Annotated in this window: 216 protein-coding genes, 2 tRNA genes and 3 pseudogenes (1 of these 221 running past the window's edge); 98 read left to right on the top strand and 123 right to left on the bottom strand. The window is 36.9% G+C overall.

Annotated features, from left to right (window positions below; genetic code table 11):
* The 3 genes from HX124_RS03115 to HX124_RS03105 all read right to left on the bottom strand — a co-directional run.
* Nucleotides 1-519, bottom strand: the beginning of a protein-coding gene (locus HX124_RS03115) for a malate synthase G (protein ID WP_286381907.1). The gene continues 1,644 nt to the left of window position 1, outside the view; the window shows 519 of its 2,163 coding nt (coding positions 1-519); the start codon lies at nucleotides 517-519; the stop codon falls past the left edge of the window.
* 376 nt (nucleotides 520-895) lie between these two features.
* The gene (gene zapE / locus HX124_RS03110) at nucleotides 896-2,044 is read right to left on the bottom strand and encodes a cell division protein ZapE (RefSeq protein WP_107009713.1); all 1,149 of its coding nucleotides are present in this window, start codon (nucleotides 2,042-2,044) and stop codon (nucleotides 896-898) included.
* Nucleotides 2,045-2,146: 102 nt separating this feature from the next.
* A complete protein-coding gene (locus HX124_RS03105) occupies nucleotides 2,147-3,157 on the bottom strand; it encodes a helix-turn-helix domain-containing protein (protein WP_286377076.1) in 1,011 nt (336 codons plus the stop codon).
* A 153-nt stretch (nucleotides 3,158-3,310) separates the two neighbouring features.
* Here HX124_RS03105 and HX124_RS03100 point away from each other — a divergent pair, with 153 nt between their 5' ends.
* Together HX124_RS03100 and HX124_RS03095 are read left to right on the top strand one after the other, a co-directional pair.
* Entirely contained in the window at nucleotides 3,311-4,834 is a 1,524-nt protein-coding gene (locus HX124_RS03100; RefSeq protein ID WP_286381906.1) for a flavin-containing monooxygenase, read from the top strand.
* 44 nt (nucleotides 4,835-4,878) lie between these two features.
* Nucleotides 4,879-5,787 carry a LysO family transporter gene (locus HX124_RS03095; protein WP_107009710.1) on the top strand — a complete coding sequence of 303 codons (909 nt, stop codon included), beginning with the start codon at nucleotides 4,879-4,881 and terminating at the stop codon, nucleotides 5,785-5,787.
* A 51-nt stretch (nucleotides 5,788-5,838) separates the two neighbouring features.
* On the opposite strand, the gene HX124_RS03090 is transcribed toward HX124_RS03095, so the two are convergent.
* The gene (locus HX124_RS03090; protein ID WP_286377074.1) at nucleotides 5,839-6,108 is read right to left on the bottom strand and encodes a hypothetical protein; all 270 of its coding nucleotides are present in this window, start codon (nucleotides 6,106-6,108) and stop codon (nucleotides 5,839-5,841) included.
* Nucleotides 6,109-6,268: 160 nt separating this feature from the next.
* Here HX124_RS03090 and HX124_RS03085 point away from each other — a divergent pair, with 160 nt between their 5' ends.
* On the top strand, nucleotides 6,269-8,035 hold the full coding sequence (locus tag HX124_RS03085) for a TerD family protein (RefSeq protein ID WP_286381905.1): 1,767 nt from the start codon (nucleotides 6,269-6,271) through the stop codon (nucleotides 8,033-8,035).
* A gap of 57 nt (nucleotides 8,036-8,092) precedes the next feature.
* Here the strand turns inward: HX124_RS03085 and pyrF are convergent, their stop codons facing one another.
* The 24 genes from pyrF to HX124_RS02965 all read right to left on the bottom strand — a co-directional run bounded on the left by pyrF (nucleotide 8,093) and on the right by HX124_RS02965 (nucleotide 27,126).
* The gene (pyrF, locus tag HX124_RS03080) at nucleotides 8,093-8,773 is read right to left on the bottom strand and encodes an orotidine-5'-phosphate decarboxylase (protein ID WP_286377072.1); all 681 of its coding nucleotides are present in this window, start codon (nucleotides 8,771-8,773) and stop codon (nucleotides 8,093-8,095) included.
* Between the two features lie 165 nt (nucleotides 8,774-8,938).
* Nucleotides 8,939-9,295, bottom strand: a complete 357-nt coding sequence (locus tag HX124_RS03075) for a lipopolysaccharide assembly protein LapA domain-containing protein (protein ID WP_107009706.1) — start codon at nucleotides 9,293-9,295, stop codon at nucleotides 8,939-8,941.
* A 21-nt stretch (nucleotides 9,296-9,316) separates the two neighbouring features.
* The gene (locus tag HX124_RS03070) at nucleotides 9,317-9,622 is read right to left on the bottom strand and encodes an integration host factor subunit beta (RefSeq protein WP_107009705.1); all 306 of its coding nucleotides are present in this window, start codon (nucleotides 9,620-9,622) and stop codon (nucleotides 9,317-9,319) included.
* A gap of 162 nt (nucleotides 9,623-9,784) precedes the next feature.
* Entirely contained in the window at nucleotides 9,785-11,461 is a 1,677-nt protein-coding gene (gene rpsA / locus HX124_RS03065) for a 30S ribosomal protein S1 (RefSeq protein ID WP_107009704.1), read from the bottom strand.
* A gap of 105 nt (nucleotides 11,462-11,566) precedes the next feature.
* Entirely contained in the window at nucleotides 11,567-12,259 is a 693-nt protein-coding gene (gene cmk, locus HX124_RS03060; RefSeq protein WP_107009703.1) for a (d)CMP kinase, read from the bottom strand.
* 11 nt (nucleotides 12,260-12,270) lie between these two features.
* A complete protein-coding gene (locus HX124_RS03055) occupies nucleotides 12,271-12,702 on the bottom strand; it encodes an SRPBCC family protein (protein ID WP_286381904.1) in 432 nt (143 codons plus the stop codon).
* Between the two features lie 68 nt (nucleotides 12,703-12,770).
* The gene (tadA, locus tag HX124_RS03050) at nucleotides 12,771-13,292 is read right to left on the bottom strand and encodes a tRNA adenosine(34) deaminase TadA (protein WP_286381903.1); all 522 of its coding nucleotides are present in this window, start codon (nucleotides 13,290-13,292) and stop codon (nucleotides 12,771-12,773) included.
* Nucleotides 13,293-13,298: 6 nt separating this feature from the next.
* Entirely contained in the window at nucleotides 13,299-14,423 is a 1,125-nt protein-coding gene (locus HX124_RS03045; protein ID WP_107009700.1) for an enoyl-CoA hydratase/isomerase family protein, read from the bottom strand.
* Entirely contained in the window at nucleotides 14,420-15,133 is a 714-nt protein-coding gene (ung, locus tag HX124_RS03040; protein ID WP_107009699.1) for a uracil-DNA glycosylase, read from the bottom strand. Before ung ends, HX124_RS03045 begins: the two co-directional genes overlap by 4 nt.
* 75 nt (nucleotides 15,134-15,208) lie before the next feature.
* Nucleotides 15,209-15,805: a 6-pyruvoyl trahydropterin synthase family protein gene (locus tag HX124_RS03035; RefSeq protein WP_286381902.1), complete on the bottom strand. Its 597-nt coding sequence runs from the start codon at nucleotides 15,803-15,805 to the stop codon at nucleotides 15,209-15,211.
* 192 nt (nucleotides 15,806-15,997) lie between these two features.
* Nucleotides 15,998-16,948 carry a type II secretion system minor pseudopilin GspK gene (gene gspK / locus HX124_RS03030; RefSeq protein ID WP_286381901.1) on the bottom strand — a complete coding sequence of 317 codons (951 nt, stop codon included), beginning with the start codon at nucleotides 16,946-16,948 and terminating at the stop codon, nucleotides 15,998-16,000.
* 21 nt (nucleotides 16,949-16,969) lie between these two features.
* Nucleotides 16,970-17,590 (bottom strand): type II secretion system minor pseudopilin GspJ, encoded by a 621-nt coding sequence (gene gspJ, locus HX124_RS03025; RefSeq protein ID WP_286381900.1) that lies wholly within the window; start codon nucleotides 17,588-17,590, stop codon nucleotides 16,970-16,972.
* 12 nt (nucleotides 17,591-17,602) lie between these two features.
* On the bottom strand, nucleotides 17,603-17,989 hold the full coding sequence (gene gspI, locus HX124_RS03020; RefSeq protein ID WP_286381899.1) for a type II secretion system minor pseudopilin GspI: 387 nt from the start codon (nucleotides 17,987-17,989) through the stop codon (nucleotides 17,603-17,605).
* Nucleotides 17,979-18,545, bottom strand: a complete 567-nt coding sequence (locus HX124_RS03015) for a prepilin-type N-terminal cleavage/methylation domain-containing protein (protein ID WP_286377066.1) — start codon at nucleotides 18,543-18,545, stop codon at nucleotides 17,979-17,981. The genes gspI and HX124_RS03015 overlap by 11 nt, the downstream gene beginning before the upstream one ends.
* Before the next feature lie 5 nt (nucleotides 18,546-18,550).
* On the bottom strand, nucleotides 18,551-19,165 hold the full coding sequence (locus HX124_RS03010; RefSeq protein ID WP_286377065.1) for a TetR/AcrR family transcriptional regulator: 615 nt from the start codon (nucleotides 19,163-19,165) through the stop codon (nucleotides 18,551-18,553).
* Nucleotides 19,166-19,207: 42 nt separating this feature from the next.
* Nucleotides 19,208-19,987: a TatD family hydrolase gene (locus tag HX124_RS03005; RefSeq protein WP_286381898.1), complete on the bottom strand. Its 780-nt coding sequence runs from the start codon at nucleotides 19,985-19,987 to the stop codon at nucleotides 19,208-19,210.
* A gap of 30 nt (nucleotides 19,988-20,017) precedes the next feature.
* The gene (locus HX124_RS03000) at nucleotides 20,018-20,359 is read right to left on the bottom strand and encodes a PilZ domain-containing protein (RefSeq protein ID WP_286381957.1); all 342 of its coding nucleotides are present in this window, start codon (nucleotides 20,357-20,359) and stop codon (nucleotides 20,018-20,020) included.
* Between the two features lie 15 nt (nucleotides 20,360-20,374).
* The gene (locus HX124_RS02995; protein WP_286381956.1) at nucleotides 20,375-21,355 is read right to left on the bottom strand and encodes a DNA polymerase III delta subunit-related protein; all 981 of its coding nucleotides are present in this window, start codon (nucleotides 21,353-21,355) and stop codon (nucleotides 20,375-20,377) included.
* An 18-nt stretch (nucleotides 21,356-21,373) separates the two neighbouring features.
* Nucleotides 21,374-22,135, bottom strand: coding sequence for a 3-deoxy-manno-octulosonate cytidylyltransferase (gene kdsB, locus HX124_RS02990; RefSeq protein WP_286381897.1), 762 nt, complete (start codon nucleotides 22,133-22,135; stop codon nucleotides 21,374-21,376).
* 10 nt (nucleotides 22,136-22,145) lie between these two features.
* Nucleotides 22,146-23,156: a tetraacyldisaccharide 4'-kinase gene (gene lpxK / locus HX124_RS02985; RefSeq protein WP_107009690.1), complete on the bottom strand. Its 1,011-nt coding sequence runs from the start codon at nucleotides 23,154-23,156 to the stop codon at nucleotides 22,146-22,148.
* Between the two features lie 6 nt (nucleotides 23,157-23,162).
* Nucleotides 23,163-24,887 (bottom strand): lipid A export permease/ATP-binding protein MsbA, encoded by a 1,725-nt coding sequence (msbA, locus tag HX124_RS02980; RefSeq protein ID WP_286381896.1) that lies wholly within the window; start codon nucleotides 24,885-24,887, stop codon nucleotides 23,163-23,165.
* A gap of 3 nt (nucleotides 24,888-24,890) precedes the next feature.
* Nucleotides 24,891-25,313 (bottom strand): ExbD/TolR family protein, encoded by a 423-nt coding sequence (locus HX124_RS02975; RefSeq protein ID WP_107009688.1) that lies wholly within the window; start codon nucleotides 25,311-25,313, stop codon nucleotides 24,891-24,893.
* Between the two features lie 13 nt (nucleotides 25,314-25,326).
* Nucleotides 25,327-25,974 carry a MotA/TolQ/ExbB proton channel family protein gene (locus HX124_RS02970; RefSeq protein WP_286381895.1) on the bottom strand — a complete coding sequence of 216 codons (648 nt, stop codon included), beginning with the start codon at nucleotides 25,972-25,974 and terminating at the stop codon, nucleotides 25,327-25,329.
* Between the two features lie 561 nt (nucleotides 25,975-26,535).
* The gene (locus HX124_RS02965; RefSeq protein WP_286381894.1) at nucleotides 26,536-27,126 is read right to left on the bottom strand and encodes a LysE family translocator; all 591 of its coding nucleotides are present in this window, start codon (nucleotides 27,124-27,126) and stop codon (nucleotides 26,536-26,538) included.
* A gap of 212 nt (nucleotides 27,127-27,338) precedes the next feature.
* Between HX124_RS02965 and rlmKL the strand changes: the two genes are divergently transcribed.
* Nucleotides 27,339-29,543 carry a bifunctional 23S rRNA (guanine(2069)-N(7))-methyltransferase RlmK/23S rRNA (guanine(2445)-N(2))-methyltransferase RlmL gene (rlmKL, locus tag HX124_RS02960; protein WP_286381893.1) on the top strand — a complete coding sequence of 735 codons (2,205 nt, stop codon included), beginning with the start codon at nucleotides 27,339-27,341 and terminating at the stop codon, nucleotides 29,541-29,543.
* Nucleotides 29,544-29,565: 22 nt separating this feature from the next.
* Here rlmKL and HX124_RS02955 read toward each other — a convergent pair whose 3' ends face one another.
* Nucleotides 29,566-30,021 (bottom strand): hypothetical protein, encoded by a 456-nt coding sequence (locus HX124_RS02955; protein WP_286377060.1) that lies wholly within the window; start codon nucleotides 30,019-30,021, stop codon nucleotides 29,566-29,568.
* Nucleotides 30,022-30,477: 456 nt separating this feature from the next.
* Here HX124_RS02955 and HX124_RS02950 point away from each other — a divergent pair, with 456 nt between their 5' ends.
* Nucleotides 30,478-30,720, top strand: coding sequence for a hypothetical protein (locus HX124_RS02950; RefSeq protein WP_286377059.1), 243 nt, complete (start codon nucleotides 30,478-30,480; stop codon nucleotides 30,718-30,720).
* Between the two features lie 151 nt (nucleotides 30,721-30,871).
* Here the strand turns inward: HX124_RS02950 and HX124_RS02945 are convergent, their stop codons facing one another.
* Together HX124_RS02945 and yaaA are read right to left on the bottom strand one after the other, a co-directional pair.
* Nucleotides 30,872-31,504, bottom strand: a complete 633-nt coding sequence (locus HX124_RS02945; protein WP_286381892.1) for an HD domain-containing protein — start codon at nucleotides 31,502-31,504, stop codon at nucleotides 30,872-30,874.
* Between the two features lie 38 nt (nucleotides 31,505-31,542).
* Complete coding sequence (yaaA, locus tag HX124_RS02940; RefSeq protein WP_286381891.1) at nucleotides 31,543-32,322, bottom strand: peroxide stress protein YaaA; 780 nt, start codon at nucleotides 32,320-32,322, stop codon at nucleotides 31,543-31,545.
* Nucleotides 32,323-32,441: 119 nt separating this feature from the next.
* On the opposite strand from yaaA, the gene HX124_RS02935 reads away from it, so the two are divergent.
* The gene (locus tag HX124_RS02935; protein ID WP_286381890.1) at nucleotides 32,442-33,074 is read left to right on the top strand and encodes an alpha/beta hydrolase; all 633 of its coding nucleotides are present in this window, start codon (nucleotides 32,442-32,444) and stop codon (nucleotides 33,072-33,074) included.
* 206 nt (nucleotides 33,075-33,280) lie between these two features.
* Nucleotides 33,281-34,522, top strand: coding sequence for a TerD family protein (locus HX124_RS02930; protein ID WP_286381889.1), 1,242 nt, complete (start codon nucleotides 33,281-33,283; stop codon nucleotides 34,520-34,522).
* A 48-nt stretch (nucleotides 34,523-34,570) separates the two neighbouring features.
* On the opposite strand, the gene HX124_RS02925 is transcribed toward HX124_RS02930, so the two are convergent.
* The 4 genes from HX124_RS02925 to HX124_RS02910 form a co-directional block, all read right to left on the bottom strand.
* Nucleotides 34,571-35,071: a hemerythrin domain-containing protein gene (locus HX124_RS02925; RefSeq protein WP_286381888.1), complete on the bottom strand. Its 501-nt coding sequence runs from the start codon at nucleotides 35,069-35,071 to the stop codon at nucleotides 34,571-34,573.
* Between the two features lie 229 nt (nucleotides 35,072-35,300).
* On the bottom strand, nucleotides 35,301-36,902 hold the full coding sequence (gene rtcR / locus HX124_RS02920; RefSeq protein ID WP_286381887.1) for an RNA repair transcriptional activator RtcR: 1,602 nt from the start codon (nucleotides 36,900-36,902) through the stop codon (nucleotides 35,301-35,303).
* 39 nt (nucleotides 36,903-36,941) lie between these two features.
* Nucleotides 36,942-37,232, bottom strand: a complete 291-nt coding sequence (locus HX124_RS02915) for a hypothetical protein (RefSeq protein ID WP_286381886.1) — start codon at nucleotides 37,230-37,232, stop codon at nucleotides 36,942-36,944.
* Nucleotides 37,233-37,271: 39 nt separating this feature from the next.
* Nucleotides 37,272-38,801 (bottom strand): hypothetical protein, encoded by a 1,530-nt coding sequence (locus tag HX124_RS02910; RefSeq protein ID WP_286381885.1) that lies wholly within the window; start codon nucleotides 38,799-38,801, stop codon nucleotides 37,272-37,274.
* Nucleotides 38,802-39,003: 202 nt separating this feature from the next.
* Between HX124_RS02910 and HX124_RS02905 the strand changes: the two genes are divergently transcribed.
* From HX124_RS02905 to rtcA, 10 genes are all read left to right on the top strand, one after another.
* A complete protein-coding gene (locus tag HX124_RS02905; RefSeq protein WP_286381884.1) occupies nucleotides 39,004-39,957 on the top strand; it encodes a ribonuclease Z in 954 nt (317 codons plus the stop codon).
* Between the two features lie 255 nt (nucleotides 39,958-40,212).
* The gene (locus HX124_RS02900) at nucleotides 40,213-41,841 is read left to right on the top strand and encodes a TROVE domain-containing protein (protein WP_286381883.1); all 1,629 of its coding nucleotides are present in this window, start codon (nucleotides 40,213-40,215) and stop codon (nucleotides 41,839-41,841) included.
* 993 nt (nucleotides 41,842-42,834) lie between these two features.
* Nucleotides 42,835-43,125 (top strand): hypothetical protein, encoded by a 291-nt coding sequence (locus tag HX124_RS02895; protein ID WP_286381882.1) that lies wholly within the window; start codon nucleotides 42,835-42,837, stop codon nucleotides 43,123-43,125.
* A 63-nt stretch (nucleotides 43,126-43,188) separates the two neighbouring features.
* A complete protein-coding gene (locus tag HX124_RS02890) occupies nucleotides 43,189-43,449 on the top strand; it encodes a hypothetical protein (RefSeq protein WP_286381881.1) in 261 nt (86 codons plus the stop codon).
* 644 nt (nucleotides 43,450-44,093) lie between these two features.
* On the top strand, nucleotides 44,094-45,353 hold the full coding sequence (locus HX124_RS02885) for an RtcB family protein (protein ID WP_286381955.1): 1,260 nt from the start codon (nucleotides 44,094-44,096) through the stop codon (nucleotides 45,351-45,353).
* A 4-nt stretch (nucleotides 45,354-45,357) separates the two neighbouring features.
* A complete protein-coding gene (locus HX124_RS02880; protein WP_286381880.1) occupies nucleotides 45,358-45,861 on the top strand; it encodes a hypothetical protein in 504 nt (167 codons plus the stop codon).
* Nucleotides 45,862-45,876: 15 nt separating this feature from the next.
* Complete coding sequence (locus HX124_RS02875) at nucleotides 45,877-46,275, top strand: DUF7684 family protein (RefSeq protein ID WP_286381879.1); 399 nt, start codon at nucleotides 45,877-45,879, stop codon at nucleotides 46,273-46,275.
* A 24-nt stretch (nucleotides 46,276-46,299) separates the two neighbouring features.
* Complete coding sequence (locus tag HX124_RS02870; RefSeq protein WP_286381878.1) at nucleotides 46,300-46,761, top strand: DIP1984 family protein; 462 nt, start codon at nucleotides 46,300-46,302, stop codon at nucleotides 46,759-46,761.
* Between the two features lie 782 nt (nucleotides 46,762-47,543).
* Nucleotides 47,544-48,050: a DIP1984 family protein gene (locus HX124_RS02865; RefSeq protein WP_107007294.1), complete on the top strand. Its 507-nt coding sequence runs from the start codon at nucleotides 47,544-47,546 to the stop codon at nucleotides 48,048-48,050.
* 232 nt (nucleotides 48,051-48,282) lie between these two features.
* A complete protein-coding gene (rtcA, locus tag HX124_RS02860; RefSeq protein WP_286381877.1) occupies nucleotides 48,283-49,314 on the top strand; it encodes an RNA 3'-terminal phosphate cyclase in 1,032 nt (343 codons plus the stop codon).
* 81 nt (nucleotides 49,315-49,395) lie between these two features.
* Here the strand turns inward: rtcA and HX124_RS02855 are convergent, their stop codons facing one another.
* The 3 genes from HX124_RS02855 to pheA all read right to left on the bottom strand — a co-directional run bounded on the left by HX124_RS02855 (nucleotide 49,396) and on the right by pheA (nucleotide 53,314).
* On the bottom strand, nucleotides 49,396-49,776 hold the full coding sequence (locus tag HX124_RS02855; protein WP_286381876.1) for a hypothetical protein: 381 nt from the start codon (nucleotides 49,774-49,776) through the stop codon (nucleotides 49,396-49,398).
* A 157-nt stretch (nucleotides 49,777-49,933) separates the two neighbouring features.
* Entirely contained in the window at nucleotides 49,934-52,180 is a 2,247-nt protein-coding gene (locus HX124_RS02850) for a bifunctional prephenate dehydrogenase/3-phosphoshikimate 1-carboxyvinyltransferase (protein ID WP_286381875.1), read from the bottom strand.
* Nucleotides 52,181-52,207: 27 nt separating this feature from the next.
* Nucleotides 52,208-53,314, bottom strand: coding sequence for a prephenate dehydratase (gene pheA, locus HX124_RS02845; RefSeq protein ID WP_107007424.1), 1,107 nt, complete (start codon nucleotides 53,312-53,314; stop codon nucleotides 52,208-52,210).
* Between the two features lie 242 nt (nucleotides 53,315-53,556).
* Between pheA and HX124_RS02840 the strand changes: the two genes are divergently transcribed.
* Entirely contained in the window at nucleotides 53,557-54,075 is a 519-nt protein-coding gene (locus HX124_RS02840) for a DJ-1/PfpI/YhbO family deglycase/protease (RefSeq protein ID WP_107007299.1), read from the top strand.
* A 425-nt stretch (nucleotides 54,076-54,500) separates the two neighbouring features.
* On the opposite strand, the gene HX124_RS02835 is transcribed toward HX124_RS02840, so the two are convergent.
* A complete protein-coding gene (locus HX124_RS02835; RefSeq protein WP_107007300.1) occupies nucleotides 54,501-55,643 on the bottom strand; it encodes an acyl-CoA dehydrogenase family protein in 1,143 nt (380 codons plus the stop codon).
* Between the two features lie 490 nt (nucleotides 55,644-56,133).
* Nucleotides 56,134-57,480 carry a dicarboxylate/amino acid:cation symporter gene (locus HX124_RS02830; RefSeq protein WP_286381874.1) on the bottom strand — a complete coding sequence of 449 codons (1,347 nt, stop codon included), beginning with the start codon at nucleotides 57,478-57,480 and terminating at the stop codon, nucleotides 56,134-56,136.
* 421 nt (nucleotides 57,481-57,901) lie between these two features.
* Between HX124_RS02830 and HX124_RS02825 the strand changes: the two genes are divergently transcribed.
* Nucleotides 57,902-58,894, top strand: coding sequence for a glycosyl transferase family protein (locus HX124_RS02825; RefSeq protein WP_286381873.1), 993 nt, complete (start codon nucleotides 57,902-57,904; stop codon nucleotides 58,892-58,894).
* Between the two features lie 82 nt (nucleotides 58,895-58,976).
* On the opposite strand, the gene scpC is transcribed toward HX124_RS02825, so the two are convergent.
* The 3 genes from scpC to HX124_RS02810 form a co-directional block, all read right to left on the bottom strand.
* Nucleotides 58,977-60,479, bottom strand: coding sequence for a succinyl-CoA:acetate CoA-transferase ScpC (scpC, locus tag HX124_RS02820; RefSeq protein WP_286381872.1), 1,503 nt, complete (start codon nucleotides 60,477-60,479; stop codon nucleotides 58,977-58,979).
* 113 nt (nucleotides 60,480-60,592) lie between these two features.
* Nucleotides 60,593-61,768, bottom strand: coding sequence for a thiolase family protein (locus HX124_RS02815; RefSeq protein WP_286381954.1), 1,176 nt, complete (start codon nucleotides 61,766-61,768; stop codon nucleotides 60,593-60,595).
* 273 nt (nucleotides 61,769-62,041) lie between these two features.
* A complete protein-coding gene (locus HX124_RS02810) occupies nucleotides 62,042-63,823 on the bottom strand; it encodes an acyl-CoA dehydrogenase C-terminal domain-containing protein (protein ID WP_286381871.1) in 1,782 nt (593 codons plus the stop codon).
* A 349-nt stretch (nucleotides 63,824-64,172) separates the two neighbouring features.
* Between HX124_RS02810 and HX124_RS02805 the strand changes: the two genes are divergently transcribed.
* Nucleotides 64,173-64,793, top strand: a complete 621-nt coding sequence (locus HX124_RS02805; protein WP_286377030.1) for a TetR/AcrR family transcriptional regulator — start codon at nucleotides 64,173-64,175, stop codon at nucleotides 64,791-64,793.
* Between the two features lie 4 nt (nucleotides 64,794-64,797).
* Here the strand turns inward: HX124_RS02805 and HX124_RS02800 are convergent, their stop codons facing one another.
* The 4 genes from HX124_RS02800 to cgtA form a co-directional block, all read right to left on the bottom strand.
* A complete protein-coding gene (locus tag HX124_RS02800) occupies nucleotides 64,798-65,742 on the bottom strand; it encodes a LysR family transcriptional regulator (protein ID WP_107007307.1) in 945 nt (314 codons plus the stop codon).
* Between the two features lie 232 nt (nucleotides 65,743-65,974).
* Entirely contained in the window at nucleotides 65,975-66,802 is an 828-nt protein-coding gene (locus HX124_RS02795) for an SDR family oxidoreductase (RefSeq protein ID WP_107007308.1), read from the bottom strand.
* A gap of 575 nt (nucleotides 66,803-67,377) precedes the next feature.
* Nucleotides 67,378-68,511, bottom strand: coding sequence for a glutamate 5-kinase (gene proB, locus HX124_RS02790; RefSeq protein ID WP_286381870.1), 1,134 nt, complete (start codon nucleotides 68,509-68,511; stop codon nucleotides 67,378-67,380).
* A 57-nt stretch (nucleotides 68,512-68,568) separates the two neighbouring features.
* The gene (cgtA, locus tag HX124_RS02785) at nucleotides 68,569-69,783 is read right to left on the bottom strand and encodes an Obg family GTPase CgtA (protein ID WP_286381869.1); all 1,215 of its coding nucleotides are present in this window, start codon (nucleotides 69,781-69,783) and stop codon (nucleotides 68,569-68,571) included.
* A gap of 301 nt (nucleotides 69,784-70,084) precedes the next feature.
* Between cgtA and prfH the strand changes: the two genes are divergently transcribed.
* Complete coding sequence (gene prfH, locus HX124_RS02780) at nucleotides 70,085-70,675, top strand: peptide chain release factor H (protein ID WP_107007311.1); 591 nt, start codon at nucleotides 70,085-70,087, stop codon at nucleotides 70,673-70,675.
* A 20-nt stretch (nucleotides 70,676-70,695) separates the two neighbouring features.
* Nucleotides 70,696-70,881, top strand: coding sequence for a hypothetical protein (locus tag HX124_RS02775; protein ID WP_286381868.1), 186 nt, complete (start codon nucleotides 70,696-70,698; stop codon nucleotides 70,879-70,881).
* 236 nt (nucleotides 70,882-71,117) lie between these two features.
* On the opposite strand, the gene HX124_RS02770 is transcribed toward HX124_RS02775, so the two are convergent.
* The 4 genes from HX124_RS02770 to tsaD all read right to left on the bottom strand — a co-directional run bounded on the left by HX124_RS02770 (nucleotide 71,118) and on the right by tsaD (nucleotide 74,351).
* Nucleotides 71,118-71,495, bottom strand: coding sequence for a winged helix-turn-helix transcriptional regulator (locus tag HX124_RS02770; protein ID WP_286381867.1), 378 nt, complete (start codon nucleotides 71,493-71,495; stop codon nucleotides 71,118-71,120).
* Between the two features lie 200 nt (nucleotides 71,496-71,695).
* Entirely contained in the window at nucleotides 71,696-72,370 is a 675-nt protein-coding gene (locus tag HX124_RS02765) for a hypothetical protein (RefSeq protein WP_286381953.1), read from the bottom strand.
* 6 nt (nucleotides 72,371-72,376) lie between these two features.
* Nucleotides 72,377-73,120 (bottom strand): MFS transporter, encoded by a 744-nt coding sequence (locus tag HX124_RS02760; protein ID WP_107007315.1) that lies wholly within the window; start codon nucleotides 73,118-73,120, stop codon nucleotides 72,377-72,379.
* A 205-nt stretch (nucleotides 73,121-73,325) separates the two neighbouring features.
* Nucleotides 73,326-74,351 carry a tRNA (adenosine(37)-N6)-threonylcarbamoyltransferase complex transferase subunit TsaD gene (gene tsaD / locus HX124_RS02755; protein ID WP_286381866.1) on the bottom strand — a complete coding sequence of 342 codons (1,026 nt, stop codon included), beginning with the start codon at nucleotides 74,349-74,351 and terminating at the stop codon, nucleotides 73,326-73,328.
* Between the two features lie 146 nt (nucleotides 74,352-74,497).
* Between tsaD and rpsU the strand changes: the two genes are divergently transcribed.
* Both rpsU and HX124_RS02745 read left to right on the top strand, forming a co-directional pair.
* Nucleotides 74,498-74,713: a 30S ribosomal protein S21 gene (rpsU, locus tag HX124_RS02750; protein ID WP_001136722.1), complete on the top strand. Its 216-nt coding sequence runs from the start codon at nucleotides 74,498-74,500 to the stop codon at nucleotides 74,711-74,713.
* Between the two features lie 38 nt (nucleotides 74,714-74,751).
* On the top strand, nucleotides 74,752-75,198 hold the full coding sequence (locus HX124_RS02745; protein WP_107007317.1) for a GatB/YqeY domain-containing protein: 447 nt from the start codon (nucleotides 74,752-74,754) through the stop codon (nucleotides 75,196-75,198).
* A 121-nt stretch (nucleotides 75,199-75,319) separates the two neighbouring features.
* Here HX124_RS02745 and HX124_RS02740 read toward each other — a convergent pair whose 3' ends face one another.
* The 13 genes from HX124_RS02740 to HX124_RS02680 all read right to left on the bottom strand — a co-directional run bounded on the left by HX124_RS02740 (nucleotide 75,320) and on the right by HX124_RS02680 (nucleotide 88,324).
* A complete protein-coding gene (locus tag HX124_RS02740) occupies nucleotides 75,320-75,679 on the bottom strand; it encodes a hypothetical protein (protein ID WP_107007318.1) in 360 nt (119 codons plus the stop codon).
* Between the two features lie 111 nt (nucleotides 75,680-75,790).
* Nucleotides 75,791-77,230, bottom strand: coding sequence for a M48 family metalloprotease (locus tag HX124_RS02735; RefSeq protein ID WP_286381952.1), 1,440 nt, complete (start codon nucleotides 77,228-77,230; stop codon nucleotides 75,791-75,793).
* An 88-nt stretch (nucleotides 77,231-77,318) separates the two neighbouring features.
* Nucleotides 77,319-78,290: a 2-hydroxyacid dehydrogenase gene (locus HX124_RS02730; RefSeq protein WP_286381865.1), complete on the bottom strand. Its 972-nt coding sequence runs from the start codon at nucleotides 78,288-78,290 to the stop codon at nucleotides 77,319-77,321.
* Nucleotides 78,291-78,305: 15 nt separating this feature from the next.
* Complete coding sequence (locus tag HX124_RS02725) at nucleotides 78,306-78,980, bottom strand: hypothetical protein (RefSeq protein WP_286381864.1); 675 nt, start codon at nucleotides 78,978-78,980, stop codon at nucleotides 78,306-78,308.
* Nucleotides 78,981-79,149: 169 nt separating this feature from the next.
* Complete coding sequence (locus tag HX124_RS02720) at nucleotides 79,150-81,039, bottom strand: M48 family metalloprotease (protein ID WP_107007425.1); 1,890 nt, start codon at nucleotides 81,037-81,039, stop codon at nucleotides 79,150-79,152.
* A 130-nt stretch (nucleotides 81,040-81,169) separates the two neighbouring features.
* Nucleotides 81,170-82,714, bottom strand: coding sequence for an amidophosphoribosyltransferase (gene purF, locus HX124_RS02715; RefSeq protein WP_286381863.1), 1,545 nt, complete (start codon nucleotides 82,712-82,714; stop codon nucleotides 81,170-81,172).
* 24 nt (nucleotides 82,715-82,738) lie between these two features.
* On the bottom strand, nucleotides 82,739-83,329 hold the full coding sequence (locus HX124_RS02710; RefSeq protein ID WP_286377018.1) for a CvpA family protein: 591 nt from the start codon (nucleotides 83,327-83,329) through the stop codon (nucleotides 82,739-82,741).
* 1 nt (nucleotide 83,330) lies between these two features.
* Nucleotides 83,331-84,335 carry a quinone-dependent dihydroorotate dehydrogenase gene (locus HX124_RS02705; RefSeq protein ID WP_107007324.1) on the bottom strand — a complete coding sequence of 335 codons (1,005 nt, stop codon included), beginning with the start codon at nucleotides 84,333-84,335 and terminating at the stop codon, nucleotides 83,331-83,333.
* A gap of 90 nt (nucleotides 84,336-84,425) precedes the next feature.
* Complete coding sequence (locus HX124_RS02700) at nucleotides 84,426-84,905, bottom strand: type II secretion system protein M (protein ID WP_286381862.1); 480 nt, start codon at nucleotides 84,903-84,905, stop codon at nucleotides 84,426-84,428.
* Entirely contained in the window at nucleotides 84,905-86,047 is a 1,143-nt protein-coding gene (gene gspL, locus HX124_RS02695; RefSeq protein ID WP_286381861.1) for a type II secretion system protein GspL, read from the bottom strand. Before gspL ends, HX124_RS02700 begins: the two co-directional genes overlap by 1 nt.
* 38 nt (nucleotides 86,048-86,085) lie before the next feature.
* Nucleotides 86,086-86,541 carry a phosphohistidine phosphatase SixA gene (gene sixA, locus HX124_RS02690; protein ID WP_286381860.1) on the bottom strand — a complete coding sequence of 152 codons (456 nt, stop codon included), beginning with the start codon at nucleotides 86,539-86,541 and terminating at the stop codon, nucleotides 86,086-86,088.
* Nucleotides 86,542-86,613: 72 nt separating this feature from the next.
* Nucleotides 86,614-87,687, bottom strand: a complete 1,074-nt coding sequence (locus HX124_RS02685; RefSeq protein WP_286381859.1) for an NAD(P)H-dependent glycerol-3-phosphate dehydrogenase — start codon at nucleotides 87,685-87,687, stop codon at nucleotides 86,614-86,616.
* A gap of 58 nt (nucleotides 87,688-87,745) precedes the next feature.
* Entirely contained in the window at nucleotides 87,746-88,324 is a 579-nt protein-coding gene (locus HX124_RS02680) for a nitroreductase family protein (RefSeq protein WP_286381858.1), read from the bottom strand.
* A gap of 202 nt (nucleotides 88,325-88,526) precedes the next feature.
* Between HX124_RS02680 and HX124_RS02675 the strand changes: the two genes are divergently transcribed.
* On the top strand, nucleotides 88,527-88,907 hold the full coding sequence (locus HX124_RS02675; protein ID WP_286381857.1) for a hypothetical protein: 381 nt from the start codon (nucleotides 88,527-88,529) through the stop codon (nucleotides 88,905-88,907).
* A 63-nt stretch (nucleotides 88,908-88,970) separates the two neighbouring features.
* Here the strand turns inward: HX124_RS02675 and rhlB are convergent, their stop codons facing one another.
* Together rhlB and HX124_RS02665 are read right to left on the bottom strand one after the other, a co-directional pair.
* Nucleotides 88,971-90,122 carry an ATP-dependent RNA helicase RhlB gene (gene rhlB / locus HX124_RS02670; protein WP_107007331.1) on the bottom strand — a complete coding sequence of 384 codons (1,152 nt, stop codon included), beginning with the start codon at nucleotides 90,120-90,122 and terminating at the stop codon, nucleotides 88,971-88,973.
* A 123-nt stretch (nucleotides 90,123-90,245) separates the two neighbouring features.
* Entirely contained in the window at nucleotides 90,246-90,458 is a 213-nt protein-coding gene (locus HX124_RS02665) for a cold-shock protein (protein WP_004822370.1), read from the bottom strand.
* Nucleotides 90,459-90,847: 389 nt separating this feature from the next.
* On the opposite strand from HX124_RS02665, the gene HX124_RS02660 reads away from it, so the two are divergent.
* The 6 genes from HX124_RS02660 to HX124_RS02635 all read left to right on the top strand — a co-directional run bounded on the left by HX124_RS02660 (nucleotide 90,848) and on the right by HX124_RS02635 (nucleotide 94,444).
* The gene (locus HX124_RS02660; RefSeq protein ID WP_107007332.1) at nucleotides 90,848-91,087 is read left to right on the top strand and encodes a sulfurtransferase TusA family protein; all 240 of its coding nucleotides are present in this window, start codon (nucleotides 90,848-90,850) and stop codon (nucleotides 91,085-91,087) included.
* A gap of 161 nt (nucleotides 91,088-91,248) precedes the next feature.
* On the top strand, nucleotides 91,249-92,118 hold the full coding sequence (rpoH, locus tag HX124_RS02655; RefSeq protein ID WP_107007333.1) for an RNA polymerase sigma factor RpoH: 870 nt from the start codon (nucleotides 91,249-91,251) through the stop codon (nucleotides 92,116-92,118).
* 142 nt (nucleotides 92,119-92,260) lie between these two features.
* The gene (locus HX124_RS02650; protein ID WP_107007334.1) at nucleotides 92,261-92,626 is read left to right on the top strand and encodes a DUF423 domain-containing protein; all 366 of its coding nucleotides are present in this window, start codon (nucleotides 92,261-92,263) and stop codon (nucleotides 92,624-92,626) included.
* A gap of 42 nt (nucleotides 92,627-92,668) precedes the next feature.
* Complete coding sequence (thiS, locus tag HX124_RS02645; protein WP_107007335.1) at nucleotides 92,669-92,866, top strand: sulfur carrier protein ThiS; 198 nt, start codon at nucleotides 92,669-92,671, stop codon at nucleotides 92,864-92,866.
* A gap of 26 nt (nucleotides 92,867-92,892) precedes the next feature.
* Complete coding sequence (locus HX124_RS02640) at nucleotides 92,893-93,693, top strand: thiazole synthase (protein WP_286381856.1); 801 nt, start codon at nucleotides 92,893-92,895, stop codon at nucleotides 93,691-93,693.
* 94 nt (nucleotides 93,694-93,787) lie between these two features.
* On the top strand, nucleotides 93,788-94,444 hold the full coding sequence (locus tag HX124_RS02635) for a hypothetical protein (protein WP_286381855.1): 657 nt from the start codon (nucleotides 93,788-93,790) through the stop codon (nucleotides 94,442-94,444).
* A gap of 78 nt (nucleotides 94,445-94,522) precedes the next feature.
* Here the strand turns inward: HX124_RS02635 and HX124_RS02630 are convergent, their stop codons facing one another.
* The 5 genes from HX124_RS02630 to epsC all read right to left on the bottom strand — a co-directional run bounded on the left by HX124_RS02630 (nucleotide 94,523) and on the right by epsC (nucleotide 100,412).
* On the bottom strand, nucleotides 94,523-94,843 hold the full coding sequence (locus HX124_RS02630; RefSeq protein ID WP_286381854.1) for a putative quinol monooxygenase: 321 nt from the start codon (nucleotides 94,841-94,843) through the stop codon (nucleotides 94,523-94,525).
* Complete coding sequence (locus tag HX124_RS02625) at nucleotides 94,837-95,460, bottom strand: NAD(P)H-dependent oxidoreductase (RefSeq protein ID WP_286381853.1); 624 nt, start codon at nucleotides 95,458-95,460, stop codon at nucleotides 94,837-94,839. Before HX124_RS02625 ends, HX124_RS02630 begins: the two co-directional genes overlap by 7 nt.
* Nucleotides 95,461-95,626: 166 nt before the next feature.
* The gene (locus tag HX124_RS02620) at nucleotides 95,627-96,238 is read right to left on the bottom strand and encodes a glutathione binding-like protein (protein ID WP_107007340.1); all 612 of its coding nucleotides are present in this window, start codon (nucleotides 96,236-96,238) and stop codon (nucleotides 95,627-95,629) included.
* Between the two features lie 294 nt (nucleotides 96,239-96,532).
* Nucleotides 96,533-99,112, bottom strand: a complete 2,580-nt coding sequence (clpB, locus tag HX124_RS02615) for an ATP-dependent chaperone ClpB (protein WP_286381852.1) — start codon at nucleotides 99,110-99,112, stop codon at nucleotides 96,533-96,535.
* Between the two features lie 391 nt (nucleotides 99,113-99,503).
* The gene (epsC, locus tag HX124_RS02610) at nucleotides 99,504-100,412 is read right to left on the bottom strand and encodes a serine O-acetyltransferase EpsC (protein WP_286381851.1); all 909 of its coding nucleotides are present in this window, start codon (nucleotides 100,410-100,412) and stop codon (nucleotides 99,504-99,506) included.
* Nucleotides 100,413-100,715: 303 nt separating this feature from the next.
* On the opposite strand from epsC, the gene HX124_RS02605 reads away from it, so the two are divergent.
* The 4 genes and pseudogenes from HX124_RS02605 to HX124_RS02590 all read left to right on the top strand — a co-directional run bounded on the left by HX124_RS02605 (nucleotide 100,716) and on the right by HX124_RS02590 (nucleotide 105,305).
* Nucleotides 100,716-101,204, top strand: a complete 489-nt coding sequence (locus HX124_RS02605; RefSeq protein ID WP_286381850.1) for a rhodanese-like domain-containing protein — start codon at nucleotides 100,716-100,718, stop codon at nucleotides 101,202-101,204.
* 246 nt (nucleotides 101,205-101,450) lie between these two features.
* A pseudogene (locus tag HX124_RS02600) lies at nucleotides 101,451-102,382 on the top strand (family 2A encapsulin nanocompartment shell protein).
* Complete coding sequence (locus HX124_RS02595) at nucleotides 102,357-104,297, top strand: family 2A encapsulin nanocompartment cargo protein cysteine desulfurase (protein ID WP_286381849.1); 1,941 nt, start codon at nucleotides 102,357-102,359, stop codon at nucleotides 104,295-104,297. Before HX124_RS02600 ends, HX124_RS02595 begins: the two are co-directional and overlap by 26 nt.
* Nucleotides 104,298-104,504: 207 nt before the next feature.
* Nucleotides 104,505-105,305: a peptidoglycan DD-metalloendopeptidase family protein gene (locus HX124_RS02590; RefSeq protein WP_107007346.1), complete on the top strand. Its 801-nt coding sequence runs from the start codon at nucleotides 104,505-104,507 to the stop codon at nucleotides 105,303-105,305.
* 214 nt (nucleotides 105,306-105,519) lie between these two features.
* On the opposite strand, the gene HX124_RS02585 is transcribed toward HX124_RS02590, so the two are convergent.
* The gene (locus tag HX124_RS02585; protein ID WP_107007347.1) at nucleotides 105,520-105,942 is read right to left on the bottom strand and encodes an OsmC family protein; all 423 of its coding nucleotides are present in this window, start codon (nucleotides 105,940-105,942) and stop codon (nucleotides 105,520-105,522) included.
* A gap of 150 nt (nucleotides 105,943-106,092) precedes the next feature.
* On the opposite strand from HX124_RS02585, the gene crp reads away from it, so the two are divergent.
* Nucleotides 106,093-106,797, top strand: a complete 705-nt coding sequence (crp, locus tag HX124_RS02580; protein ID WP_286381848.1) for a cAMP-activated global transcriptional regulator CRP — start codon at nucleotides 106,093-106,095, stop codon at nucleotides 106,795-106,797.
* A gap of 150 nt (nucleotides 106,798-106,947) precedes the next feature.
* Complete coding sequence (locus tag HX124_RS02575; RefSeq protein ID WP_286381847.1) at nucleotides 106,948-107,997, top strand: NADP(H)-dependent aldo-keto reductase; 1,050 nt, start codon at nucleotides 106,948-106,950, stop codon at nucleotides 107,995-107,997.
* Nucleotides 107,998-108,054: 57 nt separating this feature from the next.
* Here HX124_RS02575 and HX124_RS02570 read toward each other — a convergent pair whose 3' ends face one another.
* Both HX124_RS02570 and HX124_RS02565 read right to left on the bottom strand, forming a co-directional pair.
* Complete coding sequence (locus tag HX124_RS02570; RefSeq protein ID WP_286381846.1) at nucleotides 108,055-109,191, bottom strand: acyl-CoA dehydrogenase family protein; 1,137 nt, start codon at nucleotides 109,189-109,191, stop codon at nucleotides 108,055-108,057.
* Nucleotides 109,192-109,372: 181 nt separating this feature from the next.
* Entirely contained in the window at nucleotides 109,373-110,143 is a 771-nt protein-coding gene (locus HX124_RS02565; RefSeq protein ID WP_107007351.1) for a 3-hydroxyacyl-CoA dehydrogenase, read from the bottom strand.
* Between the two features lie 147 nt (nucleotides 110,144-110,290).
* On the opposite strand from HX124_RS02565, the gene HX124_RS02560 reads away from it, so the two are divergent.
* Together HX124_RS02560 and HX124_RS02555 are read left to right on the top strand one after the other, a co-directional pair.
* The gene (locus tag HX124_RS02560) at nucleotides 110,291-111,307 is read left to right on the top strand and encodes an AraC family transcriptional regulator (RefSeq protein WP_213069629.1); all 1,017 of its coding nucleotides are present in this window, start codon (nucleotides 110,291-110,293) and stop codon (nucleotides 111,305-111,307) included.
* 204 nt (nucleotides 111,308-111,511) lie between these two features.
* Complete coding sequence (locus HX124_RS02555; protein ID WP_107007426.1) at nucleotides 111,512-111,859, top strand: hypothetical protein; 348 nt, start codon at nucleotides 111,512-111,514, stop codon at nucleotides 111,857-111,859.
* 66 nt (nucleotides 111,860-111,925) lie between these two features.
* Here the strand turns inward: HX124_RS02555 and prmC are convergent, their stop codons facing one another.
* Together prmC and prfA are read right to left on the bottom strand one after the other, a co-directional pair.
* On the bottom strand, nucleotides 111,926-112,744 hold the full coding sequence (gene prmC / locus HX124_RS02550; RefSeq protein ID WP_286381845.1) for a peptide chain release factor N(5)-glutamine methyltransferase: 819 nt from the start codon (nucleotides 112,742-112,744) through the stop codon (nucleotides 111,926-111,928).
* The gene (prfA, locus tag HX124_RS02545; protein ID WP_286376998.1) at nucleotides 112,744-113,832 is read right to left on the bottom strand and encodes a peptide chain release factor 1; all 1,089 of its coding nucleotides are present in this window, start codon (nucleotides 113,830-113,832) and stop codon (nucleotides 112,744-112,746) included. Before prfA ends, prmC begins: the two co-directional genes overlap by 1 nt.
* A 383-nt stretch (nucleotides 113,833-114,215) precedes the next feature.
* Here prfA and HX124_RS02540 point away from each other — a divergent pair, with 383 nt between their 5' ends.
* Nucleotides 114,216-114,638 carry a hypothetical protein gene (locus HX124_RS02540; RefSeq protein ID WP_107007355.1) on the top strand — a complete coding sequence of 141 codons (423 nt, stop codon included), beginning with the start codon at nucleotides 114,216-114,218 and terminating at the stop codon, nucleotides 114,636-114,638.
* Between the two features lie 148 nt (nucleotides 114,639-114,786).
* Here the strand turns inward: HX124_RS02540 and HX124_RS02535 are convergent, their stop codons facing one another.
* The 5 genes from HX124_RS02535 to HX124_RS02515 form a co-directional block, all read right to left on the bottom strand.
* Nucleotides 114,787-115,089 (bottom strand): YbdD/YjiX family protein, encoded by a 303-nt coding sequence (locus tag HX124_RS02535; protein ID WP_107007356.1) that lies wholly within the window; start codon nucleotides 115,087-115,089, stop codon nucleotides 114,787-114,789.
* 22 nt (nucleotides 115,090-115,111) lie between these two features.
* Nucleotides 115,112-117,214: a carbon starvation CstA family protein gene (locus tag HX124_RS02530; RefSeq protein ID WP_286381844.1), complete on the bottom strand. Its 2,103-nt coding sequence runs from the start codon at nucleotides 117,212-117,214 to the stop codon at nucleotides 115,112-115,114.
* Nucleotides 117,215-117,677: 463 nt separating this feature from the next.
* Nucleotides 117,678-118,037 carry a cupin domain-containing protein gene (locus tag HX124_RS02525; protein ID WP_228198987.1) on the bottom strand — a complete coding sequence of 120 codons (360 nt, stop codon included), beginning with the start codon at nucleotides 118,035-118,037 and terminating at the stop codon, nucleotides 117,678-117,680.
* Nucleotides 118,038-118,095: 58 nt separating this feature from the next.
* A complete protein-coding gene (locus HX124_RS02520) occupies nucleotides 118,096-119,550 on the bottom strand; it encodes a benzaldehyde dehydrogenase (RefSeq protein ID WP_286381843.1) in 1,455 nt (484 codons plus the stop codon).
* 239 nt (nucleotides 119,551-119,789) lie between these two features.
* Nucleotides 119,790-121,547: a sigma-54-dependent Fis family transcriptional regulator gene (locus HX124_RS02515; RefSeq protein WP_286381842.1), complete on the bottom strand. Its 1,758-nt coding sequence runs from the start codon at nucleotides 121,545-121,547 to the stop codon at nucleotides 119,790-119,792.
* Nucleotides 121,548-121,973: 426 nt separating this feature from the next.
* Here HX124_RS02515 and HX124_RS02510 point away from each other — a divergent pair, with 426 nt between their 5' ends.
* Complete coding sequence (locus HX124_RS02510) at nucleotides 121,974-123,098, top strand: NAD(P)-dependent alcohol dehydrogenase (RefSeq protein ID WP_286381841.1); 1,125 nt, start codon at nucleotides 121,974-121,976, stop codon at nucleotides 123,096-123,098.
* A 153-nt stretch (nucleotides 123,099-123,251) separates the two neighbouring features.
* On the opposite strand, the gene HX124_RS02505 is transcribed toward HX124_RS02510, so the two are convergent.
* The 6 genes and pseudogenes from HX124_RS02505 to HX124_RS02480 form a co-directional block, all read right to left on the bottom strand.
* The gene (locus HX124_RS02505; RefSeq protein WP_286381840.1) at nucleotides 123,252-123,881 is read right to left on the bottom strand and encodes a hypothetical protein; all 630 of its coding nucleotides are present in this window, start codon (nucleotides 123,879-123,881) and stop codon (nucleotides 123,252-123,254) included.
* 28 nt (nucleotides 123,882-123,909) lie between these two features.
* Nucleotides 123,910-124,014, bottom strand: a pseudogene (locus HX124_RS02500) (tyrosine-type recombinase/integrase); the annotation flags it as partial.
* Nucleotides 124,015-124,139: 125 nt separating this feature from the next.
* Nucleotides 124,140-124,216: transfer RNA gene (locus HX124_RS02495), tRNA-Val, on the bottom strand.
* Nucleotides 124,217-124,260: 44 nt separating this feature from the next.
* Entirely contained in the window at nucleotides 124,261-126,276 is a 2,016-nt protein-coding gene (locus HX124_RS02490) for a transglutaminase TgpA family protein (RefSeq protein WP_286381839.1), read from the bottom strand.
* Between the two features lie 11 nt (nucleotides 126,277-126,287).
* Entirely contained in the window at nucleotides 126,288-127,259 is a 972-nt protein-coding gene (locus HX124_RS02485; protein ID WP_286381838.1) for a DUF58 domain-containing protein, read from the bottom strand.
* A gap of 13 nt (nucleotides 127,260-127,272) precedes the next feature.
* A complete protein-coding gene (locus HX124_RS02480; RefSeq protein WP_286381837.1) occupies nucleotides 127,273-128,232 on the bottom strand; it encodes an AAA family ATPase in 960 nt (319 codons plus the stop codon).
* 341 nt (nucleotides 128,233-128,573) lie between these two features.
* Here HX124_RS02480 and HX124_RS02475 point away from each other — a divergent pair, with 341 nt between their 5' ends.
* From HX124_RS02475 to yiaA, 3 genes are all read left to right on the top strand, one after another.
* On the top strand, nucleotides 128,574-129,086 hold the full coding sequence (locus tag HX124_RS02475) for a hypothetical protein (RefSeq protein ID WP_107007367.1): 513 nt from the start codon (nucleotides 128,574-128,576) through the stop codon (nucleotides 129,084-129,086).
* Nucleotides 129,087-129,269: 183 nt separating this feature from the next.
* Nucleotides 129,270-130,268, top strand: coding sequence for an LLM class flavin-dependent oxidoreductase (locus HX124_RS02470; RefSeq protein WP_286381836.1), 999 nt, complete (start codon nucleotides 129,270-129,272; stop codon nucleotides 130,266-130,268).
* A 154-nt stretch (nucleotides 130,269-130,422) separates the two neighbouring features.
* A complete protein-coding gene (yiaA, locus tag HX124_RS02465) occupies nucleotides 130,423-130,908 on the top strand; it encodes an inner membrane protein YiaA (RefSeq protein WP_286377802.1) in 486 nt (161 codons plus the stop codon).
* A gap of 99 nt (nucleotides 130,909-131,007) precedes the next feature.
* Here the strand turns inward: yiaA and pgaD are convergent, their stop codons facing one another.
* The 5 genes from pgaD to ppsR form a co-directional block, all read right to left on the bottom strand.
* Nucleotides 131,008-131,487, bottom strand: coding sequence for a poly-beta-1,6-N-acetyl-D-glucosamine biosynthesis protein PgaD (pgaD, locus tag HX124_RS02460; protein WP_286381835.1), 480 nt, complete (start codon nucleotides 131,485-131,487; stop codon nucleotides 131,008-131,010).
* Nucleotides 131,484-132,728, bottom strand: a complete 1,245-nt coding sequence (gene pgaC, locus HX124_RS02455) for a poly-beta-1,6-N-acetyl-D-glucosamine synthase (RefSeq protein WP_286381834.1) — start codon at nucleotides 132,726-132,728, stop codon at nucleotides 131,484-131,486. The genes pgaD and pgaC overlap by 4 nt, the downstream gene beginning before the upstream one ends.
* The gene (gene pgaB, locus HX124_RS02450; protein WP_286381833.1) at nucleotides 132,725-134,581 is read right to left on the bottom strand and encodes a poly-beta-1,6-N-acetyl-D-glucosamine N-deacetylase PgaB; all 1,857 of its coding nucleotides are present in this window, start codon (nucleotides 134,579-134,581) and stop codon (nucleotides 132,725-132,727) included. Before pgaB ends, pgaC begins: the two co-directional genes overlap by 4 nt.
* On the bottom strand, nucleotides 134,581-137,046 hold the full coding sequence (pgaA, locus tag HX124_RS02445; RefSeq protein WP_286381832.1) for a poly-beta-1,6 N-acetyl-D-glucosamine export porin PgaA: 2,466 nt from the start codon (nucleotides 137,044-137,046) through the stop codon (nucleotides 134,581-134,583). Before pgaA ends, pgaB begins: the two co-directional genes overlap by 1 nt.
* A gap of 852 nt (nucleotides 137,047-137,898) precedes the next feature.
* Entirely contained in the window at nucleotides 137,899-138,735 is an 837-nt protein-coding gene (gene ppsR, locus HX124_RS02440) for a posphoenolpyruvate synthetase regulatory kinase/phosphorylase PpsR (protein ID WP_107007373.1), read from the bottom strand.
* A 154-nt stretch (nucleotides 138,736-138,889) separates the two neighbouring features.
* Between ppsR and ppsA the strand changes: the two genes are divergently transcribed.
* The 13 genes from ppsA to dnaB all read left to right on the top strand — a co-directional run bounded on the left by ppsA (nucleotide 138,890) and on the right by dnaB (nucleotide 152,196).
* Nucleotides 138,890-141,268 carry a phosphoenolpyruvate synthase gene (gene ppsA / locus HX124_RS02435; RefSeq protein WP_286381831.1) on the top strand — a complete coding sequence of 793 codons (2,379 nt, stop codon included), beginning with the start codon at nucleotides 138,890-138,892 and terminating at the stop codon, nucleotides 141,266-141,268.
* Between the two features lie 86 nt (nucleotides 141,269-141,354).
* On the top strand, nucleotides 141,355-142,125 hold the full coding sequence (locus HX124_RS02430) for an RDD family protein (protein ID WP_286381830.1): 771 nt from the start codon (nucleotides 141,355-141,357) through the stop codon (nucleotides 142,123-142,125).
* Nucleotides 142,126-142,430: 305 nt separating this feature from the next.
* Nucleotides 142,431-143,486 carry a ubiquinol oxidase subunit II gene (gene cyoA, locus HX124_RS02425; protein ID WP_107007376.1) on the top strand — a complete coding sequence of 352 codons (1,056 nt, stop codon included), beginning with the start codon at nucleotides 142,431-142,433 and terminating at the stop codon, nucleotides 143,484-143,486.
* Between the two features lie 3 nt (nucleotides 143,487-143,489).
* Entirely contained in the window at nucleotides 143,490-145,484 is a 1,995-nt protein-coding gene (gene cyoB / locus HX124_RS02420; protein ID WP_107007377.1) for a cytochrome o ubiquinol oxidase subunit I, read from the top strand.
* Between the two features lie 4 nt (nucleotides 145,485-145,488).
* Nucleotides 145,489-146,106, top strand: a complete 618-nt coding sequence (gene cyoC / locus HX124_RS02415) for a cytochrome o ubiquinol oxidase subunit III (protein WP_286377795.1) — start codon at nucleotides 145,489-145,491, stop codon at nucleotides 146,104-146,106.
* Nucleotides 146,106-146,435, top strand: a complete 330-nt coding sequence (cyoD, locus tag HX124_RS02410) for a cytochrome o ubiquinol oxidase subunit IV (protein WP_107007379.1) — start codon at nucleotides 146,106-146,108, stop codon at nucleotides 146,433-146,435. Before cyoC ends, cyoD begins: the two co-directional genes overlap by 1 nt.
* A 6-nt stretch (nucleotides 146,436-146,441) precedes the next feature.
* On the top strand, nucleotides 146,442-147,320 hold the full coding sequence (gene cyoE / locus HX124_RS02405; protein ID WP_107007380.1) for a heme o synthase: 879 nt from the start codon (nucleotides 146,442-146,444) through the stop codon (nucleotides 147,318-147,320).
* Nucleotides 147,321-147,598: 278 nt separating this feature from the next.
* On the top strand, nucleotides 147,599-148,522 hold the full coding sequence (locus tag HX124_RS02400) for a hypothetical protein (protein WP_286381829.1): 924 nt from the start codon (nucleotides 147,599-147,601) through the stop codon (nucleotides 148,520-148,522).
* A 119-nt stretch (nucleotides 148,523-148,641) separates the two neighbouring features.
* Nucleotides 148,642-149,244, top strand: a complete 603-nt coding sequence (locus HX124_RS02395; protein WP_286381828.1) for an HAD family hydrolase — start codon at nucleotides 148,642-148,644, stop codon at nucleotides 149,242-149,244.
* 240 nt (nucleotides 149,245-149,484) lie between these two features.
* On the top strand, nucleotides 149,485-149,871 hold the full coding sequence (rpsF, locus tag HX124_RS02390) for a 30S ribosomal protein S6 (RefSeq protein WP_035267614.1): 387 nt from the start codon (nucleotides 149,485-149,487) through the stop codon (nucleotides 149,869-149,871).
* 11 nt (nucleotides 149,872-149,882) lie between these two features.
* A complete protein-coding gene (rpsR, locus tag HX124_RS02385) occupies nucleotides 149,883-150,110 on the top strand; it encodes a 30S ribosomal protein S18 (protein WP_004719336.1) in 228 nt (75 codons plus the stop codon).
* Between the two features lie 9 nt (nucleotides 150,111-150,119).
* Complete coding sequence (rplI, locus tag HX124_RS02380) at nucleotides 150,120-150,566, top strand: 50S ribosomal protein L9 (RefSeq protein WP_107007383.1); 447 nt, start codon at nucleotides 150,120-150,122, stop codon at nucleotides 150,564-150,566.
* Nucleotides 150,567-150,747: 181 nt separating this feature from the next.
* Nucleotides 150,748-152,196: a replicative DNA helicase gene (dnaB, locus tag HX124_RS02375; protein ID WP_286377791.1), complete on the top strand. Its 1,449-nt coding sequence runs from the start codon at nucleotides 150,748-150,750 to the stop codon at nucleotides 152,194-152,196.
* 35 nt (nucleotides 152,197-152,231) lie between these two features.
* Here the strand turns inward: dnaB and HX124_RS02370 are convergent, their stop codons facing one another.
* Together HX124_RS02370 and HX124_RS02365 are read right to left on the bottom strand one after the other, a co-directional pair.
* Nucleotides 152,232-152,846 (bottom strand): hypothetical protein, encoded by a 615-nt coding sequence (locus tag HX124_RS02370; RefSeq protein WP_286418649.1) that lies wholly within the window; start codon nucleotides 152,844-152,846, stop codon nucleotides 152,232-152,234.
* A gap of 180 nt (nucleotides 152,847-153,026) precedes the next feature.
* Complete coding sequence (locus tag HX124_RS02365; protein ID WP_286377790.1) at nucleotides 153,027-153,440, bottom strand: DUF4259 domain-containing protein; 414 nt, start codon at nucleotides 153,438-153,440, stop codon at nucleotides 153,027-153,029.
* Nucleotides 153,441-153,833: 393 nt separating this feature from the next.
* Between HX124_RS02365 and alr the strand changes: the two genes are divergently transcribed.
* The gene (alr, locus tag HX124_RS02360; RefSeq protein WP_286381827.1) at nucleotides 153,834-154,907 is read left to right on the top strand and encodes an alanine racemase; all 1,074 of its coding nucleotides are present in this window, start codon (nucleotides 153,834-153,836) and stop codon (nucleotides 154,905-154,907) included.
* Nucleotides 154,908-154,960: 53 nt separating this feature from the next.
* Here the strand turns inward: alr and HX124_RS02355 are convergent, their stop codons facing one another.
* The 5 genes from HX124_RS02355 to HX124_RS02335 form a co-directional block, all read right to left on the bottom strand.
* Entirely contained in the window at nucleotides 154,961-155,380 is a 420-nt protein-coding gene (locus HX124_RS02355) for a BLUF domain-containing protein (RefSeq protein WP_286381826.1), read from the bottom strand.
* A 206-nt stretch (nucleotides 155,381-155,586) separates the two neighbouring features.
* Complete coding sequence (locus HX124_RS02350; RefSeq protein ID WP_107007389.1) at nucleotides 155,587-156,321, bottom strand: proteasome-type protease; 735 nt, start codon at nucleotides 156,319-156,321, stop codon at nucleotides 155,587-155,589.
* A 73-nt stretch (nucleotides 156,322-156,394) separates the two neighbouring features.
* Nucleotides 156,395-157,174: a transglutaminase family protein gene (locus HX124_RS02345; protein WP_286381825.1), complete on the bottom strand. Its 780-nt coding sequence runs from the start codon at nucleotides 157,172-157,174 to the stop codon at nucleotides 156,395-156,397.
* Nucleotides 157,171-157,779 carry an alpha-E domain-containing protein gene (locus tag HX124_RS02340; protein ID WP_286381824.1) on the bottom strand — a complete coding sequence of 203 codons (609 nt, stop codon included), beginning with the start codon at nucleotides 157,777-157,779 and terminating at the stop codon, nucleotides 157,171-157,173. The genes HX124_RS02345 and HX124_RS02340 overlap by 4 nt, the downstream gene beginning before the upstream one ends.
* A 34-nt stretch (nucleotides 157,780-157,813) precedes the next feature.
* Nucleotides 157,814-159,385: a circularly permuted type 2 ATP-grasp protein gene (locus tag HX124_RS02335; RefSeq protein ID WP_286381823.1), complete on the bottom strand. Its 1,572-nt coding sequence runs from the start codon at nucleotides 159,383-159,385 to the stop codon at nucleotides 157,814-157,816.
* Nucleotides 159,386-159,660: 275 nt separating this feature from the next.
* Between HX124_RS02335 and HX124_RS02330 the strand changes: the two genes are divergently transcribed.
* Nucleotides 159,661-160,656: a helix-turn-helix transcriptional regulator gene (locus HX124_RS02330; protein ID WP_286377784.1), complete on the top strand. Its 996-nt coding sequence runs from the start codon at nucleotides 159,661-159,663 to the stop codon at nucleotides 160,654-160,656.
* A 425-nt stretch (nucleotides 160,657-161,081) separates the two neighbouring features.
* Here HX124_RS02330 and HX124_RS02325 read toward each other — a convergent pair whose 3' ends face one another.
* Nucleotides 161,082-161,999, bottom strand: coding sequence for an ADP-ribosylglycohydrolase family protein (locus HX124_RS02325; RefSeq protein WP_286381822.1), 918 nt, complete (start codon nucleotides 161,997-161,999; stop codon nucleotides 161,082-161,084).
* Between the two features lie 157 nt (nucleotides 162,000-162,156).
* Here HX124_RS02325 and HX124_RS02320 point away from each other — a divergent pair, with 157 nt between their 5' ends.
* On the top strand, nucleotides 162,157-162,474 hold the full coding sequence (locus HX124_RS02320) for a hypothetical protein (RefSeq protein WP_286381821.1): 318 nt from the start codon (nucleotides 162,157-162,159) through the stop codon (nucleotides 162,472-162,474).
* Between the two features lie 312 nt (nucleotides 162,475-162,786).
* On the opposite strand, the gene HX124_RS02315 is transcribed toward HX124_RS02320, so the two are convergent.
* Together HX124_RS02315 and mnmG are read right to left on the bottom strand one after the other, a co-directional pair.
* Nucleotides 162,787-163,098, bottom strand: coding sequence for a hypothetical protein (locus HX124_RS02315; protein WP_286381820.1), 312 nt, complete (start codon nucleotides 163,096-163,098; stop codon nucleotides 162,787-162,789).
* Between the two features lie 111 nt (nucleotides 163,099-163,209).
* Entirely contained in the window at nucleotides 163,210-165,090 is a 1,881-nt protein-coding gene (mnmG, locus tag HX124_RS02310) for a tRNA uridine-5-carboxymethylaminomethyl(34) synthesis enzyme MnmG (protein WP_286381819.1), read from the bottom strand.
* Between the two features lie 236 nt (nucleotides 165,091-165,326).
* Here mnmG and HX124_RS18185 point away from each other — a divergent pair.
* From HX124_RS18185 to purD, 7 genes and pseudogenes are all read left to right on the top strand, one after another.
* A pseudogene (locus tag HX124_RS18185) lies at nucleotides 165,327-165,560 on the top strand (hypothetical protein); the annotation flags it as partial.
* Between the two features lie 696 nt (nucleotides 165,561-166,256).
* On the top strand, nucleotides 166,257-167,150 hold the full coding sequence (locus HX124_RS02300) for a bile acid:sodium symporter family protein (protein ID WP_107007398.1): 894 nt from the start codon (nucleotides 166,257-166,259) through the stop codon (nucleotides 167,148-167,150).
* Between the two features lie 113 nt (nucleotides 167,151-167,263).
* The gene (gene prmA / locus HX124_RS02295; protein ID WP_107007399.1) at nucleotides 167,264-168,166 is read left to right on the top strand and encodes a 50S ribosomal protein L11 methyltransferase; all 903 of its coding nucleotides are present in this window, start codon (nucleotides 167,264-167,266) and stop codon (nucleotides 168,164-168,166) included.
* Between the two features lie 21 nt (nucleotides 168,167-168,187).
* Nucleotides 168,188-169,060 carry an MJ0042-type zinc finger domain-containing protein gene (locus tag HX124_RS02290; RefSeq protein ID WP_286381817.1) on the top strand — a complete coding sequence of 291 codons (873 nt, stop codon included), beginning with the start codon at nucleotides 168,188-168,190 and terminating at the stop codon, nucleotides 169,058-169,060.
* 373 nt (nucleotides 169,061-169,433) lie between these two features.
* Nucleotides 169,434-169,703 (top strand): DNA-binding transcriptional regulator Fis, encoded by a 270-nt coding sequence (gene fis / locus HX124_RS02285; RefSeq protein ID WP_001086304.1) that lies wholly within the window; start codon nucleotides 169,434-169,436, stop codon nucleotides 169,701-169,703.
* Between the two features lie 95 nt (nucleotides 169,704-169,798).
* A complete protein-coding gene (gene purH, locus HX124_RS02280) occupies nucleotides 169,799-171,373 on the top strand; it encodes a bifunctional phosphoribosylaminoimidazolecarboxamide formyltransferase/IMP cyclohydrolase (RefSeq protein ID WP_286377777.1) in 1,575 nt (524 codons plus the stop codon).
* Nucleotides 171,374-171,533: 160 nt separating this feature from the next.
* Nucleotides 171,534-172,817: a phosphoribosylamine--glycine ligase gene (gene purD / locus HX124_RS02275; protein WP_286381816.1), complete on the top strand. Its 1,284-nt coding sequence runs from the start codon at nucleotides 171,534-171,536 to the stop codon at nucleotides 172,815-172,817.
* Between the two features lie 45 nt (nucleotides 172,818-172,862).
* On the opposite strand, the gene HX124_RS02270 is transcribed toward purD, so the two are convergent.
* The 7 genes from HX124_RS02270 to cxpE form a co-directional block, all read right to left on the bottom strand.
* Nucleotides 172,863-173,786: a hypothetical protein gene (locus HX124_RS02270; protein WP_286381815.1), complete on the bottom strand. Its 924-nt coding sequence runs from the start codon at nucleotides 173,784-173,786 to the stop codon at nucleotides 172,863-172,865.
* A 26-nt stretch (nucleotides 173,787-173,812) separates the two neighbouring features.
* Nucleotides 173,813-174,925, bottom strand: coding sequence for a toxic anion resistance protein (locus HX124_RS02265; protein WP_286381814.1), 1,113 nt, complete (start codon nucleotides 174,923-174,925; stop codon nucleotides 173,813-173,815).
* Nucleotides 174,926-174,934: 9 nt separating this feature from the next.
* Nucleotides 174,935-175,717 (bottom strand): tellurium resistance protein, encoded by a 783-nt coding sequence (locus HX124_RS02260; protein ID WP_107007405.1) that lies wholly within the window; start codon nucleotides 175,715-175,717, stop codon nucleotides 174,935-174,937.
* 178 nt (nucleotides 175,718-175,895) lie between these two features.
* A complete protein-coding gene (locus HX124_RS02255; protein ID WP_286381813.1) occupies nucleotides 175,896-178,322 on the bottom strand; it encodes a CSLREA domain-containing protein in 2,427 nt (808 codons plus the stop codon).
* Nucleotides 178,323-178,336: 14 nt separating this feature from the next.
* Nucleotides 178,337-180,142 (bottom strand): rhombotarget A, encoded by a 1,806-nt coding sequence (gene rbtA / locus HX124_RS02250; protein ID WP_286381812.1) that lies wholly within the window; start codon nucleotides 180,140-180,142, stop codon nucleotides 178,337-178,339.
* A 106-nt stretch (nucleotides 180,143-180,248) separates the two neighbouring features.
* On the bottom strand, nucleotides 180,249-180,959 hold the full coding sequence (hda, locus tag HX124_RS02245) for a DnaA regulatory inactivator Hda (protein WP_107007408.1): 711 nt from the start codon (nucleotides 180,957-180,959) through the stop codon (nucleotides 180,249-180,251).
* A 16-nt stretch (nucleotides 180,960-180,975) separates the two neighbouring features.
* Nucleotides 180,976-182,175, bottom strand: coding sequence for a chloramphenicol efflux transporter CxpE (cxpE, locus tag HX124_RS02240; protein ID WP_286381811.1), 1,200 nt, complete (start codon nucleotides 182,173-182,175; stop codon nucleotides 180,976-180,978).
* 135 nt (nucleotides 182,176-182,310) lie between these two features.
* Between cxpE and purM the strand changes: the two genes are divergently transcribed.
* From purM to HX124_RS02225, 3 genes are all read left to right on the top strand, one after another.
* On the top strand, nucleotides 182,311-183,381 hold the full coding sequence (purM, locus tag HX124_RS02235) for a phosphoribosylformylglycinamidine cyclo-ligase (RefSeq protein ID WP_286381810.1): 1,071 nt from the start codon (nucleotides 182,311-182,313) through the stop codon (nucleotides 183,379-183,381).
* Between the two features lie 10 nt (nucleotides 183,382-183,391).
* The gene (purN, locus tag HX124_RS02230; protein WP_286381809.1) at nucleotides 183,392-184,024 is read left to right on the top strand and encodes a phosphoribosylglycinamide formyltransferase; all 633 of its coding nucleotides are present in this window, start codon (nucleotides 183,392-183,394) and stop codon (nucleotides 184,022-184,024) included.
* A 269-nt stretch (nucleotides 184,025-184,293) separates the two neighbouring features.
* On the top strand, nucleotides 184,294-184,731 hold the full coding sequence (locus HX124_RS02225) for an META domain-containing protein (protein WP_286381808.1): 438 nt from the start codon (nucleotides 184,294-184,296) through the stop codon (nucleotides 184,729-184,731).
* Nucleotides 184,732-184,798: 67 nt separating this feature from the next.
* Here HX124_RS02225 and HX124_RS02220 read toward each other — a convergent pair whose 3' ends face one another.
* Complete coding sequence (locus HX124_RS02220) at nucleotides 184,799-185,614, bottom strand: alpha/beta hydrolase (RefSeq protein WP_286377769.1); 816 nt, start codon at nucleotides 185,612-185,614, stop codon at nucleotides 184,799-184,801.
* 80 nt (nucleotides 185,615-185,694) lie between these two features.
* Nucleotides 185,695-186,732, bottom strand: coding sequence for a signal peptide peptidase SppA (gene sppA, locus HX124_RS02215; protein ID WP_286381807.1), 1,038 nt, complete (start codon nucleotides 186,730-186,732; stop codon nucleotides 185,695-185,697).
* Nucleotides 186,733-186,866: 134 nt separating this feature from the next.
* Here sppA and HX124_RS02210 point away from each other — a divergent pair, with 134 nt between their 5' ends.
* Nucleotides 186,867-187,817 carry a lysophospholipid acyltransferase family protein gene (locus HX124_RS02210; protein ID WP_286381806.1) on the top strand — a complete coding sequence of 317 codons (951 nt, stop codon included), beginning with the start codon at nucleotides 186,867-186,869 and terminating at the stop codon, nucleotides 187,815-187,817.
* Here HX124_RS02210 and HX124_RS02205 read toward each other — a convergent pair.
* The 3 genes from HX124_RS02205 to HX124_RS02195 all read right to left on the bottom strand — a co-directional run bounded on the left by HX124_RS02205 (nucleotide 187,806) and on the right by HX124_RS02195 (nucleotide 192,245).
* Nucleotides 187,806-190,229, bottom strand: coding sequence for a DNA internalization-related competence protein ComEC/Rec2 (locus tag HX124_RS02205; RefSeq protein ID WP_286381805.1), 2,424 nt, complete (start codon nucleotides 190,227-190,229; stop codon nucleotides 187,806-187,808). The genes HX124_RS02210 and HX124_RS02205 overlap by 12 nt on opposite strands.
* A 104-nt stretch (nucleotides 190,230-190,333) precedes the next feature.
* Nucleotides 190,334-191,017, bottom strand: a complete 684-nt coding sequence (gene lolD / locus HX124_RS02200) for a lipoprotein-releasing ABC transporter ATP-binding protein LolD (protein ID WP_286377765.1) — start codon at nucleotides 191,015-191,017, stop codon at nucleotides 190,334-190,336.
* On the bottom strand, nucleotides 191,010-192,245 hold the full coding sequence (locus HX124_RS02195) for a lipoprotein-releasing ABC transporter permease subunit (protein WP_107007418.1): 1,236 nt from the start codon (nucleotides 192,243-192,245) through the stop codon (nucleotides 191,010-191,012). Before HX124_RS02195 ends, lolD begins: the two co-directional genes overlap by 8 nt.
* Before the next feature lie 23 nt (nucleotides 192,246-192,268).
* Between HX124_RS02195 and HX124_RS02190 the strand changes: the two genes are divergently transcribed.
* The gene (locus HX124_RS02190) at nucleotides 192,269-192,841 is read left to right on the top strand and encodes a PilZ domain-containing protein (protein WP_107007419.1); all 573 of its coding nucleotides are present in this window, start codon (nucleotides 192,269-192,271) and stop codon (nucleotides 192,839-192,841) included.
* Nucleotides 192,842-192,845: 4 nt separating this feature from the next.
* Here HX124_RS02190 and HX124_RS02185 read toward each other — a convergent pair whose 3' ends face one another.
* Both HX124_RS02185 and HX124_RS02180 read right to left on the bottom strand, forming a co-directional pair.
* Nucleotides 192,846-193,766, bottom strand: a complete 921-nt coding sequence (locus tag HX124_RS02185) for a DMT family transporter (protein ID WP_286381804.1) — start codon at nucleotides 193,764-193,766, stop codon at nucleotides 192,846-192,848.
* A gap of 9 nt (nucleotides 193,767-193,775) precedes the next feature.
* Nucleotides 193,776-194,252, bottom strand: coding sequence for a YaiI/YqxD family protein (locus HX124_RS02180; RefSeq protein WP_107007750.1), 477 nt, complete (start codon nucleotides 194,250-194,252; stop codon nucleotides 193,776-193,778).
* 265 nt (nucleotides 194,253-194,517) lie between these two features.
* Between HX124_RS02180 and HX124_RS02175 the strand changes: the two genes are divergently transcribed.
* The 4 genes from HX124_RS02175 (at nucleotide 194,518) to HX124_RS02160 (ending at nucleotide 197,972) form a co-directional block, all read left to right on the top strand.
* Nucleotides 194,518-195,948: an amino acid permease gene (locus HX124_RS02175; protein ID WP_286381950.1), complete on the top strand. Its 1,431-nt coding sequence runs from the start codon at nucleotides 194,518-194,520 to the stop codon at nucleotides 195,946-195,948.
* 199 nt (nucleotides 195,949-196,147) lie between these two features.
* A tRNA-Glu gene (locus HX124_RS02170) sits at nucleotides 196,148-196,223 on the top strand.
* 185 nt (nucleotides 196,224-196,408) lie between these two features.
* A complete protein-coding gene (locus tag HX124_RS02165) occupies nucleotides 196,409-197,341 on the top strand; it encodes a hypothetical protein (RefSeq protein WP_286381803.1) in 933 nt (310 codons plus the stop codon).
* A 487-nt stretch (nucleotides 197,342-197,828) separates the two neighbouring features.
* The gene (locus HX124_RS02160; protein ID WP_171405100.1) at nucleotides 197,829-197,972 is read left to right on the top strand and encodes a hypothetical protein; all 144 of its coding nucleotides are present in this window, start codon (nucleotides 197,829-197,831) and stop codon (nucleotides 197,970-197,972) included.
* A 77-nt stretch (nucleotides 197,973-198,049) separates the two neighbouring features.
* Here HX124_RS02160 and serC read toward each other — a convergent pair whose 3' ends face one another.
* Nucleotides 198,050-199,129, bottom strand: a complete 1,080-nt coding sequence (gene serC, locus HX124_RS02155; RefSeq protein WP_286377762.1) for a 3-phosphoserine/phosphohydroxythreonine transaminase — start codon at nucleotides 199,127-199,129, stop codon at nucleotides 198,050-198,052.
* Between the two features lie 428 nt (nucleotides 199,130-199,557).
* Between serC and HX124_RS02150 the strand changes: the two genes are divergently transcribed.
* The 7 genes from HX124_RS02150 (at nucleotide 199,558) to HX124_RS02120 (ending at nucleotide 207,810) form a co-directional block, all read left to right on the top strand.
* On the top strand, nucleotides 199,558-200,997 hold the full coding sequence (locus tag HX124_RS02150) for a TolC family protein (RefSeq protein WP_286381949.1): 1,440 nt from the start codon (nucleotides 199,558-199,560) through the stop codon (nucleotides 200,995-200,997).
* A 13-nt stretch (nucleotides 200,998-201,010) separates the two neighbouring features.
* Nucleotides 201,011-202,126, top strand: a complete 1,116-nt coding sequence (locus HX124_RS02145) for an HlyD family secretion protein (protein ID WP_502872797.1) — start codon at nucleotides 201,011-201,013, stop codon at nucleotides 202,124-202,126.
* Nucleotides 202,127-202,128: 2 nt separating this feature from the next.
* Nucleotides 202,129-203,262, top strand: coding sequence for an ABC transporter permease (locus tag HX124_RS02140; protein WP_286381802.1), 1,134 nt, complete (start codon nucleotides 202,129-202,131; stop codon nucleotides 203,260-203,262).
* Nucleotides 203,259-204,368 carry an ABC transporter permease gene (locus tag HX124_RS02135; protein WP_286381801.1) on the top strand — a complete coding sequence of 370 codons (1,110 nt, stop codon included), beginning with the start codon at nucleotides 203,259-203,261 and terminating at the stop codon, nucleotides 204,366-204,368. Before HX124_RS02140 ends, HX124_RS02135 begins: the two co-directional genes overlap by 4 nt.
* 279 nt (nucleotides 204,369-204,647) lie before the next feature.
* Nucleotides 204,648-205,937 carry a glutamate/aspartate:proton symporter GltP gene (gene gltP, locus HX124_RS02130; RefSeq protein ID WP_286381800.1) on the top strand — a complete coding sequence of 430 codons (1,290 nt, stop codon included), beginning with the start codon at nucleotides 204,648-204,650 and terminating at the stop codon, nucleotides 205,935-205,937.
* A 322-nt stretch (nucleotides 205,938-206,259) separates the two neighbouring features.
* Nucleotides 206,260-206,985, top strand: coding sequence for a hypothetical protein (locus HX124_RS02125; protein ID WP_286381799.1), 726 nt, complete (start codon nucleotides 206,260-206,262; stop codon nucleotides 206,983-206,985).
* Between the two features lie 27 nt (nucleotides 206,986-207,012).
* Nucleotides 207,013-207,810, top strand: coding sequence for a hypothetical protein (locus tag HX124_RS02120; RefSeq protein ID WP_286381798.1), 798 nt, complete (start codon nucleotides 207,013-207,015; stop codon nucleotides 207,808-207,810).
* A gap of 96 nt (nucleotides 207,811-207,906) precedes the next feature.
* Here the strand turns inward: HX124_RS02120 and HX124_RS02115 are convergent, their stop codons facing one another.
* Complete coding sequence (locus HX124_RS02115; protein WP_286381797.1) at nucleotides 207,907-208,035, bottom strand: KGW motif small protein; 129 nt, start codon at nucleotides 208,033-208,035, stop codon at nucleotides 207,907-207,909.
* 207 nt (nucleotides 208,036-208,242) lie between these two features.
* Nucleotides 208,243-212,079, bottom strand: coding sequence for a phosphoribosylformylglycinamidine synthase (gene purL / locus HX124_RS02110; RefSeq protein WP_286381796.1), 3,837 nt, complete (start codon nucleotides 212,077-212,079; stop codon nucleotides 208,243-208,245).
* A 352-nt stretch (nucleotides 212,080-212,431) separates the two neighbouring features.
* Between purL and ybiA the strand changes: the two genes are divergently transcribed.
* The 10 genes from ybiA (at nucleotide 212,432) to HX124_RS02060 (ending at nucleotide 221,446) form a co-directional block, all read left to right on the top strand.
* Nucleotides 212,432-212,878: a riboflavin biosynthesis intermediates N-glycosidase gene (gene ybiA / locus HX124_RS02105; protein WP_286381795.1), complete on the top strand. Its 447-nt coding sequence runs from the start codon at nucleotides 212,432-212,434 to the stop codon at nucleotides 212,876-212,878.
* Between the two features lie 104 nt (nucleotides 212,879-212,982).
* Nucleotides 212,983-214,323 (top strand): deoxyguanosinetriphosphate triphosphohydrolase, encoded by a 1,341-nt coding sequence (locus tag HX124_RS02100; RefSeq protein WP_286381794.1) that lies wholly within the window; start codon nucleotides 212,983-212,985, stop codon nucleotides 214,321-214,323.
* A gap of 32 nt (nucleotides 214,324-214,355) precedes the next feature.
* Nucleotides 214,356-214,847: a hypothetical protein gene (locus tag HX124_RS02095; protein WP_286381793.1), complete on the top strand. Its 492-nt coding sequence runs from the start codon at nucleotides 214,356-214,358 to the stop codon at nucleotides 214,845-214,847.
* 76 nt (nucleotides 214,848-214,923) lie between these two features.
* Nucleotides 214,924-215,526, top strand: coding sequence for a Holliday junction branch migration protein RuvA (gene ruvA, locus HX124_RS02090; protein WP_286381792.1), 603 nt, complete (start codon nucleotides 214,924-214,926; stop codon nucleotides 215,524-215,526).
* 299 nt (nucleotides 215,527-215,825) lie between these two features.
* Nucleotides 215,826-216,830, top strand: coding sequence for a Holliday junction branch migration DNA helicase RuvB (gene ruvB, locus HX124_RS02085; RefSeq protein ID WP_286377750.1), 1,005 nt, complete (start codon nucleotides 215,826-215,828; stop codon nucleotides 216,828-216,830).
* A 532-nt stretch (nucleotides 216,831-217,362) separates the two neighbouring features.
* Nucleotides 217,363-218,133 (top strand): YidX family protein, encoded by a 771-nt coding sequence (locus tag HX124_RS02080; RefSeq protein ID WP_286381791.1) that lies wholly within the window; start codon nucleotides 217,363-217,365, stop codon nucleotides 218,131-218,133.
* Between the two features lie 237 nt (nucleotides 218,134-218,370).
* Complete coding sequence (ybgC, locus tag HX124_RS02075; protein WP_107007766.1) at nucleotides 218,371-218,778, top strand: tol-pal system-associated acyl-CoA thioesterase; 408 nt, start codon at nucleotides 218,371-218,373, stop codon at nucleotides 218,776-218,778.
* Between the two features lie 26 nt (nucleotides 218,779-218,804).
* Nucleotides 218,805-219,506 carry a protein TolQ gene (gene tolQ / locus HX124_RS02070; protein WP_107007767.1) on the top strand — a complete coding sequence of 234 codons (702 nt, stop codon included), beginning with the start codon at nucleotides 218,805-218,807 and terminating at the stop codon, nucleotides 219,504-219,506.
* A complete protein-coding gene (tolR, locus tag HX124_RS02065) occupies nucleotides 219,506-219,955 on the top strand; it encodes a protein TolR (protein WP_107007768.1) in 450 nt (149 codons plus the stop codon). The genes tolQ and tolR overlap by 1 nt, the downstream gene beginning before the upstream one ends.
* Before the next feature lie 3 nt (nucleotides 219,956-219,958).
* Nucleotides 219,959-221,446 (top strand): TonB C-terminal domain-containing protein, encoded by a 1,488-nt coding sequence (locus HX124_RS02060; RefSeq protein ID WP_286381790.1) that lies wholly within the window; start codon nucleotides 219,959-219,961, stop codon nucleotides 221,444-221,446.
* 113 nt (nucleotides 221,447-221,559) lie between these two features.
* On the opposite strand, the gene HX124_RS02055 is transcribed toward HX124_RS02060, so the two are convergent.
* The gene (locus HX124_RS02055) at nucleotides 221,560-222,105 is read right to left on the bottom strand and encodes a hypothetical protein (protein ID WP_107007770.1); all 546 of its coding nucleotides are present in this window, start codon (nucleotides 222,103-222,105) and stop codon (nucleotides 221,560-221,562) included.
* Between the two features lie 118 nt (nucleotides 222,106-222,223).
* Between HX124_RS02055 and HX124_RS02050 the strand changes: the two genes are divergently transcribed.
* The 4 genes from HX124_RS02050 to purB are packed head-to-tail and all read left to right on the top strand — an operon-like array spanning nucleotide 222,224 to nucleotide 226,063.
* Nucleotides 222,224-222,709 (top strand): NUDIX hydrolase, encoded by a 486-nt coding sequence (locus HX124_RS02050; RefSeq protein WP_107007771.1) that lies wholly within the window; start codon nucleotides 222,224-222,226, stop codon nucleotides 222,707-222,709.
* A gap of 4 nt (nucleotides 222,710-222,713) precedes the next feature.
* Nucleotides 222,714-223,850, top strand: a complete 1,137-nt coding sequence (mnmA, locus tag HX124_RS02045) for a tRNA 2-thiouridine(34) synthase MnmA (protein ID WP_286381789.1) — start codon at nucleotides 222,714-222,716, stop codon at nucleotides 223,848-223,850.
* Nucleotides 223,851-223,882: 32 nt separating this feature from the next.
* Nucleotides 223,883-224,614: a high frequency lysogenization protein HflD gene (gene hflD, locus HX124_RS02040; protein WP_286381788.1), complete on the top strand. Its 732-nt coding sequence runs from the start codon at nucleotides 223,883-223,885 to the stop codon at nucleotides 224,612-224,614.
* A gap of 60 nt (nucleotides 224,615-224,674) precedes the next feature.
* Nucleotides 224,675-226,063 carry an adenylosuccinate lyase gene (gene purB, locus HX124_RS02035; RefSeq protein ID WP_107007773.1) on the top strand — a complete coding sequence of 463 codons (1,389 nt, stop codon included), beginning with the start codon at nucleotides 224,675-224,677 and terminating at the stop codon, nucleotides 226,061-226,063.
* A gap of 69 nt (nucleotides 226,064-226,132) precedes the next feature.
* Here the strand turns inward: purB and HX124_RS02030 are convergent, their stop codons facing one another.
* On the bottom strand, nucleotides 226,133-226,375 hold the full coding sequence (locus HX124_RS02030; RefSeq protein WP_286381787.1) for a hypothetical protein: 243 nt from the start codon (nucleotides 226,373-226,375) through the stop codon (nucleotides 226,133-226,135).
* A 115-nt stretch (nucleotides 226,376-226,490) separates the two neighbouring features.
* Nucleotides 226,491-228,683 carry an Ig-like domain-containing protein gene (locus HX124_RS02025; protein WP_286381786.1) on the bottom strand — a complete coding sequence of 731 codons (2,193 nt, stop codon included), beginning with the start codon at nucleotides 228,681-228,683 and terminating at the stop codon, nucleotides 226,491-226,493.
* A 182-nt stretch (nucleotides 228,684-228,865) separates the two neighbouring features.
* Here HX124_RS02025 and HX124_RS02020 point away from each other — a divergent pair, with 182 nt between their 5' ends.
* Nucleotides 228,866-229,510: a DUF2238 domain-containing protein gene (locus HX124_RS02020; RefSeq protein ID WP_286381785.1), complete on the top strand. Its 645-nt coding sequence runs from the start codon at nucleotides 228,866-228,868 to the stop codon at nucleotides 229,508-229,510.
* A gap of 65 nt (nucleotides 229,511-229,575) precedes the next feature.
* Here HX124_RS02020 and sohB read toward each other — a convergent pair whose 3' ends face one another.
* Nucleotides 229,576-230,538 (bottom strand): protease SohB, encoded by a 963-nt coding sequence (sohB, locus tag HX124_RS02015; RefSeq protein ID WP_286377740.1) that lies wholly within the window; start codon nucleotides 230,536-230,538, stop codon nucleotides 229,576-229,578.
* Between the last annotated feature and the right edge of the window lie 148 nt (nucleotides 230,539-230,686).

The following is a 230,686-nucleotide window of genomic DNA, read 5'->3' as shown; positions in this document are numbered from 1 at the left end:
TAAGAAGTTTTTTGCAAATGCGATAACTTTGTCACCACGAACTGGGTTATAGCCTTTACCTTTTTCTGCGCCATCTTCTTCTGAGATCACGTCAAAACCGTAAAGTGCATCGTATAAAGAACCCCAACGCGCATTGGCAGCATTTAAGCAGTAACGTGCATTACGTACTGGTACAACCAATTGTGCACCTGCGAGTAAGGCAATTTCTTCATCGACATTTTCTGTCGTGATTTGGAAATCTTCTACTTCTGGTAATAAGTAGCCAATTTCTGTAAGGAAAGCTTTGTAAGCTTCGAGTTCAAATTTATTGTCGCGGTGCCATTGATCAATTTTAGCTTGAATATCGTCACGCTTAGCCAATAGTGCTTTATTTTTTGGACTAAGATCGACAACAACTTGCTCAAAATCTTTCCAGTATTTTTCACTGTCTAAACCAGAGCCTGGTAAAGCTTCATTTTCGATAAAATCGTAGAGTTCTTTAGCAATCGCTAACTTGCCTTTTTGAATACGTGCAGTCATTGTCTTTCCTGATATTGCTACTTTTTATAACAAGAGATTCTTAGTATACCTATTTATACTTTGCTGAATAGTAATATCACATTCCTAAATAGTAAGCATTTTAATTTGAATACATACCAACATCATTCAATTAAATACAGTTTTAAGATGCAAATAACATCAACAATTTGAATACCCTTTCCACAGTGTATAAAGTTTTTAAAATGTCGAAATTAGACTTAAGTGCCAAAAGTTCATTTATTTGATCATTTTAATATCTATATACTTTTTCTCGTCTTTGATTAAGCCATGAAAAACAAAGAATGTCGACAAAAGCCTGTAAATAATCATTTCACATTTCCATAAAAAAGCACTCTTTTGAGTGCTCTTTTTAATCTTATTCAACTTGTAACTCTTTTGCCTGAATCTGTCGATGTGCGGACTGCAAGTACTCATCTGACTGCATTTCTAATAAACGTGAACGGGTACGTTCTATTTCAAAAGCAAGCTTTTCGCCTTCATAAATCTCAATAATAGAGTCCGTAGAAGTCAATAATAATTTCACTCCACGATCATAAAATTCATCGACTAGATAAATGAAACGGCGCGTACCTTCCGATAAATTATCATCCAAATGCGGCACATTACTAACCAAAACTGTATTATAAATATTGGCAATTTCAATAAAGTCAGATGGACTACGTGGTTTCATACAAAGTTCACGGAATTCACACCACAAAACATCTTCTGTATGCCCAAGCGTTTCGACTTCACGATTATTAATGATGATCGAATCTTTAGAGATGGTTTGTGACAATACTAAAGCATTAAAGCGTTCAGCCATCCATGTTTTATTTTCATCATTTAAAGGTGACTTAAACAATTGTGCTTGTTTTAATACACGTAAACGATAATCTACCCCTGCATCAACATTTAAAATGACACAATTTTTCTTCACCATTTCAATCGTTGGAATAAAACGATCGCGATGAATACCATTTTTATATAAACCATCAGGTGCAATATTTGATGTTGCAATCAATGTGATGCCACGTGTAAATAGCTTTTGAAATAAATCACTGAGAATCATTGCATCTGTTACATTCGACACAAAAAACTCATCAAAACAAATCACCACTGCATCTTTGTAAATTTGATCTGCAACTAAATCGAGTGGATTACGCTGACCAGAAAGTTTATTTAACTCTTTATGTACAAACTGCATAAAGTGATGAAAATGCATACGGGTTTTTCGACGAAATGGTATTGATTCAAAAAACTGATCCATTAGCCATGTTTTACCACGTCCCACACCGCCCCACATATACACCCCTTTTGGTGCTGTTTGACGACGAAAGCGACGAAAAGCCTTTTTAGAAGCTTTATAACGGCTTAGTAACTCTTGCCAAACACGATCTAGCTCATGCACTGCTTGCGCCTGTGCTTCATCGGGTAAAAACTGCCCAGATGATAAAGCCTGAGCGTAACGTTCCGCAGGAGATAAAGGCGTAAATGCGGTGCTGTGTGCTGTTTTTTTGTCTAACATATTACTTTAATACTTTTAGGGGCTAATGGAAGTATAGCGAAAATTAGAATTTGATAAATAAGACTTTGTCATTAATTCATTCTTGCTATACGTAAACTTAGGCTATTTGCCATATTGGCGTGGACTTTGCCCAAACCAACGTTTAAATGCATGATTAAATGCCGCAGGCTCAGAATATCCCAACAATTCAGCAATCATTTCTATTGAATATTCTTTATATTCAATCAGACGCAATGCTTTATGTTTGATTAATTGCTCACGAATCATTTTGTAACTGGTGTTTAATTGTTGCAGTTGATGACGTAAAGTACGCTCTGGTAAATTTAAAGCCTGTGCAGTTTCTGCCATCGTTGGCATAACACCTTGCTGTAACTCTAAATAATCATTTACACGTTGAATTAACACTGGAACCTGATGTTCAACTGCACTTAAACGTTGAATCTCCTCTATACATTTCACCTCATAAACACGATGCGTTATTGGGTCAGCAGATGAAATTTTGACATCTATAACATATTTATCCAACCAAAATGCAGCTGATGGACAATCAAAATGCAAATTTGATCCATAGTAATGATAAAACTCTTGTAATGTGTCAGGATCTTCTGGTTGTTTAAATGGTAACTCAACACGTAAATCAGGAACAATTAAACCCATCATTTTATAAATATCTTGCAAAAATTTATAAGTTCCTGAAATTTCACATTGGGCACGTAAAAGCCCCATTTCAGATTTTAGATCAACAGGTTGATAACTTAAAGCAACCTGATGTTCATTTTCAATGGTATCTAAAACTCCATATAAATGCGTTAAGCCCTGAAATCGAATACCATTTTTGATTGCATCACCAATACTATTACATGTTACTAATAACATTAATAATGGACCATAACCCGCAAGAGCATAATGCTGCCCAATAAACAATCCTGTTTCAGGCTGCACACCTTGACCAATAATTTTTTGAATATCCCACTCTAAGCTCGGATGAATAATTGAACTTGGATCTAGAGCATCGGATTGAATTCCAATACTCGCAAGGCGTTCATCCACATCAATACCTGCATTACGCATACCTTGAATTAAATACATTAAGCCGAGTATTGATCTTTTCATCATATCTACAATATTTTTCACTGTTTGTTTTTTACTATATTCTTGAACTTTTTTAAATTGCCGATTTGATCAATTTTTTTGTTTGTTGAATCATGTCTGTTTTTTAAAAATTCAGTTAAGCTCAACTAAAATCAAAAGAATAGGTTTTAAAATATGTGTGCAGCAAACGCGAATCATGAACCCACTCAAAAAACTCAAATTGCGATTATTGGTGCAGGTTTTGGCGGCTTAGCTATGGCTATTCGTCTATTACAAGCCAATATCCATGACTTTATTATTTTAGAAAAAGCCGATGATGTTGGTGGCACATGGCGTGAAAACCAATATCCTGGTGCTGCCTGTGATGTCCAATCTCATATGTACTCGCTCTCTTTTGCACCTAAAAAAGATTGGTCTAAACGCTATGCTGAAGCACCTGAGATTTTTGATTATATTCAGGATCTTATTAAAGAATATGAACTTAAAAAATATATTCAGTTTAAGCAAGAAGTTATTTCAACCACATATAATGAACAACAAGGTCATTGGCATTTAGTATTAAACAATAGGCAAAAAATAGAAGCACAATTTGTTATTTTTGCCTCGGGTCCTTTACATGTACCACAAATTCCAAAAATTAAAGGTATTGAAAAGTTTAAAGGTGAAGTTTTTCACTCCTCACAATGGAACCACAAATATAACCTTAATCAAAAGAATGTTGCATCTATTGGAACAGGTGGCAGTGCCATTCAATACATTCCAGAAATTGCTGCAAAAGTTAAAAATCTTTACGTTTTACAACGTACTGCTGCATGGGTTATTCCACGCGACGAACGCGCTTATAATGCATTAGATAAACATTTATTTAAACGCTTCGAATGGTTTAGAAAACTACATCGCGCACGTTTGTATTGGTCAAATGAGTCTCGTGTTGTTCCTATTGTACAACCTAAGATTATGAAATATGGTCAAAAACTAGCGGAAGCTTTTATTAAATTCCAAGTGAAAGATAAATCTATTGCTAAAAAATTGACTCCTGACTATGTGATGGGATGTAAACGCATCTTGATTTCCAATAAATATTTTCCAACTTTTAATCGTGAAAACGTGGAATTAATGACTGATGCCATTCAAGAGCTTACTGAAAACAGTATCATCATGAAAAATGGTCAAGAACGCCAAATTGATTGTTTAATTTATGGCACAGGCTTTATTACTGACCCACGTATTTATCTAAAATCATTTGAATGTTACGGTTTAAATGGCATTGAACTCAAAGATGCATGGAAAGATGGTGCAGAAAGCTATTATGGTGTGACCACTAAAAACTTTCCTAACTTATTTCAGTTGTTAGGACCAAATACGGTACTTGGGCATAATTCTGTTATTTTTATGATTGAATCTCAGGTCAATTATATTTTACAGCTTATTCACCTTGTCAACAAAACCAAGACCCAAGCGATTGTCATTAAACCAGAAGTGCAAGACCAATTTAATGATCAAGTACAAGCGCAGCTCAAAGGTACCGTTTGGCAGTCAGGCTGTGTTAGTTGGTATCAACAAGATGGTGGGAAAAACTTCTCACTTTGGCCAACGTATACATGGAAATTTTGGATGCAAACTCGAACTGCAAATCCAGCAGATTATTTACTCTTAGGTAAAAAACAAATGTCAAACAAAAATTCACGTGCTGCATAAAACTTTGGCTATAATGGGTAAATACTGATTATTTACCCATTTTTATGCAATCTCTTTGGCTTATCTTTCAACTTTTATTTTGCTTATTTTTAGGCTTTATTTTAGCACGACGCTTACCTCAGTGGCTCGAAAAAATAGCTTTCAAAGTGTTGCCTTATTTTACTTATATCTTACTGGTTGCGATTGCAATTGAGTTTGCTCAAACCTTGCATACTATTGCTCAACCTGCACAAATTCTCAGTGATGCTATTACCATTTCTTTAGCAACTTCTGCTGGTGCATTTATCTGTTGTTATATTTTATTTAAATTAATTGGCTTTCAACCGACTCAAGGTCGTGTATCTAGTGAACTCCTCATTGGTTCTCTAATTAATATTAGTTATGCTTTTATTGCGATCGCATTTGGCTATGGATTATCTGAGTTATTTTCAGCATTTGATTATCAATTACACATTAGTTCATGGTATTTGTTATTAATTTTTATGATACTGATTGGTTTAGATTTAGCCTATTCTCCTCTTGATCGCTCATGGCTCAATTGGAAGATTATGTTAGTACCTATTGGCTGTATTATTGGTTCAATTATTGGTGCAGTTGTATGCTCATTACTCATCAACAACATTAATCTCAAAGACTTAATCATGCTTTCTCAAGGATATGGCTTTTACTCCATGACAGGTATTGTCGTTACTGAGTTGAAAAATGCACATCTTGGCAGCATTGCACTAATGAATGACTTATTTAGGGAAATTTTTGCTATTTTAGCGATGTATATCATCGGCTGGCGCTATCCACGCTCTGCAATCTCAACCGCAGGGGCAACAGCAATGGATGTGACGTTACCTATGGTTAAACAGGCATGTGGCAATGAATTTATTCCTCATGCAATGGTAAGTGGCTTCGTGTTATCTATACTTGCGCCTATTGCTGTGAGTATTTTAGCAGCGTTATAAGTCTTCGCGCTCATATTCAGCTAGAGAATAACGAATATTGATCACTCGATTTTATTTAATCTCTAACTGACAAAGCGCAGTATCTAAACTAGGCTTTTTTGGAAAAATGATCATTTTGTTCACAGCGTGTTTATAAATTTTAAGCATCTCATGTTGAGCAATGATTATTAAGATCTCATTCATCGATTGACGCAAATGTGACTGCACACAAAATTCCTTCATCGCCTGATTATAAATTCTTTGTTTATACAATTCTTGGCACACAGGTATAAGCACTAACATTAACAGCAAAACAATAAAAATAGATTTATTTTTAGTCATTATTTTTCCTTTTTATTTTGACAAATAATCTCGATAGTAATCGTATTATATTTATGTCATTATGATTTTGATGAGTTTTTTATAAATTATTTGCTTATTTGTAGCGTGTAATCACAAAACAAAAATTAAATAAGTATTTTCATTTAAAGGAGAAAAATAAGTGGATTTAATTGCAGGTGCTAACACGATAGTTCCTACGACTGCATTAACATTAGAAATTCAAGTTTTCGGCATTGACTCAACAGCCTTAGATTTCAGCGCTTATAGCCTCGCTACACAAACGAACAAAGTACGTGGCGATGATGATATGATTTTTTATGGGCAATTAAATAATCAAAATCATTCCATCTATTTAGAACAAAAATCCATTATTTCATTTCATCTACAGCTACATAAAATTGATGCACAAATCCATAGAATTGCAATTTGTGCAACACTAGCAAATGAACAATTAAATTTTTCAAATATCTCTCATCTCCTTTTAAAAGTGAAAAATCAACAACAAACTTTAGCACAGGCTAAAATTATTGGACAAAATCATCGTGAAGTTGCACTTATTTTAGGAGAATTTTACCGTTATAAAGAACTCTGGAAATTTAAAATGATCGCACAAGGCTTTAATGGTGGACTGAAGCCTCTAGCTGAGCATTTTGGTGTTGAAATTGCAGATGAACAACCGACTCATATTGACCCGACTCCCCCAGCACATGTAGAACCACCAAATACTTCATCCGAGCAAGCAACTACAAGTCATATTTTAAAAGACATTTTTAGTGCTCCACTCAAAGCCTTAGAAAAAAGAAAACATATAAAAGAGTTTCAAAAACAACTCCTACAAATTTTTGCAACACACAATATCAGCCCACAAAACCAACAACAACTTATTGAATTTTGTACAGATAAAAATATTACTTTAGCTGATGCTTTGAACTATTCTGAACAAGAAATTAAAAGCTTTTTATTACAAGTCTCGCAACATAAATCAAAACAACAAATCATAGAATGGGCACAGTTTCTACAGGTACCACAAAATACTTTAGAACAAGCCTTAATCATGCTACGCCAAGCCAATGAAGTTAAGTTTGTCAATATGCTCAAAACTGCTTTAGCGGATGGCATACTGAGCAATCAAGAAATAGAAAAATTGACACAATTTGCAACACTGCACCAATTAAATAGTAAAGAGTTAGTACAACGTGCCAAAAATGCTATCGAAGATTTCTTTAATTTTACACTTGCTTCTCTTATTTTTGATGGCACTATTTCACATGAAAATGAATTATTGATTAAAAAATTATGCCAATTTCTACATCCTGAACCAACACTTCTCAAGCAAATTAATCGTACAATTTCCATAGCGAAACAGATTACACAAATTAAACAAGGTCAAGTAAATACAATTCAAACCACCGAAATTATTGTCAAAAATTCTGAGTTTGTTTATCTACATCAAAAAAAAGTAGGTATTCAAGCAACCAAAAAAGAATATGTTGTTGGTGACTTATTTATTACGAGTGAGCGGATTATATTTAAAGCAAGTACAGCTTTTGAGCTTCTTATTTCAAATATTATTGCTGTTGAAATTCTTTCTGAATATATTGAAATTATAGCAAAAACCAAAAAAGGTTCAGGTAAATATCATATTGGCAAAGATTCAAATATTGTTGAAGCTTATATTGAATACGCAATTAAAAGATTTCATCGACAGTTAGACTTTTCACAAAGTTCAGGTAACACCCGACATATTCCACAAAATATTAAAAATGCAGTATGGCAAAAATGCCAAGGCAAATGTGTACAATGTAGTTCAAGTGCTTATTTAGAATTTGATCATATTATTCCATTTTCTAAAGGTGGTTCTAACTCAGAAAATAATTTACAGATTTTATGTCGAAAATGTAATTTAGAAAAAAGTAATCAAATTTAATTTTTATAGATTTTAAATCACGATCCACATTGAATCGTGATTTAAATATTTAGTACATTACAATGTTGCCAAAATATCTTTTAAAGTTTGGCTTGGATTTTCTGATTGAGTAATTGGGCGACCAATCACTAAATGCGTAGAGCCATCAAGCATCGCTTGTTTAGGCGTTACAATACGCTTTTGATCATCTGCATTAGAACCTGCTGGTCGAATGCCTGGTGTCACTAAAGAAAAGTTTTGCCCCAATGTTTCACGCAACATTTTTGCTTCTTGTGCAGAACATACTACACCATCCAAACCACTGTCTTTAGTCAATTGAGCTAAACGTTGAACTTGCTCAAAAGGCTCAATATCTAAGCCAATATCACGTAAGTCTTCACGCCCCATAGAAGTTAAAACAGTAACCGCGATCAACTGTGTATTATAATTACCAGCCTTTAAACGCTCTACACAAGTTTCCATCATTTTGCGACCACCAGAAGCATGAACATTCACCATCCATACGCCCATGTCGCCAGCAGCACATACAGCTTGTGCTGTAGTATTTGGAATATCATGAAATTTTAAATCTAAAAATACTTCAAATTTACGATCATGCAAAGCTTTGACTATACTTGATCCTTCATGAGTAAATAGCTCTTTACCCACCTTTACCCGACAAAGTGATGGATCCAATTGATCAGCAATTTTTAGTGCGTCATATTGGCTTTTAGCATCTAAGGCAACAATAATACTCAAGGGGTTCTTTCCATCACAACAAGATGGCTTATTATAAGGATAATCAAGAGCTGCACAAAGCCTTAATCTTCTTTAATGCAGATATAATGTATGATTAGTTAAAATAATGAGACCCTCAATCTTTCATTATTTTAAATGATTGAGGATCTATAGCATTATAATGATTTAAAGTTTTTTATCTTGTGCGTATACATCCATCACTGTTTTTTCATGGCGTACACTTGCTGCTGCCTCAGCGGCTGCCAATTGAGCACTTTGAATTTGCTCTTTACGTAAATGGTCAATGTCTTTGCGCAATCTCTTAATTTCCCAAGCATTTTGAAATACACGGAAAATCTGCACACCAACCAATAGTCCAAGCACAACACCGAGTACTAAGGTTAGTAATAACAATAAGCCTAAACGCATTGCAGGAACTTGGGTAAACAATAAGTCCACAGGCAGTTCAGCTGGATTTTGTAAAACCAATGCTAACGCATAGCCAAATATTACTAACAGTAATGCTACTAAGAAATAGCGCATAATCACCCCATTTTCGAATTTTTATTTATTTGCAGATTCGTTTACTGCGTCGCGTAATGCTTTACCAGGTTTGAAGTGTGGTACTGCTTTAGCTGCAACTTCTACTGATTTGCCTGTCTTAGGATTACGACCTACACGTGGCTCACGGTGATGTAGAGCAAAACTACCAAATCCGCGAATTTCAATACGATCATCAGACGAAAGCGATGCAATCATTTGATCAATCATAATCTTAACAGCTTCTTCAACCAATGGCTCAGCCAAGTGTGGGTTTTTAAGTGCAATTCTTTCTATTAAGTCAGATTTGTTTAATGCTTCAGTTGTCATCTACGACCTCAATTAATTTGAATGCTATTTAGCTTGCTTTAAATAATATCCTTTTTAAATACAAAAAGGTAGCGCAGTGATCGTATACTACGCTACCTTTTACAGTATTTGTATAAAAAGTATTAATTAATTACATTTAATAATACTTTTTAACAACACCTCTTAGTGATTCATTTGAGCTTTGATCAAATCACCGATCGTTTTAGGACCGTTGTCTTGAGCAGTTGTAGCAGTTTTTAAGCTTGCTACAGCTTCTTTCTCTTCAGCTTCGTCTTTCGCTTTGATAGACAAGTTGATAGAGCGAGATTTACGGTCAACGTTGATGATTTTCGCTTCAACTTCTTGACCAACTTCTAAGAATTTAGTTGCATCTTCAACGCGATCGCGGTTGATTTCAGATGCTTTCAAAGAAGCTTCAACTTCGTCAGCTAACTTAACAGTTGCGCCTTTAGCGTCAACAGCAGTTACAGTACCTTTAACCAAAGCACCACGTTCGTTAGCAGCTAAGAAGTCATTGAATGGATCGCTATTCAATTGCTTAACGCCAAGGCTGATACGGTTACCTTCAGCATCTACAGATAAGATAACTGCTTCAACTGTGTCACCTTTCTTGTAACGACGGATAGCTTCTTCGCCTTGTTCGTTCCAAGAAATATCAGATAAGTGAACAAGACCGTCGATACCACCAGCTAAACCGATGAAGATACCGAAATCAGTGATTGATTTGATTGTACCAGAAACTTTTTCGCCTTTCTCATGAGCTTTAGCAAACTCTTCCCATGGGTTAGCACGAGTTTGTTTGATACCAAGAGAAATACGACGACGTTCTTCATCAACTTCAAGAACCATAACATCAACTTCGTCACCAATCTGAACAACTTTAGATGGGTGGATGTTTTTGTTAGTGTGGTCCATTTCTGAAACGTGTACTAAACCTTCAACGCCTTCAGCGATTTCAGCGAAACAACCGTAGTCAGTTAAGTTAGTTACACGCGCTTTAACGATAGAACCTTTAGGATAACGGTTCATGATCGCTAACCATGGATCTTCGCCAAGTTGTTTAAGACCTAGAGAAACACGGTTACGTTCTTTGTCAAATTTAAGTACTTTAACAGTAACTTCTTGACCCACTTCAACAACTTCTGAAGGGTGTTTGATACGTTTCCAAGCCATATCTGTGATATGTAGAAGACCATCAATACCACCAAGGTCAACGAATGCGCCGTAGTCAGTAAGGTTTTTGATTGTACCAGTAACTGTTTGACCTTCTTCCAATTGAGAAAGAAGCGCTTCACGGTCAGCTGAAGATTCAGCTTCCATTACTGCACGACGAGATACAACAACGTTGTTACGTTTAGCATCAAGTTTGATTACTTTGAATTCTAACTCTTTACCTTCAAGGTGAGTTGTATCACGGATAGGACGCGTGTCTACAAGTGAACCAGGTAAGAACGCACGAACTGGACCGATGTCAACAGTGAAACCGCCTTTAACCTTACCAGAGATAACACCAGTAACGATTTCGCCGTCTTCAAAGATTTTTTCAAGTTTAGTCCAAGTTTCAGCACGTTTTGCTTTTTCACGTGATAAAACTGTTTGACCCATACCGTTGTCAAGCGCTTCAACAACAACGTCTACTGTATCGCCAACTTGAACTTCAAGTTCACGTTGTTCGTTTAAGAATTCAGAGCGAGATACAACACCTTCAGATTTAAGGCCAGTATCAACAGTTACCCAGTCAGAATCGATACTAACAACGATACCTTGGATGACTGCACCCTTTTCAACGTTGAGGTTTAATTCGCTTTCTTCAAAGAGGGCTGCAAAAGATTCGGTCATGATATACCTAGAAAAGTCAGCGGTCTTGGATCAGACAAGGCCGGTTCAGTTAAGTCTCCACATAGTCCGTATAAAACTGATCAAGCTATGCTTCCACTAAATTTGTTAATTTGCTAATCGCGCATCGATAAAATCAGTCATCAATTTGAATACCTCATCAATGTTCAATTCGGAACTATCAATGATGTAAGCATCTTGAGCTGGCTTTAATGGAGCAACTGTACGCTCCATATCTCGTTTATCGCGCGCTTGGATATTAGACAAAATATCGTTTATTTTAACATCCAAACCCATAGCCTGCAACTGTTTTACTCGGCGTGTCGCTCGTGATTCTGCTGAAGCAGTCAAATAAATTTTCGCTTGTGCTTCTGGAAAAATTGAGGTTGCCATATCACGACCATCTGCAACTAAACCTGGCGCTTGCGCAAAAGCACGTTGACGCTCAAAAAGTGCAGTTCTAAGTACAGGAATTGCTGCAACTTTTGAAGCAAACTCTCCGACCTGTTCGGTACGAATCGTTTCTGTCACATTTTCGCCATCTAGAAAAATTTGCGTCGTTGAGTTTATTTCTGTCACAAATTTAATATCTAAATTTTTTGCAATTTCTTCACATTGTTGCAATGTATTTTCTTCATTTAGAGCATCTAATAAAGCTTTTTTATACAATGAAAATCCAAGTAGACGATAGATTGCACCCGAATCCAATAAATGAAATTGATAATGCTCAGCAAGTTTTGCTGCTAATGTACCCTTACCTGAACCACTTGGTCCATCAATCGTAATAATTTGAATGGTCATTAAACTTCCAATTAAACAGATTTTGCCAGTTTCTTAAAACCTAGTGTAATCGCAAGTTTAAGCTGTGCAAGTATTAATTTACTCACAAATGGCGCACGTGCTTGTAATTCAATCGTATAATCGACACGAGTTTTATTTTGCGCCAATTCGGTAAATTCAAGAATACCAATATGATGTTTAATTAATGGATTATTAATTAATTTATACTCAATACGCTTATTTACATCAACCAATGTAATTTGCTCTTGAACAGGTTTAATTGGACCAAAACCCATACGACGAATTGAACCCAAACCATCAGGACGTTCAGGATCAGCCGAGTCTTTTACACGTACGACTTGTACAGGTGAAAATGCAATATTATAAGTTGCATGTTTTGAAAGTAAATCAAAGACTTGATCTATAGGGGCATTAAATTCTTGTTTAACTTTAATCGAATTCATTCTATTTCCTTTTCACTTTAGTTATTTTGACAATTCTTATTGTCATTAAAATTCAGTGCTATTTTAGACTAGTTTTGATTTTGATTTAAGCATCTTTGTTGTAACTTTAATTGTTTTTTTTGCTCACGGCGCATTTTAAAAAAATCAGAAAGCTGTTGCGAACATTGCATCTGCAAACACCCAGCAGTAAATTCAAAAATATGATTGTAATAACCAATTTCCAATAATTTTCGACTACTAACTAAAGCTCCCGCCTTAGGCTCACTTGCGCCAAATACAACACGTTGCACACGCGAATGAATCAACGCCCCCACACACATTGTGCAAGGCTCTAAAGTGACATATAAAGTCGCATCTATAGGTAAACGATAATTTTCAATGGCTAGGCAAGCTTGACGAATTGCTTGAATTTCAGCATGTGCAGTAGGATCATGTGTTAAAATAGGTGTATTAAAACCTTGTCCGATTATTTTTCCTTCACTCACTAAAACAGCTCCTACAGGGATTTCCCCCTGAGAAGCCGCAATAGCAGCTTGCTCGAAAGCAAACTGCATCCATTTTTCATCTTGTTTATTTTGTTCATCAATCATGGAATATTAAGCAATTACACCATATTGTCTTAATAAAACATTCCAACTTTCAACTGTTGTGATGGGTGGGTTCTTCGCCAATATGCCTTTTAAAGTCATACTTTCTGTCGGTTCCCATTCTGGTGATAAGTCTTTATCAACAAGGCGTGCACGCACTCCCTCAACAAAGTCTGGATGACGAATTTTCCAATCAGAAATTTGCGCTTCTAATTCAAAAATTTCACTCCATGGATGCACTTGACGTCCCCATTGCCACAACAACCAAGTAATTGCTGCTGTGCTTGGTGAACCTTTTTGTAAGTTTTCACTCGCTTGACGCAGCCAATCACTACGTGCCTCGCTCAATCCTACAATGGCTTCATAGTCTTGTTCAAAATTAATACCACGACAAACACTATGAATAACATCAAGAGAATTTTGCAACGGTCCAGGAGATACAGGTCGATGTAAACTATTTAGCGTATCATCTAATGCTCTAAAGTCCCCTGCTGGATAATGATCCCAATCAATATCAATTAATTTTTTTAATACAACATCACGTTGAGCATCACAAATATGCGTTGCCCATCCGATACCATATCCACCTGCCGCAGTCATAATTGAACCTGTCAAACCTGTAAATAAACCAACAGGACCACGATCTGCAAGGAAGCGCGTTGCACCTACATCTGGATATAAACCAATATTCACTTCAGGCATCGCCAAACGTGAATATGGTGTTACTAATCGAAATGGTGCAGCCATAAATAGACCTAAGCCACCACCCATGACATAGCCTTCACCCCAAACTACGATTGGCTTAGCATAGTCATGTAAAAGTAAATCGAGTGCATATTCAGTTTTAAAGAACTGATTTGCTGCATCAACTTCATTATTAATTACCAATTGACGCAGTTTTCGAACATCACCACCAGCACAAAAAGCTTTAGGTGTTGTTGAATCAAGCCAAATTGCCTTAACCTGATCATCTTTATGAAAATCTTCAAACAACTTTAATAAAGCTGCCACGATAGACTCATCTAAAGCATGTAAAGATTTTGGGCGATTTAAACGAATAATTCGCCAACCATTCACTGCTTCTTCAATGATTAAATCAGGATGATAGTTATTGATCTCAGGAGAGTTTGTCATGCGTCCAGCTGCCAGTCGATTGGCTCAATGCCATTTTGTTTAAGATAATTATTGGTTTTAGAGAACACTTTACAACCAAAAAAACCACCACGATTTGCTGCTAAAGGAGATGGATGTGCAGCTTTTAATACAAGGTGTTTCGTTTGGTCAATACGTTGCCCTTTTCGTTGCGCATAGGCTCCCCATAAAATGAAAACCACATGCTCACATTGCTCATTAATTACATCAATTACAGTATCTGTAAAATTTTCCCAACCTTGTTTTTGGTGTGATGTTGGCTGCCCTGCTTCTACAGTCAGTACACTATTTAAAAGAAGCACGCCTTGCTCTGCCCACTTGGTCAAATCCCCGTGTTTAGAGATACTTACACCTAAGTCAGTATTTAGCTCATGAAAGATATTACGTAAAGACGGAGGCAATGCAACTCCTCTTTGTACAGAAAAGCTCAAACCATGGGCTTGATTTGGTCCATGATATGGGTCTTGCCCAAGAATCACAACCTTTACTGCATGTAACGGTGTAGTATCTAAAGCGTTAAAAATCAATGAGCTTGCAGGATAAATTTGTTTATTTTCGGCAATTTGTGATTTTAAAAATTCACGTAATTGATCCATTTTTGCACTGAGCAGAAACTCTGCCAAGCCTGCTTTCCAACTCTCATCTAACCGAACTTGATTTAATTTTGCTTGCTCTTGTTCAGTCAATTGCATCCTGTTCCATCCTTACTATTTCACTCAATCTTCAATACCCGAAGGTGTTAAATTTAAAATATACCACTGCATCGATTACAGTTTGACTTGCAAATCTACTTCTGGATTTTGAAATTTCACGCCCTGTTTTAACTTTTCATACATTTCAGGGTCATTCCATTCGGCTTGAACTTGCTCAGAAAAAATAATTTGCTCAAGGCTCAACACACCCATTTGCTCATTCTCAATATCTTCAAGAAAACTTTGTGCATAGCCTGTATCTGTTTCATGTACGATTACAGAGTAAACTTCAACATCACCTTCCCCATTTTGGGTAATCGTTGACTGTAAAACTTGCTGCGCCAAGTAGAAAAATATGCGTGAAAATTGTTCTGCTGAAGGCGATACAGGTAATGCAACCCAACGCGCACTAAAGGTTTTACATGCTTGAATATAATCCGGATTGTCATCCTGCCAAAAGCAAATCGCATGATCAAAGCTATCAAAAATGTCCTTAATCACACCTTTTAACAAACCAAAATCATAGACCATTTGACCATGATCTAGCTTTGAGGCTTTCAGCAATAATTCGACTTTATAACTGTGCCCATGAATCGAGCGTTTACAACGATCCGAAGTACAGTTACGCACGATATGCGCATTTTCAAATTTAAATAATTTACGAATTAACATATGTCAAATTATACAAAAAGAATAGTCAAGAAATTAGATTATAAAGCAAAACGCCGACGCTGAGGATTAATTTTAACGTTCATTGCAATTGGCAAAAAGTATGAGGAAGAATTAACCACATGATTTTGTCTATTATTCAGCAAAGAAAATATAGTTTTAGGCAAAAGTGAAAAGCTTTGCAAAAATAAATGATTAAAATGGTGCTAAATTTCGAGCATATACCACAACTGTATTATTTTTACGCATCATATGACTACTCATTTGACGGTTTCTATTTTCTAAAGCAACTTCGATTTCCCCTACAAAGTAATTTGATTTTACATCAAATAGATTATTTGCCAGTTGACTGTTTTCAGATGAAATTCCCTTAAAAAGATCCAAACTTAAAAGGTCTTGAACATTATTAAAATTTTCCATTTTGGCTTGCTTTTGTTTTAATAAAGCCACAATCGCATTCAGGTCAAGTTTAGGATCAATGGTTGCAAGTAACAATGCAGGTGCTGTATTGATATTTATTTTAGTGGAAATATCAGGTAAAGCTGTAACATAAGGTTTTATTAAATCGTAATTTTTCCCTTCAAAGCCACGGACTTGTCGTAACTCTTCTACACTAAAAAAAGCATGATTGGCTGCTGAATATGATGGCTGCAAACCATTATAATAGTTACTTTCCGCACCCATCGAACCTGAAGGTAAATCATCAGCATCTTGCCAATCGATCACAGAAGCACTGAGTTCGGCAGGCAATCCGACACGCACTAACAATTTCTCAAAGTACAACTTATTTTCTTCGTTTGGCTTACCATCTGCTTTGAGTAAAGTATTTAGATTAAATTTTCCAGATTCATCCTTGATTTTTCCAGAAATAAAACCACCCTCTATAGGAAATGCAGGCATGGGTTTTGCCCACAATTCTTGTAAATGATCAACATTAGCGCTGTTTTGCGCATCTTGAATTAACAGCTCAGAAAAAAATGCCTCAGCACTTTTTGCATAATTTAGCGCTTGATTTTGACGAATCACATAAGCAGTATTTTCATTGGTGGTGTATTGGCGCTTTGCAATTGTCGCAGCAATAATGGTTGCTAATGCGACCATCACCAAAATTGTAATTAATGCGATTCCTTGTTGCTGCTTGATCATGAACGTCTCTTTAAATCGTGCTTATTGTTTTGACTCAGCCCTTAGAAAATCTGTATTTAACAGACTAAAAACCCATTCATATTCAACATCACGAATCATCACTTTAATTTTGATGCCGCGTGGTAACTGGCGTTCATTAAATGTATTTTCATCAGGCCAACGCTCTAACTCATTTGGATTTAACAAAGTCACTTGATACTGGTCAACATCATTCAACAATACACTCGACAAAGGCTGTGCAGAATTAGGTAGATTCAGATTTGCATATTTTAAACGATAAAGTTTTTTATCTTGTGCATTATAAACGTACTCTACACGTTCATATGTAGAAATGCCTTGCTTTAGAGGATCCGTCATTCCTGTTTTACTAAAGCTTATTTTTTGATTTTCCAAACTTATTGCAGGCAGTATTTGTTGCCCAAAACTCGCTGTCACAGGAATGATTTGCAAGGTATCTCTTTGTACTTGTTGATACGCTTCTTGTAACTGCCCGAGATTTTCTTCATGCATTGCATTGCGATCTTTGACCTTCACAAGATAATCAAAAATCTTCCATCCTAATGCAGAAAGAACTGCAAAAATTGCGATTGCCACCAAAAGCTCAACCAGTGTAAATCCCAAATTGATTTTTTTTATTCGCATGGGTCGCTCAGTCTAAGATTCGGTCGTTTGTTGAGGGTAATTAAAGAAAATAGTATGGCTAATGCCTGCTTCAACTTTATTATTATCAGGATTATATAAACTAATTTGAATTTCAATTTTTTTAACATTCGGGCTAATAGTTGACTCTGATTTTTTATCTACTTGCCATGTTTGACCTTGCGAGGTGATTTGCTCAGACTGTGTACCTGTGAGCTGTTCACGGTTAATTTCCATTAAAGCCACCTGATTTTGAGCAACAAATTGAGCTTTGGTTCTTAAAATTGAATTTGCTGTAGATTGTGTATATTGCATTGCGACTTTGGTTAAAGCCATTGCAGCAACTGCAAAAATGGCTAAAGCAACAACGACCTCAATCAAGGTAAAACCTTTACTCTTCATCGGTCACTTTCCCCAAATAATCAATATCAATCAAAGCACCAATTGCTTTTTGGTCATAATACATTTGAATTTTGACAGGTTTAGCTTCACCATTACCAAACCAAATAACTTTAGGGGCATTTGTTCCAATTAAGTCATCATTATTTGCATTAATATAGCGATGCTCTTGATTTTGAATAGAAAATGAAACACGCTCAGGTAATTTACGCATTTGAAAATTAGCGACATCTTTCCAGCGTTTTTCTTCAACAATACGTAAGTTTTGCTCTGCATTTTCTATTACAGGTTGATATCGTACTAATTTATATTGAAAAGGTGCAACATCAGTTGCAGGTAAAACCTCTAACGCATAGATTAAAGCCTGATCATTGGCTTCACGATTAATTTTTTTTAAATCTAAAATTAAAAATTCACGTGCTTGTAAAGCTTTGCGATGATCCACACCACCAATATTTAAAACCACTAGAGATGCCATAATACTGATGATGACAATGACCACCATTAATTCAATCAGCGTAAATCCATGCTGATTTTTTAATCGTGGTCGTTTCAACATAATCGTTAAACCTTCAACTCAGTAGATTGAGCATGCTTTGGCATCGATAAAGCTTGGTCAATCAATGCAATACGCAAAGTATCCCGTGAACCTAAATAACGCTGATAAAAGCTAGAATTTAAAATTGCTGCACCACCATGCGTAATAGACCAAATAGAGGCTAAATAATCTCGCCCTGACATTTGACTGTCTATATCTAGCAAATAATGATCCGTCATACGAATAATAATGCGCAGTCGCTGTTTACGAACTTGATAAAGCTCATGAAATAAATGATGTATCCCTTGCCCTGTCGTCGACAAACGTTCTTCAATCTGATGAAATAACACTGTACGCTCAGGATGATGCAAATGATGCAACATAAAAAATGCTAATTGTTCAGGAAACTCTTTTTCTGTGTCTTTAATCATTTCCAATAACATGCGCTCATTACGAATAATGAGCAACATATAAAGTTCATCTTTACTTTGAAAATGTTTATAAAGTGTTCCCTTTGCAAGATCTAATTCAGCCGCTAACGCATCAAGCGTCATACCCGACTCACCGTTTTCTAAAAGCAGTTGCTCAGCGACCTGAAAAATTAATGCTTCTCTTGCTCTAAACTGAGCCTGACGATCCATCTTCACTCGATAAACTCTCTTCTTAATCTTATATCTATAGCATTAACTTTGATGTTGTCTGAGTAAATTTTCAAAGTTCTGTGAAGTAATTTGTCCAATTTCCTCAGGCGTTTTATCATATACATGACTTAGGGCTTTGGCTACATAAGGAACGTATTTTGGCTCATTGGTTTTGCCTCTATAGGGCATTGGTGCTAAATATGGACTATCTGTTTCAATTAAAATACGATCAAGCGGCACCTGTTTTGCCACATCACGCAAATCTTGTGCATTTTTAAAAGACACAATACCAGAAAATGAAATGTAATAACCGCAGTCTAATACAGCTTTGGCAGTTGCCCAATCCTCTGTAAAACAATGCAAAATCCCATGGTTCGATTGTTCTGCACGAATAATATCAACTGTGTCATGCTTAGCAGAACGAGTATGCACCACCACTGGTTTTTTTATTATTTTTGATGCTTGAATATGACGAGCAAAGCATTCTTTTTGCTCAGGAATAAATTCAGTACTATGAAAATAATCCAAGCCTGTTTCACCGAGCGCCCAGACTTTTTCAGATTGAGCCAATTGAACCAGTTTTTCTACTGTAGCCCGCTGCATCGTTGCAACATCTTCACAAGGATGCACACCAACGCTATAACCTACATCGGTATGACGTGCTGCTATTGCTGACAAAGCAATATGATCGTCTAAATCCACAGAAATCGCCATGAATTTAGACACACCTTGCTCACGTGCCTGTTGTAACGCTGCGTCTAAATCTCCCCCATAAGGGCTAAGATCAAGTAAAGTTAAATGACAATGGGTATCAACAAACACAATTTTTCCTACATTTCAATTCATCGCATCTTACATTGTAAAGCTATTACGCTCAGAAGACTTTGCTCCTGCTAGTAATCTTTCCGCTTCATTTTTGTAATAGATGCCTTTTTCACCACCAAGCTGAATGGCAAAACCTTGTGGCTTTTTACCAGACTGCTTTTGTGTGATCCAAATTACTTTTCCTGTTAATGGAATTTTTTGCGATTGTTCAGGTAAAGTCGCTAACAGAAAAACTTCTTCACCCATTTTCACATTTTGTGTCGAAGGAACAAAAAGCCCTCCACCTTGCACAAAAGGCATATAACTTGCTTGTAGCGTTGCTCGATCTGCTATAACAACTTGTAATAAACCGCCCATACGTGGTTGCATCATTATTTCCCCAAATTATGAAACATTCATTAATTGTATTGAAAGTTGATCAATAATTAGATTTGTTTGCACATTTTGCTCAACGTTTCTTTTTGATTGTTGTAAACTTTCATAGATTGAAAATAATACCTCTAAATTATACTGCTCTGCGAGTGTATTTAATTCTAAATCTGTATTTTTTATCGCTTGCTCCAGCTTAAATGCCACAACATCTGCCAATAAATACTCAAACATTTCAACAAAATCATGAAAGTTAAGTTCTTTATTCCATTTTGTTGCAAATTGCATCGGCATACTTTTTTGCATGACGAGCTTTTTCCAGTCTTGGACAAATTCAGCACGCCGATTTAACCAATCTTTTTCAGCTAAACTCATCGCCTGTAAAGGCATTTGGTTTGAAAGATTCATTAATAACTGAATTTGTTGACTTGAAGCCGTAGGTAAATGCTCATTTAGATAAAGTTGCGCTTGTTCTGGTGCAATACGATCTAAAGCAAAATGCTGCAAACGACTACGGATCGTGGCAGGTAATTTCAAATAATGCTCTGCCAATAAGATAATCACAACACGCTCACCAGGCTCTTCAAGTGTTTTCAATAAAGCATTGGCAGAAGCAATATTTAATGCTTCAGCAGGCTCAATCACAATAACACGCCAACCATCTACAGTTTGCTGTACAAAAGGCAGTAATTCACGAATTTTTTCAATTTTAATCTTAGCATTTTGCTTTTTGTTATCAGCATCTGTGGTGATATGTACATAGTTTGGATGTGTGTCTGACTTTAACCAAAGACAGCTACTACACTCTCCACACGCACCTTGACTTTGTTTATTTAAACACAAAACCCAAGATAAAAAATGCTGTGTAAAAGCGTACTTACCACAACCTTTTTTACCATAAAATAATAAACCATGCCCCAACTGTGGAAAACGTCCTGTTAGAGTATTCCACAATTGTGCTTGCCATGGATAAACTTGATCATTGGATGCATTCATACCCATTAAACTATCCAACTATTCAAAATGTGTAATATCCATCGCATTTAAACGATCTAAATCCGCTTGTGTATCTACGCCTGGTGGTAAGTTGACTTGCGCAATATCAATTGCAATACGATGCCCATTTTCCAAAACTCGCAATTGTTCTAAACTTTCAAGTTGTTCTAATGAACCCATTTGCCACGTGACATATTCTTGTAATAAACTCACACGATAAGCATATAAGCCTAAATGACGATAAGCGTGTTGATGCAAAGATTTTTCCGTTTGTTTTGCAGCATCACGATCATAAGGAATTGGCGAACGACTAAAGTAAAGTGCTTCATTCAACTGACTCATCACCACTTTAACAATACTATCACGTTCAAATTCTTCTAACTGATGAATTGGTTCACATAAAGTTGACATTGCACAATGAGGTTTAGCAACGAGTAAATCCGCGACTTGTTGTACTAAAGTTGCAGGTAATAACGGCTCATCACCTTGAACATTGACAATAATATCATCCGCTGCCCAACCTTTAATCCGTGCAACTTCACTTAAACGATCCGTTCCTGAAGGATGGTTTGGATTGGTCATGACCACATCTATGCCTTCAGCACGACATACTTCGGCAATACGCTCATCATCTGTTGCAACACATAAGTCATCAAAATCTAAAACTTTTTTTGCTTGATCAACAACACGTAAAATCATGGCACGACCATGAATAAGCAATAAAGGTTTAGCAGGTAAACGCGAACTCGAATAACGCGCAGGAATAACAATGTGTTTCATTTCATTAACCTTAAGAAAGTGCAATGCCTAATTCATTGAGTTGTTGCTTTAAAATATCGTAGCATGAATTTGAAAGCACAGCCTCGACAGGAACAACCCAAATTTCACGTTGAAAATCTGGATGTTGCTTGAGTAATGGCAATAATTTTACCGCGTCTTTTTCAGTCGTAATTATTGGATTAGCATCTTCAAACTGTAAGTCTTCAATTTGATAATCATAATGATCAGGAAATTCATGACATTGAAATTGCTGGACACCCATACTTTCCAGTGTTTTATAAAAACGTTGTGGAAAGCCTATACCGACAACAGCATAATAATCTAGTTTTGCATCAAACACTTCAGCTTGATCAAAACTTGGATTAAGCAAATATGGCTCTGCGACTTGTAAATGCATGTTTAATTTTGATTGTGAATGATGTGCATGTTCAATGACCGTACTATGCGCTAAACGAGAAGTCGGCTCACGTAAATAACCTTCAGGTAAGATTTTTTGATTACCTAAACCACGATTATAATCAAGAACAATCCACTCAATTTGACGATCTAACGCCCAATGTTGTAAACCATCATCGCTAATAATTAAGTCAAGTTGATGATTTTTCAAAAGTAACTCAATACTTGCTTTACGATTGGGTCCGACCACCATCGGCACATCTGTAGATTGCACAATCAAACAAGGTTCATCTCCGACCATTTCAGGTTCAGAGTCTAAAGTCACTTGCGCAGGAAAAGGACCTTGCCCACCATATCCACGGCTAATAACGCCGACACGTACTTGATGTTGTTGCAGATATTTAACCAATTGAATCAGTAAAGGCGTTTTACCACTTCCACCTACTGTAATATTACCAATAATCATGACAGGAACAGGCGCACGATAACGTTCTTTTAGCCCTGACAAATACAAATGTCGATTAACCACAAAACCAAAACGATAAAGCCATGACAATGGGCGCAAAACAATCAACCACTTTGCTTGTCGGTTCCAAGCATCTTGAATGATTTGCGCGATAGACATAGAGATTTATTCCTCAAAGCTACGTTCATGTAATTGATAATATGCACCATGTTTTGCCAATAAAGCCGCATGTGTACCTTGTTCAATAATACGCCCTTTATCCATAACCACAATCACATCTGCATTTTCAATAGTCGATAAACGATGTGCAATAACAATCGTTGTACGGTTCTGCATCGCTTGATCAAATGCTTTTTGAATAAAGTGTTCAGACTCATTATCTAAAGCACTGGTTGCTTCATCTAAAATCAAAATTGGTGCATTTTTCAAAATTGCACGTGCAATGGCGATACGCTGACGTTGACCACCTGAAAGTGTTAAGCCTTGTGCGCCAACCTCTGTATCATAACCTTGCGGTAAACTCATAATAAAATCATGTGCATAAGCTGCTTTTGCCGCTGCAATAATTTGTTCTTCTGTCGCATTTTCAAGCTGACCGTAAGCAATATTGTCACGAATAGAGCGGTTAAATAAAACAACTTGCTGATTTACCATCGCAATTTGAGTACGCAAACTGGTAATTTCTATATCTTGTATCGCATGCCCATCTAACTCAATCTGCCCTGAACTCACCTCATTAAAGCGCATCAGCAAATTAACCAAAGATGATTTTCCTGCACCTGAACGCCCAACTAAAGCGATGGTTTGTCCCGAGTGAATAGACAATGTAAAATCTGAAATGGCTTGATAACCATCAGCATAAGTTAGATTGACCTGTTTAAACTCGACATTACCCTGTAAATTTGGCGTTAATGTGCCTGTATTTTTTTCTTCAGATAAATCTAACAACTCAAATACAGAATGAGCGGCTGCCATACCACGTTGTAATTTTTCATTCACATCAGTTAAGGTTTTGATCGGCTTACTGAGCATTCCTGCTGCGGTAATATAAGAAACGAACTCACCTGCTGAAATATCACCAATAATTTGAGGTCTTAAAGCAATCCACATAATAATACTGAGTGCAATCGCCATAATGAGCTGTACTACAGGACTATTTAACTGCTGTACAACCACCATTTTCAAGCCACGCTTTAAATTTTCAAGCGAATGGTTGCGAAAACGCGCCTGTTCCGCAGTTTGACCACCAAAACCTTTGACCACCAAATGACCATTAACCGACTCTTGTACCACATGGTTAACATCACCCATCGTATTTTGTACTTGGGTTGAAAGTTTACGCATGCGTTTTGAAGCTTTACGAATAATCAAACCAATGAGTGGACCAAAAACCAAAATACAACAGGTTAATTTCCAATTGATATAAAGCAAATAGCCCAATAAACCAATAGTAATCAAACCTTGCTGTACTATTGTTTTCAATGATTCGGTAGATGCAGCCGTTAACTGCTCTACGTTATACATAATTTTGGCGGTAATATGCCCACTGCTATTATCTAAATAATATTGTGCAGGGAGTCTAAGTAGCTTTGCAAAAACTTCCTGACGAATATTAAAGATTAAATTTCGTGAGATCACGGCTGTAAAATACCCGCCCATGAATAAACCCACACCACGGAAAAACATGAGTAAAACCACAAGTGCAGGAAATAGACTGGTAAAGCTTTGATCTTTGTTTTGGATCGCTGTAATAATTTTTTCTAGCAATTTAGCAACGGATACTTCTGTTGCTGCATTAATTGCAAAACCTAAAACGACTAAAATCGCTATGCCCCAAAATGGCTTCAAATAACTTAATAGTCGTAAATAGACTTTGAAATCTTGCTTCACTAATTAATAACCTCGGGATGGGACTTTGGTGCTGATGTTGATATTAACAAAACCGAGTTGACCTGCAACATCCATTACACGAATAACATCCTGATGGGTTGCTTTTGCATCAGCTGCGATTACAAACATCAGATCACGACGATCTTGTGCAGATTGTTTGATCGCTGTACTTAAATCGGCACTTTCTTTGGAAGAAAGCGCTTGACCATTGACAGCATAATGACCGCTAGAGTCTACCACGACTTCAATTTTATGTTGATAGTCTTTTGGAGGTACGCCTTGTGCATCAGGCAGAGATAAGTTAATGCGGCTTTGCTGATTAAAAGTCGTCGTTAACAATAAAAATACCAAAATAAATAACAAACAATCAATCATGGGCGTCAAGTTGATGTGTATATCTTCAACACTTTTTCTTTTAAATTTCATTTAAAGCCACCTATTAACCGACTTTTTGAAATTCTTGATCAACATGTTGTTCGTTGTCATTTTCTTGATAAAACAAAGCTGCATGAAATAACGTGGCTTGTTGTTCTAACTCAGCCACATATTCTTGTACGAGGCGTTGAAAATAACGATATGCAAAAAGTGCAGGAATCGCAATAACCATACCTGCTGCTGTGGTAATTAATGCTTTAGAGATACCAGGAATCATCATGGTTGGATTTGCATTTGAACCTAAGTCAACCACCAAAAATGATTCAATAATACCAACAACTGTTCCAAGTAATCCAAGTAAAGGAGCTGCTGCACTTAATGTACCTAAAAAATTAATATTTTTTTCTAAATAACTAATTTCACGTGATGCTGTAGCTTCCATTTGGGCACGAGCAAATTGCTCTCCTTTTGCTGCTGCATCTAAACCATCATTGAAAATATAAGCCAAAGCGCTTTGGTTCTGCGTTGAATCTGATTTTAAATTTTTGACGACTGTTTGAATGGATTGATTTTTTTGAATCAGTAAATATTTAGGAAGAACTAAACCACGTCGCAAACGAATAAAACGCTCGATTGAGATTGCAACGGTAAATACTGAACACAGAACGAGTGGTAGCATTAGCCAACCACCTGCTTTGATTAACTCCCACATTTTTATTCCCCACTTCAATAAAAAATACTTTAGGTCAATTTAAGAGATCAAATAAATTCTTTATAATATTTTGATTTATCTATTAAATCTCACACTAAAGCGATGAACACTTTTTAGTAGTACACCAAAAATTTGATCTACTCTTCTCTTAAAGTCATTGTCTTGTAGCAAAACACCTGTGGATTCTATACCATTTCTATATTATTGTCTGAGCAAAAATTGAAGAGATGAATAAGTAAAGAAGATCAATATTTTCTTAACGTAAAGAGAAATGTAGAGCAAATTCTTTGAGTTGTAATTATCTAATCTCAGTCAAATTTGCTTGATGACTTTTTATTTTAAATACATTCACAAATGCAAAAGAATCTTTTTTTAGCAAAAAAACAAACAAAATAACATCCATCACAACATAAAAATGCTGTGTTATAACGCTCTTCTCTACATAATTCTAAACGTTCCTGTCCTTGAAATTCTAAACAAGTTTTTTAGTTGGCATTGAATATTTACCTTCATTTTTTTAATTTATTGAGGATACATTAATTCACCAACTTTAAATAAATTTTATGGATAAAAGTGTGTCCAACACATTTCGATAGAAATCACAATCAGTAATACACCCATCAACATATTAAATATTCTTGTTCGCTTACCAACATTAAGAAAATCAGCGAGTTTTTCGCCAACCACGCCCCAAATCCACAATGAAAAATAACACACTACAAAATAAATCAGCACAAACATTGCTAAGGCATAACTATTTTTAGAAGCTGAAAACAAAGCCGTTCCTGCAACTGCTGCAATCCATGCTTTAGGATTCAACCATTGCATCAAAGCACCTTGCATAAAAGTTGGAATATTCGCTTCATCTAGATTTTCAGTTTGAATGTTTGCTCCTTCGGCTCGTAAAATATTAAAACCAATCCACACCAATAAAGCCGTACCTAAAATGGTAATGACATCCAATAAAACAGGATAGATAACAATAATTTGATACAAACCAAAACATACCGCAGCAAGCAAAGCAGTAAAACCAATCGTTGCCCCTGAAATAAAAGCAAAAGTACGTTTTGCACCATAATTCATACTGCTCGATAAAATGGTTAAGTTGACTGGACCAGGCGAAATCGACATCGAAAGTGAAAAAATAAACATAGAAAATATCAAAGTCAGCATTGTTATAAAATTTCTTTTTACATGATGATTTTTTAGTAGTGTTCAACAATTAAATTTCAAGCCAAGCCACAACAGTTATTGCTTTTTTATTGTAATTTTCCAAAAAAATACTTTTCCATGAGTTTTCATCAAGTTTTCGTCATCAAAATACGCTAAAATACTCGTTTGCTTTTTTGCTTCTGGAAATTTTCATGAATTCGAAACCACGTCTTTCTACATATTGGGTCACCTGTGCGGATGGACTAGAAACCTTACTGCAAGAAGAAATTCAAGGTTTAGGAATTCAAAACATTGAAAAGTTTCCTGGACGTTTAGTCTTTAAAGGCAAACTTGAAGATGCTTACCGTGTCTGCATGTGGTCACGTCTTGCTTCACGTGTCTTAACGCCTATTCATACACATGAGCTTGAATTTACACATGATGCTCGTGATGTTGCCGAAGAACTCTATGAAGGTGCGATTAACTTTGACTGGTCACTCATTTTTGCACCACAAAGTACTTTTGCTGTACGTTTACACATTGAGCGTGAAATTAAAGTTAATTCTCAATTTGCAACTTTACGTGTAAAAGACGGTATTGTTGACTCATTTATGGAAGCTGTGGGCAAACGTCCAAGTATTGATATTAAACAGCCTGAAATTACCATTTATGCGCTTGCGGGTAAAACAGAACATACCTACTGCCTAGATTTATCAGGTGACTCTTTGCATAAACGTGGTTATCGTCGTTATATGACCGATGCCCCAATTAAAGAAAACTTAGCCGCAGCTATTCTACAAAAAGCAAAACTCAAAGAACGCAATCCCGATATTATTCTTGACCCAATGTGTGGTTCAGGGACATTTATTATTGAATCTCTGATGATTTTAACTGATCGTGCGCCAGGACTTGTTCGTCGTTTTGGTTTTAACGGTTGGAATGGTCATGATCATGAACTGTGGATGTCGATCAAAGCCGAAGCGGCTGATCGTCATCAAGCAGCTTTAGAACAACCTTTACCAAAATTCTATGCTTATGATGCAGACTGGGAAGCCGTTAAAGCGACCAAGCAAAATATTATTGCAGCAGGTTTTGAGGCTGTACTTGATCAAATTCAGATTGAAGAACGCACCTTAGCCGATTGGCCTGATTTCCAGGCTGAAGGTAAAACTTCATTTGTCGTAACAAATCCACCTTATGGTGAACGTCTGGGTGATAAAGCCTCAAATCGTGCATTGTATTTAGGTTTATCAGCATTATTACAAAAGAATTTCCCAAATCAATATGCTGCCGTAATTGCTGCTGCGGTTGAACAAGCCGATGTCTTAGCTTTTAACAATCCGCAAATTTTACGTTTGATGAATGGTAAGTTGCCAATTTACATTCGTTTTGGTGATATTAAACCTGCAACTGTAACAAAGCCATTCCTTGAAACATGGCAGCCTCAACAGTTTGAAAAAATTGAAGGTGCTGAAGACTTTACCAACCGTTTGCAAAAAAATATGCAAACTTTAAAGAAATGGGCAGTAAAAGAAGGTGTGCATTGCTTACGTCTTTATGATGCTGATTTACCTGACTTTAATGTTGCTGTGGATTTATACGGTGAACGTTTGCACGTTCAAGAATATGCTCCACCAAAAACCATTGATCCTGAAAAAGCCAAAAAGCGTTTTAACTTGGCTTTAGCGGCAATTCGTGCTGTGACGGGTTTAGGACGTGATGCTATTTTCATTAAAACCCGTGCCCGTCAAGAAGGTAAAACTCAATATACCAAACAAAGTACAGCTTCTAAGCGCTTCATTGTGCAGGAAGGTAAAGCTAAAATTTTGGTGAATTTGACAGACTATCTCGATACAGGTCTATTTTTAGACCATCGTCAAATGCGTTTACGCATCGCAGCAGAAGCTAAAGGCAAACATTTCCTTAACCTCTATAGTTATACCTCTACAGCAAGTTTGCATGCAGCTTTAGGCGGTGCAGCAAGTACGACAAGTGTTGATTTATCCAATACTTATTTAAACTGGTCTAAAGAAAACTTTGTACTCAATGGTTTAACTGTTGACCATGTAGACGAACAGCATCAATTCTTTGCAGGTGATTGTTTTGAATGGTTAAAAGAAGGTCATGAGCAATACGACTTGATCTTTATTGACCCACCAACTTTCTCCAACTCGAAAAAGTTCTATGGCACATTTGACGTACAACGTGATCATGTATCATTACTCAAACGTGCAATGAACCGTTTAAAAACAGGCGGTACACTGTACTTCTCAAATAACTATCGTGGCTTTGAAATGGATGAAGAAATCGAAGCGATGTTTGATGTTCAAGAAATTACCAATGAAACCATTGGGCTAGACTTTAAACGTAACCAAAAAATCCATAAAGCTTGGAAAATCACTCATCCACAAAACTAATTAACATCATTTGAATATGAAACTAGTGCGTATCACGACTGACATAAATCGTTATTTTGTCAGGCGTGGTCACTTTGACAAAATTATTTTGTGCACTGGTTCCATATTCAATCATTTTTGCCTTATTTGGCAATAATGGTCGTTTATCAGCCTGATGTTGATAAGCCTCTGTTTCTTTTTTCTGTTGTTCATGATCACTGAGTACAACATAAGTTAAATGATCCTTTTTAATTTCATCAGCTTGTTTTCCTGCCAACTGATTATTTTTTTGATTTTGCTGTTCAATTGACTCTTGCACATCCCTCTTCACAGCAGTAATTACAACGGGTGTTATTGTGCCAACATAATTTACATTTTCAGATAAAAGATCATCTTTTATAGGGGAAATAGCAAATATTGTTGTAGAAAAACAACTAATGACTATCATCCAAAAAGCTTTTTGACATTTTTGACCATTTTTCCTGCTTTGACCATTCATTTTCATTCCTATCCCTAAATTTTTATTATCTTATTCAAGTTAACAATTTTTGTTACAAGCAACAACCTAAAAGCCAAAATTCCCGATAACCAACAGATGTTTTTTATTTTTTAATATTTATTTCAAACACTTAAAAAAACAAATCCTGAACTATCTTATATTCATAAATATCCATATCTATATGTACACCTTCTGCATTATTTTATATTTACTAACAGCTTAATTTTTAAATGAATATTCAAGTATATTTTCAATATATTAAAAGTATATAAACATTCTTTTTTGTCGGTTATTGTTATCTAGGTCTATGAAATATTTCGGATAAGATCAAACTTCTCTTGAAAAATAATGACAAAATTATCATTTTTATTTCATATTTAGACACATTTAACAATTGATAAGTTTTGAGTTTGATTTTAAAGTAGTCCTTGATTTTTAAATCAATCTGGGGAAATCATGCGTTTTAAAATTATTGATGTTTATCGCCATCACAATACACAACACTATATTGCAAAGTGTCTAAAAGAAAACTCACCTCAATTTATTACATTAGCAACTGACCGTACTTTATGCAAAGAACTTGATATTATTGATGTTGACTTACAAACAGGAAAAGCCTCTTGGGCAACAGGAGAAAAAATTTCACTTCAAATATTAAATCAATTTGACTATTTAGAAAAAGTTTATGAATTAAGCTAGATGCTTAAAATTCAAACTTTATAATTCAACTCACCATAACACAACTCAAAAATAATAAATCAACAAATACCAATGAGGAAAAAATAATATTAACTGAATTTAGAGTTGATTTAATATTCTTATGAATGAGAACTCAATTCTATCTTCAAAATCATAGACCAATATCATTTTTTATACTATTCATCAGATTATTTTTTGCAGATAACTCTAATTTTTCTTGAAAATATGCCGTTTGATATAAGGGCGTCATATGATAAAAATGCGTTAATACTTCCTTTCGTTTTATTTTATATTGTTGTGTTTCAACCCAATCATACTCTTTTTGGATTTGTTGTTCATATTCGGCAAAACGTTGTGTTGAACTTCCCAAAATCGCCAAATCAATATCCAATAAATATTTTAAATCATGCTCTTGTGTAGGTAGATGCTTTTTGGTTGCAATAATCCACCTTGCAACTTTTTCAAGTTCAGTTTTCTTTAAAATGCCCACACAATGTTTTTGCATTAATTTAGCACTTTGTTCTTCATTATCTGATGCTTGTGGATCATAAATAATATCATGAAACCAAATTGCTAACTCAACCGCGACTGGATCTTCAAGTTGATGCTTGATTTCATTAAATAATTCTAAGCATTCTATAATATGTTGGTGCGTATGATAATAATTACCAACATAGCAGTGAAAAAGAATCGAAAATAATGATTCTGATTGCATAGATCTTAAATTTATAGAATCAGAAAACTGTGCCCAATACTGTTGAAATTTATCATAATAATTTTGCATTAGACACATTCCTCTTATAACATCAGACAGACTATTAATTAAGCCGCCTGTTCATCTCTTTTAAAGACAAGCTCTCCTGCTAAACTACTTTCAGCATCAAAATAATAACCATCTATATTAAATGCTTTTAAATCTTCAATATTTTCAATTTTATTTTGAATAATATATCGAGCCATTAAACCACGGGCTTTTTTAGCATAAAAACTGATCACTTTATATTGACCATTTTTTTGATCCAGAAACACAGGTTTAATAATTTCTGCATTAATCTGACTTTCTTTAACCGATTTATAATATTCGTCAGAAGCTAAATTAACTAAAATTTTTGAGCCTGCTTGCTCTAAATCCTGCTGAATTAAATCGGTAATCTTATTTCCCCAGAATGTATATAAATTCTGACCTACTGGATTTTTTAGCTTTGTTCCCATTTCTAAACGATAAGGCATCATTAAATCTAAAGGACGCAATAAACCATATAGACCTGACAACATACGTAATTTTTCTTGTGAATATTCAATATCTTCTACAGATAAATTATAAGCATCCAAACCTGTATAAACATCTCCTTTAAATGCAAAAATAGCTTGTCGAGCATTTGCAAAGTTAAAGTCTGTTGTCCAATCACGGAAACGCTCCACATTTAGTGTTGCAATTTTCTCGCTTACACTCATTAAGCTCGCAACTTCAGAGGCAGATAACTCACGACAAACTTGGATCAATTCTTCTGAATGATTTAACACTCTTGGCATTGTATACTGATCTATGGGTAAATCTGTTTCATAATCCAATGTTTTTGCAGGAGAAATTAAAACAAGCATATCTATTCCGCATTCATAATTCATCACAGCAATATAACAGTTACACTGCTTTTTTGCGAATCATGTTTTTCCTCTACAATAATCGTTAAAATAAATCATTTAAATAATATTCACGTTTTATGTCTGACACTATGCACATACAAGGTCTGGTAGGTAACATCGAAATTTTAGTCGATTATCCAGAGAATGAAGCTAAAGCTTTTGCTGTAGTATGCCATCCTCATCCACTACAAGGGGGTACGCCCCAACATAAAGTTCCAACCTTATTAACAAAAATTTTCACTCAAAATGGTTGTATTGTTTATCGTCCTTATTTTCGTGGTTTAGGTCAAACTGCTGGCTTACATGATAATGGTTTTGGTGAAACAGATGATGTCTTAACGCTTATTTCTCATCTGCAAACATTACACCCTCAACTCCCTTTTTATGCGGCTGGTTTTAGTTTTGGTGCACATGTTTTAGCTAAGTGTTTTGTCCAACTGAATGAAACAAACAAACCTAAACAAATGATTTTATGTGGTTTGCCAACTGCAAAAGTACGTGGTATTCGGGAGTATCAAACACCTTTTCTACAAGGAGATTTATTATTTATTCATGGGGAAAATGATGAAATTACACAGCTTTCTGATGTATTAAATTGGGCTAGACCGCAAAAACATCTCATCACTGTATTACCTGGCGCAAATCATTTTTTTACAGGCTATTTAAAACAATTGCATCATGCGATTGAGCGGTTTTTATCTATAAAATAGTTTTTTATTCATATTCCTAGTATTGTTTTATGTTTGAATAGCAACAAATTTGAGCATAAAACAACTTTCAAAATCATAATAAATATTCTATTGTTCAGTCATAAAATTGAACATTGATTTAATTTATCTCTATCAATTTAAAAATATTAAGCTTTATAGAATCTATTTTTCTCACAGATTTTTACACAAATAAATGGATATTTTTTATGATGCAATTACAACAAGGTCAGAAATTACAACTACAACAGTTAAACATTCAACAAGAGTTTAGTATTGATATTCAAATTCAAGCTTCATTTGCAATAGATCTCTCTTGTTTTGGTTTAGATGCTCACCAAAAGCTCAATGATGAAGCATTTATGGTTTTTTATAATCAGCCCACGACACCTGATGGTGCTGTAAATTGGCAAGCGCAACCTCAACAAAACTTTCAGTTTAAACTGAATTTAGTAAATCTAACTCAAACTCAACGTTTTAGTATTTGTGCTGCTATTGATGACCCACAGGCAACTATGCAACAGATTCAAGGTGGTACTATTACAATCAAAAATCCTCAAGGTCAAGCTGTTGCAAACTTTGTACTTAAACCGCAGCGCTTTAACCAAGAAAAAGCCATTATGTTAATAGACATTTACTTTAAAGATGTTTGGCGTTTAGGTGTTGTTGCACAAGGTTTTAATGGTGGCTTGGCTGCTTTAGTTGAACACTTTGGTGGTGAAGTTGCAAAAGATGAAGTTGCTCAGCCCACTTCTTCAATACCTCAACCTCCAGTCTCAACACCACCCAATAATACAAAAAGCACTCTAAATCTGAATAAGATTCAACTTGATAAAACAGGTCAATCACATCGCATTAATCTCAACAAAAACAGTCATGAATATCTGAAAATTGAAGCAATTTGGGTGGATAATGGTGATGGTCGTAGTGATAATGATGACTTAGATTTACGTGTTGGCTTTATGCTACAACAAAATAATAAAATGGAATATGTCTGGTGCCCATCACAACAAGGTGCTATCGAGAGCTATCCATACATCCATCATCAAGGTGATATTACAGGAGCATCAAGTGCCCAACCTGGCAAAGAGACTGTTTTAGTACATCCTGATATTGCAAAAAAATTGGGTGGAAAAGTTGCCTTAGTTTTTTCGGTTTATTCTGCTGTGAGTAATGGCGTTGTTTCTATTGCTTCATTACAACCCAAAATGCGTATGCAATACGCTGATCAACTCGTTGAGTGTGTTTTTAATGCCAATGTTTCAGCAAAAGCAAAAAGTCGCTTTGTTTATACTTATGTGATTGGTATTGCTGTTATTGATGAACAAGGAATCACTTTACAACATTCAGGTATGACCAGCGGACGTTTTAGTGAAGATACGCCACGAATTATTTGGAAAAAAGACGATACTGTTGAGATTAAAGTAGATGGTCAACCTATGTTTAAATAAGTCAGTTAAATGATAAAATTGCCCTAAATTCACAAGGGCAATTTACCTCTAAATTGAAGAAAGTGGATGATATAAAGTATATAAATGCTGCTCTTCATCTGTAATTCTTTGCACTAAGGCAGCACCAATACTTTCATATTCTTGCAAAAAATCATCAGCAGTCACTGGGTTTAATGATGATTGAGCTGTCCATTTTTTTAAAAATTTTACAACAACATGTGCGATTTGATTCATATCTTTACGATAAGTTTTAATTGTTTGTAATTGCACACTTTCTGGCTCTAAATTACTTTCTAAATAAGCATAAAATTTTACATTCTCTTCTATTAAGTGCAATGAAAATTCTTCTTTAAAATACAGTAATTGTTCAACAACTTGTTGATATTTCTTACTTTCAAATAAATTCTGAATTCCCGCATAAATTTCAACCAGTTTTTTATGTTCACTTTTAAGTTGTGGAATCAATGCCATAGAATAAGTATGAGTAGCTTGTCCTAATGGTTGCTTTTCAATATTTTTAAGCGATATTTTTTTATCTTGTTTCCCCAAAAAACTAAACCATTGTTACAATACTATGAGTATTTTTTTAAACATATTAATCCTGAATAAACACCAAAAGTTATAACAAATTTTAAAACTTACTCGATATAACTTTATTTATTAATTAAGATTTGTACACATATTATCAATGCGTACTTAAAAAATATGCAAAACAATATACATTAATTAAAAATATTGTGAATAATGATTTTAATATGATTGCATTTCAACCTATAAATTAACTAACGATCTCTCCCCAACTCAAGCCAAACTTGGCTAAATACTTTTTCACTCGATCACTGTCGTTGGTACTTTGTCTTTGCTCACGTGACACTGAAAATAAACGACGACCTGCATCCGCCATCGACTTGGATTTACGACAAATTTCAATCACACCTTCAAGTTGAATCCGATCAAACTCATCTATTTGAGCAAGTTGTTCAGCCGTTAAAATATCCCTCAAAGATGAGGACTGTATTGAATCTGCATGTTCTTTGATAGACCAAATTTTTTGTAAGCGTTGAATTTCTGCTTCAACTTCTTTTAAACCAATACGTGAGCCTTCCGCCAAGGTTGCCATACGTGTCACACTCGCTGTTAAATCACGGAAATTTCCCTGCCATGTTGCTTCATAAGACTGTGCAAATTTTAAATATTTTTCCAAAGCATCACTATGAAAACGTAACTGAGATTGGTGTTGAGTGGCAAAGCGTTGTAATTCAAACTCTATATTCGGTGCAATATCTTCCACCCGATCTTTTAAGCTCGGTAAAAAGAAAGTCCATGTATTTAAACGTGCCCACAAATCTTCCCGAAACCGCCCTGCCTGAACTTCTTCACGTAAATCCTTATTTGTTCCCGCAATCAGTTGAAAATCTGCTGAAACTTCCTTATCACTTCCCACAGGGAAAAATGATTTATCTTCCAAAGCCTTGAGCAACATGGCTTGTTCATCAAGCCCAAGTTCACCAATTTCATCTAAAAATAAAATACCACCATCGGCACTTTTTAAATAACCTGTGCGGGCATTGGCTGCACCTGTAAATGAGCCTTTAATATGTCCAAAGAGTGTCGACATTGCCCCATCACCACATAAAGTGGCGCAGTTGACATCTATAAATCGTCCATCCAAGTGAAATTTTTCTTTTTTAAGTTGATAAATCTGTTTGGCTAAATGTGATTTTCCGACACCTGTGGCCCCCATAATTAAAATCGTTGCTTTGGAACGAGTCGCCACCAATTCTACTTCTTGAATCAATTGGTTAAAATCTTGGTTTTTAGTGGCGATATTGGCTTTGAGTTGTTGCCAATTTTCAGTTTTTTCATTTTCAAAGCGTTGGTTTAACGCGGCATAACGGGATAAATCCAAATCAATAATGCGATATTCACCTTCAGGTTGTTGTTTCCCTGTCGGTGAACTTTGAATGAGTTTTGCAGGTAAATAATGTGCATCGACCAATAAATACCAACAAATTTGTGCAACGTGCGTTCCTGTGGTGATATGTAGCAGATAATGATTATTTTCAGTATCAAAAGGATAAGATTTTACAAAGTCGTACAAAGCCCCATACATATCGGAAAAATCCCACGGATCTCGGATATTGACCTGATGACCTGAAATATGGGTATTTGGGGAGATTTGTTGTGCATCTTGTTGTAAATGATCAATTAAGCCTTTATTTCTTCGATCATGCAATAAGACCAATTCATCAATCAATAAGTCTTCATGCATGAGTAAGCTCATGGTCGGACGCCAACGTTGCCAACGCTCTTCTTTTTTTCCCTGATCAAGTGTTGACCCCACAAAACCAATCACGACTGTTTTTTTAGATTTTTGCATTTTCTATAAAATTTTATAGTTTCAATCAAAAGACTATAATTAACCTTGTGCTTTAAAGCTATCCATATATTTTGTATCTACAATACTTTCTAAAAAATTGATGATGTTTGCTCTATTCACCACGTTTAAGATCACTAGGTTTTCGTTAAAAAAGTACTGTGAATGTGCAAGTGTATCTAAGATCTCTTGATTTAATCTCGTGTGATCATAAAAGTTAAATCGGTAGGTCTTTTGATTAATATATATCTCTATTTCCAAACAGCCTTTTGCTTCAATCAACCATTCTTCATCATCAAAATATGCCATAAAATTGATTTGATATTTCATCATTCAATGCTCCATGATTTAGCAAGCTATAACTTTTTAACTCTACTTATTCATTCTTTCTACTTGATTTTCTTTATTTTTTTCAACACACCATTGTTTTAAAGCCTGAATCTGCATGTTATCAAGTGCAAATGCCTGAGCTAATAATTGAAAATATGGCGCTCGGTCCTGAGGACTTAAATATTCAAGTAATTCATGTAAAACCACTTCCATGCTGTGCCATTGCTGCGGATTTGGTTGCCATTTTAAGCTTTTGCAAAGCTTGGCAAAAGTCTGAAAAATTCGCCCTTCAATCCAACATTCATCCTGAGATTTTTGGCTTAAATCCTCAATCCAATGCCAAAGCAAAGGCTGAAAATGCACTGCCAATGATGGATCAGCATCCGTATATACAATTAGACTCATGATGCTGTCCTGATCATTTTCCTGAATCGCCTGCTTTAACAATTGAATGACCTTGTCTGTGGCATATAAACCATCCTTCCCCCAACTTGTTAATATTTCGATACTTGTACCTTGTGGCGTTTCACCATCACAGCCATAGCCCTGCTCCAACACAGCAAGCAAATGTTGTTTAAACCATAAATCCCGAATACCCAAGGCGTTCAATGTCCGCATAGCCACCATGGGCAGATACCATATTTCGTCTTCATGTAAAAAAGACCGTACTTTATCCATGACTGTATTTGGAATTTGAATCTGTTGACATTTTGCCAAAGCATGTAATGCAGCATCGATCAGTGTTTGCTCATTTTGTTGTACTGACTGCATAAACTGCTGCAAAATAAACTGTTGTAATATTTCACTTAAATCAGCTTTACGATCAGCCAAACACAGCAATAATTTTGCTTTTAAAGGCAAGACATTGCTTTGCAGATAGCGTTGTGGAATTTGTTGTAATAATTCAGGAAATTGATCATAAAAATACTGAATAAAATGAGTTGGGCGTTGTCCATCATGGGCAAAGTCTAATGCCTGCTGTGCAAATAAATCATATAATATTTCAATATCTTGTGCTTTTAGTGCTGTGACAGGAATATTCAACACCAATGGAAAAAACTCAAAAGGATAGGCTTGGAAAGCTTTCCAAAGCAAGGGAATATCATCAGCCGCCAAAGGTGTAAAAGTTTGTAGCCAATAGTTCAGATAGAGCAATTCCTGTTGAGTGCTTAGATCAGGTTGTGCATCATTTTGTTGTAAAAGGTCATCCAAACCCTGCCAATGTTCGGACAGATTTTCTGATGTAATCTCGATATCCTTTAAATGTTGTTGATAAAATTGCTCGACAACGTGCAGTTGTTTTTGCATTTGCTGATCCATTTTTTTCTGAATCTCAGGATAATTTTGCAAATAAAAATTTAAAAAATCTGCAAAATAACAAGACTGATGATGGATTGATTTTAATAATTGCTGCCATGTCTCAAGTTCAAAATAATGGATGTGACCCACTGCAAGCATTTGGATTTCATTCATTTTCTGTTCATTTAAATAAGCATGTTCAGCCAATACATCTGAGAGTAATTGTTGTGCATGTTGAATATGCTGCGTTTGGATCGGCTTGAGTTGTTGCATATGACCTACCTTATTTTTATTGATCTGAATTTTTATTTTGAACTCAAATTAACACTCCATGATCTGCAATGCTATACTTAGATGGCAAAAACCGCCCTCCTCCTTACACCATCAGCGTCTGACTCGACCTTTTTTGATGGATTCTCTTTGGTTTTTGCTTAAAACAATCAAATTTTTAAAATAGTTTCAGGTTTTATTTCCCATGTTACAGTTTACATTTTTAGGCACATCTTCAGGTGTTCCTTCGCTGACCCGCAATGTGTCAGGTTTAGCCGTGCGCCACAGTAAAAGCAAAGATTGGATTTTGATTGATGCAGGTGAAGGTACACAACATCAGATTCAACGCGCAAAATTATCCTTACAACACTTACAAGCCATTTGCATTACCCATGTGCATGGTGATCATTGTTATGGTCTGATGGGTTTGCTTGCGAGCGCAGGCATGAATGGGCGTAAAGAACAGCTCACCATCATTGCACCAAAAAATATTCAGCTTTGGTTTGAAGCCACCCAACAATTGACCGATTTACATCTACCCTATCCGCTTGAATTTATAGATGTCAGTACACTTCAGCAAGCTATACAGATCAATGAATCAATTCAACTTTCAGCCATTGCATTGCATCATCGGGTGGAAAGTTATGCCTTTGCCATTGAAGTGATTCAACAACAGAAAAAACTCAATGTTGATGCTTTAAATGCATTGTCTATCCCCAAAGGTAAATTGTGGGGCGATTTACAACAAGGTAAAGATGTTGAATATGATGGAAAATTATTGATGTCCAATCAATACGTTGAGATCCAGCAACATCGGGTCAAAGCTATTATTGGCGGAGATAATGATCAACCTGAATTACTCAGCTCAACTTGTCAGGATGCCGACGTCTTAATTCATGAAAGTACCTACACCCAAGCAACATTGGACAAAGTCGGCACTGCACCGATGCACAGTTCTGCAAAAATGGTGGCTGAATTTGCACAGTCGGTACAATTGCCGAATTTAATCCTTACACACTTTAGCGCACGTTATCATGACCATGAAGGTTTAAATATGTTGAAGAATGAAGCGCAACAGTTTTATTCAGGGCAATTGTTTATGGCTGAAGACTTGGCAAGTTATGAATTCAACGCAGATCATGTTCTTGTCAAAATTTAATCGCTTTAAATCGTCATCTTTGATCGATGACGATTTAGCCCCAAATAAAACTATCTTTTTTTATATTTTACGATTTATTTTTATAGATTAAATCTAATATTTTTAATTAACATTTTTATAAAATGATTCACATCAAAATATTTAATGATTCATTTTCATATACTTAAAAAATAAAATCATGCTGAAAATAAAAGTTGGCACGCTCTTCGCAATATATTCATCAAGAAATTAAAAATTAAACTTGAGGATGCTGTCATGGCGAACAAGACAATTTTTGCCTCTCGCACTGCGAAGGCAAAACCACCATTAGGACTGAATGAAGCAGGCGGTCGTGCTTATCCATTAAAATCACGTGCAGCTTTGGCACAGTTGGCGGCAACAGGAACCCTGAACCATACTTTTTATCAGGATGCCCAAGTCCAATTGGATCAGATTCTCACTTTGGCATTGGAAGTTGAACCTGAATTTGTCGCAAAAACTGCGATTTATGCACGTCAACATGCACATATGAAAGATACGCCTGTGGTGTTATTGGCATTGCTTTCAGAACTCGATGCCGATTTATTTAAACAACTTTTCCCGATCATTATTGATAACGGAAAACAATTGCGTAACTTTGTACAGATTATGCGTGCAGGAATCATTGGACGTAAGTCTTTGGGTTCATTGCCAAAACGCATGGTCAATGATTGGATTTTAACGGCAAATGATCAACAACTGATGGCGGCGAATATTGGAAACAGCCCATCTCTTGCAGATGTGTTGAAAATGACGCATCCAAAACCAAAGACTGAGCAACATGATGCATTTTTTGCTTACGTGTTAGGGAAAGATTATGTTATTGAACAATTGCCACCTCAGATTCAGGCATTGGAACAATTTCGCTTAGGTCAAACGACTGAAGTGCCAAAAGTACCGATGCAGTTGTTGACTAATCTGAATTTAACAGCAACACAATGGGCAGAAATTGCTAAAAATGGTTCTTGGCAAATGCTCAGAATGAATCTGAATACTTTTTTACGTCATGGTGTATTTGAAATTAAAGGCATGACCAAAATCATTGCGGATAAATTGATGGATGAAACTGCGATTGCCAAAAGTCGGGTTTTGCCTTATCAGCTCATGATGGCATGGTCTGCGCTTGCCGATGGAATGCCGCATGAAATTGCCAATGCGCTAAAATTTGCCATGCAGCGTGCCATTGCCCATGTACCAAAGTTATCAGGAAATGTGGTGATTGCGATTGATGTTTCAGGTTCAATGGGAAGCCCTGTAACGGGTTATCGTAAAGGGGCAACTTCACAGTTACGTTGTGTTGATGCGGCGGCTTTATTTGCAAGTGCATTTAAATATGTCAATCCAAACATACGTTTAATGCCCTTTGATACCCAAGTGCGTGAATTGTCTAACCTGACCAAAGTACAGCAATATTTACGTAAAAAGGCATTAGGAGATCAAGAGGAAGAAATTGATATTTTCGCCTTAGCCAAAAAATTTGCCAATATGTGTGGTGGTGGAACAGCTTGTTCTAAACCATTGGAACTGTTGGTAAAAGAAAATGCCGAAGTCGATTTGGTGATTTATTTTTCGGATAATGAGTCATGGCTTGATCAAATACGAGGACTAAAACACTCAACAGGAATGATGATTTATTGGAACAAGTTAAAACAGCAAAATCCAAATGCAAAATTGGTATGTGTCGATTTACAACCTTATGCGACTGCGCAAATGCCTGAGCAAAAAGATGTGATGAATATCGGTGGATTTTCCGATACGGTATTTAAACTGATTGAAAGTTTTGCCAACAATGAAATGCATGCAGATCATTGGGTTGGCGAAATTGAAAAAATAGAAATTCCACAGTCTCAGCTTCACGCAAGCTGATTCTGTGAAACAAATTTGACATTGTCATTGTGAGATATTTCATCTAAAAAATGTGATATCTATATTGACCGTGTTAGATAAACGCACAAATGCGCTAGGAACTACATTTTTCCCAATGAGACGTTTCTAAAATAATTTGTTGTGCGCGTTGTAACAGATTGCCAAATGCCGATAGAACTACATTCTTTCCAAATGACATGTTTTATCAACACTTTGTTGGCGATCAAAAATAGTAAAAATGCATAAAATGCGTTGAGGACTACATCTTTAATGCGTAGGTCGGTGGTTCGAGTCCATCCTGTATGGCAGACATACAGTAGCTCAGTTGGATAGAGCAACGAAACGTCTTCAATATTTTGTTTATGCAAATGTGGTAAAAGTAAATCAAATGCTTCAAGGACTACATCTTCAATTGACGTAATCGGTGGTTCGAATCCACCCCATTATTTCGGTAATGGTAGCCAAGTGGCAAGGCGCGAACATCTTTGATATTTTGTTGATTTATGTGTAAGACAGTGTATGAAAATATACTGAGGTCTTTGATCCATCAAATGCCGATAGGACTACATAGGGACTTAGAGATCAGCGGTTAGACTCCGCTGCGGTATGTACATACTGTCGCTTAAAGCAAAAGTGCTAAGATAAATGTCTTATCATTCAACTTGTTGATGGATGATTGATCTGTTGTAAAAATAACAGGATATAAAATGCCTTGAGGACTACATTATCCGTTTATCGGTGGTTCGATTCCACCCTGTTTTACTTTTAAATAAATGAAACAGTAGCTCAGTAGGTAGAGCCACGATTGTCTTCGCAACTTTGTTTATATCCTGTTGTTTATTTAAGCAATTAAAAATAATGATTTTAAAATATCAAATAAAATGATCATAAAAGCAATTTCAAAAATTAAACCTTGTTAAAAAATAAACAATTTGTTAACTTAATATCTGAACTCAAAAACAAAGACAGGTGTCAGTCTTTAAAACGCAAATCATGTCTATACAAGTTATTGTTACAGATAACAATATTGAACTCGCGCTACATCAATTACAGCAAAAACAATATTTCTTACAAGCCACCCGTTGGTATAAAAAGCGCCAAGGCTTTTATGAGCAAGCTGCCATTTTAAAGCGCAAAAAACGTAAAATGAAACGCCTGATCAGTCAGGCACAAAGCCATTTTGCACTATGTACACCGCCTATAACTCATCCTAATTTTTGGTATAAAATTGATTTAAAGCAACAATATCAACGCACAGGCAATACTTTTGCCGTAGGTCGATAAACCTATTCTTTTCTTTTTTTGTTTCATCACAAGAGACAGGTGTCAGTCTGTAAAACACGATTTATGAGCATCAAAGTCCACGTTAAAGATGACGATCTCGATCTTGCTTTAGAGCAACTTCGCATCAAAAGTTATTATTTAACCACGCATCATTGGTATAAAAAATGCCATGCCTATCATGAAAAACCACCAAGTAAAAAGCGCAAAACAACCGATATGAAATTGCTGATCGGGCATCGTCAGGTTTTAGAGGATGACCCTTTGGCAGAGCGTTTGGATATTCATCTTGAACAACACTATCTCAAGATCAATCAAAAACCTTAGCGACAATATTGTCCTATAACTTAAATCCATGCCGAATTTGGCATGGATTTTGGTGATTTTTCAAAAGTATGTTGAGCAGTTTCACACCAATTTGTAGTAAATCTTATCCAAAATTGAAACTTAAAGTGGTGGTGCTATCGCAGGGCGACATGGATGTCGCCGTTGGACAAGGGCGATAGGATATCCCCTTTTGTCCAACAAAGGATTTTTGTTACCTTGCGGAATATATTCCTCATCCTTAAAAAGTAAAGCATCGCCTACGAAAAGAAGGACAAACTTTGTAATATAAATGGGGCTGTGCTTGAATATTTTTCATTCATTTCAGTATCATAATAAACAGCATACAATTTAGAGCACCGTCTGGATTTTCTATGCAGTAATAATTTTTTAAATATCCATTTTTATATTTAACTATATATTTATATATAAATATAAAGAAAACAAAAGCACAATAAAAACTCTAAAAATAAAATAAACACTTTAAACCATTAAATATCAATTATTTAAAAATTAAATTTCAAATAAAATCAAAGTTGGCATGCTCTTCGCAATATACATTGCATACATCATGGGATGTATAACAACAATTCACCTGCCTGCAACCGCTTGGCAGGCAGGTTTAGAGAAAGGAAAAAGCAATGACTATGTCAGTAATTGAACAAATCGAAAAACAAGCCGCGAATGAGCGTGCCTATAACATTATTCAGGATACCAAAGGCGTTCCAATTAAAATGTGGACCAAAGGTGTCCATGTCGATGAGAAATCGAAAGATCAATTGTTAAAAACCGCGCAAATGCCGTTTATTTATAAATGGATGGCAGTAATGCCTGATGTGCATGTCGGAATCGGAGCAACCATTGGTAGCGTGATTCCAACCAAAGGCGCAATTATTCCTGCTGCGGTGGGTGTGGATATTGGTTGTGGAATGATGGCAGCTCGTACATCGCTGACTGCATCTGATTTACCTGATAATTTACATGCCTTACGTACTGAGTTAGAACGTTTAATTCCACATGGAATGACCAAAGGTCGAGGTCGTCGTGACCGAGGTTCTTGGGAAAATGCGCCTGAGCGTGTAGATCAAGTTTGGGCGGAATTGGTGACTGATTTTGAATATATTTGTGCCAAACATCCACGTTTAAAAAATACCAACAACCGTACTCAGCTTGGGACTTTGGGAACAGGAAATCACTTTGTTGAAATCTGTTTAGATGAGCATCAACAGGTGTGGATTATGTTGCATTCAGGTTCTCGTGGGGTTGGAAATGCGATTGGAAACCATTTTATCGAGCTTGCTCGTAAAGATATGCAGAAGCATTTCATTAACTTGCCTGATAAAGATTTAGCTTATTTGGTTGAAGGAACTGAGCATTTTGATGATTATTGGTTTGCTGTGGGTTGGGCGCAACGTTTTGCCATGAAAAACCGTGAGTTAATGATGGAAGCTGCGGTTCAGGCTTTACGAATTATTATTAACAAACCATTTAATGCCAAAGTTGAAGCGGTGAATTGTCATCATAATTATGTGGATAAGGAAGAGCATTTTGGGCAGGAAGTACTTGTTACTCGTAAAGGCGCTGTTCGTGCGCGTTTGGGTGAGTACGGAATTATTCCAGGTTCGATGGGTGCGAAGTCTTTTATCGTCAAAGGTAAGGGAAATCAGGAATCATTCTGTTCGTGTTCGCATGGTGCAGGTCGTGTGCATAGCCGTACTGCTGCGAAGAAGTTGTTTACTGTGCAAGATCAGATTGAGCAAACTCAAGGTGTAGAATGCCGTAAGGATGAAGCCGTGATTGATGAGATTCCGTCTGCTTATAAGCCGATTGAAGATGTGATGAAAGCGCAAAGTGATTTGGTGGAAGTGGTTTATACACTGAATCAGGTTGTTTGTGTGAAGGGGTAATATGATGGAATTAAATTTAATTACTCCTCAAAATGTGGTTCCGAAAATTGATGAACCTTTTTATTTTAGAGGGTTAACTCATCTGTTGTGTCAAACATGGCAATTAAGCTATGTAGAGTTTTATTGTATCGGCTTAGAGCAGCAAAATGATGCTGTTCATGCACTTTCCTATGCGTTAGAAAATACAGATATGTCTGAATTTGAAACCATATCATGGTTAATGAATACAGAATTTTTGTCGAGAACCAAAGAGCAACTACAATCTCATTTGAAATTTGCAATACATGAAGTTGATAATGCGCTTAAGGAAAGTCCTAATTACTATTCAGCACAACTATTGAGCCAATTATTACAAAGTCAAAATATAGACAAAGTTGGATATATTTATGAAATTAATGCTCTATTTGGTCGCACACCTAATAGTCCGCACACAACTGCACCACCCTATCAATATTTTTGGCAAAGCGGTTTAAATTTTTACTTACTCACGATTCATCAAGAATCATAAGGTTTACGAAATAAAATGAATCGAAAGATTAAAGTCGTATCCTATGAACTTTTGGTCAATCAACTATTTAAAATTGAGTTACCAAACAGCCCTTATCTATTGCTCATCGCAATTCATAGCCCGCTTGTAAATACGCAATGGCGTTATGATTTTTGCAATTGGGTTGTAAAATCTAAACAATGTTACTGGGCTTTAGCTTGGGGACATGAATGTTCAATGTGGGATGATGCTCTAGATTTGCGTTATTTAGAATTTTGTAATTACGATCTACCTGAAGATAATGATTACAACCTCATGACCACTTGGCATGAAAACCAAACTTTATATGAAGTTATAGAGTTTGCGCAATCAGTTGCAGTTAATACTTTACCTCAACAGGATTTATATCAAATTATTGTGTTAAATATTCACTAAATATTGAATTTATAAGGATAAAAAATGAAACTTGCAGAAGCACTATTACTCCGAAGCGATCAACAAAAGAAACTCGCTTCACTGAAACAACGTATCAATGCAAACGTATTGGTACAAGATGGTGATGAACCATCTGAAGATCCAAACGAATTGTTAAAGCAAGTCTTTGCTTTAACGCAGGAATCACAAAAATTGGTATTCGCTATTCATCAAACCAATGCTTTGGCAAAACTGAATGATGGTCGTTCGTTGTTGGCTTTATTGACACAGCGTGACGAGTTTGTGGAACGCCATAAAATCTTAACCTCTGCGATCAGTAATACCCATCGTGAGCCTGATCGTTACAGTACCCGTGAGATTAAATGGCATAAAGTGATTCCAGTATCATCATTGCAAAAACAAGCCGATGATATCAGTGCCAAACTCCGTGATTTAAATGTGTTGATTCAAGCAACCAATTGGCAAGTGGATTTGCTTGAATCTTAGACTACATTTTAAAAGTTTTGTTGTGATTCATCATGACAAAAAATGAAATATATTGGGCGAGTACAAGATCCTCTACTTTCACAACATAGGATTGAAAATAATGTGTAGTGGCTCAGAAAAGCGAACGGGTTAGCTTACAACTTTATGTACACTTCAACCCATTACTTTTCATACGTCAACCCAATACATACCAAGTATGGTGACAACTGACTTTGCATCACCATGTACTGACAATATATTTCACCTATTTCTAAAGCAATTGATTGTTTTAGAATAAACCCGAACATACTGGGCGAGTGCAAGATCCGATAACAACTTTACTCCCTCAGCGCAGGATTGAAAAGAAGTTGCGTAGAGGCTGCCAAGCGAATGAGCTAGCTTACCTTTTTACAAATCAGCTCATCACTTAGCACAAATTAACACTTTGCTCACAAGGCATTGTTACAACTGACTTAGCACAACCATGTACTGACAGTATGTTCACCCAATCTATCAACTTAGAGGAATGTGTATGAATTTTTTAGCAAAATAATTTGAAAATTAACTACTTGGTAAAATATGAACCAATTCTCCTATTTATCCGATAGAACAACTTACAACTCAATTGGAATTAAAATATAATGCAAATTTGCTGAATCAATACCAAAAAGTAAGTATTGCAAAAACACCTAAATATTAAGTATTTTTACACAATTTAAATACTTAAACTTAAAAATAATGTATTTAGGAATATTTTAATTCAATCATCTCATTGATGAGTTTGCTAGTTCTGGGGAAATAATATGAAAGTTGCTGAGGCTTTATTAATAAAAAGTGATCATCAAAAAAAACTCACTTCATTAAAACAACGGATTAATATCAATGTTTTAGTCAAAGATGGTGAAGAACCAAGTGAGGATCCCAATGAATTAATTAAACAAGCATTTTCTATTTCTCAAGACTTACAAGGCATTATCAGTAATATTTATCTGACCTATGCTCGTACCAAACTATCAGATGGACGTTCATTTATTAATGTAATCAATCAACGTGATGATTTAATTGAAAAACAAACCATTTTAATGCAAGCTATTGAAAATAGTGAACAATTTAACCGTTGCAATATCAGTGAAGTAAAGTGGAAAAAAATTATTTCTGTTGCTCGTTTACAAAAACAAGCAGATGAAATTAGTATGAAAATTCGTGAATTAAATATGAAAATTCAGGAAGCAAATTGGCAAATTGAAATGTATGATCCACAAAAAAGTCTTGTGACCATTGTGCCACCTTGTATTGAAAAAGTAGGATAATGATTTATTCTGTTCTTTTTTCCACATACTTTACTATTTTTAGACGATACAGTTAAACATCAGATCATTAAAATTTGATGTTTTAGGGTCACCTTTTATACTTTATATATGCTGAACGATTTATTTTGATCGCTCAATAAAATCAGTACTAGATTCATTATTTTTTATCTCTTACTCGAATCATACAACGATTTAAATCAGCATATTTAATCAAAAAAAAGTTTAGGAAAAAATGAACATAGCGATTAAAAACCAAACGATCCAAATTGATGGTTCTCAAGGTGAAGGCGGCGGACAAATTTTGCGTACTGCCCTTTCACTTTCCATGCTAACGGGTATTCCATTTGAACTGGTTAATATCCGAGCAGGACGTAAAAAACCGGGCTTAATGCGCCAACACTTAGTTTGTGTACAGGCTTCACAGCGTATCAGTAATGCCACTGTTGAAGGTGCGGAATTACATTCACAAAAGCTTTATTTTCAGCCACAACAAGTCCAAACTGGACATTACGATTTTCACATTGGATCGGCTGGAAGCACCATTTTGGTTTTACAGACCTTGCTCCCTGCCCTGATGATGCAAGATCGAGTCAGTCAAATCAGCATACACGGTGGAACCCATAACCCAATGGCACCTACGGCGGATTTTATTGAGCATTGTTTTTTACCAACGATTCATAAAATGGGTATTACAGTGGATTTTTTCTGTGAACACGCAGGTTTTTTTCCGATTGGTGCAGGTCAGATCAATGCCACTATTCACCCATGGACAAAACAAACTAAATATACTGCTCAGGACAAAGGTAAGCTTTTAGAAATGATTGCATATGCATCAACCTTAAATATTCCTACGAGTATTGCAGATCGTGAACTTGAAGTTTTGAATAACAAATTAGATTTAACACAACGCAAACGACTCAACTTTCGAGGTATTAGTCAGGGAAATACTGCTTTTGTGGTATTAAATTATGAGTATCATCAACAAGTTTTTTCTGCTTTAGGTGAAATGAAAAAAAGTGCAGAAAAAGTTGCCAATGATTTAGCCAAAGAAGTAAAAGCTTATTTGCATGCCGATGCCATTGCCGATGAATATCTGGCAGATCAGTTGCTCTTGCCTTTAGCTTTAGGCAAAGGTGGAGAATTTACAGCGCAAGTGATTAGTGAACACACCAAAACCCAAGCTGCAATGATCCAAAAGTTTTTAGATTGTGAAATCAGTTTTGAAAATATTGGAAATATCTATAAAGTGAGTATCAATGCTTGATACTCACTTTATATACGGCACTAAAACAATAGATGAATTAAAAGCACGATCAATCTAGATCATGATTAATTCATTTCAGAACTAAGCTTTCCACTCAAAACCACTAAAGGCAGCATCTTTTTTTAAGGTGTTTTCCACCGCATTTGCTAACTGTTTGATCATGCTTTGTGTTTCTATTTTTTTAAACCACACTTGTTCTTCATCTGCATGCGCTGAGATTTGACAAGTTAATAACCCTGCTTCATTTAAACGACAATGCACACCTAAACCAATCGGGTGATTTTCCACACTGACGGCTAAATTTTCTTCGCAATGTGTTGTTTCCGCTTTAAAGCCATATTGAGAAAGCTGTGTCGCCAATAAATCTGTTACATATTCCTGAGTCACAACGCATGCATTCTCGTCCTGTGCATTACTTTGTGCATGTTTTTCACAGTTCGCTGTAAATTGTAGTGTTCTCATTGCTTCATCCCAAAGGCTTTATAGTTCTATGCTTTGAGCATAAGCAATAAATACAAAACAGCCAAGCTTTTGCTTGGCTGTTGTCGAACAAATATACAAATTTTAGACTATTGATTTAACATTTAAATTTCGCTTGACCGAACTTAGCCAAGAAAAATTATTCAGTAACTTGAATCTCAAGCCCTGCTTGTGTAGTCAATTGGGTAAAAGTCGGGAAACTGGTTGCTACAGTTTCAGTGCCCATAATCTTAATTTCACCTGAAGTCCGTAGTCCAGCCATTGAGAAACTCATGGCAATACGGTGGTCATGATGCGATTCAATTTCACCACCTGTGAAAATTGCACCCCACTCACCAGATTTACCTTTTCCTTCAATGATAATGCCATCATCTGTTGGTGTGCAGTCAATGCCCATGGTTTGCAAGCCATCTGCCATTACCTGAATACGGTCAGATTCTTTGACACGCAGTTCAGCCGCACCCGTTAAAATGGTTTGCCCTTCTGCACATGCAGCCGCAATAAACAATGCAGGGAATTCATCAATCGCCAAAGGCACCTGATCTTCAGGCATATGAATACCTTTTAAAGTACGAGTACCATGAATGCGTACATCTGCAATCGGTTCACCACCTGCAATACGTTCATTTTCAACACTAATGTCCGCACCCATTTGTTTCAGAATTTCAATCACACCAGTACGGGTCGGGTTAATGCCTACTGCTTCAAGGGTCACATCTGAACCTTCGGTAATTGCCGCACCGACCATAAAGAATGCCGCAGAAGAAATATCAGAAGGCACCTGAATTTCAGTACCGACTAACTTTCCACCACCTTGCAGGGAAATACGATTGCCCTCAGTTTTCACTTCATAACCAAAGGCACGAAGCATACGCTCAGTATGGTCACGGGTTGGTTCAGGCTCAGTCACCGATGTTTCGCCTTCTGCCCACAAACCTGCTAAAAGAATGCCTGATTTCACCTGTGCAGATGCCATTGGCAAATCATAATGAATGCCTTTTAACGCTTGCGCACCGGTAATTGAAATCGGTGGCGTACCACGTTCACCTGTAGATTGAATCTGTGCACCCATTTCACGTAAAGGCTTGGCAATACGTTCCATTGGTCGTTTAGACAATGACGCATCACCTGTCATCACAGAGTCAAATTGCTGTGCAGACAACATGCCTGAAAGCAAGCGCATAGATGTACCTGAGTTGCCCATATACAGTGCTGTTTTTGGTGCTTTTAGCCCATTGATTCCGACACCATGAATGGTCACTTCACCATTTTTTGGTCCTTCAATACTGACGCCCATATCTCGGAAGGCTTGCAAGGTTGCAAGTGCATCTTCACCCTCAAGGAAACCTGTTACATGAGTCGTGCCTTCTGCAATCGCCCCAAACATGATGGAGCGATGCGACACTGATTTGTCACCCGGCACGGTAAATTTACCTTTAAATGTCTTCTCACCCGGCAAAATGGTAAATTGTTGTGTCACCTTATTTTTCTCCATCAAAGGTTTATTGGCGAGCATATGATTGAAATGCTGGCGTGCAGCTTGTGCATGTCCAAGCAAACCCATCAATGCCTGTGAATCTTCATTTTCAATCAGTTGGCGCAATGTTTTCAGTTGTGCTTCAAAACCATCCACTGCATTCAGAATTGCTTTTTTATTGGCAAAGAAAATATCATGCCACATCTGTGGATCACTTGCCGCAATCCGTGAAAAATCACGAAAACCGCCAGCTGCATAACGGAAAATATCTAAATTATCTTCACGATTGGCAAGTTGTTCGACCAAGTTGAATGCCATCAGATGCGGTAAATGACTGGTATGCGCAAGCACTTCATCATGCTTATCGACATCCATACAAATCACTTCAGCTTTGGCTGCCTGCCAAAGTATAATCAGCTTTTCGACAGCCCAATCTGCACTGCTTGGTAAAGGCGTCAAAATCACTTTGTGATTGGCAAATAAATCAACCTTACCTGCATGTACACCTGTATGTTCTGCACCTGCAATCGGATGCCCTGGCACAAAACCAACAGGTAAATCATCACCATAAACCGCTTTGGCTGCATCGACCACATTGCCTTTGGTACTGCCGACATCGGTAATAATGGCATTTTCCGCCAAATACGGTTTGATACTTTCCAATGCTTTTTGCGTTGCCCGTACAGGCAATGCCAATACCACCAGATCTGCATCTTTCACTGCTTCGGCAGGATCACTGAATCCCTCTGCAATAATGCCCAATGCTTTGGCATCTTGCAGTGTTTTTTTAGAGCGCGTAGAAGCGACAATGGTTTCAGCAAGTTGTTCAGCAACCATCACCCGTGCCAGACTTGAACCAATCAGTCCAAGTCCAATAAATGCAACTTTTTTAAACATAGGTTGAGTCATGACAATATTTTAAAGACCTTCAACCCATTAAATGACAGCTGCTGGGTATGAACCCAAAACACGGACTTCTTTGACCAATGGACGAATATCTTCAATGGCTGCTTTGACATTGTCCTGTTCTACATGACCTTCTAGATCAATAAAGAACACATACGCCCATTTTTCAGGCAGTGCAGGACGGGTTTCAATACTGGTCAAGCTAATATTGTGTTTGGCAAATGGCGCAAGAATTTCAAGCAATGCCCCTGCACGGTCATGCGCAGAAATGAGTAAAGAGGTTTTATCATTACCACTTTGTGGCACTTTTTCACGCCCAATCACCAAGAAACGTGTGGTATTTTCAGGATTATCTTCAATATTGCCATGTAGAATTTCAAGTTCATAAATACTTGCTGCAACGTCAGAAGCAATCGCAGCCGAATGCCATTCATTACGAATACGACGCGCTGCTTCTGCATTTGAGCTAAGCGCTACACGCTCTACACCCGGATAATGTACATCGAGCCATTTACGGCACTGTGCCAAAGTCTGCTGATGTGCATAAATCTGTTTAATACTGTCTTTACGGGTATTTGCAGAAATCAGGAATTGATGATGAATACGCAATTCAACTTCACCAATCACATTTAAATGCGAAGCTTTAAAACAATCTAAAGTATGGTTCACCACGCCTTCAGATGAGTTTTCAACAGGCACTAAACCATAATGCGCACTGCCTGCTTCCACTTCACGGAACACTTCGTCAATGGTTGGCAATGGGCGCACCACGGCATCCTGACCAAAATGCTTAAGCACAGCCGAATGAGTATAAGTCCCGACTGGACCTAAAAACGCAATACTTTGCGGTGCTTCAAGTGCCAGACACGCCGACATGATTTCACGAAACAAACGTGCCATGGTGGTATCTGACAATGGACCTTCATTACGTTCCATGACATTACGTAACACCTGTGCTTCACGCTCAGGACGATAAAACAACGGATTCTCTTCTGCTGCAAATTTTGCTTTGGCAACTGCTTCCGCCAGTCTTGCACGACGGTTAATGAGTTGCTGAATTTGCTGATCTACAGAATCAATATCTTCACGGATTTGTGCAAGATCGAGAGAAGTCGTGTTTTGATCATCGTTGATCATTGTTATATCGCCCTTTTGAAAGTCTAGAATTACAGGAGGCTTAAATTTTAAACCGCTGACAGTATAACAATAGTTCAGTTGATTTTGTTGCACAATACCGCTTTTATCTATGTTTTAGACCTAGATTGTTATGCGCAAAATGGTTTGAAATAAAATACACGACATTATTTACAAAGCATCTATAGAATTTTGCACGTCGAGATTTATGATAAATAAGCTAAGCGCAACTCGAGTAATAGAATATGAATAAGAAAATTGCTGTTCTGATTACCCATGATTTCGAAGATACTGAATATCATCATCCCGTCGAAGCTTTTCGTGCTGCAAGTCACTCTGTACGAAATATTGAAAAAGTTGCAGGAAATATCGTTTATAGTCAACAGCGTAAATCTTCTGTCAGTATAGATTTAGGTATTGATGAAATTTCAGTTCAAGACTTTGATGCGCTTATGATCCCCGGTGGAAACTCTCCGTATCTACTCAAACAAGATGCTCGATTTGTGGACTACCTGCGTGCCTTTGCCAATGCACAAAAGCCTATTTTTTTATGTTGTTATAGTCCACACTTGTTGATTGATGCACAGCTTGCTATCGGTCGTCGCCTGACTTCGATTGAGGCAATGATTCAGGAACTTAAAGCGGCTGGCGCAGTTATTTTTGATCGAGAAGTGGTGAATGACAATAATCTATATATTTCCTCACGTTCAACTGAGGAATTGCCTGTTTTTATTCATGAATGTTTAAATGTATTAAGGGCTTAAAAACTATAGTTTTTAACAGTACTTTGAACTATTCTTAAATATGAACAGATTGACAAATTTACTAAATTCTCCTATTCATTATATTTTTTCGATACAAAATACTTTTAAATTATGAGAAAAAGAATATGAATATTATGAAACTGACTTTATTGTCTTTTATTGCAATTACCAACTCACTTCTGTCATCTTGCTCAACGTGGACTGGTGCCTTTGGCGTTTAGTTAAGATTGAAAATTCGCAAAAGAGTGAACGTATTTAAAAATTTTATACCTCTCCCTAACCCTCTCCTTGAAAAGGAGAGGGAATTTCCTTTGTGAATTAATTTTTATTACAAATCGACGTACCCATGAAGTCTAATATTGAAAGTCCCTTCTTCCTTTGGGATGAGGAGTATACTCTGCAAGAGGATGAGGGAATTTAAAAAATCAACGACCAATAATGCCACGTGCCACAATTTCTTTCATGATTTCATTGGTTCCGCCGTAAATACGTTGAATACGTGCATCGACAAAGAAACGTGAAATTGGATATTCGGTCATATAACCATAACCACCAAACAGTTGCAGTAAACTGTCGATCACTTTCATTTGCATGTCTGAACTGAAGCTCTTTAAGGCTGCTGCTGTTTCAACATCCAGTTTCTTTTCTTTATATAATGCTAAGTTTTGGTTATAGAAAGCCGCTGTAGCAAGTTCATCAATTTTTGCTTGTGCCAAAACAAAACGTGTGTTTTGGAAACTACCAATTTTTTGACCAAATGCCTGACGCTCTTGCACATATTGGGTGGTTACATCAAGTGCACCACGAATTGCACCCAAAGCAGTCGCTGCAATTGCTGTACGCTCACGTGGAAGTTCTTGCATTAAATATGCAAAACCTTGACCTGCATTACCCAATAATTGGTTCGCAGGCACTTTGACATTGTCAAAGAAAAGCTCTGACGTATCTTGTGAATGCAAACCAATTTTGTCTAGGTTTGTGCCCTTTTTAAAACCTTCCAAATGCGTATCAACCAAAAGCAATGATACACCTTTAGCACGTGCCTGAGGATCAGTTTTCGCAGCCAATACCACCAAGTCAGCATGTTGACCATTGGAAATAAAGGTTTTAGAACCATTTAATAGATAATGGTCACCATTTAAAATGGCTGATGAACGCATACCTTGTAAGTCCGATCCTGCACCCGGCTCAGTCATCCCAATCGCGCCAACAACCTCACCTGCCACCATTTTTGGCAACCAGTATTGTTTTTGTTCTTCATTGGCAATATTTAAAATATAAGGTGCGGCAATTTCTGAATGGCATGAAATCGCAGTCGATAATGCACCATAACCTGCACGTGCAGACTCTTCCACCAACATTAAAGAATACTCTGTCGGTACGCCATAACCACCGTATTCTTCAGGTACGTCTACGCAAAGGAAACCATTTTCGCCAAGTTGTGACCACACTGAACGTGGCATTAAGCCTTCTTTTTCCCATTGTTCATAATGAGGCGCAACATGTTCAGTCATAAAGCGTTTGAAGTTATCTCTGAATAGTTCTAAATCTGCATCGTACGCTAACATTTGGTTCTTCCTTTTGGGCTTATTATTGGGGATTATTCGCTCAGAATATTAACGAGTTCTATCTGAAATGTCATGATCCTAAATGACCTAAGTACAGGACTCATTAAGTCAATACGACGCGTATTTTTTAGTCCTTATTTTAAGGAACAGCCCCCTATTAAGACATTTTTCATCTAAGCATTAAACGCTTTAAAAATCAGCATAAATATCAAAAAAATAATGAAAACCAATATTCAAAAATAGGCGTAAATTGTTAAGAAAATATTGAAAATATAAAAATTTTTATATAAAAATCAAATAATACTATAAACACTCATACAATAAGTTCAAAATATTAAATATATAAACCAGATATTAAGAAACAAGGCATAAAATATCCAATCATAAAGCGAATAGTAAAACCAATAATATAACCACTATTTATATATATTCTAAAGTAAAAAAGGAAGCCGAAGCCTCCTTTATATCTTTTAAAAAAGAAAGTTAAATATTAAACATGCTTTTGAGCACTTTCTTCTAACATTTTACGATCTAATTCTTCAGGATTATTGAGTGCATATTGCAACTTATCTTGATCTAAATGCCCGACCCATTTTGCAACGACAATTGTTGCTAATGAATTCCCCACAAGATTGGTTAAAGCACGTGCTTCAGACATAAAACGGTCAATACCTAAAATTAAAGCAAGACCAGCCACAGGAATATGCCCTACAGCAGATAATGTTGCTGCCATAACAATAAAACCTGAACCTGTTACCCCAGCTGCACCTTTTGATGAAATTAATAACACCACAAGTAAAGTAATCTGATGAGAAAGATCAAGTTGAGTATTTGTCGCTTGAGCAATAAAAATTGCTGCCATCGTGAGATAAATCGATGTTCCATCCAAGTTAAATGAATACCCTGTTGGAATAACTAAACCAACAACTGACTTCTCACAACCTGCAATCTCAAGTTTTTTCAACATACGAGGCAATACTGATTCAGAAGAAGACGTACCCAGTACAATCAACAACTCTTCACGAATCATACGAATCATTTTTAAGATGCTAAAACCACAAACACGGCTGATTGTACCTAGCACAATAAAGATAAATAACAAGCAAGTAAGATAGAAACAGATAATTAACTGAGCAAGTTGAGCAAGACTACCAATCCCATATTTACCAATCGTAAACGCCATTGCACCAAATGCGCCAATTGGTGCAAGTTTCATGATCATGTTTACAATATTAAAGAAAACATGTGCAATTTGATCAATAAATTTCAATACTGGTTTACCAGTATCACCTAATTTATGAAGCGCAAATCCAAATAAAATTGCGAAAAGTAAAACTTGTAAGATTTCACCTTCAGCAAAAGCGCCAACAACCGTATTTGGAATAATATTCATCAAAAAATCAACTGTTGACTGGGATGCTCCAGACTCAACATATTTTGAAATACCTGATGTATCTAAAGATGCAGGATCAATATTCATGCCTACACCGGGCTTGGCAATATTAATGACCAATAGACCAATTAATAGTGCGATTGTAGAAACAATCTCGAAGTATAATAAAGCAATACCACCTGTTTTACCCACAGATTTCATACTTTCCATACCTGCGATACCACTAACCACAGTACAGAAAATAACAGGCGCAATAATCATCTTAATTAGACGAATAAATGCATCCCCAAGTGGTTTTAACTGCTCACCAATACCCGGAATATGTTTTTCAACACCATTAACTAATTGTGTGGTACTCGGGAAATAATGCCCCACAAGCACACCTGCAATAATGGCAACAATCACTTGAAAATAAAGTGATTTATACAAAGGTTTTTTAGCCATAATGATAACTTCTTTAGATATTTCCTATGACAGAAATATTTTATTTGTAGCATTTCTTAACAGAAACACAGCCAAGTTATTCTCATAAAACAGCAAAAGATCAATTTTTAAAAATAAAAAACCCCTCTGAAAATGGCATTTTCCAGAAAAGTCATATAATTAAAAATTTTATTGATCTTAATTAAGATTTAAAAGTGATAACAGAACAACCTTTAAATCTATGAGAACAGGAGATTAAAAAATTTAAACGATTTTATTCTAATAAAAAATAATCCATCGGACTTGCAAAAAATGTAATTTTTGTTTAATTAATAATCAATTTTGTATTAGACCTTAGTCTTATCCTGATAAGCTTTACAGTTTCTGACTTTTTTATGTCATAGTATCTTTACTTATTTTTCTGTTCTTTCACGCTTATTTTATGAATACAAAACGCAATTTATATCAAGACTTTGAGCATCCTTTTGCCCAATATATTCGTATTATTGGTAAAGGAAAAAATGGCGCTCGTTCATTAACTTATGAAGAAGCTTATGCTGCCTTTTCTCTGATTTTAAAAAATGAAGTATTAGATGTACAACTTGGCGCTTTTCTCATGTTACTGCGTGTTAAAGAAGAGTCTGTAGATGAGTTAGCAGGATTTGTACAAGCCACCAAAGACCAATTGACTTTTAAACCATTAGAAATTGATTTAGATTGGTCATCTTATGCAGGTAAACGAAAACATTTCCCATGGTTTTTATTGTCTGCTTTAACTTTAGCGCGTCATGGCTATAAAGTTGTCATGCATGGCGCTTCAGGGCATACAGTTAATCGTATTTATACGGAACAAGTTCTTGAATACTTAGGCTATTCTATCTGTCAAAATGAAGATGAAATCGCAACCCAAGTCGCACAACATAATTTTGCCTTTTTACCCTTAAGTGTGATTTCACCATTGCTCAGTGACATGATTAATTTACGCAATGTCATGGGCTTACGTTCTCCAATTCATACTTTAGCGCGCTTAATTAACCCATTTAATGCGCCTGCAACCATGCAAGCGATTTTTCATCCAGCCTATCGTAGCTCTCATCAACATGCAGCATTTAAATTGGGATACCAAAATAGTGCGGTGATTAAAGGAGAAGGTGGCGAATTTGAACGTAACCCTGATGCCAAAACTTTAATTTGCGGTATTCAGCATGGCGAATTATATGAATATGAATTGCCAAAACTGACTGATAATCGTAGCCCAAGTGAAGAACAACTCGACCTTGAAGTTTTTAAAGCGGTTTGGGAAGGTCGACAACACCACGAATATGGCGAAATTGCTGTCATTGAAACCATGGGAATTGCACTTTATACCATGGGTGTTGTATCTGACTATACAACTGCCATGACCCAAGCAAAACAGTTATGGGAAACACGTTGAGCACGATCAACAGCAGATTGAATGAAAAAATATTGCATTTTTTCATTCAATTTTTCAAAATCTAGCTCAACATCTACAAGATCTATCCTGCTTGTTTCATAGAACCCGTTTCTTCAAACTGAGCATGCCAAGACAAGGCTTCACGTAATACATGCGGTGTTTGCCCACCAAGCGCACACGCCTTTTTAAAGTATTTCAATAAATCTGCCTTGTAGCTTGGGTGTGCACAATGCTCAATAATTTTCAATGCACGTTCACGTGGTGCAAGCCCACGTAAATCTGCCAAGCCCTGCTCAGTCACTAAAATATCAATGTCATGCTCAGCATGGTCACAATGACTCACCATCGGTACAACCGAAGAAATCGCTCCACCTTTGGCAATAGACTTGGTCACAAAAATAGCCAGATGTGCATGACGAGTAAAATCACCAGAACCGCCGATGCCATTCATCATTTTCGTTCCTGTGACATGAGTTGAATTCACATTGCCATAAATATCAAACTCAAGTGCAGTATTGATCGCAATAATACCTAGACGGCGAATAATTTCAGGATTGTTTGATAATTCCTGAGGGCGCAACACAATTTTATCTTTATATTGTGCAAAGTTATTCATGACATGTTTGGCACATTCATCTGACAAAGTCATTGAACAGCCTGAAGCAAACTTCATTTTGCCTGAATCAATCAATTGAAATGTACAATCCTGCAAAACTTCTGAATACATTTCTAAATCATGAAAATTTGAATGCTCAAAGCCTGCAAAAACAGCATTAGCAATTGAACCTACGCCTGACTGTAATGGTCCTAAATTTTCAGGCAGATGCCCAATAGCAACTTCATCTTCAAAAAACTGAACCAAATGTTTTGCAATCGCCAAGGTTTCATCATCAGCTTCATCCATTTTGAACGAAGTATCTGGAATATCATTAAATACGATTGCAGAGATTTTGCTCGGATCTACATTGATTCCAACTGTACCAATACGATCACTGGGTTGGGTCAATGGAATAGGATCACGATGTGGACGTGCTTTAGGTACATAAATATCATGTGCACCTTCTAGTACAGGGCTGATAGTATGGTCAATTTCAATAATGACATGATCCGCCATTTCAATAAAATTGGCTGAGTTACCGCATGAACCTGTGGGAATAATTTGACCATCTTCGGTAATTGCTGTTGCAGCAACCACAGCCACATTAATTTTTGGCAAATTTTTATGGCGAATATTATCAGCTAGTTCTGACAAATGCTGATCGATATACATCACTTCGCCATTATTGATGGCTTTACGTAATGATGGATCTGCCTGATAAGGATAACGTCGCGCCAAAGCATCTGCTTCATTTAAACGCCCATCAATACGATTGCCCAAACTCGCTCCTGTTGCCAAGGTAATTTTAAACGGATGGTTTTTTGCATAATCTGCCAATGCCAAAGGCACTGTTTTTGCTTCTCCTGCACCACCAAAACCACTCAAACCCACCACTGCACCATCTTGAATTAACGTAATCGCTTTTTCTACAGACATGACTTTTTCATGTAAAGCTACACAACGAATACGCTCTAAACCGTTTATCATTCAAAAAATCTCAAAATACATCAAAAAATAAAAATTACAGCATGTAAAAACCCATCACCCTTGCGAACAAGGATGTTGGAAAATCTTGAGCTTTAAATTTTTCAGGAAAATAATTAGATTAATTCAACCGCAATAGCAGTTGCTTCACCACCACCAATACACAAAGCTGCAATCCCTTTCTTGCCACCTGTACGTTTTAAAGCATGAATCAATGTGACAATAATACGTGAACCAGACGAACCTAACGGATGACCCAATGCACAAGCACCACCGTTGATATTGACTTTTTCACGGTCTAAATTGAAACCGTCAATTGCAAGCATCGCTACCATCGCAAAGGCTTCATTGACTTCCCAAAGATCAACCTCTTCAGCAGTCCAACCTGTTTGCTTTAATACTTTTTCAATCGCACCGACAGGAGCAATGGTAAATTCTGAAGGATGTTGCGAGTTGGTTGCATAAGCCACAACTTTTGCCAAAGGCTTTAGACCACGTTCAGCAGCAATATCTTCAGAAGTCACGAGTAATGCAGATGCACCATCAGAAATTGAACTCGCATTTGCTGCGGTAATGGTGCCATCTTTTTTAAATGCAGGACGTAAAGTTGGAATTTTATCGACTTTGGCATTTAAAGGTTGTTCATCTTGATCAACCACCACATCACCTTTGCGTGATGATACGGTGACAGGCACGATTTCAGCTTTGAAATAGCCATTATTTACGGCTTCTACCGCTTTATTTAAAGAACTGATGGCATACGCATCTTGTTGTTCACGGGTATAGCCTTTTTTATCCGACATTTCCTGAGCAAGAATACCCATGGATAAGCCTGTTTCAGCATCTTCCAAACCTTCTTGGAACATGTGATCAGTCACTTTGCCATGCCCCATGCGGTAACCTGCACGCGCTTTATCAAGTAAATAGGGTGCATTGGACATCGACTCCATACCACCTGCGACTACAATATTTGCAGAACCTGCTTTGATTGCATCCGCTGCTTGCATCACTGCTTTCATACCTGAACCACAGATTTTATTGATTGTGGTTGCACCTGTTGTATCAGGTAAACCTGCCTGACGCATCGCCTGACGTGCAGGTCCTTGCTTTAAACCCGCAGGCAGTACGCAACCAAAAATCACTTCATCAATATCATTTGGCTGTAAACCTGCACGTGCCACAACCTCTTTAATTGCCACTGCACCTAAATCAGGTGCTGTACATGCGGACAATGCACCTTGAAAACCGCCCATTGCGGTACGTACTGCTTCTACAATCACGATCATTGTTATCTACCTATTCCATCTATTTTCAATTTTGTTATGCACTTGAGCAAGTGAACTTGCTCAATGCTGTCCATAATTTATCTTTCATCATATTCTAATAAATGATTGTCAAAGAATGACTTAATCCTCCCCAACCCTCCTTTTTCAAAGGAGGGAGCTTTCCATAACCAACATTCGCTCCTCTTGCCCCTCCCTTTTTTAAAGGGAGGTCGGGAGGGATTTTCATTTAACTAAAATAATCTTAATCAACTACCTATTCTTTAAAGAATAGAATATTCATCACGCCTGCGCTGTAAAATAATCTTCAGGCAACTGCATCACCAACTCAGCACCCGCCTGAATACGTTGCACACATGCAGCTAAATCAGGTAGGACTTTAGCTACATAATACTGCGCCAATACTAATTTATTTTGATAGAACGCCTCAGGCTTATTTTGTACCGCTTGTGCAATACGTGCAAACATATAGGTATAACTGAGCAAGCCAACCGCATGTAAATAATCAACAGCAACTGCATTAGAGAAATCAGGATTCGTTTGTGCTTGTTCAATAATAAACTGAGTCAGTGCTTCAACTTGCTGACACACCTCTAAAGTAGATGCTTTAATGCTTAGGCTATTATCCATCGATGCTGCAAACTCACGAATCTCAGCAATATATTCAGCAATAAATGCACCTTTCGATTTAATGGTTTTACGACCAATCAAATCAATCGCCTGCACACCATTGGTACCTTCATAAATCTGTGAAATACGTAAGTCACGGATACATTGCTCCATGCCCCATTCACGAATATAACCATGACCACCGAAACACATTTGTGCTTCCAAAACTGAATCCAATGCTTTATCAGTTAAATAGGCTTTGGCAATTGGAGTTAATAAGGCAACACGATCATTGGCTTTACGTACCGCTTCGGCATCGGTTGAAAACTTGGTAATATCCAACTGCTGACCTACATACACTGCAAATGCACGAGATGCTTCATTATTGGCGCGTACATTTAACAACATACGGCGCACATCCCCATGTACCAAAATAGAATCGGCAGGTTTTTCAGGTGATTTCACCCCTGTCGCTGCACGCCCTTGTAGACGATCTGTCGCATATTGCGCTGCATTTTGGTAAGCATATTCAGAAGCACCAATGCCTTGAATCCCCATAGATAAACGCTCATAGTTCATCATGATAAACATTGCAGCCAAGCCTTGATTTTCCTCACCAACAAGGAAACCTTTCGCCGCATCAAAATTCATCACGCAAGTCGCTGAACCTTTGATTCCCATCTTATGTTCAATTGAACCTGCGCCCACTGTATTACGCTCACCCAATGAACCATCTGCATTGACTAAGAATTTCGGCACAATAAATAAAGAGATACCACGTGAACCCGCAGGTGCATTCGGTGTTTTTGCTAATACAAGATGAATAATGTTTTCACACAGGTCATGTTCACCACTGGTAATAAAGATTTTGGTGCCTGTAATGTTATAAGAGCCATCAGCATTAGGTTCAGCTTTGGTTTTGATAATGCCTAAATCTGTCCCTGAATGTGGTTCAGTCAGACACATCGTACCTGACCATTCACCCGTATAAAATTTCGGTAAATAGGTGGCTTTTTGTTCTTCTGATGCAGCCTGATCAATCGCCATACCCGCACCCACCGTCAACAGTGGATATAACATAAAGGATGGATTGGTACTCCAAATCATTTCATCGGCAAGGACGGTCAACATTTTTGGCATGCCCTGACCGCCCCATGCTTCATTGGCACCTAAACCAATCCAACCGCCATCTGCAAATTGCTTAAATGCCTCTTTAAAACCTTTTGGTGTTGTCACCACACCTTGATTAAACTGCGCTCCACCTTCTTCATCTGCTGTACGGTTTAAATCAAGAATCACATTTTTCGAAAATTTCGCCATTTCTTCTAAAATTGCATTGGCTGTTGCCATATCTAAATGAGCTAAATTTTCATTTCCCTGCCAAAATTGTTCAGCTTTAAACACATCATTTAAAATAAAATCCATGTCTTTTAGCGGTGCATTATAAATCGGCATTGTTGCTTTCCTTTCTTTCAACTTTCAAACAAATTCAGTTCTTGAAGCTTTTTAAAATTACAAATCTTTTAATCACGTCCAACTAGATTACTGATATAGCATCGGTTTAGGCTGTTGATTAACTATAAAAACAATAAAATACTTCACTCTAAATAGAAATGTTTTTCAGATTTTTTGACCTCTAAGGTTCAGTTTCCTTGACTTTTTAGCTTTTTGCTTTACATGAAATATTTTGTGAATATTATTTTATTTATTTTTATGCATTTATACTGCTTTGGTTGACTAGAATTTTTTAAATAACTGATATACTTTAGCTACTCTTGTTTATAAATTTTAGGATAACCAATAAATGAGTTCAGTACGCCAACAAAATTTTCTTTTACGCAAAGAGAAAATTTTAACGATGGCAGAAGCATTGTTACTCGATAATAACCAAGATATTACGCTTGCAGAGTTGGCAGCCGAACTTGATATTGCCAAAGGCACCATCTATAAACATTTTAAAAGTAAAAACCAACTATATTTAGAGCTGATTATTTTAAATGAAAAGCGTTTATTAGAAATTTCTCAAGCTTATCATCATGATATTAAAGTTTATGTGTCACAGTACATGCTTTATAATATGCTCAATTCTAATCGCACGATTTTATTGCATGTGATTGAAGAACGTTTAACCAATAATGAACGTAAACTCAAAGAGTTATTTGAAGAACTTTATCATATTCGTGAACAACGTATTTTAGAATTAAAAGATCTCTTTGGCGCACACCTCAAAGCCTTAAACAGCACTATGTCTATTCGTGATTATTTATCATATATTTGGACTGTGACCTATGGTGCTTCACTACTGTTAAATTCAACCTATTACCAAAAGTCGATTGGCTCACGTGAGCGTCTAATTAAACTATATGTTAATCAAGCACTTATGACACCAGATAAATTAACAGATGTAGAGCATCAGACTGAATAATTGATCAAACATCATGATCTGAATTTAGTAACTGACTGGGCAATGGCATTGAATTTACCTGACTAAAAATTTCATAACACATATGTCTTAACCATTGATGACTGGTTTTATGATGGCAAGACATATGCCAATACTGTTTAATCGAGTACGTTGGAAATGAAATTGGTGCAGGTAAAATTTGCAAATTACCACGTGATAATAGAACCTGACTCAAATAATAAGGCACTGTTGCGATAGAGTCTGTGTCTTGCACAACCAAACCCACACCTAAATAACTTGGAATTCGCATTAAAACATTACGTTTTAAATCTAAATTTAAGAGCTCATTGGCAATATGGTAATGTCCAACGCCTGCATCAATATCAATATGTGATTCACTCAAATATTGCTCAACTGTAATTTTTTGCTCACTTAAACGAGGATGATCTTTTGATGCAATCACAACATAAAACTGTTCAAAGAGTTTTTGTTGATAAAAACCATTTTCTAAATGAGGCAAAAAACCGATTGCTAAATCAATTTCACCATTTGCCATTTGATAACTGGTTTCAGATGTAATGGCTCTAACATTCAGTTTGACATGTGGTGCATGTGCCTTTAAGTATTGTGAAATTTTAGGCAATAGTACTAAATGTGATACATCCGTCATGGCAATCGTAAATTGTTGTTGAGATGCAGATTGATCAAAATCAACACTAAAATTATTAATAATTTCAACTTTGCTCAGAGCTTCACTTACCAACGGATAAAGTTGTTTAGACAACTCCGTTGGCACCATTTCATTACCAATACGCAAAAATAAAGGATCGTTATAATGCAAACGTATTTTATTCAGGATGTTACTCACCGTTGGCTGACTCATTTCTAAATGATCCGCAGCCAAAGAGACGCTTTTAAATTTATAAATATAATAAAAAATACTGAGTAACTTACAATCCAGTTCAAACACGAATTTCAATCTCACCTTTTATTTTGACTTAAGAAAAAACCTGCCACGACCATTTATGGGCAAGTCTATGATCTACTTTTTTTCGTCACTTTCCAATGCTAAAACGTATTCTTCATCTTTTAAAATATTTTTTTGCGTGTATTTGTTCATTTTTATTTCAAAATAAAAAGGGTACATCTAGCACTGCACCCTTCATCTGTACACCAATTTATACACCAACGATCATTTCAGCTTATTCAGCAACAAATAAATCTACCATTAATTCATCTTCTGAGTCTGCATAACGATAATTTGAAAAATCACAGACACCTGACTCACGTAAAATTTCTTCATCAATCATTAAACGCCCTGTAATACTACGTTGTTGACTGATTAAAATTTGATAAGCTGCATCTGCCATAATATTTGGTTTACGCGCTCGACTAAATAACGCCTTTCCACCCAAAGAAAATTCAACTGCCGCAGTTGAGATTATTGTTCTTGGCCATAAAGAATTTACACTAATACCATAATGAGCAAATTCTTGATTCATTCCCACAGTTAACATACTCATACCATATTTGGTAATGGTATAAGGCGCATAACTCGCAAACCATTTTTCATCTAAATTTAAAGGAGGTGATAAATTTAAAATATGAGGATTTTCACTTTTCTTCAAATAAGGTAAAGCAGCTTGACTACAAACCAATACTGCACGTGTATTAATTTGATACATCAAATCAAACCGATTAGGGTCTAACATTTCTACGCCAGATAGCTTAATCGCACCTGCATTATTAATCACAATGTCAATACCACCAAAATGTTCAGCAGCTTGTTTCATTGCTTGTGCAACATTGTTTTGATCACGTACATCGACTTGTATTGCTAAAGCTTTTCCGCCTATCGCCTCTACTTCTTTTGCTACTGTGTAAATTGAGCCACCAAGTTTTGGATGTTCTTCTGTTGATTTAGCAGCAATCACAACATTTGCACCATCTTGTGCAACACGTAATGCAATTTCTCGCCCAATTCCACGACTTGCACCTGTAATAAATACTGTTTTTCCTTGTAATGACATAATTTTCCTCAATTCATTATTTTTTTACCTCTTGAATGTACTGTATAAAAATGATCATCCATAGGATCAAATCTGCCAAAGTGATTTTTTCCTTAACAAAATGACCAATTTAATGAAACTCCAGAGTCAGTTAAATAAATTGTATAATTCACAAAAAAATGTCTTTTTTATTTTTCTATGCATACAGCCAAGCTCAAAAGCATTGTTTTTATTCCAATCTGTTAAATTAACTTTATATATAACTTAGTCGCTTTTTCTTTTCTGCATAAATTGATTTAAACGTGGTGATGTTATCGTGAGGCGACATGGATGTCGCCGTTGAGCACAGGTAAAGGGACTTAGCTTGTGCTCAACAAAGGATTTTTGTCACTTTTTATCCTTGAAAAGTGAGGCATTGACTACGCAAAGCAATTTAAACCTTTCAAAGTATGTTGTGTCTGTGCAAACCCATAATTTATATTATCTAACTTTAATCAAATGGTATTATTTCACATAATAAATTCAACAAACGAATATTACAGTTAAAAAAACCTCGCCAAAGCGAGGTTTTCAGTTATCTATTGGATCTTGGATAATTAATAAATTACCATGTGGTTGCGGTGAATCATTTCCAAAGAACGAGCTTCACCTAGTACTTGATGTACTTTATCAGAGGCTAGACCTTTGACAATTTCGGCAGAACGCGAACTGAAATTGACGCGTCCAACCGCAATCCGATGTCCTTGCGTATCCACACATTCAACCACATCGCCACGATCAAAATGCCCTTCAACTGCTTTCACACCCACAGGCAACAAACTACGGTGGTTGTCTTTGATGGCTTTTACTGCACCATCATCAATCACTAAACGCCCTGCTGTTTGTAAATGCGCTGCCAACCACTGCTGATGTGCAGTAACGCGATCATCATCAGTAATAAACAATGTACCTAAAAGTTCACCTGACATTAAACGAGCCAAAACATTGTCACTTTCACCGCTCGCAATGAGTGTTGGGCAACCTGATTTCGCAGCTAAGCGAGCAGCACGCACTTTGGTCAACATACCACCGCGACCAAACTTACCACCACCACCTGCCATATCAAATAATGACTCATCCATTGCACGAACAGTATCGAACAGTTTTGCATTTGGATTTGAGCGAGGGTCTGAGTCAAACATACCTTGCTGATCAGTCAAAATAATCAATAAGTCAGCATGTACCTGCCCTGCAACCATTGCCGCAAGCGTGTCATTATCACCAAAACGAATTTCATCGGTAGAAACCGTATCATTTTCATTAATCACTGGAATCACACGCCAATCAATCAAATTTTGCAAAGCATCACACGAGTTTAGATAACGACGACGATCCGCCAAGTCATCATGAGTCAATAACACTTGTGCTGTTTGAATGGAATGATTTTCCAAAACACTTGACCATGTTTGGATCAAGCCCATTTGACCAATGGCAGCACAAGCTTGCAGACTGGGTAGATCGGTGGGTCGGTTCTCTAGCTTCATGCGAACCATACCTTCAGCCACAGCACCTGATGACACCAAAATAATTTCGTGTCCAGCATTGTGTAAATCTGCAATTTGTTTCGCCCAATGCGAAATTGCATTCAAATCTAAACCTTGCCCATTTGCTGTGAGTAATGATGATCCGATTTTAACAACGATCCGTTTTAAAGCCTTGAGCTGACGTTGCCCATCTACCACTTCTATCATCTTGTCCTCAGTCTTGATGTTCTAAGCAGATATTGTCCTCAATATCTTTTTTAGAAATTAGCGTACGTAGTACACTTCCATTTCCCCATCATCACCATCATCGTCTTCGTCATCTTCTTCCAACATACCTGCTAGGCGTTGTTGACGACGCATTTCACGATAAGCTTCTTTTGCTGCGATGGTTTGTTCACGTGTTTCAACTTCAAGCTGATCACGGAATGCTTTAACTTCTGCTGCATACTCTGGATCTTCAAGCTCACGCTCACGTTGTTGCTCAATCTGATCCATGAGGTAATACACAACAGGTTTTGTGCCTTCAGACATTAAGCCCGAAGTTCTAAATACAGGACCATCCCACTTAAGCTCATCCAGAATATGTTGACACCATTCTTCACGAGTTTCTTCTGCAAGTTGGTCAATCTTATTGAGTACTAACACGATTGGTAATTTTGCTAAAGTTGGTGAGAATTTTTTTAATTCTTCCAAAATGGCTTTAGCATTATATGCAGGGTCAGACCCATCAATTGGTTGTACATCAACAATATGTAAAAGAATACGAGTACGTGCTAAATGTTTTAAGAAACGAATTCCTAAACCTGCACCTTCTGCTGCACCTTCAATTAATCCTGGAATATCTGCCATGACAAATGAACGGTGACTGTCAGCATCTACCACACCCAGATTTGGCACCATCGTGGTAAATGGATAATCTGCAACTTTTGGTTTTGCTGCTGAAACAGCACGAATAAAGGTTGATTTACCCGCATTTGGCATACCCAGTAAGCCAACATCAGCAAGTACTTTAAGCTCTAAACGAATTTCACGAAATTCGCCTTTGATGCCATGTGTGCATTTACGTGGAGAGCGGTTCGTTGATGATTTGAAATGTGTATTTCCTAAACCACCATCACCACCTTGAGCAACAAGGACTTTTTGACCACTTTCAATAAGGTCACCAATAATATCGCCTGACTCGGTATCTACAATTGTGGTACCTACAGGAACTTTTAAAATAACGGTTTCACCGCCACGACCAGCACAGTTTGCGCCAGCACCATTTTTACCACGCTCAGCACGAAATTTACGGGTATAACGGTAATCTACTAAGGTACTGGTATTGTCGTCGGCTTCGATTAATACACTACCACCACGACCACCATCACCACCGTCTGGACCACCAAAGGGTACAAACTTTTCACGGCGAAAACTGGCTACGCCATTGCCACCGTCGCCAGCCTCTACGGTAATGACTGCTTCATCAACAAAGCGCATGCTGCCAATCCTCTAAATACTTTAAAACCGTATATTCTGCCATATTTTGAAAAAATTCTCGAATAGTATTCTTCAGCATTACATGAAATTTGCTTTATTTTGTTGATTTTCTAAAAACCATGCATAAATTTTCATAAAAAATAAGACTTTTATATCAATCTAAAATCAGGCTATACAAATTTTACCGATTATTTCTTTTCATCAACATTTTGTTTCACTCCATCATTTGTAGTTTATAAAGTTAAATTATAAAATCTGCAAAACTTTAACAATGAATACGCTATTTCAAAGGAACTCTCTATTGTCTATTGTCCAAATCAGTGCTGCGCTTGGACCCGCAGAATGTGAACTCGCAGTAAAATACACCCTGCAAGAAATGCAAAAAGAATCGAAAAATCAGAATATTAAGTTTGAAATTATTGAATCCAATGAAACCAAACATGGTTACTCTTCCGTATTAATCAATATTGATGACAGTACACAACCTTGGCTTAACATGTGGTTAGGAACGATTCAATGGACGTTTCAGAGTAAAATTCGTCCCAATCATAAACGTAAAAACTGGTTTGTTGGCATTAGCCAATTTGCCACACCACAACAACTTCCTGCCGATGATACGATTATTTTCCAAGCTTGCCGTGCTTCTGGTGCAGGCGGACAGCATGTGAATACAACAGATTCTGCCATTCATGCCACACATATTGCCTCAGGTATCAGTGTCAAAGTTATGTCTGAACGCAGTCAACATGCCAATAAACGCTTAGCAAAAGAGTTAATTGCCTTAAAGTTACAGCAACAATTAGAAAATCAACAAGCAAATCATAAACAAGCACAGCATTTACAACACGCTTTAGTAGAACGAGGAAATGCCGTTCGAAGCTTTAAAAAGTAAAATACTCATTCAGGAAATACATGCAACAAAAACAATATTATCTTGAAAGTTTAGAAAGTGAAATTTTAGCCATTGCGCCTATTCAAAGCTTAGATGACATTTTAATTTTAACCCAACTTGGAATTCTTTATAGATTTTCTCTTATCAAACAAAGCTTAACTAAAATTTCCCACATTCAACTTACACCGCTCAATAAAAGCAATTAAGCAATTCCCTAATACTTTGCCGCAAAAGCATTATCTAAAACGACGGAGTCTATACACTTTTTAAAGTAAAATAGTCATTGAAACACATTATTGAAAAATTCTTCCTTGAGGTATTTTGACTTTAAACAAAGTAATTTTTTGCTTTCGTACATTAAAATTGCGTTGATTAATAGCTTCAATAAATTCTACACCTAATTCAAATACCTTATTTTCTAAATGATTGATTATTGTTGTAATTAAGACTTATCTAGAGCTTGTTTATTGGCTAAAATTTCAGGTAAATTTCTCTCAATCCAGTCCAATAAGTAGTTTAATTTTTCTGCTGCTTGTGCCCCTAAAAAAGTCAGTTGATATTCCACTCTGGGCGGTACTTCAGGATAAACCGTTCTTAAAATAAAACCATCTCGCTCTAACGTTTTCAAAGTTTGAGCGAGCATTTTCTCACTGATTCCTTCAATTTTTTTTCGAATCTCACCAAAACGATGGACACCTGTACTTAAGCAACGCAGCACTAAAACCGACCATTTACTTGTCAAATGTTCCAAAATTTCACGTGAAGGACATTCACTTGATAAAACGTGACCAATCAGATGCGTGAGTGCATAAGTGCTCATTGAATTTTCTCTTTATCGTAAATAACTTACTTTTATGCATCTACTTACATTAAGTAAGTTTAATCATAATAATAGTAGCATCAAGTTTAAAAAATCACCATGATTAAACATATTATCTTTTGAGTATGTCATCTTAAAAAATAAAAAAGCCATCATCAAAATATTAAAATCTACGCTTTTAATGATGACTTTTCTAATATTTAAGGATGAATATTTTTTATTGGTAAATCAATTTGCAAGTCTAAATCAGCCAATGACTGACGCTTATCGTTATACATCGTGGCATTAAACTTCGCAATTTTCTTCATTGTGATCGGGTCATTGATATTTAATACAGGCTTAAACTTATGTTTTACATATAAATTTAACATTTCATTAAACTCAAATATAACCGTACCACTAAACATAATTTTAATAGGCAATTGATAGGTTCTCTTTAACTTAAATGGCACCTCTAAAGACACAGGAATATCAACTTTTATCGGAAATTTGGGCAACAATTTACTTTGATACACTAAATCTGTACTTGTATCTAAAGGCATCACCGTATTAATTTTTACCACGGTATCATAATCAATATCTACAGAAATTGGTGTTTCCACCACAAAACTTAAATCTGCCAAATAACGCCCTTCTAAAGGCAAATTAAGCTGACGATCAATATTTAACTCTGTATCCAACCTCCCTATTGCTTGAGTTTCTAAATAATTCCCAACATGAATTTGTGTTGGCAATGAATCAGATAACTGAATTTCGGCATTGTGTGCTGAAACTTGCAAAGAAGCTTGAACATTCAAATATAACCAAAACAATACTGCAACCAACAATACAACCAGAATAAAGCTCAAGATCAGTGTACGTACAGAATTAAAAATCATACATTACTCCTGCGCCTGTGATGCAGGTTTAGAAGCGTCTGAATGCAGTTCAGGGGTCTGTTCATTTTTAGATAAACGAATGCTATTTAAAGGAATTTTCAAATCACCCTTTTGAATTTTAACAGGTAAAGTGTTTTTTACATCTACTGTTGCATCCAAAGTTGATTTGATTGGTACATTTAAATGACCTTGGATTGGAATATTCGTTTTCAATGTTGCATTTAAAGGGATATTTAAATTTTGTTTTAAAACTGTACGTACAGGCGCATCAAATTTCAAATGTACCCTTTGATTTAACGGTACTTGCAAATCAATCGGAACATCTATTTTTATTGGAATAATCCCCTTTAATGGCAAAGTAATATCTTTCCCTAAGACCCTCACCTGTACTTTCGTATCGATTGGCATATTTTGGTCGACTTTTAACACTTCTTTTACAGGAATAACCGTTTGAATAGGGACTTGGTTATCAAAATAAACATGTGGTGTTAAAGTTTGAGTGACAGGTAAATTTAGTTTTTCATTGATTGGAATTTCAGCATTTACACGACCAGAAACATCCACATTTAAAGCATCATGGATTTTAACTTTTGCTTGCAAAGGTTCTTTTAAATCAATATTTACAGATTGATTTTCAAGTGGAATATAGATATTAAAATGCTTAAATACCCAAATCGCAATCAATACACCACATAACGCAGCAAAAATAATAAAGAGTAATCCACCCAATACATGTTTCGTTTGCAAAATTCTTCCTTAAACTTAATATTTGTTTTCCAACATTCTAGCGTTTATGTGATGCTTTTAACGTTTTTTTATGTGTGGTAAATGTCCATTTGTTCACAAATCATGCTATTTTTCATCATTTTTAATTCAGCGATAATAAAATACCGTTCTTATTTTTATCAAGCATAAAAAAAGAGGCAAAAGCCTCTTCTTTATGAGTCTGAATTTATTCAGGTTTTGTCAATTCTGTCATCGACCAACGAGGTGTTGTCGTCACAGACAATCCATCCTGTTGCCCTGCTTTTAAACGCTGATAACCCGCAAATGCAATCATTGCGCCATTATCAGTACATAAAGCAGGTTCAGCATAATAAACCGTGGCTTTAATTTTCGCCAAATCAGCTTCTAAACGCTCGCGTAAACGCTTATTTGCACTTACACCACCTGCAATGACAAGTGTCTTCAAACCAGTTTGCTTTAATGCTTTGACTGATTTTTTCACTAAAGTATCTACTAATGCTTCTTGAAATGAAGCTGCGATATCAGCATCGCGGTTTTCACCTTGCTCTAGCTCCGTTTCTAATTTTTTTAACTGCACAGATACTGCTGTTTTTAAACCGCTAAAAGAAAATTCTAAACCTTGATGCAACATGGGACGCGGAAATGCAAAAGCATCTTTATTTCCCTGTTCTGCCAATTTAGAAATATTTGGACCGCCTGGATAAGGAAGTTTCAACATTTTTGCAACTTTATCAAAAGCTTCACCAGCCGCATCATCAATAGACTCGCCTAAAATTTCATACTCACCAATGCTATGCGCAGCCATGAGTTGGGTATGACCACCTGAAACCAACAAAGCGACGAAAGGAAATTTTGGTGGCTGTGCTGATAATAATGGCGCCAACATATGACCTTCCATATGATGCACACCAATTGCAGGTTTATTTAAAGCAAAAGCTAAAGTTCGCCCAAATAAAGCCCCTGTCATCAGTGCACCCATTAGACCTGGACCACGTGTATATGCGATTGCATCAATCTCAGACTTTTTCACATCGCTTTGTTCAAGCAATTGATTAATCAATGGAATGAGTTTACGTACATGATCACGTGAAGCAAGTTCAGGTACAACACCGCCATATTCTGCATGCAGTTTAATTTGACTATAAAGTACCTGTCCTCTTAAGCCAACTTCACTGTCATACAGCGCCAATCCTGTTTCATCACAGGAAGTTTCTAAGCCAAGAACGATCATTAAACTGCCTTTTACCCGTATCAAAATATTGCTGAAGCTATTATAGACTTGTGATATGAGATGTAAATGAGTAAAATACTGACCTTCACTTGTGATCAAGGGTAATTTAGCCCTAGATCTTATCCATAAACCAATGAGGATTCTTCATGCCACAAGTTAAATTGAAAGAAGGCGAACCAGTAGACGTAGCTATCCGTCGTTTCAAACGTTCATGCGAAAAAGCAGGTGTTCTTGCTGACGTTCGTAAACGTGAATTCTACGAAAAACCTACTCAAGAACGTAAACGTAAAAAAGCTGCTGCTGTTAAGCGTTACCAAAAGAAATTGGCGCGTGAATCAGTACGTACTACTCGCCTTTACTAAGATTTATTTGTGAATGATTGACTGACTGGACAAAATTAATGACTACTTTAAAAAACCAAATCACTGACGTTTTAAAAGCCGCTATGCGCGCTAAAGAAATGGATAAGTTAACGGTAATTCGTGGTCTACAGGCAGCAATCAAGCAAATCGAAGTCGATGAGCGCATTGAGCTTGATGATACTCAGGTTCTTGCGGTCATTGAAAAGCAAATCAAACAACGCAAAGAGTCGATTAAAGCCTTTTTGGGCGCTAATCGCGAAGATTTAGCTAGTAAAGAACAAGCCGAAATTGAGGTTTTATCTCAGTTTCTACCTGAAGCTATGTCAGAGGACGAGCTTGATTCTCTCATTGCGCAAACAATTGAAGCGCAAGGTGCTACTAGCATGAAAGATATGGGTAAGGTGATGAATTCTCTACGTCCGATCATAGCCGGACGTGCCGATCCTGCACAAGTTTCTGCTAAAATCAAAGCAAAACTCGCTTAAGTACTTATATTTAAAAATCTTTTTTGTTTGATTTGGTCTATTTAATTCACTTCAAAATCGTTATTTTGCAATGAAATAATATTAGCAATTAAATAGCCCAAAATCTTCTAGCAATCATTTTCTATTTTAAATCACACTGAATATTATACTTTTTCACAATTTGCATTTCTGGTGAAGTATTTACCTTAGAAATAATATCTTGTTTTGTGATAGACATATATGATGGTGGTAAATTTGCACGGTTTTCATCTGTTGTTTTATACATATCGTCTACATATTGTTTAACTATAGCGCAATACTGAACTTGTTGTTGTGCATTAAATGCGGTAATTTGCGGATCTAAACTTCTTAAAAAAGACTTCATTTGACTCGTATATTGTGTTGATATTTTTTCCACATCTCGCACATAACGGTCTGTTGCAGCTGCAACTGCATTTTGTATACAACCTAGTAATACAATTACAGTCATTATTTTTTTCATAAACATACTTCAAAAATTGAAAGATTACATTAGTGCTAAGCCTAACTTTTTCTATTGAAAATAGATATTTATATTTGTTACAAAGTGAATATTCAATAAAATTATATAGCATTATATACGCATTTTTTGCTCATCCTGCATGACTTTTAAACGCGCTTCAATACGTGAACTCATCGCATTATTTTCTTTAGCTAAACGCTGTGCATGCAAAAGAGATTTAATCGCATTTTCCTCATCACCTGACCAATATTGCGCTTCAGAACGGTAACGTAAAACATTGACTGTGCGCATTGGATTATTTTTATCAAGATTTGCGGCTTGTTGTAAAAGTTGCCAACCTAAAACATCCATTTTATTTTTACTGACAAAACGATTGATCAAGCTTTCTGCCTCTTTACCTTTGTTCTGGCGAATATACACTTCAGCAAGTTTATAACCCAAAGCACGGTTTTCAGGCATGATCCGTTGTTTGCTAATAACAGCATTATATGCATCTTCTAATTTATTTTGACCTAAATAAATATCTGCTTGAAGTAAATGTAATAAGCTATGATCAGCATCCATAGCGCTTGCTGCATTTAAATAATTTTGCGACTTTCCATAATCTCCTAGTTTTAAATGATAGGCGCTCGCAGCCAATAAGCCTGCATAACTTTTTTGCTGTACTAAATTATCAAGTTGTTGCTGCGTGGCTTGATCTGAAATTGCTGCGGTATACCATTTAATAATCTCAAAGTCCTGTTGATGCTGATTAAATAGTACACGTGGAAATTGTTGGGCACGTAAACGGGCTTCGCTCATACGTTCAGTTGTGAGTGGATGCGTAAACCAAAAATCTGGTAGAAAACTTAAACGACTTGTTGAACGATGCATTGTTTCAAAAAAGTCAGCCATACTCTCAGGATTATAGCCAGCACCATACATAAATTGCATTCCTATACGGTCTGCTTCACGTTCTTGATTTCGGCTATAACTGAGTTGCTTGTCAAGTAATGCAGCTTGTGTACCTAACATCACCGCCGTACCAACATCACCATCAGCCTGAGATGCAATTGCTGCACCCACAATAATGCCTGCTAGAGCCAGTAAACCTTGCCCCTTAAAAGCCTCTTGAGAACGACTATAATGACGTTGTGTCACATGTGCAATCTCATGTGCCATGACACCAACAACCTCATCCATACTTTTTGAGGATGTTACCATTCCTGTATTCAGTGCAAATAACCCACCAGGTACAGCAAACGCATTAATTTGCGGATCTTTAACAATGACAAGCCCTATAGGCGTTCCTACTTGTGTTTGGCTTAAAATTTTAGAAAATACCAACATAAATTGGTCTTCAAGCCATGGATCTTGCACGATTGGCATTTGATGTTGAACTTGGCGATAAACTTTCTCACCAATCATCTTTTCTTTTTGTTGATCAATTAAGCCCACACCACTACCAATTTCAGGAACTTCAAACTTTGGCGCAGTGGTGGGATAAAAGTTTTCAGTCGCCTGTACAAGACAACTGATACTTATCCCTAATATCAACAAAATCTTTTTCAATACCATGCTCTAATCAATACTTTTCATCACTATAGCATTGGATCTTGAACAAATTCGAGACAAAATGTAGCAGTTTTTAAACTACTTTCTAAAGTCCAAATTTCTCATTAACAACATAATGTGGTACTCGTCCTTCTAAAGCCTTAACTAGATTTTGATAGGCTAAATGAACCATTTTTTGACGGGTTTCTTCTGTTGCCGATCCAACATGTGGCATTGTCACAACATTATCTAATTCAAATAATTCAGAGCTTTGTAAAGGTTCTTTTTGATAAACATCTAAACCTGCTGCAAAAATTTTCTGTTGCTTTAAGGCTGTGATCAAGGCATTTTCATCTACAACTGAACCACGTGAAATATTGACAAATACAGCATGTTTTTGCATTAAATCAAACTCTTCTGCACCAATAAGCGCTTTTGATTGTGCATTTAAATCCACAGCAACGATCACAAAATCAGATTGTTGCAATAAATCTTTTAAACTGCGGTATTGTGCATTTAACGGCTGAGCCAATTCTAGTTTTTCACGACGATTATGGTATAAAATATTCATATTAAAACCATAAAAACCACGACGGGCAATTGCCGCACCAATATTCCCTAAGCCAATAATTCCCAGTGTTTTACCAAAAATATCCTGTCCAAATTGAGCCGAACCCACTGTACGTGTCCACTGACCTTGTTTTGTCCATTGATCTAAACTAGGCACTTTACGTGCTGCACTCATTAATAATGTAAATGCCAAATCTGCTGTTGTTTCTGTTAACACATGGGGTGTATTACTCAGCCAAATTTTCTTTTGATTTAAATAGTTAAGATCATAATTATCATATCCCACACTGACCGATGAAATAATTTTTAATTGTTGTGCAGGTGCTAAATTGCTTTCATTTAACAAACGCCCTGCACCAATCATTGCATCGGCATCCACGACATGTTGACGAATTTGCTCATTGACATCGCCCATCTTAGGATTAATGACAACAACTTGATATTGCGCTTCTAACTTACTTAAAATATCCGTATCAATTTTACTAAATACCACAACTTTTTTTTGCATCGTACTTCCCTGCGCCTAGTCAATATTACTCATCTTTGCCTTACTTTGCATAAAACCCCACAAACGGCGTTTTAGCAAAGGTTGTGCTAACATTTCCGCTAAACTGGCTAATTGGATACTCTCATCATTCTGTAAATAGCCAATAGAGCCAAGTGTTAAAATCACTTTATCTTGTTTCAAAGCAGCTAAAAAACCTTGTATATAAATTTGAGCGCCGCGTCCATCTTGAAATTGTGTCAGTGGAAATGGCCATTTTAATTCAAAGTATTCCCCACTCATCGCATTTTGAATATTCATCCAAAGTTGCTGTTGTTCTGCTTGTATATGAGTAGCATCTACGACAATTACACAGCTTTCTAAACAAAAAGCTTGTAACTGGAAAGGCTCAACTTTACTTTCTACAATCGTGTCTTGTTGTGATACAAGCACAGGCTCAGCAACTTCAGACGCGATTTCTCGTGAAACGATATGTTCTGGAACATTTAAAATTTCACTTTGAACTGGCTCTTTTTGCTTAACTTGCTCTGGCTCAATTTTAAATTGCACATCTGAAATGATTTCTTTTGCAGCAGTGTCTCGATATAAAGTCTTTGGATATTGGCGCACAGGCACACCCTGCTTTGGAATCCACAGATCTATTCCAAGAGCAGCTAAAATATTTCGCTGATGTTCCTGCACGTTTACATTCATCACATTATTCAATCTTTAATTCAGCACATATTCTACCGAGCTTTGCACATTTTTGCTGTGATTTCTCTTCGTCCGCTCATTAAAACAACAAAGCATTTTACCCATAGAATTCAATGTATTAGTGAATGAAAATAAACCATATCAAATCTAGATTGATTTTAGATACATTCTAAATAATCATGATGCTATTTTTCTTTTGCATTTGATCCACAATTTCTTCAGTTTCAAAACCTAAACGCCAATACAATAACTCTAAAACATCTAACTCATCTTGAGTAATGATGCGATCATGCCACAAACAAACTTCTGCAACACCCAAAATACTCAAACGATCTCTTAATAATAAGCCTGCAATATCATTTAAAATTTCACTTAAATCAATTGGTTCATCTGAAATTTCACGAAATAATTCCAATTCTTCCCGAGTTAAAACACGTTGTAAAATGTCATATCGAACTTCTAATTGGTTTTCACTATTAATTTGCTGCACATGCAATAAAGCATCAATTAAACGCACAATTTGCGGCTTTACTGTTTCTAAAGAAGATGGCGTATGCATCGGCAATAAATGCAATTCAGCTTTTACACGCTCAATCAGCAAAGCATCCAGCAAACCTATTTCACCATCTTCTTGAATAATTTTAGCCAATTTAGTGACAAACTGACGTGCGCTTGTAGCAGGCATATTGCCCAAATTTGCACAAGCATCGTGAAAAATTTGAATATGAACACGACCATCTAAGTTCAACAATGAATCTACAATCGCGCGACTCACTTCCGCTGTTGAAGGAATAAACTCTCGATATTGGCGAATCATGAGAATCGCAACCATGACCTCACGAGACCCTGTCGAAGTTTGCATCGCTCGCTGTAATAAATCAGGACGTTGCATTTGTCGCCTAACTTCTGAATTTAGTGGCTTGATTGCGTCATTTAATGCAAAACTAATCGGTGATAAACGCATCAAAGGTAAAGGTTGCGGCGAAATCCACGGTGTATAACTTTCTGCACTCAACTCTTCTAAAGGACGCATTAATACAAAAAGAGGCTGACTGCGTAATTTTTTTAAATTTTCTATTTGTAAATCTTGTAATAATGTTGGGTTTAACTCATAAATACGATCTTCAATACTTGGATGAATATTCAACCAACTTTGTGGGCTTAATGAGTTAGCAAAACACATATGAGCAATGGACTCAGAATATTCACTATGAATCTGAGAACCCGCATGATGCACATAAATCCGCAATAAAGTTTGTATATTGGCATTATTTAACATCAAACGTTTTGCTTTATAATCATTATAAAAAGTACGTCCGCCCAGCGTAAAATATTTAATTAAACGAGAAATTAAAATCCCCATACTGCCAATCAGCCAAATCACACCGCCAATCGCAACGAAACTGGTCTCAAATTTATGACGTCGTCCTTTTTCGTAAACACTAAACCCTTGCTTCGCAATTTTACTTCCTAATTGACTAAAAGAAGTTAAACCACTATACAAAATTTTCAAACGGGTATTTTCCTTCGCTTCACCTGATAAAATTTGATTAAATTCATGTCCTAACAAGCCATAAAGCTCTAGCTCATCTAAGTTTTGTAAAGCTCCCCACGTTAAAATAATCACCGTATCTCGTGGATGCAAACCTGCTGTTAAAGCATTGACTCCCACCTCATCAGGTAAGACATAAATACTGGGCAAATCAATATCAAAATTTTGTGCTAATTTTTCTGTAATTTTTAACGCCACATTTTCTTCAGGCGTACTTTCAATCAAACTTAAACGGCGTGCTTTTAATTGTTTAGCAAGAGAATGCCCACCTTCTCGAAACACATAAAATTCATAAATAATTGACCCTAAAATAACAACCAATAAAGCCCCAACACACAATGGACTAAATGTATGCCAAAAAATAGACTCTAAAGGGTTAATATAATGAACCAATAAACCGAGTACAGTATTTAAAATAAAAATTGTAATCAGTACAGCAACTGAACAAATACTGGCAGACCACAGTATATTTTTGTTTTTTATTAAATAATGACTGACATCTTTCAATGTAAACATCCTCATTACATTGTTAAGCTATGGATCTCAATAAGCATTACACTAAGCTGATTGCTCAAACATCATAAAGTAAAAAAGCGGGAATTACCCGCTTTTTAAAAGTTTAACGCTAGATTCAGCATTAAGCCCCTTCTTTAATTCCACTTAGATCAACAGATGCTGCATCGATATTAACATCGATATAACCATCTTTTTGCTTTTTCGCCATATCACTACGGCTATTTTCTAAGTCAGTCAGATATTGTTCATCAATATCACCTGTCACATAAATACCATCAAATACTGAACAATCAAACTCTTGAACTTCAGGAACTTTATGGGTTTTCACTGCTGCTTTAAGATCATCCAAATCTTGGAAAATCAAACGGTCAGCACCAATAATTTCTTGAATTTCCTCAACAGTACGATGTGATGCAATCAATTCAGCTTTAGCAGGCATATCAATACCATACACATTTGGATATTTCACCATTGGTGCTGCTGAAGCAAAATAAACCTTACTTGCACCTGCATCACGTGCCATTTGAATAATTTCATTACACGTTGTACCACGCACAATAGAATCATCAACCAGCAAAACGTTTTTGCCTTTAAATTCAAGCTCTACAGGGTTTAATTTTTGACGAACAGACTTTTTACGTTGCTGTTGACCTGGCATGATAAAGGTACGACCGATATAACGGTTTTTCATAAAACCTTCACGGAATTTCACACCTAAAGCATTTGCCAATTCAAGCGCAGACGTACGACTTGTATCTGGAATTGGGATCACCACATCAATATCGTGCTCCTCACCCCAATCACGCAAAATTTTCTTCGCTAAGGTTTCACCCATTTTTAAACGTGCTTTATACACAGAAATGCCATCAATGATCGCATCTGGACGTGCAAAATAAACATATTCAAAAATACATGGGCGATAGCGAGAATCTTCAGCACATTGTTGTGAGAAAAATTCACCTTGCGAATTGATAAAAATTGCTTCGCCTGGTGCAATATCACGCTCAACTTTAAAGCCAAGCGCAGTAATCGCAACAGATTCAGAAGCAATAATATATTCTTTTTCGCCATTTTCAGTTAAACGTGAACCGTAAATTAATGGACGAATACCATTTGGATCACGAAAACCAACAATACCATGCCCTGTGATCATTGCGACAACACCATAAGCACCTTTACAACGCTCATGGACACGTTTAACAGTATGGAAAATATCTTCCGCTTTTGGCTCTAAAGTGCCACATTTTTGCAATTCGTGTGCAAAAACGTTTAACAATACCTCTGAATCTGAATCAGTATTCATATGACGTAAGTCAGTTTTGAATAAATCATCATGAATATCAGCAGCATTGGTTAAGTTACCATTGTGTGCAAGCGTAATACCATAAGGTGAGTTTACATAAAATGGTTGTGCTTCTGCACTGCTTGAAGAACCAGCAGTTGGGTAACGGACATGACCAATCCCGTAATTACCTAACAACGCACGCATGTGACGAGTATGGAAAACATCGCGTACCATACCGTTATCTTTTCTTAAAAATAATCGACCGTTATGACAAGTTACAATCCCAGCTGCATCCTGTCCCCGATGTTGTAACATCGTTAACGCATCAAATAACATTTGGTTAACAGGTGATTTACCGGCTATACCAACGACTCCACACATAGCTACCTCGCAGACCAGCTAGGATTAATAAAATGGGTTCTTAGTTGAGTGTGCTGAACGATCTTCTTGTGCTGAAGATCCATTCTTAGACTCAGTTTTTGAAGCATCATCAGAATGTGCCTCAGAATGAATATGGCTAAGTGCTTCATTTGCTGCTTCTTTAGAAAGCTCTGTTGCTAAAGGTGCATAAGGCAAAAGAAATTGAATCATTTTGGATTGTTTCCATAGGGGTGAAATTTCCACCCATGGTCCCACGCCTTGCATAGTTATGAGGACGATGAACAAACCTTTCAAGCTGCCCAGTGTCCCACCTGCTAAACGATTGAGCGGTCCAAGCTTAAAAGTCTTTAAAATTCGGTTGAGTAGCGCTGTTACAATCCATGTAAGAACAACAATAATTAATACAACAAAAGCAAAGGCAGCAATTTTTTGCACCACAGGATCTTGACTTAATATCGCCATGGAGGGAGCGAAAATAGCTGAATATTTTGCTGCAATAATCAGTGCAAAAACCCAACCCACTAAGTTCGCAAAGGCATTTATAAATCCTTTTCGCAAACCGTTTAGCCCTCCAATGAGCAGTAGTATAAGTATAACAATATCTATGGTGTTCATTTTAGATCATAGCGTCAACACAGTCCTTAATTAAAGTCGGACCTGTGTAAATCATACCACTATAAATTTGTACTAAACTTGCACCTGCTTGTTGCTTTGCTACTGCTTGATCACCAGATAAGATCCCACCCACACCAATCAGTGGAATTTCATCTTTTAATAATTTTGAAAAAGCCGCCAAACATGCTGTACTTTTTTCAAAAACTGGGGCACCAGATAAACCGCCTGCTTCATCACCAAAAGCTAAGCCTTCAACACCTTCACGTGACAAGGTTGTATTGGTCACAATCAAGCCATCAATTTTAAATTCTAATAACTGTGAAGCAATAAACTGAATATCACTTTGCTCTAAATCTGGTGCAACTTTTAATACTAAAGGTACATAATGCTGATATTCTTCAGCAAGTTCAAGTTGACGTTTCTTTAAAGTTTCAAGTAATTCAGTTAAGGCATGCCCACTTTGCAATGAGCGCAAATTTTGAGTGTTAGGTGATGAAATATTTACCGTAATGTATGATGCATAAGCATATACTTTTTCAAGGCAAATCAAATAATCTGAAACCGCATCTTCAACAGGTGTTGTGGCATTTTTACCGATATTAATCCCTAAAACACCTTTAAATTTTGCAGCTTTTACATTTTCAACGAGCTGATCAACGCCATCATTATTAAATCCCATACGGTTAATAATGGCTTTTGCTTCTGGAATACGGAATAAACGAGGTTTTGGATTACCTGCTTGAGGCTTAGGCGTAATTGTACCAATTTCAATAAAACCAAAGCCGAGCGCAGCCAAGGCATCAATATACGCACCATTTTTATCTAAACCTGCCGCTAAACCAACGGGGTTAGGAAATTGGATTCCCATGCATGTAACAGGTTTAGGCGCAATCTTTTGACGCATTGCTCCGACTTTATGCGCTGATTTTAACAGCGATAATGTCAGTTCATGTGCACGCTCCGGTGCTAAAGAAAACAACAATGGGCGAGCAAGTGAATACATCATAGCTAGAAAAGTCTACTGCTTTTTAAGTTGCCGTATTATAGGCACAGTATGGCAAAAAGGCTATGCTTACTACTGCTTTATTTTCACCGCTTAATGCACTGTCGCTGTTAATTTAATCTGTGAATCGACTTTTATGAGTTCCATTTTTTCAATGCTTACACCCATTTGTGCAATTTGTGTTAAAAAGTTTGCCAATACAGCATAATTTTCATGTTGCCCAACAATTTGAAACTGCTCACCCACTTGTTGACTCGCGATTGATAAACCTTGTTGTTGTGCGACACGTTGAATTTTATCAGGCACGGTCAAAGATAAATCATCAGCAGGTTTCATTGTCACGACATTACTCTGCATCCACACAACAAGATCTTTAAGTTCATTCAGCCGTTTTTGTTGATTTTCTGCTGCTTTATGAGTTGACCACAATGCTGAACCCACGATAGCAACCACCACAAAAATCGTAGTAAAAACAACCATTACTCGTTCACGCATTGACATTTTATCAAGCTGATCTGTAATTTTTTCTGCCCAAGCATCAAAGCGATGTTGAATATTGTCTATTGCTTTCATTATTGTATTTTCACCAGTCCTACAACAGAAGCACCTTGTGTCTGTATCGTCCCAAGTTCTGCTTTAAAACCTTGCTGATTAAGCTGTTGCACTAGCGTCTGTAATTTATCTGAACTGGTTGCAATCAAATCCATATTCAAAATCGTATTATCATAATTGACTTTATTTGCCACAATTTGATGCTGCATTAAAATAGGTCCAACTCGACTCAAAAGTTGCAATGCTTGTGTATTCGCACTTTGACTCAAACGCAAATTACTTTCAAATTGGCTTTTAATATTTTGCTCAGTTACTCGACTATTTGTACCAAACCAAGATTTGTATTGATCAATCGCAATCAATGCTGTTTGATCTGCAACTTTTCGTAGTTTCACCCAACGTAACGCATCAAAACTTAACTGTACTAAAATTAAAGCCAAACATAATACTGCACAAGCTTTCCAATACCCAGAAACCGAACCACTTTGCTCTTTGGCTTTAGGCAGCACATTAAAGGGATGATTTTTTAATTTTTTCGCTGCTAAGAATTGATAATTAAACTGCTCAAGATATTCAGTTGTCGTTATAGCAAAAAGACTATCTAGTTGTTCAGCAGTTAATTGAGCATATTTATATCGTCGCTCTTTTTCAGAAAAGTCAAGATATAACGCTAAATCATCAACAGAATTTCCCATCCACTCATTTTCACGAACCAACAAATGCCCATTCAAACTAGCAAGCACAGTTTGTTTCACCTCAGGCACAGGCAAAATAAGAAAATCGGGTAATAAAGAAACCACTTTTACAGGCAATAAAGACAATGAATGCTGCATCGTGGTTACAGCATATTGATGTATACCTAAAATTGTTACCTGATCTGGAGCTTGAAAGTGTGAAAATACTTTCATCTGATCAATAGGTAAAATGACATATTCTTCAAGTAAGTATTTTAGTCCATCTGGACCCAGTTTTTTATATTGTTCTTTCGTCAAGCTTTGTTGCAAAATTTGCACTTCACGACTTGGAAAATAAACAACGGCTTCTTCACCTTGATGAAGTTTCAACTCTTGAATCAATTGCTCAAGACTTACAGCACTATGCCATGCATCACCCTGAGACCACTGCCAAACCCCATCGGCTTCTGGCATCCATAAATACAACATTAATTTTGTTCTGCCGTGTTATTTGTTCTAAAATGCTTTTACGCTGTTGGAATAAAGGCTTTTTGTTGTGTAGATAAACCTTGAGCAATCACACTTTGCTCATAAATACGAGCTTCTGCAAGCGCAAAAGGATGAAAATTCTCACCTGTTAATTGTTCAGCAATATGTGCAACAACATTCATGTGACAAACCACAATAATATTTTCAAATGGCAATTGTGACAACCAATCTATTGCATCTTTTGCATCATCATCAGGTTTAATTTTATCGCAAATCAACACACTGACATCTGAAAAATAGTGTTGTAGATGCGCTAATGTTTCTTGAGCACGTAATAATGGACTCACAATAAACACATCTGGTTTATCCAAATTTTTTAAATACTGTGCTGTTTGTTCTGCTTGCTCATGACCACGTGCTGTTAATGGACGCTTATGATCATTCCCATTGACAGCAGGAACTGCCTCACCATGACGAACTAAAGTCAGTTGCATAAAATTTCCTTATTGATTTGTTTTGAATTATACCGATTCTTTATGACAACACTATCTCAGTTTGACAAAAATTTAGACTTCATGATGGGGTAAAACAAACTCTACATCACTACGATGTCCATTTTTCATTAATGATACCGCAATATTTAAAGGTGGCGCACCTTCAAAGATCACTTCATGTAATGCAGCCGTAATTGGCATATAAACATCTAGCTCTTTTGAACGAGTATTGACTTGAACGATGGTATTAATACCTTCAGCAGTTTGCCCAAGTTCTTTGGTCGCCTGCTCTAAGGACTTACCTGAACCCAATGCAAAACCCACTTGATAATTACGACTCAAAGGACTATTACAAGTGGCAAATAAATCACCAACACCAGATAAACCAAGAAAAGTTAAAGGGTTTGCACCTAGCTTCACCGCAAAACGACTCATTTCTGCTAAAGCACGTGTCAAAATCATACTTTTGGTATTTTCGCCTACTTGATATGCAGCCGCCATTCCCATTGCGACAGCATAAATATTTTTTAATGCGCCTCCAAGTTCTACCCCATGCACATCATCACTACCAAACACACGAAATAAAGCACTATGTAAGGCTTGTTGTACGGCATAACGTACAAGTTCAGAGTCACTTGCAATCACTGTACCCGCAGGCTGACCCGCCATGATTTCTTTTGCAAGATTAGGACCCGATAAAACACCATAAGGTACTTCTGGCAACTCATCACGAATAATATCGCTCATAAAATTAAAGCTTTTCGCCTCAATCCCTTTGGTTAATGACACAACCGCCTGAGCACTGATAAAAGGCTTAATTTTCTTTAAGACATCACGAAATGAATGGCTTGGGATTGCCACTAAAATAATATCACGATCACGAACAGCTTTTTCTAAATCTGACTCTGCTTTTAAGCTAAGCTCTAAAGGATAATCAGGCAAATAGCGTTTATTTAAATGTGTAGCATTCATTTCCTCAGCAACAGCTTCATCACGAATCCAAATCATGGTATCACAACCATTTCGTGCTGCTGTATTTGCCATTGCTGTACCAAAACTACCGCCCCCTAACACAGTGACTCTTAACGCAGTTTTTTGATTTAATACTACAGGCTCAACCAAATCTGAAAATTTTAACTCTGACATTATTGTTATCCTAAAACATAACTGATGTTGATATTAAGGGTTCATTCTTATTTAAATTTTAAAATGCTTTCCAAACTGAAACATGAGCTTCTGTACTTTGTTCAGCACGTGGAGCGATCGCTTTTGCCGCAGTTCCAATATAAATAATCCCTGAAATAAGATCGTCAGGTTGTAGCCCTAACTTTTGTTTTAATAATTTTGACTCAACAACTGCACCACTACGCCACATACTTGCAAAGCCTTGCGCTTGTAACGAAAGTAAAAAGTTTTGAATAGCAGCACCTGAACTTAATGTTTGTTCAAATGTAGGAACTTTAGGATGCTCGACAAAACGTGTCACCGCCAAAACTAAAAGTGGCGCTCTAAAAGGATGGGTTTTTACACGTTCAACTTGAATAGGATCCATTTCTCCTAAATTTTGAACTGCCTCCGCCAGTAACTCACCAAAAGCTGCACGCTGATCGGCAGATACAACAATAAAATGAGTTGGCTTTAAACGATGATGGTCAGGCGCAGTTAAAGCAGCTTGAAATGCGAGTTCTAATTGTTCTGCATTGGGTGCAGGCTCAATTAAATGCCCAACAGACTGACGTTGATGAATATTTTGCTGCACAATTTGAAGATTTGAATCTGCCATTGACCATGTTCTATAAAAACCTTTTGAATCAAGATTAGCATAAACTTTTAAAAAAGCGTGATATTTGCTGAATTTACTCAACACAATTCTGACTATTTCACAGGACTGCCATATAAAACATCATATTTAATACATATTTTGGCATTTTTATCTCTATTCCTGTGCTGCAATATCAGGATCATTTATTATTTAGAGCGAACCTATGAAAAAAACGCTTATTATCGCATCTATGCTGTCTAGTGCTTTCTTATTTACGGCTTGTAGCTCCAATCCAACTCAAACTCAAGCGATTCAAAAACCAAACAACCAATATGAAGTGACTGGTTTAGGCAAAAGTCAGATCATTTCCAAAAATAATGCGATCAGCGCAGCAAATAATGCTTGTGGTAAAAAGGCGACACCTATTGTTATAGATGAAAAAGTTGAATTTAATGGCGCGCTAAAAGGTGTTTTTGATGAACAAACAGGGAAAATGATTACGGCTGCGGCAGGTGTATTAGGTTCAGTAATTGGTAAAGGTGGTATTGAAAAAGATACAGATTATCAAACAACATTGACTTTTACTTGTCAGGCGAATGCTTAACTCCTATAAAAAAAACCTCTCAAAATCGAGAGGTTCTTTTATTTTTAGCGCTTTAAAAACAGCTTAGCAATAACCATCCAAGCGTGTTAAAGGCAATTTTTGTCCAATCGCTTTTTCAATTTCTGGTAAATAAAAAGCATCATCTTCAGATAAAAAGCTAATACTTACACCTTGAGTACCTGCGCGACCTGTACGACCAATACGATGCACATAATCATCTGACTGCTCAGGAAGCGTAAAATTCACCACATGAGAAACGCCATCTACATGAATACCACGCCCTGCAACATCTGTAGCAATCATGATATTGTGCTGACCATTTTTAAATTGATCTAACATTTTCAAACGCTTATCTTGCGCGATTTCACCTGAAAGCATCACGACTTTATAACCATCTGATTTTAAATGATCGTAAAGCTTTCGAACTTGATCTCGTCGATTTGCAAAAATCATGACTTTTTCAATCGGCTCATCAGACAATATTTCTCGCAACAAACGATACTTATCTTTCTTTTCAACAACATAAATACGTTGCTCAACATCCTGATTGGTTTTCTTTTCAGGTTCAATTTCAACAGTTACAGGATTAAACAACCATTGTTGAGCAAGGTTTAAAACGTCATAGCTGAATGTTGCAGAGAACATGAGCGTTTGACGCTGTTCTTTACGTGGTGAATAACGCACAATCCGTTTTACCGATGGAATAAAGCCCATATCCAATAAACGGTCAGCTTCATCAATCACTAAAAACTCAATTTGATCTAACCAAACTTCTTTTTGCTCAGTAAAATCAATTAAACGACCGGGAGTAGCCACTAAAATATCAACAAAATTTTTATCTAATTGCTTTTTTTGTTTATCAAAGTCAACACCACCTACTAAAGTTAAAACATTTAAATCTGAAAACTTAGTTAACTCGCGTGCATCACTTTCAATTTGAATGGCTAATTCACGTGTTGGTGCTAAAATTAAAGCACGTGGCTCACCACGAAAACGTTGACCTTTCACAGGATTTTGCAATAAATCATTAATAATACTGACTAAAAAAGCTGCAGTTTTACCTGTTCCTGTTTGAGCGCGACCAATCGCATCATGCCCAGCCAACGTATATTTCAATACTTTCTGCTGAATGGGGGTCATTTCTTTAAACCCTAGAGCATCAATCGCTTGCTTAAGTTGCGGATGTAAATTTAGGGTTTCGAAACCTGATGACATATATACGTGCTCTAACGGTAAAATATAAAAATATGAAGTATTATAAACAAACACAGCTAAAAAACAAAAACGCCCCAATTCATTAAAATTGGAGCGTCACTTAAGCTTTTACAAACTTAAGAATTAGTCTAAAGGCTGAACTTCTTCAGCTTGAAAACCTTTTTGACCTTGAACAACGCTGAATTCTACGCGTTGACCGTCACGAAGTGAACGGTGTCCGTCGCCTTGAATAGCACGGAAGTGAACGAATACATCGTCACCGCCAGCGCGTTGAATAAAGCCAAAACCTTTAGTATCATTGAACCATTTAACAACGCCTTGTTCACGAGCTGTCATAAGTTAATCCTCAGTTATTTAGAAAAAAGGACCACCCGGTGTTGCAAACAGCAGAGCAAACAAAGTTTAAAATATTTTTTATTTCAAAGCTTGTAATCATTCTGTAAGACTATTAACAAAATCCCGGTTACATCCACTTGTAATTCAGATAAATGAGCAGTTGTTACTGCACCATTCCTAAAACACGCAAGGAGCTTAACATGGGTGAATCACAATTAATAGAATTTTTTTAGATAATTATGAGATAAATATTTTCATTTCATCAATATTTTCTCTAACTTTTAGCTGAAATGCTTTTTCACAAAGTCTTTAACGCAAAAAGATTGGGCTGAGTTATTTTCTTTGTTAGACTAAACATTGTTTGATAGATAAATGTTATTGCTCATAAAATGACTGAAAGTTTAACTCCTGATTACATCACCATTGATGCCATAGGCAAACCTTGCCCTCTGCCACTTTTACTTTTAAAAAAGCAATTGAAAAAGTTACCAACGCCGCAAAATATTTTGCTAAAAGCTTCAGATCCACATAGTGAAATTGACATTTTGCGTTATTGTGAACTTCATCAACTTATTTGCCAATTCACACAAATTTCAGATCATGAGCTACATTTTTTAATAAAATCTTAAGTGTTTCAATTTTAAATTAACAAAGATTCAGTATTTTATGTTAATGCTTGTATAATTGAATAAAAGTTTACATTTCTATACCCAATTTTCCTTAATTATGAATGCCAATACAATTAAGATGAAGCTATGGTATTACCACTATTATCCTATAAGGAGAACTCATGAGTGACAGCAGCAATCAATTGATGCCCCTGTCCTTATCTGCGCCAGGTGTTAATCTGGGTGCTTATATCAGCACTGTGAACCAAATCCCTATTTTGACAGCCGAACAAGAAAAAGAGTTGGCTGATCGTTATTTCTATGATCAAGATTTAGATGCGGCAAAAATGTTAGTGATGTCTCACTTACGTTTTGTTGTTCATATCGCACGTAGTTATGCAGGTTATGGCTTACCTCAAGGTGATTTAATCCAAGAAGGTAACCTTGGTTTAATGAAAGCTGTTAAACGTTTTGACCCCAACATGGGTGTGCGTTTAGTTTCATTTGCGGTGCATTGGATCAAAGCTGAAATTCACGAATATGTCATTCGTAACTGGCGTATTGTGAAAATTGCAACCACCAAAGCCCAACGTAAATTGTTCTTTAATTTACGTAGTTTGAAGAAATCAAGTAAAAAATTAACACTTGAAGAAGCTCAGTCCATTGCCAATGACTTAAATGTGACTGCTGAACAAGTCCTTGAAATGGAAGGTCGTTTAACCGCATATGATGCTGCTTTTGAAGCACAAGGCGATGATGACGATGAAGGTTCAACCCATGTTGCACCTGCGCTTTATCTCGAAGATAACCGTTATGACCCTGCACGACTGGTTGAAGAGGAAGATTATGAAGCACAAAGTACTTCTGCCCTGCACGATGCCATGGAACAGCTCGATGATCGCTCTCGTAATATTTTACAGCGTCGTTGGCTAGATGACGACAAATCCACATTGCATGAGTTGGCTGCTGAATATAACGTTTCTGCGGAGCGTATCCGTCAGTTGGAAAAAAATGCAATGGATAAAATCAAAGTGGCGATGTCATCCAACTAAAAACTTTATTTCTATCTTCATAAAAGGGCGATCTGCCCTTTTATTTTTTATTTAAGTATTAACTTTTACAGTGTTTTTCCGCCTTAACCTCAACTTAAAATTGTGCTAAGGTGATGCGCAAATTTATACAGATGACTGACTGATGTGGATCGCAATTTCAGCACTGAATCTTGCTTTTGCCGTGATCTTGGGTGCTTTTGGCGCGCATGGTTTAAAAAAAATTGCCTCACCTGAACAATTAACATGGTGGCAAACAGCAACAGATTATTTTTTCTACCATGCCTTGGGTTTACTGGCTCTAGGTATCTTAAGCAAAGTGATTCCGCAGCTTCCGATTAAAACCAGTTTTCTACTGCTTCAGGTCGGTATTTTATTTTTCTGCGGTTCACTTTATATCATGGCATTGGGTTTACCCCGAGGTCTCGGTGCGATTACCCCCATTGGTGGTGCACTCATGATTGCAGGCTGGTTGCTGTTGGCATGGAATGCACTAAAGTACGCAAAATAAAGCGTTTAAATTTATGTTTTGCTTGAAAGGAATGGATTTTTTATGCAAATTTTCTTAAATGGCGAGCCTCAAGATACGACTTGTCAAAACCTCTTGCAACTCATTCAGGAATTATCCCTTGAAGGCAAACGTTTTGCCGTTGAAATGAACGAAATGATCATTTCCAAAAGTAAACTTGAGCAAACCCCCATTGCAGCACAAGATCGTATTGAAATTATTCATGCGGTTGGTGGCGGCTGATGGGTATAGAGAGATTGAATCATCCCATGCAAAATTTAAATCATTCAGACAGTCCTTTAATTATTGGCTCACGTAGCTTTCAATCACGTTTATTGGTCGGAACAGGCAAATATAAGGACATGCAGGAAACTGATCTGGCGATTCAAGCCAGTGGTGCTGAAATTGTCACGGTGGCAATTCGTCGTGTCAATATTGGGCAAAACCCTGATCAACCTAATTTGCTTTCAGTGATTCCCCCTGAAAAATATACCCTTTTACCCAATACCGCAGGTTGCTTCGATGCCAACAGTGCTGTGCGTACCTGTATGCTTGCACGTGAACTGCTCGATGGTCACAACCTGGTTAAACTTGAAGTTTTGGGCGATGAAAAAACCCTTTATCCAAATGTGACGGCAACACTTGAAGCGGCCCGCACGTTGGTTGAAGATGGTTTTGAAGTCATGGTCTATACTTCTGATGATCCGATTGTGGCACAAGAACTTGAAAGCATGGGCTGTGTTGCCATTATGCCTTTAGGCAGTCTGATTGGTTCAGGCTTGGGCATTTTAAATCCGCACACCATTTCCATTATTAAAGAAAATGCCAAAGTACCAGTTTTGGTTGATGCAGGTGTTGGTACTGCCAGTGATGCAGCGATTGCCATGGAACTGGGCTGTGATGGCGTGTTGATGAATACAGCAATTGCGGCAGCGCAAAATCCGATCTTAATGGCATTAGCAATGAAAAAAGCGGTTGAAGCAGGTCGTGAAGCATATTTGGCAGGTCGTATGCCTCGGAAGCGCATGGCAAATGCAAGCTCACCTGAAACGGGTTATTTCTTTAAATAATTAATAATAAGCCTTTTATGACTTAATATTGGAAAAGGATTCCTCGGAATCCTTTTTTATTTATAATAAATCATTAGAAAAATGAGGTCATACCATGATAAAAATAATTAGCCCTTTGTTTTTAATCAGTTCTTTATCCATCAACATAAGTTATGCCACGCCTGCGGACTTACAAAAGTTTATTCCTGATCAATGGGAAATTATTTCTAAAGCAAATGGTGATTTAAATGCCGATGGTCAAAGTGATGTCGCACTGTTGATTCAGCCAGAAAATACCCAAATACAGGATCGAAAACTACTGATTTTATTAAAAAATAATCAAAGTTATATACTGTATTTGAATAAAAAAATTCCTGCATGGACTTATCCTGATGAAGAAAACTGTATCAACGATGCCATTTCAGGTGCAGGTCTGGCAATAAAACATGGCATATTGGATGTCGGTTTTAATGCCATGAACAGTTGTTCCAATTGGTACGGCGAAGGTTGGACATATCGCTTTCAGTGGCGTAATAAACACTTGAAATTAATTGGTTTTGAATACTGGTTCATCTATAAAACTGATGGTAAATCCAAACGCTATAGTGGAAATTTTTTAACACAAAAATTGAAAACCACTTTTGCGAATGAGTTTGATGATCAGATTCAACCTCAAATTTCATGGAAAAAATTAATCCCGATACGACCAGATCAACTTGAACACATTCAATTTGAAGACAGTCCTGGTTTCTTAAAACAGATGATTAAATAAAATCAGCCATATACTCACTGTTCAAATCCCAATAACTGTTCAAACCCCAATCATCATCAAAACTGATCCTGATTGACCTTAAAGCATCAGACCTTTTTCAAGAATCCGAATCTTGACCTCCAATACATCATCCTGAACTTCCGACTGATATGCCTGCATATGAGCTGTTTCCAGATGTGTCTGTAAGTGCTGCATACTTTCCCAATATTCAAGCATGGTAATCACATGAGAATTTTTACATTGAAAATCTGCATCCGTGTCAGCATCAACCAACAATTCATAGCCATGACAACCCGACTCTGCCAAAACCGTTGCTGTGATTTTCCGAAAAGCATTTATCACTTTACTTTTATGCTCTATGCCCTCTCGTGTATGGATTTCCGCAATCACAATCAACATGTTGCGGCGTCCTGATGCAATGATCCAACTGCCAATGTTGCAAAAACCTGATGTAAATGTTCACGATATTGCTGTTCACAATCTGCAATATTGGGTGCTTTAATCACATCGTTGGCAATATAAGTGGCGAGTGCTTGCATACCTAAAAACTGATTGGCTTTGTGAAAAGGCAAATAAACCCCATCGACGCCCACGCCATGGAAAAATTGCTCAGGATCGGTAAAGGCTTCTATCGGGGCATTCCAGGTCAAGGACAACATATATTTTTTATCTTGAATCAAACCACCAGAACCATACTTTTTAGAGGCATCAGAACGGCTACGTCCATCATTGGCATACAAAGTTCCATGACCTTCGGTAAAGACATCATCCATATATTTTTTTACCGTCCAAGGCGCACCCATCCACCAACCTGGCATTTGATAAATCACCACATCCGCCCACAGATATTTCTGAACTTCTTCTTTGGCATCATACGCACTGTCTGCACGACTCACCTTTACCGCATATCCCAACTCACTCAATACGGATACTGCAAGCTCAGTTAAAGTATCGTTCAATTCGCCATTGGAATGTGCAAAAGTTTTCGCGCCATTGATAATCAGAATGTTGCTCATATTAAACTCTAAATCTTAATCTATGACAGCACTATAAAGATTTCCGTTGTTGCGAAAAATACAAGATTAAGCAAAATATTGTTGACTAAAAATCAATAATTATATCAACAAACCTAAAAAAAGCACCCGAAGGTGCTTTTCAAATTAAACTGTATAACACTGAAAATTAAGGAATCAAACCTTCATCACGCATCGCAATCTGTACAGATTGGCGTTCAGCAACCAAGTTACGTAGTGCAACAATATTTTTAAATGGTGTTAAGTCATGATGAATCACATTCGACCAATTGGTCAGGACAAATAAATAAGCATCCGCAGGTCCAAAACGGTCATTCACCAAATAATCGTATTCAGACTCACCTAAATAATCATCAATATATTTCAACATTTTATCAATGGTTGCATAACCACGTTGTTTTTCTTCGTCAGAAACGGCTGGATTAAAAAACACGGCATATTCATCATGTAATTCTGAGTTTAAATATCCTAACCATTCTAAAACTTTCGCACGCCCCAAACCTGAAGGTGGAATCAAATCTTGCCCTGCATCATGTTGCGCAATAAAAGGAAGGACTGCAACATTTTCAGTCAAAATCAAGCCTGGGTTGATTTCCAAGGCTGGCACATAACCTTTAGGATTAATTTCGTAATAATCTGCCCCTTTTTCAGTCGTGTGCGTTTTTAAATCAACACGTACTAAGTCAAAATCAACATTAATTTCATTAAGTAAAATATGGGCAGCGAGGGAACATGCACCTGGTGAATAATACAGCTTCATATCTAATCCTTGTTATATGGCTATTTCAGTTTTAAAGGGCTTCTTTACCAATTTCAAGTTGAATCAGGTGAAATTTGCAAATAAGCGTAAATTTATAAATAAGTAGTACTTTGAATATTCAGTAAAACCATAAATTTTTCAAGTGAAAATTCACTATGTAAAATCAAAAGATGTTTTATCATACACATTTTTAAAAATGATGAATTTTTAGAAATGAAAAACAAAAAAGCCAGTCATTTATACATGACTGGCTTTTTTGTTATTTGTAACACAAAGTTAATACAATGGATTGAATTAACTCAATTTTAGTTTACTAAAACTCAGATGACCATCTTCAGCACCGATCAAGATCGTATCACCTAAGATAAAATCTCCTGCTAAGATTTTTTGAGCCAATGGGTTTTCAATCTGTTGCTGAATCGCACGTTTTAATGGACGCGCACCATAAACAGGATCAAAACCAGCATCAATCAGAATATCAAAAGCTTGATCATCGACTTTTAAACCAATGTCACGTTCATTTAAACGAGCACGTAAACGATCCAACTGAATATCGGCAATGCCACGAATCTGTGATTTTTTCAATGAATGGAATACCACCAACTCATCAATACGGTTAATAAACTCTGGACGGAAATGTTGTGATACCGCATTCAATACAGTTTCGCGAACATCTTCATCGCTGGCATTTTCACCTAATTCACGGACATCGCTTGAACCTAAGTTTGAGGTCATCACAATCACGGTATTTTTAAAGTCAATCAAGCGACCTTGTGAATCCGTTAAACGACCATCATCCAACACTTGCAATAAGATATTAAAGACATCTGGATGCGCTTTTTCAACTTCATCAAACAACACAATACTGTATGGTTTACGACGAACAGCTTCTGTAAGCACACCACCTTCTTCATAACCCACATAGCCCGGAGGCGCACCAACCAAACGACTGACTGAGTGTTTTTCCATAAACTCTGACATATCGATACGAATAATCGCATCATCACTGTCGAATAAGAAGTTACCTAACGCTTTGGTCAATTCAGTTTTACCAACCCCTGTTGGTCCAAGGAACAAGAATGAACCACTTGGACGGTTCGGGTCGGACAATCCTGCACGTGAACGGCGAACAGCATTTGACACGGCAACCACAGCTTCATCCTGTCCAACTACACGGTTATGTAAAAATTCTTCCATTTGCAGTAATTTCTCACGTTCACCTTGCAGCATTTTCGACACAGGAATGCCTGTTGCAGCACTAACAACCTCTGCAATTTCGTTTTCAGTGACTTTGGTACGAATCAGTTTCGGTTCTTCATTAGTTTCCGCCACTTCTTCTTCATTCAAGCGTTTTTGCAATTCAGGAATTACACCATATTGTAAACGGCTTGCTTCAGCCAGATCACCTTCACGTTGCGCTTTTTCAAAGGCTGTACGGGCTTTGTCGAGCTCAATCTGTGCTTGATTGGTACCATCAACCAAACGTTTTTCAGCAATCCATACCTCTTCCATATCACTGTATTCTTTCTGAACTTCAGCAATTTGTTTTTCCAGATGTTCAACTTCAGCTTTACTGACTGAATCCGCATCTTTTTTCACCGCTTCCAACTGCATTTTGAGTTGAATTAAACGGCGATCCAAACGGTCTAATGGCTCAGGTTTTGAGTCAATTTCCATTTTGATACGAGAAGCTGCTTCATCAATCAGGTCAATCGCCTTGTCAGGCAATTGACGGTCTGTAATATAACGATGCGACATTTTCGCTGCTGCGATAATCGCAGAGTCGAGAATTTGTACACCATGATGCGTTGCATACTTGTCTTTTAAGCCACGTAAAATTGCAATGGTGTCTTCAACACTTGGCTCATCGACCAAGACTTTTTGGAAACGACGCTCTAAAGCTGCATCTTTTTCAATGAATTGGCGATATTCATCCAAGGTTGTTGCACCGACACAACGCAGCTCACCACGTGCCAATGCAGGTTTTAACATATTCCCCGCATCCATCGCACCATCGCCTTTACCTGCGCCGACAAGGGTATGTAACTCGTCAATAAATAAGATGATTTCACCATCGTATTTTGCTAAATCTTTCAGCACGGCTTTTAGACGTTCTTCAAATTCACCACGGTATTTTGCACCTGCTAGTAATGAACCTAGATCAAGTGATAAAACCCGTTTACCTTTGAGGCTTTCAGGTACTTCACCATTGACAATACGTTGTGCCAAACCTTCGACAATTGCCGTTTTACCCACCCCTGGTTCACCAATGAGTACAGGGTTGTTTTTAGTGCGGCGTGACAAGACCTGAATGGTACGACGAATTTCTTCATCACGACCAATCACAGGGTCTAATTTGCCTGACAACGCACGCTCAGTCAGGTCAATGGTGTATTTATTTAACGAATCACGTTGATCTTCATGGTTATTTGCCATAACTTGTTCGCCACCTCGAATATTTTCAATTGCTTTGCGTAGTTTGTCGGTCGTCACACCCACGCTGCTTAATAATGTTTTGGTTGCACCTGTTTCAGCGAGCGCCAAAATCACCCAATCGGTTGATAGAAATTCATCACCAGCTTTTTGTGCAAAACTGTCAGCCAAGTTGAGTGCACGCACAGCCTCAGGGTTTAAGTTAATATCACCTGTCGGATTGCTGAGTGTTGCAGCATCATTGAGTGCTTGTTGCAGTTTATTTTTCAGTTCAGGTAAATTTGCACCTGATTGCTGCAATAAACTGAGGTTTGAAGGTTCTTCCAATAAAGCCGAAAGAATATGAATACCGTCAATCGCTGTATGGTCTTTACCCATCGCTAAAGATTGGGCATCGGATAACGCTTGCTGCAGGCGGTTGGTAAATTTTTCAAATCGCATTCTTGTTATTCCTCACAACAAATTCTGTACTTGAATAATAAATGGGAACACTTTGTGAATTTTCAACTTAAATTTTTAAATATTTAATATATTTTTCAAAAACTTATAAAAAATAATCAGGATATATTTCAGTATTAATATGCGTCCTGAATGTTTCTTTTTCAAGTCAGTGTTTTAGAAAAATATATGACTGTATTCAAGGTTGCTCTTAATGTATCTATCTCTTAGCGTAAGGATAAATTAGAGATTTTAGAAGAACGATAATGTTGAGTTTCAGTAATGCAGATATCGATCTACAGCTTTGACTAAATATGGAAAAATACTTCAAAATTTTTATTTTAATCGGTAGGTGTTCCAATGCCACAACTGACATTGGAATTTTTGATGCAAACTAAACTTTCGACTTGGTTGCTGAACTTTGCGATACCGCACTATTTGCAGGCACACTTTGTGTAATCCAGACATTCCCACCAATAACAGCACCCTGACCAATGGTAATACGCCCTAAAATGGTCGCACCTGCATAAATCACCACATTATCTTCAACGATAGGATGACGCGCATATTCCTTTTGTAAACGCCCTTCACCATCGACTTCAAAACGCTTCGCACCCAATGTAACTGCTTGATAAATACGGACATTTTTACCGATAATACAAGTTTCACCAATCACCACACCCGTCTCATGATCAATAAAGAAACCTTCATCGATTTCTGCACCAGGATGAATATCAATCCCTGTTTTGGAATGTGAAATTTCAGCAATCAAACGTGCTAATAAAGACAAATCTTTTTTATAAAACTCATGGGCAATACGATGATAAATAATCGCCATAATCCCAGGATAGCAAAGTAATACTTCATCGACACTACGAGCGGCTGGGTCACCGTGATAAGCAGCGATAACATCAGTATCGAGCAGACGACGTAATTCAGGCAATTTTTGTGCAAATTCAGTCACAATATTTTGTGCAATTTCTGAAATTTCGACCAGATCTTCGTGTTGCTTTTTATATTTTGCATCATAGCTCAAATTCAATTTGACCTGCTCAAGCAAGGCATACAATGTCTTTTCCAAAGTGTGCGCAATATAAAAATTTTCACTTTGCTGCCTTAAATCGTGTGGTCCCAAACGCATGGGAAATAAAATACCACACAGATCATTAAGAATTTTCTTGATTTCTTCCTTCGATGGCAACTCCCTGCCACCAAAAACTTTTAATTTTTTTTGCTGAGCACGCCATTCATTACGTGCCTGTTGCAAGTCTATTACGATATTTTGAATATTCCATTGGGTCATGCCTTTACCTGCTGTGTCTTTGCTAATTTCATTATTGTTTTAATAATAAAATGTGTTTCACTCGATTGTTCAGTTCTTCTATGTAAATGGTATTTTAATCATCTGTTTTTATATAATAATTATTCGTATATCTATAGCAGATTTGTATATAAATGAAGCTAAATTTTAAAAATCACTTTTCTAAAAAAAGAATATACAATCCATTTTTTATTCATTTTAAGAATATAAAAAAGCATTATATTGAGCCTAAATATTTTCAATAAATTCTGAAATAACATTTTAAGAATTTGATCAAGGTGAACCATGACTAGCGCAACTCAAATTAATACCATCAAATTAGATGAACAAAAAGTCAAACAAATTTTGACTGAAGCTAAACAGCGCGCAGAAGATCATTATCTAGAGTTTACTGGCACTGTTTTACCACACGAAGCTTGGGCATTATTTCAATCAGATCTTGCTGTTATTGTTGATGTTCGTACAAATGAAGAACGCAAATTTGTAGGTTATGTTGAGGACACCATACACATTCCTTGGGCAACAGGTACAGCATTAAATCGTAATCCACGTTTTGCCAAAGAACTCGAAAATAAAGTCGGGAAGGATAAAATTATTCTGCTACTTTGCCGTAGTGGAAAGCGCTCAGCTGCTGCTGCAAATGTCGCTTTTAATGCAGGATTTGAAAATATTTACAATATTGAACAAGGTTTTGAAGGCGATTTAGATGAAAATAATCATCGTGGTGCTTTCAATGGTTGGCGTTTTCATGACCTACCTTGGAAACAAGAATAATTTGCATTTTTTGGAATAAGCTTAGCATTTTACCTCACAAAAGTTCATTTTTTAATCATAAAAAATTAGAAGATTTTGTGAAGTAAATCTACTAGATTATTCATTCAGCATGACAGCTTTAAAATGAAAAAAATAAAAGATTGATTCAAATTAAAACTGATACAAAGGAGAACACAGGGACATTTTATCTAACATATTCATACTTATTAAAAAACAAACACATTTACAAATACATCAGGATTTACCATGGCTAAAAACCAAGATACACCACGCCAAGCATTAAATGACCTAGCAGCTCGTCAACTTGCCAATGCAACAAAAACTGTCCCACAACTATCAACAATTACGCCGCGATGGTTGACACATCTATTACAATGGACACCTGTAGAAGCTGGTATTTACCGAGTAAATAAAGTCAGTAATACCGATGATATTCAAGTGGCATGTACACAACGTGATGAAGCAACATTGCCACAAACTTTTGTAGACTATGAAGTTAACCCACGTGAATATTTTTTAAATGGTGTTTCAACTGTTTTAGATATTCATACTCGTGTTTCTGACTTATATAGCAGCCCACATGACCAAATTAAAGAACAACTACGCTTAACCATTGAAACCATCAAAGAACGTCAAGAAAGTGAGCTGATCAATAATCCTGAGTATGGCTTATTAGCAAGTGTTTCCGATGAACAACGTATTTCAACGCTTACAGGCGCACCTACACCAGATGACTTGGATGATCTACTACGTAAAGTATGGAAAGAACCTGGCTTTTTCTTAGCGCACCCAGATGCAATTGCTGCTTTTGGTCGTGAATGTACGCGTCGTGGTGTTCCACCTCCAACTGTAAGTCTTTTTGGTTCTCAATTCATCACTTGGCGTGGTATTCCACTGATCCCTTCAAATAAAATTCCTGTAGAAGATGGTAAAACTAAAATCATCTTGCTGCGTGTAGGTGAAAAACGTCAAGGTGTAGTTGGTCTATTCCAACCAGGTCTAGCAGGCGAACAAGCGCCTGGCTTATCTGTGCGTTTTATGGGCATCAATCGAATGCTATTGCCTCTTATCTCATTTCTCTATATTGCTCTTTAGCTGTATTAACAGAAGATGCTTTGGCTGTACTTGAAGATGTGGAGGTTGATAAATACCATGACTATCCAACAACTTACAAGTAATTTACCTTCTACTGATGCTGCATCTGCAACCGCAGATGCACCGATTAGTGAATCGGTTATTGCACAATTGGCAGCAGAGTTTTTCTCTGCTTTGCCAAAGCAAAACTCACATGGTTTAAACTTAGATTTACCTGAGCATGCAGCACCAAGTATCAGCCACCCACCACAGCCAAAGGATCCAATTGCGGCTTTGAGTGGACGCATTCCTGCTGTAGTGCAACAAAGTAGTCTTAACCCTAATTCTACTCAACGCTTGGCTGACCCAACTGCAGATCATCCTGAACGTCGTATTTTGTCTTCATCACCTGTGATTGGTGGCGCGCATAATCCTGATCCTTCAGCATTATTCAATCGTATTCATTTACCTTCAGGCGCAAGTGAAGTACCGCAAGCATCACCCACGCTTGCAAACGATGTATCAGGACCATCAGCTTATTACTTTTTAGACATTCCAAAACCTGATTCATTACAAACGAGTCAGTCTGGTGATGTTTTGCGTAACCCTTTTGCTTTTGATGATTATCATGTTGTTGATGACCATCAACTTCAAGGTTTACTCAAAGATCGTAATGATAAACCCGTAACAACTGAATCGGGCTATTACTTCACAGCAACGCCTCAGTTAGATCAATCTCAATTTAAACGTGATCAAGATTTACAAATCCCAACGACAGCACAAAATTATCAACCCATTGATATTTTGCAAATCCGACGTGATTTTCCAATCTTACAAGAACGTGTAAATGGCAAACAGTTGATTTGGCTAGACAATGCTGCAACAACACATAAACCACAAGCTGTGATTGATCGTATTTCATATTTTTATCAACATGAAAACTCGAACATTCACCGTGCTGCACATGAGTTAGCTGCACGTGCAAGTGATGCTTATGAACATGCACGTGATGTTGTTGCCCGTTTTATTGGCTCTCCTTCTGCACAAAATATTGTGTTTGTTCGAGGGACAACGGAAGGCATTAACTTAATTGCAAAATCATGGGGCAAACAAAATATTGGTGCTGGAGATGAAATCATCGTTTCAAATCTTGAACATCATGCCAATATCGTGCCATGGTTTCAGTTGACCAAAGAAACAGGCGCTAAACTTCGCGTTATTCCAGTAGATGATACAGGTCAAATTCGCATTGATGAGTTTGTGAAGTTACTCAATCCAAGAACCAAACTGGTGGCAATTACACAAGTTTCTAATGCTTTGGGTACCGTAACACCGACTCAAGAAATCATTGCACTTGCACATGCGGCAGGTGTTCGTGTCTTGATTGATGGTGCGCAATCTGTTTCGCATATGCCAACCAATGTGACTGCATTAGATGCTGACTTCTTTGTGTTCTCTGGACATAAAGTCTTTGGTCCTACAGGTATTGGTGCTGTTTATGCCAAATCTGAATTACTTGACACTATGCCTGTTTGGGAAGGTGGCGGTAATATGATTCAAGACGTGACTTTTGAAAATGTAATCTACCAACCTGCACCGAATAAGTTTGAGGCAGGAACTGGAAATATTGCAGACGCAGTTGGTCTGGGTGCAGCACTTGAATATGTAGAAAGCATTGGTATCCATAATATTGCACGTTATGAACATGACTTGCTTGAATATGGTCAACATGCGCTACAAAGCGTTTCAGGTTTAAGATTAATTGGTACAGCTTTGAACAAAGCCAGTGTCATGTCATTTACCTTAGCAGGTTATGAAACTGAAGAAGTGGGTAAAGTTTTAAATCAATACGGAATAGCAGTTCGTACAGGGCATCACTGTGCGCAGCCAATCTTGCGTCGTTTTGGTGTAGAACGTACGGTACGCCCTTCTCTAGCGTTTTATAACACCACTGAGGAAATTGATTTACTGGTTTCAGTCTTGCATCAACTTAGACGAGCAAAACCGTATAAATCTTAATTTTTTATCCAATCATCATCACATGCTTAATTCATTAGGCATGTGATTTTGTCATTTCTTTTTTATAAACCTTTTAAAACAACGCTTTTGTCACAACTTTCCTAGTCACTAAAATACACTTAGGCTATTTCATATTAACAATCAAACGCTTGAGTTTGCACTTTCAAAAGTTACACTTGATAAAAATTTATCACATTTTAAAAGCTTATGTTTTCAATCAAAAAAATCTTAATTCTTTGTGGATTACTAACAAGCACGCAAATTTTTGCTCTACCACAAGACTCGCGCCGTGCAGGTGGCATCGCAGTGATCCCACTTTCACAAAATATTTCTGAAGTAAAATATAAAGATCAACCGATTTTAATCACGCAACCGAATACTCAACGTTATGCAATTTTTGGTATACCACTTTCTACCCCTGTAGGCTCATTAGAACTACAAACCAATGCTCAACCCATTCAAATTGAAGTGAAGCCTTATAAATATGCAGAACAACGCTTGAATGTTAAAAATCAAGATTATGTCAATCCGCAGCAAGAACAACTTGACCGTTATGCGATAGAAGCCAAAGAACAAAATGACATTTATACCTCATTCAGCCCTGCACAATTTTCTGATTTTCCAAACTTTATACGTCCAACTGCTGGAAAATTTAGTAACTCTTTTGGGCGCAAACGTTTCTTTAATGGTGAAGAACGCGCACCACATTCAGGCTTAGACATTCCTGCACCTGTAGGACAGAAAGTGGTTGCTCCAGCATCTGGTGTTGTTGTCGGGGTTGGTGACTATTTCTTTAATGGTCAAACTGTTTTAGTTGATCATGGGCAAGGCTTGATCAGTATGTTTTGCCACTTAAGTAAAATTAATGTTGTAAAAGGACAGAAATTAACGCAAGGCGAGGTTTTAGGCTTAGTTGGTAAAACAGGTCGTGTAACAGGTCCACATTTACACTGGGGAATGAGTTTGAATAACGCTCGAGTTGATCCGCAATTATTTTTAAATCAATAAAACTTAAGCTATTTGCGCATATTTAAGGGAAAACTGAAGATCAGACACATTTTGTAATAATTTTAATTGATATTTTTTCAATTTAAATAAATTTAGTGATTTTCATCAATTTTTTAAGATTAAATGTTGATGTATACACTCGGAATTAAACTTAAAATTTATCAATTTCGAACAAAAAAAAGCCAAAATGTTTTTGGCTTTTTTTTATTGTATTTTATTCTGCTGCAATAATTTCAAAATCATGGCTGATCACAACACCACCATCTGATAGCATTTTACTTGCAGAACAGTACTTTTCAGCAGAAAGTTCAACTGCTTTAGCTACTTGCTTTTCCTTTACATCACGTCCAGTCACCACAAAATGTAAATGAATTTTAGTAAAAACTGCTGGGATTGTATCTGCACGATCAGCCTTGAGCTGACATACAACACCTGTCACATCTTGGCGAGATTTCTTTAATATAGTCACAATATCAAAAGAAGCACAGCCACCAAGTCCCATTAATATCAGTTCCATGGGACGTGGTCCACGGTTTTCTCCGCCATATTCAGCAGAACCATCCATAACAACCTGATGTCCACTTTCCGATTTTGCTTCAAAAGCAACATTCTCTAACCAATGTACGCTAGTTTGCATTGCAACTACCTAAAAAAAGCTATAAATTTACAGTGTACCTGTACACTAGCATAAAATGAGTTGATAAGGAATTTCATCTCTTACGCTTCTATGTGACGAGTTCAATTTAGATTTATGATCTAGTTATTATCCAATTTGGAATTTTTTAGCATGTCTTCTAATTTAGCACAACTTAGTACAGATGCTTTGTCTCCTGGGCAACTGCCAGAATCTGTCAAAGCATTACTCAAGCGTGCTCACATCAATCGTTTTCCGAAACGTACGACTATTGTTGATGCGGGTTCAGAGTCAAAATCACTGTATTTAATTTTAAAGGGATCGGTATCAATCATTTTACGTGAAGATGATGATCGTGAAATTGTAGTTGCTTACCTTAATCCAGGAGATTTCTTCGGGGAAATGGGGTTATTTGAACAAAATCCTCAACGTACTGCTGAAGTAAGAACTCGTGATGTTTGTGAAATTGCTGAAATCTCATATGAGAATTTCCATGAAATCAGCAAACAATATCCTGACTTAAGTTATGCTGTGTTTGCACAATTGGTCAGACGTTTAAAAAATACCACGCGCAAAGTAACAGATCTGGCATTTATTGATGTTTCTGGTCGTATTGCACGTTGTTTAATTGATCTTTCAGCGCAGCCTGAAGCCATGATTTTACCAAATGGTCGTCAGATCCGCATTACACGTCAAGAAATTGGTCGTATTGTAGGTTGCTCACGTGAAATGGTCGGTCGTGTTCTAAAAACACTTGAAGAACAAGGCATGATTGAAACAGATGGTAAAGCCATTCTGATTTTTGATGTATCTTTAGAAGAATCTTCACTCAATGAAGATGAACATGATGATGAATAATTAATTTATATTTTTCATTTTAAAAGCAAATCTTCGGATTTGCTTTTTTATGTGTAACTCTTGTGACTCTCCGTTGAGCTATAAAAATAATTGATTCAAGATAGAAATGTAACACTCATACTTTAACGATAATACTTAAGGATCATCTCAATGAAATATAATCCACTAGGTCAATCAGGTATTGAAGTTCCTGAAATTTGTTTAGGTACCATGACCTTTGGTGAACAAAATACCCAAGCTGAAGCTTTTGAGCAGCTCGCTTATGCTTTAGATCAAGGTTTGTATTTTTGGGACACCGCAGAAATGTATCCTGTACCGCCCAAACCTGAAACACAAGGTGCAACTGAAGAAATTATTGGACAATGGATTGCGCAAAATGGACAACGCGATAAGCTGTTTATTGCTTCAAAAATTGCAGGTCCACAACAAGGTGGCAGCCATATCCGAGATGGGCATACGAAGTTTATTGAAAGTGAAATTGCATCGGCTATAGATGGCTCTTTAAAGCGTTTACAGACAGATTATATTGATTTATATCAGTTACATTGGCCACAACGTGCAACGAATTTCTTTGGTACATTAGGTTATGGCAATAAACAAGCACAACAAAACATTGACATTACGCCTTTAGAGCAAACATTAGAAGCGCTCAGTAAAGAAGTCCAAAAAGGTCGTATTCGTCATATTGGCTTGTCAAACGAAACCCCTTGGGGAACCTTAAAATTTTTACATTTAGCTGAAAAATTAGGTTTAGAAAAAATTGTCAGTGTGCAAAATCCGTATAGTTTGCTCAACCGTACTTATGAAGTTGGTATGTCGGAAATTGCACAGCATGAAAATATTGGCTTATTGGCTTATTCACCTTTGGCTTTTGGATATCTAACAGGTAAGTTCCGTCATGGTGCCCGTCCTGCTGATGCCCGTATTACTTTATTTAGTCGCTTTAGCCGTTATAGTAACCCTGAAAGTGAATGGGCAATTGAGCAATATGCATTGCTTGCTGAAAAGCATGGTTTAAGTCTGACACAATTAGCATTGGCTTTTATTAAGCAACAATTTTTTGTGACCAGTACCATTATTGGAGCAACAAACTTAAACCAACTGAAAGAAAATATTGCAGCTTTTGAGCTGACTTTATCTGATGAAATTTTACAAGGTATTGAAGATATTCACCGTCAACAACCTAATCCTGCGCCTTAACTGAAAGACAACATTGCCCCGAATCATTGGATTTGGGGCACTCTCTAAAATGAGGGATCAAATACGGGTCACTTCACGAGCAATAACCAAACGTTGAATATCTGAAGCACCTTCATAAATTTGGCTGACTCGAACATCTCGATAAATACGCTCTACTGGAAAATCGGATACATAACCATAACCACCATGAATTTGAATGGCATCAGAGCAAACTTTTTCTGCTATTTCTGAAGCAAAAAGTTTTGCCATAGACGCTTCTTTCAAACAGGGTAAATTTGCATCTTTTAAACTCGCAGCATGCAAAATCAACTGTCGTGCTGCTTCAATTTGTGTAGCCATATCCGCTAAACGAAAAGCAACTGCCTGATGTTGCACTAATTCAACTCCAAAAGCTTTACGCTCATTTGCATATTCGACTGCGGCATCTAAAGCTGCACGTGCCATACCGACACACTGTGATGCAATGCCAATTCGACCAGATTCTAAGTTTGATAATGCAATTTTATAACCTTCGCCTTCTTTACCTAATAAGTTTTCAGCAGGAATGCGACAATTTTCAAAAACAATAGTGGCAGTATCAGAGCAATGTTGTCCCATTTTATTTTCAATACGAGACACAATATAACCTTGTGTGTCTGTCGGTACGAGGAAGCATGAAATACCGCGTTTGCCTGCATCTTTATCCGTGACTGCAAAAACGATTGCGAGCTGTGCATGTTGTCCTGTGGTAATGAATTGCTTTGTTCCGTTGATTACCCATTCATCTCCATCACGCACAGCTTTACATTGTAAAGCCCCAGCATCTGAGCCTGCTTGCGGTTCAGTCAAACAAAAACAGCCAAGCCATTCCCCTGTTGCGAGTTTGGTTAAATATTTCTGTTTTTGTTCTTCTGTGCCATAACGCTGTGTAATACCGCATGGTAATGAGTTTTGTACACTAACAATAGTTGAAATAGCACCATCCCCTGCGGCAATTTCCTCAAGTGCTAAAACCAAAGAAATATAATCTAAACCTGCACCGCCATATTGTTCCGCTACAGTCATTCCCAATGCACCTAATGCGCCTAATTCTTTGAGCTCTTGTGCAGGAAAATGAGAGGTTTGATCACGTTCTGCTGCTGTGGGTTTTAATTTGCTTTGTGAATAATCACGCATCATGTCCTGAATCATTTTTTGTTCTTCGTTTAAAATCATCACAGCATCCTTTCTATATACTTTTTTAGGCAAAAACTGACTGACTTGGTCTATAAAAAACCAAGAGAATCAAAGGTAAATTAAATTTTTAGTGAGAAATTCATATACTTCTTCATTGAATCCAAAGAAGTATATGAATAAAAATAGATGATTAAATTTAGAAAAATCTTATTTTAATGCACTACTTAGGTTGCATACGAATTGCACCATCAAGACGAATGGTTTCACCATTTAAATAACTATTTTCACAAATTTGCCCAACCAATGAAGCAAACTCTTCTGGTTTTGCTAAGCGTGGCGGAAATGGCACCATTTGCCCTAAAGCATCTTGGACATTTTGTGGTAGCGCTTTTAACATTGGTGTTTCCATAATGCCTGGTGCAATCGTCATCACACGGATCGCATGCTGTGCTAGTTCACGTGCTAAAGGTAAAGTCATCGCCACAACTGCACCTTTTGATGCTGAATACGCAGTTTGACCAATTTGACCATCAAAAGCAGCCACAGAAGCGGTATTGATAATCACCCCACGGTCTTCTTCACCTGCTTGTAACTCATATTTTGCAATTAAATTTGCTGCAAAGCGAAGCATGTTAAATGTGCCTGACACATTGATATTTAATACACGTTGAAAATCAGTTAATGCATGAATGCCTTTTTTACCTAAAACTTTTGCCGAAGGGCCAATACCAGCACAATTCACTAAGCCATTAAGCTGTCCATATTCTTGTTCAACATCATTAAAAAACTGTTCAACTGTGGTCTCATCTGTCACATCAAGTTGGACAAATTTAGCATTTTCACCCAATTGTTTTTGGGTTTCTTGACCTAGCTCACTATTCATATCCACAATAATGACTTTTGCTTGACGCTCAACTAAAAATTTTGCTGTTGCTGCACCTAAACCTGATGCACCGCCAGTCACAACAAACACTTTTCCTTCGATTTTCATATTATTTTCCTATTCATTTTTTGAATATATGCACTCGACTTAAGCAGCAGAGTAAACATAGTTAAGCTTGAGTACAATTTCCAAAACGTGCATCTTTGCTGATGTATTTGGACAATTGTTTCGTGCTACAAAATAATGGAATTGCTCATGAATAATCAACCGCCTCAGTATAGCAAAGGAACAATTTCTATCGCATTGGTACATGAAGCCTTAGCAACTGCACAACAAAAAGAGCTAAATTTAACCCAGCTACTTCATAACGCAGGTATTTCAATAGAAATGCTACATTCTCCTAAAAGCCGTGTCTCAGTCAGTGCTTTTGCTCAACTTTGGACAGAAATTGCCAACCAGATGAATGATGAATTTTTTGGCATGGACAGTCATGGAATGCGAAGAGGCAGTTTTCAATTATTATCTAAAATGCTGATGCAAGCTGAAACAGTCAAAGTTGCACTCAATCAAATGTTACAGTTTTTAAATGCAATCCTTGATGACTTTCAAAGTACGTTATTTATTGAAGAAAATTATGCTTATATTGTGATTTATGAGCGTAAAAGTACTAAAAATATGTTTGCTTATGCCACTTATTTCATGTTAATTCATGGTTTAATTTGCTGGCTCAGTGGTCAACGTTTAATCATCAATAAAATTCAACTAAAATGTGCAGCACCTCTTGATGATCATGATTATAAAGTTAGATTTTGTGAAAATATTCAATATGATAGTAATGAAAACTATCTACAATTTGATGCTAATTATTTAAAAATCCCCATCAAACAAGATCAACAATCTTGGTATAAATTTATCCGTCAGACACCCGAAAACTTATTGGTACGTTTTAAAAACCCTTATGCACTCAGTTCGATTATTCGTAAATCCCTCATGCAACAGTCACCTGAAAAATGGTTAGAACTCAATATTTTAGCCCAACAGCTCAACATGTCTGAAGCCACAATCCAACGTCGTTTAAAAAGTGAGGGAACGAGCTATCAACAATTAAAAAATGAAATCCGTCGAGATACTGCAATTGAACTACTGAGCACCAGCCAAAAAACCTTACAAGAAATTAGTGATGAATTATATTTTCAAGACCCAAGTGCTTTTCATCGTGCCTTTAAAAAATGGACGGGAGTCAGTCCAGGTTCTTATCGTGAACAATCATAAGTCTATGAACGAGTAACAATAGTATAAGAAATCACTTTGTATTTAGAGCAAAAAATAGTGTCATTTTATATAACTTTGCATTGTTCATTCGTCTGAATCTGTTTGCTAAAAATACAAGATTGGGTTACTTTTCAACCAAATTCAGCTATATCATTTTTAGCTATTTTATCTTCCAAAATTGCTTTTATTGTTACAGGTTCTTCCATGAATAAAATGTCAGACGTGCTTGAGCATTCACTGGTACAAAAATTTGTTCACTCTTTATCTGCCCAAACAGAACATCTTGATGAGTTAATTGATGGCATATTAAATGCCCCACAACAAGATTTTCATCAGGCAATTTCGTCTTTTGTTGCTGATCAAGATACACCCAACTTTGCACAAGCCTTAGATATTCAAAAAGAAAATCTTCAAGCCATCCAAGATGGACTGGCTTTGCAAAAAGAGCATTTAGCAGATACAGCAAAAATTGTTGCATTATGCTTAGCTTTAGAAACAAATATACTTACTCAACTTGAAGTCGCTGAGTCTTTAAAAGATTTTCCTATGTAAAATGAAATTTGATGCATTAAAAAGGTTGCTTTAAAGCAACCTTTTTAACATTTTAATTAACTACAATTAACTTTGCCACTGCGCTAAAGTGACACGGTCATTTCCACCATAGTCTTTGACTGTACGGATTTCTTTAAATCCATATTTTTGGAAAATTCCTTGTACAGCCTCAGCTTGATCATAGCCATGTTCTAAAGCAATCCAGCCTTGATGGGTTAACCAATTTTTGCCCTGTTTAATGATGAGTTCTATATCTGCTAAGCCTTGGTTCGCTGCCACCAAAGCACGCTCAGGTTCTGATGCTAAATCACGCATATGTACATCTTTAACATCAATGTATGGCGGATTAGATACAATCACATCAAAATATTGACGATTAAGCGCTTCAAACCAATTACCTAAATAAAATTTCACATGATTTAAATCATGTTTTTTCGCATTTGATAATGCAACCTCTAAAGTTGGTTCGTAAATATCTGTTGCCGTCACAGACCACTCAGGTCGTTCACTCGCTAAAGATAAAGCAATCGCCCCAGTTCCTGTTCCTAAGTCAACAATACGCGCATCTACAGGCACATCTAGATGTAATACAGTTTCCACCAAAACTTCTGTGTCGGGACGCGGCACCAAAGTATCTTTAGTCACTGTTAAGTCTAAAGTCCAAAATGGCTGTGAACCTGTAACATAGGCTAGAGGCTCACCTGCTTGGATACGCGCCAAACCCTCAACATATTGTTGTTCTTGCTCAGCAGTCAGTTCTTGCTCTTTCTTCATGACCAAATCAAAAGCATCAATTTTGGTAATATGTTCAAGCAACCAAGCATTTTCTTGACGCTCATAACTTTCAGGCTCACCACGTAAGGCAAGCGCTTGTGCAATATTCATTAGCCACCATTCTGCTGAGCAAGAAGAGCCAACTGATCTGCTTGATATTCACGATGTAAGCTATCAAGTAACTCTGTTAAATCACCTTCCATCACGGCATCTAACTTATATAAAGTGAGGTTAATTCGATGATCGGTCATACGACCTTGTGGGTAATTATAAGTACGAATACGCTCAGAACGGTCACCAGAACCGACCAAGTCTCGACGCATTTCTGAAGTTGCAGCATCTGCAGCCGCACGTTTTGCATTTTCCAAACGTGAAACTAATAAAGCCATCGCTTTAGCTTTATTTTTATGCTGTGAACGTTCATCCTGACATTCCACCACTGTACCTGTTGGAATGTGTGTAATACGTACCGCAGAATCGGTTTTGTTAATATGCTGACCACCCGCACCTGATGCACGATAAGTATCAATACGTAATTCAGATGGGTTAATTTCCACAGTAGTATCAACATCAATCTCAGGTAAAATTGCGACTGTACATGCAGAAGTATGTACTCGACCTTGGGATTCTGTTGCAGGAACACGTTGCACACGATGTGCGCCACTTTCAAATTTTAAGCGACCATAAACGCCTTCACCATTAATCAGGCAAATGATCTCTTTATAGCCACCATGTTCACCTTCATTTTCCGACAATATTTCGATACGCCAATTTTGTGTTTCAGCGTACTTAGAATACATACGAAATAAATCACCTGAGAAAATAGCTGCTTCATCGCCGCCTGTTCCTGCACGGATTTCCAAATATGCAGAGTTAGCATCATTGGGATCTTTAGGAATCATCAGAATATTGAGGTCAGCTTCTAAAGTTTCGAGCAAGGCTTTATTTTCTTTTATTTCTTCAATCGCCATGTCTTTAAAATCTGGATCAGAAGACATTTCTTCAGCAGTCACAATATCTTCTTCAGCTTGCTTATATTTTTTCCAAACGTCGGTGATTTCGCTCAAATCACTGTGCTCACGTGACAAATTACGAAAGCGCTTGTTATCTGAAATCACTTCTACATCAGCAAGTAGTGCTTCTAGTTCTTCGTGTCGATCACACAATTGGTCTAATCGTAAACGTAACGATTCTTTCATTTAAATAAAATCTCAATCTCAAGCTCACCATCATTTATAGATTAAAATAAAGACAGCAAGACATTTTAAAAATTGTGCCTAGTTTAACGATTATGACTTTTAAATAACACCGCTATATCTGTTTCTCCTTAGATTTCACACTAGATTTTTTGTGTGATGCCTAACTGATGATTTTTAAAATCAGCATCAGTTATTCACAATACCTACATGATTGGCATAAGTTTGCTGCTTTAAAGCACAATTTTAATAGAAAGCATACATTCAGATACTAAACACCTTAATAAAGGGAAATCTTCTCCATATTTTTGATGACGCCTTTTGTTACATTTAGCTCATCAAATAGAGATATAGAAAGCTGTCCGAATCAGGACATGGAGCAAGACATGAAATTAAATGCGATGTTATTAAGTTCTGCTTTAGCAATTACTTCAATTTTTACAGTAAGTGCCCATGCTGATAACTCAACTCGTATTGCAGCAACCTCAGCTTTAGGTAGTGTTGCAGGAACTGCTATTGGTAAACAAATGGGCGGTAATACAGGTGCAATGATTGGTTCAGCATTAGGTGGCGCAGGTGGTGCTGCTGTAGCAACAAACAAACGTGATCGTACTGCTGCTGCAATTGGTGGTGGCTTAGGTGGTGTTGGTGGCTACTCTGTTGGTAAAAATGTAGGTGGGTCAACAGGTGGTTATATTGGTTCAGCGTTAGGTGCAGCAGGTGGTTCAGTTTTAGGTAAAAAAGTATCTGAAGACCGCCATTATGATGATCGTAAATATAACCGAAAATATCGTAAACACCGTCATTAATTGATCATGATCAAAAGCACCTATTTTTAGGTGCTTTTTTTTATTACAGCTATCTTTTTATCAAAATATCGCTGATATCTCAGTTTGAATACATACTAAAAAACGGCACTTAAGTACCGTTTTTTATGACTTAAAATGATTTACACCATTAGCAAGGACATTTTTTTAATGTCCCTCCTGCACTTGGATAACGTGCATCAACACAATAACGATGAAAGGTTTTTTCATCCATTGCCTCTAGATCAGGATGATGCTTCTTCATATGTTCCAAGTAGTTTTGATAGTCTGGAACACCCACCATTAAACGAAAACTTTGCTGTAGGCGTGTCCACAAAGTTGCAATTCTTGACCAATTTTTAGGATTAAAAATTAAATCTTTTTGTGACATCACAGTCATTTTGATGATTTTATAAATCACCGTTTTGCCACTTTTGGCGAATTTCAAATTCATCTCACTCACCTCTTCTTTAGATTTAATGTTTGGCTGATGTTACCACTGTATCTTCTGGCTCTGCATATACAGCAGGTGCTTCATTTACAGTTGGAACAGGACTTGCCAATGCACGACGAATCACGCTAATCGCAGCAATAATCATCACAATCGCCACAATCATAAAGAATGCACATAAAGCTGCATTAATTTGATTTGACAATACAATCGTTTGCATCTCTTCAAGTGTTTTTGCAGGTTTTAAAATCTCACCTTTAGCAATCGCAGCGGAGAAACGATCTGCCTGTGCCAAGAAACCAATTTTTGGATTTTCATGAAAGATTTTTTGCCAACCCGCAGTCATACACGTAATAATCAAAAATACGGTTGGAACAATAGTGACCCAAACATATTTTTCTTTCTTCATTTTAAATAGAATCACTGTACCCAAGGTCAGTGCCATTGCTGCCAACATCTGGTTACCAATACCAAATAGTGGCCATAGACTGTTAATGCCACCCAATGGATCAATCACCCCTTGATAAACGAAGAAGCCCCAACCTGCAACTGCCACAGCCGTACCAATCAAGTTTCCAACAAAGTTATGTGAGTTTTTTAAAGCAGGTACAACAATACCTACAGTATCCTGCACCATAAAACGACAAGCACGAGTACCCGCATCCACCGCAGTTAAAATAAATAAAGCTTCAAATAAAATCGCAAAGTGATACCAAAATGCCATCATTGAACGATTATTAAAAATTTCTGTAATAATATGTGCCATACCAATAGCAAAAGTTGGCGCCCCACCTGTACGTGACAGAATGGTACTTTCACCAACTTCTTTTGCCAGTAAAGTTAAAGCTTCTGGTGTCACAACAAAGCCTAAATTACGCACGGCTTCTGCTGCACTTTCTACAGTTGTACCCAATACGGCTGCGGGTGCGTTAATCGCAAAATATACGCCTGGCTCAAGCACAGTTGCACAGATCATTGCCATAATGGCAACAAAAGACTCCATTAACATACCACCATAGCCAATGACACGAATATTGACTTCGTTATCAACAAGTTTCGGTGTAGTTCCTGAAGAAACCAACGCATGGAAGCCTGAAATTGCACCACAAGCAATAGTAATAAATAAAAATGGGAACATTGAACCAGAAAATACAGGACCCGTGCCATCAACAAAATGCGTAACAGAAGGCATTTTAAGCATTGGCATTGCAACCATAATACCGACAGCAAGACCTGCAATCACACCAATTTTTAAGAAAGTAGATAAATAATCACGTGGTGCTAATAACAACCAGACAGGTAGAACTGACGCAATAAATCCATAAATAATCAATGCCCATGTCAATTGAGTGCCTGTCAAAGTAAATAATGGTCCCCAATATGGATGTGCTGCAATATCTCCACCAAAAATAATGGCAGCCATCATTAACACAAAACCAATGATAGAAACTTCTGCAATTTTTCCTGGGCGCAGATAACGCATGTAGATTCCCATAAATAGTGCAATTGGTATTGTTGCTGCAATACTAAATACACCCCATGGGCTGTTGGTTAATGCTTTCACGATAACAAGCGCTAAAACTGCCAAGATAATAATCATGACACCTAATGCACCTAGCATCACAATGACACCCGCAAAAGATCCAAGTTCCTGTTTTGCCATTTCGCCCAGAGATCGACCATCTCGTCGTGTTGAAATGAACAAGACTAAAAAATCTTGTACTGCACCTGCAATCACAACACCAACCAATAACCAAATCGTGCCAGGGAGATATCCCATTTGTGCTGCCAAAATAGGACCAACTAAAGGTCCTGCACCTGCAATCGCAGCAAAGTGATGCCCAAACAATACATACTTATTGGTAGGTACATAGTCCAACCCATCTGCAAGACGATGCGCAGGTGTTAATCTACGTGGGTTGAGTTCAAAAACTTTATTGGCAATAAATAAACTATAAAAACGATAAGCAATGCTATATACACAAATTGCAGCAAGTACGAGCCAAACAGCATTGACATGCTCACCTCGACTGACAGCTAAAATTCCAAACGATACCGCACCAATAATGGCAACAATCACCCAAATCAGTTTGGATAAGGGCGATGATTTCTTTTCAATATTTTCCATGAATACCTCACATTTCGATTAAACGAGCAGTTCCATTGTTGTTATTTGCCATAATTCATTTCGGTTTTGTCTCTTTCCTTAGTGACTCTACTCCTCATTTTTTTGTTTTCATCTAAGACTTTTGATTTAAATGTGTTGTTAATATCATCAATTAACACGACATAAAGATGACCAGAATATTTTGATTATTATTTTTATTGTGACAATTTTGCCAACTCTTTTGAATCTACTCTTTATTTTTCACAGCTGATCTAAGACTTTAGTCTTAGAAAGGTCTTAAATTTATTTCTTTTTTATCTATTTTAAATTTTTTATTCTTATTGAAAAATACCGTAAATAACACACTATCAATAGGGTAAAAATATTGAGAATATATCTTCAATAAAATAAAAAAGGTAAAGATCAAATCAATCAATCTTTACCTTTTTCACAATTTCATTTTAAACAATAAAATTGCTGTCATTTATTTATAGTGAATATCAAAGGTTTTATCTGTGATAAATAAAAAAGTAACATCGTTGTCTTCTTGTGCGCCATGAAACATTACTTCACCCTCAGGAAACCAAATAAAATTCCCTGGTCCAAATGAACCTTTAGAAGTAACTAAAATACCATCAAGCACATACATGCCATGTGCACAATGATGTGTATGTGATTTATTCATAAACCCAGCTTTATAACAACATTTAGAAATCGACATTCCAGATGTGTTGTCTAAAAACAATGGCTTCATCAAAATACTGGCATCCAACTCTGGAATTGGCAGTTCTTGCCACGGCATACGATGACTGTCTACAGTGATGACTTCTTGAGTATTTTCCATAATTAACGCTACATAATTCCATTCATTATTTATTCAAGACAAACAACTAAACATAAGCTTAAAAAGGATAATTCGGTGCTTGTGCTTGAATTGTCATCCATTGCCATTGGGTAAATTCATCTGCATTTGCAGGACCACCAATACGTGTACCATTACCCGAAGCACCAAAACCACCAAATGGATTCAGCGTTTCATCATTTACAGTTTGATCGTTGATATGTAACAAACCTACTTTGAGTGACTGTGCGACTTGCATTCCGTGACTCACATTTGAGGTGATAATACCTGCTGACAGTCCATAATCGCCTGCATTTGCCAGTTCAATTGCTTCTTCATCTGAGGCAAATGGAATAAGCACCGCAACTGGACCAAAAATTTCTTGTTGGAAAATTGGATTATCTTGATTCACTTGCGATAACACAGTTGGTTCAAAGAACACGCCATTGGCAACCCCACCAACCTCTAACTTTGCCCCAGCAGCAATGGCATTTTGTACAAGTTGTTCAACACGCTGACATTGTTTTTGATTGATTAAAGGTCCGATATTGACCTGTTGATCCATTGGGTTGCCAACTTTGAACTGTTTCACTTTTTCAATTAAACGGTTCTTGACTTGTTCAAAAATAGACTCATGAATCAGCACTTTACCCGAAGTCATACAAATTTGCCCTGAGTGTAAGAATACGCCCCATGCAATATTCTGCGCCGCCAGTTCAATATCTGCATCATTTAAAATCAGTAATGAGTTCTTACCACCCAACTCTAATGAAACTTTTTTGAGCGTTCTGCCCGCACCTGCACCAATGATTCGTCCAACTTCAGTCGACCCTGTAAACTGAATACTGGCAATATTAGGGTCATTCACCAATGCTTCGCCTGCTTCAGCGCCACCCGGTAACACATGTAATAAGCCAGTCGGTAAACCTGCCAATTCAAAAATACGTGCAATTGCAAAACCACTACACACCGCAGTACGCTCATCGGGTTTGAGCACAACAGCATTTCCCAATGCCAAAGCAGGTGCCACTGCTCGAATTGCTAAATAAAGTGGAAAATTAAATGGCGAAATCACTCCAACCACACCCAAAGGAACACGTTTTGCGAGGCTTAATTTGCCATTTTGTGAAGGTAAAATAGAACCTTGCTCACTTGATGGTAATGCTGCTGCATTTTTTAATGCTTGAATGCATAATTCAACTTCAAAACTCGCTTTCATGAAGATTGAGCCACTTTCTTTGACTAACCACTCAATGATTTCAGCTTTATGGTTTTGAGTAATTTGCACCGCATTTTCAAAAACTTGAGCACGTTCCTGATAACTTAATGCCCACCATGCTGCTTGAGCTTGTTTTGCTTGTGCTGCTGAAGTTTGAATATCTTTTGGTTGAGCATAACCAAATGTACCTAAAGCTTCTCCAGTCGCAACTTCAGTGGCTTGATATGTTTGTTCTGCTTTTGTCCATTGACCTGTAAAAAACTGATTTTCCCAAATATCTGCTGTCAACATGCTCATTTGCTTATCCTCTCGAATTATAAATTGATCCATTCAAAACCATGTGCAAATCATCTTTAACAAGCTATTGCTCAATAAAATAATTTGATTCTTCTATAGAGCATTTAACATGCCAAAAATAAAATATTTAAAATTCAAAAAGATAAAAAATAAATCTAAAAAAGTGTCGGTATTTAGGTCAAATCAATCCATCTCTATGTCCAATAAAACGACACTTTTATTGCAGCCATTTCACAATCTTAGTTTAAATATTTATAAACAGTTGAACGTGAGATTTTCAGCCTTTTCGCCACTTTAGACACATTCATATTTTCCTCTTGATAAACACGCTTAATGGTTTCGCGCGTCACATCATCCAAATTGGTAATATTTGTAAGTGTCTGCGTTGTCGGTTTAACTTCGTCTTGTAACATCAATTCTGTAATCATTTCATCATCAGAAAAAACTGCCGAAAGTTTCAATACATTGATGAGCTCTCTAATATTTCCTGACCATTTATAATTTAAAATTTGTTCTTTCACTTTTTCAGAATAACGATATTGTCCTAAATTAGCCAAAATCGCATTGGCAATCAAAAGCTTATCATCACGGTCACGTAAAGGACTAAGTTCGATTTCATAACCACGAATCCGATAATATAAATCGCTTCTAAACAGCCCTTGTTCGACCATCTCTTTTAGATTTCGATTGGTCGCACAAATCAGTTTAAAGTTTGATTTTAACGCGGTCCGCCCACCCACGCGATAAAACGTATTGTCTTGTAAAACTCTTAAAATTTTGACTTGTAAATGAATCGGTAAGTCGCCCAATTCATCTAAAAATAAAAAACCACCATTTGCAAGTTCAACTAAACCGACTTGCCCTTTGCTCTTTGCCCCTGTAAATGCACCACCTTCATAACCAAATAACTCAGCCTCAAGCAAATTTTCTGGAATCGCTCCACAGTTAATTGAAATAAAAGGCAGATTTTTGAAATTTTCATGGATTTGCTGTGCTAAATATTCTTTGCCTGTCCCTGTTTCCCCTGTAATCAAAATCGGAATATTGGCTTGAATTGCTCGAATACATTTTTGTAGTTTAAGATCTGTGGTTTTATTTGGTTTCTTTTGATGAATCACTTTGGCATAACAAAAAGAATGATCATTTCGTTTTAATAGATGTGTTGCATCTGTTTTTTGCATCAAATGGTCAATATTTTCAAAAACTTCCGTGATGGTCTGCCCTAATATTTCTTTTACATCGCAACCAATCAGTTGACTCGCCACTTGATTCATATGCGTAATTCGCCCTTCTTGATCTATTCCGATCAGACCCGAATACGCACTTTCAATTAAATCAGGCGTATTTTGAAAATATAAAAAATGGGTAATGCTTTCTGTTTTTCGAATGTACTCATTTTCAAATTTATAAGACTGATAAAGCAAATGATATAACCAATTTCCCGTTGCCATTTTGGTTTTTGAGGTAATATCGAGCGCGCCTAAGACATCGCCTTGACCATTAAAAATAGGCACTGAAGCACATGAAAATGAAGAAAATTCCGTTAAATAGTGCTGATGACCATTTAAAGTCATGGGTAAACTGGCATGAACACTACACACAGGTGCAATCGTTCCGAAGTTTTCCTCTGCAACAGATCGCCCACGTTGTAAAAAATGATATAAATCATCAAAACGATCATCATGTAATTCTTGAACGATCAGTCCTGCATTATTGATCAAAAAAACACTAATATTTTGTTGTTTATATAAATTAAAAATATCTTCTAAATAAGGTCGAGTCATCCGAGCAAAGTGTTCATCATCATCACTTAATTCATTGATTGAAAAGTTTTTATTTTTTACTGCTGAATTATAAGGGGTTAAACCTGCATCTTTCGACTTTTGCCATGAATCCAAGATTGGCATGTGATGACGATCTAAATCAGGGCGAATACCTGACTCAAAAAATTGATGTTTAATACTTTCCCATGCACTTAATTCAATTACATTATTCATAAAAATCCCTTTAAGAATATCAGCCTAACTGCCTTTAGTATTTTATATTTATGCCGTAATTTTCAACAAAAATACAGTTTTAGCTTAAACAAAATATTCACTATTCTTGCAAATAGCCAATCATAAAAATTCTACCTTGCAACTCAGTAAAAACAAACCAACAATAAAATCATAACTTTATACTTTAAAAATGATGTAACTTGAAAATAGCATATCATCATGATCAAAGTGTCTATTTATTGGACACTCGTCTATAAACAAGACACTTTTAAAACAATAAAATTGCCTATTATCATTAAAAATCAAATAGTTAAAATCTGGCATACTTTTTGAAAGTATTAAGTGTATAACACGTGATTGAAGCTCATTATTTTTCAACATTCACTCACCGATCAACATGGAATTTATTAAATTAAGGATATTACAATGACGGATTTAATTGATATTCAAGCCGCTGTTACTGCGGGTAAAGGTGCCGATTTTAAATTAGAACAGTTAAAAATTCGTGCTCCGAAAAACAATGAAGTACTGGTTAAAATTGTTGCGACAGGCATGTGTCATACCGACTTGATTGTTCGTGATCAATATTATCCTGTTCCACTGCCTGCGGTTTTAGGTCATGAAGGTGCAGGTGTTATTACTGCGATTGGTGATGCAGTCAAAGACTTGGCTGTCGGTGATCATGTCGTGCTCAGTTATGGTTATTGCGGTTCATGTAAACAATGTAATTCAGGTAATCCAGCCTATTGTGTTGACTTTTTTGGGCGTAATTTTAGTGGTGCAGATCCACAGGGACATAACGCCATTTGCCGACATAATCATGAAGCCGTTCATGATCACTTTTTTACACAGTCTTCATTTGCAACTTACGCTTTAAGTTTAGAAAATAATGCCGTTAAAGTCGATGCAAATGTACCTTTAGAATTACTGGGTCCATTAGGTTGTGGTATTCAAACGGGTGCTGGTGCAGTGATGAATACACTTAAAGTGAATCCAGCGAGTAGTTTTGTCACCTTTGGTGCTGGTGCAGTCGGTTTAAGCGCGTTATTGGCTGCAAAAATTTGTGGTGCCACCACAATTATTGCAGTTGATATTGTTGAAAGTCGACTTGAACTTGCCAAAGAATTAGGCGCAACACATATCATTAACAGTAAAGAAACAGATCCAGTCGAAGCCATTAAAGAAATCACGCAAGGTGGTGTAGCTTTTGCACTTGAGTCTACAGGTCGAACTGAAATTTTAAAACAAGGTATAGATGCGCTTGGCATATTAGGAAAAATTGCAATTGTTGGCGCACCACCTTTAGGTACGTTGGCACAGTTTGATGTCAATGATCTTTTACTCGGTGGAAAAACCATTGTAGGTGTTGTTGAAGGCAGTAGTGTTCCAAAAACATTTATTCCTGAATTAGTTACACTCTATCAGAAAGGTTTATTTCCATTTGATAAATTGGTGAAGTTTTATGATTTTGCTGATATGAATCAGGCGGCATTGGACAGTCAAAACGGCATAACACTAAAACCTATTATTCGTATTGCCAATTCAAACTAAATCTTTCGGGCACGACTGTTTTTAATCATACAGTCGTGCTTTTTTATTACATCTGCAAAAATATTGATGATTTGCAACAACATTTTCCTTTTATAGGATGTTTAGAATAATATTGCTGCCAAGCGTAGCTAGATGTAAGAATTAGAAAAGGGATTATTGTCCTTTTGGTTTATTGTTAATAAGTTTTAAAATAATATTTTGTATATCATTATTTATAAGTATTTTTTCCCCTGTAATCTTGTTAATAATTCGATTGCTTAATAATTCCTGTTTAATTGAGTTAACATACATAGCATATCCCCCTATTTCATATTTTGGACTTAAGTCATACAAAGATTGTGTTAAAAAATCCTTTGTAGACCTTGGGTTAGTATGGACAGTTATATTTTGTGGTTTATACTTATTTAGTATTTTTTCATAAAAATCTAATTCTGTAAGTAAAGCATCTATAGCATATTGGTATTTATTATTTTGCATAATTAATTCGTTTCTATCAGGAAGATCTGAATTAAGCGCTACAACCATAAAGTATAAATTATCGTATTCTATAGTCACATTATTAAACAAAACATGTAATCTATCTTTAAGCCTTTCAAAAAGTTCTGTTTTAAATTGATCCCTCCAATCACTATATAAATACAAAGCTACAAATGCAGCGAAAAAAGTCGCTGTAGCTGTTAAATAATCAGAGCTTATATCAAAGTAAAAATTTGCTAATTTCGACAAACCCAAGCAACTAAAAAATATCCCTATAAATACCGAAACTAAAAATTTTATATTCATAAAAAAGCCCCATTCAATGGGGCATAGTTTAAGCAGCATTCAACTTTTTTGCTATCTCGGAAGCTGTTGGATTGTAATAAGTATTCACCAATACACTAAGGGTTTTACGCCCTGTCACCTGCGCCGAAATCTCTGATGTAAATTTGACGTAAATTAACCTAAAAAATAAGCAAAAAGTGCCGATAAATCGTAGGCATTAAAAAAGGGCTTTAAGTCATCATTTAAACTTAAAACCCTTATGCCGTAAGGCTTGTATCTTGGTAGGTTTAACCAGATTCGAACTGGTGACCTCTACGATGTCAACGTAGCGCTCTAACCAACTGAGCTATAAACCTAATGTGGTGAGAATATTATTCATTTTTCTGTCATCTGACAAGCTTTAATTGTTCTTCTTTAACTCATTCGTACACTCTTTAAGCAAAGCTTTGAAAGTTTTTATATCATGCTGATTTTCTTCACCTAAATATACCATTTTTTGGAAAATCTGATTTAACTGCTCAAAATGGTGGTGTTGTGCTGAATGTTCTGACAGACGCATCATCCATTGCTGAAAAGTTTCAGACTCGGCTTTTTGTAAGGCAGGATTCAATTGCTGATTAAACTGCACAATACAACGCTCAAGTGCAGTCAACTGCCGAGAGGCACGGAATTTGGTCACCCCCCAATGCAACAATAACAAAACTAAAATGCCAAAGACCAATACCAATCCATAACTATAACTTGAAGTTAAACCCAGCTTTTGCATCCAGCCATTTTGCTTCTCGGCATCATAACCCACGACCTTACTTTGCCATTGATAACTTGCATAATCGCTCCACACGCGTAAAGTCCGTAAAACCGAAGAATGTTGCAAGCGTAAATTGGAATAATTGCCATCTCCAAAAATACTGCGGTCATCCGTCATGAGATTTTGCATCCCATTGTCAATTCGCATCGGTGCAATCATCGCTGTTGGGTCTATCCGTTGCCACTGCCCGTATAAATATACTTCAGCCCATGCATGTGCGTCCAGTTGGCGCACTTCCCAACTTTGTCGATCAGGTGCCAACTCACCGCCCTGATAACCAGTCACTACACGTGCAGGAATTCCGACATAACGCATTAACAAGACAAAACTTGATGCATAATGTTCACAAAAACCTTGTCGGGATTGAAATAAAAATTCATCAACACGGTTATTACCAAGTCTGCCAGGTGCAAGCGTATAAACAAATTTTTCCTGTTTATACCAATTCAAAACATTCTGAATATATTGTTCAGGTTGTCCGTGGCTTTGCTGATACATTTTCTGTGCGAAAAGCTGTGCTTTAGGATCACTTGTCTTTGGGTAGCTTAGGCTATTTTTCAGGATTTGTGCGTTAAACTGCCCCGCTTGCATCTCTGTAGCCTGTGTACCCACCCATTGCAGTTGAATCGGCTGGGTACGTTGCAACAAGCGTTTTGGGGTAATGGAATCGTCCTGATTCAACTGAAAACGTGGTTCCAAAGGAATAGATTTTTCCAGTCCCGTGATCCATTGTTGCGCAGGATCATTTGCCAAATATTGATAATGAAAACTTTTTTGCTGTGCTGACGGCGGTGGCGCATTTTTAGCTTGTTTATTGACAAAGCCACTCGTCCACCGTGTTCCATCATACTGATCCAAGACCAAAGCCCGCCAATATAAATCACTGCGTTTCGGCAACTGTTGCATATCGCCAATAATTCGAAATGCCAAGGCACCAGATTGCGATAATTCGGCAATATCGCCTGGTGACATGCTGTCACTCAGTCCTGTAGTGGCTTGATTATTGGGGATGGGGATTTGCCATAACGGTGGTAGGCGTGGAAAAAACATGAATAATAGAATAAAAAATGGCAGAGCCAAGCCAATAAACTTGAGGATGTGCCATGAATCTGTTTTCAGCGACTGTAATATCGGCTGTGTACTGATAAAACTTGCGGTCTGTACTCGATATAAGCCCACCAAGCAACTGATTAAACAGCATAAAACCAATAACGCCATCCAAAAAGCCTGTGTGTGCAAAAATAAACTCGCACTGACAAATAAGGCAAAATTAAACAGGATGATAAAGTCACGTTTGCTTTGTGTTTCCAAAGCTTTGGCAAATAAAAATGTCGATAAAACGGCTGTACCTGCTTCTACGCCCAAAAAAGTCCGTGAATTGACATAAATAATCAGCATCGCCAATAAGGCAAATAAAATTTTCGGTGCTTTGGACAGTATTTTAGGAAGATGAATGACTTGGTGTTGATTAAACTTGTAATAATAAAATGCCAGACCCAAAATATTCAGCAAAAATAAAATCGCTAGTGGTATGGGCATATACGCCATTTGTGCGATTAAAATTAAACTTAATACTAGTAAAATCGAAATTTGAATGGATTTATTCATGATCAATCCTCCTAAGCCTGCGCCAATAAGGTTTTGATATGAATATAATGTTGTTCACCCACGCCATTTTCAGTTTGTGCATGCGGTAAAATAAGACTATACGGCGTTTGACTGTGTTCGCACTGATCCACCAGTTCCATCATTAAACTGAGTTTTTCTTCGTGGTCTGCGCTTGGCATTTTGCTATATTCAATTTGCATGACGTGTGTATCCACCAAGTCTTCAAATTGCTTAACAAAAAGCCCCTGTCCTCGTGCTGCCTGTTTCCATGAAATGCTTTGTAATGAATCACCTGTTTTAAAGTTTCGCAGTTCTTTAAATTCGTCCAAATCAGGTTCACCTGTATTGGAATAGTGCTGTAAATTTTGTGTAAAAGCTTTGGCTTCAGGCGCAATCCAATAGGATTCGGTCAAATAGATATAAGTCCATGCCCGTACAAGACCGAGTGGATACGTTGAATAAATCTGAATTGGTGGAATTTCAAATTTTCCACGTTGTTTGGGAATAAAAACCAAATCAAAACTTTGTTGTTTTTCCTCAAATAAAAAACTTTGAACAGATTCATCTTTTTTGGATGGATCTGTTTCATCCTGTTTATTTTTTTGAGAAATATGATGTTGTAAATCAGTGATTTTAATATTTAAATATTTTGCAGTTGCATGTTGTTGCTGCATAATAATTTTGACAGTAAAAGCTTCGTTGACCTTGCCCACTTCATCGACAATCACTTGTAAGGTGACACCATGTAATTGCTTAAAACTTAAATAAAAACTGATACATAAAATCGCACTGATTAAAAAACAAAAACCTAAAATCAAGTTATTGGCATAATTAATGCCCGCAATAAAGGTGATCAGAATCAGTACCAAATACAAAAAACCTTGTTGATACAGAAAGACCAAGACTTCATTTTGTTTCAGCGTACGAATACCTGTATAGCGAAAACGCAGATGCAACCAACGGACAAATCTTTTCCCTAACATCGTCAGATTTCCATTAGCCTTTCACAGATACTTTTTGCAGCAATGCCTGTGTTTCTGTTTCACCTAAACCAATTCGATGCGATGCCACCGCCACAAAAACTGCCTGTACATCATCCGCAATCACAAATTGACGCTTTTCAATCAATGCATAGGCTTGTGCAGCTTTTTTCAGTGCCAATAAACCTCGTGTAGATAATCCATGCCGACCTTTTCGGGTTTCTTCAGCCAAATCAATCATATAGTCAAAAACCAAATCATTCACTGTCATTTGATTGACTATACTTTGTAATTGCAAAATCTCTTGCTGTTGAAAAATAGACTGTAATTCTCCAATCAAATCATGGCGTGACGCTTGTTGTAATAATTGTTTTTCCGCCATCCGTGATGGATAACCGAGTGACAATCGCATCATAAAACGATCCAGCTGTGACTCAGGTAAACTGTATGTGCCACTTTGAAAGAGCGGGTTTTGTGTCGCAATCACCCAAAATGGTTTAGGTAATTCATAACGTGTACCATCGACTGTGACATTGCCCTCCTCCATTGCTTCCAATAACGCACTTTGGGTTTTAGGACTGCAACGGTTAATTTCATCAGCCAATAGGATTTGAGTGAAAATTGGACCGTATTTAAACTCAAATTGGTGTTCTTTTTGATTGAACATATTGATCCCAATGACATCACTGGCAAGCATGTCGTTGGTAAATTGAATCCGTTGAAAGTTCAGACCTGCAAGTCGTGACAGACTACTTGCCAAAGTGGTTTTTCCCAGTCCAGGTAAATCTTCAAACAGTATGTGCCCACCTGCCAACAAACTGCATAAAGCAAGTTTGGTTTGTTGTGGTTTATCTAAAATAATTTGATTAATCTGGCTTAAAAATGCATCTATTTTTGGGTAATAGCTCGTTAAATCATTGGATATGTGTGCATGTTTTTGTTCTGTATGTTTTTGCTGCGTTGTTCCCCAAATCACCTTTTATTCCCCAATAAAAATTTTTAATTTGTATAAGTATAAACATACACGTTTTTATACAATACTCAAAGTTATAAAAAAATATTGAATAACAATATTATAGAGTAAGGCATTCCCAGTTTTAGTTTATTTCCTGATGATAAAGATATGCTCACAAACTCAAATCATGATCATGACTCATCTTATTTCTAGAGTAATTATGAAGAAATATCAGATAAAAATTACAAATGATTTACCAATAACTGCAACTTCAATACAACTAAATTCACAATCAAATCGTAGTTTTCTCGTAAATTAAGTCTAAGTTAAGAAATCAAGAAGCTTCGAGAAGGAGTTTGAACATGAAATTACAAGCAATAATCGGTGCAACAGTACTTGCAGCAACACTGATGACAACTGCACACGCAGATAATTCAACACGTGTTGCCCTTTCTTCTGGTTTAGGCAGTGTTGTTGGTGCTGCAATTGGTAATCAGATGGGAGGAAGCACAGGTGCAATGATCGGTTCTGCCTTAGGTGGTGCTGGTGGTGCTGCGGCTTCAAGTGATCGTCGTGATCGTACAGGTGCGGCAATTGGTGGTGCTTTAGGTGGTGCCGGTGGTTATACAGTGGGTCGAAATGTTGCAGGCTCAACAGGTGGCTATGTAGGAGCTGGCTTAGGTGCAGCAGGTGGTTCAGCACTTGGACGTAAAGTAAGTGAAGACCGCCGTTATGATGATCGTGATGACCGTCGCTACAATGACCGCTATGATCGTCGTTATGATGGTGGCTACCGAGGTAGTAACTATCGCTATAATGATCGCCATGACAATGGTCGTCACTTAGGTCATTATAAACGCAAACATCGTGACTAATTTTTATCTATAAGCTCGTTAAGAACAAACTCTTTTTCACCTAGATCGTTAGAACGCAAGCTAACCTTCTAGGTTTTTTTGTATGCTCATTTTGTAACTTATTTTAGTATATCGAAATAACACGATATACAAATATCTGTTTATATCGTATTATTTCGATATAGACCAACTTGAGTTATAGTCATGCGATCACTGCAAAATACCAAATTTTCGATTTTAGAATTAGCGCCAGTTCGTGAAGATAAAGATGTTAAATTTTCACTGCAACATGCGCTAGAACTTGCTCAACATGCTGAAAAATTAGGATATGATCGTTTATGGCTCGCTGAACATCATAATATGGATGGTATTGCTAGCTCTGCAACTGCTGTCATGTTGGGTTATATTTTAGCAAATACAAACAATATAAAAGTGGGTTCAGGTGGCATTATGTTGCCAAACCATGCACCTTTGGTTGTTGCTGAACAATTTGGTACTTTAGCCACGCTTTATCCTGAACGTATTGAACTAGGTTTAGGACGTGCACCTGGTACAGACCAAATGACCATGCGTGCTTTACGTCGCGGTCGCCAAGAAACAGAAGATCAATTTCCAAATGATGTGGTTGAAATTTTACAATATTTTGATGATGTTCAACCCAACCAAAGAATTATTGCAACCCCAGGACAAGGGACTCATGTGCCTGTATGGTTGCTAGGCTCAAGTTTATTTAGCGCACAACTTGCTGCACGTTTAGGACTTCCCTATTCATTTGCCTCACATTTTGCGCCTCGCATGTTAGGGCAAGCGATTCGTTTATATCGTGAAAATTTCCAACCTTCACAATATTTAGAGCAACCTTATGTATCTATGGGTGTGCCAACCGTTGTTGCGCAAAGTGATGCTGAAGCTGAATATTTGGCAACCAGTGTTTATCAACGTATCCAAAATTTACTTACAGGTCGTAGTATGAAACTTAAAGCACCTGTCGATACAATGGAAGGTCGCTGGACAGCTGCTGAAAAAATGGCGGTACAAAACTTCTTAGCCATTGCACAAATTGGGTCACAAAGCACAGTTAAACAAGGCTTAGAGCAGCTTTTAGAACAATATGATGTCGATGAGTTTATTTTTACTTCTGATATCTATGACACACAAAAACGTTTAGAAAACTTTGACTTACTGATGCAATTAAAAAAATAATTTAAACCTAAAAGATGCCAAGAGATTTTTTCGTTTGGCATCTTTTTATTTAAAGAGCTCATATTTACTAAACTCCTATAATTTAACATCTATTGCCATCCCTTATTTATCTGTCATCATGCAGAATAGAAATAAAATGATAAGGAAAATAACAATGGATCAATACATCAACAAACCTACTCCCGCATTTATTGCAGCAAGTTGGGTTGCCTTATTGGCAGGTGCTTCTGCTTATGCAATTGGTTTATTTAATGCCAATATGTTATTGAATGAAAAAGGTTATTATTTAATTCTCATTTTATATGGTCTATTTTCTGCTGTCTCGTTACAAAAAATTATTCGTGACAAACTCGAAGGTATGCATGTTACCCCAATCTACTTTGCCTTATGTTGGGCATCCGTCATTATTTGTATTGCGCTACTTGCAGTGGGTTTATGGAATGCAAGTCTACAATTGAGTGAAAAAGGTTTTTATATTATGGCTTTTTTACTCAGTTTATTTGGTGCTGTTGCCGTACAGAAAAATATTCGAGACTTAGAATATATCCGCCTTAAATCTGCTCCAGAACTCACCACAAAAATTTTGGAAGAAAATCATAAGGCACTCGAATTACCACAAGAAACGTATAAAGGTGACTAAAAAAGGATACAATTTTAAGGCGAAATATGCTGTTTCTTATGATATGTTCATCCATAAAAAGAGGTAAAAAATGCCTCTTTTTATATCAATATTGATGATTTATGCCTTTTTGAGTTCATAATTGTATAAAATACCCTCTTCATCATAGTGTAATACAATACTTTTTGACTTTTGAATACGTGACAATTCATCTGTAGTAATTAAAAAATCTTGAGCCAGTATAGATTGACTCACATTCAACACTTTTGGATTGTCTCGTTTACGATAACGTAGCCAGTTATAACTCGCCCATAACAACAATGAAGCACAACAGACCACAACAATTAAAGCTAACCATGCGAAGTTATACATTTGCACATTGATTTGTTCAGCAAAAATATAGCTTTGGATCAATCTGCCCTGATACACCCACAAAATCAAACTCAGCAAAGGCAATATAAATAATGTCCACACGAGCCAACCTAATGCTTGAATCGTGTAATTTGTGGCTTTATTTTTGACATATTGAGGCTGATCAATATATTGAGGAATATCCAATTGAGCTGGATCAGTCACAATATTGGAATGGATTTTATTCATTCATTTTCTCCACGAAATCCACGATCTGGACTGACCCATCTCGCTCTTTTTTTCTGTGTAAATAATGCTTTAGGAACTGCCACAATGGTCGTTGCAGCGCCTAAAATCCAAAAAAACAATGGGTACCAAATCACCCAAAAATAATTTCTTAAAAATCGATGATCGTCATAACGTTTGTCTATATACAAACTGATGAAAAACTGGATTAGACATGTGATCGCTAAAATGACGCCATACCATTGTGGTAGTAATGATTTAACGTACCACCCTGATGGTAAAGCAACAAATAATCCTACAAAAAACAAAACAACGATCAACAAAATGACATACGCCCAAATCATACTGAGCATTGACTCTAGAGCTACAGGCCACATTTTAAGAGCGCTCACTTTAAAAAGTTGAGGCACATAAGTCCAAAGTACCTCTACGCCACCTTGTGCCCAACGTAAACGCTGTTTCCACAACCCTGTCAAGGTTTCAGGCATATAGATATAGCACAGTGCATTCGGCACATAATGGATATCCCACTTTGCAAGCTGAAGCTTCCATGAAATATCAATATCTTCAGTAATTTTATCATCTGACCAAAAACCAACTTGCTCTAAGGCTGTTTTACGAAAACCAGCAATCACCCCTGAAACTGTAAAAATACGTCCATACGTTCTTTGTGCACGTTTAATTAAACCAATAATAGAAGAAAACTCGCCGACCTGTAATTTTCCTAAAATACTTGAACGGTTTAAAATACGTGGATTTCCTGTTACTGCTCCAACCCGATTAAATCGGGTTAAGTGATGCATCATCCAAATTGCAGCATGTGGATGCAATAAAGCATCACCATCAATACAAATCAGATATTCAAACTGACTCACCATCATGCCTGAACGTAAGGCAAATGCTTTACCTTGGTTTTCAGCCAAATGCACCACACGCAACATAGGATATTGTTGTGCCAACTCATCTAAGATCTCGGCAGTACGGTCAGAACTGCCATCATTCACAGCAATAACTTCAAATTTTGAATATTGAGTTTGCAACGCATAACGAATCGTTTCTTTAACTTGTGCTTCTTCGTTAAAACACGGAATAATAATACTGCATCCTTGAGCAGAAACTTCAGGCAATTGCCCTTGTTTATATTCACGTTTAAAGAAAAACCAAAGTCCGCCTATCATCCATGTCCATGCCATCACCAACGGATATAAAAAGGCAAAGAGAAATAAAAACTCTACGCCTGTCATGGTGATTTCCCCTGTGTTTGATAAATAAATGGATTACGATAAGTCAATGGGCTTTGATTTAAACTCAATGGTGTGTATAAAAATTCTTGTACTTGTGCAGCATTATTGAAGTTGTATTGTTCAATCGCTAATTTTTGAATGCCAATTCGTTGCAAAGCAAGAAAATCAGCTTGTATTTTTTGCCAATCTGCTGCCGTTTTTGCAGATTTCACCGTTAAAGTGACTAAAATTTTGGCTTTCTCTGATGCAGTTAAAGCATCAAGCTGTTGAAGCATTTTTTTAAAATCTTGAGCATGATCTAAACTGTTCATTTCAAAATTAAATATATTTGCAGTCGATTGAAATTGATTTAAAAACTGCTGAATTGTTCCATCTGCAAGCTCATCTAACTGAACTTGTAGTGTCAAATTAAACGGATTACTGATATTGCTATAGGTTAAGGCGTATTGAGAAATATCCATCAAAGTTTGTGCAACACGTTTTTTCTGAATGACACAATCTTGTTGAATATTCATCTGAAAAGCACATTGCAACTTTTGCTCTGTGGTTAAAATAATACCATCCAAGTTACTATTATTTTTAAATAATTGCTCTGAAAGCTGAACAGCCAATTGTGGTTTTTGCTCTTGTAAAGCGTAGGGTAAACGTGCATAAACACGATTAAAAATTCGTGTTTTTGCCTGCCATAAGGTTCGATTCATGACATCTTTAGACATGTTTAATGCTGTATTTGGGAAATAGGCATGGTCGTAAATTCCGTCCTGATTTTGATCGCCTACGACATTTAAAATCAATGCATTACTCTTTAATGCACTCGTTAAATCTAAAATTTTTCCGAGTTGCTGATCTGCCAATTGATAATTTGATGAAAATTCAGCTAAATCAAAGGACAAAGCACGGATGGGTTCATAACGAATAAAATCTCGATATTGTATTGCATCCATCATTTGCTCAAAAAGATCTTCTGCACTTGGATTATTAACAGCTAAACCACGTTGAAATGTACCATCTTTGACTTGATTCACGGCATCTGCACCTAAACTAAAAGACAGCGCAAAACCCGCCTTTTGTGCTAAATGCTCAGTTTCTACATTCGTTGCACCATAAGGCCAAACCATTGCAATTGGGACTTCACCGACCTCTTTAGTTAAAATAGCTTTCGATTGTTTTAGATCTTGAATAATACGTTGCTCATACTCATCTTGCGTTTCATAACGTTTTAATGCTGCTAGATATTGTCGTGTAATTGCAGCAGGCTGTTGATTTTTCTGTGGGTTTGCTAAAACACCTTGATGCAGATGATGTGAATGACTCGCAAACTCAGCCCATCCTGATTGATGCATTTCTCGAACTTGCGCCCAAGCCATCTGATTGCCTTGCCCATATGCTTCATAAATCGCTTTGGTATTACCATTCATCCAACTCGTGACCAAAGCAAATACAACAGGAATTTTATATTGCTTAGCCAAAGGAAAAACACGACTATAATGACTCAATGCCCCATCATCGAAACTGATTAAGATTGCATTTTTCGGTAAAGGCTGCCCTTGTTGTCGAGCCTGTAAAATTTGTTTTAAACTGACAGGATGCCAATCTGAGCGTTTTAACCATTCAAAAAATTGAACTAAATTTTGGGTACTGATAGCATACGGATCACGATCACCATTTTTTAACACATCATCCCGCACATCATGAAAAGTTAAACTCACAAAATGCTGCTGATCAAAAAAAATATTTTGCTGGGTGACTTGAGCAGATTTTACGTGTTGATCATTTGCAAATGCAGGACTAATCACACCAATCAAAACAAAATTGATAAAAACGCGTTTTGAAAACTGTTTAAAACTCATCATCAGAAACGTCCCTCAAAACTTAAGTTTCCATATAATTGTTTTTCATATTCACCGTCATAAGCATGAATGCCATAACCTAGCCCATAACCCAAAGACCATGTTCTTGATAATTTCCACATGTGTTGATATTGCACATCCATTACAGGTTTAGGGTCAAAACTTTGTTGTTGATACATGCCCATGGTAAAATTAAAACGCTGTGTCAAAGCTTGCTCATAGTTACGCCATGTCAACCAGTCGTGGTTCAAACTGACAGCTAAACTTGAACTTTGTTTGGGGCTAAAATAGGACACCTGATTGGTTTGATTTTTTCCATAGTAGCCACTCACACCTGCTGTGGTGGTATGATGAGGGCTTAAAAAAACACGTTGTGAGTAATCTGCTGTCAATTCTTGTCTTAAATTACCATCATTAATATCTGTCAAATTATAGACAGCACCTGCTTGACGAGACTCATTTTCCTTCCATCGAATTCCTACGCCATAAGACTGACCTTCGTGATTTAAGTCTATCGCTTGTAATGGAATATCAGCCTGACTATTGGCTGAAAGTGAATATTGCCAATGATCATTCAATTGATGCGTCCATGCAGCTTCAATACCTTGACGATCACCTTGATGGTTTTGTGAAGCAATGACAGTCAATGACTTTCTCTGATCTTGCCATTCTAGACCAAGCCCATAGCGTTGTTGTTCTAAAGTACCTTGACGAAACTTGCCCCAAATATCCCGATGTTCAACCAAAACACGATAGTTATCAGCAAACCAAGGAGAATATAAGCTTGTGGTCATTTCACGATCTTGAGAACCTTTTAAACCTTGTATAAGCTCATTTTGATCTGAACGACTGCGAGAAAAACGACTAGTGTGCTGAATCGTGGCATGGTCACGATCTTCTAGCTCTTTACGACTTTTAATAACACTACTGTCTTCAGCATAGTCTTGCATGAGCTGATTAGTTTGCAGACGCCATGCTTGTACATCACCTAAAGCTTGTGCATTTTGCATCGTATTAATTTTTGTTTGCTTAGAAACAGGCTGTAATCCATTTAAACGCGCTAAAGTTTGCGCTGCTTGTTCAGGTTTATCACGCCAACGTTGGATTCTAGCAAGCTGATTTAGCCCGTCTTCTGTATTCGAAGTTTTTTCCACCAAACCTTCAAAATAAGGTTCAGCAATATCTAAACGATTACTATATGCCCAGTTTAAACCACGCAAACCAATATATTGTGTACGATCAGCATGAACCGATTTATCTACACCTTTAGCTTGACTGTATTGAAATGTAGGCAATAAATGATCTATTTCTTTAATGAGTTGATTTGCCTGATCATATTTTTCTTGTTCAAGCAATGAATAATAAAATGCACTATAGACATTCATATCCGAATAATTTTTTTCAGTCATTAATGTGCGATACAACTGTTCGGCTTGTGCTGCTTGACGTTCAGCTAAATAAGCATCAGCGATTGCTTGTCGAACATATGCAGGCATGGTCGTTACCGCAGGCAATGGCACACGCTGTAAGAGATCAAGTACAGTTTTAGATTTACCTCTAACACTTAAAGCATATATATAGTCATAATAAAAACGATTAAAAAAAGGTGCAGTAAATGTATATTCATTGGCAAGATGCTCAGCATCTAATAACACTGCATCCAACATCTCATAACTTTTTGTATCAGACTCGCCACGACGTGATAAATACTGTGAACGCTTAATCGCACTTTCAATCTGCTGAGCAAAATTACCTAATATAATCTGCTGATTTAAGTTTGGATCCCAGTCCGTTTTGGGATATTTTTCAATCACTTCTATGGCTTGCTGATAACTCCCCAAAGCCATTAATGTATTGACATATTCTTTTTGAATATTTTTATCTTTAGGTTGTTTTTCATAAGCATATTGCACCGCATGTAAAGCTTCAGCCGTTTGTCCAAGTATTCGATAGCTATATGAAATCTGCATAAGTTGCTCAGCAGATAGCTGTTTTAAACTCATTTTTTGCAAAACTGCCAATGCTTGTTTTTTCTGTTGATTTTCACTCAACAAAATGGCTTTTAAAATATTGACGTGTAACTGATTTTTCTGTTGAAACGGTTCAAACTGTTGCAGTAAAAGCAATGCTTGGTTAAATAACTTTTGATCGCGTAAAAGTTTGACCACACTCAATTGTGCATACTCTGGAAATTGATTCACCTGAATCCGCTGCGTCAGCTTTAATAAAGTCGCAGCATCCAATGGATGTACTGTATTTACTGACAATAAATAATCAGCTAAAACCTTTTGATCCTGTGGATATTTTTGCAACAATTGTTCAAGTGCAATGATGCCTTTCTGAGTCTGACCATTTTTAATATACAACACAGCCTGTTCTCTTAAAGTATCAGGTGTTGCTGCATATGACGTTTGTAATCCTAAATATAAAAATAAGCCCGCTGGCAAAAAATAATATGAATATTGCATAACTCATTCTTAAATTAAAGTGTGATTTAAATCTCATTTCAATAATTTTAAGCAATAAAAAATCATACACTGTTAACTTATGTGCATTCGTTAATTTTATTATTTTCAAATTATTTTATTAGATATCAAAAAATTAATTTTATCAAAAATGTCTATTTTTCAATCAAGTTAATTTTTTTGTAAAATTAGCACACTTTTTTGTATAGTAAATTTTAAAAAACAATCAATAAATATTTCACAATATGACAAATAATGCGGCATTTATTTACATTTAAATCATATCAAAAACTATAAGAATGATCATTCAGTTTTAATTATATGATAATAAAATTCACAGAAATTTTACAATAAAAACAAAATATTAATATATTCAATCAAAAAAAATACGATATCTTTCTCACTTTTTAGAAACTTTGTTAAAGCATACATTTTAAATAATTTTTAAGTTTAAACGGCTATTACAAAAAATAATAACCAAGTAAAATCATAAGATTAATTTACTTTCAATGTTATTTCTTCAGAAAAAAACACCATTTTCCTGAGTGAATTACATTATTTTCAATCACTTCGTTTATATATTTTTTTTTAAAAGTACTTTAGATTTATATCTTTTTCTGCAAAGACATCTAAAAATAGGATGTATTTGAATCTAATCGACTTATAATTTGCTTATTATTAATACAATATTCATATGAATAAATGAGGTATTTTTTATCACTCAATGACAAATTTAACCAACAAAAAAACTTGCCATTGAGCTTCATTCAAACCATTTATTGATTTAAATATCTATTTCAAATTTACTTTAAACACACAGCTTTAAGTGTGTTTTTTAATCAAAGCTTAAACTCATTATCCAATGCGACGCTTCAATCCTGTCATTTGTAAAACACGTGTTGAAATTTCTTCAATTGACATTTCAGACACATTGAGATACTTGATCCCTTCTGAAATATAAATCCCTTCAACTGCACGTAATTCCATCTGACATTGAGAAAAACTGGCATAGCGACTATTTGCCTTGCGTTCTGTACGAATTGCCACTAAACGATCCGCATCAATCATTAAACCAAACAGCTTATGCTTATGCTCTCTAAGCACCGCAGGCAAACGATTATCGTCTAAATCTTCTTCGGTTAAAGGATAGTTTGCAACACGAATTCCAAACTGTAATGATAGGTAAATAGATGTCGGTGTTTTGCCTGAACGTGATACCCCGATCAGGATCAAATCTGCTTTATCATAGTGTCTTGTACGTGCACCATCATCATTATCTAAAGCAAAATGAACCGCATCAATACGTGCCTTATATGACTCAGAATCAGTCACTGCATGGGTCTGTCCGACTAAAGTTGTAGGCTGAGTGCCTAAAACATCTGACAACTTACTAATAAGACCTTCAAAAACATCAAGATTTACAGCATTTGCAGTGTTAATAATATCACGAACATAAGGGTCAACTAAGGTATCAAATACCAATGGCTGCTGACCATCTTTTTCAGCACTTTTATTAATCTCCTCCACCACACTCATTGCAGCTTCTTCAGAGGTAATATAGGGAATGATATGGATATCAAACTTTACATGCGGAAATTGCGCTAATAACGAGTGCCCAAGGGTTTCAGCAGTAATGGCAGTACCATCCGAAATAAAAAATACGCTACGCTTTATTTGGTTACTTTCTGACATTAAAATTCTCCTCAAACATTTGTCTTAGCGATGTATAATCTTTATAGTAAACCCATCTTACATGACTATCACTTAGTTGAATCAAAATGCTAAGTTTTTTGTTATAATTTGATGCCAAGATAGTGATTAATACTGCATAAGTGGAGCAACAACTTTGGAAGCACGCGTAATCGGTCTAGAAAAACTAGGGAAACACGACGTTGAGATCGTGGGTGGTAAAAACTCTTCTCTTGGAGAAATGATTAGCCATTTAGCAAATGCTGGCGTATCAGTTCCAGGTGGATTTGCAACAACTGCTGCTGCATATCGCGAATTCCTTGAACAAAGTGGTTTAAATGCCAAAATTTCTGCAGAATTGAAGCAACTCAATGTTGATGATGTCAACGCACTTGCTGAAACAGGTGCAAAAATCCGTCAATGGATCGTAGATACTCCACTTACTCCTAGCCTTGAGCAAGAAGTTCGCACTGCTTTTGCTGAACTTTCTAAAGGCAATCCAGATATTGCTGTTGCTGTTCGTTCATCTGCAACTGCTGAAGATTTACCAGATGCTTCATTTGCAGGACAACAAGAAACTTTCTTAAATATTCGCGGTATCGACAATATTCTTATTGCGATTAAAGAAGTGTTCGCATCACTTTATAATGACCGTGCGATTGCTTACCGTGTACACCAAAACTTTGACCATGACATCGTTGCCCTTTCTGCGGGTATTCAACGTATGGTTCGCTCTGAAACTGGTGCTGCGGGTGTTATGTTTACACTTGATACAGAATCTGGTTTCCGTGAAGCAGTATTTATTACAGCTTCTTACGGCTTGGGTGAAATGGTCGTTCAAGGTGCTGTAAACCCTGACGAATTCTATGTTTCTAAACCATTACTTCGCAATGGCAAACATGCTGTGATCCGTCGTAATCTTGGTTCTAAACACCAAAAAATGATTTATGGCGAAGAAGGTTCAGCAGGTAAATCTGTTGTTGTTGTAGATGTAGAAAAAGCTGAACGTCAACAATTTGCTTTAAATGACTTAGAACTTCAAGAACTTGCTAAACAAGCACTCATCATTGAAGAACATTATCAAGCACCGATGGATATCGAGTGGGCGAAAGATGGTGATGACGGTCAAATTTATATCGTTCAAGCACGTCCTGAAACAGTAAAAAGCCGTGAAAATGTCGGCACAATGGAACGCTACCTGCTTAAGCAAAAAGGCACAGTTCTTTGTGAAGGTCGTTCAATTGGTCAACGTATTGGTTCTGGTAAAGTTCGTATCGTTACGTCGATTAAAGAAATGGACAAAGTGCAAGACGGTGATGTACTTGTATCTGACATGACTGACCCAGATTGGGAACCAGTCATGAAACGTGCTGCTGCAATTGTCACGAATCGTGGTGGTCGTACTTGCCACGCAGCGATTATTGCACGTGAATTAGGCGTACCTGCGATTGTAGGTTGTGGTAATGCAACTGAAGTTCTAACTGATGGTCAAGAAGTGACTGTTTCTTGTGCTGAAGGTGATACAGGTTTCATCTATGAAGGTGCGTTAGATTTCGAAATCCAACGTAACTCTATCGAATCAATGCCTGCACTTCCATTCAAAATCATGATGAACGTCGGTAACCCTGACCGTGCATTTGACTTCGCTCAAATTCCAAACGAAGGTATTGGTCTTGCGCGTTTAGAATTCATCATCAACCGTATGATTGGTGTGCATCCTAAAGCATTATTGAACATTGACAGCTTACCACGTGAAACTCGTGCTGCTGTTCTAGCACGTACTGCGGGTTACTCTTCTCCTATCGAATTCTATGTCGAAAAACTGGTGGAAGGTATCTCTACACTTGCTTCAGCATTTGCAGATAAACCTGTTATTGTTCGTATGTCTGATTTCAAATCAAACGAATATGCAAACTTAATTGGCGGTAAACTTTACGAGCCAGAAGAAGAAAACCCAATGCTGGGCTTCCGTGGCGCAAGTCGTTATGTTTCTGACAACTTCCGTGACTGTTTTGAGCTTGAATGCCGTGCCTTGAAAAAAGCACGTGACGAAATGGGCTTAACCAATATTCAAATCATGATTCCTTTTGTACGTACAGTATCTGAAGCGAAGCGTGTAATTGAATTACTTGCCGCAAATGGTTTAAAACGTGGTGAAAATGGTCTTAAAGTGATCATGATGTGTGAATTACCAACAAACGCACTATTGGCTGAACAATTCCTTGAACACTTTGATGGTTTCTCTATCGGTTCAAATGACTTAACTCAGTTAACGCTTGGTTTAGACCGTGACTCTGGTATTGTTTCTCACCTATTTGACGAACGTGATGCTGCGGTTAAAACATTGTTAGCTATGGCAATCCATGCTTGTCGTAAAGCAGGTAAATATGTAGGTATCTGTGGTCAAGGTCCTTCAGATCATCCTGATCTTGCACAATGGTTAATGGATCAAGGCATTGAGTCTGTTTCTTTAAACCCAGACTCTGTTTTAGATACTTGGTTCTTCCTTGCTGAAGAAAAGACTAAACAAGTTTAATAAAACATGTTAAAAAAGACCCTTTCGTAGGGTCTTTTTTTCATCTACGATTTTTATATTTAGATTTATTTTGAGAATTGAGCTTTATGCAAATTTACTTGGCGAGAAATAACCAACAAGCTGGTCCATATACTGTCGAACAACTCAATCAAATGCTTGCAAGCCAACAAGTACTCTTGACTGATTTGGCTTGGCACCAAGGTATGACTGAATGGAAAGCACTTGGTGAATTAACACAAGGTAAACTTGTATATGAACCTACGGGCTATGTCAGTTCTACCCCAACATACAACCCAAATCCGTTTCAAGAAAACTCAAAAGTTTCACTCAACAAACAACAAAGCCAGACCGAACTTGCGCCAATTTCATCACGTGTGTTAGCAAAAATCATTGATATGCTGTTGTGGCTTCCTGCTGCCTATATTCCAATGACCTATTTAAAACCAGAACAGCTTCAACAACTGGTTGACATCCAAGCAAAAATGCAATCTAAAGTTTCTGCTGCTGAAGCAACAAAACTACAAGAGCAATTTATCATGATGTTTCCTATGGAAGCATGGCAAATGATGGGGCTATATATTGTCATCATGCTCGCAATACAGGGATTTCTTGTTTTCAAATCTGGGCAAAGTATAGGCAAAAAATTAGCAAAAATTAAAATTGTAGATATGAATAATGGGCAACAAGTCTCAGGAAATCGCTCATTTTTAATTCGCTCAGTGCTTTTTACACTCTTTACAATTATTTCACTTCCTTTATTCCCTCTGTTTTCACTGATTGATTACATTTTTGCAATTAACCAAAACCGTCAAACATTACATGATAAGTTGGCTAAGACCAAAGTCATCAAGCAATAATTTTTATGTTTTTTACAAAGGGTGCTTTCGCATCCTTTTTTTACAATATAACTTTGATTTATAAACATAAAGTTGAAAATTCACATATAAATCCGAGTAAAAAAATTGGTTTTTATTACAGTTATTTAAAGCCTGTTTACATATAGCTAAGTTTGCCGATATGAGGCATAATGCCCTACAACGTCTGGGTGTCAGATCATTGAGAATGTTTACTATTTGTAATTAATAGTCATTTTCAATCATGCGACACTTTAATCGCTATCCCATATTTAATAGGGAATGGGACTCTTCACCGAGGTTGTAAAATGAGACAAACGATTTTAGCTGTATTGTCTTTATCTACGCTAGCTGCACTCTTAACTGGGTGTGGTGGTGATATGGTACTTCTAAACTCTAAAGGTCCAGTTGCACAAGGTCAGTCAGACCTCATGATGACTGCGATTTACTTAATGCTTTTGGTCGTAATTCCTTCGATCATCATGGCATTATGGTTTGGTTGGAAATATCGCGCGTCGAATAAAGATGCAGACTATAAACCTACATGGGCACACTCAACTGCAATTGAAATTGTAGTATGGGGCGTTCCTGTCATTATTATTGGTATTCTTGCGTATTTAACATGGTGGGGCTCACATAAATATGACCCATACCGTCCGCTTGAATCAGAGAAAGCACATTTAGATATTCAGGTTATTGCTGAACAGTTTAAATGGGTATTTATCTATCCTGAGCAACAAATTGCAACTGTTAACGAAGTTCGTTTTCCTGAAAAAACACCTGTTAGCTTTAAAATTACTTCTAACTTTACAATGAACTCTTTCTTCATTCCTAAGTTAGCGGGTCAAATTTACGCAATGGCGGGTATGCAAACTCAACTCCATGTATTAGCAGATGAAACTGGTGAATACCGTGGCTTCTCTTCTAACTATAGTGGTTATGGCTTTACACAAATGCGCTTTAAAGCACATAGTGTGACTGAAGCGGATTTCAACAATTGGGTTGCAGCAGTTAAAGCAGGTAACGGAACTTCAGTAAACCCTGAAGCTCAACAAAAAACTGTTTTAGATGCAGCAGAATTTGCAACGCTTAAAGATGGTGACCGTTCTAAGCACCAAATTGAAGCAATGCTTAAAAATGCGCATACTCCAGAAGAAAAAGCAAAAGCAGAAGAAGCTGAACGTAAAGGTCCATTCCCTACTAAGCCTCATCCTGTAACTTACTATTCTTCAGTTGAGCCTAATTTGTTCGAAAGCATTATCAACAAATACATGAGTAACTATCATGGTGCAGATCACTCTTCACCTGCTAGTCATGCTGAAACTGTTGGTGCTGAACATGCAACTGCTTCAGTAGAGGAATAAGACATGTCGGTATTATTCGGTAAACTCAACTGGGACTCGATCCCATATCAAGAGCCTATCGTTCTAATTACCATGATTATCATGGCAATTGGTGCTGCTGCGCTTCTTGGTGGTATTACCTATTTTAAAAAATGGGGCTACCTGTGGAATGTATGGTTTACATCTGTAGACCATAAAAAAATTGGTATCATGTATATCATTGTATCTGTTGTCATGTTAATTCGTGGTTTCGCAGATGCAATCATGATGCGTCTTCAACTGTTCCTTGCAAAAGGTGGCGGTGAAGGTTACTTACATCCTGACCATTACGATCAAATCTTCACCGCACACGGCGTGATCATGATTTTCTTCGTAGCAATGGGTCTGGTTGTTGGTATGATGAACATCGCTGTACCACTTCAAATTGGTGCACGTGACGTTGCTTTCCCATTATTAAACTCTCTTAGCTTCTGGTTATTTGCTGGTGCTGCTGGTTTGATGATGGCATCACTTGTATTAGGTGAATTTGCTGCAACAGGTTGGATGGCTTACCCTCCTCTTTCTGGTATTCAGTATTCTCCTGGTGTTGGTGTTGACTACTATATTTGGGCACTACAGATTTCAGGTCTAGGTACACTTTTAACTGGTGTTAACTTCTTTGTTACCATTATTAAAATGCGTGCGCCTGGCATGGGTCTTATGGATATGCCGATCTTTACATGGACTGCACTTTGTACAGCCGTATTGATCATTGCATCATTCCCTGTGTTAACTGCAACAATTGCAATGTTGACACTTGACCGTTACTTCGATTTCCACTTCTTCACCAATGAGCTAGGCGGTAGCCCAATGCTTTACGTGAACTTGATTTGGACTTGGGGTCACCCAGAAGTATATATTCTGATTTTACCTGCTTTTGGTTTATATTCAGAAATTGTTTCAACTTTCTCTCGCAAAACATTGTTTGGTTACAAATCAATGGTATATGCGACTATCGCGATCACAGTACTTGCGTTCGTGGTATGGTTACACCACTTCTTTACAATGGGTGCTGGTGCCAACGTTAACGCGTTCTTCGGTATCATGACCATGATTATTGCGATCCCTACAGGTGTGAAAATCTTCTCTTGGTTATTCACCATGTATAAAGGTCGTATTACATTTACATCACCAATGTACTGGACACTTGGCTTCCTTGTGACTTTCGGTATCGGTGGTTTAACTGGTGTATTAATGGCTGTTCCACCAGCTGACTTCTTAGTACACAACTCATTATTCTTGATTGCTCACTTCCATAACGTAATTATTGGTGGTGTGGTATTCGGTATGTTCGCAGGGATCACTTTCTACTGGCCAAAAATGTTTGGTTGGAAGTTAAATGAAACTTGGGGCAAAGCTTCTTTCTGGTTCTGGTTCTTCGGTTTCTATTTTGCATTCATGCCACTTTATATCCTTGGTTTCATGGGTATGACTCGTCGTTTGAATACATATGACAACCCTGAATGGGACCCATACCTTGCAATTGCGTTCTTCGGTTCAGTACTTGTTGCTATTGGTATCTTCTGTTTCGTTATGCAAGTTGTTGTAGGATTCTTACAACGCGAAAACAACATGGATCATACAGGTGACCCATGGGATGGTCGTGTTCTTGAATGGTCTACTTCATCTCCTGCGCCATTCTATAACTTTGCTCACCTTCCAAAAATCAATGGTATTGATACTTTCTGGAGCGACAAAGAAAATGGTGTAGCATATGCGCGTCCAACGAAATATGAAGACATTCATATGCCTACAGACCGTGCGGCTGGTTTCGTTATTGCAATGCTATTAACTGTTATGGGCTTAGCGCTTGTATGGCATGTTTGGTGGCTTGTAATTGTAACTTTCGTTGGTGCGATCATCAGCTTCATCGTAAGTTCATTTACGAAGAAAGTAGATTACTATGTACCTGCTGCGGAAGTAGAACGTATCGAAAACGAGCGTTATGCTTTACTTGAAAAACACTTGAAGAAGGACTAAGGATATGGCTGAAGTACTTCATCACGACAACCACGGACATGATGAACATCATCACGATGATACTGACATCACCGTCTTTGGTTTTTGGACATACTTGATGAGTGACTTGATTTTATTCGGTACACTCTTCATCGCGTTCGCTGTATTAAGCAGTCATATTCCACCTGGAACACCAAGCGCAAAAGATCTTTTTGGTGAGTCTTTAGGTTTCGTTTTAACTGAAACTTTTGCTCTCTTAATTTCTTCTGTAACTTTTGGTTTTGCAGTACTTGCTTCTTACAAAAAGAATGTTAGCCAAGTTTTACTTTGGTTAGCAATCACTTGGATCTTTGGTGCATCATTCATTGGTATGGAACTTTATGAGTTTAATCATTTAGTTCATGCTGGTCACGGACCAAGCACAAGTGCGTTTTTATCTTCGTTCTTTACTCTAGTTGGTACGCATGGTATTCACGTAACTTCTGGTTTAGTTTGGATGATCGTGTTAATGATTCAAATCAAGAAAAATGGTTTGACAACTATTAACACTCGTCGTCTTGCTTGCCTAAGCTTGTTCTGGCACTTCCTTGACATCGTCTGGATCTGTGTATTCAGCGTCGTTTACTTAATGGGAGTTATCTAATGAGTCATGATCATAATTCTGCAGGTGCTTCGCATGGTAATGTGAAACAATATACAATTGGTTTTATTGTTTCTGTATTACTAACCATCGTTCCATTTTATATGGCTATGCACCCTGCTGACTTTGGTCGCGGTGCAATTGTTGCAACAATTGCCATTACTGCGGTTGCTCAGGTTCTTGTTCAATTAGTCTTCTTCTTGCACATGAACTCTTCATCAGAGCAACGCTGGAACGTGATTGCATTTGTATATACGATTCTATGTATTGCAGTTCTTCTTATCGGTTCTGTATGGGTCATGAACTACTTACATTCAAACATGATGCTCTAGGGTGTCATGTTGAAGAAATATTTATTCCTGACTAAGCCAGGAATTCTCTTCGGTAACTTCGTTACCACTTTGGGCGGCTTCTTCCTAGCCGCTCAAGGTTCTGTAGATTTCCTCTTACTTCTCATCACACTATTAGGTACAACTCTGGTTGTTGCCTCTGGCTGTGTTGTGAATAATGTCATTGACCAAGACATTGACCAAAAAATGCAACGTACGATGAATCGTGCATTAGTCAAAAAAACGATTAGCCCAACAGTTGCTCTAATATTTTCAGCAGTACTGGGTCTATTGGGTTTTGGCTTGTTGTGGTTTTTTGTCAACGCCTATGCATTTGGCTTTGCTCTATTAGGCTTTGTCGTTTATGTCGTGTTCTATAGTCTTTGGACAAAACGTACCACCATTCAACAAACAGTGATTGGTAGTATCTCAGGTGCAAGTCCTCCTGTGATCGGTTATACTGCTGTTGCTCATGAATTTGATGTTGCTGCGTTATTAATTTTTTTAGCGTATGCATTTTGGCAAATGCCACATTCATGGGGAATTGCAATTTATCGCTTCGACGACTATAAGAATGCAGGTATACCCATCCTACCCGTAGCACGTTCCATCTATCGCACAAAAGTTGAAAGTTTGATTTATGTGATCTTATTTGCAGCAGTGTTAAATGGTTTGTATTGCTTTGGCTATACCAATATTTTCTTCTTAATTACTTTTAATGCGCTCTGTGCGTATTGGGTATATTTATCAATTATTGGCTTTAAAGCAGAAAATGACCAAGCTTGGGCAAAACGCTATTTCTTATATTCTGTCATTTTAATTACAGCATTAAGTTTTAGTTTCAGCTTTAGTTACGTGTCCCCTGCGCCACATTTACCCCTTTTTTAAAAGATAGAGTTCTCTCTATCTTTTCTTAATCGTGGTATAGCATCATACTTTTCACTCTACACATACACTTGCTATGATATTTGTCATCATCACAAATCTATAACTCGTGTATGAATCTTAAATCCTCTTTTCAATCTATTTATCTTCTTTCAAATCTTGGTATTAAATGTTTGACTCATATATTCATGGGGTGATCATTTAATGTATCCAAAAAATTTAAAATATCTATTATTTTTGATTAAAATAAAAATCTCATTTTCAGCACTTGTAGGCTATTTATGTACGATAAAAAAATTATTAAAATTCTCAATAAAATATACAGTTATAGCAATAATTATAACTACGATCATAACAATAAAACTTATACTTTTCATATTCCAGAAAAATTATCAGAAAATGAAAAAATGTTACTCAATCAATCAGGTTTGGAATTCAATAAAATTGAATATTTTGAACATGACAGCACGATTAAAAAACTAAAAATGTTAAGTCAACTCCCTGAAATGGAAGATAAAGTGAATGCTTTGTTCATCAAAGCTATAGGGCAAGGTTTTCATCGTGGCTTACAACCTATAATCAGCTATGCTTTCGCTAAAAATGTGCCTGAACATGATTTTACGCCAATCGAAAAAGGAGAACGTGAACTATCAGAAGCAACATGGCCTTGTAAGATTTGTGGTTTACCTCGTTCTTCATGGGAAAATTCGTCTTGCAATCTTTTTCATTTTTATATTGGTTACTGTCGTTTAGGTGCTTATCATGAAATCCTCACCGACTTAGAAGAAATTCAACATTTTCCTAAAGAAAACATTCAACCAGAAGATCTCAGCGTATTTAAACAACTCATAGAAATTATTCAACTTGCTGAGCCAAAAGAAACGCCTTCTGAACTCATTAATCGCATTTCCAAAGCAAAAATTTTGCAAGGAAGTAATTTGACTACACGAACATGGTTGATTCGAATTTTGGCAGAACTTGGAATTTTAAAAAATGAGTTAGCACCTGAATATAGTGTCTATTTTAATTTTTTAGGTCATGATGAATTTTTAAAACTTGAAAAAATTGTATATGCTCAAGCACCTAATCATCGCAGCGAAGTAAGTTTTCCCATTTCACTCTGGCGTGGAAGTTCAGGTATCAACATAGCTCGACTTCATCAGTTTTTAGAAAAATTTGAGCAGTTAATTAAACCATCGACTTAAAACTTATACAAAGAAAAAATTATATATGTGTAGATTTGGTCAATGTCTATTGTTATTAAAAAAGCTATGTTCAAATTTATTTCAAAGATCAATCATTTTACCATTTGAGGATGAAACTGATGTCAAACTCTCCTATTAAAGTGATCGCTTTTGATGTCTTTGGTACATTAGCAAAAATTACAGAAAAAACCTCACCTTATAAAAAATTAATCCATTGGCTGCATCAACAAGGACATACAGCTCATGTCAATGACGCTATAACAGTCATGTCAATTCATGGTGATTTTGAGGATATCGCGGCACATTTTGGTTATCACATCTCTGCGCCATTACTCACTGAGTTAAATGCTGATCTTGAATTTGAACTCAAGCAAATCCAACTTTTTGATGACACACTTTCAACATTGCAACAACTTAAAACTCAAGGCTATACAATTGTGCTCTGCTCTAACTCAGCACGCCCTTATGGCATACATATTTCAACATTAATTCCAATGGTTGACCTATATGCATGGAGTTATGAAGTCCATGCATGTAAACCTGATCCTAAAATATATCAATATGTTATAGATCAAATCCACTGTAAACCTGAAGAAATTTTATTTATTGGTGATACTCCTCTTGCAGATGTTGAAGGTCCTCGCCATTTTGGTATGACAGCAAGACTGATCAACCGTAAAAAAGGACAACAACTCACTGAAATATTAGTTGATTTGCTATAATTAGGCTAAAAAATAAAAAAAATATTCTTTCTATTCTATTGAGTTTTTTGCTCATCGTCATAGCACTCTTTTTTCCAAAAAGATGAATATTAAATTGTGTTTAGCCACAAACTTACCTATAATGAGCGCTCGCAATTTTTGCGACACAATTTGTTAACTTGATTCAAGTTAACACTGATTGTGACTCCTTGCTTCAATTTTTAATTAAATTGGGGCTGCATAAACCGTAAGGAGCTGACAATGCGTCACTACGAAATCGTAATTCTGGTACACCCAGACCAAAGCGATCAAGTGGTAGGTATGGTAGAACGCTATATCTCTCACATTAAAGATGCTGAAGGTCAAATTCACCGTCTTGAAGATTGGGGCCGTCGCCAATTGGCTTACCCAATTAACAAAATTCACAAAGCGCACTACATTTTAATGAACGTTGAATGTAATCAAACTACGCTTAACGAATTAGAAGAATTATTCCGTTACAACGATGCTATCCTTCGTAACGTAATTATTCGTCGTGAAAACGCTATCACTGAAGAGTCTTTATTGGCTAAGAGTGCTGAAGAAAAACGTGCGCGTAAAGCTCAACGTGAAGAAGCACAACAAGCTCAAGACTCTGCTGAAGCATAAGGAGAACCTCAATGGCACGTTTTTACCGTCGTCGCAAGTTCTGCCGCTTTACAGCTGAGAACGTTACGTACATCGACTACAAAGATATCGACACTTTAAAACAGTACATCACTGAAAACGGCAAGATTGTTCCTAGCCGTATTACAGGTACTAAAGCTCGTTACCAACGTCAATTAGCGCTTGCTATTAAACAAGCTCGCTATTTAGCGTTGATTCCTTACACTGACAATCATAAGTGAGGTTGAGCTGTGGATATTATCTTATTACAACGCATTAAAAACCTTGGTAAATTAGGCGATAAAGTTTCAGTTAAAGCTGGTTACGGCCGTAACTTCCTTATCCCTCAAGGTAAAGCAGTTGCTGCGACTGAAGCAAATACTGCTGCTTTCGAAGCTCGTCGTGCAGAACTTGAAAAAGCTGAAGCTGAAATTTTAGCTGCTGCTCAAGCACGTGCTGATCAATTGAACGAAGTAAACATCGTTATCACTGCGAAAGCTGGTGATGAAGGTAAATTATTCGGTTCAATCGGTACTCGTGACATCGCTGACGCGTTAACGAATGCTGGTCTTGAAGTAGACCGCGCAGAAGTTCGTTTACCTAACGGTGCGCTTCGTAACACTGGTGAATTCAACATCGCAATCCAATTGCATCATGATGTTGTTGCAGAAGTTCTCGTTACTATCGTATCTGAGTAATTTCGTACCAAAAAAAAGAGCATACTTTTGTATGCTCTTTTTTTATCTGCTATTTCTATCTAGTTATCATTTTTTATTTAGCATTATTTAGCTTTCACCCCATGATTTAGGTTATCCTCTTAACCTATTTTAAATAAATTGGGTCATCCTTGACTGGTTTAAATTAAAGGTTTTTTATTTTATGTCTCAGGCAACTGCCGCAGCTTCTGCAAATACTTTTAACAAAGATGCCAAGTCAACTGACGCCTCGCAACAATTAAAAGAATTTCGTACACCACCCCACAACTTGTCAATTGAACAAGCGGTGTTGGCTGCCTTAATGACTGTGGCTGAATCTTTTGAGCAAGTCAGTGATGTGCTGAATGAAAATGATTTCTATGCAACACGCCATAAATATATTTTTCGTGCCATTGAACAACTCAATAAAGAAAGTTCGCCTTATGATGCAGTTTTAGTCAATGACTGGCTCATTAAACAAAATCTTTTAGAGGCAATTGGGGGTGAAGAATATTTAATGCAACTTATGGCAGATTCGCCTGCAAGTTTTTACAACCTTGAAACCTACGCCACTAAAATTCGTGAATTTGCGACTTTAAGAAATATGATTAAAGTTGGTAATGAAATTTTACAGAATGCTTATGACACCAAAGGTCGTGAGGTGAGTGAAATTTTAGATTTAGCAGAAACTAATATTTTCTCGATCGCTGAGCAACATAATAATAATGCCAAAGCACAAGGTCCAAAGCCGATTACCTCTGTAGTTGCTGATGTCTTTGATAAGCTCAATGAGCTTTCTCAACTCGAAGGTAATATTACAGGTTTAACCACAGGTTTTGTTGAACTTGATAATAAAACGTCGGGTATGCAAGCGGGTGATATGATCATTGTGGCGGCACGCCCATCTATGGGTAAAACGACTTTTGCCATGAATCTTGTCGAAAGTGTGCTGTTTAATTGCGACTTACCTGCTTTGGTTTTTTCGATGGAAATGCCTGCTGACTCGATTGCTATGCGTTTGATTTCCTCTTATGGCAAAGTACACCAAGGGCATTTACGTTCAGGTAAACTCGATGGCGATGAATGGTCTAAAGTTACAGGGACTATTTTACAGCTTCAAGAGAAACATCTGTATATTGATGACTCCTCTGCCCTTCCTCCAACTGAAATGCGCGCACGTGCAAGACGTATTGCCAAACAACATGGTGGCAAACTCGGCTGTATCATGGTCGATTATCTACAATTAATGAAAGTACCTGGTATGGGCGATAACCGTGTTGGCGAGATTGGTGAGATTTCACGAAGCTTAAAAGCACTTGCCAAAGAAATGAATTGTCCTGTGATTGCTCTATCACAGCTCAACCGCTCTTTAGAGAATCGCCCAAATAAACGTCCTGTCATGTCAGATTTACGTGAATCAGGTGCGATCGAGCAGGATGCCGATTTGATTATGTTTATTTACCGTGATGAGGTTTATAACAAAGAATCAAAAGAAGCTGGAACAGCCGAAATTATTATCGGTAAACAGCGTAATGGTCCTATTGGTTCTGTTCGTTTAGCCTTTGAAGGTCAATATACCCGTTTTAGTAATTTATCACCTGAATATTACGCACAATATGACGATGGAGAGTAATGCATTATTACTCTTCTTTGCTCAAATTTTTATCATTAAAACCATGATTTAAAGCTATTGAATAATTTATTCCACCAATGTAGAAACCCCGAAAGCTGTTGAATATTTTGCTGTACATCATTCACAACGGCTTTTGGAAATGCTGCATTTAATTGCTGACAATTTGGATATTTTTGCTGTAGTTTTTTCAAATAATCGTTTTGGTCATATTGAATAAAACCATCTAAAATTCCAATTGTTTTACCATCTGTATATTCACAACTTGAACGATTACGATCCCATGCAAAAAAAGATGTCACGGGCTTAGAAATACTTAAACGATCATTTTGGCAACTTAACATTGCAAATGAAGCTATTTGATATTGCTCAGGTTTAGCGCCATCAGGTGTATAGGCTAAACCAATGATTAAACTATCTTTTGCAATATTTTGACTGGAAAATTCACTTTGCCATTGTTTAGGTTTTGTATACCTAAATTGATCAATCCAAGAACGGAAAATAAATTGATCTGCACTTAGTTGAACTGAAAAAATTGTACGATCATCCTGCATGGCTTGAGAGCTTTGGAAACGCGCAATAAAAACATCATCAGGCGTATGTGGCATACAGGCTAAAGCTTGCTTGATAGTCAACGCTCCAAGTAACAGCATGTACAATAAATTTTTAAGTTGTACAGCATAAAACTGAGTCAAAAATAATTTAAAAATTAAGTATTTCCTCTTCTTTAATAACTTTGAATAACGGTTTTCTGTTTTATTTTTGGAAAATTTTCATCATGATCAATAGGAAAACAAATGTTCTCCTATTTTTAAAACATCTAATGATTAGCTTTATGCTACAACTAAAGCAGTTTTTAAACTTTCAATGTTACCACGCCAATCATCATAGTCTTCTGTTTCCTTCCAAAGCTCATTCAGTTCAGAGTCTTCTCCCAAAACCAAATCTAATGCAGTTTGTGCATTTTTTAATAAAGCTGCTGAAGGTTGTAGATTGACTGATTGCACCCATTCATCAACTTTTTTTGTATATCCATCATTTTGTGTGCCTTTACCCAATAGTTTTGCTAAAACTTCGGCTGCTGCAACAATCACAGAACCATCATCAGCTTCAAGATATTCATCTGCATTTTCAATCGCTCTGGAAAATGTGTTCGACAATAGACTTTCATCTTTTGTTTCTTCTAAACGATAAATCCAATCTAAGGCATCATCATTACCAAAAGGCTCATGTGACCAAGCACCCATTTTTATTCCTCTTTTATTTATAATCATCAATCATGCAAAAACGATAATGCATAACCTAGAAACTACAATAGCAGTAATTTTTTGCTTTTATTTTGCAAAATGTAAATATAAGTTTAGAACTTTAATATGTTTTTTAAATGTATAACTATTTTACTTTTACTTGTTGCTTTTATTGTTAAATTTAAAATCTAAAAATGAAAGGAAAAGATAAAAATTTGCGTTTTTTCGATATAAATACGTGAAATCATTTAAAAGATAAATGTCGATGTCTATTTAACTTTGATCGGCTTACAATAGTACCGTTTTAGAAATTCAATGATCAATTTCATTTTCCCCTTATAAAATATCGTTTTAACTATATTTTATATTTACCTTCTTACAGGAGTCTTTCGGGTGCGCCAAGCAACAGTTTATATTGACAGTGAAGCTCTGCAATATAATTTAAATCGTGTTAAACAACTTGCCCCAACTGCTAAAATTGTGAGTATGGTCAAAGCCAATGCTTATGGACATGGAGTCAAAGATTGCTTAGCCGCCTTAAGTTCAACTGATGCCTTTGGTGTTGCTTGCCTTGAAGAAGCTTTAGAAATTCGTGAATTGGGCTACCAACAACCTATTACATTAATTGAAGGTATTTTCAGTGCCGATGAAATGGCGGTAGTGGTTGAAAATGAGATTGAAATTGTTGTTCATCATCAAGCTCAACTGGATTGGTTACGCGTACACAAAGACGCTTATATTGAAAAAAATCTTAAAGTTTGGGTCAAACTTAATAGTGGGATGAACCGTCTTGGTTTTAAAGTTCCTGAAATTATTGACATCATCCACTCACTTAAAGCTGATGGTTTTACTTGTGTTTTAGCTATGCATTTTGCCAATGCTGACGCTGAAAATCATCCCCTCAATGAACAACAAAAAGATCAGTTCTTACATGTCAAAGAAGCATGTGAGCCGATTATGGCATCTTGCTGCAATTCAGCAGCAATTTTCAAATGGTCAGAACTCAATTTTGATTTTGTACGTCCAGGCATCATGCTCTATGGTGCCTCGCCTTTTGCAGATCAATCGGTACATGATTTAGATATCAAACCTGTGATGACCTTTACAGCAGAAATTATTGCTTTAAATCATATTGAAGCGGGTGAATCTGTTGGCTATGGTTCCACTTTTGTCGCTGACCAAGCAATGGATATTGCTATTGTTTCAATTGGTTATGGTGATGGTTATCCACGCGCATTTTTAAAACAAAATTATGTTTCTATTCAAGGGCAAGCAAGAGCTGTGATTGGGCGTGTTGCAATGGATATGATTGCAATTGATGTTACAGGGTTAAATTTACCCTTAGGTACGGTTGTTGAGCTGTGGGGCAAAGATCGCTTGGTTGATGATGTTGCAGAAGCCAATGGTACAATTGGTTATGAATTATTATGCCGTATGAGCGCAAGACCTGTGCGTAAGAAAATCTAAATCTACCGATTTTTGCGATAAAAAATCCAAGTTTAGACTTGGATTTTTATTTTCTATAACTCAGTTTCTTCAATTTCATACAATAAATGTAATAGTTTAGGCAGATCTTGTTGACTTAAGCACAAAGGAGCAAATTTTTCATACCCCTGATCTAAAAAAAATTGCTGAATCTGGCTACTTCTTTTGACATATTTCATTGACCATTGCGAAAAATGGCGCTGTTTAATTTCAGTATGTTGATATAACTTAATTTGATGATGTCTTAGGTCTTTAAATAATTTATCTAATAACATTTCAATCGTATTTTGATCACCTTCTAGACATTGAAAGAAGTATTCATCAGCAAAATACAAGACTCCACAGATATCATGTTTAACATTGAAATGACGAGCTTCATCTAAAATATCACGTAAATCATTTAAAATTTTTAGATCATTTGATGTTGTTTTACTGGCATAACAAATTTGAAACATAAATTAATATTCTCATGAAATTTCTTATTAATTTACTGTATTCAATATTACTGCACTAAAACAGTCCTAAGTGTTGAATAACCAGACAAAATTTTGATGGATATGTAAATAATTATTTTTCCACCACACAAAAAAATGACTTATTTAACACAATATTTTAAAAACTTGTTATAGCTAAAATATTTCTACTATTGCTTAAAATGAAACTACTTAAAATAATCTTCAGTAGGTTCAGGTAAATCTTGTAAACCATTTTTTAATGTTTCTGACCATTGTCGGCTAATCTGCTGAAAATATGGATCTGCTTCTGTGATACGTTTACCTTGCGGTGTCAACAAGCAATCTTTATGGTAAATCATGGCATCTAAAGGCATCCCTACTGAAACATTTGAACGCAAAGTTGAATCGAAAGAGATCAAACAACAACGTAAGGCTTTATCTAAAGGCATATCATAAGTCAACGCCCTGTCTAAAATAGGCTTACCATATTTACTTTCACCAATTTGAAAATACGGTGTATCACTGGTTGCACAAATAAAATTACCTTGCGGATAAATATTATAAAGTTGCATTTCCTCACCTTTAATTTGCCCACCAACCAGCAAACTACAGAAATAGTTGCTTTGCTCCAAGGTATCTGAAGTGACTTCTGCAATCACTTGTCGGAGAAGCTGCCCTACTAGCCCAGCAAGTTCAAACATCGTATTTACACTATATAAGTGCGGCTCTCTGCCGAGTGCTAAATGATTTTCTAAATGCCCAATGACAGCTTGTGTTGTTGCTAAATTACCTGATGTCTGAATACAAATAAAACGCTCACCAGCAACACCATATGTATACAGTTTACGAAAAACTGAAATATGGTCTACGCCTGCATTGGTTCGTGTATCGCTGATAAAAACTAAACCTTCTTTGAGTCTTAAAGCACAACAATATGTCATACAAACCTCTCTTTATTTTTTGAATATTCATGTTAAATATCTATTTTTTATACTCATTTTTTAAAACAAATATTTAACAAGCAAGCACCTGAACAATTGAATACATACTTTCAATTCCTCCCTGCTCACGTACACCTCTGACTGGGGCTACATCCCAGTAATCACGACCAATTGCAACATAAACATGTGCTTCTGGCTGAAATAATTGATTACTGACATCAATCATATGCCAGTTTCCATCTAAATAAATTTCTGCCCATGCATGACTGGCTAAATGTGATTGGTTATTTGCATACAAATACCCCGATACATAACGCGCTGGTACACTCAATGCTTTTGCCATCGCAATAAAGACATGGCTATGATCTTGGCATACACCATGCCCTGCAAAAAATGATTCTACAGCAGTATGACAAACCGTTGTAGATGCCGTCTCATAAGGCATTTTTAACAATAAAGCTGCTGCTAAACGATGAAAATTCGACAAATTAACTTGAGGAACATAGTGTTGGGCAAATGCCAACATTTCTGTATTACACAAAGTTGTTGTGGTAGGTTGTAAAAATAACCATGGAGATAAATGATCTTGAACACCATATTGATGCTTTAAATCAATCTCAACAATACCTTGTGCCATAATCAACATCGTTTGAAATGGATCAACTTGGTTACTGGTCAACCAAAGATTTGCAAATGCATCTTTTTTCATTTTTTGAGCACCAGGCACACTAATTTCCCAAGTATGTACTTGTTGATGCGAATTAGACTGCGGCATCATTTTAATATATTGAATACTATTTTTTGCCCAGTCTGTATATTGGTAATGGGTTTGGTGATTAATCATCAATTTCATAAGCGAACCAACTCAAAAAGAGAGTCAATATGATCACTAAAATGATAATAATGTTGACTATCGGGTTGTCTTTTTAAGTCTTGCCATGCCTCTGTAACACTTATGACTCCACAGCGATCTAAATGCTGGCTTAATTGATCCAAATCATGCAAAGTTTGTTCAGATGTTTGCTTAAGGCGAATTTGACGATCTAGTTGCTCCATTTTCTGCCCTAAACTAAAAAATAAAAATAGAAATTCATCTTCTTCGGCTTCTAATACGTCATGACACTCGGCACAAACATCACAAATAAAACCTGCATTTCGCTCAGCTTGTTGTAATAGCTGATTGAGTTCAGCAAAAGATTTTTGTGAGATCACACCACGTAAATCATGAATATTATTCTTAGCATTTTGAAACTGTTGATGAAATGAAGCGGGTTGCTCAGGATCTAACACCAATTCATTTAAAGAACTTGCATCAAAAGCAGGTAAACAAAATGCGTGTGTATAATCTAAAGCAGCCTCATTGCTATGAAATGGAAACTGGCTACATAAATATTGTATACGATTTAAATAACGCCCTAACCAAAATATATTTTGTGCGTTGCTAGTTAATAAAATCATTTTTATCTCCTTATTTGAATACTCATTAAGCAAACTAAATGGAATATTCATCAATCACCCAAGTGTCTTTAATTCCTCCACCTTGAGAAGAATTGACCACTAAGGAACCTTGTTGCATGGCGACACGAGTTAAGCCTCCTGAAACGATTTCAACTCTTTCTGGCGATGTCAAAATAAAAGGACGTAAATCAATATGTCGTTCAGCAATTCCTTGTTGAGTTAAAGTCGGTGCAACCGATAAATCTAAAGTAGGTTGAGCGATATATGCAGATGGTGTTGCGATGAGTTTCATTCGAAACAGATCAATTTCTTGTTCTGTTGCTTGAGGTCCAATTAACATACCATAGCCACCCGAACCTTGCGCTTCTTTCACAACAAGTTGATCAAGATGATGCAGTACATAATCTAAAGCTTCAGCTTCACGGCATTGATATGTAGGTACATTTGATAAAATTGGCTTTTCGTTGAGATAATAAGCAATCATCTGATCAACATAAGGATAGACCGACTTATCATCTGCGACCCCTGTGCCAGGTGCATTTGCAATGACGACATTTTGGCTTAAATAAGCAGACATTAAGCCTGCTACACCTAAAGTACTGTCCGCTCTAAAGCTTAAAGGGTCTAAAAAGCTATCATCTAAGCGCCTATAAATTACATCAACTTGTTGCTTACCATGGATCGTTTTCACATAAACCTTGTCGTTCTCTACAAAAAGATCACGTGATGTCACTAAAGGTACACCCATTTCCCTTGCTAAAAAGGCATGTTCATAATAAGCACTGTTATAGCGTCCAGGGGTTAATACAACGATTGTTGCCTGATCAACATAAGCATTTTCAGCTAAAATTTCTTTTAATAATTGTGGATAATGCTCAATCCCTGCAACTTGCTGATTACAGAGTTCTGGCATAAATTTTTGGCTCATTTTTCGGCTTTCAAGCATATAAGATACACCTGATGGGGTACGTAAATTATCTTCTAAAACGAAAAATTCGCCCTGCCGATCACGAACAATATCTATGCCACTGATTTGGCTATATACATTACCATTCAAATGATTGTTCATCATTAATGGTTGATAAGCCTCATGAGCAAGTATTTGTGACTCAGGAATGATTCCTTCTTTTAAAATATTTTTCTCATGATAAATATCGGCTAAAAATAAATTCAATGCTTTGATTCTTTGCGTACAACCCGCAGAAACTTTGTTCCACTGTTGCTTCGCGATCACTCTCGGAATTAAATCAAATGGAATGGTACGCTCAATGCCAGTCTTGTCGCCATATACTGCAAAAGTAATCCCTTGATAGATAAAATGTGCTCTCGCTGTTTCATTGAGCTGTTCAAGTTGGTAAAGACTGTGCTGTGACAACCAATGTTGCATTTTTTCGGCTGTCGCAGCAGATAACACCTGATCATCTGTCATTTCATTGAAAAATACTGAATCCAGTTGTTTTAAAAGATGCGATGTATTTTCTTGCTGTTCAAATTTGTGTTGAACACTAGTTTGCTCTAAATCTTGAGAAAACTCTGTTTTGAGCGTCTGTGTTGGTAATGAAAATTGTTCAGGATCCAAATTTGTACTTATATTTTCTCGTAACATACAAACCCCTTGTTATTTAATCATTGATGTCTTTCATCATGATAAAAGCAAGATCAATGCCAAGCTAAAATGTAAAATGCGCAAATATTATTAATTCACTGATCAAAATATGACTCAATATCAGTTTTACTAAAAGTTGTTTCAAAATTTTTCTTTATAATAATCATAGATTAATATATCTATTTTAGGATATAACTTGCAGAAAGGGTTTTAATTTCCTATTGTGTATGACATTCTCATTCACTTAAACTTTCACGATTTTACTGATATCCCATATGTCGACACAAGAAAAAGAAACTTCCAATAGTCTCTACCGCCAATGGCAAATCCTTTCCCGTTTATCTACAGGAAAATGGATGGGCACACGTGAGTTACAAGAAACCTTGGAACGTGAAGGTATTGACATCAGTTTGAGAACCATCCAACGCGACCTCAATCAGATCGCGCAACGTTTTCCAATTGAAAGTAATAAAACTGTGCCGCAAGGTTGGCGTTGGCGCTCAGATGCACCGATTCAAAGCTTACCGCATATGACGAGTTCACAAGCAGTTACCTTTATGATGGTAGAAGAGCATTTAAAACATCTCCTTCCACCCAGTTTAATTGCTGAAATGCATCCATGGTTTGACCTAGCAAAACGTAGCTTATCGACACAAAATAATGTACGTCAATGGGTGAATCGCGTTCGTATTGTCCCTGCAAACCAACCTGTTATTCCACCAATTGTTGAACGTCAAGCACAACAAGCAATTTACGAAGGTTTATTACAAGACAAACAAATAGAATGTGTTTATCGTGCACGTGGACATTTGGGTGAGGAAAAATCTTATATTCTTAACCCACTTGGCTTGGTACAAAAAGGCGCAATTATTTATTTAATTTGTACTCGACATGACAAATCTGATGTACAAACCTTTGCTCTACATCGTTTTAAATCCGCAAATTTATTAGATCTTCGTGCTTTACATCCTGTTGATTTTGATATTGATACTTATATTGACTCAGGCGCGTTGGGTTTCCGTGTTGACTTTTCTAAAGCAACGGAAAATGTTGAATTAAAACTCATCATGCACGAAGATGATGCACAATACTTCACCGAAAGCCAACTCAGTAAAAATCAAAAAGTAAAAGCGTTAAGCAATCAACTTTATCAAGTGAGTGCGGTTGTACCTTTTACATCTCAGCTTGTTTGGTGGCTACGCAGTTTTGGTAAAAAATTAGTGCGTATTGAACCTGTAGAAGTCTTTAATGCTGTACATGAAATTGAATAAAGATAGAAGTCTTTATTTTAAAATGATCATTTAGCAACAAAAAAAGAGCCTTTACGGCTCTGATCATTTTTTATTTTATTTAAGTTTCTATTTATTTTGCGCTATCTTTTTTATCTGTATTTTCATATTTTAATGATCTTTTTCATTTTTTATTTTGCACTGATTTAAAAACTCATATTGCACACATGCCTATATACAACATGAGTTATTGGAGAAAATTATCAGTTCATACAGCACGCTAACTCACCTGCATTGTATCTAATTGACTTCATCGTCATGGTGTTCCACCTCTTGTTTTGAATGTAAGTCCACTATAACAAGCGCAATCTTTTTTGAAAAATAATTAAAACAGCTTTTATTTTCACTAATTTTGTTTAGAAAATAATCCGATAATCTTATTTATTTCTATTTTATGAAATTGCATATCATCGTGCTAACAGTAGTTCAACCATTTCTTTGCCCCTCAGTTGCTCAATCCAAACTTGAGGAATTGCATCAAATCCAAAATATAAACCGGCTATTCCACCTGCAACACAAGCGGTTGTATCCGTATCACGTCCCAAAGCAATTGCTGTTTTAATCACATCTTGATAAGTCGGTTGTTGTAGGGCATAGCGTGCAGACTTTAGACAATCCACCACATAACCACTACCATTGCCCTTTTCCAACTCATCAGGACGAATATAAAATTCGAGTTGCGCTAAATCTTCAGGCTGATCCTGAAAATAATTGCGTAATTTAGCGACTGCATCATACCAAGCATTTTCAATATTTAAGCCATTTAAGATAGATCTTGCCCATAAACAATATAAAGCACAGCACACTTTGGCACGTAAATGTGCATGTGTAACGTGTGATTGTGCATAAGCATCCTGAATGAGTTGTGCATCTGTACCTGTATGCCAAATTGCCAAAGGTAGAACTCGCATGAGTGAACCATTGCCATTGCAGTGTTCATCATTTTTTGCAACTTGATCTAATTCAACGCCCTGTAAATATTTTCGGATTGATTCTGCTGTTTGAACGCCGACATCAAAGACTTGAAAATCCACTGCCATATAACCATGTTGATACCAGTTACACATCCGATTCATAAAATCTTCGGGATCAAGTTGATTTTTATAGAGTAATGAATCTAATAAGCATAAAGCTTGCGCACCATCATCTGACCATGTTCCAAACGGTATGTTTGGATAGGTTTTTTGAAAATTTAGTGGTGAAACCATATCAATTTGATCGTAACTCGGCAGTTGCTCAGGCAAGTTAAATTCGTAAGGTACACCAACAGCATCACCAATGAGTAATCCGTAAATTGCGCCTTTTATTCTGTCTTGTTTGGTCATTTTAGTTGCCTAGGTATTCTTTGATAATTTAATAGTGTCATAATGACAATATATTTTCAATATTGATTGATATAAAATTATGTTTAAATTTTAGCTCGCCAATCTAACTATAAATAATTCACGCTTATAGCAAACTTCAATAAAATAAAGGAATACGATGAAAATTGAGATATCTACCCTTTCAGAGCATTTTAAAATTCAGCCTAATGAGGCAAAGAAGATTTTCGATTGTATTCAAAGTGACATGACTTATGACCCATATAGCGATGAAGCAACTTATTATTTTTTATTAAATTTTCATGTGAAAGAACTATTGGTTGAAAAAACCGAATTTGATTTTGTTTTAGACATTTGTAATTTAGGAACCACTTCATATAAGTATATTTTTGATCAATTTCTAAATATTTTTCCTGAAGTTTTAACATCTTTAAATACTGGTGCTGACTTTACATTAGATCTCATTGAACAAGGTTGAGACAATTATTATCACTTTACAGTAAAGGATTATTTGTATTCTATAAAGGCTGTAAATATATTTGGTTCAGATGTTGGTGAAATTGAATTTGTTAGAGTTGATGAAGTTAAGCATATATCTAACATGATAAAAAATACATTTCTCGATTTAATTAAGTGTCATTTTAACGACGATTTCTATCACATATATGAAAAATATCTTGATGTAAATTCAGATTAAATGCCTTGTAATACTCATTTACCATATCAACACCCATTATTCACTATTTCAATCCCATGCTCACAATAAATTTTAAAACACCTTTGTAACCACTTAGACCTCTTTTCGACTGAATACACAAATTATTGTATTAAGATCATCTTTGATAAGTTCTTTATCTCGTCCAATCATAATTTCAGAGTGAATTTCATAATCTATATAGGATTCAGTATCATCAATTAACATTTCAAAAATTGATAAAATTTCAAAATAAATTTGTTCTATCTCCTCATCGTCTCGATCTACTAAAAAAAAGTGACTTTTTATTACTTTACCGCTTACTGTAAGATATATTTTTCTGAAATTTTGAGTAATTTCACCTAAACAAGCTTGAGTTAAAAAATATGTTAATTGAAAAATATCCATCTTTTTCCTTTCTTATAGTAAGTTGATCTTATTATCGATATTTTAATATCATCACTCAAAATAATTAATAAAAAACCCGCGCTCAGCGGGTTTTTTTACAACTGTAAAATCTTACGCAGATTTTTTCGCTGCATGATTCTTACGAATCGTAATCATCACCAACTGAACAGCAGCAGGTGTTACACCCGGAATACGACTCGCCTGACCCAAAGTTTCAGGACGAACATCTTTTAACTTCAAGGTAATTTCACGAGACAAACCTGAAACCACATCATAATCAAAATCAGCAGGAATACGTGTATCTTCCAAACGCTTCATTTGCGCAACATCTTCTTGCTGACGGTTGATATAACCTGCATATTTCACCGCAATTTCAATTTGCTCACCAACAAATGCAGTCACTTCTGAACCTGTGATTTCAGCAATTTGCGAGAAATTGATATTTGGACGTTTTAACAAATCAATCGCATTGGTTTCTTTAGACAAGTCATCACCTGTCAATTCAACAAATTTCTTACCCAATGGATTGTTTGGTGCAGCCCACAAATGCTGTAAACGTGCTTTTTCAGTTTCTACTGCTTCCATTTTTTCACAGTAGTTTGCCCAACGTGCATCATCCACTAGACCCATTTCACGACCGATTGGTGTTAAACGCTGATCTGCATTGTCTTCACGAAGCATCAAACGGTATTCCGCACGAGAAGTAAACATACGGTACGGTTCTTTTGTACCCAATGTAATCAAGTCATCTACAAGAACGCCCATATACGCTTCATCACGTTTTGGAGTCCATTGCTCCTGATCCCACGCACGGCGAGCAGCATTTAAACCAGCAAGTAAACCTTGTGCACCTGCTTCTTCATAACCTGTTGTACCGTTAATTTGACCAGCGAAGTACAAGTTATTGATGGCTTTGGTTTCCAAAGAGAACTTCAATGCTTGCGGATTGAAATAATCATATTCAATCGCATAACCTGGACGCAAAATGTGCGCATTTTCCATACCACGAATCGAACGAACCAATTCAAACTGCACATCAAATGGTAAAGATGTTGAAATACCATTTGGATATAACTCGTGAGTATCCAGACCTTCAGGCTCCAAAAACACTTGATGCGAGTTTTTATCTGCAAATTTATTGATTTTATCTTCGATGGATGGGCAATAACGTGGACCCACCCCTTCAATCACACCGGTATACATTGGCGAACGATCCAGACCACCACGAATGATGTCATGCGTACGTTCGTTGGTATGGGTAATATAGCAATTGACTTGCTCAGGATGCATTGACGCATCGCCCATGAATGACATAGTTGGCGATGGGAAATCGCCTGGTTGTGGTGTCATTACTGAGAAATCAACTGAACGTGCATCGATACGTGGCGGTGTACCTGTTTTTAAACGACCAACAGGAAGATTTAACTCACGTAAACGCGCTGCCAATGAAATAGATGGCGGATCACCCGCACGACCACCTGACGAATTATTCAAACCAACGTGAATGACACCACCAAGGAATGTACCTGTGGTCAATACAACAGTTTTCGCATCAAAGCGAATACCCATTTGAGTAACCACACCTTTTACGGTATCGCCTTCAACCAATAAGTCGTCAGCAGCTTGTTGGAAAACATCCAAATTTGCTTGGTTTTCTAAGGTATGACGAATTGCAGCTTTATAACGGATACGGTCAGCTTGCGCACGTGTTGCACGCACTGCTGCACCTTTACGCGAGTTTAAAATACGAAATTGGATACCGCCTTTATCGGCAGCCAATGCCATTGCGCCACCCAAGGCATCAATTTCACGTACAAGGTGAGATTTACCAATACCACCAATGGCTGGGTTACAGCTCATCTGCCCTAAAGTCTCAATGTTATGAGTAAGGAGTAAAGTCTGTCGACCCATACGTGCCGCAGCAAGTGCCGCTTCCGTACCTGCGTGACCGCCGCCGATAACAATGACATCGTAAACTTTAGGATAATGCATAGTGATAATTGAGAGAAAATAAAATGACGTAAAATTATAGCAAAAATTTGGTTTCAGTATTAGGCAGTTTTACAAAATTATTTGCATTAGACCGTTAGGAAATATTACACAACTTGACACTTTGTTGCACTATTCACATATAAATGAAATTTAAATTATTCAAAAACTTGATTAGGATAAAAAACACTCAAGCAATATTTGTTTTGAAGATTCACTTTATATAAAGGAAAACGATTATGAAAAATACGATCTCTAAAGTGATTGCAACATCATTACTAAGCTGCCTCGCTTTTTCTTTTGCACATGCAGCAGATGAAAACGCAAGTAAGGCTGAAGTCAACAAACAGATTCAAGTATGTAAAAATAAAAAGCAAGGAGATTGGGTTGTTTATGCCAATAAAGGTGTAACTTATAATGGTAGTTGTGAACCAAATGCAAATGGTAAATTGCAATTTACATTCCCTGCACCAGCAGGTGGCAACAGCGCAGCAGCAATTGAGCCTGCCGCAGCAAGCACTCCTGCTCTAGAACAAGTACCTGCAGCAACTGCTGATGCACCTGCCGCAGTCAACGAAGCACCGCAAGCCACTGAACAATCAAGCGAGCAACCGACTGAAGCAGCACCTGCAATTCAATAATTCTCTTTCTATTTTACAAGCGATTAACTTTATAAGTTGATCGCTTTTTTATGTAACTGATGTTACGCATTTGATTCAAATTACACGGCTAAAAATAGAAAAATCTAAATTACGCGATGGAATTCTATATCCAAAGTTTAAATTTAGGGATTAGCCTTCGGCTCGACCTACTTTTCTTTTGGGAAAAGTAGGCAAAACCATTGTCATCCGCAAAACTCGTTCACTAGCATCAAAAAATTGAATGTTTCGCAGAAACTTTATTTATAAGAAGAAGTCCTACCTCAAACAATTGCGGATGACGTTTCCGCGTATCTACATTCTTCTAGATTTAAAGTATAATTTTTAGATTAGAGATACTACGCAACATCAGTTATGTAAGCTATAAAATTAATACTTTAAATTTAAATGAATTACGATCTTATCAATCTTCATTTTTCATATCCACAGCACATTTTTTACACTATATTAAAGAAGCTTTAGTAAAAAGCGCTATATGACAAATAAACCAAAATAACAAAAGGATACATTATGGATTCAGGGATTATCACCATTATGTTACCTCTTGCTCTTGCCATTATTATGATTGGCTTAGGGCTTGAGCTTACTCCAAAAGATTTTGCACGAGTGACTAAACACCCTAAAGCTGTGGTCATCGCTTTATTTTGTCAACTCGTGCTCCTTGTTGGTATTGCTTTTATTCTTTGTAAAATTCTCGCTTTACCGCCATTACTTGCTGTAGGTCTGATGCTGCTTGCTGCTTCACCTGGTGGCAGTACAGCAAACTTATTTAGCTATTTATTTAAAGGTGATATTGCTCTAAATATCACGCTGACTGCGATTAACTCAGTGATTGCTGCACTCACATTGCCTTTAATTGTGAATTTTTCGATTCAATATTTTATGAATGATGCTCAGCAAATCAGCATGCAGTTCAGTAAAATAATGCAAGTTTTTGCCATTATTCTCATTCCTGTTGCTATAGGAATGACAATTCGACGTTATGCTCCTCATTTTAGTGAAAAGCTGAATAAGCCTTTACGAATTTTTTCAGTTGTATTTTTAGTTTTGATTATTATAGGAGCCATCGCTAAAGAGCGTGCGCACATTGTGGAATATATCGCGCAAGTGGGAATTGCAACGATTATTTTCTGTATTTGCAGCCTGTTCATTGGTTATTTTGTCCCACGTTTTTTAGGAATTAGTAGTGCTCAAGCACGTGCCTGTGCCTTTGAAATTGGCATTCATAATAGTACTTTAGCCATGACCATCGCATTGACTGTCATGAATAACACGACCGTTGCTATGCCAGCAGCCGTCTATTCTATTTTTATGTATTTTTTCGCAGCTATTTTTGGCATGCTCATTTCACGTTTAGCAAGCAATCAATCTGTCCCCACACATTCCTCCATCTCAAAGCTATAATTCTATTTTTAAAATGGACGTTCAACACCAGCGTCCATTTTTTAATTTGATACAGCACAAATGCATGGTTTCCGCTACAATAACGCTTTTAAGAAAAGTATTAGGTCTTTGCCGTGAAGTGGTTACAAATTCATATTACAGTTGAGCAAGCTCAAGTTGATTTTACAGAAACATTATTAAGTTCACTTGGCGCTGTAAGCGTTACCCTTGACGATGCTGAAAACCAAGACCTACTTGAACCACTACCAGGTGAAACTCCACTTTGGAACAAAGTGATTGTTACAGGCATTTATGCTCAAGAAGATGATGAAGAAATTGATGTCGCAGCTTTAGAAACTTTTATCCGTACACAACTACCAACTGAACCGATGCGTAGTGAATTCTTAGAAGATCAAGAATGGGAACGCACATGGATGGATGCCTATGAACCTATTCAAATTGCTGAAAAATATTGGATCGTGCCTGAATGGATGGAAGCCCCAGAAGCAGATGCAGTTAATATTAAACTTGATCCAGGTTTAGCGTTTGGTACAGGCAATCATGCTTCTACATTTTTATGCTTACAATGGTTAGGCAAAATAGATGTTAAAGACAAGATCGTCATTGACTATGGTTGTGGTTCAGGCATTTTAGGTGTTGCGGCTCTTTTGCTTGGCGCAAAAAAAGTTTATGCAACTGATATTGACCCACAAGCTGTTTTAGCCACTCAACAAAATGCTGAGTTAAATGGTGTACTGGAAAATCTTTATGTTGGTTTGCCTGAAGAGTTCAACTTAGAACTTGCTGACCAAAAAGCAGATGTATTTGTAGCCAATATTCTAGCAGGACCACTGATGATGCTTGCAGAAGAATTCTCAACTTTAATTAAATCTGAGGGCGAGTTCGCACTTGCAGGTGTAATTGAAGAGCAAGTAGCTGATGTTTCTAATGTTTATTCTCAATTTTTTGATATAGTAGAAGTCGAAAAACGTGATGAAAATTGGTGTCGTATTTCTGGAAAGCGCCATCAGATTTAAACAAATAAAAATGATGAGCTTATGAGTGATAAACAGACCCGCTGCCCAAATTGTTTAACTTTATATAAAGTTTCTGTAACTCAACTTACAGCCGCACAAGGTATGGTCTGTTGTCCTAAATGCACAACACAATTCAATGCACTGCTACATTTAGTTGAATCCTCTACAATTTCTGATGAGCATGAAAACCCCCATCCATCATCTTATCGAAATCACTCATCAAAGCCACATATTCATTTGCCTAAACTGAATACTGAACAAAACACGATTAATGACTTTTTTAGCCGTAAAATTGAAAATTCTAATATTGATCTAAGAACCTATTTAAATACGCTTAATTTTGTTGATGATAGCGCCTCGCAAACTTTCCCTGCTCTACATTTAGCGACGCATCACAACCATAAGCCACATCGGGAAATTCAAAAAACGCGACTTTATTATATAATGTGGACTTTAATTAATATTGCATTAGTTTCAATTTTGAGTTTCCAAATCCTCTGGTTTAACCCGAATTTACTAGACCGTTATCCTGTATTAAATACGTTATTTACTCAAACCTGCTCATTACTACGTTGTGAAACTATTGATCAACGTTACAAACAAATTTTGGTACAAAACTTAAAAGTAAAAGCACTCGAGAGCAATAAAACACAGTTTTCAGGACAGTTGCTCAATCAATTTTCAAAAAGTTTAGAGCTACCCTTAATAAAGGTTTCTTTATATAAAGAAGGACAAGTGACAAAAATTTATACCGTTTCAGCGCATGAATATCTGATTGAGAGCTTAACAGGGATTAAACGTATTCCTCAAAATAGCCCATATACCTTTAAATTTGAGCTACCAATTGACAAAAAATCCTTTGACAACTGGAAATTAGAAATAATTCACCCCTAATATTGAAAAAAACTATAAAAAAATTAAAAAAAATGTAGTTTTCTTGCTCACTTTTTCTTAGACAATGGTATCATACGCGCCACGAAAGCTTTGTACCACAAACTCCTCGCAATTTTTCACAACAAATACAGTCTTGACCATGTGCTTAATCTCTCATTTTGCGCATAAGGGATTATTTTTGTTTTAAAGCGATCTGTAACAAATATTAATGTATTGTTACGCTTATTTTTCGCTCAATTGTGTAAGTTGTGGCAAGCTAATTGTTCTTGTTTTAGAGCCAACCGTTTTAGGATCTAAAACGGAGCTCGATATTTTTTTAGACCACATTTATATTACTTTACCCAAGTAGTATCTGATTTTCGGATTAACTCGCATGAATAGCAAATCTCCTATTTTTACTGCACAATCTGATGTCGCTCTTCGTATTCACGTAGATCGCGCAGTTCGCCACTATTTTGCACAATTGCAAGGTGAGCAACCATCTCAAGTGTATGACATGGTGCTAGCAGAAATGGAGAAACCTCTTTTATCTGTAGTTCTAGAATATACACGCGGAAATCAAACTCGCGCTGCTGAAATTCTTGGACTCAATCGTGGCACTTTACGTAAAAAGTTAAAAGCTCACGGTTTAATGAGTGAATAAATGATAAAATGCTCACGGCTTACGTGGGCATTTTTTTTACCTACATTCTGCCTATTTGTTAAATCTCTAGACTTTAAAAACTGTTGACGAAGATCATGACTATTAAACGCGCTTTAATCTCTGTTTCAGATAAAACTGGAATCGTTGAATTTGCCCAAAATCTTGCTGCTCTAGGGGTAGAAATTTTATCTACTGGCGGTACATACAAGTTGCTCAAAGACAATAATGTTGCCGTAGTTGAAGTTTCAGAGCATACAGGATTCCCAGAGATGATGGACGGTCGTGTAAAAACGTTACACCCGAAAATTCATGGTGGTATCTTGGCTCGCCGTGGCTTAGATGAAGCTGTGATGGCTGAACACAACATTGATGCGATTGATCTTGTTGTTGTTAACCTTTATCCATTCGCTGCAACTGTTGCAAAACCGAACTGTTCACTTGCTGATGCGATTGAAAATATTGATATCGGCGGTCCAACGATGGTTCGTGCTGCTGCGAAAAACCATGCTTCTGTAGGCATTATTGTAAATGCTGCTGACTATGCAACTGTTGTTGCTGAGTTAAAAGCGGATGGCGCTTTATCTTATGCAACTCGTTTTGACTTAGCCGTTAAAGCATTTGAACATACTGCTCAATACGACGGTATGATTGCATCTTACTTAGGCGCACGTGTTGGCAAGGAAGAAGGCGAAGCAGATAAATTTGCTCGTACTTTCAATACACAATTAAACAAAGCGCAAGATTTACGTTACGGTGAAAACCCGCATCAATCTGCTGCTTTCTATGTAGAAGACACCGCAACTGAAGCATCTGTTTCTACTGCTAAACAGTTACAAGGTAAAGAATTATCTTATAACAATATTGCAGATACAGACGCAGCACTTGAGTGTGTTAAATCATTTGCAAAACCTGCTTGTGTCATTGTGAAACACGCAAACCCATGTGGTGTTGCTGTTTCTCTTGATGGTATTGCAGCAGCTTATGACCTTGCTTATGCAACAGATCCTGAATCAGCATTTGGTGGCATCATTGCATTTAACCGTGAGTTAGATGTTGCAACTGCGCAAGCGATTGTAGACCGTCAATTCGTTGAAGTGATCATTGCACCAAGTATTGCTGATGGCGTACTTGAAGTGACTGGCGCGAAGAAAAACGTGCGTGTACTTGTATGTGGCGAACTTCCTGCAATTGATGCTCGTCAAGCGCAACTTGACTATAAACGTGTCAATGGCGGTTTATTGGTTCAAGACCAAGACTTAGGCATGATCACCAAAGATGACTTAAAAGTTGTGACCAAACGTGCACCAACTGAGCAAGAAATCGATGATATGATCTTCGCTTGGAAAGTTGCGAAATACGTTAAATCGAATGCAATTGTGTATGCTAAAAACCGTCAAACTATTGGTGTAGGCGCAGGTCAAATGAGCCGTGTAAACTCTGCTCGTATTGCTGCGATCAAAGCTGAACATGCAGGTTTAGTGGTTGAAGGTGCGGTAATGGCATCTGATGCATTCTTCCCATTCCGTGATGGTATTGATAATGCTGCTAAAGCAGGCATCAAATGCATCATTCAACCGGGTGGTTCTATGCGTGATGAAGAAACCATTGCTGCTGCTGATGAAGCAGGTATTGCGATGGTCTTCACTGGCATGCGTCATTTCCGTCACTAATTAATTAGAAATCGTATTTATTAATCCCCCTAAATCCCCCTTTGTAAAAAGGGGGACTTTTCACAAATAAAGGGACATTTTTATTGGTGATTCCCCTCTTTTTACAGGGTGAGAAGCATAGCTTCGCAAGGTGGGATTGTTTTCTTTGAGGGATTCGTAGATGAATATTTTAGTTTTAGGTAGTGGTGGTCGTGAACATGCACTTGCATGGAAAATCGCACAAGATGAAAAAGTTGCAAAAGTATTTGTAGCACCGGGGAATGCAGGTTCAGCAACTGAAAACAAATGTGAAAATGTCGCACTTGATATTTTAGACAATACTGCAATTATCGACTTTGCAAAAAACAATGCGGTTGATTTAGTCATTGTCGGCCCTGAAGCACCACTTGTAAATGGTGTGGTTGATGCAGGTCGTGCAGCAGGTCTTAAAATTTGGGGTCCTACTCAATTTGTTGCACAACTTGAAGGCTCTAAAGCATTTGCCAAGCATTTCCTTAAACGCCACAACATTCCAACTGCTTTCTATGATGTATTTACAGAAGTAGATGCGGCAAAAGCATTTGTTGAAAAAAATGGTGCGCCGATTGTGATCAAGGCGGATGGTCTTGCTGCAGGTAAAGGCGTGATTGTTGCCATGACCAATCAAGAAGCATTTGATGCGATTGATGACATGCTTGCAGGCAATAAATTTGGTGATGCAGGTTCTCGTGTAGTCATCGAAGAATTCCTTGCAGGTGAAGAAGCCTCTTTCATTTGTATGATTGATGGTGACAACATCTTGCCGATGGCGACTTCACAAGACCACAAACGTATTTTTGAAGGTGACCAAGGTCCAAACACTGGCGGTATGGGGGCTTACTCTCCTGCACCAGTTGTCACTGCGGATGTGTTTGAAAAAACTATGCGTGAAGTGATGCGCCCTACCGTTGATGGTATGAAAGCAGATGGTCACACATACACAGGTTTTCTGTATGCGGGCTTAATGATTGATGAACAAGGTCAGCCAAAAGTGATCGAGTTCAACTGTCGTTTTGGTGATCCTGAAACTCAACCGATTATGATGCGCTTAAAGTCTTCTTTGGTTGATTTAGTGGAAGCAGGTATTGCGGGTAACTTACCTGCGGAAGCTGACTGGGATGAACGTAAAACAGTGGGTATCGTTTTAGCATCTAAAGGCTACCCTGAAACCTCTAGCAATGGTGATGTAATTTCAGGTTTAGACACTGAAATGACTGACGCTAAAGTGTTTCATGCAGGCACTAAAGCCAATGAAAATGGTGAAATCGTAACTGCGGGTGGTCGTGTACTTTGCGTGACTGCACTTGGTCATACGATTGGTGAAGCACAAGCAAAAGCTTTGGAACTTTGTGAAAAAGTGACCTTTGATGGTGTGCAATACCGTAAAGATATTGGTTACCGTGCGATTGCTCGTGAAAATGCATAATCTTGTTTAAGTCATAAAAAAACCCGCTTGATGCGGGTTTTTTTATCATTCTAAATGAATTTGTCTTTCGATTTTGATAACACGTTGCTTAAATCTTTGCGTCAAAGCATATAAAACAATACTAAACACTAAAAACAATACAGAAATACCCAATAAAATCTTTTGAATCAGTGCCGACCAAGCTTGTGCTTTTTCAATACGAGGCTGCAACTTTTCAGTACTTGCCGTCACGGACTTGCCATAAACAGCGTGCTGCATTGCCCAAAGTTGCTCAGACTTAAAACCATATTCAAAAAAATTCGGATCTGTGCGTTCAGCTTTGACCAACTGAGCAACATAACTTGTTGCTGCATCACGATCTTGTGGCTTATGCAATAAAGCAGTTTGTCCCAACAAATAAGCCTGTACAGGCTCTGCCGTTTCCGTTTGTTGTAAAGACTGAAAAATATGGCTTTGTTGAATATTCCGATCATAATGCACAAGCTCTTCATAAACAGATTTCTCATTGTCATTCCAGTCATATTGTAAGTAAGTTAAACCTGACCACAGCATGACAAATGCTAACAACCATGCGACAAACTTTAAAATAAATGACTGAAATCGCACAAGAAAAAATCTAAATTTCTTTAAAAATGCAACAACAATAAAAGCACCTATAAATGAAACAACGATTTTGAGCAATAACCAACCAAACCATGAAAACAAATTCATCAGATAGTTGGGTTGATCAATATAAGACTGTAACGTTTGGTCAACGCTTAAAGGAATATGCAGTTGTGAAATATCTTTCGTCAAACCTAAAAAATGAAAAATCAGATCTTGTTGAATAAATACACTGAGTATTGTTGTAATAAAAATCACACAACTCAGCACACTCAACGCCATCACTTTTTTTTGACGCTGTTTTAAAGTCGATAGACCTGTTTTTAAATCAAGCGACTGTATAGGGTAGTCATTTTTAAGTGACAATATCTTCTCCAAAACCAATCAAGAGCTTAAGATGGTTGTGTATTTTCCAAAACCAATTGCTTTAAATTTGTTTGTAAAGCACGAATCCGATGCGAAGCTTCTTCACGCTTTTGCACCCCTTCTTTTTGGATTTGAATCACATCATTCACTGTTTTAATGAGGGTGTTTTGTACATGTTCAAGGGTTTCAATATCAATAACTGAACGTTGATTGGCTTTGGCAGTATCTACTGAATTTTGATGTAACAAATCAGCATTGCGCTTTAATAAATCATTGGTTGCATCATCAATTGTATTTGCTAACTGCACACTATTACGTTGTTCTTGCAAAGAAATTGCCAAGCTAATTTGGTTTTTCCATGCAGGTAAAGTAATATTTTTAATCGCATAGAATTTATCAACCAACATCATATTATTGGATTGAATAATACGAATCATCGGCAAAGTTTGCATTGCAGATTGTTGTAAAACTTGCAAATCACTGACTCTTTTTTCTAAATTATTTGCCAAATGATTTAGATCATAAATACGTTGATGGGTTTGCTGATCTTGTTCCTGTGTACTCAATCCTGCAATTTCTTGCTGTAATTCTTGTTGTTTAAGCTGACCTGCGGCAATATAAATTCCCAATTGTTTATACTCATCTTGCACAGCGCTAAACATTTTATCCAATGTATTCACACGCGCTTTCAAACCATTTTGAGAACTTTCAATTTCTTTGACCAAACTATCAATTTGTTCTTTAGTTGAATTAAAATGCTGATCAAAACTCTGCTTTGCACCTTTAAATTTATTTAAAATTCCACCAAAAAAGCCTGAGCTTTTCGACTGATTTAAAATACTTGATGTATTGAGTTGTTGCGCAACTTGTACCACTTGATTTAATTTTTGCCCAGTTGCGTCCAAATCTTTATTTTTAACTAAGTCTAATAATTCATCTGTATAAGATGACGTTTGTGCCGCAATATTTTTACCATATTCTGCAACTGCATGATGATCAATATTAATTAACTCTTTTTGAGCATTAACAACTTCATGATAATCTTCAGCATTTAAACCAATTTCTTTTAAACCTAACTGTTCATAACGTTGTTGTAAATCTGTTGATGATTCAACAACATGCTTATCAAGTTCATTCATACGACAACCCTATTTCTGCTCTAATGATTTTTTCAATAATGCGATCAATTTTTCACGGCTTTGATCTAATTCACCCACTGAAGCCATCGACTGTTGCTCAGAGTTTTGTTTGAGATGATATTGCCATGCAGGGATCAGCACTTGCTGAGCCTCTTTAAAACGATCCATTAAACTATAAGACAATTGTTGCGTCAGTTGCATTTGCGCTAAAGCGATATCATTACTGGCTTGTAATGTTTCTAATGTATTAATTTTTTTGGATAATCTTTCTTCAAAATTATCTAGAGGATGTCTATTTTTTAAAAATTGCGGATATTCATGCAAAAACTCTTGAGCAGCACGAATATATTTCGCCATTTGCTCACGAAAACCCAAAGCTTGCTGAAACCTTGCTTGAGATTTTTGAATTTCTATTGCCATTTTTTGGTTTAAAAAATTCGCTTCTTGGATTAACACATCAAGATCTTTAAAATATTTGACCTGACCTGCGCTAAACTCTAAATCTAAACCTAACCATTTTTGTAATGCATTGAATTTACGTTGTTTCAATTTTTTCTTTGAATTGGATAATTGCTCAATGATTTGGGCAATGACCTGACTTAGTTTTTGTGTCAGTTGAGTATCGACACCATTGAGTAAAACTGACTGCGCTTGAATCAACTGATCTGCATACAAATTGAGACGCCCTTGATTATCCAACAAAGGTACCAAGTCATTGCGCTTAATTGAAAGCAACTCAGCAGGATCAATCTGTACATGCTGGAGTGGAGTCAGTTCTATAAATTGTGTCATATCAAAATAATAAAAAAATCATAGGTCAATGTATTGGTTTCATACTTGCTAAATACAAGTCTTATTTAAACTTATAATACAAATTTAGAGCTTTAAATATATAAATATGTAAAAAATTCTTTTTAGTGATTGATGATAAAAAACCAGTGCGAACACTGGTTTTTAGATTTCATTCAAATTATTGAGTTGAACGATTTTTATATCGACGATAGCCTAGCAGTCCAAATAGACCTACAACACTCAACCATCCGAAAGAACCACCACCGCTCTTACGTACGCTACCTTCAGATGTTGCTGTATTATTTAGTTTTACATTCGCTTCATTTGAAATTTTACCATCAGCATCATAAACAAAATAAGTAAATTTATAGCTAAATGGATCTAATGTATTTTTCAATTGAACTGTAATTTTTCCGCCATAACACGTATATAAACGGTCCTCACCTGGACAAGGACCAGTACGCTCCGCACTAAATAAGAGTGGATCAAGCTTATTATTAATACGAATTGCTAAATCTTCACCTTTGGCATTTGTAAAATAGCTTAGTTTTTTCGATTTTTTAGTTAAAGTGCTGACAAGTCCATCACCATCATCATTCACATAATTAAGCAAATCGAGTACAACCTGACTATTTGAACCCTCTTTGACAGTAAATTCAGCATCTTTGGCAATAGGTGCAATATTTGTAAATGTCCCTAAAATATAAGCAGAAGATGAAACTTTAGTATCTGACTTCAAACGTAGCGTATATTGGCAAAACTCTTTATCACCTGTAGGCGTAATATTGTCATCTAAGCGCCACATTTTGATGAGTTTTAAACTGCTGTCCCATTCACACTTTAAGTCTGAATCAGGAGTAATTTTTTCAGTTTTACCATCAATATTACCAATCCCTTTTGCTATTGCTTCAACAGTATAATTATCTACAGTTAAATGACGAATTTCACGACCATTATTTGCAAGTAATACTTCATGTGGCAAATTAGATGCAAATGGATCAAAGAAAATCGTACGATACTTTTGCTTTGTCTTGATATTTAATAAATTTTCATAAAACTTTTGCTGAATTCCATAATAAGGTAAAAATTCAGGTTTCGTTTCTTTATTTGCAATTAAATCTTTGTACTCAGTGGCATATTTTTGATATTGATCTAATAATGTCACGACAGAAGTGTTCGTTAACTCTGCTTTAAATACAGTCAAACGTAATATTTCCGTTGAACCTATATCACATGAATTGGAACTATCTGAAGTATCAGACTCTTTTGTTGCATCCACACGACCTACACCGCGCTGATCATACCCTGTACATTCAAATGATTTTGTATCAACGAAGCTTTTACTTGCGCCAGTATTAACAACAGGAAAATACAAAGGCATAAAACCTGTATATTGTGACGCAGGCTGCAAGTCACTTAAAACACTAGAAAATGCAGTATTACTTAAATCCACTGTGGTTTTTAATACAGTTTCTTCAACTTTTTTAGGTAATTCACAAACTGAATTTGCACTTGAAGCAGACAAAGCAAAAGCATTATCTCGTAAAGTTAAATTTGGTTTTTCAACTGTAGCTAAATCATTCCCCATGTAATGGCATGATTTTCCTGCACCATTATAGGCAATGACATTGTAGTTCAGTGTTTTACTGGTTGCTGCATTATATAAGAATGTCGCCCATGCGGAGTTTCTTACAATGGTATTACTGACTAAAGACAGACTGGAAAGATCACTTAAATTCACTTTTCCTTGCGGACTTGTTGAACTAAATTGAATGATACTTCCTGTCGTTGCATTCGCTGTATTGGCAGTAATGGTATTTGCAGAAAATTTCGCTTCAGGTTGCCCACAAAATGCAAAAATACTTTGGCTACTGCTTGAACCATTATTTAAAAAACTGGTATTTGAAATATCAATGACACGTTTAGAATCATTTAACTTATCACTACAAGTCATTGCCAAAACACTACCTGTTACAGCATTATTTTTTTGAAATGTACCTGTGTTAATCGTCAAACTACTATTTACATCATTTAAATAAATTGCACCGCCCGTTTGTGAGCTTGAATTTTCAATGACAACATTATTTAAATCTGTTGGACCACCTAAATATAATGCTCCACCTGCATTTGTCCGTGCATTTTGACTAGAACCATTGATGAGATTTAGATTATTCAAACTTAAAGTCGGTGTATTGGTGTTATTTGTATTAAAAATACGACTTAACCCTTGACCATTGATGGTCGTTTTAAGTGCAGTCGCTGCTGGGTAATCATTAGTTAATACATCTCGCTTGCTATAATCAGTAGGTGCTTTACCATATATCGTAATTGCTGAACTTGGTTGCAATTCAGAGTTCAGTTTATATTCACCAGCTTCCAACTGAATAACATTGGTTACAGAGTTATGTGGTTGCCCTGCATTACAACCACCAAATGCTTTATGTGTCGCAGCAGCAGTGATCGCTTCACGTAACGAACATTTATCTGTATTTTCACCATTTTCATCTGCAAAAGTAGTGACATAAATTGTTCGATCTTCTGCTGCCATTGTTGACATAGCAGCAACTACCATGAGGGCTAAGGTTCCCTTTTTATAATTTTTCATTACTAATCCTTAATTTATTTTTTAGTTCGACGTAAACCAATCAAGCCAAATAAAGTAAATAATGCAATCACACCCACTCCACCACCTGAAGTTTTTACTTTTTTATCTTCAAAGTTATTTGGCGGATCCTGTACCACACGACCAGTAATCGCAATATATGGTTCAGTGTTATCGCTAAAATAAGTGGTTGATGTTACAACTTTTAATTGGAATTCATCAGAACCGTGCCAATTGCCATTTGGAGTATAGGTAATATCACCTTCTTGCGTAATATCCATTTTCCCTTTAGATGGTGTATTGGTTTGTACTACTTTTAAGCAGCCTGGTTTCCATGCTTCACCATTAGCTTGCTTACCAAATAAAGTTGTACATTGTGCTGGTGTAACTAATTCACCATCTTGCAACTGATCAGCAAGGGTAAATTTTGCAACTTCACCATATAAAATATCTTCACCCACTGTTGAGTTCGTGCTTGTATCTACTTTTAACTCTATTGCACCACGGTCACAGAGTTTTGCATTTACTGGTCGTTCAGTGCCTCGTTGATCAATTGCACACTCCAATAAATTAGCGTCTTGTGGACCACGATTGACAATAGGTGAATCTGCTATTGTTTTATAGCTTTCTATTAGTCTTGGTTTAAAAAAGCTCACTACAGCATCTTTTGCAGGATTATATGGGCATAAAATACCCTTTGAGCTTAGATCACATTGACCTTCTGCGGTTTTCCCTGCGATCAGTTGTACATTTCCTAAAGCTTGTGCATTGGTTCCGCCACAGCCCACAGAATACAAGTTATTGCTCACACGATCTGCTTCGCCACCCGCTATGATTTTACAATCTTGCGAACCGTTCTGAGCTAAAATACTATTTGCGATATAACCTTTTTTATTTGGTGCATTTAATAAAATACCCATACTATTTAAAATCATGGTGACGTTATTTACTTGCATATCATCAAGTACATTAACTACATAGCCTTTATTCTTGAAAATAGTACTGCTAACAATACCTCGGCTCAGATCTTCAGCCGTTAAATTTTTACTGATTTCCGCACTAAATGGTGCTTTCGTTTCAAAAAGTGAAGCGTTAACGTTAGTGACTTCATTATCACGAATCACAGATTGTGAAACTAAAAATTGTGGTGCTTCACTATAAATCACGCCACCTTGTTGAGCCTTATTTCCTTTTATAAAAGACTTGGAAATAGACACTACACTCCAATTATAGTCTATACCAGGCACACCGGCATTATAAATTGCACCACCTTGTTCAGCAGTACCATTTAATAAACGAGAGTCAGTAATTGCAAGTTGCTCATTATTATAAATTAAGCCACCCATTTTTTCACAAACACTCGCGCCGCAACCTTCTAAGGTCAACTCTGATAAAGCGACTGTGATTTTTGCATCTGTTGCTATTTCTTTTGGATCCTTTGGAAGTGCGACTTTTTTAATATTAAAGATACGATGATTACCAGAGGCTTTTAAAACTGCATTAGATAGACCTACTTGGCTTTGTGTATCCGTTACAGTCGTATCATAAACCGATTTTATTTGTACACTCTGACCAATCGAAAGTTGACTTTTTAAGAGGTATTCTTGCTTTCCTTTGAGTTCAATAATCGCTGCGGCTTCTTTACCACCACACCCATTTAGACCTGCTTCAGGCATTCCCTTGTTTACATATTCAATTGCTTCACGTAACGAACATTGATCATCGGCTTTTACAACGTCTTCAGTTGTTGTCACCACAATATTTGCACTAAATGCATGACCAGTAAAACATAATAATCCTAAGCCTATGCCCCGTTTGAGCATTATAGTCTCCTTGATTTCTTTTAATTATTTCTTATGAGCCAGCATAAAGCTTTGCTAACATTCCTTGTGCGTACTTTGTCACAGCTTTATAAAATTCTCAAGAATTTTATTGTGGACTGTACTCATCGATCAACGCGTAAATTTGTCTTAATGTTGAATGAGAAAGTTTTATCTTCTCACCTTTCAATAATTTTTCTAAACGGTCAACAGATTGTAAGAGTGTACTGGTTTGATGTGAACCATGTAATAGCAAATATTCTGTTATTTGTGGGTCAAAATGTACACCCCGACGTTCTAACACAGAATGCAACAATGCTTGACGATCTGCATAAGAGTTACCATTTGGTGTTTTTACACTCACCGCTTGGGTCAAACGTGATTGTAAATCGGGTAGTTCAAGTTTTAACTCAATGGGAGCAAATCTGGATGAAAATACCAATTGCCCACCACCTTCGTTGTTATTATTAATTAAATGAAAAACGGCTTTTTGCCAATGTGGCACACCACTGATCGCTTCAATATCATCTAAAGCAACTAAATCGTATGTTTCTAATGAATGAATTGCTTCTATGGGTGCATCTAACAGTTCGAGCAAGGACACTTTAATTGCAGACTTACCTGTTTCCAAATAAGAGTCACAAATCGCAGATAAAAGATGACTTTTTCCTGTCCCTGCTCCACCATAAATATAAAATCGACTAATCAATCCTGCATGTAATTGTCTAACGGCATCAATGACTGGTCCCCAACCAGGACCAGAAAAATCACTAATCTTGGCATCCAGTTGTGGTTCTATATCCAACTGTAATTGACGCATATGTCTTTATTTTCCCTTAAAGTGGGTCATTGTCCGATTTCGTTTCATTGTTATCTTGCGTGTTTTTAAACTCAATATCAAGATCGACTTGCTCACTTTCTAGTGAAATATTTTGAGTATTCCCATGATTTTCCACAACAACGGTTGCATTTTGAGGTAAATATAATGCGCTATGCTCATACCACTCACGAACATGCTTCAACAATACAACAATAACGGCTGCTACAGGCAAAGCGATTAACATACCTAAAAAGCCTGCCAACTGAGCCCCAGCTAAAACTGCAAAAACGACCGCTACTGGAGATAAACCAATTTTATCACCCAGTAAAAATGGTTGTAAAATATAGCCCTCAATCAATTGCCCAACACCAAATACAGCCAAGACCAAAAGCAAATGTTTAAGATCCATACCAAATTGGAAAAAGCATGCGATAACCGCAGCAATAATACCAACACCAAAGCCTAAATAAGGAATAATGCTACATAAACCCGCAACCATCCCAATAATCAGCCCGACTTCTAAACCAACCAATTGCAAGCCAACAGCATAAACAACGCCCAACAAGATCATGACGAGAAATTGTCCTTTGACAAATGCACCAAGTACGCTGTGACATTCGCCTACAATTTTCAAAGTACTTTGTTCATATGGGCGTGGAATTAGATTTCTCATGCTCACCAACATACGATTCCAATCTAATAAAAAATAAAAAGCGATAATTGGAATCAGAACAATCGTTCCACCAACAGAAATAAAACTCAGACCTGATTGGGCTATTTTCAATGCCATTGCCTGAATACTATCTGCACTATAATTGGTTTGTACATAATCCATGACGACTTTAGAAATTTGATCTGTATCTAACTCCATTCTTTCAACATTGAAGGTATTTGAGACCCAAGGTAAAAAGGTTGAGTTGATCCAGTGAATTCCTGCTGGAATACTGTCACGTGCATAAATTAATTGTTTCCATACCAATGGAAAAACAAACCAAAGTGCCCACGTTAAAATTAAACCTATGGCAATAAAAACAATAGCAATAGATAACCAACGAGGTAAAATTTTAGATAGTTTTTCAACTACAGGACTAAACAGATACGCCACTAAAAAAGCAGCGACAAATGGAATCACTACAGGCTTTAATAAATAAAGCACCCATAGGACTAAGGCTATCCCTGCAAGGATAAAAATTCGTTTTAATGTCCGATCGTGCATGCAATCACGCCTTTTTCAGATTTAATCGTTATAGAAAGCAAAATATTTCAATAAAGATAGCATTTTAGTGCAGAAATAACATAAGAGTTTCGTATATTCGGGTATAATCTCCGCGCGAATGCGGAGACTTCAATTATGAGCAACTCAACTTCTACCCCAAACACTGGTTTAAGCTACAAAGACGCTGGTGTCGATATTGAAGCGGGCGACGCACTTGTCGATCGAATCAAATCTGTCGCTAAACGCACAACTCGCCCTGAAGTCATGGGCGGTTTAGGTGGCTTTGGCGCACTTTGTAAAATTCCTAAAGGTTATGAAGAACCTGTTCTTGTATCTGGCACAGATGGTGTGGGTACAAAATTACGTTTAGCACTTAACTTAAATCGTCATGACACAATTGGTCAAGATTTAGTTGCAATGTGTGTAAACGATCTTCTTGTTTGTGGTGCTGAACCATTATTCTTCCTCGACTATTATGCAACTGGACATTTAAATGTTGACGTTGCTGCCAATGTTGTCACTGGTATTGGTCAAGGCTGTGAACTTGCAGGCTGTGCATTGGTCGGTGGTGAAACTGCTGAAATGCCAGGTATGTATGAAGGCGAAGACTACGACTTGGCAGGTTTCTGTGTAGGTGTAGTTGAGCAAAGCAAAATTATTGACGGAACTAAAGTCAAAGCTGGCGATGTTTTGATTGGTGTTGCTTCTTCAGGCGCACATTCAAACGGTTACTCACTGCTTCGTAAAATTTTCGATGTAAAAAATGTTGATTTAACACAAATCGTAGACGGTCGTCCGCTTGCAGATACTGCAATGGAACCAACACGTATTTATGTTAAAGCGATTCTTGAACTGCTTAAACATGTTGATGTGCACGCAATGGCACACATTACTGGTGGCGGTTTACCTGGTAACTTACCTCGTGTATTACCAAATGGCGCACAAGCTGTGATTAATGAAGCATCTTGGCAGTGGCCTGAACTTTTCCAACTCCTTCAAAAAGAAGGTGGTGTGGATCAGTTCGAAATGTATCGTGCATTTAACTGTGGCGTTGGTATGGTCATTGTCGTTGATACAGCTGAAGCAGACAAAACCATTGAAGTTTTAACTGCGCAAGGCGAAAAAGCATGGACAATTGGTCATATCCAAGACAATGCTGAATCAGTTGAAGGCGCTGACGAAAAAATTCGTGTGATTTTTGCGTAAGTAATAGCACATGATCAAAATTGCTGTACTGGTTTCAGGCAGCGGCAGTAACCTCCAAGCCTTGATGGATGCCAATCTATCAGGGCAAATTGTGGGGGTTATTTCCAACAAACCTGACGCCTATGCATTGCAGCGTGCTGCAAAAGCCAATATTCCAACTGCAATCATTGAACACAAACAATATCCTAATCGTGAAGCATTTGATGATGTCATGCATCAACAACTCCTTGCTTGGGATGTAGATTTAGTGATTCTTGCTGGATTCATGCGTATTTTAAGTGCCAAATTTGTCAATGCATGGCAAGGAAAAATGGTGAATATTCACCCTTCTCTATTGCCACATTATAAAGGTATGCATACCCATCAGCGTGTTTTAAATACAGGTGATACGTTACATGGCTGTACAGTTCACTATGTGACTGCTGAACTGGATGCAGGTCAAGCCTTAACACAAGGTGTCTTAAAAGTGGATTTACATGATTGCGTAGAGACACTTGCTGCACGTGTACATGTACTTGAACATTTGATCTATCCACAAGCTGTGGAATGGATTTGTAATGGTACAATTCAACATACACAAGATGGAACAGTATTGTATAAAGGACAAGCTTTAACAGCACCAATCCAATTTTGTAAATTGTAAATTCAAGCCGATTTAAAAAAACGCATCTTTGGATGCGTTTTTTATTATCTATTTAAGCCAAAAATATATGGCTTTGATATAAGTTAGAGACAAGCATTTCATTTAGAAGTGTTTTAAATTGATCTAAGTTATGTACTTTTTGAGTTAACTTTCACCTAAAACTTATCATATAAAGGTTATGCTAAAACTTAGTTAATAAAAGCTAGTTAAAAGATCTTATTACTTGATTTAACTTTAAAATAACCTTAACCAAAGTGAGAGAGAAAGCCATGTTAAAATCGATTTTAATCCCAAGTTGTGCAATACTCACATTAGGTATCGTCGGCTGTGCAACAACAACTAACCCCTCTACTGAACGTAATTTAAATGAATTACAAAATAAAAATTGGGTGGTCAGTGAAGTTTATGGTGTAGCCCTCAGCACTGATCCTACTCAATCTGATGTTCCTAGTATTCAATTTGACAATGAGCGTGTGAGTGGCTCTGATGGTTGTAATCGTTTCATGGGTGGTTATGCGGTTAAAGGTACAAAAATACAGCTCTCTAACTTAGCTTCTACACAAAAAGCATGTCTAAATGCGACGGATATTCCACAAAAGTTTGTTCAAGCTTTAGGTGAAGTCACAACTTATGATGCATCTAAAAAAGAACTGAAATTTATAGATGCAAATAACAAAACTGTATTGAAATTTAAAAATGTTAAATAAATAAAATATCTATAGTCAAAATAAAAATAAGCGCCTTGAATGCGCTTATTTTTTTACTGCATCCTAATTATACAGACTGAATCAAAGACTTAATGAGTGCAACTGTATCAACAGGATGTTCAAGTGGGAACATATGTCCACCTTGTGTCACTGTAAATGGAACTGCAAATTTCTTTTTAATCATTTGCGGAATTTTACGTTGTAGAAATGGACTAGTATCGCCCACAACAAGCTGAGTTGGCACAGGCGGCTTTGGCACAGGTAACCACATAGCATTTGAATTGGTTCTAAAAATTTCAACTTCATCATACTTCGAAATAGTAAGCTCTACTCCACCACGTACATTGTCTTCCGTTAAAGCATAATCAATATATGCTTGGAAACATTCTGGGTCAAAATTTTGATAAAAACCTTTAGGTCTCAGTAGATCAGCAGCTTGCTCACGAGATTCCCAATGATCACGGCGTTTTAAACTTAATGATGCAGGTGTAATTTTATCAACCATAGCAGGCTTAAATATTTTAGTCATACACATAATAAATGCAGCATGACCAACAATCAGAGGTGGATCAAGCATAATCACTTGTTCAAATAATTCAGGACGTTTATATGCAGCTTTAAAGGTTAAAACTGCGCCCAATGAATGCCCTAAACCAATTACTTTACGTCCTTGTGCTTGTTGAATAATACTATCTATGACCTGATCTGCCAGTTCATTCCAACCTTGTGCAATAGGGTAACGACGATCTGGTCCAATCACAGGTACATAGATGACATCATAATCATCTTTGAGCAACTCAAATAGTTTTGTATAGACTTTTGAAGGGACACCATTAGCATGTGCAAAGTGAATTAGTGGCTTAGAATGATTTGAATGACTCATGATTTTCGCTTTCTACTTTGAATGATCAAAGCTTCTTCACCATCGAATACCACTGAAAAGAAGCTTTGAAGTTTTAAGGTTTATTGCATTTTTACATCTTGGCTCATATTTAATTTTTGACTGACAGCTTCACCTACCCCGTGTCCCATCTCTGAACCTAAACGTCCTAAAACTGAATCAAAAGGACTACGTTCAACAGTATAATTCACGGTCTTTTTGGTTTTTAACTCACGCTTAAGTGTTTCTATATTACCTGCTTTATCTGCAATACCGAGCTTAATCGCTTGCTCACCTGTCCAAAATAAACCTGAAAAAATTGCAGGATCTTGGGATTTAAGTTTTTCTCCACGACCTTGTTTTACAGCGTTGATAAAGTGTGAATGCACATTATCTAACAAAGCCTGAATATGTGCGCGTTGTTCAGGATTAATTGGTTTGGTCATACTCAAAATATCTTTATTATTCCCTGCGGTCATCGTGCGATCTTCGATGCCTAGTTTCTGTGCGAGACCATTTACACCATAATTTGGCATAATCACCCCAATCGAACCCACAAGACTCGAAGGATTGACCCAAATTTCATCCGCAGCAGAAGCAATATAATAAGCACCTGAAGCTCCCATATCACCAATAACGGCATAGACTTTCTTTTCAGGATGCTGCTTTTTCAAATATTGTATTTCTTGCCAAATATCATCTGACTGAACAGGTGAACCACCAGGTGAGTTTACGTTTAAAACCACAGCCTTTGCTGATTTTGCATCAAAAGCTTTTTTAAGTGACTTAATCGTATCTGTACTATTCACACCTTGATTACTTGAATCAATCGTTCCTACAATATTCACAACACCTAAATGTGACTCTGAAATCGAGCTTGTTGAATCCTCTCCATCACTTGAACAACTTCGTCCAAACAAGAGAAAACCAAAGACAATAAAGATATAAAGAAACGTTAAAATTTTAAAAAATATGCCCCAACGACGGCTACGACGTTGTTCTTGTACAGAAGCAAGTACAACTTTTTCTAAAAGTTTCCATTCTTGACCTGTCGGCTGTGGTGATGCAGAAGTATCAATTTGTGTATTTTCATTTTGTGGTTTAGGTGGCCAATCGGACATAAATACCATCCAAATTAAGTTTTAAGGCATCATTATATACAACTAATACAGTTAAACTGTTTAAATCACGATAATTCACTTATAATAATTCGTAATTCAAAACACTTTGACTCAGTATTACACATTGATAAACGATGACTGAAAAGCAAAAAACTTCAACCACTCGACTATTAAATTTTTTTAGTCGACAGCCTATTTTATTTTCACGATTTTATGCTCGCATACTTGCAGGTATTGTGAACATTTTGCATGTTTCAAAAACATCAAGAACAATTCGACTCAATATTGAAATCTGCTTACCGACTTTAAGCAAACAAGAACGTGAACGTATTACTCGTGCAACAATTCGCAATGAACTACAGTCCTATATGGAGTTTTTTACCATTTGGGGTAGCTCAACGCAAAAAAACCTTTCCAGAATTCGAAAAGTTCATGGTGAGCATCATTTTCATGATGCATTAGCACAAGGTAAAGGTTTAGTGCTGATTGTGCCGCATTTTGGTACATGGGAAATTATGAATGCTTGGTTTACACAATTTACTCAAATGACCATCATGTATAAGCCCATTAAAAACCCTGATGCTGATGATTTTGTACGCCAAGCACGTAGTCGGGAACAAGCACATTTAGTACCAACAGATGAGTCTGGTGTTAGACAAATTTTTAAAGCGCTAAAACAAGGTGGAACAACTGTTATTCTGCCTGATCATACGCCCAAAGTAGGCGGTGAGATGATTGAATATTTTGGTGTACCACTTGCTTCAAGTAATTTAAGTGCTAAATTAATTCAAAAAACCAAAGCAAAATCTTTACTTTTATATGCAATTCGCAATGAAAGTGATGATTTTGATATGTTTATTGAACCTATAGATGAAAAAATTTATGAAGGTAGTGCAAATGACGGAACGCGTGTCATTCACCAAACGCTTGAGCAGTTAATTCAACGCTACCCTGAACATTATCATTGGAGCTACAAACGCTTTAAAGCAAATCCTGAATTAAATAATGTTTATAATTTACCTAAAGAACAAGCCATAACTAAAGTCAATATAGTCAAAGCTGAAAATCAGCCCCTAACGAACTAGCCATAGTTTTTCTTTTCGAGCAAATGAGGTTTGCATACGATTTTGCGAATCTAACTGAAACTGAATACTTCCTTTTTCAATGGTATTGATTACAGGAATATTCAGTTCTTTTAAACGTGTAAGAACAATTGGATGTGGATGCCCATAACGATTATCAAATCCCGCAGAAATGATGGCTAGCTTAGGCTTTAAAGTCGCTAAAAAATCATAGGCTGAACTATGCTGACTACCATGATGTCCCAACACTAACACATCGACTTTTAAGTTTGGATAATGTTGTAGTAGGTTAAATTCTGCCTCCCACCCTGCATCACCCATAATTAAAAAATTTTGATTATTTTGAGCATTTTTGACTTGAATATAAAGAATACATGACAGTTCATTTTGTTGTTTACCCACATAGCTTAGGCTATTTTGTTGTGGCGCTAAAACGTCAATGGTAACATTCCCATACTGCCATTTTTGCCCTGCATAACAATATTGAAAATGAGTATGCTTAAACCGACCATCATTTTGATTTGAATAAACTTGCTTAACATTCAACTCGTTTTCAATCGCTATGAAAGCGCCACTATGGTCTTGATCTAAATGAGATAAAATGACTTGGTCTAATTGTTTCACACCTTGTTGTTTTAAATAAGGAATAACGACTTGTTGTCCAATACTAAATTTACGTTCATCAAATGAACCTCCTGTATCAATCATCATTTTTTGATCTGGTAAATTTAAAAAAATAGCCTGCCCTTGCCCTACATCTAATATATTTAACTGAAATTCAGATTGATTTTTATACGGAAATAGCAAAGGAGCACAACATAACAAAGCCCATGTTTTAGGAATGAGACCTCGTGGTAAAAATAAAATAATAATTGCGATGGCAAGAGCAGCAACCATCAAAGGTGTAAAGGCAAACCATTGTAAATTTTCAGAAAATATCTGATCTAAAATATCTAAAAAATGCACCAATAACGTTAAAGTAAAATCTGCAACAGAAAAAAATAAAGTTCCCAAAGGTTGATAGAGCAAAGCCAAACACGCTCCTACAACTTCTAAAGGAACAATGATCATCCCAATCAAAGGAATAGCAATTAAATTACTGATAGGTGCAATCCACGCTACTTTTTGAAAAATAAAAACTACAAGTGGAAATAGAGCAATAAAAATTTTCCATTGCGACTCCACCAAAACTTGAATATAAAAAATGGCTTTTTGTCGCCAAGTTTGATTCTCTTCGCTCTGCTGCTGAATGGTTTGATACACGCGAATGAGAATAAAACAAGCACCATAAGACAACCAAAAAGCCGCAGATAAAATACTAAAAGGATCTAACCACAATAAAATACTGGCACTCAGTAATAATACTTTTAAGGCTGAAATAGACTGCTTAAACAGTAAAATTAAACTACATAATGACACTGTTAATAAAGTACGTAAGGCAGGTATTTCAAAACCCACAAATGCTGTGTATAAAGCAACACACAAAAGAAAAGGAAAAACGAGGAGATAAGGTCGGGCTATTGTTAAATAAAGCTGTGGACAATATTTTTGAATAAGGCATTGTAATAAATAACAAAAAATCATAGCAAAAATCAAAACATGTGGTCCTGAAATTGCTAATAAATGAGAAATACCCAAACGCTGAAATAATGTTTGTGTTTGCTTAGAAAGTAAACTTTCATCACCTGTTAACAAGGCTAATAATAGCCCCTTTTGTTGAAATGCACTCTGTTCAATTGACTGGCGAAAAAACCATCTTTTGGCTTCTATACCTAGCTTAAGCCTTGCCCACCATGATGTTTGCTGTTGTACAAAATATCTATATCCTTGTTCAGAAACTTGAGCTGCTGAAATATTTTCTACAATTTGCGCATTCATCGTACCCATGAGATTGTCTTGTAAAAACCAACGCTCCTTATCAAATGCTCCCTCTACAGCATAACTATGCGCAGGTTTAACTTTTCCTGTAATCACATAATATTGTCCGAGTGCTAAATGCTGTTGCGGCTTAAGATTTACTCTCACTTGAATAGGTTGTGCTGCATAATTTAAGATCCAAGCATTTTGTTGAATACGTTGCTGCTCTTCATCATTGTAAAGTTGGCTGATGGTATTTACATAAACCAATGCAGAAATAACCTCAGGTTGTTTGATTCGTGATATTAAACGTTGCTCTAAAGCATGATCTGCATATGACCATGCCACAAAAAACATCATCAAACTTAAACCCAAATGCACTACAATTTGACTGATCCAAAAATGAATCAGCTTTATTTTTAAAATATAAAAAATGGCAACTAGAGCAATACTACTTAGCATCAAACTAAGCATCGTATTCATCTCAAATGGAGACGATTTGCCCATACAATGAATGCCAACAATCCAAGCAATACTGAGTAAATAGAGATACGACATATTTATTATTTTTTTGAATATTTTTAAACAATTAAAGCCCATTTTCATGAGCTTTAACAAGGCAATTGATCGGAATTATTAAGTTTTAATACATAATAATTTAATTATTCTGCAACCCATAAACCATCTTGCATATGCAAAACTTTATCAGCCGATTTTGCTAATTGTTCATCATGCGTTACGATCAACATTGCCATATTGAGCTCATTGCGTAAATCACGCAACAACTCAAAAATAGTCACGGCTGTTTTTCGGTCTAAGTTTCCTGTTGGCTCATCAGCAAGCATCAGTTTTGGCTGAGTGACTAAGGCACGTGCTAATGCAACACGTTGACGCTCCCCGCCTGATAACTCACCTGGTTTATGCGTTAAACGATGAGTTAAACCAACTCGCTCCAACAAATATTCGGCGCGTTCTTTGACCTTTTTAAATTCTGCATCTTTACGCAGCATTAAAGGCATTGCCACATTTTCCAGTGCTGAAAACTCAGGAAGTAAATGGTGAAACTGGTAAACAAAACCAAGATGCTGATTACGTAAAAAACCGCGTTCTGCTTCACCCAAAGTATCGAAACGTTGCCCGTTTAGATTTACTAAACCTTGTGATGGACGATCTAATCCGCCCAAAATATGCAGCAGCGTACTTTTACCCGAACCACTTGAGCCCACAATAGAAACAAACTCTCCTTGATGAACTTGTAAGGACAAACCTTTAATCACATCAACGGTCGATTTTCCATCAGTAAATGACTTATAAATATCTTTTGCTTCAAGCACCACATTACTCATAACGAAGCGCCTCCGCAGGTTGAATTTTTGCAGCACGACGAGCAGGATAAATTGTCGCAACAAAACTCAAAGCTAATGAAATCCCAACCACCAAAAGCACATCTTGCCAACGCAAATAAGAAGGTAGGTAGTTAATAAAATAAGCGTCAAATAAATGCCAGCCAAATAAATTATTTAGCCAATCGATCAAATTACTAATCCCTAATGCTGAAATAATTCCTAGTACTGCACCAGCTAAAGTTCCCACTACACCAATTACTGTACCTTGTACCATGAAAATTCGTGTAATTGTTGTTGGTGAAGCCCCTAAAGTACGTAAAATTGCAATATCAGCTTTTTTATCGGTAACAACCATCACCAATGAAGAAACAATATTAAAAGCAGCCACAAGCACAATCAAAAAGAGCAATAAGCTTACCATCGCTTTTTCCATTTGAATCGCACTAAACAAGTTACCATGCGTATATGTCCAATCTGAAGCATAAAAACCATGTGGTAATTCTTGTACAATTTCATTAGCCACTTGAGGCGCAAGGAAAATATTGTCCAATTTCATACGGACACCTTGTGCGCCATCAGGCAGTCTGAGCAATGTCGAAGCATCATTTAATGCAATGTAGCCAAGGCTAGAATCTACTTCTGCCCCAATACTAAAAATTCCTACAATTTTAAAACGCTTAAAACGTGGCACAACACCAGCAGGTGATGGCGTTGCTTCAGGTAAAACCAAAGTAATGTTGTCATTGAGACCTAAACCCAATGCATCAGTCATTTGTTTACCTAAGACAATACCGAACTCACCTTTTTTCAACTGGTCAATACTACCCTCAACCATATGGTTTTGAATAATAGAAACATTTTTCTCATATTGCGGTTCTATCCCATTCACCATAATTCCTGCAACACGTCCTTGTGCAGTCAACATGCCTTGCAATTGAGTAAACGGAGCAACCCCTGTAACGTGTTCATGTTTCTCAATTTTCTTTGCAAGTACAGGCCAGTCTGTTAAAATCTGCGAGGAAGAAATCGTGGCTTGCGGTACCATCCCCAAAACACGATTTTTTAATTCACGGTCAAAGCCGTTCATCACAGATAAAACTGTAATAAGAACAGCAACGCCTAAGGTTAGACCGATCATAGACACCAAGGCGATAAAAGAAATAAAGTGATTACTACGCCGTGCGCGAGTGTATCTCAACCCTATATACAGCGAGATTGGTTTAAACATACCATCAAAGTCCGAGGTGTTTTATGGAAACGTTACAGCATCAAACCGAAGCTAACGAGCGTCGTGTAATGTCTCGAATCGATGCTGCATTAAGGATAAACTATCAGATTATTTCTGACCATGTCGCACTTAACGATCCATATGATCCAAATTTTGTATTGCCGCGCTATTTTCTACTACTTGCAGAGTTAGATCAATTTGATCATGCGCTTCAATACGAATTAGACCAATTAAATGAAAAAGATCAACAAATTGCTCGAATCTTATCCTTATTCAATCAAAAATTAAACCTCATTACAGGCTCTCTGTATGACTCAATTGTACAAACCATGTTACCAACTCCGCAAAATGTGAATTTTTCGGAAAGCGGTTTTAGCTTCTTTAGTAAGCAAAATATTAAGGAAGGCACTTATATTCATGTGACTTTAAGCCATGCAGAAAACTTTTTTCATATCGCAGCAACAGCACAAATTGCTTATTCAGAACGAGTGTCAGACAATGAAGAGTATTATCGAATTGGGGCATATTTTGTGACCCTACACCCACAAGATCGCGTTAAACTTGCCGAGTGTGTAGAGTCAAACTCATCAGAATAAAACTTTAAGATTTATTTGAAATTTTCACTTTATGAGCAAGTTCTCTACTTGCTCTTAGGTCTTTAAAGAAATATAAAAATAGTCCAAATAACAATATACTAGCACCAACAAAAATCATTAAAGATAAACTTTCATTATTCAAAAGTGCACCAAGTAACATTGCAAACATAGGCGTCATCACATTGGTTAATGACAATGTTGTGGCTTTAATATTTTGCACTAATTTGAAATAACAGAACATAGCAATCAAGGATGCCATGACCACTGTATACAATAACGCCAATAAAGATTTAGTCTCTGGAATATGATCAGGCGCATGTTGCCAAATAAAAGGAATCAAACATAAAGCCATCAAAGTGGACACCAAAATTGAACCTGTTGCTTGCGCCATCGGCTCAACGGTTGCATTCACTTTCTTCACCCAAAATATGGAGAGCGCATAAGTCGATACACTCATCAGCATCAAAGCGATTCCAATAGGATGAATACGTTGTTCAGAACCACCATTCATACAAATAATCGCTAAACCACCAACTGCAACAAGCATCCCGATCCATTGTAGGCTTTGTAATTGTTGCTTAAAAATAAAGCGTCCAATCAGACCCGCCATAATAGGGGCTAAACCAAACATCAAAGCAATAATACCTGAACTCAAATAACTCGTTGCAGCGTAGGTAAAAATTTGTGAGCCAATTAAACTAAATGAACCTGCAAAATAACTATGCAAAGCAATTTTATTCAGTGGAAATTTAACTTTAAGAATAATTAAAAGTAATGCTGCAATGGGTAATGCAATCAGTAATCGGATCACCAATGCCCACATTAAATATAAATCTTCTACACTCCAAACAATTGCTAAAGGCGTACTTGCCCATATGAAGACCAATAAAATATAAGTCATCATAATATTGTTTTTCGATGGCATCGAAATTACCTACTCCTTAATCATTGTTTTACGCTTTTGTTTTAAAATCGTCTGATCCAAACTACTAGAAAATTCACGTTTATCACGCTCAGAAATAGGCGGTGGACCTCCTGTCTGTACACCTGCGCCACGTAAGGTATCCATAAAGTCACGTAAATGTAGACGCGCTTTAACATTTTCAGATGTATATACTTCACCGCGTGGATGAATAGCCACACCACCTTTTTCAATGACTTGTGCTGCAAGAGGAATATCTTGTGTGACCACAATGTCATGTTCTTGCATACGATCAACGATTTCTTGGTCAGCTTGATCTGCCCCGCTGAGAGCCTGAATAGAATTAATTCTGACTGAAGGTGTGATACCTACGGGCTGATTCGCAACAAAAGTGACTTCAAGTTGATAACGATCCGAAGCACGAATAATCACTTCACGCAATATTTTAGGTAAGGCATCGGCATCTACCCAAAGTTTAAATGACAACACAAAATATCTCTCTAAATGCTCTTAGCGCGATTGTAGCAAAACTTCATTCAAGAAATATGATAACAAAATGCTTTTTTAGGATTTATTATAGGAATAAACAATTACATAATTCTCATATTATGCAATTTAATCCAATTATTCCTCGTTATAAAAATTTTAATACTGATTCATTCCAAAGTTTTATTAACATTTCAATGTTACTTTTTTGTGAATTTTCACAAATTATCCTAGAATACATTTTTAAAAATCTCGCTTTACAATCATGATGAATTCTCCCACCCCCACATCTCAGCAACTTGATGCTGAAGGCAAACCTATTTCTTTAAAAAGAGCCATGTCTCGCCGTCATTTGATTATGTTGTCATTAGGCGGTGCGATTGGTACAGGTTTATTCTTAAGTTCAGGGTCTGTGATTGCACAGGCTGGTCCTCTTGGGGCAGTTGTTTCATATATTATCGGAGGGCTCATCGCCTATATGGTGATGCTATGTTTGGGAGAATTAGCTGTTAATCAACCTGTAACAGGCTCCTTTGGTGCTTTTGCTGCCAATAATATCGGTCCTGGGACTGGTTATATGGTGTCATGGATGTATTGGTTAGGTTGGTCAGCAACGCTAGGTACAGAATTCACTGCCGCTGCGCTCCTCATGCAAGAATGGTTTCCAAGCATTTCAATTTGGATTTGGACTTTAATTTTTATTGCTGGAGTCTTATTTTCCAACTTATATTCAACACGTTTTTTTGCTGAATCTGAGTTTTGGCTATCTTTTATTAAAGTTTCGACTGTCGCTATTTTTATTTTAGTCGGCTTAGCAGCAATTTTTGGCGTAATCTCTTTTGGTGGCTACGAATCAGCTCCATTATTTAGTAATTTAACAGCACATGGCTGGTTACCTAATGGCTTATTTCCTATTTTCGCCACGATGTTAATCGTTAATTTTGCTTTTAATGGTACAGAGATGATCGGGATCGCGGCTGGTGAAACTGAAAATCCCGAGAAAAATGTGCCTAAAGCCATTCATGCTGCTGTATGGCGTTTAATGATTTTCTTTGTGGGTACAATTATTGTCATCAGTTCACTTTTACCTTATCAAGATGCGGGTTTAAATGCTGGGCATGGTCATGGCTTAAGTAGTAGCCCTTTTGTAACGGTGTTTAATCAAATCGGTATTCCTTATGCTGAAGATATTATGCGCTTTGTCATTATTACTGCATTATTATCAACAGCAAACTCTGGTTTATATGCTGCGTCTCGTATGATGTGGGCATTGTCAATCCAAAAACAACTTCCTAAAATATTTTCAAAACTGACTAAATCAGGTACCCCTGTTATTGCAATTTTAGTCACCATGATTGGTGGTTTACCGGGCTTACTCTCTGAGCAATTTGGTGCAGATTTTATTTTCAAAAATTTGCTTGGTGTTGCGGCTTTTACCATGGTCATCGTCTGGATGAGCATCTGCTGGAGCCAATTTAATTTTCGTAGAACGTGGTTAAAGCAAGGTCATTCTCTGGCTGAATTAAAATTTAGAACACCATGGTATCCTCTTGTACCCATTTTAGGCTTCATCACCTGTACCATTACAGGTTTAAGTATGGCGGCTGACCCCGAAATGCTCTCAGGTTTTATTGGTTGTTTATTATTTATGGCAGCCTGTTATGCCAGTTATTATTGGCTTTATCATCAGAAAAATTAAAAGGACACTTGGGCGAGTATATAAAATATTCGCCCTTTTTATTTGAAAGTTCATGTTTTGTATAAAAAATAACTATTTTCATTTCGACTTTAAATTATTTTCAACTTATTGCTGATTTAATCAACACTTAAACCTATTTCCCCTCAAAATCGCTTTGACAAATCTATTGAATATTCATATTATAGCGGCACCTCACAACGACCCTATCGTCTAGAGGCCTAGGACATCGCCCTTTCACGGCGGTAACCGGGGTTCGAATCCCCGTAGGGTCGCCATATTTTTCTATATTATATTATTCAATTTTATTTTCACACTTTAACTTAAGATGAGTTATGGTGGTTTTTTTATGTCAAAAACTAAATAAATAACTGCTTTAAATGGTAAATTTACATTTTAAACCTTGAAAAATGCTAATCACCCTCGATTTAATAGAATAAGATAAGCTTTTCACATAATCGATATGAACAATCAAAACAGACCTGAAATCATAACTATTGATGACCAAAATTTTGGTAGTCATGTAGAACATTGGAGTTTATTAACAGAGCACCCAACTTCTGAAGTCCCTAAATGGTTAGGTCTTGCTTTGGATGCCCCAATAATGCCAATGGGTCTGTGTCTCAAAGAATGTGATATGGATGAAACAACTTGGCTTATTCAAGGTCCAAGCGGTGCGAAAATTCAAATTTCTCAGATTATTGCTGTTGAAAATAATAAGCCCAAAGCCGTGAAAACAGCTTTCCCAAGTTTTGACAGCCCTTATTCTGTTCAAGCTAAGATTGATCGTATTATTCGCTGTAAAACCAACACTCAGGCTGTTTTACGTCTGCAATTAGGGCAAAGCACCATTTATGCCTTTGATAGCCTATATAGCGTTAATCATGCGCAATACCAACGTGATCAAAGCTATCAAGTGCAACTCAATGCATGGGCATATGAGCTTGAAAAAGTTTCTGATCATGAACAAATCATTGTGGATGATCCAGCTTCAATTAAACACCATCGTGCTTTAAATGAAATATTGTCAAAAAATAACGGCATTGCGCCTGAAAATTTACAAGAACAGATCGATGCTTGGGAACCTAAATCTGAAGATGATAAAGCCCCTGTTACTGTAGATTTCTCCAAAATGGTGGCTTATTTATATGGAGAAACTTTAGGTCAAGAAGACGAAGCATGGTTTCAGGGTAAAGTTGTTGGTAAAACCAATATGCAATTTATGCAACAAGACTATACACTCTACGATGTCACTTTAATTTTAGAAGAAAATCAACCCGCAATTTTAGTTCGTATTGCAAGTAAAGAAAGTGCTTATAAAGATTTTGAAATTGGACAATATATTCGTGGCAATATTTGGATTCAAGCCAATATTCATGCTTTAAGCCCAGCCTAATATTTAAAATTATCTAAATTTTATATAGGTACCGAGCTGAATATTACAAAATATTCAGCTTATTTTATTTCAGACTGGGGCAGATTTTCACTTTTGCAATTATAAATATTATTGTTTATTTTATGTAAATGCTTTTAACTAAAAAAATATTATGACCACAAGCTAAAGTTTATATATTTCTCACCATCTGACCAATAATATATCCAATCCTATAAATTGATATAATTCAAAATTATAAAATTAATTTAATCTCTTTATTCAATGATCTTTTGATATTTTTCAATCAAATTTAACTGGATATCTATACAGTTTTAACCCTAAAAAATAACAAAATGCAAAATAAATAAGCTCTCTTATTTTTATTTAAAAGCTGATTTTAGCTCGATTATGACATTCATATGAACAAGCGCTTTATTTGCTGATTTTTTTATGTTACAAATATCCCCGACCACCAGATTCAACAATAATTTAAAATCTAGGCTCAGCGATGAAAATTATACCTGAACAATCAACCAACTTAATCAATTCACAGCAATTCCATATTCGTTTAGATAAAGGCGCATGTTGTTTTTTTATTCTAGGTATGTTTCTTGCTGCAATGATGATTCATTTTCTAGGCATTTTTCCATAATTTGATTTTATTATCAAAAGCAATAAAAAATCCCTCATCAATGAGGGATTTTTATTTTATTCATTAGTTTGAATCAATTAACCATTACGTTTAGCAAAGTCATCCATAAAGTTAACTAATGCTTGTACACCTTCTAAAGGTACAGCATTGTAAATACTTGCACGCATACCGCCTACCGAACGGTGACCTGCAAGATTTAATAAATGATTTTCTTCAGCTTCTTTCAAGAATAATTTATCCAAATCAGCATTTGCCAAAGTAAATGGCACATTCATGATTGAACGGTTTGCAGTTGCAATCGGATTCGCATAAAAATCGCTTGAGTCGATATAACCATAAAGTAGTTTAGCTTTTTCAAGATTGGCTTTATGCATTGCATCCACGCCACCTTGTTCAAGTAACCATTCAAAAACCAAACCAGACAAATACCATGCATAAGTTGCAGGTGTATTGACCATTGAATCATTTTTCGCTTGCGCGCCATATTTTAATAGGCTTGGGATTTCAGGTTTTGCTTGATCTAACAAGTCATCACGAACAATAACCAATGTTAAACCTGCTGGACCGATATTTTTTTGCGCACCTGCATAAATCAAACCAAATTTAGAAACATCTAAAGGTGCAGATAAAATGCTTGATGAAAAATCAGAAACTAAAGGTTTATCTGTTTCAGGAATATTGGCAAATTGAATTCCGCCAATAGTTTCGTTATCTGCATAATGCACATAAGCTGCATCATCAGATAAATTCCATTGGCTTTGATCTGTAATTGCTAATTTTCCATCGATCTTGGTGCCCGCTTCAATGATATTGATCTCGCCATAGCGCTGAGCTTCTTTAGTCGCTTTTTCTGACCAAATACCTGTATGAATATAATCAGCTTTAGGATTTTTACCTAAAAGATTTAAAGGAATCGCAGAGAACTGAAGTGATGCACCACCTTGTAAGAACAATACTTTGTAGTTCTCAGGAATGTTCATCAATTTACGAAGATCAGCTTCAGCTTTTTCAGCAACAGCAACATAATCTTTGCTACGGTGGCTCATTTCCATGATGGATAAGCCTTTACCCTGCCAATCTAACATCTCTTGTTGAGCTTTTTCTAAAACGGCAGTAGGTAATGCAGCAGGACCAGCACAGAAATTGTACGCGCGCATGATTTTTCCCTTATTGAAGTGAAACGAATGAAATAGGCGCATTTAACCATAAATCTGTAGGTCTTGCAGCAGCTTTGTCAGTCAATCTTTCAATGTAATTGCAAATTTAAAGTCAAGTTTTCAATAAGAAAGTTTTATTGTTTATATACAAAAGTAAAATCAAACCATAAATAGTTTTTTTGGATAAATTTTTTACCTGCCTATTATAAGGTAAAAAATATCACAATATTGTGCCATTTTAAGTTCCTATTCTCATATTTTTAAAAAATATTTCACTACAAAATGCACACATTTTTCAGTTCGCTTTTAGATTATTTATTCTAGTAAATACAGGTTAGAATGCTTAAATATAATAAATATCGACGGTTTTTCTGATGCAAGCCAAAGTATTAAATGATCGAAAAGCATTCTTTTTATCTTTACAAAAAATGATGATATTGGGTGTATTTTCTTACCTTTCTCATGCTAGTTTTGCCCAAGACCTCAGTTATTTACAAGCTGAACAATATTTTCTGGAAAACTCATATAGCGCTCAAGCAACTGATGCCTTAAACCAAGCCTCAAAATTGCAGGCAGATGCCGTTAAATATATTGGCTTACCTCGTATTGATTTCAATATTCGTGCTTATAAATTTCATACAGAAACTGATCTTCCACTGAATAATATCAAAAACAATTTAGAGCAAACACTCACTCAAGGGATGAATGAAAGAGTGGATCAATGGCAATCTCAACAAAATATTCCAACCGATCTGACTGACCCACTTAAAGATGGGTTAGGTCAGGGCATTCACAGTGGGATCGGTTTAATTCCCGACAGCGCCAACGTTGTATTAGAGGATGACGTTATTCGCCCTACAGTTTCTGTGATGATGCCTATTTATACAGGTGGGCTATTGTCCGCAACTAAACAGCTTACTCATCTTAAAGCTGAACGTAATGACTTAGAAAGTAAACAACAACAAGATGCTCAACGCTTTGAAATTATTCAAGCTTATTTTAATGTACAGTTACAACAACAACTTTTAGCAGCAAGTCTTTTTAATGTCACTGCCATGCAAAAACATTATCAAAATGCCTTAAAACTTGAGAAACAAGGCTTTATTAGCAAAGGACAGCGTATGCAGTTTGAAGTGGTAAATAACAATGCACAACGTAGTTATCAAAATGCTGTAGCCAACTTACAATCTAGTCAATTTCAATTCAACAATCTATTGAATAAACAAACCATTGATCAGCTCACCACACCATTATTCGTCAATCGCCAGCAAAGCCAATCACTGAATCAATTGCTCGCTTCCTATCCCACAACTTCAAATTTAGTCCGAAAAATGCAAATGGATACGCAACTCGCTGACCAAAATGTGCAATTACAAAGTGCCAGTAAAAAGCCAAATATCTTTGCTTTTGGTGAATATAGCCTCGATCAAAATCAAAATTGGATTGTTGGTGTTGCAGCTCGCTACAATTTATTTTCAGGCATAGATAAAAATAAAAATATTCAAGCAGCCGAATTACAACGCCAAGCGACTGAATTAATGACAGCACGTACCCAGCAAGAAATCGAAAATATCATTTATAAGTCTTATAGCGAGTTAACCACAGCGCAACAGTCAAATCAGCTTTTACAACAAAATGAACTAGCTGCTCAGGAAAATTTAAGAATCCAAACACTATCTTTTAAAGAAGATATGGGAACTGCCACTCAAGTGATTGATGCACAAAATCAACTCAGCGCCTTAAAAACTGAAAAAGCGCTCAATGCTTATAAATATGTGATGGCTCTTGCCACGCTTCTACAAAGTCATGGCTCAATTGATCAATTCAAAAATTATATAAATCAGTCAAATACTGACTATGTTCGTTAAGATGGAGTATAAAATGACACAAGACAATGATCATCAATCGACATCTAAACCCGATCAAAATTTGGCTGATTTAGATACAACAACCGATACACAAGTTGAGCAACATACTCCAAGCCATCCCACAGCACCACAAACAACAGCAAAGAAAAAAGTCATTATTACGATAATGCTTATACTTTTGATTGCATTACTGGGCTTAATTGCTTTTGGTTTATGGAAAAGCTATCAACCCAAAACTGTTGACATACAAGGTCGTGTAGAAGCTGAAACGATTCATATCAGTACGAAAGTACCTAGTCGTATAGAAGAAATTTTAGTGCATGACGGACAAAAAATTCAAAACGGTGAATTAATGATTCGCCTTAGCAGCCCTGAAATTGCAGCCAAAAAGCAACAAGCATTAGCCACTTTACAATCGGCTCTTGCCTTACAATCAACAACTGAACGTGGTTCACAACAAGAAAATATTGCGACTTTATATGCAAATTGGCAAAGTTTAAAAGCACAGGAAAATTTAGCACAAATTACATTTAAACGTGGTGATGTTTTATATCAACAAGGCGTTATTTCTAGACAACGTCGTGATCAAATGCAAGCTGCTGCACTTTCAGCCACGCAGATGACTGAAGCGGCTTATCAACAATATGCTCGCGCCCAACGTGGTAGCACTCCTCAACAAAAATCTAGCGCAGATGCACAGGTTGAAATTGCCAAAGCTGCTGTTGCAGAAGCAAATGCGTTAGAAGCTGAAACAAAGCTATATGCTCCAATCAATGGCACAGTTTCAAAAGTTTATGGTAAAGCGACTGAGTTGGTTGCAATGGGTGTTCCTGTAGTCAGTATTTTACAAGATGAAGATAAATGGGTGAGCTTGAATGTCCGAGAAGATCAATATGCTCAGATCTATCAAAGCAAAAGTTTAGAAGGCTTTATTCCTGCACTCAATCAAACTTTCATGTTTAACATCAGAAATATTGAAGCAGAAGGTGAATTTGCAACCATTAAGACTACTCGTCAAACTGGCGGTTATGATATTCGTAGTTTTAAAGTCACACTCCACCCTGTTCAACCCATCACTGATCTTAAAGTAGGTATGAGTGTAATTTTCAAACTCAAAGAGAGCCAATGATTATGTGGGCAATCCTATATAGAGAATTTCGCTACTTATTAAATAACAAATGGGATTTATGCTTAGTCACACTTGCCCCCTTATTGATTATTATTTTATTCAGTAGCATGTTTTATACAGGTAAAGCTGAACATTTGCCCATTGCAATTATTGATCAAGATCATGGTGAACTGAGTCAAAATATAACCACATATTTAAGTCATAACACTGCTGTTTCTATTTATCTAGTGACAGACAACCCGACTGAAGTCGAAAAATTAATTAATCAAACCAAAATTTGGGGCTATGTTTACATTCCTTCAGGTGCAGAACAGCGCTTAGTCAAAGCACAAGACGCTCAGATCAGTATTGCATATAATCAATCTTATTTTAGTATTGGTAATACAATTTCTTCAGCAATGTTGTTATCTACTGTTGAAGCCATAGCCAACTTTGCTAAAAATGCTCATTTACAAAACAAAATTCCTTATGTTGATCTGGAAACTGCCAATATCAAAATTTCACCACTTTTCAACCCAAACTTAAGTTATGAGTTTTATCTTGAACCTTTCATGATTCCAGCAATTTTACATTTATTGCTGTGTTGTTGTGTGGCTTTTGCTATCGGTCAAGAGCTGAAATATCATACAACAAATGAATGGGTTGGGCATCACTCAGCTTTTAAAGCCTTAATTGCCAAAAATTTGACTTATATTTTAATTTTTTGTTTTTGGACATGGTTATGGATGTTTTGGCTAATTGTCATACGTGGTTGGTTTGTTGCAGGTCAATTATGGCTCATCTTACTGGGACAATTCCTACTATTTACTGCATATGCATTGATCAGTAGCACTGTGGTTTTAGCCACTAAAAACCTTTCTAAAACTTTTGGATTTATTGCAGTTTATGGCGGCTCATCACTTAGTTTTGCAGGGGTGACTCTTCCTTTAAATAATGCGCCTATATTTACTCAGTTTTGGGCAAATATTATTCCCTTTACACCTTATGCAAAGTTACAAACAGAACAATGGGTGGTTGGAAGTCCACTTTATATTTCACTGATCCCGCTTGGGATTTTATTGATTTATTGTGTATTTTACTTGGCAATATCCACTTTTTTACTCCATAAACAGCTTATCAGGAGTAAAAGTCTATGAAATGGCTCTGTGATTTATTCAAATACTACATTCAAACTTTTAAAAATATTGCGAAAAATTCCTCTATTTTAACAACCATGATTTTATCTGTCTTTTTCTACAGTTTTTTTTATCCTGTTGCTTATCAAGCACAAACGGCTGAGCATTTACCTATTATTATTGTAGATGAAGAACAAAGCGCTGTGACACAAATGCTGATTCAACAAGCCAGTAAAAGTCCACATATTGATATTATCGAAATCACCTCAGATTTTGAATATGCCAAACGTCGTGTACAACAACAAAAAGTTGATGGTATTTTATTACTTCCACATAATCTCTCAAGTAGCCTTGCTCGTGGTGAAGTTGGCGGCATAGGACTGTATTTAAGTGCAGCTTATTTTTTACGAACCAAACAAGTTGGGCTTGGGCTTGCCAGTGCAATTGAAAATAGCCTTGCTGAATACACCGAAAAATTTGACAATATCTCTCACTTTAAAATAGCCATACCTATTCATCAAACTCCTCTTTTTAATCCACTCTCTGGCTATGGCAGTTATATTTTTCCTGCCGTTGCACCTTTAATCATTCATCAGACGATTGTTTTGGGTTTGTGTATGTTGATTGCAGCTTATCGAGAAAAAAAATGGCAAAGCTCTGTAACCGAATTTTTTGCAATTTATCTTGCTGCCCTCACGATTGGTTGCCTAGGTTGTTATTATTTATTTGGATTTATATTTTGGTTCAATGACTATCCACGTGGTGGCAATTTCTGGGGTATGTTGATCGCAGTACCCATCTTTGTCAGTAGTACAATCGCAATAGGTATGTTACTCGCAAGTTATTTAGATATTTCTGAACGCGCAGGACACTTAATTGTATTTACCTCGATTCCATTATTTTTACTTTCAGGCGCAGCTTGGCCCTTACAAGCAATGCCTAGTTGGATGCAATATTTTGCTCAGTTATTTCCATCAACTCACGGTATCAATTTATTTATACAGCTCAATCAAATGGGCGTTCCCAGCTCAATCATTGTGCCAAAATTAATTTATTTAGCCACTTTTACGGGCATTGTGATGGTTTGGGCTTATTACCGTTTAGCATATGTTTCACATAAAAAATAAGAATTAATAATATAACTATTATTTATTAAATTAATTAAACTTAACTATAAGATTGGATTATTAAATAAAACTGCATTATTTTTATCCGATCAGAATGTGATTTACAGAAAAAAATTAGAACAAGATTTTAAATAAGCGCAAAATAAAGTATTTTCGAAATACTCCGAATATTTTAAATCTCCCATTTCACGACTCCCACATATTTAGTCGTGGGGGATTTCTGACGTTCATTTTCTCAAGTTTTCGATTTCGCCAAAATCTGAATTTTAAGGGCTCAGCATGAAGAAAATGAAAATTAGCCTCGCTTGGCAAATTGTTATTGCGCTCTTCTTAGGTATTCTCGTGGGGGCGTTTCTACACAACTCTCCCGAATTCCGTGATGATATCGTTGCCAACTTTTTACAACCATTAGGTAAGATTTTTATCAATCTTATCAAGATGATTGTTATTCCTCTTGTGCTGTCAATGCTTATCTTAGGGATTGCCAATGCTGGAGACAGCAAAAGTGTTGGTAAACTTGGCTTCAAAACGATTGTTTATTTTGAAGTCATTACGACTATTGCCATTATTGTTGGTTTAGTTGCTGCAAATGTATTCCAGCCAGGTGCTGGTATTGATATGTCAAAGTTAACAACAACTGACATTTCACAGTATCAACAAACAACTCAAGAAGTTAGCCATCAAGCACATGGATTAGTGAATACTGTTTTATCATTAATTCCATCCAATATTTTTACTGCAATGAATGATGGGCATATGTTGCCGATTATTTTCTTTGCTGTGATATTCGGTATTGGCTTAGGTTCACTCGCTAAAGAAACCAAACAACCTTTGATTGATGTGTTGAAAGCTGTTTCTGAAACTATGTTCAAAGTAACACATATGATCATGATGTTTGCACCTTTTGGTGTATTCGGTTTGATTGCTGCAACGGTTGCTAACTTTGGTTTCAGTTCACTTGTACCATTAATTAAACTGGCTGTACTTGTTTACGGTGCAATCTTCTTCTTTATCTTTATTGTGCTTGGTTTTGTGGCAAAATTCTGTGGATTCAGCATTTGGACAATTATCAAAATCTTAAAAGATGAATTGATTCTTGCCTATTCAACTGCAAGCTCTGAAACCGTTTTACCACGTATGATGGAAAAAATGGAAGCTTATGGTGCGCCTAAATCAATCACCAGCTTTGTTGTACCAATTGGTTATTCATTTAACTTAGATGGTTCAACGCTTTATCAAAGTATTGCAGCGATTTTTATTGCACAGCTTTATGGTATCGACTTAACCATTACTCAACAGGTTGTTTTGGTCTTAACCTTAATGATCACATCTAAAGGGATTGCAGGTGTACCAGGTGTTTCTTTCGTGGTCTTACTGGCAACTTTAGGTAGTGTAGGTATTCCGCTTGAAGGCTTAGCATTTATTGCAGGTATTGACCGTATTTTAGATATGGCACGTACTGTCTTAAATGTGATCGGTAATGCCTTGGCTGTTCTTGTCATTAGTAAATGGGAAGGTCAGTTCGATACTGAAAAACAAAAATCTTATAATTTTGATGCAACGCATTAATTTTTAAGATCTAAATTAGAACCACCTTCGGGTGGTTTTTTTAATATGAGGGTTTGGATAAGTCAAAGAATGGATCTTTTTAAGTGCAATCATTTGTACATTTTCCACTGTTTCACTCTATTCATTAACCACATTTACCTAAAATTCAAGCTTTTATAAACAGGAAAACATCTCCTCTGCTCTATCATTAAAATATCCAATAAAATACATTTTTTCATTATCTTACCCTAGTTATATCATTATCATTTTTTAAATCTAATCAGTGCAAAATAACGCCATATTATTTAAACTCTAAAGTAAAATAAACCATCATTAAAGAACAATGAAACAAGAAAATTCACACCTTCCCTACTGGAAAACTGCTGACCATTTGTTTGGTTGTTATGGTGCGATCATTTTTTGTCTGCTGGCTTTCGTTAATATTATGCCGCTAGGTTGGTTTGGCTGCTCTGTTTTAGGCTATGCACTTGGTCGTCTCATTTATTTTGTGTTACAACAATTACATACTCAACCCATTTACAGCCCTACTACCCCAGCCAAAAATATCACACCGCAACCGACACGTTTAGTAAAATCTATAACACAAGAAAGTGTCTCACCTGAACAAAAATTACTCAACGATTTTTTAAAACTTCAGTTTCAAGTTCATGATTTATTCACAGCTCAAGCCAATACAAAGTTTCAAGACATTCATGCTCTAATCATTGTATTGGTTCAAAAATATAAGCGCTCACCAGATCAAGCAACAAAAAATGAAATATTAAACATTCAAAAAATTATTAATAACTACTTAGAACCAACCATACACAATTACCAAGAACTACCTGTCTTATTTCTAGATCGAAAAATGAATCATGAATATAGCCCAAATGAATTGATGGAACAGCAATTAGACCTGATTCATCATCAGCTTTTAGAAATCAGCCAATATATCTTTCAAAATGATTTTGACCGATTGGCAATGCATGGAGAATTTCTAAAACAAAAATTAAAACCTCCTGTATTTTTTAAAGTTGGACAAGAGCTTTCTGCTCAACAAGACACTTAAAAATAAAATAGATAACTGAGAATATTTATGTTTAAAAATTGGATTTTTGTTCATTTTTGCTGGATTGTTTTGGTCTTGGCACTTATTCAAACTGAGCAAAAACCTATTACAGATGAGATCACGACAGCGCAACTTGAAACATTAAATACTGCAAAACAAATAAATGTTCGTACACCCACATCTGAGCGAGATGCATCATTCTCGACTACAGATACCACCCACACTGTTTCAAATGCATCGATCTTGATCAATCAAAACCAAGCAACTGAGAAAAAGTCTCTCATCAATTTTAAGGATATTATTGCAGACTCAGAATTACATTATGTAGGAGTATATGAATCCAATGCACGTGAATATACTCAAACTGAACAACGACAACGCAAAACAGAATGTGAAAGCCAAGCGAATAACCCACATTCAAGTAAAGTTGCGAGTGACTGTTGGCATTATGCTTATCGAGCTGAAAAAAAGAATGTTGAAGATACTGTGACTGTTAATATTAATAGTCATCGAAAAGTTTCTCTTATTTTAACCTCTTATGACCCTGTGAAATGGGTCATTCAAGGCAATACCCAAAATTTAAAGCTAGTTTATATTTCGGGTTATCACGCGTCTGACATTGTGCCTCGACTTTCAAGCTCAACCAAAACCTATTCAAATTTTTATGAAGCAACAACATGTTCATTTTGTCTTGGTAGCGATATTCCTTATTTTTATGGTTATGAAAATTCAGGTGATTTGCAAAGTAAAATTCAGCAATATTTCAAGACTCCTTTAACCAGTTTCCAAGGGGCTTATAGTGCAAAAAATGTGTATATCAATTAATTTCCACTGATTCCAATCCTGCTTTTAGCAGTAAAAAACCACCACTTTTATAGTGTACAAATGATTTGCAGTGGTTTTACTGAAGTGATTTTTCCACTAAATTTTCATCAAATAATTCAAAGCTAAAAACACAATTTGTAATGCAATAATCACTCCAAACCATATCCATCCTTTTTGACGTAGTGCAACCCGATCTATACTTTGATAATTGACTGTTTTAATCATTTTGGCACCTCATTCATTCTTCACTGAATTGATACGTTTTGGAGCAAAAATCTTTCTGTATAAGAACAATCTAAATGAAGCAAAAAATAAACCAAGTTTTGAAATGTAACTAAAGATTATTTTTCACTCAATTTTAAACACATACGCAAAGAAAAAGCCTCTTTCGGGGCTTCTTCAAATCAATTGATATTTAAATAGTTAAAAATATCAACCAATAAATTTACGCGCATTACGGAACATACGTAACCATGCACCATCTTCAGTCCACTCTTCAGGTTTCCAAGAATGCTGAATCGCACGGAAGTTACGCTCAGGGTGCGGCATCATGATCGTTGCACGACCATCTTTCGACGTCACACCAGAAATCGCTTCAGGCGAACCATTCGGGTTCAATGGATAGTGTTGAGTTGCATTACCCAAGCTGTCGACATAACGCAAAATCACTTGATTACCTGCATTCAATGATGCAAAGTTTTCAGCAGTCGTTTCCGCACGACCTTCACCATGCGCCACAGCGATTGGTAAAATTGAACCTTCCATGCCTTCTAAAAGAATCGATGGAGATTTTTCAACTTTTACATTCACAACACGTGCTTCAAACATTTCAGAGGTATTGCGGCGGAAACGCGGCCAATTGTCTGCACCCGGAATCAACGGTGCAAGCTGTGCAAGCATCTGACAACCATTACAAATACCGACAGAGAAGGTATTATCACGGTTAAAGAATTTCTCAAATTGATCACGCAGTTTAGGGTTGAACAATACAGATTTCGCCCAGCCACCGCCTGCACCCAATACGTCACCGTAAGAGAAACCGCCACACGCCACTAAACCTTCAAAGTCGTCTAAATCAATACGACCTGAGAGTAAATCGCTCATATGAACGTCAACTGTATTGAAGCCAACTTTGTCAAATGCCGCAGCCATTTCTACATGACCATTTACGCCTTGTTCACGTAAAATCATCATGTTTGGACGACGTTCGTTGATGTACGGCGCTTCTACAGGCTCATTTAAGTCAAATGTTGGTAATGCAATCAGACCTTTATGTTCTGTATTGGCAATCAAACTATATTCTTGATCTGCCGTTTCTACGTTGTCACGTAAACGCTGGATTTGATGTGAAACTTCAGTCCATGCTTGTTGTAATTCAGCACGGCTTAAGCTCAAACCATTTACGGTTAAGGTGTCTGTATCGTTAACCGTACCGACAACTGCAATCGCATCTTTTAATACAGATGCTGCAACTTCGTCTGCTAATGTTGCCCAATCTGCTTTAGAAATTTGCAATACTGCACCAATTTCTTCTGCAAATAAGCTTTCAGTTGATTGATCTTCAAGTGCAACACCTAAACGTGCAGCGAACATCATTTCTGCAACAGTTGCGACTAAACCACCATCACCGATGTCATGGTACGCTTTGATCAAGCCACGATTGTTCCAGTCCTGAACCAATGCAAAGAATGCTTTGAAATCGTCAAAGTTATCGACATCAGGAGTCACTGAACCGATTGCTTTATACACTTGCGCAAGGATCGAACCACCAAGACGGAACTGACCTTTAGACAAATCAATACGAACAAGCAATGAATCTTCATTTTTCAGTTCAGGAGTCAGTGTTTTACGTACATCAAGTACAGGAGCAAATGCAGTGATTACACCTGACATTGGTGAAGTGACTGATTTGTTTTCACCTTCGTCATTCCACGTGGTACGCATAGACAATGAGTCTTTACCGACAGGAATTGCAATACCGAGCGCAGGACACATTTCCATACCGATGGCTTTTACACCTTCGAATAATGCCTGATCTTCGCCTTGCTGACCTGCTGCTGCCATCCAGTTTGCAGACAATTTAATGTCGCTGATCTGCTCAATGTTGGCACACATGATATTTGAAATGGACTCAGCCACTGCCAAACGTGCAGAAGCTGCAGGATTTAACAATGCCACAGGTGGACGTTCACCCATTGCCATTGCTTCGCCTGTGTAGCCTTGTAAGCTTGTCGTCGTTACTGCTGCATCAGCAACAGGAACCTGCCAGCGACCTACAAACTGATCACGTGCAACCATCCCTGTGATTGAACGGTCACCAATGGTGATCAGGAATGATTTAGATGCAACAGTTGGGTTTTTAAGAACACGGAAAATCGCATCTTTTAAATCCACCACTTTTGCAGCAGTGAAATCATCGCCTTTACGTTCTATGGTTTCATATGAACGACTCATACGCGGTGTACCACCAAGCATGACTTGCATTGGCATATCCACAGCTTTGTTGTCAAACAATGGATCATTTACAGTCAACTGACGTGCTTCAGTCGCTTCACCCAATACCGCAAATGGGCAACGCTCACGCGCACAGATCGATTCAAATAATTCTAAAGATTCAGGTTTGATCGCAAGTACATAACGTTCTTGCGCTTCATTTGACCAGATCTCCATAGGAGACATGCCCGGTTCCAAAGATGGAATCTTACGCAGGTCAAGGATTGCGCCTAATTCGTGGTCATTGACCAGTTCAGGCATGGCATTGGAAATACCACCCGCACCCACGTCATGTACAGATACGATTGGGTTGAAGTCTTCCATGCGCCAGCAAGTGTCAATCACTTCCTGACAACGGCGTTCCATTTCAGGGTTTTCACGCTGAACAGATGCAAAATCAAGGCTTTCACCGAGTTTACCACTGTCCACAGAAGATGCTGCACCACCGCCTAAACCAATCAGCATTGCAGGACCACCGAGAACGATGAGTAAATCGCCCGGTTGGATTGCATCTTTTTCGACATGGTCAGGACGGATGTTACCGTAACCACCTGCGATCATGATTGGCTTATGGAAGCCTTTTACATCACCATTAACATTTTGTTCAAAAGTACGGAAGTAACCATTTAATGCAGGACGACCAAATTCGTTGTTAAATGCTGCGCCACCCAAAGGACCATCAATCATGATCTGTAAAGGTGAAGCCATACGCGATGGTTTGCCGTAGTTATCTTCCCAAGGCTGTTCAAAGCCCGGAATGTTCAAGTTAGAAACCGTAAAACCAGTTAAACCTGCTTTTGGTTTACCACCACGACCTGTTGCGCCTTCATCACGGATTTCACCGCCTGAACCTGTCGCCGCACCTGCAAATGGTGCAATCGCTGTAGGGTGGTTATGCGTTTCCACTTTCATTAAGATGTGGGCAGCTTGGCTCTTGTATTTATAAACGTGATGCCCTGTTTCTTCGTCTTTTTTCGGATAGAAACGCTGAGTATCAAAGCCCACGATTACAGAAGCATTGTCTTTATACGCTGACAATACATCTGTAGGCGATTCTTTATAGGTATTTTTAATCATCTGGAACAATGACAATGGTTGTACTTCACCATCAATTGTCCATTCAGAACCAAAGATTTTATGACGGCAATGCTCTGAGTTTGCCTGAGCAAACATCATCAATTCGATATCGTGTGGGTTACGACCCAATTTATTAAATGCCGCAACCAGATAATCAATTTCTTCATCAGAAAGTGCAAAACCAAACTCTGAGTTGGCTTTAACCAGCGCATCTTTACCCTGACCCAAGATATCAATTGAGTTCAGTGGCTTAGGTTCAGTTTCTGAGAATAATGCAGCAGCATCTTCAATCTGGTTGAAAACACTTTCCGTCATACGGTCATGTAAAACTTGTTTTACTGCGTCTGAAACGTCTGAAATACCCTTTAAAGTAAACAAAACACCGCGTTCAAGGCGGTGTACAGGCGTATTACAGTTGGCAAAAATATCGGTTGCCTTTGACGACCACGGCGAAATTGTACCTAAACGTGGCGTCACTAAAATCTGGACTTCATCACTTGCAGCCTGACGTACTTCAAACGATGCGCCATCGTTTAAAAGTTGTAACGCAGATTGCTGTTGTTGCTCGCTGAGCGCTTGGTCAAACAGATAGACCCATTGGCTTTCTATTGATTGAACAGAACTGATAGACGATAGACGGTTTAAGAGTTGTGTTTGCTTAAAAGAAGAATGTGCGGGTGCACCGGCAATGATAAACATGCTGTTTTTGGCTCCACGGGCAGGTCGGACAGATCCTACCGCAATGTGACTTGAGAGAGCGCATATTCTACTGTGAAAGCAGATTTTCAGCTAGTCATCTACAGCTTAAAAAATTAAGTTTTCTTTATTTAAAATGCGCTATTTACTTTGACTTTGTGGCTCAAACATGATTAGTAACAATTGATTAATATAAAACGATAAGCCCATTTTTCAGTTTATTATGTTTATTTCTTCTAAGGTGCTCCTTTAATAAATCGTTGCCATCTAGCTACTTTATTCTTTTTAATTTGCATTTCAACCCATATGGTGTCACTATAACACTTATTAAATCACAACAAAAATTGAAATGACTATGACCGAAATTAAGTTTTATAGCACACAAGATGAATTTGGCGAGCTTTCCAACTTTGCCCATTTTCCGATCAAACTTGATGGAAAAATGTGGCACACCACCGAACATTATTTTCAAGCACAAAAGTTTGCAGATAAACAGTATCAAGAAAAAATTCGTAGTGAAAAATCACCCATGATCGCTGCTCGTTTAGGACGTGATCGTAAACAAAAATTGCGTAAAGATTGGGAATCCGTAAAAAATAATGTCATGAAAAAAGCATTACTTGCTAAATTTACTCAACATGAAGATTTAAAAAACTTGTTAATTTCTACAGGTGAGGCAAAGCTGATTGAGCATACAGAAAATGATGCTTATTGGGGCAATGGTGGTGATGAAAAAGGTAAAAACTTTTTAGGTATTTTACTCATGCAAGTTCGCGAAGAATTAATTACATCAAATACTTAAATTTCTAGTTAAATTTGGGTATAAGACAAACTATGTCGTCCTGCTCTAGTACATTCAGCATAAATTTGGCATGATGAAAGCAACGAAGAAACGAAAAACGATAAATGACTCAAATGCGTTGGTTAGAGCTGCTCTCCACAGTTCGAATTGGTAGTAAAAAACAAAGTACAGAACAAGCACGTAGCCCATTTCATAAAGACTATGACCGCATTATATTTTCGCAAAGTTTTCGACAACTCAACCGTAAAACTCAGGTTCATCCACTGACACAACACGATGGCATTCACACACGGCTCACTCATTCGCTTGAGGTGTCTTGTATTGGACGTTCACTCGGCATGCTTGCCGCAGAAAAAATTCAAGATGAACTGCCTGTATGGATTTCCCCTGCCGATGTTGGCGCAATCATCCAAGCTGCCTGTTTAGCGCACGATATTGGCAATCCACCCTTTGGGCATGCAGGTGAATATGCAATTCGAGAATGGTTTGACGATGCATCACACACTGACTTTTTAAAAGATTTAAGCCCTGAACAGCAAGCTGATGTGCGTCAATTTGAAGGCAATGCTCAAGGTTTACGTTTACTCACTAAAATTGATTATCATCCCAACGATGGTGGTATGCGCCTTACTTACGCAACCTTAGGGGCTTACTTAAAGTACCCTTGGTTGTCTAAAACCATCGAATCTCAAGGCAATACCCCTGCAAATAAGCGTGCCAAGTTTGGTTGCTACCAAGCAGAAAAAGAAATTTTAAAGCAGATTGCAGACCAACTTGGTTTGATTCAACTTGGTGAATATCAATGGTGTCGTCATCCGCTGACGTATTTATTAGAGGCGGCTGATGATATTTGTTATGCCCTCATTGATTTGGAAGATGGCATTATTTTAAATATGCTGTCTTATGAAGAAGTTGAACCGATTTTCCTGAATTTGTTGGGTGATTATGGTATGCCTGCGGAATTGAGTATGCCCTATACCACTTGGCAACAAAAAATCGCAGCTTTGCGTGGTCGTGTCATGAAACGTTTGGTCGATGAAGTGACCACTGCTTTTGCCAAGCAACACTTTCAGATTCTTTCGGGACAGCTAAAAGGTTCGTTATTACAATATTGTGCTGAAGATATTGAAATTGGGATTGAAAAAGCAAAGAATTTGGCACGTGAAAAAATCTTTGAGCATCCACAAAAGTCAGGTTTGGAAATTATTGCCCATCAAAGTTTGCAACATATCTTGGATGCCTTTATTCCACTCACAACACCGAACAAGACTTTGAGTTTTAAAGATGGTCGTTTAATGTCGATTTTAGATCGCTTTGGCGCACGTTTGAGTGATGATCATTATGACAATATTATGCAAGTGTTAGATATTGTCAGTAAGTTTTCAGACCATCAGGCTTATAACTTGGCACAAGAGTTACAAGGTAATAAGGTGGGGTTTTTCTAAAATTTTAAATAGTAAAATTCATGAGTAATTGAATGAAAGAGATATTTAAGGAATTAATTGAAAATTTCTATCCACTTATTGCACTAAGCATACTTATAGGTGGAGTAATTTTAGTCTTTAATCTATTGAATAACATTGAAGTCAAATACTCAAAACCATATGTCCCATTAACACTTGAAGAAAGACTGAAACAACTTCCACCAACAGCTAAACGACTTAGTGATGAAGCTCAGCTCATTTTCCCAGAGAAATTGACTCAACCTGAATCGTTTAATTTTGATTGGACTCATAATAGACGTGTACTAAAAATTAAAGTCCCTAAAACACAGTTGACAGATGAGAGTCTTAAAACATTTTATATAAATCTGTATTTGAAAAATAATTGGATCATTCTTGAAAATGAATATACCTATTTATTTGAACATCAGTTAACAGGAGATCATAGCTGTATTGATAAAGACACTTCGGATGGCTTAAGTTATCGGCTTGTTACTTTTGCAACTAAAGGTGCGCTATGCTATTAATTTAAACAGTTCATTTTGCCAACTTTTCAATTTATCTCTATTATTCAACCATGAACAAAATAAGTGAACACATGCAATGATCGGATGTCTAATTGGTGAAGTCTTGGCTTTAGAAGCACCTACAGTACTTTTAAATGTAAATGGTGTGGGTTATGAAATTGACACACCGCTTTCAACCTTTTGCCAACTGCAAAAAGGTCAGAAAGTCACCCTGTGGACACATTTAGCCGTCCGTGAAGATGCACAACTACTCTATGGTTTTTTAAATCAACAAGAGAAAATCATTTTCCGTACCTTATTAAAAGTCAATGGCGTTGGTCCTAAAATGGCTTTAGGCATTTTATCTACACTCAGTGTGGAAATGCTGATTCATACGGTTGAAAATGGTGATGTTAAAATCTTAGTCAAAGTTCCAGGTGTTGGTGCAAAAACTGCTGAACGCTTAATGATCGAACTACGTGATCGTTTTAAAGCATTTTCTACAGGTGCTGCGGCAAGCGGTACAAGTACCACACAAATTCAATTTACAGGCAACTCTGCTGTTGCAGAAGCCGAAGCCGCTTTACAATCTTTGGGTTATAAACCTGCCGAAGCGCAAAAGTTAGTCAATGCGGCAAAAGGTGATTTTATTGAAGCAAGCGATATCATCCGTGCCGCTTTAAAATCGATGAATAAGTAATTTTAAATTATAAACTTCCAGCAAATATTCGATATGCGTAAAAGTCATCCGCAACTGTCTGAGGCAGGACTACTTTTGAAATATCATGTTTCTGCGATATATTTGAAAAAGCTCGGTAGTTGACGAGTTTTGCGGATGACAATGCTTTTGCTTACTTTTGGCGAAACAAAAGTAAGGCGAACCGCAGGTTTAACCTAAAATTTAAACTTTATCGATAAAACTCCGTAGTAATGAGCATTATCAAAATTCATAATGGCATTATTAACAAAACAATTTCGGAAATTAGATTTATAAACCCTATGCAAGACCGTTTAATCAGTGGTTCTGAAAAACCCGAAGATCATTTTGATCGTGCCATTCGTCCAACTTCACTCGATGACTACATTGGTCAGCCTGTGGTGCGTGAACAAATGGAAATTTTTATTGGTGCAGCGCGCGGACGAGGCGAAGCCCTTGATCACACCTTAATTTTTGGACCACCGGGTTTAGGTAAAACCACACTCGCCAATATTATTGCCCGTGAAATGGGAGGAAATCTCAAATCCACTTCGGGTCCTGTATTGGAACGTGCGGGTGATTTGGCAGCCATGCTGACTAATCTCGAAGAAGGTGATGTACTCTTTATTGACGAAATTCACCGCCTATCCCCTGTCATTGAGGAAATTCTCTACCCTGCAATGGAAGATTATCAACTCGATATTATGATTGGTGAAGGACCTGCGGCACGTTCCATCAAACTGGATTTGCCACCATTTACCCTCGTTGCAGCAACGACACGAGCAGGTTTACTGACTTCGCCTTTGCGTGATCGCTTTGGCATCGTGCAACGTCTTGAGTTTTATTCCGTTGAAGACTTGACTCATATCGTCACCCGATCAGCAAACTTGATGGATGTTCCAATGACACATGATGGTGCAATTGAAGTTGCCCGTCGTTCGCGCGGTACGCCTCGTATTGCTAACCGACTGCTACGTCGTGTCCGTGACTATGCACAGGTCAAAGGCACAGGCGAAGTGACGCAGGAAATGGCGCAACGCGCTTTAGATATGCTGAATGTTGATAAAGATGGTTTAGATACTTTGGACCGTCGTTACTTGTCGATGCTATTGGAACGTTTCGATGGCGGTCCTGCGGGAGTGGAAGCATTAGCTGCCGCTATGGCAGAAGATTCAGGGACTTTGGAAGATGTGATTGAACCTTACTTGATTCAGCAAGGTTATGCGATGCGTACCGCACGTGGTCGTATTGCCACTAATCAAGCATATTTACAGTTTGGAATGATACCACCTGAACCAAAGAATTAGTTTTTTAGCTTATGGTGTTTTTGTTTCTAATTTCACCATAAGCTAATAAAACTCAATAGCTCTCTACTTTGGAGTAAAATTTATCTACAATGGATTCAAGATCTAAATCAAAAGGTTGACCTAAGAATGGGGCTATATTTTCAAATGTAAAAGCTTGTATATGTTATTGTAGTATAAGGTTCAAATTTTCTAAATTTGCAGTGATTTTTCTGCGGTAATGCCTATTTTTGCAAGTATAAGCTCACAATTTGAATAACTGAATTCATTAGTATCCTCAATTTATATTCTTTCTTGAAATATATTTATGTATATTTTTCAAACACAACTCAAATAGATATCGTACTGAGTGATCGATTTCACTGTTAAGTACAAATACTATGTATTATCACAATAACGATATGCCCAACATATATCAGATATTTAAACTAAATTTAAAATTTTGAATGCTCAGGTAATTACAATTATGCGCTGGCATACACAATAAAAGTCAGCTATACAAAACCATGATAAATAATAAAAGTGGTAAAAAAATATGAATATAATCAAGTTAAATTTAATGCTCTTTAGCCCACTACTCCTCACCGCTTGTGCAACTAATGCATTATTTGGTAATTCAGAAACAGAAATAACGACTAAAACTAAAATTGCACTACAAGATCAAATTATTGCAATAGGACGTACAAGCCAACCCATCCAAGGTTATGAAAATGCTTTAGTACTTGCAGGACAAACCCATAGTTTTTTTGTCCAACCGAATATAGATTCAAATAATTCTGTTGATTTATTTCAAAAAATTTTCAGCCAGATTGATTTAAAGTCTTTGTATCTAGCTCCTGCTTTAGATAATGATGCTATGACACAGATAAATACTCATCAACACAATTCAATTTTACTTAAAGTTGATGAAAAACTGAAAAATAATCGTTCAGTTCCTTACATAACCAGTCTGTATTTTATAAAGAAAACACAATTATTGACGGCAAAAGAAACATCAACACTCAAAGATTTAGGTTTCAAATGCCAAACCGAATTAACCGATTATCCAAAACAAACATTTTGTATCCGTACCATTCACACTCAAATCACACTCGCCTCGAAAGTTCAAAATTTGAATCAATTACAGTACAAATTAAAACAACCAATTGATATTCAATATCAAGTCACTACAACATCGCGTAACTATGGTCGCCAAGCTTTTAAAATTTTTACTCCACTGACTGTGGCTTTCGATATTGTCACGAGTCCAATTCAAGGAGGTATTTTTATATTAGCTTCAATGCTTGGTGCGCCTGGTAGTTTGTAAACTGAATGTTTTATTCAAAAGATATCGCCTTAACTGTCCCCCCTTTTACGAATAAATTGTCCGTATGAAAGAAGCTGAACTTGGTGCCTTGTGCCAATTACCCTAAAAATCATTGTGATAAACTGCAAATCGTTTTATAGCTTAGGTCTTGGTGAATATTTGAAAAATATTTACACTCAAGATCAAGCCAAAAAAACAATTTTAGACTCAAAATTTTAGTAAAAGTGGAACAACATCATGGCGAACAAATTTGAATTTCAAATCCGTGTATATATCGAAGACACAGATGCAGGCGGAATTGTTTACCATGCCAATCATATTCGCTTTATGGAACGTACACGTACAGAATGGTTACGTGCATCAGGGATTGACCACTATTGGCATCAAAAAGACTATAACTTTGTAGTCCATAAAATAAATGTGAAATATATGCGTCCTATACTGATGGATGACTTAATTACTGTTACAGCACGTGTAGTTTCGTGTAAAGCAACGTCTTTTGTATTGCAACAAAATATATATCGTGGTGAAATCACACTTGCTTCTGGTGAGGTTGAATTAGCATGTTTAAATGCTGAGATGAAACCTTGCCGAATTCCGGATGAAATCCGTGATTTAATTCAACGTGAATTAGCTCACGAATAAAAAAAATTTAATTGGCACATGTAACTATGGCAACTCAACAACTCGAATCTTCTCTTCACGTTTCTGATTTAATTTTACAAGCAAGCCCTGTCGTACAACTGGTGATGCTCGTATTGGTACTCGCCTCTTTATTTAGCTGGTATCTGATTGCCAAGTTACATATGGGTTATAAAAAAGCCCGTCAAGGAGATGAGCATTTTCAAAAAATCTTCTGGTCTGGTGCTGAGTTAAATACTTTATACAATAACGCTCAACTTAACTCTAAACGTGAAGGCTTAGAGGATATTTTTTATCAAGGTTTAAGCGAATTTTTAAAACTGAAAAAACGTCATGCTGAAACAGCACCAATGATCGAAGGTACTGAACGTATTTTACGTGTTGGTTTAAGTCGTGATCAAAGTCGCTTAGAACAAGGCTTAAGTGCCTTAGCAAGTATTGGTTCTGTTGCACCTTATGTCGGTTTATTTGGTACTGTCTGGGGTATCATGAATGCCTTTATTGGTCTTGCGCAAGTTGACCAAGTGACGTTAGGTACGGTTGCACCTGGTATTGCTGAAGCCTTAATCGCAACTGCAATTGGTCTTTTTGCGGCTATTCCTGCTGTATTAGCATTTAACCATTACACGGCAAAAGGCGAAGAAGTTTATTCAGATCGTGCACTTTTTGCCGAAGAAATGGTGGCGCTGTTACAACGTCAATCTGTGGGTTCAGCACAGGAAAATGACTAATGGCAATACAACGTTCAGGACGCTTTGAACGCGTTAAAAAACCTTTAAAGAGCGACATGAATGTCGTTCCTTATATTGATGTGATGTTAGTTCTTTTGGTGATTTTTATGGTCACTGCACCAATGATCACCACAGGAATTGATGTTGATTTACCTCAAGCGAACAGTACACCTATTGAGTCCAAAGAAACGCTAGCCATTGTTACTTTAGATAAAGACGGGCAATACTTACTCAAAGATGATACGCATAAAAATGAGTCATTGTCTTTGGAGCAATTAAAAGAAATTTTAACCCAAGCACAAACTGACTCAGAAACGAAACAACAAAAATTTAGTGTTTTAGTCAATGGTGATAAATCTCGCCCTTATGGTGATGTTATGAGCCTGATGTCTGCATTACAAGAAGCTGGACTCAATCAAGTTGGGTTACTCACAGAGCCATTAAAGTAAGTTATGAAAGATTTCAATAAGCCACAATCAAAAGAAAATGCGATTGCACTTGGATTTACCCTTGGTGTCCATGTGGTGGCGATTGTTGGCTTACTTTTTCTAGGGATGAGTAAACCACTTGAACCACCAAAACAACTCAAAACTGTTTTAGTTAAACCTGAAGATATTATTCCTCCTGAAGCTGAGCCTTTAGAAGTTACAGACTCAACTGAAACAGCCGATACTCAAACTGCTGAAAATATCCAACAAACAGCCGAACCTGTTGCGGATGCACCAAATATTCCTGTAACTGCTGTACCTGTTCCATTGCCAGTTCCTGCTCCTAAAGTAGATCTGCAAAAAGCTGCTGCTGAGGCAAAAGCTGCAGAAGCAGAGCAAAAGGCTGCCGAAGCAGCAAAGGCACAAGCTAAAGCGGCTGAAATGGCACGTTTAAAAGCAGCAGAAGCTGAAAAAGCACAAAAAGAAGCTGCTGAAAAAGTTCGTCAAGCTAAAAATGATGCTGAAAAAGCAAAGGCTGAAGCTAATGCTAAAGCCAAAGCTGAGGCTGCTGAAAAAGCTAGACAAGAGGCTAACGAAAAAGCACGTCAAGCTAAAGCCGATGCTGCTGCAAAAGCGAAGCAAGAAGCGAACGAAAAAGCGCGCCAAGCCAAAGCTGATGCTGCTGAAAAAGCTAGACAAGAGGCTAACGAAAAAGCGCGTCAGGCTAAAGCCGATGCTGCTGAAAAAGCTAGACAAGAAGCAAACGAAAAAGCGCGTCAGGCTAAAGCCGATGCTGCTGTAAAAGCGAAGCAAGAAGCAAACGAAAAAGCACGTCAAGCTAAAGCCGATGCTGCCGCAAAAGCGAAGCAAGAAGCAAATGAAAAAGCGCGCCAAGCTAAAGCCGATGCTGCTGCAAAAGCGAAGCAAGAAGCAAATGAAAAAGCGCGCCAAGCTAAAGCTGATGCTGCTGCAAAAGCAAAGCAAGAAGCAAACGAAAAAGCGCGCCAAGCCAAAGCCGATGCTGCCGCAAAAGCGAAGCAAGAAGCAAACGAAAAAGCGCGCCAAGCCAAAGCCGATGCTGCCGCAAAAGCGAAGCAAGAAGCGAATGAAAAGGCGAAAGCTGATGCTGATGCAAAACGTAAAGCTGATGCTGAGGCAAAAGAACAAGCAGCCGCTGAAGCCAAAGCCTCTGCTGCTCAAAAAGCCAAAGAAGAAGCCACGACTAAACGAGCTGAAGCGAAGAAAATTGCATCTTCTGCAAAACGTGATTTTGAAAATAAAGTTCGTAGTGCATGGCGTATGCCAAGCGGCTCTTCAGGGCAAAAAGCTTCTGCTCGCGTAACGCTTACGGAAACTGGTGGCGTCGCATCTGTTGTTGTAAATGCGTCTGATCCTGATGTAAAAGCAAGTGTAGAACAAGCTGTACGTTCTGCCGCACCATTTCCAATGCCATCAGATCCAGATGCACGACGTGAAGCACGTAGTTTTACTGCAAGCTTTACCGTGAAATAATCCTAAAAATTAAACCCTGTTTCGGCAGGGTTTAATTTTATAAATATCAGATATATTTAAAAAAAATAAAGCATCTACTTTTTATTATTCTTTAAATAACGATCCTTTTTAACTTAGCCAATATAATCAAAATATCCTATAAACTTATTATGTTCTAATGCAGTTTCAAAGAAAAATTGAATCGACTTTAATAGCAAAATAAAGTCTTGAAATGAATCATGATCACTATAAGGCGGATCTTCTAAATTCCATTCAAGTTGTGCAAATTTTTCAATTTCTTCAAGTTGTTCATCTAGAGGATCATCCCAAAATTCATGTGCCCATTCCTCAAAAATTTTAGGTTGAGTTTTTGTATAATCAAATAATGTCTTAATATGATTCACAACATCTTTTTGTTGTTGGCGATCAAATGTCACCAAGCGACTCATTAACACGTCATTACTTAAATCTAGATCTTGCACATTATTTTCTTTAAAAAATTGTAAAGCTGTTAAATCAGGAAAAGAACCCACAATATCTCGCAGTATGATTCCAAAAATATCAGAACGTGAAGAAAAAGATAAATTTTTAGGAGCTTCCTCATCCTCAGAATTAAACCAAGCCACAGAAATTGGTCTTTTTTCCTGTGTGAAAAATACATAATCTCTATGCTGTGACATGATTAATATCTCATTTTTTATTATGAATAAGGTGTAATTTATCTCATCCTTACTATTGTGCATAGCCACCGCTCTCTAAATTTTGTAGAATAGTGCTTTATTTCCTACGGTTTCGGTTATGACCTCTTGGACACCTCATGTAACAGTGGCAACTGTTGTTGAAAAAGATGGAAAATTCCTTTTTGTAGAAGAACATACAGAAGGTGTAACACATACTGTATTTAACCAACCTGCGGGGCATGTTGAATGTGATGAATCCATTATTCAAGCCGCAATTCGTGAAACGATGGAAGAAACAGGTCATGCTGTCGAAGTCGATTCATTATTAGGAATTTACACGTATACCCCTCCAATGTTTCCAGATCGTACCTATTACAGATTTTGTTTTCTTGCTCATGTACTCGAATATTTTCCTGAAGCTGAGCTTGATACAGGCATCATTGGTCCAAAATGGATGACCTTAGAAGAACTCCTTGATACAGCACGTGCGCGTAGCCCATTGGTGATTAAAGCTGTACAAGATGCACTTTCTGGGCAAAAATACCCGCTTTCGCTCATCTATGAGCACCAAAACTCTCCTTTAATTTCAAATTTGGATGCTTAGTCCTATGCAACAACGTGTCATCGTCGGTATGTCAGGTGGTGTAGATTCTTCTGTTTCTGCTGCACTTCTTCTTCAACAGGGATATCAGGTTGAAGGGCTGTTCATGAAAAACTGGGAAGAAGATGATGGCACAGAATACTGTACAGCAATGGAAGATCTTGCTGATGCGCAAGCAGTCTGTGACAAAATCGGCATCAAGCTGCATACAGCTAACTTTGCAATGGAATATTGGGATCGTGTCTTTGAACATTTCCTTGCAGAATATGCCGCTGGTCGTACACCAAACCCAGATATTTTATGTAATAAAGAAATTAAATTTCGTGCATTTTTAGATCATGCTGTGAACTTAGGTGCAGACTTTATTGCAACTGGACATTATTGTCGTCGTGGTGAAACTGCAACCAATTCACGTGGTGAAGAATATACGCCTCTTCTGCGTGGTGTAGATAACAATAAAGACCAGACTTATTTCCTACATGCTGTACATGGACGTGAAATTAATAAAACCTTATTCCCTGTCGGTGAAATTGAAAAACCTGAGGTGCGTAGGATTGCCGAAGAACTTGGTTTAATCACTGCCAAAAAGAAAGACTCAACAGGGATCTGTTTTATTGGTGAACGTCGTTTTAATGACTTTTTAAAACAATATTTACCTGCTCAACCTGGAAAAATTGTTTTAGATACAGGAAAAGTGGTTGGTGAACATCACGGCTTAATGTACTATACGCTCGGTCAGCGCGGTGGGATTGGTTTAGGTGGTCTCAAAGGCGCAGAAGAAGGTGCTTGGTTTGTCTTATATAAAGACATTGAAGGCAACCGTCTTGTCGTGGGTCAAGGTCATGAACATCCACTCATGCAAAGCACAACTTTATGGTCAGAAATGATTGATTGGGTTGCAGGTGAACAAGACATTCCTGAAACAGGTTTTAAATGTACCGCAAAAACTCGTTATCGTCAGCCTGATCAAGCATGTACTCTTTATAAAGATGCTAGCATGCCAAATGGCGTACGTGTCGAATTTGATGAACCACAAAGAGCAGTTACTCCTGGTCAAAGCGTCGTGTTCTATGTAGATGAAATTTGTTTAGGTGGTGGTGTCATTCATCATACCAATGCACCAAAACCTGATTTTATTGATTAAAATTCTTTAACTTATTTGAAAGGAATTTAGGCATGGTTGAGTTGCCCTTTCAACAGCCTCAAACTTTGAATCAACGCCAAAATAAAGCTTTGGCGTTAGCAGCTGTGTTTCAAGCAACACAACTCACGCATATGACTGCAATTTCTGGTCGTCAAAGTATTGGTGAAAGTGGTAATTTTTATTTTGAACAACTCATTAAAGCCAGCCTAAATATCCGTCCTTCTGAAAATCAATCCTCTCAGACCTTAGATTTTTTTCATCAATTATCTGATATTTCTTTGGGATTAAAAACATTAGAAAGTAGCATTACCCAACCCTTTACTCCCACACCTAAATCTAAAATTCCTAAACTTTCTAGTGCAAAACTTCCTATGTCTTATGCGATGTCACTTTTAACACTAGAAAAAAAAGTATATAGCAATCCAAAGTTTGTTGAAATCATTGAAAATGCTCAACAAAAAATTTTGAAACAACTCTCCTTTTTTGATCAAGACTATGCTCATCCAAGTATTGTGGCTAATTTAGCACAAACTTATGTTGATACTGCGGGGCAAATCAATCCGCGCATTTTAGTCCGTGGTAATGCCGAAGCTTTTAAAGATCCTGCACATACTAATCGTATTCGTGCATGTCTTTTTACAGGTTTGCAAATGGCACATCTATGGCGTCAACTTGGGGGTAGCTCTTGGAACATGATTTTTAGCAAACGTAAATTGCTACGAGATATTCAAGACCTTGCTCGACTTCAGTTTCAGATTGTTTAACTGAAAAATATGTCGAACTTTTCCGCTTTTCGTTTTAATTCCAAAGTCTAAGGAATCTCTATGAACGCTTTAACTGCACTTTCGCCATTAGATGGACGCTATGCCAGCAAATGTGATGCTCTTCGTCCTTACCTCTCTGAGTTTGGTTTAATCCATGCTCGTGTGACCGTTGAAGTGCGTTGGTTACAAGCGCTTGCAAACCGCCCTGAAATCACTGAAGTTCCTGCTTTTTCTGCTGCAACCAATGCTGCTTTAGATGCGATTGTTGCTGACTTTTCTGAACAAGATGCTAACCGCATTAAAGAAATTGAACGCACGACGAATCATGATGTAAAAGCAGTTGAATATTTCTTAAAAGAAAAAATTGCAGGTATTGAAGAGCTTAAAAATGCAGGTGAATTCATCCACTTTGCATGTACTTCTGAAGACATTAACAACCTTTCTCATGCTTTAATGTTGAAAAATGGTCGTGAAGTTCTTGTAGATTCTATGCAACAAATCGTAGATTCTATCGTTGCTTTGGCTGAAACACATGCTGAACAACCGATGTTATCTCGTACACACGGTCAAACAGCAAGCCCAACAACTTTGGGTAAAGAAATGGCAAACGTGGCGTATCGTTTAGCGCGCCAAATCAAACAATTCAAACAAGTTGAATTATTAGGTAAAATCAATGGTGCTGTAGGTAACTACAATGCGCACTACTCTGCTTATCCTGAAATCAACTGGCCTGCTCATTCACAAGCATTTGTTGAATCATTAGGTTTAACATTCAACCCATATACCACTCAAATCGAACCACACGATTACATCGCAGAAATGTTTGATGCATTACGTCGCTTCAACACTGTGTTAATCGACTTTAACCGTGACGTTTGGGGTTATATCTCTTTAGGTTTCTTCAAGCAACGTTTAAAAGAAGGTGAAGTGGGTTCATCAACCATGCCACATAAAGTTAACCCTATTGACTTTGAAAACTCTGAAGGTAACTTAGGTATTGCCAATGCTGTCTTGGCTCACCTTGGTGAAAAATTACCTATCTCTCGCTGGCAGCGTGACTTAACTGACTCAACTGTTCTTCGTAACATGGGTGTTGGTTTGGCGCAAAGCTTGATCGCTTTTGAAGCTTGCTTAAAAGGTATTGGTAAACTTGAGTTAAATGCAGCACGTATTCTTGAAGATTTAGACCATGCTCAAGAAGTTTTAGCTGAGCCAATTCAAACAGTTATGCGTCGTTATAACGTTGAAAAACCATACGAAAAATTAAAAGCACTTACTCGTGGTCAAGCCATGACACGTGACATGATGGTTGATTTTGTCAATGGTAATGAGCTTGAAGCTGTTCCTGCTGCGGATCGCGCACGTTTGGCTGAAATGACACCTGCAACTTATACAGGTAACGCTGCTGACCAAGCAAAACAAATCAAAGATCTTATTTCTAAAATCTAATCGATTCAGAAAACTAAAAAGCGAAGTCTAGACTTCGCTTTTTTTGTAGATCGTATTTTATTCAAAAAATTATGGTAATGGGCAATAACGCATCCAATCTGCTTGCATTTTTTCCAACTCATCACCCGTGAGAATATCACTATAATAAATAAAATAAGTCGCATCTGGATATTGGATTTTATGTCGATAGAGCATGCCACGTAAAGACACTAAAAGCTCTTCAGGAAAATCTCCATCGAGTTGATCAAGCTCTTCAAAATCATAGTTAAAATAACAATTTTGCGATGCAATAAATGCTTCGATGATCGCCATACTCAAAACCCAAAAATTTAAATGTATATTTTAGCGGATTTACATTAAAAATCCGACTTAAACGCTATAAAGCAGGTCAAAAGTAGCAGTATTTCCTACTTTCGACCTATTCACTTTATCCAAATATAACAATCGACTGCAATAATTCCTCATCAATGGATGTATTTTTCAATTCAATCGAAAAATCACTAAGCGTGCTTTGTTGCTGATTATTGGATGCAGGTTCTTGACTTGGAACATCAGAAAATTCATTTAAAATTTGGTCTACATATTGCTGCGAAAGCATATTTTCCTGTTGTTGCAATAAAGCATTTAAACCAGCTTCTGACTGATCAACCACTTTAGTTTGCGACATAGGCAAAGCCATTTCATCTACAACCAATGTGTCTAATAATGTTGAAATTGCATGATCATCTTCAAGCATAAATGCTGCTGTTGTGACTTCAGCCTTTGCTTGCTCTGGCGCAATAACAGTAAAATGAAATGGATCACTCATGGCACTACTATTGGTTGCGGCATCCATTTGTGTAAATGTAAAGCTGTGCTCACCTAATGCCAAATCTTTGGCTGGGGTGAATGTCCATTTACCTGTATTATCTACCGTTACAGTTGCAATGGCTAAACCATTATCATAAATCGTGACGATTGCACCAGACTCACCTGTACCTGCAAACTCAGGACGAGCATCATCTGTTTGACCTTTATTTGAAATCGTTTCTTTATTTTCTGTACCGACATCATCTGTCACTGTTTTTAAAACCACTTTATTTGGCGCAATCGTATCTTTAGTTCCAACAACTTTTGTTGTTTCAGAACGATTTCCTGCTTCATCATAGGTATAAATATCTGCAACTGCTTTATCAGTCAAACCACCATCTAAAGTGATTGTAAATTTTCCACTTTCGTCCGTTTTTCCAGCACCAATTAAAGTACCGTCTTTATTATAAATTTCGATTTTTTGGTTAGCACCTGCTTGACCTGTTACTTCAGTACCATCGCTATTTAGCTCTGCGCTTACTGCATCAGGCGCGATAGTATCCATTCCAGCCTCTATCGCTAAATCGGCAGATTGGTTACCTGCTTCATCTGTAACATTTATCGTTGCTGAGTCTTTTTCCGCTAAAGCAGGTTTAATTTGAATAGAAAAATAGCCCTGATCATTGGCTACACCTGAGCCAATTTCCACACCATCACTATTTTTAATTTGGACTTTACTATTGGCTTCAGCATAACCTTGTACTTGATCTCCTGATTGACTGACTTCAACGGTAGGTTGTTCAGGTGCTAAAGTATCTTTACCCACAATCACTGAACTTGATTCAGATTTATTGCCTGCCGCATCTTCAACAATAACTTTTGCTTCATCTCCTTGAGCCAATGCTGGTTTTAAAGAAATTGAAAATGTGCCATCTGCTGCAACCGTAACAGGACCTGCAAGTAAGTTTTTACCTGTCACATCATAAATATAGATTTTTGCGCCTGCTTCTGCCTTACCTGAAATAATACTGCCTTCAGCATTAATTTGTGCATTTGCAGCATCAGGTGCAATCGTATCTTTTGTCCCTGTTATAACAGTCGATTTTGACTCATTGCCTGCTGGGTCTTTTGCATAAATCAGAACTTTTTCATTATTAATAATTTCTCGATCTAAATTTAGCTTAAAATTTCCATCTGCATCGACGGTTGCTTCACCAATCAATTTTCCATTAATGTCTTTAACATAAATGGTTGCGCCAGCTTCTGATTTTCCAGTTAATACCTTTCCATCAGCATCTAAACTTGCACTTGGTGTTGCGGGTGCAATTAAATCTGGTGTACTGCTACTATCATCATCGTCTTTGTCATGGAATGCAGCTAAATAAATCCCTTCAAGCCCCAATAAAATCAAAACAGGTTTAACCAGTTCTTTTTCATACCATGCAACTTTTTCAGTTTCCTCTGCTGTCGCAGCCTGAGGTTGTTGCACTGCTGCTTGACTGTGTTCAAGCTCATCAACTACACGTTTTGGGTCATAATTAATATGATAACCTTCAACCGTGATCACTAACTCTTCAAAAATGCCTTTGCTATTTGTTAAAACCACTTGATGCGGTGTATGTTGACCGTCTACAAAGAAATTTTCTAATATAATTTTTTCACCATTTTTAAGAATAATGATCGCATTATTGCCTGCATACTCAACTGAGGTGATGTCCTCTTTGCTATAGCCCAAGCGTACAATAGAAGCCTGATTTAAAACAATATGTTTATTTTCTGAGTTTTGCAAAGTTACCAAAGTTGATTTATCTAACACGATAATGCCTGTCATCATTCCCTCTTTTGAAATCAACATTTTATATAAAAGGCTAAGCTAACAAATGTATCGTCAAAGCACAATCAAGAACGACTGAATTAATTACAATTAAAAATCATTATAAACATATAATTAACTCACTTTTTTCTTTAGACTCTGATTAAAACAGCCAATAAGATGTAGAGACAAAAAAGCCAATGATTTATAAAAATTTAACAACGCAACATTGGATCAGTTTAGCCATCCTCTTACTTGCCATTCTCATTGCCAGTATTCACCCCTTAGAGTTTGAATCTTATCTATTACATCAAATTGGCACAGTACTCATGTTAATCATGCTTTTGATCTGCCAGAAGAAAATAGGACTCAGCTATCCAACATTTTTACTTTATATTGTTTTTTTACTCATTCACGTTTCAGCCGCACATTATTTATATTCCTATGTTCCTTATAATGATTGGATTAAATCAATATTTCATTTTGACTTAAATCAAGCGATGGGTTGGCAGCGCAATATGTATGATCGTTTTGTTCATTTTGGTTATGGCATATTACTCTATCCATTCTTTTATCGTTTATTTCAAGTTGCTTTGCCTCATCTAAGCCCTAAAGCACTATTTTTGATTAGCCTCCAATTTATTATGGCAAGTAGTTTATTTTATGAATGGATTGAATGGTGGTTAGCGATTGGTTTATCGCCAGAACAAGCTGAAAACTATAATGGGCAACAAGGTGATGTATGGGATGCACATAAAGATATGTTTCTAGCAACAATAGGCGCATTATTTACGGGTTTAATGATCTATTGGAAATCTACTCAAGCGCAGTTAACTGCTAAATAACATAAACAATAAAAATGCCAATCTTTTATGATTAGCATTCAAAGAGATCAAAAATAATCTAGAACTTAAAGTTTAGGGTCACGCATTTGCACCAAACTTGCATTAGCTTTACTCAAAGTATCGACCAATTTATTCATGACAGAAGGGATTAAACTATCCGCCATTTGTGCAGCTTGTAAACCCAACTTTTCACCTAAAGTTGGCTTACGGCGGGTTTGAATAGCATAAACATCATGTTGCGGAAGTAAACTTAAAAGATATTCATCAGATGTTTGTAATTTATCAACTAAATTCAAACTTAAAGCATCTTCACCATACCAATGTTCACCTGTAGCCACTTTTTCTACATTTAATTGTGGACGATACTTTTCAACAAAATGTTTAAACAAAGCATGTGTCTGCTGCAACTCTTCTTCAAACTTTGCTTTGCCTTCTTCGGTATTTTCACCAAACATGGTGACCGTACGTTTATATTGCCCTGCTGTATACAGCTCAAAATCAATATTATGTTCTTTCAATAAACGATTAAAATTAGGAACTTGTGCAACCACACCAATTGAACCAACAACTGCAAAAGGTGCAGAAATGATTTCAGATGCAATACATGCCATCATATAACCGCCACTGGCAGCAACCTTATCAACACAAATGGTTAAATGGAAACCCGCATCACGTAAACGTACCAATTGCGCTGCTGCCAAACCATAGCCATGCACCATACCACCCGGACTTTCTAGGCGTACCACAACACGATCACGTCCTGATTTTGCAGTCGCTAAAATTAAAGTGATTTCTTCACGTAAATTTTCAACTGCTGATGCTTGTACATCACCTTTAAAATCTAATACATAGATTTTCTGATTGTTCTTTTTACGCGCACGTGCTTCTTTTGCAAACTGTTGAGTTAATTGCAGTAATTCAAGTTTTGATGCTGTAGTTTGTGCAATTTTTTTTCGTTGTTCATTAATTCGTGCATTTAAATGACTCACACGAATTTCAGCAGGTAATGTAGGTAAATGAAATAGCATATAAATTCTAATCTCTTGAGACAATCGTTGCTTTTTAATAAAGATGCGGTCAAATTAGACTAAATTCAATGACTATTTTGAAATTTTTAAAAATATAAACCTCAGTAACTCATTTATGAACCATATTTCTGATCTATATTTAGTTTTT

The organism is Acinetobacter sp. 226-1, from assembly GCF_030329325.1.
In the GTDB taxonomy this organism is placed as follows: Bacteria; Pseudomonadota; Gammaproteobacteria; order Pseudomonadales; family Moraxellaceae; genus Acinetobacter; species Acinetobacter sichuanensis.
Note: the sequence above shows the minus strand (reverse complement) of the source record. Positions and strands in the feature narration are given on the sequence as shown.

Coding starts and splice junctions, on each gene's coding strand:
- zapE (WP_107009713.1), bottom strand. CDS start 2,044: ATGTTAGACAAAAAAACAGCACACAGCACCGCATTTACGCCTTTATCT.
- HX124_RS03105 (WP_286377076.1), bottom strand. CDS start 3,157: ATGAAAAGATCAATACTCGGCTTAATGTATTTAATTCAAGGTATGCGT.
- HX124_RS03100 (WP_286381906.1), top strand. CDS start 3,311: ATGTGTGCAGCAAACGCGAATCATGAACCCACTCAAAAAACTCAAATT.
- HX124_RS03095 (WP_107009710.1), top strand. CDS start 4,879: ATGCAATCTCTTTGGCTTATCTTTCAACTTTTATTTTGCTTATTTTTA.
- HX124_RS03090 (WP_286377074.1), bottom strand. CDS start 6,108: ATGACTAAAAATAAATCTATTTTTATTGTTTTGCTGTTAATGTTAGTG.
- HX124_RS03075 (WP_107009706.1), bottom strand. CDS start 9,295: ATGCGCTATTTCTTAGTAGCATTACTGTTAGTAATATTTGGCTATGCG.
- HX124_RS03070 (WP_107009705.1), bottom strand. CDS start 9,622: ATGACAACTGAAGCATTAAACAAATCTGACTTAATAGAAAGAATTGCA.
- rpsA (WP_107009704.1), bottom strand. CDS start 11,461: ATGACCGAATCTTTTGCAGCCCTCTTTGAAGAAAGCGAATTAAACCTC.
- cmk (WP_107009703.1), bottom strand. CDS start 12,259: ATGACCATTCAAATTATTACGATTGATGGACCAAGTGGTTCAGGTAAG.
- HX124_RS03055 (WP_286381904.1), bottom strand. CDS start 12,702: ATGAATTCGATTAAAGTTAAACAAGAATTTAATGCCCCTATAGATCAA.
- tadA (WP_286381903.1), bottom strand. CDS start 13,292: ATGATTGATGAACAAAATAAACAAGATGAAAAATGGATGCAGTTTGCT.
- HX124_RS03045 (WP_107009700.1), bottom strand. CDS start 14,423: ATGACAAACTCTCCTGAGATCAATAACTATCATCCTGATTTAATCATT.
- ung (WP_107009699.1), bottom strand. CDS start 15,133: ATGCAATTGACTGAACAAGAGCAAGCAAAATTAAATCAAGTTCGGTTA.
- HX124_RS03035 (WP_286381902.1), bottom strand. CDS start 15,805: ATGTTAATTCGTAAATTATTTAAATTTGAAAATGCGCATATCGTGCGT.
- gspK (WP_286381901.1), bottom strand. CDS start 16,948: ATGATCAAGCAGCAACAAGGAATCGCATTAATTACAATTTTGGTGATG.
- gspJ (WP_286381900.1), bottom strand. CDS start 17,590: ATGCGAATAAAAAAAATCAATTTGGGATTTACACTGGTTGAGCTTTTG.
- gspI (WP_286381899.1), bottom strand. CDS start 17,989: ATGAAGAGTAAAGGTTTTACCTTGATTGAGGTCGTTGTTGCTTTAGCC.
- HX124_RS03015 (WP_286377066.1), bottom strand. CDS start 18,545: ATGTTGAAACGACCACGATTAAAAAATCAGCATGGATTTACGCTGATT.
- HX124_RS03010 (WP_286377065.1), bottom strand. CDS start 19,165: ATGGATCGTCAGGCTCAGTTTAGAGCAAGAGAAGCATTAATTTTTCAG.
- HX124_RS03000 (WP_286381957.1), bottom strand. CDS start 20,359: ATGCAACCACGTATGGGCGGTTTATTACAAGTTGTTATAGCAGATCGA.
- HX124_RS02995 (WP_286381956.1), bottom strand. CDS start 21,355: ATGAATGCATCCAATGATCAAGTTTATCCATGGCAAGCACAATTGTGG.
- kdsB (WP_286381897.1), bottom strand. CDS start 22,135: ATGAAACACATTGTTATTCCTGCGCGTTATTCGAGTTCGCGTTTACCT.
- lpxK (WP_107009690.1), bottom strand. CDS start 23,156: ATGTCTATCGCGCAAATCATTCAAGATGCTTGGAACCGACAAGCAAAG.
- HX124_RS02975 (WP_107009688.1), bottom strand. CDS start 25,313: ATGAAATTTAAAAGAAAAAGTGTTGAAGATATACACATCAACTTGACG.
- HX124_RS02970 (WP_286381895.1), bottom strand. CDS start 25,974: ATGTGGGAGTTAATCAAAGCAGGTGGTTGGCTAATGCTACCACTCGTT.
- HX124_RS02965 (WP_286381894.1), bottom strand. CDS start 27,126: ATGTTTATTTTTTCACTTTCGATGTCGATTTCGCCTGGTCCAGTCAAC.
- rlmKL (WP_286381893.1), top strand. CDS start 27,339: ATGAATTCGAAACCACGTCTTTCTACATATTGGGTCACCTGTGCGGAT.
- HX124_RS02955 (WP_286377060.1), bottom strand. CDS start 30,021: ATGAATGGTCAAAGCAGGAAAAATGGTCAAAAATGTCAAAAAGCTTTT.
- HX124_RS02950 (WP_286377059.1), top strand. CDS start 30,478: ATGCGTTTTAAAATTATTGATGTTTATCGCCATCACAATACACAACAC.
- HX124_RS02945 (WP_286381892.1), bottom strand. CDS start 31,504: ATGCAAAATTATTATGATAAATTTCAACAGTATTGGGCACAGTTTTCT.
- yaaA (WP_286381891.1), bottom strand. CDS start 32,322: ATGCTTGTTTTAATTTCTCCTGCAAAAACATTGGATTATGAAACAGAT.
- HX124_RS02935 (WP_286381890.1), top strand. CDS start 32,442: ATGTCTGACACTATGCACATACAAGGTCTGGTAGGTAACATCGAAATT.
- HX124_RS02930 (WP_286381889.1), top strand. CDS start 33,281: ATGATGCAATTACAACAAGGTCAGAAATTACAACTACAACAGTTAAAC.
- rtcR (WP_286381887.1), bottom strand. CDS start 36,902: ATGCAAAAATCTAAAAAAACAGTCGTGATTGGTTTTGTGGGGTCAACA.
- HX124_RS02915 (WP_286381886.1), bottom strand. CDS start 37,232: ATGATGAAATATCAAATCAATTTTATGGCATATTTTGATGATGAAGAA.
- HX124_RS02910 (WP_286381885.1), bottom strand. CDS start 38,801: ATGCAACAACTCAAGCCGATCCAAACGCAGCATATTCAACATGCACAA.
- HX124_RS02905 (WP_286381884.1), top strand. CDS start 39,004: ATGTTACAGTTTACATTTTTAGGCACATCTTCAGGTGTTCCTTCGCTG.
- HX124_RS02900 (WP_286381883.1), top strand. CDS start 40,213: ATGGCGAACAAGACAATTTTTGCCTCTCGCACTGCGAAGGCAAAACCA.
- HX124_RS02895 (WP_286381882.1), top strand. CDS start 42,835: ATGTCTATACAAGTTATTGTTACAGATAACAATATTGAACTCGCGCTA.
- HX124_RS02890 (WP_286381881.1), top strand. CDS start 43,189: ATGAGCATCAAAGTCCACGTTAAAGATGACGATCTCGATCTTGCTTTA.
- HX124_RS02885 (WP_286381955.1), top strand. CDS start 44,094: ATGTCAGTAATTGAACAAATCGAAAAACAAGCCGCGAATGAGCGTGCC.
- HX124_RS02880 (WP_286381880.1), top strand. CDS start 45,358: ATGGAATTAAATTTAATTACTCCTCAAAATGTGGTTCCGAAAATTGAT.
- HX124_RS02875 (WP_286381879.1), top strand. CDS start 45,877: ATGAATCGAAAGATTAAAGTCGTATCCTATGAACTTTTGGTCAATCAA.
- HX124_RS02870 (WP_286381878.1), top strand. CDS start 46,300: ATGAAACTTGCAGAAGCACTATTACTCCGAAGCGATCAACAAAAGAAA.
- HX124_RS02865 (WP_107007294.1), top strand. CDS start 47,544: ATGAAAGTTGCTGAGGCTTTATTAATAAAAAGTGATCATCAAAAAAAA.
- rtcA (WP_286381877.1), top strand. CDS start 48,283: ATGAACATAGCGATTAAAAACCAAACGATCCAAATTGATGGTTCTCAA.
- HX124_RS02855 (WP_286381876.1), bottom strand. CDS start 49,776: ATGAGAACACTACAATTTACAGCGAACTGTGAAAAACATGCACAAAGT.
- HX124_RS02850 (WP_286381875.1), bottom strand. CDS start 52,180: ATGACTCAACCTATGTTTAAAAAAGTTGCATTTATTGGACTTGGACTG.
- pheA (WP_107007424.1), bottom strand. CDS start 53,314: ATGATCAACGATGATCAAAACACGACTTCTCTCGATCTTGCACAAATC.
- HX124_RS02840 (WP_107007299.1), top strand. CDS start 53,557: ATGAATAAGAAAATTGCTGTTCTGATTACCCATGATTTCGAAGATACT.
- HX124_RS02835 (WP_107007300.1), bottom strand. CDS start 55,643: ATGTTAGCGTACGATGCAGATTTAGAACTATTCAGAGATAACTTCAAA.
- HX124_RS02830 (WP_286381874.1), bottom strand. CDS start 57,480: ATGGCTAAAAAACCTTTGTATAAATCACTTTATTTTCAAGTGATTGTT.
- HX124_RS02825 (WP_286381873.1), top strand. CDS start 57,902: ATGAATACAAAACGCAATTTATATCAAGACTTTGAGCATCCTTTTGCC.
- scpC (WP_286381872.1), bottom strand. CDS start 60,479: ATGATAAACGGTTTAGAGCGTATTCGTTGTGTAGCTTTACATGAAAAA.
- HX124_RS02810 (WP_286381871.1), bottom strand. CDS start 63,823: ATGCCGATTTATAATGCACCGCTAAAAGACATGGATTTTATTTTAAAT.
- HX124_RS02805 (WP_286377030.1), top strand. CDS start 64,173: ATGAGTTCAGTACGCCAACAAAATTTTCTTTTACGCAAAGAGAAAATT.
- HX124_RS02795 (WP_107007308.1), bottom strand. CDS start 66,802: ATGTCATTACAAGGAAAAACAGTATTTATTACAGGTGCAAGTCGTGGA.
- proB (WP_286381870.1), bottom strand. CDS start 68,511: ATGATAGAAGTGGTAGATGGGCAACGTCAGCTCAAGGCTTTAAAACGG.
- cgtA (WP_286381869.1), bottom strand. CDS start 69,783: ATGCGCTTTGTTGATGAAGCAGTCATTACCGTAGAGGCTGGCGACGGT.
- HX124_RS02775 (WP_286381868.1), top strand. CDS start 70,696: ATGCAACAAAAACAATATTATCTTGAAAGTTTAGAAAGTGAAATTTTA.
- HX124_RS02770 (WP_286381867.1), bottom strand. CDS start 71,495: ATGAGCACTTATGCACTCACGCATCTGATTGGTCACGTTTTATCAAGT.
- tsaD (WP_286381866.1), bottom strand. CDS start 74,351: ATGATCGTTCTTGGCTTAGAAACTTCCTGTGATGAAACAGGATTGGCG.
- rpsU (WP_001136722.1), top strand. CDS start 74,498: ATGCCACAAGTTAAATTGAAAGAAGGCGAACCAGTAGACGTAGCTATC.
- HX124_RS02745 (WP_107007317.1), top strand. CDS start 74,752: ATGACTACTTTAAAAAACCAAATCACTGACGTTTTAAAAGCCGCTATG.
- HX124_RS02740 (WP_107007318.1), bottom strand. CDS start 75,679: ATGAAAAAAATAATGACTGTAATTGTATTACTAGGTTGTATACAAAAT.
- HX124_RS02730 (WP_286381865.1), bottom strand. CDS start 78,290: ATGCAAAAAAAAGTTGTGGTATTTAGTAAAATTGATACGGATATTTTA.
- HX124_RS02725 (WP_286381864.1), bottom strand. CDS start 78,980: ATGAATGTAAACGTGCAGGAACATCAGCGAAATATTTTAGCTGCTCTT.
- purF (WP_286381863.1), bottom strand. CDS start 82,714: ATGTGTGGAGTCGTTGGTATAGCCGGTAAATCACCTGTTAACCAAATG.
- HX124_RS02710 (WP_286377018.1), bottom strand. CDS start 83,329: ATGAACACCATAGATATTGTTATACTTATACTACTGCTCATTGGAGGG.
- HX124_RS02705 (WP_107007324.1), bottom strand. CDS start 84,335: ATGATGTATTCACTTGCTCGCCCATTGTTGTTTTCTTTAGCACCGGAG.
- HX124_RS02700 (WP_286381862.1), bottom strand. CDS start 84,905: ATGAAAGCAATAGACAATATTCAACATCGCTTTGATGCTTGGGCAGAA.
- gspL (WP_286381861.1), bottom strand. CDS start 86,047: ATGTTGTATTTATGGATGCCAGAAGCCGATGGGGTTTGGCAGTGGTCT.
- sixA (WP_286381860.1), bottom strand. CDS start 86,541: ATGCAACTGACTTTAGTTCGTCATGGTGAGGCAGTTCCTGCTGTCAAT.
- HX124_RS02685 (WP_286381859.1), bottom strand. CDS start 87,687: ATGTCAGAGTTAAAATTTTCAGATTTGGTTGAGCCTGTAGTATTAAAT.
- HX124_RS02680 (WP_286381858.1), bottom strand. CDS start 88,324: ATGGCAGATTCAAATCTTCAAATTGTGCAGCAAAATATTCATCAACGT.
- HX124_RS02675 (WP_286381857.1), top strand. CDS start 88,527: ATGAAAAAAACGCTTATTATCGCATCTATGCTGTCTAGTGCTTTCTTA.
- rhlB (WP_107007331.1), bottom strand. CDS start 90,122: ATGTCATCAGGTTTCGAAACCCTAAATTTACATCCGCAACTTAAGCAA.
- HX124_RS02665 (WP_004822370.1), bottom strand. CDS start 90,458: ATGACAGCTCGTGAACAAGGCGTTGTTAAATGGTTCAATGATACTAAA.
- HX124_RS02660 (WP_107007332.1), top strand. CDS start 90,848: ATGACTGAAAGTTTAACTCCTGATTACATCACCATTGATGCCATAGGC.
- rpoH (WP_107007333.1), top strand. CDS start 91,249: ATGAGTGACAGCAGCAATCAATTGATGCCCCTGTCCTTATCTGCGCCA.
- HX124_RS02650 (WP_107007334.1), top strand. CDS start 92,261: ATGTGGATCGCAATTTCAGCACTGAATCTTGCTTTTGCCGTGATCTTG.
- thiS (WP_107007335.1), top strand. CDS start 92,669: ATGCAAATTTTCTTAAATGGCGAGCCTCAAGATACGACTTGTCAAAAC.
- HX124_RS02640 (WP_286381856.1), top strand. CDS start 92,893: ATGCAAAATTTAAATCATTCAGACAGTCCTTTAATTATTGGCTCACGT.
- HX124_RS02635 (WP_286381855.1), top strand. CDS start 93,788: ATGATAAAAATAATTAGCCCTTTGTTTTTAATCAGTTCTTTATCCATC.
- HX124_RS02630 (WP_286381854.1), bottom strand. CDS start 94,843: ATGTTGATTGTGATTGCGGAAATCCATACACGAGAGGGCATAGAGCAT.
- HX124_RS02625 (WP_286381853.1), bottom strand. CDS start 95,460: ATGAGCAACATTCTGATTATCAATGGCGCGAAAACTTTTGCACATTCC.
- HX124_RS02620 (WP_107007340.1), bottom strand. CDS start 96,238: ATGAAGCTGTATTATTCACCAGGTGCATGTTCCCTCGCTGCCCATATT.
- clpB (WP_286381852.1), bottom strand. CDS start 99,112: ATGCGATTTGAAAAATTTACCAACCGCCTGCAGCAAGCGTTATCCGAT.
- epsC (WP_286381851.1), bottom strand. CDS start 100,412: ATGACCCAATGGAATATTCAAAATATCGTAATAGACTTGCAACAGGCA.
- HX124_RS02605 (WP_286381850.1), top strand. CDS start 100,716: ATGACTAGCGCAACTCAAATTAATACCATCAAATTAGATGAACAAAAA.
- HX124_RS02595 (WP_286381849.1), top strand. CDS start 102,357: ATGACTATCCAACAACTTACAAGTAATTTACCTTCTACTGATGCTGCA.
- HX124_RS02590 (WP_107007346.1), top strand. CDS start 104,505: ATGTTTTCAATCAAAAAAATCTTAATTCTTTGTGGATTACTAACAAGC.
- HX124_RS02585 (WP_107007347.1), bottom strand. CDS start 105,942: ATGCAAACTAGCGTACATTGGTTAGAGAATGTTGCTTTTGAAGCAAAA.
- crp (WP_286381848.1), top strand. CDS start 106,093: ATGTCTTCTAATTTAGCACAACTTAGTACAGATGCTTTGTCTCCTGGG.
- HX124_RS02575 (WP_286381847.1), top strand. CDS start 106,948: ATGAAATATAATCCACTAGGTCAATCAGGTATTGAAGTTCCTGAAATT.
- HX124_RS02570 (WP_286381846.1), bottom strand. CDS start 109,191: ATGATTTTAAACGAAGAACAAAAAATGATTCAGGACATGATGCGTGAT.
- HX124_RS02565 (WP_107007351.1), bottom strand. CDS start 110,143: ATGAAAATCGAAGGAAAAGTGTTTGTTGTGACTGGCGGTGCATCAGGT.
- HX124_RS02560 (WP_213069629.1), top strand. CDS start 110,291: ATGAATAATCAACCGCCTCAGTATAGCAAAGGAACAATTTCTATCGCA.
- HX124_RS02555 (WP_107007426.1), top strand. CDS start 111,512: ATGAATAAAATGTCAGACGTGCTTGAGCATTCACTGGTACAAAAATTT.
- prmC (WP_286381845.1), bottom strand. CDS start 112,744: ATGAATATTGCACAAGCGCTTGCCTTACGTGGTGAGCCTGAAAGTTAT.
- prfA (WP_286376998.1), bottom strand. CDS start 113,832: ATGAAAGAATCGTTACGTTTACGATTAGACCAATTGTGTGATCGACAC.
- HX124_RS02540 (WP_107007355.1), top strand. CDS start 114,216: ATGAAATTAAATGCGATGTTATTAAGTTCTGCTTTAGCAATTACTTCA.
- HX124_RS02535 (WP_107007356.1), bottom strand. CDS start 115,089: ATGAATTTGAAATTCGCCAAAAGTGGCAAAACGGTGATTTATAAAATC.
- HX124_RS02530 (WP_286381844.1), bottom strand. CDS start 117,214: ATGGAAAATATTGAAAAGAAATCATCGCCCTTATCCAAACTGATTTGG.
- HX124_RS02525 (WP_228198987.1), bottom strand. CDS start 118,037: ATGGAAAATACTCAAGAAGTCATCACTGTAGACAGTCATCGTATGCCG.
- HX124_RS02520 (WP_286381843.1), bottom strand. CDS start 119,550: ATGAGCATGTTGACAGCAGATATTTGGGAAAATCAGTTTTTTACAGGT.
- HX124_RS02515 (WP_286381842.1), bottom strand. CDS start 121,547: ATGAATAATGTAATTGAATTAAGTGCATGGGAAAGTATTAAACATCAA.
- HX124_RS02510 (WP_286381841.1), top strand. CDS start 121,974: ATGACGGATTTAATTGATATTCAAGCCGCTGTTACTGCGGGTAAAGGT.
- HX124_RS02505 (WP_286381840.1), bottom strand. CDS start 123,881: ATGAATATAAAATTTTTAGTTTCGGTATTTATAGGGATATTTTTTAGT.
- HX124_RS02490 (WP_286381839.1), bottom strand. CDS start 126,276: ATGAATAAATCCATTCAAATTTCGATTTTACTAGTATTAAGTTTAATT.
- HX124_RS02485 (WP_286381838.1), bottom strand. CDS start 127,259: ATGTTAGGGAAAAGATTTGTCCGTTGGTTGCATCTGCGTTTTCGCTAT.
- HX124_RS02475 (WP_107007367.1), top strand. CDS start 128,574: ATGAAATTACAAGCAATAATCGGTGCAACAGTACTTGCAGCAACACTG.
- HX124_RS02470 (WP_286381836.1), top strand. CDS start 129,270: ATGCGATCACTGCAAAATACCAAATTTTCGATTTTAGAATTAGCGCCA.
- yiaA (WP_286377802.1), top strand. CDS start 130,423: ATGGATCAATACATCAACAAACCTACTCCCGCATTTATTGCAGCAAGT.
- pgaD (WP_286381835.1), bottom strand. CDS start 131,487: ATGAATAAAATCCATTCCAATATTGTGACTGATCCAGCTCAATTGGAT.
- pgaC (WP_286381834.1), bottom strand. CDS start 132,728: ATGACAGGCGTAGAGTTTTTATTTCTCTTTGCCTTTTTATATCCGTTG.
- pgaB (WP_286381833.1), bottom strand. CDS start 134,581: ATGATGAGTTTTAAACAGTTTTCAAAACGCGTTTTTATCAATTTTGTT.
- pgaA (WP_286381832.1), bottom strand. CDS start 137,046: ATGCAATATTCATATTATTTTTTGCCAGCGGGCTTATTTTTATATTTA.
- ppsR (WP_107007373.1), bottom strand. CDS start 138,735: ATGTCAGAAAGTAACCAAATAAAGCGTAGCGTATTTTTTATTTCGGAT.
- HX124_RS02430 (WP_286381830.1), top strand. CDS start 141,355: ATGCAAATTTACTTGGCGAGAAATAACCAACAAGCTGGTCCATATACT.
- cyoA (WP_107007376.1), top strand. CDS start 142,431: ATGAGACAAACGATTTTAGCTGTATTGTCTTTATCTACGCTAGCTGCA.
- cyoB (WP_107007377.1), top strand. CDS start 143,490: ATGTCGGTATTATTCGGTAAACTCAACTGGGACTCGATCCCATATCAA.
- cyoC (WP_286377795.1), top strand. CDS start 145,489: ATGGCTGAAGTACTTCATCACGACAACCACGGACATGATGAACATCAT.
- cyoD (WP_107007379.1), top strand. CDS start 146,106: ATGAGTCATGATCATAATTCTGCAGGTGCTTCGCATGGTAATGTGAAA.
- cyoE (WP_107007380.1), top strand. CDS start 146,442: ATGTTGAAGAAATATTTATTCCTGACTAAGCCAGGAATTCTCTTCGGT.
- HX124_RS02400 (WP_286381829.1), top strand. CDS start 147,599: ATGTACGATAAAAAAATTATTAAAATTCTCAATAAAATATACAGTTAT.
- HX124_RS02395 (WP_286381828.1), top strand. CDS start 148,642: ATGTCAAACTCTCCTATTAAAGTGATCGCTTTTGATGTCTTTGGTACA.
- rpsF (WP_035267614.1), top strand. CDS start 149,485: ATGCGTCACTACGAAATCGTAATTCTGGTACACCCAGACCAAAGCGAT.
- rpsR (WP_004719336.1), top strand. CDS start 149,883: ATGGCACGTTTTTACCGTCGTCGCAAGTTCTGCCGCTTTACAGCTGAG.
- dnaB (WP_286377791.1), top strand. CDS start 150,748: ATGTCTCAGGCAACTGCCGCAGCTTCTGCAAATACTTTTAACAAAGAT.
- HX124_RS02370 (WP_286418649.1), bottom strand. CDS start 152,846: ATGCTGTTACTTGGAGCGTTGACTATCAAGCAAGCTTTAGCCTGTATG.
- HX124_RS02365 (WP_286377790.1), bottom strand. CDS start 153,440: ATGGGTGCTTGGTCACATGAGCCTTTTGGTAATGATGATGCCTTAGAT.
- HX124_RS02355 (WP_286381826.1), bottom strand. CDS start 155,380: ATGTTTCAAATTTGTTATGCCAGTAAAACAACATCAAATGATCTAAAA.
- HX124_RS02350 (WP_107007389.1), bottom strand. CDS start 156,321: ATGACATATTGTTGTGCTTTAAGACTCAAAGAAGGTTTAGTTTTTATC.
- HX124_RS02345 (WP_286381825.1), bottom strand. CDS start 157,174: ATGAAATTGATGATTAATCACCAAACCCATTACCAATATACAGACTGG.
- HX124_RS02340 (WP_286381824.1), bottom strand. CDS start 157,779: ATGATTTTATTAACTAGCAACGCACAAAATATATTTTGGTTAGGGCGT.
- HX124_RS02335 (WP_286381823.1), bottom strand. CDS start 159,385: ATGTTACGAGAAAATATAAGTACAAATTTGGATCCTGAACAATTTTCA.
- HX124_RS02330 (WP_286377784.1), top strand. CDS start 159,661: ATGTCGACACAAGAAAAAGAAACTTCCAATAGTCTCTACCGCCAATGG.
- HX124_RS02325 (WP_286381822.1), bottom strand. CDS start 161,999: ATGACCAAACAAGACAGAATAAAAGGCGCAATTTACGGATTACTCATT.
- HX124_RS02320 (WP_286381821.1), top strand. CDS start 162,157: ATGAAAATTGAGATATCTACCCTTTCAGAGCATTTTAAAATTCAGCCT.
- HX124_RS02315 (WP_286381820.1), bottom strand. CDS start 163,098: ATGGATATTTTTCAATTAACATATTTTTTAACTCAAGCTTGTTTAGGT.
- mnmG (WP_286381819.1), bottom strand. CDS start 165,090: ATGCATTATCCTAAAGTTTACGATGTCATTGTTATCGGCGGCGGTCAC.
- HX124_RS02300 (WP_107007398.1), top strand. CDS start 166,257: ATGGATTCAGGGATTATCACCATTATGTTACCTCTTGCTCTTGCCATT.
- HX124_RS02290 (WP_286381817.1), top strand. CDS start 168,188: ATGAGTGATAAACAGACCCGCTGCCCAAATTGTTTAACTTTATATAAA.
- fis (WP_001086304.1), top strand. CDS start 169,434: ATGAATAGCAAATCTCCTATTTTTACTGCACAATCTGATGTCGCTCTT.
- purH (WP_286377777.1), top strand. CDS start 169,799: ATGACTATTAAACGCGCTTTAATCTCTGTTTCAGATAAAACTGGAATC.
- purD (WP_286381816.1), top strand. CDS start 171,534: ATGAATATTTTAGTTTTAGGTAGTGGTGGTCGTGAACATGCACTTGCA.
- HX124_RS02265 (WP_286381814.1), bottom strand. CDS start 174,925: ATGAATGAACTTGATAAGCATGTTGTTGAATCATCAACAGATTTACAA.
- HX124_RS02260 (WP_107007405.1), bottom strand. CDS start 175,717: ATGACACAATTTATAGAACTGACTCCACTCCAGCATGTACAGATTGAT.
- HX124_RS02255 (WP_286381813.1), bottom strand. CDS start 178,322: ATGAAAAATTATAAAAAGGGAACCTTAGCCCTCATGGTAGTTGCTGCT.
- rbtA (WP_286381812.1), bottom strand. CDS start 180,142: ATGCTCAAACGGGGCATAGGCTTAGGATTATTATGTTTTACTGGTCAT.
- hda (WP_107007408.1), bottom strand. CDS start 180,959: ATGCGTCAATTACAGTTGGATATAGAACCACAACTGGATGCCAAGATT.
- cxpE (WP_286381811.1), bottom strand. CDS start 182,175: ATGCACGATCGGACATTAAAACGAATTTTTATCCTTGCAGGGATAGCC.
- purM (WP_286381810.1), top strand. CDS start 182,311: ATGAGCAACTCAACTTCTACCCCAAACACTGGTTTAAGCTACAAAGAC.
- purN (WP_286381809.1), top strand. CDS start 183,392: ATGATCAAAATTGCTGTACTGGTTTCAGGCAGCGGCAGTAACCTCCAA.
- HX124_RS02225 (WP_286381808.1), top strand. CDS start 184,294: ATGTTAAAATCGATTTTAATCCCAAGTTGTGCAATACTCACATTAGGT.
- HX124_RS02220 (WP_286377769.1), bottom strand. CDS start 185,614: ATGAGTCATTCAAATCATTCTAAGCCACTAATTCACTTTGCACATGCT.
- sppA (WP_286381807.1), bottom strand. CDS start 186,732: ATGTCCGATTGGCCACCTAAACCACAAAATGAAAATACACAAATTGAT.
- HX124_RS02210 (WP_286381806.1), top strand. CDS start 186,867: ATGACTGAAAAGCAAAAAACTTCAACCACTCGACTATTAAATTTTTTT.
- HX124_RS02205 (WP_286381805.1), bottom strand. CDS start 190,229: ATGTCGTATCTCTATTTACTCAGTATTGCTTGGATTGTTGGCATTCAT.
- lolD (WP_286377765.1), bottom strand. CDS start 191,017: ATGAGTAATGTGGTGCTTGAAGCAAAAGATATTTATAAGTCATTTACT.
- HX124_RS02195 (WP_107007418.1), bottom strand. CDS start 192,245: ATGTTTAAACCAATCTCGCTGTATATAGGGTTGAGATACACTCGCGCA.
- HX124_RS02190 (WP_107007419.1), top strand. CDS start 192,269: ATGGAAACGTTACAGCATCAAACCGAAGCTAACGAGCGTCGTGTAATG.
- HX124_RS02185 (WP_286381804.1), bottom strand. CDS start 193,766: ATGCCATCGAAAAACAATATTATGATGACTTATATTTTATTGGTCTTC.
- HX124_RS02175 (WP_286381950.1), top strand. CDS start 194,518: ATGAATTCTCCCACCCCCACATCTCAGCAACTTGATGCTGAAGGCAAA.
- HX124_RS02165 (WP_286381803.1), top strand. CDS start 196,409: ATGAACAATCAAAACAGACCTGAAATCATAACTATTGATGACCAAAAT.
- HX124_RS02160 (WP_171405100.1), top strand. CDS start 197,829: ATGAAAATTATACCTGAACAATCAACCAACTTAATCAATTCACAGCAA.
- serC (WP_286377762.1), bottom strand. CDS start 199,129: ATGCGCGCGTACAATTTCTGTGCTGGTCCTGCTGCATTACCTACTGCC.
- HX124_RS02150 (WP_286381949.1), top strand. CDS start 199,558: ATGATGATATTGGGTGTATTTTCTTACCTTTCTCATGCTAGTTTTGCC.
- HX124_RS02145 (WP_502872797.1), top strand. CDS start 201,011: ATGACACAAGACAATGATCATCAATCGACATCTAAACCCGATCAAAAT.
- HX124_RS02140 (WP_286381802.1), top strand. CDS start 202,129: ATGTGGGCAATCCTATATAGAGAATTTCGCTACTTATTAAATAACAAA.
- HX124_RS02135 (WP_286381801.1), top strand. CDS start 203,259: ATGAAATGGCTCTGTGATTTATTCAAATACTACATTCAAACTTTTAAA.
- gltP (WP_286381800.1), top strand. CDS start 204,648: ATGAAGAAAATGAAAATTAGCCTCGCTTGGCAAATTGTTATTGCGCTC.
- HX124_RS02125 (WP_286381799.1), top strand. CDS start 206,260: ATGAAACAAGAAAATTCACACCTTCCCTACTGGAAAACTGCTGACCAT.
- HX124_RS02120 (WP_286381798.1), top strand. CDS start 207,013: ATGTTTAAAAATTGGATTTTTGTTCATTTTTGCTGGATTGTTTTGGTC.
- HX124_RS02115 (WP_286381797.1), bottom strand. CDS start 208,035: ATGATTAAAACAGTCAATTATCAAAGTATAGATCGGGTTGCACTACGT.
- purL (WP_286381796.1), bottom strand. CDS start 212,079: ATGTTTATCATTGCCGGTGCACCCGCACATTCTTCTTTTAAGCAAACA.
- ybiA (WP_286381795.1), top strand. CDS start 212,432: ATGACCGAAATTAAGTTTTATAGCACACAAGATGAATTTGGCGAGCTT.
- HX124_RS02100 (WP_286381794.1), top strand. CDS start 212,983: ATGACTCAAATGCGTTGGTTAGAGCTGCTCTCCACAGTTCGAATTGGT.
- HX124_RS02095 (WP_286381793.1), top strand. CDS start 214,356: ATGAAAGAGATATTTAAGGAATTAATTGAAAATTTCTATCCACTTATT.
- ruvA (WP_286381792.1), top strand. CDS start 214,924: ATGATCGGATGTCTAATTGGTGAAGTCTTGGCTTTAGAAGCACCTACA.
- ruvB (WP_286377750.1), top strand. CDS start 215,826: ATGCAAGACCGTTTAATCAGTGGTTCTGAAAAACCCGAAGATCATTTT.
- HX124_RS02080 (WP_286381791.1), top strand. CDS start 217,363: ATGAATATAATCAAGTTAAATTTAATGCTCTTTAGCCCACTACTCCTC.
- ybgC (WP_107007766.1), top strand. CDS start 218,371: ATGGCGAACAAATTTGAATTTCAAATCCGTGTATATATCGAAGACACA.
- tolQ (WP_107007767.1), top strand. CDS start 218,805: ATGGCAACTCAACAACTCGAATCTTCTCTTCACGTTTCTGATTTAATT.
- tolR (WP_107007768.1), top strand. CDS start 219,506: ATGGCAATACAACGTTCAGGACGCTTTGAACGCGTTAAAAAACCTTTA.
- HX124_RS02060 (WP_286381790.1), top strand. CDS start 219,959: ATGAAAGATTTCAATAAGCCACAATCAAAAGAAAATGCGATTGCACTT.
- HX124_RS02055 (WP_107007770.1), bottom strand. CDS start 222,105: ATGTCACAGCATAGAGATTATGTATTTTTCACACAGGAAAAAAGACCA.
- HX124_RS02050 (WP_107007771.1), top strand. CDS start 222,224: ATGACCTCTTGGACACCTCATGTAACAGTGGCAACTGTTGTTGAAAAA.
- mnmA (WP_286381789.1), top strand. CDS start 222,714: ATGCAACAACGTGTCATCGTCGGTATGTCAGGTGGTGTAGATTCTTCT.
- hflD (WP_286381788.1), top strand. CDS start 223,883: ATGGTTGAGTTGCCCTTTCAACAGCCTCAAACTTTGAATCAACGCCAA.
- purB (WP_107007773.1), top strand. CDS start 224,675: ATGAACGCTTTAACTGCACTTTCGCCATTAGATGGACGCTATGCCAGC.
- HX124_RS02030 (WP_286381787.1), bottom strand. CDS start 226,375: ATGGCGATCATCGAAGCATTTATTGCATCGCAAAATTGTTATTTTAAC.
- HX124_RS02025 (WP_286381786.1), bottom strand. CDS start 228,683: ATGACAGGCATTATCGTGTTAGATAAATCAACTTTGGTAACTTTGCAA.
- HX124_RS02020 (WP_286381785.1), top strand. CDS start 228,866: ATGATTTATAAAAATTTAACAACGCAACATTGGATCAGTTTAGCCATC.
- sohB (WP_286377740.1), bottom strand. CDS start 230,538: ATGCTATTTCATTTACCTACATTACCTGCTGAAATTCGTGTGAGTCAT.